General features: G+C 61.6%; 204 protein-coding genes, 38 pseudogenes and 1 riboswitch (2 of these 243 running past the window's edge). Of the genes and pseudogenes, 134 read left to right on the top strand and 108 right to left on the bottom strand.

The window, feature by feature from the left end:
* The 3 genes in view from ANTHELSMS3_RS23920 to ANTHELSMS3_RS26175 are tightly spaced (at most 26 nt apart) and all read left to right on the top strand, a layout consistent with a single transcriptional unit that may run on beyond the window.
* Positions 1-1,293 carry the 3' portion of a copper oxidase gene (locus ANTHELSMS3_RS23920; RefSeq protein WP_094037521.1) on the top strand. 75 nt of this gene lie to the left of the window's left edge, so only the last 1,293 of its 1,368 coding nucleotides appear in the window; its start codon lies off the left edge, out of view; its stop codon occupies positions 1,291-1,293.
* 26 nt (positions 1,294-1,319) lie between these two features.
* Positions 1,320-1,796: a cupredoxin domain-containing protein gene (locus tag ANTHELSMS3_RS26180; protein ID WP_254694956.1), complete on the top strand. Its 477-nt coding sequence runs from the start codon at positions 1,320-1,322 to the stop codon at positions 1,794-1,796.
* Between the two features lie 24 nt (positions 1,797-1,820).
* Positions 1,821-2,108, top strand: coding sequence for a copper-binding protein (locus tag ANTHELSMS3_RS26175; protein ID WP_254694955.1), 288 nt, complete (start codon positions 1,821-1,823; stop codon positions 2,106-2,108).
* Here the strand turns inward: ANTHELSMS3_RS26175 and ANTHELSMS3_RS23910 are convergent.
* Both ANTHELSMS3_RS23910 and ANTHELSMS3_RS25735 read right to left on the bottom strand, forming a co-directional pair.
* Positions 2,089-2,537: pseudogene (locus ANTHELSMS3_RS23910) on the bottom strand (MerR family DNA-binding protein). The gene ANTHELSMS3_RS26175 and the pseudogene ANTHELSMS3_RS23910 overlap by 20 nt on opposite strands.
* 16 nt (positions 2,538-2,553) lie before the next feature.
* Complete coding sequence (locus ANTHELSMS3_RS25735; protein ID WP_157733643.1) at positions 2,554-2,697, bottom strand: hypothetical protein; 144 nt, start codon at positions 2,695-2,697, stop codon at positions 2,554-2,556.
* 137 nt (positions 2,698-2,834) lie between these two features.
* Here ANTHELSMS3_RS25735 and ANTHELSMS3_RS25730 point away from each other — a divergent pair.
* A pseudogene (locus ANTHELSMS3_RS25730) lies at positions 2,835-2,978 on the top strand (IS5/IS1182 family transposase); the annotation flags it as partial.
* 249 nt (positions 2,979-3,227) lie between these two features.
* The gene (locus ANTHELSMS3_RS25725; RefSeq protein ID WP_157733642.1) at positions 3,228-3,491 is read left to right on the top strand and encodes a hypothetical protein; all 264 of its coding nucleotides are present in this window, start codon (positions 3,228-3,230) and stop codon (positions 3,489-3,491) included.
* A gap of 120 nt (positions 3,492-3,611) precedes the next feature.
* Here ANTHELSMS3_RS25725 and ANTHELSMS3_RS23905 read toward each other — a convergent pair.
* A pseudogene (locus ANTHELSMS3_RS23905) lies at positions 3,612-4,835 on the bottom strand (IS3 family transposase).
* Positions 4,836-5,184: 349 nt separating this feature from the next.
* Here ANTHELSMS3_RS23905 and ANTHELSMS3_RS23900 point away from each other — a divergent pair.
* Positions 5,185-6,017, top strand: a pseudogene (locus ANTHELSMS3_RS23900) (IS3 family transposase); the annotation flags it as partial.
* Between the two features lie 202 nt (positions 6,018-6,219).
* Here the strand turns inward: ANTHELSMS3_RS23900 and ANTHELSMS3_RS23895 are convergent.
* Positions 6,220-7,511 (bottom strand): annotated as a pseudogene (locus ANTHELSMS3_RS23895) (IS110 family transposase).
* Between the two features lie 137 nt (positions 7,512-7,648).
* On the opposite strand from ANTHELSMS3_RS23895, the pseudogene ANTHELSMS3_RS23890 reads away from it, so the two are divergent.
* Positions 7,649-7,942 (top strand): annotated as a pseudogene (locus ANTHELSMS3_RS23890) (integrase core domain-containing protein); the annotation flags it as partial.
* Positions 7,943-7,973: 31 nt separating this feature from the next.
* Here ANTHELSMS3_RS23890 and ANTHELSMS3_RS23885 read toward each other — a convergent pair.
* The 4 genes and pseudogenes from ANTHELSMS3_RS23885 to ANTHELSMS3_RS23875 all read right to left on the bottom strand — a co-directional run bounded on the left by ANTHELSMS3_RS23885 (position 7,974) and on the right by ANTHELSMS3_RS23875 (position 11,883).
* Complete coding sequence (locus ANTHELSMS3_RS23885; protein ID WP_157733641.1) at positions 7,974-8,615, bottom strand: IS1595 family transposase; 642 nt, start codon at positions 8,613-8,615, stop codon at positions 7,974-7,976.
* A 54-nt stretch (positions 8,616-8,669) separates the two neighbouring features.
* The gene (locus ANTHELSMS3_RS26640; protein ID WP_439098680.1) at positions 8,670-8,951 is read right to left on the bottom strand and encodes a transposase-like zinc-binding domain-containing protein; all 282 of its coding nucleotides are present in this window, start codon (positions 8,949-8,951) and stop codon (positions 8,670-8,672) included.
* Between the two features lie 153 nt (positions 8,952-9,104).
* The gene (locus tag ANTHELSMS3_RS23880) at positions 9,105-9,509 is read right to left on the bottom strand and encodes a MerR family DNA-binding protein (RefSeq protein WP_094037519.1); all 405 of its coding nucleotides are present in this window, start codon (positions 9,507-9,509) and stop codon (positions 9,105-9,107) included.
* A gap of 10 nt (positions 9,510-9,519) precedes the next feature.
* Positions 9,520-11,883, bottom strand: a pseudogene (locus tag ANTHELSMS3_RS23875) (heavy metal translocating P-type ATPase).
* A 159-nt stretch (positions 11,884-12,042) separates the two neighbouring features.
* Here ANTHELSMS3_RS23875 and ANTHELSMS3_RS23870 point away from each other — a divergent pair.
* Positions 12,043-12,237, top strand: coding sequence for a heavy-metal-associated domain-containing protein (locus ANTHELSMS3_RS23870; protein WP_094037518.1), 195 nt, complete (start codon positions 12,043-12,045; stop codon positions 12,235-12,237).
* Between the two features lie 39 nt (positions 12,238-12,276).
* On the opposite strand, the gene ANTHELSMS3_RS23865 is transcribed toward ANTHELSMS3_RS23870, so the two are convergent.
* Genes ANTHELSMS3_RS23865 through ANTHELSMS3_RS23830 form a run of 8 tightly spaced genes read right to left on the bottom strand, consistent with a single transcriptional unit; the run spans position 12,277 to position 17,769 of the window.
* Positions 12,277-13,008, bottom strand: a complete 732-nt coding sequence (locus ANTHELSMS3_RS23865) for a DsbA family protein (RefSeq protein ID WP_094037517.1) — start codon at positions 13,006-13,008, stop codon at positions 12,277-12,279.
* 1 nt (position 13,009) lies between these two features.
* Positions 13,010-13,453 carry a c-type cytochrome gene (locus ANTHELSMS3_RS23860; protein ID WP_094037516.1) on the bottom strand — a complete coding sequence of 148 codons (444 nt, stop codon included), beginning with the start codon at positions 13,451-13,453 and terminating at the stop codon, positions 13,010-13,012.
* Positions 13,450-14,835 (bottom strand): multicopper oxidase family protein, encoded by a 1,386-nt coding sequence (locus ANTHELSMS3_RS23855; protein WP_094037515.1) that lies wholly within the window; start codon positions 14,833-14,835, stop codon positions 13,450-13,452. Before ANTHELSMS3_RS23855 ends, ANTHELSMS3_RS23860 begins: the two co-directional genes overlap by 4 nt.
* A 55-nt stretch (positions 14,836-14,890) precedes the next feature.
* Positions 14,891-15,796, bottom strand: a complete 906-nt coding sequence (locus tag ANTHELSMS3_RS23850) for a c-type cytochrome (protein WP_094037514.1) — start codon at positions 15,794-15,796, stop codon at positions 14,891-14,893.
* A 2-nt stretch (positions 15,797-15,798) separates the two neighbouring features.
* Positions 15,799-16,365, bottom strand: a complete 567-nt coding sequence (locus ANTHELSMS3_RS23845) for a c-type cytochrome (RefSeq protein WP_094037513.1) — start codon at positions 16,363-16,365, stop codon at positions 15,799-15,801.
* 39 nt (positions 16,366-16,404) lie between these two features.
* On the bottom strand, positions 16,405-16,719 hold the full coding sequence (locus ANTHELSMS3_RS23840; RefSeq protein WP_157733640.1) for a hypothetical protein: 315 nt from the start codon (positions 16,717-16,719) through the stop codon (positions 16,405-16,407).
* The gene (locus tag ANTHELSMS3_RS23835; RefSeq protein ID WP_094037511.1) at positions 16,719-17,177 is read right to left on the bottom strand and encodes a c-type cytochrome; all 459 of its coding nucleotides are present in this window, start codon (positions 17,175-17,177) and stop codon (positions 16,719-16,721) included. Before ANTHELSMS3_RS23835 ends, ANTHELSMS3_RS23840 begins: the two co-directional genes overlap by 1 nt.
* A 25-nt stretch (positions 17,178-17,202) precedes the next feature.
* Positions 17,203-17,769 carry a L,D-transpeptidase gene (locus ANTHELSMS3_RS23830; RefSeq protein ID WP_094037606.1) on the bottom strand — a complete coding sequence of 189 codons (567 nt, stop codon included), beginning with the start codon at positions 17,767-17,769 and terminating at the stop codon, positions 17,203-17,205.
* Positions 17,770-17,927: 158 nt separating this feature from the next.
* On the opposite strand from ANTHELSMS3_RS23830, the gene ANTHELSMS3_RS23825 reads away from it, so the two are divergent.
* The 3 genes from ANTHELSMS3_RS23825 to ANTHELSMS3_RS23815 all read left to right on the top strand — a co-directional run bounded on the left by ANTHELSMS3_RS23825 (position 17,928) and on the right by ANTHELSMS3_RS23815 (position 21,204).
* Complete coding sequence (locus ANTHELSMS3_RS23825; protein WP_094037510.1) at positions 17,928-18,200, top strand: DUF2933 domain-containing protein; 273 nt, start codon at positions 17,928-17,930, stop codon at positions 18,198-18,200.
* A 234-nt stretch (positions 18,201-18,434) separates the two neighbouring features.
* Entirely contained in the window at positions 18,435-20,510 is a 2,076-nt protein-coding gene (locus tag ANTHELSMS3_RS23820; protein ID WP_254694954.1) for a protein-disulfide reductase DsbD family protein, read from the top strand.
* Positions 20,511-20,583: 73 nt separating this feature from the next.
* The gene (locus ANTHELSMS3_RS23815; protein ID WP_094037604.1) at positions 20,584-21,204 is read left to right on the top strand and encodes a class I SAM-dependent methyltransferase; all 621 of its coding nucleotides are present in this window, start codon (positions 20,584-20,586) and stop codon (positions 21,202-21,204) included.
* Positions 21,205-21,206: 2 nt separating this feature from the next.
* On the opposite strand, the gene ANTHELSMS3_RS25715 is transcribed toward ANTHELSMS3_RS23815, so the two are convergent.
* Positions 21,207-21,362 (bottom strand): hypothetical protein, encoded by a 156-nt coding sequence (locus tag ANTHELSMS3_RS25715; protein ID WP_157733639.1) that lies wholly within the window; start codon positions 21,360-21,362, stop codon positions 21,207-21,209.
* 461 nt (positions 21,363-21,823) lie between these two features.
* Here ANTHELSMS3_RS25715 and ANTHELSMS3_RS26170 point away from each other — a divergent pair.
* Positions 21,824-21,988, top strand: a pseudogene (locus tag ANTHELSMS3_RS26170) (thioredoxin family protein); the annotation flags it as partial.
* Between the two features lie 161 nt (positions 21,989-22,149).
* On the opposite strand, the gene ANTHELSMS3_RS23800 reads toward ANTHELSMS3_RS26170, so the two are convergent.
* Positions 22,150-22,860: a CbtA family protein gene (locus ANTHELSMS3_RS23800; RefSeq protein ID WP_094037507.1), complete on the bottom strand. Its 711-nt coding sequence runs from the start codon at positions 22,858-22,860 to the stop codon at positions 22,150-22,152.
* A 9-nt stretch (positions 22,861-22,869) separates the two neighbouring features.
* Positions 22,870-23,082, bottom strand: a complete 213-nt coding sequence (locus ANTHELSMS3_RS23795) for a CbtB domain-containing protein (protein ID WP_094037506.1) — start codon at positions 23,080-23,082, stop codon at positions 22,870-22,872.
* A 23-nt stretch (positions 23,083-23,105) separates the two neighbouring features.
* A riboswitch (cobalamin riboswitch) is annotated at positions 23,106-23,239 on the bottom strand.
* A gap of 32 nt (positions 23,240-23,271) precedes the next feature.
* On the opposite strand from ANTHELSMS3_RS23795, the gene ANTHELSMS3_RS23790 reads away from it, so the two are divergent.
* Entirely contained in the window at positions 23,272-23,814 is a 543-nt protein-coding gene (locus ANTHELSMS3_RS23790) for a histidine phosphatase family protein (protein ID WP_094037603.1), read from the top strand.
* Here the strand turns inward: ANTHELSMS3_RS23790 and ccmI are convergent, their stop codons facing one another.
* Genes ccmI through ANTHELSMS3_RS23755 form a run of 7 tightly spaced genes read right to left on the bottom strand, consistent with a single transcriptional unit; the run spans position 23,815 to position 30,436 of the window.
* A complete protein-coding gene (gene ccmI / locus ANTHELSMS3_RS23785; protein WP_094037505.1) occupies positions 23,815-24,951 on the bottom strand; it encodes a c-type cytochrome biogenesis protein CcmI in 1,137 nt (378 codons plus the stop codon).
* A complete protein-coding gene (locus ANTHELSMS3_RS23780) occupies positions 24,948-25,421 on the bottom strand; it encodes a cytochrome c-type biogenesis protein (RefSeq protein ID WP_094037504.1) in 474 nt (157 codons plus the stop codon). Before ANTHELSMS3_RS23780 ends, ccmI begins: the two co-directional genes overlap by 4 nt.
* Positions 25,418-25,972 carry a DsbE family thiol:disulfide interchange protein gene (locus ANTHELSMS3_RS23775; protein ID WP_094037503.1) on the bottom strand — a complete coding sequence of 185 codons (555 nt, stop codon included), beginning with the start codon at positions 25,970-25,972 and terminating at the stop codon, positions 25,418-25,420. Before ANTHELSMS3_RS23775 ends, ANTHELSMS3_RS23780 begins: the two co-directional genes overlap by 4 nt.
* A gap of 8 nt (positions 25,973-25,980) precedes the next feature.
* On the bottom strand, positions 25,981-27,975 hold the full coding sequence (locus ANTHELSMS3_RS23770) for a heme lyase CcmF/NrfE family subunit (RefSeq protein WP_094037502.1): 1,995 nt from the start codon (positions 27,973-27,975) through the stop codon (positions 25,981-25,983).
* A 27-nt stretch (positions 27,976-28,002) separates the two neighbouring features.
* Positions 28,003-28,311: an SHOCT domain-containing protein gene (locus ANTHELSMS3_RS23765; RefSeq protein WP_254694953.1), complete on the bottom strand. Its 309-nt coding sequence runs from the start codon at positions 28,309-28,311 to the stop codon at positions 28,003-28,005.
* Positions 28,308-29,717 (bottom strand): ATP-binding protein, encoded by a 1,410-nt coding sequence (locus tag ANTHELSMS3_RS23760; protein ID WP_254694952.1) that lies wholly within the window; start codon positions 29,715-29,717, stop codon positions 28,308-28,310. Before ANTHELSMS3_RS23760 ends, ANTHELSMS3_RS23765 begins: the two co-directional genes overlap by 4 nt.
* Positions 29,714-30,436 (bottom strand): response regulator, encoded by a 723-nt coding sequence (locus ANTHELSMS3_RS23755; protein ID WP_094037501.1) that lies wholly within the window; start codon positions 30,434-30,436, stop codon positions 29,714-29,716. The genes ANTHELSMS3_RS23760 and ANTHELSMS3_RS23755 overlap by 4 nt, the downstream gene beginning before the upstream one ends.
* 169 nt (positions 30,437-30,605) lie before the next feature.
* Between ANTHELSMS3_RS23755 and ANTHELSMS3_RS26165 the strand changes: the two genes are divergently transcribed.
* From ANTHELSMS3_RS26165 to ANTHELSMS3_RS23725, 6 genes are read left to right on the top strand one after another with little or no spacing between them, the layout of a single operon-like run.
* Positions 30,606-31,136, top strand: a complete 531-nt coding sequence (locus ANTHELSMS3_RS26165; protein WP_254694951.1) for a calcium-binding protein — start codon at positions 30,606-30,608, stop codon at positions 31,134-31,136.
* A 60-nt stretch (positions 31,137-31,196) separates the two neighbouring features.
* Positions 31,197-31,583 carry a DUF302 domain-containing protein gene (locus ANTHELSMS3_RS23745; RefSeq protein ID WP_094037500.1) on the top strand — a complete coding sequence of 129 codons (387 nt, stop codon included), beginning with the start codon at positions 31,197-31,199 and terminating at the stop codon, positions 31,581-31,583.
* Positions 31,573-32,046, top strand: a complete 474-nt coding sequence (locus tag ANTHELSMS3_RS23740; protein ID WP_254694950.1) for a rhodanese-like domain-containing protein — start codon at positions 31,573-31,575, stop codon at positions 32,044-32,046. The genes ANTHELSMS3_RS23745 and ANTHELSMS3_RS23740 overlap by 11 nt, the downstream gene beginning before the upstream one ends.
* 1 nt (position 32,047) lies before the next feature.
* Positions 32,048-32,740, top strand: a complete 693-nt coding sequence (locus ANTHELSMS3_RS23735) for a TVP38/TMEM64 family protein (protein ID WP_094037499.1) — start codon at positions 32,048-32,050, stop codon at positions 32,738-32,740.
* Positions 32,737-34,050, top strand: a complete 1,314-nt coding sequence (locus ANTHELSMS3_RS23730; protein WP_094037498.1) for an APC family permease — start codon at positions 32,737-32,739, stop codon at positions 34,048-34,050. The genes ANTHELSMS3_RS23735 and ANTHELSMS3_RS23730 overlap by 4 nt, the downstream gene beginning before the upstream one ends.
* A gap of 50 nt (positions 34,051-34,100) precedes the next feature.
* A complete protein-coding gene (locus ANTHELSMS3_RS23725) occupies positions 34,101-36,440 on the top strand; it encodes a heavy metal translocating P-type ATPase (RefSeq protein ID WP_094037497.1) in 2,340 nt (779 codons plus the stop codon).
* A gap of 243 nt (positions 36,441-36,683) precedes the next feature.
* Here ANTHELSMS3_RS23725 and ANTHELSMS3_RS25705 read toward each other — a convergent pair whose 3' ends face one another.
* The 3 genes from ANTHELSMS3_RS25705 to ANTHELSMS3_RS23715 form a co-directional block, all read right to left on the bottom strand.
* A complete protein-coding gene (locus ANTHELSMS3_RS25705) occupies positions 36,684-36,845 on the bottom strand; it encodes a hypothetical protein (RefSeq protein ID WP_157733638.1) in 162 nt (53 codons plus the stop codon).
* Positions 36,846-37,014: 169 nt separating this feature from the next.
* Positions 37,015-37,665, bottom strand: a complete 651-nt coding sequence (locus ANTHELSMS3_RS23720; RefSeq protein ID WP_094037496.1) for a hypothetical protein — start codon at positions 37,663-37,665, stop codon at positions 37,015-37,017.
* A 4-nt stretch (positions 37,666-37,669) separates the two neighbouring features.
* A complete protein-coding gene (locus tag ANTHELSMS3_RS23715; RefSeq protein WP_254694949.1) occupies positions 37,670-37,978 on the bottom strand; it encodes a hypothetical protein in 309 nt (102 codons plus the stop codon).
* On the opposite strand from ANTHELSMS3_RS23715, the gene ANTHELSMS3_RS23710 reads away from it, so the two are divergent.
* Positions 37,964-38,779, top strand: coding sequence for a hypothetical protein (locus ANTHELSMS3_RS23710; RefSeq protein WP_094037599.1), 816 nt, complete (start codon positions 37,964-37,966; stop codon positions 38,777-38,779). The two genes, ANTHELSMS3_RS23715 and ANTHELSMS3_RS23710, sit on opposite strands and share 15 nt — an antisense overlap.
* Before the next feature lie 279 nt (positions 38,780-39,058).
* On the opposite strand, the gene ANTHELSMS3_RS23705 is transcribed toward ANTHELSMS3_RS23710, so the two are convergent.
* The 5 genes and pseudogenes from ANTHELSMS3_RS23705 to ANTHELSMS3_RS23685 all read right to left on the bottom strand — a co-directional run bounded on the left by ANTHELSMS3_RS23705 (position 39,059) and on the right by ANTHELSMS3_RS23685 (position 42,482).
* Positions 39,059-39,616, bottom strand: coding sequence for a methyltransferase family protein (locus ANTHELSMS3_RS23705; RefSeq protein WP_094037495.1), 558 nt, complete (start codon positions 39,614-39,616; stop codon positions 39,059-39,061).
* Positions 39,613-40,530 (bottom strand): cation diffusion facilitator family transporter, encoded by a 918-nt coding sequence (locus ANTHELSMS3_RS23700; RefSeq protein WP_094037494.1) that lies wholly within the window; start codon positions 40,528-40,530, stop codon positions 39,613-39,615. The genes ANTHELSMS3_RS23705 and ANTHELSMS3_RS23700 overlap by 4 nt, the downstream gene beginning before the upstream one ends.
* Positions 40,520-41,275 (bottom strand): transglutaminase-like domain-containing protein, encoded by a 756-nt coding sequence (locus tag ANTHELSMS3_RS23695; protein ID WP_094037493.1) that lies wholly within the window; start codon positions 41,273-41,275, stop codon positions 40,520-40,522. Before ANTHELSMS3_RS23695 ends, ANTHELSMS3_RS23700 begins: the two co-directional genes overlap by 11 nt.
* 96 nt (positions 41,276-41,371) lie before the next feature.
* A pseudogene (locus ANTHELSMS3_RS23690) lies at positions 41,372-41,971 on the bottom strand (cation transporter).
* Positions 41,972-42,053: 82 nt separating this feature from the next.
* On the bottom strand, positions 42,054-42,482 hold the full coding sequence (locus ANTHELSMS3_RS23685; protein WP_094037598.1) for a MerR family transcriptional regulator: 429 nt from the start codon (positions 42,480-42,482) through the stop codon (positions 42,054-42,056).
* A gap of 171 nt (positions 42,483-42,653) precedes the next feature.
* Here ANTHELSMS3_RS23685 and ANTHELSMS3_RS23680 point away from each other — a divergent pair, with 171 nt between their 5' ends.
* From ANTHELSMS3_RS23680 to lnt, 10 genes and pseudogenes are all read left to right on the top strand, one after another.
* Positions 42,654-43,256 carry an SCO family protein gene (locus tag ANTHELSMS3_RS23680; RefSeq protein ID WP_254694948.1) on the top strand — a complete coding sequence of 201 codons (603 nt, stop codon included), beginning with the start codon at positions 42,654-42,656 and terminating at the stop codon, positions 43,254-43,256.
* Between the two features lie 5 nt (positions 43,257-43,261).
* Complete coding sequence (locus ANTHELSMS3_RS23675) at positions 43,262-43,684, top strand: disulfide bond formation protein B (RefSeq protein ID WP_094037491.1); 423 nt, start codon at positions 43,262-43,264, stop codon at positions 43,682-43,684.
* The gene (locus ANTHELSMS3_RS23670; protein ID WP_094037490.1) at positions 43,681-44,340 is read left to right on the top strand and encodes a DsbA family protein; all 660 of its coding nucleotides are present in this window, start codon (positions 43,681-43,683) and stop codon (positions 44,338-44,340) included. The genes ANTHELSMS3_RS23675 and ANTHELSMS3_RS23670 overlap by 4 nt, the downstream gene beginning before the upstream one ends.
* 23 nt (positions 44,341-44,363) lie before the next feature.
* Positions 44,364-44,831 carry a copper chaperone PCu(A)C gene (locus ANTHELSMS3_RS23665; protein WP_094037489.1) on the top strand — a complete coding sequence of 156 codons (468 nt, stop codon included), beginning with the start codon at positions 44,364-44,366 and terminating at the stop codon, positions 44,829-44,831.
* Positions 44,831-45,457 carry an SCO family protein gene (locus ANTHELSMS3_RS23660; RefSeq protein WP_094037488.1) on the top strand — a complete coding sequence of 209 codons (627 nt, stop codon included), beginning with the start codon at positions 44,831-44,833 and terminating at the stop codon, positions 45,455-45,457. Before ANTHELSMS3_RS23665 ends, ANTHELSMS3_RS23660 begins: the two co-directional genes overlap by 1 nt.
* Entirely contained in the window at positions 45,454-46,827 is a 1,374-nt protein-coding gene (locus tag ANTHELSMS3_RS23655; RefSeq protein WP_094037487.1) for a M23 family metallopeptidase, read from the top strand. Before ANTHELSMS3_RS23660 ends, ANTHELSMS3_RS23655 begins: the two co-directional genes overlap by 4 nt.
* 3 nt (positions 46,828-46,830) lie before the next feature.
* Positions 46,831-47,286, top strand: coding sequence for a DUF411 domain-containing protein (locus ANTHELSMS3_RS23650; RefSeq protein WP_094037486.1), 456 nt, complete (start codon positions 46,831-46,833; stop codon positions 47,284-47,286).
* Between the two features lie 12 nt (positions 47,287-47,298).
* Positions 47,299-47,712: pseudogene (locus ANTHELSMS3_RS23645) on the top strand (ZIP family metal transporter); the annotation flags it as partial.
* A 29-nt stretch (positions 47,713-47,741) separates the two neighbouring features.
* Positions 47,742-48,200: a signal peptidase II gene (lspA, locus tag ANTHELSMS3_RS23640; protein ID WP_094037485.1), complete on the top strand. Its 459-nt coding sequence runs from the start codon at positions 47,742-47,744 to the stop codon at positions 48,198-48,200.
* Positions 48,167-49,774 carry an apolipoprotein N-acyltransferase gene (gene lnt, locus ANTHELSMS3_RS23635; protein WP_157733637.1) on the top strand — a complete coding sequence of 536 codons (1,608 nt, stop codon included), beginning with the start codon at positions 48,167-48,169 and terminating at the stop codon, positions 49,772-49,774. Before lspA ends, lnt begins: the two co-directional genes overlap by 34 nt.
* Here lnt and ANTHELSMS3_RS23630 read toward each other — a convergent pair.
* The 4 genes from ANTHELSMS3_RS23630 to ANTHELSMS3_RS23615 all read right to left on the bottom strand — a co-directional run bounded on the left by ANTHELSMS3_RS23630 (position 49,755) and on the right by ANTHELSMS3_RS23615 (position 54,573).
* Positions 49,755-50,231 carry a L,D-transpeptidase family protein gene (locus ANTHELSMS3_RS23630; protein WP_094037484.1) on the bottom strand — a complete coding sequence of 159 codons (477 nt, stop codon included), beginning with the start codon at positions 50,229-50,231 and terminating at the stop codon, positions 49,755-49,757. The genes lnt and ANTHELSMS3_RS23630 overlap by 20 nt on opposite strands.
* Before the next feature lie 69 nt (positions 50,232-50,300).
* The gene (locus ANTHELSMS3_RS23625; RefSeq protein ID WP_254694947.1) at positions 50,301-51,629 is read right to left on the bottom strand and encodes a TRAP transporter large permease subunit; all 1,329 of its coding nucleotides are present in this window, start codon (positions 51,627-51,629) and stop codon (positions 50,301-50,303) included.
* Between the two features lie 28 nt (positions 51,630-51,657).
* The gene (locus ANTHELSMS3_RS23620; RefSeq protein ID WP_094037482.1) at positions 51,658-52,179 is read right to left on the bottom strand and encodes a TRAP transporter small permease subunit; all 522 of its coding nucleotides are present in this window, start codon (positions 52,177-52,179) and stop codon (positions 51,658-51,660) included.
* Positions 52,180-52,212: 33 nt separating this feature from the next.
* Positions 52,213-54,573 carry a heavy metal translocating P-type ATPase gene (locus tag ANTHELSMS3_RS23615; RefSeq protein ID WP_094037481.1) on the bottom strand — a complete coding sequence of 787 codons (2,361 nt, stop codon included), beginning with the start codon at positions 54,571-54,573 and terminating at the stop codon, positions 52,213-52,215.
* A gap of 182 nt (positions 54,574-54,755) precedes the next feature.
* Between ANTHELSMS3_RS23615 and ANTHELSMS3_RS23610 the strand changes: the two genes are divergently transcribed.
* Positions 54,756-55,040: a hypothetical protein gene (locus tag ANTHELSMS3_RS23610; protein ID WP_094037480.1), complete on the top strand. Its 285-nt coding sequence runs from the start codon at positions 54,756-54,758 to the stop codon at positions 55,038-55,040.
* Positions 55,041-55,065: 25 nt separating this feature from the next.
* On the opposite strand, the gene ANTHELSMS3_RS23605 is transcribed toward ANTHELSMS3_RS23610, so the two are convergent.
* A complete protein-coding gene (locus ANTHELSMS3_RS23605; protein WP_094037479.1) occupies positions 55,066-55,731 on the bottom strand; it encodes a L,D-transpeptidase in 666 nt (221 codons plus the stop codon).
* Positions 55,732-55,979: 248 nt separating this feature from the next.
* Between ANTHELSMS3_RS23605 and ANTHELSMS3_RS26160 the strand changes: the two are divergent.
* Positions 55,980-56,356, top strand: a pseudogene (locus tag ANTHELSMS3_RS26160) (transposase); the annotation flags it as partial.
* A gap of 122 nt (positions 56,357-56,478) precedes the next feature.
* Here the strand turns inward: ANTHELSMS3_RS26160 and mntR are convergent.
* Complete coding sequence (gene mntR / locus ANTHELSMS3_RS23595) at positions 56,479-56,931, bottom strand: manganese-binding transcriptional regulator MntR (RefSeq protein ID WP_009815500.1); 453 nt, start codon at positions 56,929-56,931, stop codon at positions 56,479-56,481.
* Between the two features lie 326 nt (positions 56,932-57,257).
* Here mntR and ANTHELSMS3_RS23590 point away from each other — a divergent pair, with 326 nt between their 5' ends.
* Entirely contained in the window at positions 57,258-58,256 is a 999-nt protein-coding gene (locus tag ANTHELSMS3_RS23590) for a multicopper oxidase domain-containing protein (protein ID WP_254694986.1), read from the top strand.
* A complete protein-coding gene (locus tag ANTHELSMS3_RS23585) occupies positions 58,253-59,434 on the top strand; it encodes a metal transporter (protein ID WP_094037477.1) in 1,182 nt (393 codons plus the stop codon). Before ANTHELSMS3_RS23590 ends, ANTHELSMS3_RS23585 begins: the two co-directional genes overlap by 4 nt.
* A gap of 328 nt (positions 59,435-59,762) precedes the next feature.
* On the opposite strand, the gene ANTHELSMS3_RS23580 is transcribed toward ANTHELSMS3_RS23585, so the two are convergent.
* A complete protein-coding gene (locus tag ANTHELSMS3_RS23580; RefSeq protein WP_094037476.1) occupies positions 59,763-60,842 on the bottom strand; it encodes a hypothetical protein in 1,080 nt (359 codons plus the stop codon).
* A 130-nt stretch (positions 60,843-60,972) separates the two neighbouring features.
* Here ANTHELSMS3_RS23580 and ANTHELSMS3_RS26535 point away from each other — a divergent pair, with 130 nt between their 5' ends.
* The 4 genes from ANTHELSMS3_RS26535 (at position 60,973) to ANTHELSMS3_RS23565 (ending at position 64,620) form a co-directional block, all read left to right on the top strand.
* Positions 60,973-61,767, top strand: coding sequence for a helix-turn-helix domain-containing protein (locus tag ANTHELSMS3_RS26535; RefSeq protein WP_368074445.1), 795 nt, complete (start codon positions 60,973-60,975; stop codon positions 61,765-61,767).
* An 87-nt stretch (positions 61,768-61,854) separates the two neighbouring features.
* On the top strand, positions 61,855-62,706 hold the full coding sequence (locus ANTHELSMS3_RS26530; RefSeq protein ID WP_368074444.1) for a Mu transposase C-terminal domain-containing protein: 852 nt from the start codon (positions 61,855-61,857) through the stop codon (positions 62,704-62,706).
* 1 nt (position 62,707) lies between these two features.
* On the top strand, positions 62,708-63,589 hold the full coding sequence (locus tag ANTHELSMS3_RS23570; RefSeq protein ID WP_094037475.1) for a TniB family NTP-binding protein: 882 nt from the start codon (positions 62,708-62,710) through the stop codon (positions 63,587-63,589).
* Entirely contained in the window at positions 63,586-64,620 is a 1,035-nt protein-coding gene (locus ANTHELSMS3_RS23565; RefSeq protein ID WP_094037474.1) for a TniQ family protein, read from the top strand. The genes ANTHELSMS3_RS23570 and ANTHELSMS3_RS23565 overlap by 4 nt, the downstream gene beginning before the upstream one ends.
* Here the strand turns inward: ANTHELSMS3_RS23565 and scpB are convergent.
* Positions 64,604-65,218 (bottom strand): SMC-Scp complex subunit ScpB, encoded by a 615-nt coding sequence (gene scpB, locus ANTHELSMS3_RS23560; protein ID WP_094037595.1) that lies wholly within the window; start codon positions 65,216-65,218, stop codon positions 64,604-64,606. The two genes, ANTHELSMS3_RS23565 and scpB, sit on opposite strands and share 17 nt — an antisense overlap.
* Positions 65,219-65,265: 47 nt before the next feature.
* The gene (locus ANTHELSMS3_RS23555) at positions 65,266-66,138 is read right to left on the bottom strand and encodes a DUF1403 family protein (RefSeq protein WP_094037473.1); all 873 of its coding nucleotides are present in this window, start codon (positions 66,136-66,138) and stop codon (positions 65,266-65,268) included.
* Between the two features lie 125 nt (positions 66,139-66,263).
* Between ANTHELSMS3_RS23555 and ANTHELSMS3_RS23550 the strand changes: the two genes are divergently transcribed.
* Positions 66,264-67,361 carry a tyrosine-type recombinase/integrase gene (locus ANTHELSMS3_RS23550; protein ID WP_094037472.1) on the top strand — a complete coding sequence of 366 codons (1,098 nt, stop codon included), beginning with the start codon at positions 66,264-66,266 and terminating at the stop codon, positions 67,359-67,361.
* A gap of 211 nt (positions 67,362-67,572) precedes the next feature.
* On the opposite strand, the gene ANTHELSMS3_RS23540 is transcribed toward ANTHELSMS3_RS23550, so the two are convergent.
* The 4 genes and pseudogenes from ANTHELSMS3_RS23540 to ANTHELSMS3_RS23525 form a co-directional block, all read right to left on the bottom strand.
* Positions 67,573-67,830, bottom strand: a complete 258-nt coding sequence (locus ANTHELSMS3_RS23540; protein ID WP_094037594.1) for a type II toxin-antitoxin system ParD family antitoxin — start codon at positions 67,828-67,830, stop codon at positions 67,573-67,575.
* Positions 67,830-68,540 (bottom strand): annotated as a pseudogene (locus ANTHELSMS3_RS23535) (IS6 family transposase). The gene ANTHELSMS3_RS23540 and the pseudogene ANTHELSMS3_RS23535 overlap by 1 nt, the downstream one beginning before the upstream one ends.
* Before the next feature lie 105 nt (positions 68,541-68,645).
* Complete coding sequence (locus ANTHELSMS3_RS23530; RefSeq protein WP_094037471.1) at positions 68,646-69,728, bottom strand: ParB/RepB/Spo0J family partition protein; 1,083 nt, start codon at positions 69,726-69,728, stop codon at positions 68,646-68,648.
* Positions 69,725-71,032 (bottom strand): AAA family ATPase, encoded by a 1,308-nt coding sequence (locus ANTHELSMS3_RS23525; protein WP_094037470.1) that lies wholly within the window; start codon positions 71,030-71,032, stop codon positions 69,725-69,727. The genes ANTHELSMS3_RS23530 and ANTHELSMS3_RS23525 overlap by 4 nt, the downstream gene beginning before the upstream one ends.
* 481 nt (positions 71,033-71,513) lie before the next feature.
* Here ANTHELSMS3_RS23525 and ANTHELSMS3_RS23520 point away from each other — a divergent pair, with 481 nt between their 5' ends.
* On the top strand, positions 71,514-72,227 hold the full coding sequence (locus tag ANTHELSMS3_RS23520) for a DnaA N-terminal domain-containing protein (RefSeq protein ID WP_094037469.1): 714 nt from the start codon (positions 71,514-71,516) through the stop codon (positions 72,225-72,227).
* A gap of 39 nt (positions 72,228-72,266) precedes the next feature.
* Here the strand turns inward: ANTHELSMS3_RS23520 and ANTHELSMS3_RS23515 are convergent, their stop codons facing one another.
* Both ANTHELSMS3_RS23515 and ANTHELSMS3_RS23510 read right to left on the bottom strand, forming a co-directional pair.
* Positions 72,267-72,854 (bottom strand): zeta toxin family protein, encoded by a 588-nt coding sequence (locus tag ANTHELSMS3_RS23515; protein ID WP_094037468.1) that lies wholly within the window; start codon positions 72,852-72,854, stop codon positions 72,267-72,269.
* The gene (locus ANTHELSMS3_RS23510; RefSeq protein ID WP_094037593.1) at positions 72,851-73,207 is read right to left on the bottom strand and encodes a TA system antitoxin ParD family protein; all 357 of its coding nucleotides are present in this window, start codon (positions 73,205-73,207) and stop codon (positions 72,851-72,853) included. The genes ANTHELSMS3_RS23515 and ANTHELSMS3_RS23510 overlap by 4 nt, the downstream gene beginning before the upstream one ends.
* A gap of 34 nt (positions 73,208-73,241) precedes the next feature.
* On the opposite strand from ANTHELSMS3_RS23510, the gene ANTHELSMS3_RS26410 reads away from it, so the two are divergent.
* A complete protein-coding gene (locus tag ANTHELSMS3_RS26410) occupies positions 73,242-73,364 on the top strand; it encodes a hypothetical protein (protein ID WP_302630589.1) in 123 nt (40 codons plus the stop codon).
* On the opposite strand, the gene ANTHELSMS3_RS23505 is transcribed toward ANTHELSMS3_RS26410, so the two are convergent.
* A complete protein-coding gene (locus ANTHELSMS3_RS23505; RefSeq protein WP_094037467.1) occupies positions 73,355-73,570 on the bottom strand; it encodes a WGR domain-containing protein in 216 nt (71 codons plus the stop codon). The two genes, ANTHELSMS3_RS26410 and ANTHELSMS3_RS23505, sit on opposite strands and share 10 nt — an antisense overlap.
* Before the next feature lie 304 nt (positions 73,571-73,874).
* Between ANTHELSMS3_RS23505 and ANTHELSMS3_RS23500 the strand changes: the two genes are divergently transcribed.
* The 7 genes from ANTHELSMS3_RS23500 (at position 73,875) to ANTHELSMS3_RS23465 (ending at position 83,292) form a co-directional block, all read left to right on the top strand.
* Complete coding sequence (locus ANTHELSMS3_RS23500) at positions 73,875-74,597, top strand: SDR family oxidoreductase (RefSeq protein WP_094037466.1); 723 nt, start codon at positions 73,875-73,877, stop codon at positions 74,595-74,597.
* Positions 74,598-74,911: 314 nt separating this feature from the next.
* Positions 74,912-76,366, top strand: a complete 1,455-nt coding sequence (locus ANTHELSMS3_RS23495; protein ID WP_094037465.1) for an aldehyde dehydrogenase family protein — start codon at positions 74,912-74,914, stop codon at positions 76,364-76,366.
* Between the two features lie 953 nt (positions 76,367-77,319).
* A complete protein-coding gene (locus ANTHELSMS3_RS23485; RefSeq protein ID WP_157733636.1) occupies positions 77,320-78,174 on the top strand; it encodes a tripartite tricarboxylate transporter substrate binding protein in 855 nt (284 codons plus the stop codon).
* A gap of 73 nt (positions 78,175-78,247) precedes the next feature.
* Positions 78,248-78,775 (top strand): tripartite tricarboxylate transporter TctB family protein, encoded by a 528-nt coding sequence (locus tag ANTHELSMS3_RS23480; protein ID WP_094037462.1) that lies wholly within the window; start codon positions 78,248-78,250, stop codon positions 78,773-78,775.
* 31 nt (positions 78,776-78,806) lie between these two features.
* Positions 78,807-80,333: a tripartite tricarboxylate transporter permease gene (locus ANTHELSMS3_RS23475; RefSeq protein ID WP_094037461.1), complete on the top strand. Its 1,527-nt coding sequence runs from the start codon at positions 78,807-78,809 to the stop codon at positions 80,331-80,333.
* A 215-nt stretch (positions 80,334-80,548) separates the two neighbouring features.
* The gene (locus tag ANTHELSMS3_RS23470) at positions 80,549-82,336 is read left to right on the top strand and encodes a thiamine pyrophosphate-binding protein (RefSeq protein ID WP_094037460.1); all 1,788 of its coding nucleotides are present in this window, start codon (positions 80,549-80,551) and stop codon (positions 82,334-82,336) included.
* A 2-nt stretch (positions 82,337-82,338) separates the two neighbouring features.
* Positions 82,339-83,292 carry an NAD-dependent epimerase/dehydratase family protein gene (locus ANTHELSMS3_RS23465; protein WP_094037459.1) on the top strand — a complete coding sequence of 318 codons (954 nt, stop codon included), beginning with the start codon at positions 82,339-82,341 and terminating at the stop codon, positions 83,290-83,292.
* A 64-nt stretch (positions 83,293-83,356) separates the two neighbouring features.
* Here the strand turns inward: ANTHELSMS3_RS23465 and ANTHELSMS3_RS23460 are convergent, their stop codons facing one another.
* Positions 83,357-83,824 carry a type II 3-dehydroquinate dehydratase gene (locus tag ANTHELSMS3_RS23460; protein ID WP_094037458.1) on the bottom strand — a complete coding sequence of 156 codons (468 nt, stop codon included), beginning with the start codon at positions 83,822-83,824 and terminating at the stop codon, positions 83,357-83,359.
* 123 nt (positions 83,825-83,947) lie between these two features.
* On the opposite strand from ANTHELSMS3_RS23460, the gene ANTHELSMS3_RS23455 reads away from it, so the two are divergent.
* The 12 genes from ANTHELSMS3_RS23455 (at position 83,948) to ANTHELSMS3_RS23400 (ending at position 94,870) form a co-directional block, all read left to right on the top strand.
* Positions 83,948-84,313 carry a cupin domain-containing protein gene (locus ANTHELSMS3_RS23455; protein ID WP_094037457.1) on the top strand — a complete coding sequence of 122 codons (366 nt, stop codon included), beginning with the start codon at positions 83,948-83,950 and terminating at the stop codon, positions 84,311-84,313.
* A gap of 43 nt (positions 84,314-84,356) precedes the next feature.
* Positions 84,357-85,325, top strand: a complete 969-nt coding sequence (locus ANTHELSMS3_RS23450; RefSeq protein WP_094037456.1) for an NAD-dependent epimerase/dehydratase family protein — start codon at positions 84,357-84,359, stop codon at positions 85,323-85,325.
* A gap of 47 nt (positions 85,326-85,372) precedes the next feature.
* Positions 85,373-86,284 carry an NAD-dependent epimerase/dehydratase family protein gene (locus ANTHELSMS3_RS23445; RefSeq protein WP_094037455.1) on the top strand — a complete coding sequence of 304 codons (912 nt, stop codon included), beginning with the start codon at positions 85,373-85,375 and terminating at the stop codon, positions 86,282-86,284.
* Between the two features lie 11 nt (positions 86,285-86,295).
* On the top strand, positions 86,296-87,090 hold the full coding sequence (locus ANTHELSMS3_RS23440) for an SDR family oxidoreductase (protein WP_094037454.1): 795 nt from the start codon (positions 86,296-86,298) through the stop codon (positions 87,088-87,090).
* A 140-nt stretch (positions 87,091-87,230) separates the two neighbouring features.
* Entirely contained in the window at positions 87,231-88,064 is an 834-nt protein-coding gene (locus ANTHELSMS3_RS23435; RefSeq protein WP_198319963.1) for an IclR family transcriptional regulator, read from the top strand.
* Between the two features lie 123 nt (positions 88,065-88,187).
* Positions 88,188-88,862 carry a hypothetical protein gene (locus ANTHELSMS3_RS23430; protein ID WP_094037452.1) on the top strand — a complete coding sequence of 225 codons (675 nt, stop codon included), beginning with the start codon at positions 88,188-88,190 and terminating at the stop codon, positions 88,860-88,862.
* 36 nt (positions 88,863-88,898) lie between these two features.
* Positions 88,899-89,933 (top strand): Gfo/Idh/MocA family protein, encoded by a 1,035-nt coding sequence (locus ANTHELSMS3_RS23425; RefSeq protein WP_094037451.1) that lies wholly within the window; start codon positions 88,899-88,901, stop codon positions 89,931-89,933.
* A 50-nt stretch (positions 89,934-89,983) separates the two neighbouring features.
* Positions 89,984-90,841, top strand: a complete 858-nt coding sequence (locus ANTHELSMS3_RS23420; RefSeq protein WP_157733635.1) for an NAD-dependent epimerase/dehydratase family protein — start codon at positions 89,984-89,986, stop codon at positions 90,839-90,841.
* Between the two features lie 36 nt (positions 90,842-90,877).
* Positions 90,878-91,717 (top strand): sugar phosphate isomerase/epimerase family protein, encoded by an 840-nt coding sequence (locus tag ANTHELSMS3_RS23415; protein ID WP_094037449.1) that lies wholly within the window; start codon positions 90,878-90,880, stop codon positions 91,715-91,717.
* Position 91,718: 1 nt separating this feature from the next.
* Positions 91,719-92,786 (top strand): SDR family oxidoreductase, encoded by a 1,068-nt coding sequence (locus ANTHELSMS3_RS23410; protein ID WP_157733634.1) that lies wholly within the window; start codon positions 91,719-91,721, stop codon positions 92,784-92,786.
* 10 nt (positions 92,787-92,796) lie between these two features.
* Positions 92,797-93,093, top strand: coding sequence for a putative quinol monooxygenase (locus tag ANTHELSMS3_RS23405; protein WP_094037447.1), 297 nt, complete (start codon positions 92,797-92,799; stop codon positions 93,091-93,093).
* 49 nt (positions 93,094-93,142) lie between these two features.
* Entirely contained in the window at positions 93,143-94,870 is a 1,728-nt protein-coding gene (locus tag ANTHELSMS3_RS23400; RefSeq protein WP_094037446.1) for an FAD-dependent oxidoreductase, read from the top strand.
* A gap of 65 nt (positions 94,871-94,935) precedes the next feature.
* Here the strand turns inward: ANTHELSMS3_RS23400 and ANTHELSMS3_RS23395 are convergent, their stop codons facing one another.
* From ANTHELSMS3_RS23395 to ANTHELSMS3_RS23365, 7 genes are all read right to left on the bottom strand, one after another.
* Complete coding sequence (locus tag ANTHELSMS3_RS23395; protein WP_094037445.1) at positions 94,936-95,709, bottom strand: inositol monophosphatase family protein; 774 nt, start codon at positions 95,707-95,709, stop codon at positions 94,936-94,938.
* The gene (locus ANTHELSMS3_RS23390; protein ID WP_094037444.1) at positions 95,706-96,719 is read right to left on the bottom strand and encodes a LacI family DNA-binding transcriptional regulator; all 1,014 of its coding nucleotides are present in this window, start codon (positions 96,717-96,719) and stop codon (positions 95,706-95,708) included. Before ANTHELSMS3_RS23390 ends, ANTHELSMS3_RS23395 begins: the two co-directional genes overlap by 4 nt.
* Complete coding sequence (locus tag ANTHELSMS3_RS23385; RefSeq protein WP_094037443.1) at positions 96,712-98,142, bottom strand: glycerophosphodiester phosphodiesterase; 1,431 nt, start codon at positions 98,140-98,142, stop codon at positions 96,712-96,714. The genes ANTHELSMS3_RS23390 and ANTHELSMS3_RS23385 overlap by 8 nt, the downstream gene beginning before the upstream one ends.
* Complete coding sequence (locus ANTHELSMS3_RS23380) at positions 98,139-99,143, bottom strand: ABC transporter ATP-binding protein (protein WP_094037442.1); 1,005 nt, start codon at positions 99,141-99,143, stop codon at positions 98,139-98,141. The genes ANTHELSMS3_RS23385 and ANTHELSMS3_RS23380 overlap by 4 nt, the downstream gene beginning before the upstream one ends.
* Positions 99,143-99,970, bottom strand: coding sequence for a carbohydrate ABC transporter permease (locus tag ANTHELSMS3_RS23375; protein WP_094037441.1), 828 nt, complete (start codon positions 99,968-99,970; stop codon positions 99,143-99,145). The genes ANTHELSMS3_RS23380 and ANTHELSMS3_RS23375 overlap by 1 nt, the downstream gene beginning before the upstream one ends.
* Before the next feature lie 4 nt (positions 99,971-99,974).
* Positions 99,975-101,276: a carbohydrate ABC transporter permease gene (locus ANTHELSMS3_RS23370; RefSeq protein WP_094037440.1), complete on the bottom strand. Its 1,302-nt coding sequence runs from the start codon at positions 101,274-101,276 to the stop codon at positions 99,975-99,977.
* 66 nt (positions 101,277-101,342) lie between these two features.
* Positions 101,343-102,689: an ABC transporter substrate-binding protein gene (locus ANTHELSMS3_RS23365; RefSeq protein ID WP_094037439.1), complete on the bottom strand. Its 1,347-nt coding sequence runs from the start codon at positions 102,687-102,689 to the stop codon at positions 101,343-101,345.
* A 230-nt stretch (positions 102,690-102,919) separates the two neighbouring features.
* On the opposite strand from ANTHELSMS3_RS23365, the gene ANTHELSMS3_RS23360 reads away from it, so the two are divergent.
* From ANTHELSMS3_RS23360 to ANTHELSMS3_RS23280, 16 genes and pseudogenes are all read left to right on the top strand, one after another.
* A complete protein-coding gene (locus tag ANTHELSMS3_RS23360) occupies positions 102,920-103,900 on the top strand; it encodes a LacI family DNA-binding transcriptional regulator (RefSeq protein ID WP_094037438.1) in 981 nt (326 codons plus the stop codon).
* Between the two features lie 110 nt (positions 103,901-104,010).
* Entirely contained in the window at positions 104,011-104,979 is a 969-nt protein-coding gene (locus ANTHELSMS3_RS23355) for a TAXI family TRAP transporter solute-binding subunit (RefSeq protein ID WP_094037437.1), read from the top strand.
* 74 nt (positions 104,980-105,053) lie between these two features.
* The gene (locus ANTHELSMS3_RS23350) at positions 105,054-106,958 is read left to right on the top strand and encodes a TRAP transporter permease (RefSeq protein ID WP_094037436.1); all 1,905 of its coding nucleotides are present in this window, start codon (positions 105,054-105,056) and stop codon (positions 106,956-106,958) included.
* A gap of 96 nt (positions 106,959-107,054) precedes the next feature.
* Positions 107,055-108,386 carry a histidinol dehydrogenase gene (gene hisD / locus ANTHELSMS3_RS23345; RefSeq protein WP_094037435.1) on the top strand — a complete coding sequence of 444 codons (1,332 nt, stop codon included), beginning with the start codon at positions 107,055-107,057 and terminating at the stop codon, positions 108,384-108,386.
* Positions 108,383-109,138: an SDR family NAD(P)-dependent oxidoreductase gene (locus ANTHELSMS3_RS23340; protein ID WP_094037434.1), complete on the top strand. Its 756-nt coding sequence runs from the start codon at positions 108,383-108,385 to the stop codon at positions 109,136-109,138. Before hisD ends, ANTHELSMS3_RS23340 begins: the two co-directional genes overlap by 4 nt.
* A 39-nt stretch (positions 109,139-109,177) precedes the next feature.
* Positions 109,178-109,888: an RraA family protein gene (locus ANTHELSMS3_RS23335; RefSeq protein ID WP_254694976.1), complete on the top strand. Its 711-nt coding sequence runs from the start codon at positions 109,178-109,180 to the stop codon at positions 109,886-109,888.
* 32 nt (positions 109,889-109,920) lie between these two features.
* The gene (locus tag ANTHELSMS3_RS23330; RefSeq protein ID WP_094037433.1) at positions 109,921-110,697 is read left to right on the top strand and encodes an HpcH/HpaI aldolase family protein; all 777 of its coding nucleotides are present in this window, start codon (positions 109,921-109,923) and stop codon (positions 110,695-110,697) included.
* Positions 110,698-110,863: 166 nt separating this feature from the next.
* A complete protein-coding gene (locus ANTHELSMS3_RS23325) occupies positions 110,864-110,998 on the top strand; it encodes a helix-turn-helix domain-containing protein (protein ID WP_439098681.1) in 135 nt (44 codons plus the stop codon).
* 714 nt (positions 110,999-111,712) lie between these two features.
* The gene (gene nadA, locus ANTHELSMS3_RS23315) at positions 111,713-112,765 is read left to right on the top strand and encodes a quinolinate synthase NadA (protein WP_094037431.1); all 1,053 of its coding nucleotides are present in this window, start codon (positions 111,713-111,715) and stop codon (positions 112,763-112,765) included.
* A gap of 4 nt (positions 112,766-112,769) precedes the next feature.
* Positions 112,770-114,341, top strand: a complete 1,572-nt coding sequence (locus ANTHELSMS3_RS23310; protein WP_094037430.1) for an L-aspartate oxidase — start codon at positions 112,770-112,772, stop codon at positions 114,339-114,341.
* A complete protein-coding gene (nadC, locus tag ANTHELSMS3_RS23305; RefSeq protein ID WP_094037429.1) occupies positions 114,338-115,186 on the top strand; it encodes a carboxylating nicotinate-nucleotide diphosphorylase in 849 nt (282 codons plus the stop codon). The genes ANTHELSMS3_RS23310 and nadC overlap by 4 nt, the downstream gene beginning before the upstream one ends.
* Before the next feature lie 211 nt (positions 115,187-115,397).
* Positions 115,398-115,918 (top strand): annotated as a pseudogene (locus ANTHELSMS3_RS23300) (transposase); the annotation flags it as partial.
* A gap of 64 nt (positions 115,919-115,982) precedes the next feature.
* Positions 115,983-117,156: pseudogene (locus tag ANTHELSMS3_RS23295) on the top strand (IS3 family transposase).
* Between the two features lie 59 nt (positions 117,157-117,215).
* Positions 117,216-117,443 (top strand): annotated as a pseudogene (locus ANTHELSMS3_RS23290) (IS110 family transposase); the annotation flags it as partial.
* A gap of 69 nt (positions 117,444-117,512) precedes the next feature.
* Positions 117,513-117,779, top strand: a complete 267-nt coding sequence (locus ANTHELSMS3_RS23285; RefSeq protein ID WP_094037428.1) for a transposase — start codon at positions 117,513-117,515, stop codon at positions 117,777-117,779.
* A gap of 35 nt (positions 117,780-117,814) precedes the next feature.
* The gene (locus tag ANTHELSMS3_RS23280; RefSeq protein WP_094037427.1) at positions 117,815-118,339 is read left to right on the top strand and encodes a DDE-type integrase/transposase/recombinase; all 525 of its coding nucleotides are present in this window, start codon (positions 117,815-117,817) and stop codon (positions 118,337-118,339) included.
* Between the two features lie 184 nt (positions 118,340-118,523).
* On the opposite strand, the pseudogene ANTHELSMS3_RS23275 reads toward ANTHELSMS3_RS23280, so the two are convergent.
* Positions 118,524-119,815 (bottom strand): annotated as a pseudogene (locus tag ANTHELSMS3_RS23275) (IS110 family transposase).
* Positions 119,816-119,940: 125 nt separating this feature from the next.
* Here ANTHELSMS3_RS23275 and ANTHELSMS3_RS23270 point away from each other — a divergent pair.
* The 6 genes and pseudogenes from ANTHELSMS3_RS23270 to gcvPB all read left to right on the top strand — a co-directional run.
* Positions 119,941-120,303 (top strand): annotated as a pseudogene (locus ANTHELSMS3_RS23270) (integrase core domain-containing protein); the annotation flags it as partial.
* Between the two features lie 62 nt (positions 120,304-120,365).
* Positions 120,366-120,731, top strand: a pseudogene (locus ANTHELSMS3_RS23265) (IS110 family transposase); the annotation flags it as partial.
* A gap of 1 nt (position 120,732) precedes the next feature.
* Positions 120,733-121,389: pseudogene (locus ANTHELSMS3_RS23260) on the top strand (IS6 family transposase).
* A gap of 266 nt (positions 121,390-121,655) precedes the next feature.
* A complete protein-coding gene (locus ANTHELSMS3_RS23255) occupies positions 121,656-122,732 on the top strand; it encodes an ATP-NAD kinase family protein (RefSeq protein WP_094037425.1) in 1,077 nt (358 codons plus the stop codon).
* A 21-nt stretch (positions 122,733-122,753) separates the two neighbouring features.
* Positions 122,754-124,133, top strand: coding sequence for an aminomethyl-transferring glycine dehydrogenase subunit GcvPA (gene gcvPA, locus ANTHELSMS3_RS23250; protein ID WP_254694975.1), 1,380 nt, complete (start codon positions 122,754-122,756; stop codon positions 124,131-124,133).
* Positions 124,130-125,674, top strand: a complete 1,545-nt coding sequence (gcvPB, locus tag ANTHELSMS3_RS23245; protein ID WP_094037424.1) for an aminomethyl-transferring glycine dehydrogenase subunit GcvPB — start codon at positions 124,130-124,132, stop codon at positions 125,672-125,674. The genes gcvPA and gcvPB overlap by 4 nt, the downstream gene beginning before the upstream one ends.
* Positions 125,675-125,856: 182 nt before the next feature.
* Here the strand turns inward: gcvPB and ANTHELSMS3_RS23240 are convergent, their stop codons facing one another.
* From ANTHELSMS3_RS23240 to ANTHELSMS3_RS23195, 10 genes are all read right to left on the bottom strand, one after another.
* Positions 125,857-126,171, bottom strand: a complete 315-nt coding sequence (locus tag ANTHELSMS3_RS23240; protein ID WP_094037423.1) for a type II toxin-antitoxin system RelE/ParE family toxin — start codon at positions 126,169-126,171, stop codon at positions 125,857-125,859.
* The gene (locus ANTHELSMS3_RS23235) at positions 126,168-126,428 is read right to left on the bottom strand and encodes a hypothetical protein (RefSeq protein WP_094037422.1); all 261 of its coding nucleotides are present in this window, start codon (positions 126,426-126,428) and stop codon (positions 126,168-126,170) included. Before ANTHELSMS3_RS23235 ends, ANTHELSMS3_RS23240 begins: the two co-directional genes overlap by 4 nt.
* A gap of 63 nt (positions 126,429-126,491) precedes the next feature.
* Positions 126,492-127,202, bottom strand: a complete 711-nt coding sequence (locus ANTHELSMS3_RS23230; protein WP_094037421.1) for an SDR family NAD(P)-dependent oxidoreductase — start codon at positions 127,200-127,202, stop codon at positions 126,492-126,494.
* A complete protein-coding gene (locus ANTHELSMS3_RS23225) occupies positions 127,202-127,984 on the bottom strand; it encodes an SDR family oxidoreductase (RefSeq protein ID WP_094037420.1) in 783 nt (260 codons plus the stop codon). The genes ANTHELSMS3_RS23230 and ANTHELSMS3_RS23225 overlap by 1 nt, the downstream gene beginning before the upstream one ends.
* Positions 127,985-128,049: 65 nt before the next feature.
* The gene (locus ANTHELSMS3_RS23220) at positions 128,050-128,967 is read right to left on the bottom strand and encodes a dihydrodipicolinate synthase family protein (RefSeq protein ID WP_157733633.1); all 918 of its coding nucleotides are present in this window, start codon (positions 128,965-128,967) and stop codon (positions 128,050-128,052) included.
* 17 nt (positions 128,968-128,984) lie between these two features.
* Positions 128,985-130,382: an aminotransferase gene (locus tag ANTHELSMS3_RS23215; RefSeq protein WP_094037418.1), complete on the bottom strand. Its 1,398-nt coding sequence runs from the start codon at positions 130,380-130,382 to the stop codon at positions 128,985-128,987.
* Positions 130,383-130,408: 26 nt separating this feature from the next.
* The gene (locus tag ANTHELSMS3_RS23210) at positions 130,409-131,518 is read right to left on the bottom strand and encodes an ABC transporter ATP-binding protein (RefSeq protein ID WP_094037417.1); all 1,110 of its coding nucleotides are present in this window, start codon (positions 131,516-131,518) and stop codon (positions 130,409-130,411) included.
* A gap of 19 nt (positions 131,519-131,537) precedes the next feature.
* Positions 131,538-132,365 carry a carbohydrate ABC transporter permease gene (locus ANTHELSMS3_RS23205; RefSeq protein WP_094037416.1) on the bottom strand — a complete coding sequence of 276 codons (828 nt, stop codon included), beginning with the start codon at positions 132,363-132,365 and terminating at the stop codon, positions 131,538-131,540.
* A complete protein-coding gene (locus ANTHELSMS3_RS23200; RefSeq protein WP_157733632.1) occupies positions 132,362-133,279 on the bottom strand; it encodes a carbohydrate ABC transporter permease in 918 nt (305 codons plus the stop codon). Before ANTHELSMS3_RS23200 ends, ANTHELSMS3_RS23205 begins: the two co-directional genes overlap by 4 nt.
* Positions 133,280-133,361: 82 nt before the next feature.
* On the bottom strand, positions 133,362-134,699 hold the full coding sequence (locus ANTHELSMS3_RS23195; protein ID WP_157733631.1) for an ABC transporter substrate-binding protein: 1,338 nt from the start codon (positions 134,697-134,699) through the stop codon (positions 133,362-133,364).
* A gap of 168 nt (positions 134,700-134,867) precedes the next feature.
* On the opposite strand from ANTHELSMS3_RS23195, the gene ANTHELSMS3_RS23190 reads away from it, so the two are divergent.
* The gene (locus tag ANTHELSMS3_RS23190; protein WP_094037413.1) at positions 134,868-135,719 is read left to right on the top strand and encodes an IclR family transcriptional regulator domain-containing protein; all 852 of its coding nucleotides are present in this window, start codon (positions 134,868-134,870) and stop codon (positions 135,717-135,719) included.
* Here ANTHELSMS3_RS23190 and ANTHELSMS3_RS23185 read toward each other — a convergent pair.
* The 3 genes from ANTHELSMS3_RS23185 to ANTHELSMS3_RS23175 are packed head-to-tail and all read right to left on the bottom strand — an operon-like array spanning position 135,716 to position 139,411.
* A complete protein-coding gene (locus ANTHELSMS3_RS23185) occupies positions 135,716-136,840 on the bottom strand; it encodes an NAD(P)/FAD-dependent oxidoreductase (RefSeq protein WP_094037412.1) in 1,125 nt (374 codons plus the stop codon). The genes ANTHELSMS3_RS23190 and ANTHELSMS3_RS23185 overlap by 4 nt on opposite strands.
* Positions 136,833-138,479, bottom strand: a complete 1,647-nt coding sequence (locus tag ANTHELSMS3_RS23180) for a 2Fe-2S iron-sulfur cluster-binding protein (RefSeq protein WP_094037411.1) — start codon at positions 138,477-138,479, stop codon at positions 136,833-136,835. Before ANTHELSMS3_RS23180 ends, ANTHELSMS3_RS23185 begins: the two co-directional genes overlap by 8 nt.
* Positions 138,476-139,411, bottom strand: a complete 936-nt coding sequence (locus tag ANTHELSMS3_RS23175; protein ID WP_094037410.1) for a 3-hydroxyacyl-CoA dehydrogenase NAD-binding domain-containing protein — start codon at positions 139,409-139,411, stop codon at positions 138,476-138,478. Before ANTHELSMS3_RS23175 ends, ANTHELSMS3_RS23180 begins: the two co-directional genes overlap by 4 nt.
* Positions 139,412-139,495: 84 nt before the next feature.
* Between ANTHELSMS3_RS23175 and ANTHELSMS3_RS23170 the strand changes: the two genes are divergently transcribed.
* Positions 139,496-140,257, top strand: coding sequence for an SDR family NAD(P)-dependent oxidoreductase (locus ANTHELSMS3_RS23170; protein WP_094037409.1), 762 nt, complete (start codon positions 139,496-139,498; stop codon positions 140,255-140,257).
* 30 nt (positions 140,258-140,287) lie between these two features.
* Here ANTHELSMS3_RS23170 and ANTHELSMS3_RS23165 read toward each other — a convergent pair whose 3' ends face one another.
* From ANTHELSMS3_RS23165 to ANTHELSMS3_RS23145, 5 genes are all read right to left on the bottom strand, one after another.
* The gene (locus ANTHELSMS3_RS23165) at positions 140,288-141,532 is read right to left on the bottom strand and encodes a GAF domain-containing sensor histidine kinase (protein WP_094037408.1); all 1,245 of its coding nucleotides are present in this window, start codon (positions 141,530-141,532) and stop codon (positions 140,288-140,290) included.
* A gap of 93 nt (positions 141,533-141,625) precedes the next feature.
* Positions 141,626-142,312, bottom strand: coding sequence for a glutathione S-transferase family protein (locus ANTHELSMS3_RS23160; protein ID WP_094037407.1), 687 nt, complete (start codon positions 142,310-142,312; stop codon positions 141,626-141,628).
* Between the two features lie 69 nt (positions 142,313-142,381).
* Positions 142,382-143,485 carry an NADH:flavin oxidoreductase/NADH oxidase gene (locus tag ANTHELSMS3_RS23155; protein ID WP_094037406.1) on the bottom strand — a complete coding sequence of 368 codons (1,104 nt, stop codon included), beginning with the start codon at positions 143,483-143,485 and terminating at the stop codon, positions 142,382-142,384.
* Positions 143,482-144,420, bottom strand: a complete 939-nt coding sequence (locus ANTHELSMS3_RS23150; RefSeq protein ID WP_094037405.1) for a dihydrodipicolinate synthase family protein — start codon at positions 144,418-144,420, stop codon at positions 143,482-143,484. The genes ANTHELSMS3_RS23155 and ANTHELSMS3_RS23150 overlap by 4 nt, the downstream gene beginning before the upstream one ends.
* 17 nt (positions 144,421-144,437) lie before the next feature.
* The gene (locus tag ANTHELSMS3_RS23145; protein WP_094037404.1) at positions 144,438-145,271 is read right to left on the bottom strand and encodes a sugar phosphate isomerase/epimerase family protein; all 834 of its coding nucleotides are present in this window, start codon (positions 145,269-145,271) and stop codon (positions 144,438-144,440) included.
* 110 nt (positions 145,272-145,381) lie between these two features.
* Here ANTHELSMS3_RS23145 and ANTHELSMS3_RS23140 point away from each other — a divergent pair, with 110 nt between their 5' ends.
* The 13 genes and pseudogenes from ANTHELSMS3_RS23140 to ANTHELSMS3_RS23080 all read left to right on the top strand — a co-directional run.
* Positions 145,382-146,500: an NAD(P)/FAD-dependent oxidoreductase gene (locus tag ANTHELSMS3_RS23140; protein ID WP_094037403.1), complete on the top strand. Its 1,119-nt coding sequence runs from the start codon at positions 145,382-145,384 to the stop codon at positions 146,498-146,500.
* A gap of 83 nt (positions 146,501-146,583) precedes the next feature.
* Positions 146,584-148,023: an NAD-dependent succinate-semialdehyde dehydrogenase gene (locus tag ANTHELSMS3_RS23135; RefSeq protein ID WP_094037590.1), complete on the top strand. Its 1,440-nt coding sequence runs from the start codon at positions 146,584-146,586 to the stop codon at positions 148,021-148,023.
* 142 nt (positions 148,024-148,165) lie between these two features.
* Positions 148,166-149,773, top strand: coding sequence for an ABC transporter substrate-binding protein (locus tag ANTHELSMS3_RS23130; RefSeq protein WP_094037402.1), 1,608 nt, complete (start codon positions 148,166-148,168; stop codon positions 149,771-149,773).
* A gap of 29 nt (positions 149,774-149,802) precedes the next feature.
* On the top strand, positions 149,803-150,780 hold the full coding sequence (locus ANTHELSMS3_RS23125; protein ID WP_094037401.1) for an ABC transporter permease: 978 nt from the start codon (positions 149,803-149,805) through the stop codon (positions 150,778-150,780).
* Positions 150,777-151,679 (top strand): ABC transporter permease, encoded by a 903-nt coding sequence (locus ANTHELSMS3_RS23120; protein WP_094037400.1) that lies wholly within the window; start codon positions 150,777-150,779, stop codon positions 151,677-151,679. Before ANTHELSMS3_RS23125 ends, ANTHELSMS3_RS23120 begins: the two co-directional genes overlap by 4 nt.
* Before the next feature lie 8 nt (positions 151,680-151,687).
* Positions 151,688-152,665, top strand: a complete 978-nt coding sequence (locus ANTHELSMS3_RS23115; RefSeq protein ID WP_094037399.1) for an ABC transporter ATP-binding protein — start codon at positions 151,688-151,690, stop codon at positions 152,663-152,665.
* On the top strand, positions 152,662-153,633 hold the full coding sequence (locus ANTHELSMS3_RS23110) for an ABC transporter ATP-binding protein (protein ID WP_094037398.1): 972 nt from the start codon (positions 152,662-152,664) through the stop codon (positions 153,631-153,633). Before ANTHELSMS3_RS23115 ends, ANTHELSMS3_RS23110 begins: the two co-directional genes overlap by 4 nt.
* A 32-nt stretch (positions 153,634-153,665) precedes the next feature.
* Positions 153,666-154,814 carry a M24 family metallopeptidase gene (locus ANTHELSMS3_RS23105; RefSeq protein ID WP_157733630.1) on the top strand — a complete coding sequence of 383 codons (1,149 nt, stop codon included), beginning with the start codon at positions 153,666-153,668 and terminating at the stop codon, positions 154,812-154,814.
* Positions 154,815-154,880: 66 nt separating this feature from the next.
* Positions 154,881-155,633 (top strand): SDR family NAD(P)-dependent oxidoreductase, encoded by a 753-nt coding sequence (locus ANTHELSMS3_RS23100; protein ID WP_157733629.1) that lies wholly within the window; start codon positions 154,881-154,883, stop codon positions 155,631-155,633.
* 129 nt (positions 155,634-155,762) lie between these two features.
* Positions 155,763-156,755, top strand: coding sequence for an IS30 family transposase (locus tag ANTHELSMS3_RS23095; RefSeq protein WP_094037395.1), 993 nt, complete (start codon positions 155,763-155,765; stop codon positions 156,753-156,755).
* 110 nt (positions 156,756-156,865) lie between these two features.
* Positions 156,866-157,513, top strand: a pseudogene (locus ANTHELSMS3_RS23090) (ISNCY family transposase); the annotation flags it as partial.
* Positions 157,514-157,593: 80 nt separating this feature from the next.
* The gene (locus ANTHELSMS3_RS23085) at positions 157,594-158,286 is read left to right on the top strand and encodes an IS6 family transposase (protein WP_094037394.1); all 693 of its coding nucleotides are present in this window, start codon (positions 157,594-157,596) and stop codon (positions 158,284-158,286) included.
* Positions 158,287-158,345: 59 nt separating this feature from the next.
* A pseudogene (locus tag ANTHELSMS3_RS23080) lies at positions 158,346-158,618 on the top strand (IS66 family transposase); the annotation flags it as partial.
* 50 nt (positions 158,619-158,668) lie between these two features.
* Here ANTHELSMS3_RS23080 and ANTHELSMS3_RS23075 read toward each other — a convergent pair.
* Positions 158,669-159,842: pseudogene (locus ANTHELSMS3_RS23075) on the bottom strand (IS3 family transposase).
* Between the two features lie 64 nt (positions 159,843-159,906).
* Here ANTHELSMS3_RS23075 and ANTHELSMS3_RS23070 point away from each other — a divergent pair.
* Positions 159,907-160,146, top strand: a pseudogene (locus ANTHELSMS3_RS23070) (transposase domain-containing protein); the annotation flags it as partial.
* On the opposite strand, the gene ANTHELSMS3_RS23065 reads toward ANTHELSMS3_RS23070, so the two are convergent.
* Positions 160,143-161,678 (bottom strand): FAD-dependent oxidoreductase, encoded by a 1,536-nt coding sequence (locus ANTHELSMS3_RS23065; RefSeq protein ID WP_094037393.1) that lies wholly within the window; start codon positions 161,676-161,678, stop codon positions 160,143-160,145. The pseudogene ANTHELSMS3_RS23070 and the gene ANTHELSMS3_RS23065 overlap by 4 nt on opposite strands.
* Positions 161,675-162,463: a hypothetical protein gene (locus tag ANTHELSMS3_RS23060; RefSeq protein WP_157733628.1), complete on the bottom strand. Its 789-nt coding sequence runs from the start codon at positions 162,461-162,463 to the stop codon at positions 161,675-161,677. Before ANTHELSMS3_RS23060 ends, ANTHELSMS3_RS23065 begins: the two co-directional genes overlap by 4 nt.
* 125 nt (positions 162,464-162,588) lie before the next feature.
* Between ANTHELSMS3_RS23060 and ANTHELSMS3_RS23055 the strand changes: the two genes are divergently transcribed.
* Positions 162,589-163,812, top strand: coding sequence for an O-antigen ligase family protein (locus tag ANTHELSMS3_RS23055; RefSeq protein WP_094037391.1), 1,224 nt, complete (start codon positions 162,589-162,591; stop codon positions 163,810-163,812).
* A 33-nt stretch (positions 163,813-163,845) separates the two neighbouring features.
* Here ANTHELSMS3_RS23055 and ANTHELSMS3_RS23050 read toward each other — a convergent pair whose 3' ends face one another.
* The 3 genes and pseudogenes from ANTHELSMS3_RS23050 to ANTHELSMS3_RS23040 form a co-directional block, all read right to left on the bottom strand.
* Positions 163,846-164,733 carry a glycosyltransferase family 2 protein gene (locus ANTHELSMS3_RS23050; protein WP_254694974.1) on the bottom strand — a complete coding sequence of 296 codons (888 nt, stop codon included), beginning with the start codon at positions 164,731-164,733 and terminating at the stop codon, positions 163,846-163,848.
* A 17-nt stretch (positions 164,734-164,750) separates the two neighbouring features.
* Positions 164,751-165,824, bottom strand: a complete 1,074-nt coding sequence (locus tag ANTHELSMS3_RS23045; RefSeq protein ID WP_094037389.1) for a glycosyltransferase family 2 protein — start codon at positions 165,822-165,824, stop codon at positions 164,751-164,753.
* 154 nt (positions 165,825-165,978) lie between these two features.
* Positions 165,979-166,907, bottom strand: a pseudogene (locus ANTHELSMS3_RS23040) (replication initiator protein A).
* Between ANTHELSMS3_RS23040 and ANTHELSMS3_RS25855 the strand changes: the two are divergent.
* Positions 166,899-167,171: a hypothetical protein gene (locus tag ANTHELSMS3_RS25855; RefSeq protein WP_198319973.1), complete on the top strand. Its 273-nt coding sequence runs from the start codon at positions 166,899-166,901 to the stop codon at positions 167,169-167,171. The pseudogene ANTHELSMS3_RS23040 and the gene ANTHELSMS3_RS25855 sit on opposite strands and share 9 nt — an antisense overlap.
* Positions 167,172-167,279: 108 nt before the next feature.
* Positions 167,280-168,836, top strand: a pseudogene (locus ANTHELSMS3_RS23035) (ISL3 family transposase).
* Positions 168,837-168,983: 147 nt separating this feature from the next.
* Here the strand turns inward: ANTHELSMS3_RS23035 and ANTHELSMS3_RS23030 are convergent.
* Positions 168,984-169,250: a hypothetical protein gene (locus ANTHELSMS3_RS23030; RefSeq protein ID WP_094037388.1), complete on the bottom strand. Its 267-nt coding sequence runs from the start codon at positions 169,248-169,250 to the stop codon at positions 168,984-168,986.
* A gap of 354 nt (positions 169,251-169,604) precedes the next feature.
* On the opposite strand from ANTHELSMS3_RS23030, the gene ANTHELSMS3_RS23025 reads away from it, so the two are divergent.
* From ANTHELSMS3_RS23025 to ANTHELSMS3_RS23000, 6 genes are all read left to right on the top strand, one after another.
* Positions 169,605-171,083 carry an ATP-binding protein gene (locus ANTHELSMS3_RS23025; RefSeq protein ID WP_157733627.1) on the top strand — a complete coding sequence of 493 codons (1,479 nt, stop codon included), beginning with the start codon at positions 169,605-169,607 and terminating at the stop codon, positions 171,081-171,083.
* A complete protein-coding gene (locus ANTHELSMS3_RS23020; protein ID WP_094037386.1) occupies positions 171,080-171,757 on the top strand; it encodes a response regulator in 678 nt (225 codons plus the stop codon). The genes ANTHELSMS3_RS23025 and ANTHELSMS3_RS23020 overlap by 4 nt, the downstream gene beginning before the upstream one ends.
* Before the next feature lie 150 nt (positions 171,758-171,907).
* Entirely contained in the window at positions 171,908-172,312 is a 405-nt protein-coding gene (locus tag ANTHELSMS3_RS23015; protein ID WP_094037385.1) for a hypothetical protein, read from the top strand.
* Between the two features lie 72 nt (positions 172,313-172,384).
* Complete coding sequence (locus ANTHELSMS3_RS23010; protein ID WP_094037384.1) at positions 172,385-173,902, top strand: di-heme oxidoredictase family protein; 1,518 nt, start codon at positions 172,385-172,387, stop codon at positions 173,900-173,902.
* Between the two features lie 44 nt (positions 173,903-173,946).
* Complete coding sequence (locus ANTHELSMS3_RS23005; RefSeq protein ID WP_094037383.1) at positions 173,947-175,119, top strand: YHYH protein; 1,173 nt, start codon at positions 173,947-173,949, stop codon at positions 175,117-175,119.
* A gap of 93 nt (positions 175,120-175,212) precedes the next feature.
* The gene (locus ANTHELSMS3_RS23000) at positions 175,213-176,373 is read left to right on the top strand and encodes a patatin-like phospholipase family protein (protein WP_094037382.1); all 1,161 of its coding nucleotides are present in this window, start codon (positions 175,213-175,215) and stop codon (positions 176,371-176,373) included.
* Between the two features lie 354 nt (positions 176,374-176,727).
* Here ANTHELSMS3_RS23000 and ANTHELSMS3_RS22995 read toward each other — a convergent pair.
* Positions 176,728-177,438, bottom strand: a pseudogene (locus ANTHELSMS3_RS22995) (IS6 family transposase).
* 36 nt (positions 177,439-177,474) lie between these two features.
* Between ANTHELSMS3_RS22995 and ANTHELSMS3_RS22990 the strand changes: the two are divergent.
* From ANTHELSMS3_RS22990 to ANTHELSMS3_RS22965, 5 genes and pseudogenes are all read left to right on the top strand, one after another.
* Positions 177,475-177,921: a transposase gene (locus ANTHELSMS3_RS22990; protein WP_368074451.1), complete on the top strand. Its 447-nt coding sequence runs from the start codon at positions 177,475-177,477 to the stop codon at positions 177,919-177,921.
* 23 nt (positions 177,922-177,944) lie between these two features.
* Positions 177,945-178,848: pseudogene (locus tag ANTHELSMS3_RS26145) on the top strand (IS3 family transposase); the annotation flags it as partial.
* 259 nt (positions 178,849-179,107) lie between these two features.
* Complete coding sequence (locus ANTHELSMS3_RS22975) at positions 179,108-180,187, top strand: IS110 family transposase (protein ID WP_094033142.1); 1,080 nt, start codon at positions 179,108-179,110, stop codon at positions 180,185-180,187.
* Between the two features lie 16 nt (positions 180,188-180,203).
* Positions 180,204-180,500, top strand: a pseudogene (locus tag ANTHELSMS3_RS22970) (transposase); the annotation flags it as partial.
* A gap of 63 nt (positions 180,501-180,563) precedes the next feature.
* A pseudogene (locus ANTHELSMS3_RS22965) lies at positions 180,564-181,268 on the top strand (ISNCY family transposase); the annotation flags it as partial.
* A gap of 114 nt (positions 181,269-181,382) precedes the next feature.
* Here the strand turns inward: ANTHELSMS3_RS22965 and ANTHELSMS3_RS22960 are convergent.
* Both ANTHELSMS3_RS22960 and ANTHELSMS3_RS22955 read right to left on the bottom strand, forming a co-directional pair.
* The gene (locus tag ANTHELSMS3_RS22960; RefSeq protein WP_254694973.1) at positions 181,383-182,054 is read right to left on the bottom strand and encodes an isochorismatase family cysteine hydrolase; all 672 of its coding nucleotides are present in this window, start codon (positions 182,052-182,054) and stop codon (positions 181,383-181,385) included.
* A complete protein-coding gene (locus ANTHELSMS3_RS22955; protein WP_094037379.1) occupies positions 182,051-182,785 on the bottom strand; it encodes an N-formylglutamate amidohydrolase in 735 nt (244 codons plus the stop codon). The genes ANTHELSMS3_RS22960 and ANTHELSMS3_RS22955 overlap by 4 nt, the downstream gene beginning before the upstream one ends.
* Positions 182,786-182,861: 76 nt before the next feature.
* On the opposite strand from ANTHELSMS3_RS22955, the gene ANTHELSMS3_RS22950 reads away from it, so the two are divergent.
* The 5 genes from ANTHELSMS3_RS22950 to ANTHELSMS3_RS22930 all read left to right on the top strand — a co-directional run bounded on the left by ANTHELSMS3_RS22950 (position 182,862) and on the right by ANTHELSMS3_RS22930 (position 188,109).
* On the top strand, positions 182,862-184,160 hold the full coding sequence (locus ANTHELSMS3_RS22950; RefSeq protein WP_254694972.1) for a glutamine synthetase family protein: 1,299 nt from the start codon (positions 182,862-182,864) through the stop codon (positions 184,158-184,160).
* Between the two features lie 80 nt (positions 184,161-184,240).
* On the top strand, positions 184,241-185,419 hold the full coding sequence (locus tag ANTHELSMS3_RS22945; RefSeq protein WP_094037378.1) for an ABC transporter substrate-binding protein: 1,179 nt from the start codon (positions 184,241-184,243) through the stop codon (positions 185,417-185,419).
* A 7-nt stretch (positions 185,420-185,426) separates the two neighbouring features.
* Positions 185,427-186,455, top strand: coding sequence for an ABC transporter ATP-binding protein (locus tag ANTHELSMS3_RS22940; RefSeq protein ID WP_254694971.1), 1,029 nt, complete (start codon positions 185,427-185,429; stop codon positions 186,453-186,455).
* Positions 186,452-187,297: an ABC transporter permease gene (locus tag ANTHELSMS3_RS22935; protein ID WP_094037376.1), complete on the top strand. Its 846-nt coding sequence runs from the start codon at positions 186,452-186,454 to the stop codon at positions 187,295-187,297. Before ANTHELSMS3_RS22940 ends, ANTHELSMS3_RS22935 begins: the two co-directional genes overlap by 4 nt.
* Positions 187,294-188,109, top strand: a complete 816-nt coding sequence (locus tag ANTHELSMS3_RS22930; RefSeq protein WP_094037375.1) for an ABC transporter permease — start codon at positions 187,294-187,296, stop codon at positions 188,107-188,109. The genes ANTHELSMS3_RS22935 and ANTHELSMS3_RS22930 overlap by 4 nt, the downstream gene beginning before the upstream one ends.
* On the opposite strand, the gene ANTHELSMS3_RS22925 is transcribed toward ANTHELSMS3_RS22930, so the two are convergent.
* Positions 188,070-189,536 carry an aldo/keto reductase gene (locus ANTHELSMS3_RS22925; RefSeq protein ID WP_094037374.1) on the bottom strand — a complete coding sequence of 489 codons (1,467 nt, stop codon included), beginning with the start codon at positions 189,534-189,536 and terminating at the stop codon, positions 188,070-188,072. The two genes, ANTHELSMS3_RS22930 and ANTHELSMS3_RS22925, sit on opposite strands and share 40 nt — an antisense overlap.
* Before the next feature lie 291 nt (positions 189,537-189,827).
* Here ANTHELSMS3_RS22925 and ANTHELSMS3_RS22920 point away from each other — a divergent pair, with 291 nt between their 5' ends.
* From ANTHELSMS3_RS22920 to ANTHELSMS3_RS22900, 5 genes are all read left to right on the top strand, one after another.
* Positions 189,828-190,634, top strand: coding sequence for a transporter substrate-binding domain-containing protein (locus tag ANTHELSMS3_RS22920; protein ID WP_094037373.1), 807 nt, complete (start codon positions 189,828-189,830; stop codon positions 190,632-190,634).
* Between the two features lie 69 nt (positions 190,635-190,703).
* On the top strand, positions 190,704-191,381 hold the full coding sequence (locus tag ANTHELSMS3_RS22915; protein ID WP_094037372.1) for an amino acid ABC transporter permease: 678 nt from the start codon (positions 190,704-190,706) through the stop codon (positions 191,379-191,381).
* Positions 191,381-192,079, top strand: a complete 699-nt coding sequence (locus ANTHELSMS3_RS22910) for an amino acid ABC transporter permease (RefSeq protein ID WP_094037371.1) — start codon at positions 191,381-191,383, stop codon at positions 192,077-192,079. Before ANTHELSMS3_RS22915 ends, ANTHELSMS3_RS22910 begins: the two co-directional genes overlap by 1 nt.
* Positions 192,045-192,782, top strand: coding sequence for an amino acid ABC transporter ATP-binding protein (locus tag ANTHELSMS3_RS22905; RefSeq protein WP_094037370.1), 738 nt, complete (start codon positions 192,045-192,047; stop codon positions 192,780-192,782). The genes ANTHELSMS3_RS22910 and ANTHELSMS3_RS22905 overlap by 35 nt, the downstream gene beginning before the upstream one ends.
* Positions 192,779-193,669, top strand: a complete 891-nt coding sequence (locus tag ANTHELSMS3_RS22900; RefSeq protein ID WP_094037369.1) for a polysaccharide deacetylase family protein — start codon at positions 192,779-192,781, stop codon at positions 193,667-193,669. The genes ANTHELSMS3_RS22905 and ANTHELSMS3_RS22900 overlap by 4 nt, the downstream gene beginning before the upstream one ends.
* Positions 193,670-193,968: 299 nt before the next feature.
* Here ANTHELSMS3_RS22900 and ANTHELSMS3_RS22890 read toward each other — a convergent pair whose 3' ends face one another.
* Genes ANTHELSMS3_RS22890 through ANTHELSMS3_RS22870 form a run of 5 tightly spaced genes read right to left on the bottom strand, consistent with a single transcriptional unit; the run spans position 193,969 to position 198,297 of the window.
* A complete protein-coding gene (locus ANTHELSMS3_RS22890) occupies positions 193,969-194,733 on the bottom strand; it encodes a helix-turn-helix domain-containing protein (RefSeq protein WP_368074450.1) in 765 nt (254 codons plus the stop codon).
* Between the two features lie 60 nt (positions 194,734-194,793).
* Positions 194,794-195,555, bottom strand: a complete 762-nt coding sequence (locus ANTHELSMS3_RS22885; RefSeq protein ID WP_094037368.1) for an ABC transporter ATP-binding protein — start codon at positions 195,553-195,555, stop codon at positions 194,794-194,796.
* The gene (locus ANTHELSMS3_RS22880; protein ID WP_094037367.1) at positions 195,552-196,385 is read right to left on the bottom strand and encodes an ABC transporter ATP-binding protein; all 834 of its coding nucleotides are present in this window, start codon (positions 196,383-196,385) and stop codon (positions 195,552-195,554) included. The genes ANTHELSMS3_RS22885 and ANTHELSMS3_RS22880 overlap by 4 nt, the downstream gene beginning before the upstream one ends.
* Entirely contained in the window at positions 196,385-197,287 is a 903-nt protein-coding gene (locus ANTHELSMS3_RS22875; protein WP_198319969.1) for an ABC transporter permease, read from the bottom strand. Before ANTHELSMS3_RS22875 ends, ANTHELSMS3_RS22880 begins: the two co-directional genes overlap by 1 nt.
* On the bottom strand, positions 197,287-198,297 hold the full coding sequence (locus tag ANTHELSMS3_RS22870) for an ABC transporter permease (RefSeq protein WP_254694983.1): 1,011 nt from the start codon (positions 198,295-198,297) through the stop codon (positions 197,287-197,289). Before ANTHELSMS3_RS22870 ends, ANTHELSMS3_RS22875 begins: the two co-directional genes overlap by 1 nt.
* 226 nt (positions 198,298-198,523) lie before the next feature.
* Between ANTHELSMS3_RS22870 and ANTHELSMS3_RS22865 the strand changes: the two genes are divergently transcribed.
* Together ANTHELSMS3_RS22865 and ANTHELSMS3_RS22860 are read left to right on the top strand one after the other, a co-directional pair.
* On the top strand, positions 198,524-200,113 hold the full coding sequence (locus ANTHELSMS3_RS22865; RefSeq protein ID WP_094037364.1) for an ABC transporter substrate-binding protein: 1,590 nt from the start codon (positions 198,524-198,526) through the stop codon (positions 200,111-200,113).
* A 110-nt stretch (positions 200,114-200,223) separates the two neighbouring features.
* Positions 200,224-200,930, top strand: a pseudogene (locus ANTHELSMS3_RS22860) (IS5 family transposase); the annotation flags it as partial.
* A gap of 306 nt (positions 200,931-201,236) precedes the next feature.
* Here the strand turns inward: ANTHELSMS3_RS22860 and ANTHELSMS3_RS22850 are convergent.
* Positions 201,237-202,265 carry an IS110 family transposase gene (locus tag ANTHELSMS3_RS22850; protein WP_094034167.1) on the bottom strand — a complete coding sequence of 343 codons (1,029 nt, stop codon included), beginning with the start codon at positions 202,263-202,265 and terminating at the stop codon, positions 201,237-201,239.
* A gap of 79 nt (positions 202,266-202,344) precedes the next feature.
* Between ANTHELSMS3_RS22850 and ANTHELSMS3_RS26635 the strand changes: the two are divergent.
* A pseudogene (locus ANTHELSMS3_RS26635) lies at positions 202,345-202,467 on the top strand (DDE-type integrase/transposase/recombinase); the annotation flags it as partial.
* Between the two features lie 3 nt (positions 202,468-202,470).
* Here ANTHELSMS3_RS26635 and ANTHELSMS3_RS22840 read toward each other — a convergent pair.
* On the bottom strand, positions 202,471-202,965 hold the full coding sequence (locus tag ANTHELSMS3_RS22840; RefSeq protein WP_094037363.1) for a nuclear transport factor 2 family protein: 495 nt from the start codon (positions 202,963-202,965) through the stop codon (positions 202,471-202,473).
* 109 nt (positions 202,966-203,074) lie between these two features.
* On the opposite strand from ANTHELSMS3_RS22840, the gene dctP reads away from it, so the two are divergent.
* Genes dctP through ANTHELSMS3_RS22825 form a run of 3 tightly spaced genes read left to right on the top strand, consistent with a single transcriptional unit; the run spans position 203,075 to position 205,908 of the window.
* Positions 203,075-204,103, top strand: a complete 1,029-nt coding sequence (dctP, locus tag ANTHELSMS3_RS22835; RefSeq protein WP_094037362.1) for a TRAP transporter substrate-binding protein DctP — start codon at positions 203,075-203,077, stop codon at positions 204,101-204,103.
* Between the two features lie 25 nt (positions 204,104-204,128).
* Positions 204,129-204,605, top strand: a complete 477-nt coding sequence (locus ANTHELSMS3_RS22830) for a TRAP transporter small permease subunit (RefSeq protein ID WP_094037361.1) — start codon at positions 204,129-204,131, stop codon at positions 204,603-204,605.
* The gene (locus ANTHELSMS3_RS22825) at positions 204,595-205,908 is read left to right on the top strand and encodes a TRAP transporter large permease (protein WP_094037360.1); all 1,314 of its coding nucleotides are present in this window, start codon (positions 204,595-204,597) and stop codon (positions 205,906-205,908) included. The genes ANTHELSMS3_RS22830 and ANTHELSMS3_RS22825 overlap by 11 nt, the downstream gene beginning before the upstream one ends.
* A gap of 9 nt (positions 205,909-205,917) precedes the next feature.
* Here ANTHELSMS3_RS22825 and ANTHELSMS3_RS22820 read toward each other — a convergent pair whose 3' ends face one another.
* The 5 genes and pseudogenes from ANTHELSMS3_RS22820 to ANTHELSMS3_RS26630 all read right to left on the bottom strand — a co-directional run bounded on the left by ANTHELSMS3_RS22820 (position 205,918) and on the right by ANTHELSMS3_RS26630 (position 210,846).
* A complete protein-coding gene (locus ANTHELSMS3_RS22820; protein ID WP_094037359.1) occupies positions 205,918-206,724 on the bottom strand; it encodes an SDR family NAD(P)-dependent oxidoreductase in 807 nt (268 codons plus the stop codon).
* Between the two features lie 18 nt (positions 206,725-206,742).
* Positions 206,743-208,026: a TRAP transporter large permease gene (locus ANTHELSMS3_RS22815; protein WP_094037358.1), complete on the bottom strand. Its 1,284-nt coding sequence runs from the start codon at positions 208,024-208,026 to the stop codon at positions 206,743-206,745.
* Positions 208,023-208,520 carry a TRAP transporter small permease gene (locus ANTHELSMS3_RS22810; protein WP_094037357.1) on the bottom strand — a complete coding sequence of 166 codons (498 nt, stop codon included), beginning with the start codon at positions 208,518-208,520 and terminating at the stop codon, positions 208,023-208,025. The genes ANTHELSMS3_RS22815 and ANTHELSMS3_RS22810 overlap by 4 nt, the downstream gene beginning before the upstream one ends.
* Before the next feature lie 13 nt (positions 208,521-208,533).
* Positions 208,534-209,520, bottom strand: a complete 987-nt coding sequence (locus ANTHELSMS3_RS22805) for a TRAP transporter substrate-binding protein (protein WP_157733625.1) — start codon at positions 209,518-209,520, stop codon at positions 208,534-208,536.
* Positions 209,521-210,137: 617 nt separating this feature from the next.
* Positions 210,138-210,846: pseudogene (locus tag ANTHELSMS3_RS26630) on the bottom strand (IS6 family transposase).
* Between the two features lie 19 nt (positions 210,847-210,865).
* Between ANTHELSMS3_RS26630 and ANTHELSMS3_RS22795 the strand changes: the two are divergent.
* Together ANTHELSMS3_RS22795 and ANTHELSMS3_RS22790 are read left to right on the top strand one after the other, a co-directional pair.
* Positions 210,866-211,209 (top strand): annotated as a pseudogene (locus ANTHELSMS3_RS22795) (transposase zinc-binding domain-containing protein); the annotation flags it as partial.
* Positions 211,210-211,389: 180 nt separating this feature from the next.
* Positions 211,390-212,946, top strand: a pseudogene (locus ANTHELSMS3_RS22790) (ISL3 family transposase).
* A gap of 147 nt (positions 212,947-213,093) precedes the next feature.
* Here the strand turns inward: ANTHELSMS3_RS22790 and istB are convergent.
* Positions 213,094-213,846, bottom strand: a pseudogene (istB, locus tag ANTHELSMS3_RS22785) (IS21-like element helper ATPase IstB).
* Positions 213,752-215,100 (bottom strand): annotated as a pseudogene (gene istA / locus ANTHELSMS3_RS22780) (IS21 family transposase); the annotation flags it as partial. The pseudogenes istA and istB, both read right to left, overlap by 95 nt.
* 349 nt (positions 215,101-215,449) lie before the next feature.
* On the opposite strand from istA, the gene ANTHELSMS3_RS22775 reads away from it, so the two are divergent.
* The 4 genes from ANTHELSMS3_RS22775 to ANTHELSMS3_RS22760 all read left to right on the top strand — a co-directional run bounded on the left by ANTHELSMS3_RS22775 (position 215,450) and on the right by ANTHELSMS3_RS22760 (position 219,203).
* A complete protein-coding gene (locus ANTHELSMS3_RS22775) occupies positions 215,450-216,241 on the top strand; it encodes a PIG-L deacetylase family protein (protein WP_157733624.1) in 792 nt (263 codons plus the stop codon).
* Positions 216,238-217,038: a formyltransferase family protein gene (locus ANTHELSMS3_RS22770; protein WP_094037354.1), complete on the top strand. Its 801-nt coding sequence runs from the start codon at positions 216,238-216,240 to the stop codon at positions 217,036-217,038. The genes ANTHELSMS3_RS22775 and ANTHELSMS3_RS22770 overlap by 4 nt, the downstream gene beginning before the upstream one ends.
* A gap of 84 nt (positions 217,039-217,122) precedes the next feature.
* On the top strand, positions 217,123-218,040 hold the full coding sequence (locus tag ANTHELSMS3_RS22765) for a sulfotransferase domain-containing protein (RefSeq protein ID WP_094037353.1): 918 nt from the start codon (positions 217,123-217,125) through the stop codon (positions 218,038-218,040).
* The gene (locus ANTHELSMS3_RS22760; protein ID WP_094037352.1) at positions 218,037-219,203 is read left to right on the top strand and encodes a glycosyl transferase; all 1,167 of its coding nucleotides are present in this window, start codon (positions 218,037-218,039) and stop codon (positions 219,201-219,203) included. Before ANTHELSMS3_RS22765 ends, ANTHELSMS3_RS22760 begins: the two co-directional genes overlap by 4 nt.
* 18 nt (positions 219,204-219,221) lie before the next feature.
* Here ANTHELSMS3_RS22760 and ANTHELSMS3_RS22755 read toward each other — a convergent pair whose 3' ends face one another.
* From ANTHELSMS3_RS22755 to ANTHELSMS3_RS22735, 6 genes and pseudogenes are all read right to left on the bottom strand, one after another.
* Positions 219,222-220,841 (bottom strand): hypothetical protein, encoded by a 1,620-nt coding sequence (locus ANTHELSMS3_RS22755; RefSeq protein ID WP_157733623.1) that lies wholly within the window; start codon positions 220,839-220,841, stop codon positions 219,222-219,224.
* Between the two features lie 21 nt (positions 220,842-220,862).
* Positions 220,863-221,024 (bottom strand): annotated as a pseudogene (locus ANTHELSMS3_RS26625) (DapH/DapD/GlmU-related protein); the annotation flags it as partial.
* Positions 221,025-221,147: 123 nt separating this feature from the next.
* Positions 221,148-221,339: pseudogene (locus ANTHELSMS3_RS26620) on the bottom strand (hypothetical protein); the annotation flags it as partial.
* Between the two features lie 321 nt (positions 221,340-221,660).
* Positions 221,661-222,392: a TylF/MycF/NovP-related O-methyltransferase gene (locus tag ANTHELSMS3_RS22745; RefSeq protein ID WP_094037349.1), complete on the bottom strand. Its 732-nt coding sequence runs from the start codon at positions 222,390-222,392 to the stop codon at positions 221,661-221,663.
* Positions 222,393-222,461: 69 nt separating this feature from the next.
* Positions 222,462-223,376 carry a lysylphosphatidylglycerol synthase transmembrane domain-containing protein gene (locus ANTHELSMS3_RS22740; RefSeq protein WP_094037348.1) on the bottom strand — a complete coding sequence of 305 codons (915 nt, stop codon included), beginning with the start codon at positions 223,374-223,376 and terminating at the stop codon, positions 222,462-222,464.
* 623 nt (positions 223,377-223,999) lie between these two features.
* On the bottom strand, positions 224,000-224,490 hold the 3' portion of the coding sequence (locus ANTHELSMS3_RS22735; protein WP_094037347.1) for a glycosyltransferase family 2 protein. 463 nt of this gene lie beyond the right edge of the window; only the last 491 of its 954 coding nucleotides appear in the window; its start codon lies off the right edge, out of view; its stop codon occupies positions 224,000-224,002.

The raw sequence follows: 224,490 nt of genomic DNA, 5'->3' as shown, positions 1-224,490 counted from the left end.
GCGCAAACCCGGTTTCGCGATATTCCCGAGGCAGCCTTTACCGATAGCCCTCATACCCAGGTGCCGCCAAGACCAACGGAGCGCTTCGACTACAACCCCGTCGTGACGCTCAACGGTTGGTCGCTGCCCTACCGGATGAACAATGATGTTAAGGAATTCCACCTTGTCGCCGAGCCGGTCGAACGGATCATGGCCGATGGCATGATGGCGCGGCTTTGGGGCTATAACGGCCAATCCACTGGCCCCACCATCGAGGCCGTCGAAGGCGAGCGCGTGCGCATCTACGTCACCAACCGCCTGCCCGAACATACAAGCGTGCATTGGCACGGGCTGATCCTGCCCTCGGGGATGGACGGCGTCGGCGGGCTCAGCCATCCCGCGATCCCGCCCGGCAAAACCTTTGTGTATGAATTCGACCTGACCAAGTCGGGCACCTTCATGTACCACCCGCACGCCGATGAGATGGTGCAGATGGCGATGGGGATGATGGGCCTGTTCATCGTCCATCCGCGCGATCCCTCGTTTATGCCGGTGGACCGGGATTTTGCGTTCCTGCTGGCGTCCTACGACATTGATCCAGGTACTTACATCCCGCGCATCGCCGAGATGACGAATTTTAACATGTGGACGTGGAACAGCCGGATCTTCCCCGATATCGACCCGCTGGTCGTCAACAAAGGTGACCGCGTACGCGTGCGTTGCGGCAACCTGACGATGACCAACCACCCGATCCACATGCACGGATATGACTTCGAGGTCACCTGCACCGATGGCGGCTGGGTGCCAGAGACCGCACGCTGGCCCGAAGTCTCTATCGACATTCCCGTGGGCGCCATGCGCGCCTATGAATTCGACGCCATCCATGAAGGCGACTGGGCAATCCATTGCCACAAGTCTCACCACACGATGAACGCCATGGGCCACGAGCTGCCAACAGTGATCGGCGCTGACAAGCGCAAGCTGACGCAAATGATCCGCCGACAGCAGCCGGGCTACATGCCGATGGGTACGGCCGGCATGGCGGACATGGGTGAGATGTCGATGGAAATCCCCGAGAACACAGTTCCGATGATGGCCGGCTGGGGGCCGTATGGTCCGCTGGAAATGGGTGGAATGTTCAGTGTCGTGAAGGTGCGGGAAGGCGTCGCGCCCGACGATTATTCCGATCCCGGCTGGTACAAGAACCCACCGGGAACGCAGGCTTACGAATGGACGGGAGAGTTGCCCGAACACGCAAGCAACACCAGCCCGAAAACCGTCATCACGCCGCGCGGCGGCGTGCGGCAGAGCTGATGCGAGAGCACAGGAGAAACGCGCTCATGAGAACTGCACTTCTGATACTGGGTCTGACCGTGGCGCCCGCCCTTGTTATGGCAGACGCCGGACACGGCAACGGCGAAATGGCCGTCGGCATGCCCGCCATGCACGGACATGCACCGTCGCGCACGATTGACGTGATCATGCGCGAGGATTTCGACAAAGACGCTACCTTCGTCTTCGAACCCTCGGCTGACATGGTCTTTGCAGCGGGTAAAACCGTCCGCCTTCACATCATCAACCAAGGCGAAGAAACCCACGAGTTCGTCATGAACACGATGGAGGAAAATGCCGAGCACAAAGAGCTTATGGCCAAGTTCCCCGAAATGGAACACACCGATCAGAATGCGGTCCGGCTGGAGCCCGGCCAAGAGGCCGACATCCTTTGGACCTTCCCCAAGGCTGGATCTTTCGAATTCGCCTGCCCGCTGCCCGGCCACTACGAGGCCGGCATGCACGGCGCACTTACCGTCAACTAAACCTCAACCCAAAGGAAATCCCAAATGAAAAAGCTTTTGACCGTTTCTGCCGCCATGATCCTTGCAGCCGGGGCTGCGCTGGCGGACGGCGACCACGCGATGTCCGTGGGAACGGTGACCAAGATCGACACCAAGTGGAACAAGGTCACCATCGATCACGGCCCGCTGGAAAACCTCGACATGCCCGCCATGAAAATGGTTTTCGAAATGGCCGATCCGACCATGCTCGACGGTCTGAATGAGGGTGCCAAGATCACCTTCCTCGCGGAACGGGTGAACGGAAAACTGACCGTCACCGAACTCTCGAAGTGATAAACTGCACGCGCCCCTTCGTGGGGCGCGATTGCTTGTCAGGCCTTGTCCGCGTCACTGCGAGCAAGATCGGGCAGTCGGGGCAATGGTCCCAGCGCAGGCGTGGAGCAGCGTGTCCAGTGTTGCACGTATGGACTGCAACCGCGCAATCTTCTCGTCGATCTGGCGCCTGTGCTCCTCGGCCACGGCCTTGACCTGAAGGCTCTCGCGGTGCTCGTCCTCGTACAGCGCCATCAGCGTGTGGCAATCCTCGATCTTGAAGCCCAATACCCTTGCCCGCCCGAGAAAGGCCAGCTTGTGCAGGTTCTGATCGCGAAAACTGCGATAACCGTTTTCGCTGCGTTGCGGGCGCATCAGGCCGATGTCCTCGTTATAGCGGCTGGTCTTGGGCGGAAGACCCGACTGACGGGCGACGTCTCCGGTGTTCATGGCTGTCTCCTTTCGATCATTCCGCCGGGGCGGCCAACGGGGCCCCGTCAATGCGGGCCGGATCGGCCCGTTCGGACATTGCAGGCGCAATGCGGCGCAGGCGCAGCGCGTTGGTCAGGACAAAGACCGACCACAAGGCCATCGCCCCCGCTGCCAGCATCGGCGCGTCTTCCGTGTCCGGAACGCACTATACAAGGACCGCCGCCTTCATCAGGCGCTTGCCATCATGCGCATGTCTGCCAAAGCATTCAGGTCAACGGTGTGACCTGAGCAGGTTCCGCTGTGTTGATACACGAATATCACCTCCAGAATCGCGTCGAAACAAAGATGCATTGCGTGAAGCTTCTGTGGCAGCGGTAAAAGCCTCGAGACTTCGATCGCCAGGTTGTCGAACTCCAAGTCTGCGTAGCCGTCCTGAACGGTTACACCGCCCTCGACGTACTTGCCTCGACGTACGTGGTACAGAGATCGTGGGATAAATCCATCCAGGGAATGGTAGAATCCCGGTTTCCCTCTGATTTACGCAACACATCCCATTGCATGACAAAACTTCACTTATTGCATTGCCCCATAATCGCCATCGCAATCTTTAGTGATACATTTGGATACAAATACAACATGGACTATCAATAAGCGGCATGCGATTTATATCGTGCAAGTAGACAAATACCCTTGAAAAGTGAGGATAAAATGAGCAAGATCAAAAATACAAAAATCGCAACCGTTAACTTTTGCACGGTGGCAATTTTGGCGTTTTCTGCGGTCTCTGCAACTGCGGGTGATACACCTTCCGGGATCGCGAGGACGATCAATTCCGTTGCCCCGGAAGTATCCGTGGGCTCTCTAAGTCATGCGGAAATTGCATCCTTGATGAATGTTATCACGTCCTCTGAAAGTGAGTCAAAAGCACGGACTACAGTTATAAACTTGGCAAAAAAGTACTCGGATAACTAAATTTATTTGGACGGCTCGATGCGAGCCGTCCATTTTTCCACTCATCGAAAAATATTGGAGGTGTCCGCATGCACTGCTCCCCAACCCTGGACCGCCGGAAGCTGGATTTTCCCGGCTGTCTCACGATGACGGGCTGGTTGCGCCATCGGGATAATGCACGGCAATCGGGACGTTATATCCGATCGCGCTATGGGGTCGGTCTTCGTTGTAATGTCTACCACTGCCCGGCAGGCGATTGCGAAGCAATCTGCCGGGAGGGGCCAATCTTCCAGCTTTTCGCGGGCGTCGGCAAGGCTCATGAACCAATGCGCGTTCAAGCACTCTGTCCGGAGCTTGCTGTTGAAGGTGAGGAGGGATCAGGCAACAGTCCGGGGGACTGTTGGCCCCGACGCAAGATGAAGCCGTTGTCTGTGGGCTTTCCGGGCCGCGAGAAGTCCAGGGTGACGCCATTCGCATAGGCCCAGAGGTCCAGGTCCCGGGATATGAACTCGCTGCCGTTGTCGACGCGAATGGTCTTCGGGTAGCCGACCTTGGCGCAGACTTTCTCGAGCATCTGCACGACATCCTCACCGCGGTAGGTGAAGCGGGGATCGGCCGCTGGACACAGCCGCGAATGGGTGTCGACCACTGTCAGGGCGAGCCATTGTGCGCCATTGGTTCAAGAACAATGGCGAGCGAGCTTCTTGCCCATGGCCAGCTGGTCGTGGACGAAATCCATTGCCCACACATCGTTCGGGCCGACCGCCTCCTGGCGATCTTCCCGCAGCTTTGCCTTCACCCTGCGCTTCGGGTGCTTGCTGCGCAGCTGGAGCCCCAACTCGTTGTAAATCCTACGGGTCTTCTTCATGTTGATCACCCACCCTTCTCGCCGCAGCAGGACATGCACACGGCGATAGCCATACCGCACGCGTGTCTCGCAGATCTCCTTGATCCGCCTTTCGACGGCAGCCTGGTGCGTCCGCCGGGACTTGTAGTGGTCGCTGGACGTGTCGAAGCAGATGGCCCCACAGGCCCTCCGGATCGACACGCCCCAGTCGACGCACATCCCGGTCACGATCTCTCGCAGACGCCCAAGCTTCAGAGCTTTCGCCGGATCACGTCCTGCAACATCTCCCGATCGAGGGTCAGGTCGGCGACGATCTTCTTCAGCCGCGTGTTCTCGTCCTCGAGCGCCTTCAGCCGACGCATCTCGTCCGGCAGCAGGCCGCCGTACTTCTTCTTCCAGTTGAAGTAGGTCGCCTGGCTGATCCCGGCCTTCCGGCAAATCTCCGCAACCGGCGTTCCTTGCTCGCCCTGCTTCAGAATGAAGGCCTTCTGCGCCTCCGTGAACTTCGATGCCTTCATGCGATTCCGCTCCTCTCCCAGCCAGGGAAACTTAGCGGAAAACTCCAGCTTCAAACGGTCCAGTTGTCAGGGGGCAGAGCAGAGAGTAAGTTCAAAGACAGAATCGGAAGCGTGAGACTTGCATTCCTCGAAGTGCGCCATAATGCCTTCGGTAAAGGATTTTTTTGACATTTTGATCCTACAAGTTGGTGGTACCTTTAGGAGTTGGGTGCATTTTCGTGGTCGCGAAAATTTAGGCTGAAGTTTTTCAAGCCATTTGCATAATATCCGCAGGGTTAGTGCGAGCGAGACGGTGGTCTTCCCCCACTGAAGTGGTCCTCCGCTATGTTTAGGAAGACGGAGGAAATACATGGCGAACAGGCGCCCCAAGCCCGAAGAGATTGTCACGAAGTTACGGCAGGTTGAGGTTCTAACGGGGCAAGGTATGCCGCGTCTGGATGCGATCCGGCAGATCGGTGTGACTGAACATACGTATTACCGTTGGAAGAAGAAGTACGGCGGGATTGGCACGGATCAATTGAAGGAGCTGAAGCGTCGACAGAAAGAGAATGAGCGACTGCGCAAGGCTGTTTCTGACCTGACGCTGGACAAGCTGATCCTGGCGGAAGCTGCAAAGGGAAACTTCTGAGCCCCGCTCGCCGCCGCGCTTGCATTGATCGTGTTCGCGCTGAGTTGAAGGTCACAGAGCGCCGGGCCTGTCGTGTTCTGAAACAGCACCGATCCACGCAACGCAAAGTGCCGGTTGGACGTCCTGACGAAGACCTGTTGGTGGCCGACATGATCGAGTTGGCCAGGCAATATGGCCGATACGGTTATCGTCGGATCGCGGTGTTGCTGAGAGACGCGGGTTGGCAAGTGAATGACAAGCGCGTGGAACGGTTATGGCGACGAGAGGGGCTGAAAGTACCAATGAAGCAACCAAAGAAGGGGCGGCTCTGGCTGAACGATGGGTCGTGTGTTCGGCTTCGGCCGGAACGGCAGAACCATGTCTGGTCCTATGACTTTGTGCATTGCCCCACTGATGATGGAAATGCGTTCCGCACGCTCAACATCATCGATGAATACAGCAAAGAATGCTTGGCGATCCGCGTCGACAGGAAGCTAAACTCAGGCAACGTCATCGACGTTTTGAGCGACCTGTTCATCCTGCGCGGTATCCCGTCGTTCATACGGTCCGACAACGTCCTATGCGCGGAATAATTGGCTGATTTGGCATCAGGTCATTGTCATGCTGAAGCGTTCCAGCACGTTCGAATGTGTGTCAGTTCGGCATTTTGGTCAACAACATGTCTCTCCCATAACAAACACAGAGTACGCTTATTGCGGCTCTCACCGTCCTTAAGACGAGATCTTCGGGTCGTTGAGCAGAAGGCCTGAACATTATCTACGAGGTCGAATGCTCGCCTCTACGGCCCTTACAGAGAAAGGTCCTTCTGCTGTCAATCATCCCTCAAAGAAGGGACGATAGGGTTCGCCGCGGTTTATTATCCCATGCACGGTGCGGGCCATTTTTGCGGCGATTGCGGTATACGCCTTGCGACGTAAATGCGTGTTTTGACGATCCTTGGCGATGTAACGCTCGAACTTGTCGCGGAAGCTGTTGGTCTTTTGCATGATGGCGACCTGACCGGCCATCCAGAGCGTGCGGCGTAATCTGGCATTCCCATATTTTGAGAGCTTGGTTTGGCCACGGAATGTGCCCGACTGGATCGTTGCGAGGTCCATCCCACAGAACTTCAAAAATTGGCGGTGATGCCGAAAGCGGCGCAGATCGCCTGCTTCTGCAAGGATGGTCAGCGCGTTGATCGGCCCGATCCCTGGGATGGATGTTAGCAGTTGATAGTCGTCGTTGGTCTTGAGAAGCTCAACGGCGCGATCCTCAATCTCGTTGCGTTTGGCAATCAGGCCGCGCCCTTCACCCAAGACCAAACGGAACATCCTTGCAGCGTCGGAGTCCGGCGCAATTGGCAGGCCTACAGAGAACTTGGCGGTCTGATAAATATCTGCAAGCAAACGTTCTTTTGACACTTTGCGGCCGACCACGTCCCAAGCATCTGCAATGAAAGCCTCTTGGTCCATGGCAGAGATGAAATGCGGTGAAGGATAACGTTCGAGAAAGGCAAAGAACCAATCGCTGCGTGAGCTGCGATGAAAGCGGTCAGCCTCGGGCCAATACAGCGGCAGGTAGTGGGTCAGCACCCGATGCCAAAGTTCCGTCTTTGAGCGCGAGACTATGTCGTGCGTCTTGGACAACTCCTGAAGATCATTCGTACCGCTCAGCATTGGGTCGTGGTAAAACTGCTCGTTCCCGATCAGCATCATATGCAGGATGACTTGCGCGTCTTTCGGATCGTTCTTGTCCCAACTGTTGTTCAAAGCCTCACGGGTGCGCGCCAATGCGACCGAAGACACCAGCTTCACATCGAAACCGGCCACCCCAAGCCGGTAAGCGAGAGCGCGATGGTAATTGCCTGTAGCCTCAAAAGCCGCGCGGACAGGACGATCATACTCTGAGAGTGTAGAGATCAATCGATTGAATTCGTCGAGCTGGTTGAGAACGGTCAAACGGCGGCGGCGCTTTCGGCCCGGAACAGCGATCAAGACTTCATGGCGGGCCTTTGCGATATCAATCGCAACCAAAACAGGCTCGGTTTGTGCAATAGTGGCATCGGTCATAGTCGGTCTCCCTTGCGGCGTGGTTTGTGCAAAACCACTGTAGGGACCTGAGACCCGGCTATGATCACCTGCTGCGCTATTTGGGGGCTGCGCAGGCAATCATAGCCTCAACATCAACAACATTCCGAAGGTGTTACGGACCTGAGTTCGTTGCTCAGGCTGTCCGGGACTGGATCAAGGCTGTCGGAGCAAAGACGGCGTACATCGAGCCAGGATCCCCCTGGGAGAACGGATATTGCGAAAGCTTCAATGCCAGGTTCAGAGACGAGTTCCTGAACGGCGAGATCTTCTACAGCCTGCGCGAAGCCCAAATCCCAATCGAAGAATGGAGGAAACACTACAACACGAAACTCCCGCATAGTGCCTTGGGCTACCGCCCACCGGCCCCGGAAACCATCGTCCCGATGAAACCAAGGCCAATCATGCACTAACATTCAAACTGGACCACTCAAGTGGGGCTGATCAACGGAGTTCCAGCCATCGTATGTAGCCGTTGAGATTTTTCGTGGCAGGTCCACAGAAGGGCTTGATGAACTTCTTATAGCGGGCATGGAGCGAGTTCACATTCTGAATGTGATAGCAGCCCGCGTCGACTCGTATACCTAGTTTGCTACCTACCACAAAGTGTTCAATGCCGCCTGCCGCGGCGAAATCCTTGTAACCATTGCCGCCGTCCGAGCAGAGCACGGCATCGCCGGGCACTAAGGGCTTCATTGCGTGCTCTACTGTTATGCCCTGACGGTTCGGTAGGCGCTGAAAAAGGAAAGCACCGCCGCGGTCGCCGACGGTGAGAATGGGGAGCTGCCACTTGGACAGGCCGCGCATCATCTTAAACCCCTTCGTCGTGAAATCCTCCCAACGGGGACGCGGCGGCTGAGGTGAATTCTGCGGATCCGCGACGTGGCGGACCCACTCGCGCGATCCCTTTCGAGACTCGCGCTGGTAGGTTTCATCTGCCTCAATCATCCCGGAAACGCCTGTTGATGAGATACTGCTTCCGATGATCGAGAAAACCAGCATACGCCAGCGCCAGACCGTGTATTTGTTAAGCCCAAGTTGTCTCGCAAGCTTGCGAACCGACTGCGGTGAGGAGGTGTCCAGCATATCCCTCACTGCAACCATGAACAGGTCAGGACGGTGGATGCGGCCGATGGCGCTTCATGTGCGGCCCGAATAGATCTTCTCGCAGCCGGTGCATCGGTATCGCTGGATCTTTGTCCTTGTGCGGCCCCACTTCTGGCGCCAATCGTCGCCGCAGAACGGACACTTGTGTTCTTTTTTTGTTCGCGTCTCGATCTCTGAGATAGCTTCCGTCTTTCGCCTGAGATCAAGGATCTTTGTTTGGGTATCCTCGATCTGAGCCGGGTTCAGGTCGGCGAGGGCATCGAGGAAACGGCGAAAATTGTGAAAACGAAGTAAGCCAACACGGTTTGCGGACACCCCAAAGTATTTAAACTGTGGAGGCGTCGAGGTACCGCTATGCTCGGAGGTTTTAGCGAGGGCACGGCAATCAATTTCGTCACCGCTCGGGTGAACGGCATGCTGATCGCCACCGAACTAACCAAGTGACCTTGCGGTGTGCCCGCACCTCCTTCACATCGCCGGATCGGATATATCCCGAACAAGATCCTGCAGGATCGGGCAGTCGGGGCGATGGTCCCCAGCGCAGGCGTGGATTAGCGTGTCCAGTGTTGCACGCATAAATTGCAACTGCGCGATCTTCTCGTCGATCTGGCGGAGCTGCTCCTCGGACACCGCCTTGACCTGCGCACTTTCGCGATGATCGTCTTCATACAGCGCCATCAGCGTCCGGCAATCCTCGATGGTGAACTCAAGCGCCCGCGCGCGGCCCAGAAAGGCCAGCTTGTGCAGGTCCTGCTCGCAGAAACTGCGATAGCCGTTGTCGCTGCGCCGCGGGCGGATCAGGCCGATATCCTCGTAAAAGCGGATGGTCTTGGGCGGCAGGCCCGATTGGAGGGCGACGTCTCCGATTTTCATTCTTGCCTCCTTATTCCGCCGGGGCGGCCACCGGCGCCGCGCCGTTGCGGGCCGGATCGGCCCGTTCCGACATCGCCGGTGCGACCCGGCGAAGACGCAGCGCGTTGGTCAGGACAAAGACCGACGACAGCGCCATCGCCCCGCCGCCAGCATCGGCGACAGCAGCACCCCCCAGACCGGGTACAGGACTCCCGCCGCCACCGGGATCAGCGCGGTGTTGTAAGCAAAGGCCCAGAACAGGTTCTCGCAAATGTTGCGCGTGGTCCGGGTCGAGACCTCGGCTGCGTTGACCACCCCGCGCAGCGCCTCCAGCGCGGCGACCTTGCCATCGGGCAGGACCCCGGCAACGACATAGTCGATGCCGGTCTCGCGGGCGATGACATCCGCCGTGGCCTGCTTGTCGCCGGTGATCATAGCGACGGTCAGCCCTTTGGCGCGCAAAGCAGCGATGACCGCCTTGCTGGCGGGTTTCACAGGATCAGCCACGCCGATCACCGCCCCGACCTGCCCGCCGATGGCGGCGAACAGCGCGGTGCGGCCGGTGTTCGCCAGTTCGGCCACACCGTCGGACAAGGCACTGACATCCACACCTTCGCGCGTCATGAGGCGGTCGGCGCCGATCAACACCTCCCTGCCCTTGACCTCGGCGCGCACACCGTAGCCCGTGAGCGAGGCGAAGCCCGCGATCTCTGGCAGACTCATCCCCTCAGCCTGTGCGGCGCGCACGATGGCCTCGGCGATCGGGTGCTCGGATTGCGCCTCGACGGCGGCCACCACGGACAACACCCCGGCGCGGTCAAAGCCCGGCGCCAGCATCAGATCGGTCAGTTCCGGACGGCCTTCCGTCACGGTGCCGGTCTTCTCCAAAGCCACGACCTGAACCCCGTCCAGCGCCTGCAACGCATCGCCCTTGCGGAACAACACGCCCAGTTCGGCGGCGCGCTCCGTGCCCACCATAGTCGAGGTCGGCGTGGCTAGACCCGTCGCGCAGGGGCAGGCGATGATCAGCACGGACACGCCCGCCACCAAGGCCATGGTCAGCGCAGGTTGCGGCCCGACGACCAGCCAGACCAGCACCGTCAACACGGCGACGCTCATGACGGCGGGGACGAACCACATGGTGATGCGGTCCACCAAGCCCTGAATCGGCAGTTTCCCGCCCTGCGCCTCTTGGACCATGCGGATGATCTGCGCCAGCGTGGTGTCCTGTCCGACCCGCGCCGCGCGGACCTGAATGCTGCCTGTGCCGTTGACCGTACCGCCGCTCACCATGTCGCCAGGGCCCTTCGAGGCGGGGATCGGCTCGCCGGTCAGCATGCTTTCATCGACGCGGCTGGAGCCTTGGGTCACCGCGCCGTCGATAGCGATACGATCGCCGGGACGGACCAGCACGATGTCCCCCAGCCCCAGCTCTTCGACCGGGATTTCCACGGTCTCGCCACCACGCTGCACACGCGCCGTCTTTACCTGCAAACCCAGCAGTTTTTCGATGGCGGCGCCAGTGCGGCCCTTGGCGCGGGCCTCAAGGAACCGCCCAAGCAGAATCAGCATGACGATCACAGCTGCGGCCTCGAAATAGACGGCACGCAGTGCGCCGGGCAAAAGCCCGGGCAGAAAGGTCGCGACGACCGAAAACAGGTACGCCGCCCCGGTGCCCACCGCGACGAGGCTGTTCATGTCGGGCGCGCCCTTCAGCAGCGCGGGAATGCCTTTGGCGTAGAACATTCGCCCCCGGCCCGGCCAGCACGATGGTCGTCAGCAGAAATCGCAGCACCCAACTGGTCTCCTGGCCGATGCTGGCGTTGATCCAGTGGTGAAAGGCCGGGAAGACATGTCCGCCCATCTCCACGATGAAGACCGGCAGCGCCAGCGCCGCGGCCAAGCCCATGCGCCGCGACAGCGCGCGGGCCTCTTCGGCCTTGCGGGTGCTGCGATCTTCGGTGTCGGTGGCCTCGGCCAGCCGTGTCGGATAGCCCGCCTGCGTGCTGGTCGCAACCAGCTGTGCCGGGGGCACGGCCCCTTCCGCAAAGGTGACGGTGGCGGTTTCGGCGGCGAGGTTCACGTTGACCTCCAGCACGCCCGGAGCCGCCGCAAGCGCACGGTCCACCCGACCCACGCAGGGCGCGCAGGACATCGACTCGACGTTCCGGGTTACGCGCCCGGTGCGCGTCGGGTAGCCCAGATCGGCCAGCGCGGCGACGAAGGCACCCGCCCGGTCAGGCGAGTCCACATGCATCCGCGCGCCTTCCAACGCCAGATTGACCGACACATCTGTCGCACCCTTCAGCGCCGTCAGGCCACGGTCCACACGCCCCACGCAGGACGCGCAGGACATCCCTTCGACAGACAGGGTAAGGGGAATCGGGGCCAACATAGTGGGCTCCCTTGCTTCGATCTTGCGACAGAGATGAGGCTCCCAGTCACTAGAGGGTCAATGGCCAAATATAATCTTCTGCACCGCACCGCCCATCTTGACCTTCCCCCAGCTGGAACCTCTATCTGCGCCTCATCCACCAGTCGGAAAGGTATCCACATGGACTTCAAGGTTCCCGACATGAGCTGCGGCCACTGCACCTCTGCCATCGAGAAATCGGTCAAATCCGCGGACCCGGCGGCGCAGATCGCCTGCGATCTGGACACGCGCATGGTGCATATCGACAGCGCGCTGCGCGCCGATCAGCTCTCCGCCGCGATCAAGGATGCGGGCTACAAATCCACCGCCGCCTGAACAAGACCGCTGCCCGCGTTGGCGCGCGGGCAGCGTCCGTTATTCTGCAGCTTCGCGCGCTGCAGCAACCAGCTTGGCCAGCTTGTCGGTTTCGACAAACCCGGGCACCAGCGCGTCGCCGATCACGAAGGACGGCGTTCCGTTGAACCCCAGTGCCTGCGTCAGCTGCATCGAGGTAGCGATATGGTCGGCCACGTCGGGGTCAGCCATGTCGGCGCGCAATTGGTCGATGTCGAGGCCGACCTCTTCGGCGACGCGCAACACGCTGGCTTCTTCGGCGCGGCCCTCGTTTCCCATCATCGCCCAGTGGAACGCCTCGTATTTGCCCTGCTTGCGAGCCGCCAAAGCGGCCTTGGCGGCAAAGACAGAGCCTTCGCCCAGAATGGGCCATTCGCGATAGACTAGGCGGATGTTCGGATCGGCGTCGATCAGGGCGCGGACCTCGGGTTTGACCCGGCGGCAATAGGGGCAGTTGTAGTCAAAGAACTCGACCACGGTCACGTCGCCGTCGGGATTGCCCAGCACAGGCGCGTTCGGGTCGTGTTCGATCAAGTCGCGCTGCGTTTCCAGTGCCAGCGCCTGCGCATCGGCCTGCGCGCCCGCTTGACGTTGTTCGAGGATCGCGACCGCTTCCATCACGATTTCAGGATTTTGGCGGATCGCCTCGAGGACCAACTCCTTGATCCGCGCCTCGTCGAGATCTTGCGCCAGCGCCGGTAGCGGCATCAGCGCGGCAAGCGCGAGCGCGAGGATAGGTGTCTTGAATACCATGTCAGTTGTCTCCGTTGTCTTTGTCGGCCTTGCTGCGGTCGGCCTGCACTTTTTGGGCCCGCTCGGGCCAAGTCGAGCGGATGTAGGCCAGGATGTTCTTGATCTGCTGATCGCTCAGCTGGTCGCCGAACGCGGGCATGCCGCTGTCGAACTCAATGCCCTGTTGGGCCATGAAGCCCTTGCCGCCAAACTTGGTATAGCCAAAAAGAACACGGTCGCTGTGGTGCCAGGTGTGACCCGTCACGTCATGCGGAGGCGCGGGCAGTCGACCGTCCGGGCCTGGTCCGCGCCAATCGGGCTGACCTTGCAGCTCAGCCCCGTGGCAAGAGGCGCACGTCTCAACATAGAGCGCCTGGCCTTCGGCAATATCAAGTGCATTCGTTTCGGCCCACGCTATCTGTCCCAGCAACACCGAGGCCCCGAAGATGGACAGATGACCTCTCATGCGACCTCTACCCATGTCGTCATGCCCGAAACGGCATGTTCCAGCATATGGCAATGGAACAGCCACTTGCCCGGGTTGTCGGCGACAAAGGCGATTTTGCGGGTTTCACCTGCACCGATCAACAGCGTGTCGCGCATCGGTCCGGTCTGCCTGTTGGTGACCTCTCGGAAATGCATGCCATGCAGGTGCATCGCGTGGGGAAAAACGGTGTCATTGATGATCGACAGGCGCACGTGTGTGCCCAGAGACACCTTGGCCAGTGGCGTGTCGGGCATGTTGACCACGTCGTTCAGCGCCCAGAAATAGCCCGCGCCGGCAAGCTGACGAAAGCCTTTGCGTTCCCCATGCAGCACCGCGGAGTCCATCCGTCCCATCGCTCCGCCGGACATGAACAGCTTGAATGGCGCGGCAGTGGCGAGATCGGGCGCGTCCATCCGCGGATTGGGCGGCAGGGGCAATGGGGCGGCGCGGGACACGCTCGCGCCCTGCCCCGCCACCGCAAAGGCCACCTGCGGGAACGGCTCGTCGGTTTCGACATTCAGCAACGCCGCCGTCTCGCCCGGCGCGGCGGAGATGTCGACGAACAGGTCTATTCGCTGCGCCGGACCCAGCAGCAACGTGTCCGCGATCGGCTGCGGCTCGGCCAGCGGCATACCGTCCAATGCGACGGTCCAGCCCGCCATCCCCTGTAGCCGCAACGCAAAGATCCGCGCATTGGCGGCATTGATCAGACGCAGGCGCAGGCGGTCGTTCTGCCGCGCTTTGACGGTCAGTTTGTACTGGCCATTGGTTGTGACATAGTTCCCAGTCCGCCCGCCATGACTCATCATCATCGGCTGATCGAAATTGTCGGCGATCTGGCCCGTTTCCGGATTGATTAGCCAGTCATCGAGGATCAGCACCTCGTCGCGGTCCACGTCCGGCACCTGGGGTTCCTCGACGATTAGCGCGCCGCGCAATCCGCGGGCCACCTGTTCAAAGGATCGGTTATGCGCGTGATACCAATAGGTTCCTGCATCCGGTACGATGAAGTCGTAGTCAAAGCTCGCGCCCGGCGGCACCGGGTCCTGCGTCAGCCCGGACACACCGTCCATGGCATTGTCAATTCGGATGCCATGCCAATGCACCGAGGTTGCCTCCGGCAGGTCGTTGACCAATTGGCGCTGCACGCGCGCGCCCTGCGGCACGCGGATCTCGGTGCCGGGGATCGCGCCGTCGTAACCCCAGATGCGCGTTTGCGGGTAGCCCTCGGGCAGCAGTTGCAGACTGGCCTCGCGCGTGACCAATGGCGTGGCATCGCCAAGTGCAAAGCCCCGCCTCGGCAGGCCCAGACCAGCCGAGGCCCCCGTCAGGGCAAGGAAAGTGCGCCGCGTGTATTTCATCCGCTTTTGTCCTTTGCAGGGGGCGAGGGCCACTGTGGCCCCCGCCCGTTTCGTGTCAGTCCGTCCGCCCGCCGACTTCGCCTTGCAGAAGGTAGATCGCCATGGCGGTCCGGTCCTCAGGCGTCATGAAGCGCGTGTTCTCGCGCACCACTTCGGCCATGCTGCCGCCAAAGGCATCGCCCGAGGGCGTCAGCCCGGTTTCGAGCGCATAGGTCAGCGCCGAAACGGTCCAGCCGCCCTGTTCCAGCGCCTGCGGCTGGATCGAAGGCGCCTTGCTGCCGCCGGGAAGGGCGGCATTCCCGGCGAACCGCGTAGCGAGGTCACGCCCTCCGGCAAGGTTGCGTGGCGTATGGCAGGCGCCGCAATGGGCCGGACCCCGGACCAGAGCCCGCCCCCGATTCCATGCGTCGCTGCGGCCGTCGACCGGCCCGGTATCCGGGTCGTGAAGGAAGGCCGCGCGCCACAACTTCAACCCCCAACGTTGATCGAAGGGGAAGCCCACCGTATGAGCCGGCGCAGGGTCCGCAACTGGCGGCACCGTCTGGAAGGCAGCCCAGAGATCGGCGATGTCCTGATCGGTGAAATCGGCGTAGAACGCATAGGGAAAAGCCGGGTAGTACGGGGTTCCGTCTGGCCCGACGCCCTGCCGCACCGCTTTGGCGAATTGCTCGACCGTCCAGGTGCCAAGGCCACTGACCGGGTCGGTGGTCAGGTTCGGTGGGTGGAACGTGCCAAACGGCGTATCCAGCGGCGCGCCGCCCGCCAGGGGCGCGCGCGCCGCCTCGAAGTTCGAGTGACAGGATATGCAGCCGCTGACCCGCGCAAGATAAGCCCCTCGATCAACGTCGCCCGACAGCGCGATCGGCCCTGGCGCAGCGCCGACCGGCCAGACGACAAGCGACGCCAGGGTCGCAGCTCCGACCGTTCCCAGCACAGCCGCGCCCCAGAGGATGCGCCGCATGGTCAATCATCCTCGGCGCGGAAGCGCGCGTGGCAGGCGGAACAGACCTGCGTGGTCATGTTGAAGGCCGCATCAGCGGGCATTGCGCCGATGTCTTCGGCGCTCATCATGCCATCCGTTCCGCCCATCATGGACCCACCGCCCATCATGCTGCTGCCGCCCATCATGGCACCCGCACCCATGCCGCCATGCTTGCCAAGCCCATTGGCCGCCGCCAGTTCCAGCCCGCGCGCATAGATGCCCAGTTGGTCGGCCAATTCGGTGAACCGGTCCCAGTCCTGCCAGACTTCGTCTTTGGTCTCGGACGGCGCACCGCCGGAGCCTTTGGGGAACTGCTCCGTCAGGGCCTTTCCGGAATGGGCTTGAAAGGTGCGGGCCGCGTCGCGCAGGGCCTCTGCGTCATAGGCGGTTTCGCCGCGCATCATGGGGGCAACGGATTTCACCGCCTTGCCCATTGCCATCATGGCCTCCATGCGCTCTTTGACGATGCCGGTTGCGCCGCCGTGTGCAAGTGCAGCGACGGTGGTGCCGGCAATCAGGATAGCGGCTGTCAGGGTCGTTTTCTTCATTGTCTCATGTCTCCGTTGATCATGTTTTCAGCTGAGTCATCAGACAAGTGTTCGCGGCGGCGGCGGATCATCGGTAAAGCGCCAACCTTTGTCCATCCGCGCCTCTGACTGGCACGGAGCGTCGAGGCAGGCCAAAGTGACCTCTGGCAGGGGCGTTGCGATGAAGATCACCGGTGCGGCACAGTCGATGCCGGGGTGGCAATGGCCCTGCGCCTCGGGTTCGTGGTTATGATCGTCGACGGCAGCGATCCTGGTGCTTTCAGGATGTGGGCCAAACTCTGTCACGCCGAGCGACGCCAAAACCAACCCGCAAAGTAGGACGAGACACAGCCGAAGTCCTGATCGAACCGGCATCAATTAATCCCGTTCGCCCGCTGCAATTCACGCACATAGGCCACGATCATCTTGACGTCGCCTTGGGTCACGCCCTCGACGCTGGGCATGTCGCCGAAACTCCAGTGATGTGACCGCACGCCATTCTGCGCCGCCAACACGAAAGCCATGTCCGAGTGGTGACTTGGCTCGTAGATCTTGTGGACCAGAGGCGGTGCGATACCGTTCTGACCGGCAGCATTCTTTCCGTGACACTTGGCGCAGGCCGCCTCGAATATGGTTTTGCCCAGCTTGGCATTGGCCGACAGGTCATCCGGCAGTGAGATCTCGGCAATCAGCGCGCCTTCGGGGATGGCGGCGGTATCCGGCGACACCATGGAATGTCCCTGAGGCGCCGCGGCGGGCGAGAACATCTGCCATCCCAGTGCCGCAATCCCACCGATAAGCACGACTCCGAACAGGCCGATCAACTTATCCATCTTGTCTTTCCTGCCTTGAATGAATTCAGATCAACTTGACCTGCGTGCCGATGGGCGCGCGGTCGTATACCTCTTCGATCTGCCGATTGTAGAGGCCGATGCAGCCGTTCGAAGACTTGCGCCCGATCTTGCGCGTGTCCTGCGTGCCATGAATCCGGTAATAGGTCCACGAAAGGTACAACGCCCGTGTTCCCAGGGGATTAGTCGGATCTCCGCCCTCGACATAGGCGGGCCATTCGGGGTTGCGCTCGCGCATCGACGGGGTCGGTGCCCAACCAGGATTCTTGCGCTTTTCAACGACCTCGGTGTAGCCGCGTTTGGTCAACTCGTCCGTCAGCGGGACAGACGTAGGGTAGAGCCGCATCTCACCCTCTGTGGTCCAGTGTTGAAGCATCATGCTGGCGGTGTCGGCGATGATGATGCCTTTGCCGAGGCGTTCGAAGTGGTCGCGCCAATCGTGGGTACGAAACGCCGAGATGTTGCGCCGCTGCACATCCCCCGCCGCGCGCAGAATGCCGGGCATGGCGATCAGCCCGGCCGAAGCCACGGCCGCGCGCAGAACAGCACGGCGTGTCGATGCCTGTCTTGTCATGGTCGGATCCTTTGTCAGCTTTGGCGATGATAGATACAGGCCGGGCCGCACACATCAATCGCAGCAGGGCCAGAGAAATGTATCTGTTTGTATCCTTGACCTTCCGTTGCAGGAGGGGGCCATAACCGCTCTCGCTGTCACCGCGAAAGGATCGGGCGATGAAGGATGATGGACACTCTGGCAAGGGCGCAGGGAAACTGATGCATTGGGTCATGATGGCCTGCTGCGCCGTGATGCTGCTGCCGATAGCCGGGTATTTCATCGGCGGGGGCACGCTGTCCGGGCTGGGATCGAACGCGCTGACCTTTGCGCCGTTGATGCTGTGTGTCGGCGCGCACCTAGTGATGCACAAGATGATGGGCAAATCGTGCCACGGTCACGACACTGCCAAATCCGAGGCGCGCCAGGAAAGCCGCCCCGAAGAGGCCTGAGGCACTTGACCCTACGCGTCTTTGCGCTTGGGGCCATGGCGGTCCTGTCAGGCTGTTCGGCCACACTCAGTGACTGTCTGCGGTCGCCCTCAGCCCTGTCGACTCAGGGGCGTGACGCGGTCGCGGAGTTGCTTCCGCCCGGCTGCCGTGTCGTCGATACATCTTCGCCCGGCGTCGCGCAGTTGAGCTGCACGGACGGTCGCATCGGATTTGTCTTGAACACGGGAAACTGACGTGACGACCCTTCCCCTGAAGACATGCCTTGCCGTGCTGCTGGCCGCTCTGTCTCTGATTGCAACCGAGACCTTTGCCGCCACGTCCGACAGCCACCGCTCGACCCCTGTCGTTGCCCGGCTGATCACCGCGCAGAACGGTGTCGCGCCCGGATCACGAACCCTCGCCGCCGGGTTGGACCTGAACATGGCGGAAGGATGGAAGACCTACTGGCACACACCGGGCGAGGTCGGCACACCGCCCCGCGTCGACTGGTCCGGCTCGACCAACATCGCCGAGATCGATTTCCAATGGCCCGCGCCGGAACGCTTCACTTCCTTCGGCATCCAGAATTTCGGCTATCATGGCGAGGTCGTGTTCCCCTTGCGGATCACGCTGAAACAGCCCGGCGTCGCAACCCGGCTGCACGCCGCCGTGTCGCTGCTGGTCTGTTCCGAGATCTGCGTGCCCGAGGATTTCGTCCTGACGCTCGACCTGCCGCAGGGCAGCGGCATCGATCAGACCTCTGCAGACCGGATCGGGCGTTTCGTGGACAAGGTCCCGCAAGAGGCCCCTGTCGCCCGGATCACCTCAGCGCAATTCCATGTGGATGACGCTGCGCGCAGCCTGACCATCGCGCTGCGCAGCACCAAAGCCTTCGACGCGCCCGACATCTTCCCCGAGGCCGGTGATGGCGTCGCCTTCGGTGCACCTGACATACGGCTGGGCGATGACGGAAGCCTGCTTTGGGCGCAGCTTCCGATCCTGTCCTCCGTCCCGTCCGAGGCACCGCTGATTACCGTGACCGACGGGGCCGATGGCGCCTATACGGTGCCCACGACATCGGTGACGCGCGCCCCTGCGCCGCCCTTCCGTCTGGCGACGCAGCGGACCAGGGCGGGGAAGCTGGTCGGAATCGCCGCGCTGGCCTTCCTTGGTGGCCTGATCCTGAACGCAATGCCCTGCGTGCTGCCTGTCCTATCGATCAAGCTCTCGACTGTCCTGCGCCACGATCCGCAGGATGGCCCGCGCATCCGCCGCGGTTTTCTGGCGGCCGCCGCCGGGGTCATCACCTTCATGTGGGGGCTTGCGGCGGTTCTGTATGGGTTGAAATGGGCGGGCGTGTCCGTGGGCTGGGGCGTGCAGTTTCAGAACCCTGTCTTCCTTGCGGTGCTGATCGTTGTCATGACGGTCTTTACCGGCAACCTGCTGGGCGCGTTCGAAATCTCCCTGCCGTCGCGGCTTCAGACGCGCATGGCCAATAGCGGCGGCGGAGATTTCGCCACCGGCCTCTTCGCGGCGGTCATGGCGACGCCCTGTTCAGCGCCCCTGCTGGGCACCGCCATCGCCTTTGCATTGGCCGGAAGGGGCCTGGATATCGCAGTGGTCTTTATGGCGCTGGGGCTGGGACTGGCGCTGCCCTACCTTCTGGTCGCCGCGTGGCCGGGGATGGTGACGCGCCTCCCTAAGCCTGGGCGCTGGATGCTGCTGGTCAAGGCGGGGCTGGGGCTGATGCTGCTGGCCACCCTTGGATGGCTGGTCTGGGTCATGAGCGGCGTCGCAGGGGCGCGGACCGCGCTGATCGTGCTGGCATTGGCAATGGCGGTTACGGGGCTGCTATCACTCAAACGGATGTCACCGGGTCGGCGCCTGTCCAGCGCTGCGCTGCTGGCCGGGCTGGCTCTGGTGGCCGCCCACATGGTGTCCGCGCCCGAAGCCACCCCCGTGCCGACCAACGGCGCGCTGGCGTGGCAAAGCTTTGCCCGCGCCGAGATCGCGCGGCAGGTGTCGAACGGAAAGGTCGTCTTTGTCGATGTCACCGCGGATTGGTGCCTGACCTGCAAGGCTAACAAGGCGTTGGTGCTGGAACGCGACCCCGTGCGCACTGCGTTATCCGCCGATGGAATCACGCTGATGCAGGCCGACTGGACGCGCCCGGACGACGCCATCTCGCGCTATCTCGAAAGCTTTGACCGCTACGGCATCCCCTTCAACGCGGTCTATGGACCGGCCGCGCCTGAGGGTATCGTCCTGTCGGAACTCCTGACGACCCAATCCGTGCTGAAGGCTCTCGATCAGGCAGCCTTGCCGGACTGACGTGGAATCATTTTATTTTCCGAATGTGTTCGAGCTATAGTTGGTCTGCAATTCCGCGTCAGAGGGCATGGCCATGTCGGTCGACCGAAAAGAACACTGGGACACCGTCTATGGCAAAACTCCCGAGACCCGCCTTAGCTGGCATCAGGACGACCCGGCCGTCTCGCTCAACCTGATCCGGATGGCCGGGATCACCGCCGGCGCATCGGTGATCGACATTGGCGGCGGAATGTCCCGTTTCACGGACACAGTGCTGGCGATGGGGTTGCGCGATGTGACAGTTCTGGACCTGTCGCATGTGGCCTTGGATGCCGCGCGCGATCGACTCGGGTCCTCCGGGCGCAGCGTGACATGGCTTTGCCAGGACATCACCAGCTGGTCCCCAACGCGAACATACGACCTGTGGCATGACAGGGCGGTGTTTCACTTTCTCACCGCTCCATCCGACAGGGCCGCCTATATCGAAAACCTGACACGCGCCGTCCGGATCGATGGCCATGCCATCATAGCCACTTTCGCGCCGGACGGGCCGGAACGGTGCAGCGGACTGCCGGTCGCCCGCTACAGCCCCGAGGATATTGCGGCGCTTTTGGCCGAAGGATTCGTGCTGGTGGCGCATCGCCGCCACCTGCACGTCACCCCGAAAGGCACGCAGCAGGCCTTCCAATACAGCCTGTTGCGCCGGATCGGCTGACTTCATTCTCGCCCGATTTGCGCCAGTTTCGCCCGCACGTCAGCCTTGCGCGGATCACCCTCAGGCAGCAGCGCATCCGTGCGAAGATACGCCTCCCGTGCCTTGTCCATCTCATGCAGCACGCCATAGGCATTCGCCAGCCGCAGCAATCCGTCCACATCGTCCGGTTCATCCTAAAGCCGGATCGCGAGGCGATCCACCATGGACTGGATGAAAGCCGACCTGTCGCCTTCGCTCATCTCCTGTGCGGCGGCGATATCGGCGGCACTGGGGCCAGGGCGACCGGAGCACGCGACGCGATGGGCGCCCGGCCGAGCGTCTCCCCATACGCATTGGCCTGCGCGATATAGGTATCCATCCAGCGCTGATATCCCGGCGTCTCGTCCAGTCGCGCGGTCAGGCGGTCATGGGCTACAGAGATCTCCCAAGCCTGTGTGTCTGCATCGCAATGTAGGGTGACAGGGCTGCTGTTACTCAGCCGCCTGTCCCTGGGTCCGCGCCTGTCCGGCGCGGCGCTGCTGGCCGGGCTGGCGCTGGTGGCCGCCCCCTTGGTGTCCACGCGCCGAACAGCGGCGCTCTTACCTGGCAAAGCTTTGTCCGCGCCGAGATCGCGCGGCTTGTGTCGAACGGGCAGGTCGTCTTTGTCAATGTCACCTCGGACTGGTGCCTGACCTGCAAGGCCAACAAGGCGCTGGTGTTGGAACGAGACCCTATGCGCGCGGCATTGTCCGCCGACGGCATCACCCTGATGCAGGCCGACTGGACGTGCCCGCACGATGCGACTTCCTGCTATCTCGAAAGCTTTGACCGTTACGGCATCCCCTTCAACGCGGTTTATGGACCCGACGCGCCAGAGGGCATTGTCCTGTCGGAAATTCTGACCGAACAATCCTTGCTGAAGGCTCTCGATCAGTTTTCAACAACGTTACACCTATCCCCCGCCCGTCAAACGGATTGGCCGTACCGTCCGACCAGCCAACAAAAAACGATTGCCGTGCTGGCCCAAAGCGTCGCCTGCACCGCCAGCGTCGATGCACGAAATTGCCAGAGCACATCACCCGGAAAAGCCGGATCCACCTCGTGGAACGAGGGCAGCACGATTGCTGCCCCGGTCATGACTCCAGCATAGATTGCGGCCCCGATCAGCATCTTGCGGTGCCGGGAAGGGACGCCTTTCACCGCCGAGACGGCAAACCCGAGCGTTGCCAGCGACAGGGCCAGAAAGGCGAAATAAGCCAGCGTGCGTGCCCCGATCGTTTCGGAGTTGCCTACTGCGGGCGGATTCCCCGGAAACTTCAGCATGGGAACGACGATCACCGCGGCGAATCCCAACGCCGTGATCCAGCCCACCGTGGCTCGTGTCGATCCATGCAGGAACCGTCCCCGCGCCACAGCAAAGCTGATCGCCAGGATCCCGCCCAAGGCCGCACCGATAGCCGCAAGACCGACGAACAATCCCGGCCCAGCTTGCAAGCGGCGCGACATGCCAACCGCATCGGGATGATTCGGTGTATCAGCCGCGTGGGCGTGACTGTCGGCGACTTCTAGGGCGATGGCCGCGTCCAGCGCGGGTTCTCCAACGAGTCGCGCCACGCCGAACGTCACCACGGACGCCAGCAACCCGGCCAGCAGGCCGAACACAAGAAGACGTGTCATGCCTGTATCTTAGTGGCAGGGAAAGCCAAGAAGGTGGCGCGCATCATGCACGAATTCATGCACGTCTGTCCCGTGGAAAACGGACCATGCGCCCTGTTCTGCACCGACGAAATAGACCACCAAGACAGCCAACAGCGAAGCCAGGGCCGCCCAAGGGGCAATGTCCCGCAGCGGGATGGCGGGAAGATCGCTAGAAACGGCGGGACGGGTTGCGACAGTCATTTGGCACTCCTTTTGATGACGCGTCATGAGTATTCCCGGGGACCCGTGTCTGACTTACGCATGCGCGATCACAGTGGCGCGACCGTTCCGGATTCTCACCGGCTTCCGTGTTCCCCTACACTTAAGCACTAGGTCAAACTGCGCTCTCATGCCAACGGTTTCTCTCTTCACCTGTTCGAAAGTTCCACTATGCGCCTGATCCTTGTTGCCGCTCCCATGTCTGTACATCACCCCTTTCGCCTTGCCGCGGAATTGAGTGCTGCGCAGTTGCAGCGGGCGCGTACCCTTTCTGACCGGCTTCGTGGCAGCGTTTGCTGGACCGCGCCGGGAACCAGCGCGGTAGCCCTCGCGCTCGGGATGCAGCCGAACGACTGCCCGGCGCTCGGCGCGCAGGATTTCCGACGCTGGCCCGACATGACCCTGGACGAAATCGCAGCCAGCGATCCCGAATCGCTTTCGCTTTGGACCCGTGATCCTGAGATGCGTCCCGACGGGGGTACGTCACTGATCGACCTCTGCACAGCCGTGCGATCTTGGCTGGACCAGATGGCCTCCTGCCCTGCAAATCGCGTGGTGGCCTTGGCGACCCCGATCGTGCTGCGCGCGGTCCTTGTCAGCGCGCTGGACCTGCCGCCAATTGCCGGATTGCGGCTGGATATCCAGCCGCTCGTCCCGATCCACCTGGCACATGATGGTCTACGATGGACATGGCGACCCGGCACCCTGGACTGATCACGGCTTATCCAGGCCTGCGATGCTCGCCCGCACGTCAGCCTTGCGCGGATCACCCTCAGGCAACAGCGCATCCGCGCGAAGATAAGCCTCCCGCGCCTTGCCCATCTCATGCAGCACGCCAAAGGCATTCGCCAGCCGCAGCCATCCGCCCACGTCGTCCGGTTCGTCCTGAAGCCGGGTCGCAAGACGATCCACCATGGACCGGATGAAAGCCGCCCTGTCCCCGTCGCTCATCGCTTGCGCGGCGGCGACATCGGCGGCGCTGGGGCCGGGGGCGACAGGCGCACGCGCCGCGAGGGCCGCCCGCCCGAGTGTCTCCCCAAACGCATTGGCCTGCGCGATATAGGTGTCCATCCAAGGCTGGTATCCCGGCGTCTCGGCCAGTCGCGCGGTCAGGCGGTCATGGGCCGCCGCGGTATCCCCCGCCTGCGCGTCCGCAATCGCCAGGTAGAACGCCGCCGCCGGATTAAGCGGGTCGAGCGTCAGCGCCCTGTCCAACGCAGACACCGCGTCCGGCGTGACGGTCCCGTCATTGGCCCGGATCATCGCCTCAGCCAGCATCGACCATGTTGCCGACTCCGCGTCGTCGCGGGCAGAGGCCGTCCGGAAGGCCTCGACCGCCTCGTCGAACTGGCCCATGCGCGCATAGGTCTGCCCCAGCATCATCCAGCCCTCGGTCGGGCCGCCATCGGGTTCGGCCATCAGCTTGTCGCGCAATTGCCCTGCCAGCTCGGCAATCCGGCGCGCGTCGGCGCGATCGTCAGCTCGGTCGGCAAACGCCGCTGCTGGCACATCCGGCGCTCCGGCAACCGCGTAGTAGCCAAAAGCCATAACAGGGACAAAGACTGCCGCAAGGATCAGCGCTCCGCGCCCACCCGACGTCGCGACGGACTGTTGGTCTGTGCACCGCAGGACCTGCGCCATGCGGCGGCGGATTTCCCGCCTTGCAGCGTCGGCCTCGGGTGCAGAGACTAGACCGCGCGCCATGTCGCGGTCGACCTCTTCGAGCTGGTCGACAAGAACCGCCGGAACTGCGTCGGCACGCTGGATCAGTGACGCTCCTGCCCGCCGAATTGGAAGCAGCGCGATGGTCAACCCCCCAAGCGCCATGGCGGCGAAAATACCCCAGATCATTCCGATCCCTCCTGTCCATATCGATCCATGGCCGCTGCAATGCGCGCCTCGTCTTCCGGATCGAGCGGCGCGTCTGCGCGCCCGCGTCGGGCCCGGCCAATACTGAGCCCTCCGGCCAGCAGCGCCGCACCGATCAGGACAAGTGGTGCAAGCCACAGCACCACAGTCCGGCGTGTGAAAGGCGGTTTTAGCAACACGAAATCGCCAAACCGCGCGTGGATATAGTCGATTACCTCCGCGTTGCTGTCGCCCGCGGTCAGCCGTTCACGCACGAGCAGTCGCAAATCCCGCGCCACCCCGGCATTCGAACTGTCGATGTCCTGGTTCTGGCAGACCACGCAGCGCAGCTGCTTGGAGATCACTCGGGCGCGCGCCTCAAGCGCCGGATCGGCAAGGATTTCGTCCGGCTCTACAGCCAGTGCGAGTATGGGCAACAGCGCCAGAAGCGCCGCGATGACCACCGCCTTCATGACAGGTCGCCTTGTGCTTGCTGCAGGGCAAGCGTGAATTTCGCCACTGCGTCCTCGCCCACGATCGGCCCGACATAGCGATACAGCACCGTGCCGTCGCCGCCGACGATGAAGGTTTCCGGAACGCCGGAAATGCCCCATTCGATACCCGCCCGCCCATCAAGGTCAGAGCCGATGGCGCTGTAGGGGTTGCCCAACTCGGCCAGCCAGCGCACGGCGTCCTCGGGTTTGTCCTTGTAATTGATGCCCAGCAGGCGCACTCCGTCCCGTTCGACGAACCGCGACAAAACTGCGTGTTCGGCCTTGCACGGCACGCACCACGAGGCAAAGACATTGACCACGACGGGACCGGGATTGCCCGACAGGTCCGCCGTGGCAAGGCCCGGCACGTCGAGCCCCGGCACCGGGTCAAGCGTAAAGTCCGGCACCGGGTGCGTGATCAGAACCGACGGGATGTCGTTGGGATCACGTTCCGGGTCCAGCCCCCAAAGGAAAAAGGCCCCAAGTATGGCGGCTAACACCAGCGGCAGCCCGGCAATCAAGCGTTTCATGGTCTTTCCTACTCGACAGGCTGGGGATGCGGACGCCGCGCCCGGCGCGGCGCTCCCACGCGCAGGCGGCGGTCCGAAAGCGACAGTGCACCGCCCAGCACCAGCATGCCCGCACCGATCCACAGAAAATTTACCAACGGTTCATAAAGAATGCGCAAAGTCCACGCGCCGCCCTCGGCTGCCGCGTCCGAGGCCGGTTCGGTGATCGAGGCGTATAGATCGCCTGCGAGGGTTGACCGGATCGCGGATTCCGTGGTCGTCGACCGGGCCACAGGATAGCTGCGCCGTTCGGGTAACAGCGTCGTCACGTAGCTGCCATTGCGCCAGACTTTCAGCCGACCCTGATCGGCAAAGTAATTCGGCCCGCGCCGCTGTTCGACACCCTCGAACAACACCTCGAACCCGGCGATCTCGACGCGGTCCCCCGGCCGGACAAAGGCGATTTCTTCGCTCTTCCAGGCGCTTGACCCGACCATTCCCAGTATGATCACCGCAAGCCCGGCATGGGCCAGCGTCATGCCATGCGCGGCCCGTGGCACTGCGCGCGCGCGACGAGCCGACTCGGTCAGCGGGGCGACGAACAACTTGATCCGCAGCGCCCACTCCCGAAGCGTCGCCAGCAGCAACCATAGCGCTGCCGCAACTGCCACATAGGCCAGAACAGGTGCACCGGTCTGCACATACCACAGCACCAAGGCCGCAGCCACGCAGAGCAGCGCAATGAAACGCACCCGTTGCAGCACTCCGGCGATGTCCGCGCGCTTCCATGACAAGAATGGCCCGACCCCCATGAACAGCACGAGCACCAACATCATCGGCACGAAGGCCGCGTTGAAGAACGGTGGACCTACCGAGATCTTGTCGCCGGTCAGCGCCTCGAGCAGCAACGGATAGAGCGTTCCAAACAGCACCGTCCCGGTCGCCGCCGCGAGGATCAGGTTGTTGAGCAGCAGACCCGCCTCGCGGCTGACAGGCCTGAATAGGCCGCCGCCCTCCATCTCTGGGGCACGCCACGCATACAGCGCCAGCGACCCGCCGATGGACAGGCCCAGCAGCCCAAGGATGTACAGCCCGCGTTCCGGATCGACGGCAAAGGCATGGACCGAGGTCAGCAGACCCGACCGCACGATGAACGTGCCCAGAAGCGACAGCGAAAAAGTCAGGATCGCCAGCAGGATCGTCCAGCTTTTGAAGGCGTCGCGCTTTTCCGTGACGATGGCGGAATGCAGCAGCGCCGTGCCCATCAGCCACGGCATGAAGCTAACATTCTCAACCGGGTCCCAGAACCACCAGCCGCCCCAGCCCAGCTCGTAATAGGCCCACCACGATCCCAGTGCGATCCCGGCCGTCAGGCTGATCCACGCGGCCAGCGTCCAAGGCCGCACCCAGCGCGCCCACGCGGCGTCGACACGCCCTTCAAGCAGGGCTGCCACCGCAAAGGAGAACACAATGGAAAAGCCGACATAGCCGAAATACAGCAGCGGCGGATGCATGGCGAGACCGACATCCTGCAACAGCGGGTTCAGGTCGCTGCCATTGGCGGGTGGCGGAAAGACCCGCTCGAACGGGTTCGAGGTGAACAGCAGGAAGCTCAAAAAACCCACGCTGATCCAGGCCTGAATCGACAAGACGCGCGCCTTCGTCTCGGCGGGGATGTTCGATCCAAACAGCGCCACGCTTGCGCCAAAGACCGTAAGGATCAGCACCCACAGCAGCAGCGAGCCTTCGTGGCTGCCCCATGTTCCGGCGATCTTGAACAATATCGGTTTCAGGGAATGCGAATTCTCAACTACGTTCAGCACAGTAAAGTCGCTAACCACGAAGGAGCGCATCAACGCTGCAAAGGCTAGCCCGACAAAAACCACCTGTCCCATAGCCGAGGACTGCGCGGATTGCATCCACACCAGGTTGCCCCGCGATGCGCCCAGCAATGGCAGCACGCCCTGAACGATGGCAAGGGCCAGCGCCAATGCCAGTGAAAAATGTCCGATTTCCGGGATCATGCTCGGCCCTCCTCGGGGGTGTCGCGGTTATTTGTCCAGCGCAGCCTTGCGTTGCTGGAATTCTTCTTTGTCGATCTCGCCACGCGCATAGCGTAGGCGCAGTTCCTCGAGCGCATCCGGCACGGCTGTCCCGGTGTCGCCGCGGCCCGACAACCGCATCACGGCCAGAGCCACAGCCGCAATCACCAGCCCCCAGAACAGCAGCATACCGAACCCGCCAAAGCCAAATCCGTAGCCCCCCATGTCGGTGCCATTCATCATGCCGTCACCGGCATCGGCCACCGCATGTCCGGCTGCGGCCATCGCCACGCCCAGTGCAATCAGGATCTGTCTCATGGCGTTTCCCTTTCGGTGTTTGCCGCAAGTCCGCTCGGCAGCCGCACTCGCGCCCGCAGCCCACCTTCGGGTCGATTCGAAAGCGTGACATCGCCGCCATGCGACTGGATGATTGTCCGGGCGATCGACAGCCCCAACCCGTGCCCACCAGTTTTCAGAGAGCGCGACTCTTCCAGCCGCACGAACGGGTCAAAGACCTTGTCCAACTGGTCTTCGGGGATACCAGGCCCGTCGTCGTCGAGGGTCAGCACGACCTCTCCGCCTGTCTTTTGCCAGTTGATCCGCGCCGCTTGGCCGTAACGCAGGGCGTTCTCGATCAGGTTGCGTAGCGCGCGACGCATGGCATTGGGACGCAGGTGCAGTTCTGTGTCGTCGGGTCCCTGCAGGGCGACCTCAGCGGGCAAGGTCTGGCACAGCCCGCCCAGGTAGTCGCGTAGGTTGACGCGTTCGGGCGGCTCCGACCCGGTCAATCCACGCGCGAATGTCAGCGTCGCCTCGACCATGCCCTGCATTTCCTTGACCGAGGTGATGATGCTGTCGCGCGTTTCGTCGTCATCGACCATTTCGGCGCGCACCCGCATAGCCGTCAGGGGCGAGCGCAGGTCATGCCCCAGCGCCGCCAGCATCCGTGTCCGGTCATTGACGAAGCGTGTCAGGCGTTCCTGCATCCGGTTGAAGGACACCGTCAGGTCGCGGACTTCCGTCGGGCCGGCGACTGGCAGTTCGGGCACGTCCTCGCCCCGCCCCAGCCGGTCCGCAGCCCGCGCCAGCCGCCGCAGCGGTCCGGTCAGCCGCGCCATGACGAACCAGACTACTACGATCAGCAGCACAGAGGCTGACAGGGCAAAGGCCAGCATGGATTCCAGCGGCCATTGGATCGGCGGGCGTTCGAACCGCGTCCCAACGTTCAGCCAGCGCCCCCCGGAAATGGCGATGGACAGGTTCATCTCGATGGCCGTGAGCTCGCCCCGCATCATCGCCATGTGCATCTCTGTCATCTCGCGCGACAGATTGGCGAGAGGCATCAGTTGCCCCTCGATCTGGTGCAGCTCGACACGGATGTCGCGACTATAGCTGTCATCCAGCAGGGCGCGGATGCGGCTTTCGACCAGCCCGCCATGGAAATGGTCGCTGTGCTGGACCAAGGCTTTCTCAGACAGGTCGAACCGCACGAGGGGCGAACTGGCCGCACGCAAGATCGAGGCGTGCAGATCGGGCGGCGCCTCTTCGATCAGACGCGCCACATTGGCGGCGCGGCCCGCCGCTTCAAAGCCAAGCGCTGCGCGGATCGCGAGGCTGCGCTCGTCTGCGAACAGCAGCAAGCTGATGATCTGCGCCACGGTCAGCGCCGCCACGATCAGCAGGACCAACTGCCAGCGCAGGGTCATCGCCGCTCGCAAGCTCATGCCCCGGCCTCAACGTCGCAGGCAAGGCTGTAACCGCCATTGCGCACCGTCTTGATGATGCGGGGGCGCAGCACGTCGGGTTCGATCTTGCGGCGCAGGCGGCTGATCTGGTTGTCGATGGTGCGATCCAGCGGTCCGGCCATACGGCCCGCCGTCAAGTCCAGCAACTGATCGCGGCTCAACACCATGCGCGGACGTTCCAGAAAGACCGACAGCAGCTTGAATTCGGCACTGGTCAGCGGCGTTTCCGCGCCTGCGTCTTCGCGCAGCACCTGCCTGTCGGTGTCCAGCAGCAAGTGGGCAAAGCGCACCGTCTGACCCGCCAGTCGCCCGGCCATGGGGGCATCGCGAGAGGTCCGTCGCAGGACCGACTTGATCCGCGCAAGCAATTCGCGGGGGTTGAACGGCTTGGCCAGATAGTCGTCCGCCCCCAGTTCCAGCCCGACGATCCGGTCGGTTTCCTCGCCTAGTGCGGTCAGCAGGATGATCGGTAGGTTGCCCTGCGGCGACAGGCGGCGACAGACGGACAGACCGTCCTCGCCCGGCATCATGACATCCAGCACCATCAGGTCGAACTGGCCGACCGCAAGGCACGCATCCATTTCGGCCGCATCCTTGGCCGCCGTGGCGCGAAGGCCGTTCTTTTGCAGGAACCGCGTGACGCTTTCGCGGATCTGGGCGTGATCGTCGACCACGAGGATATGCGATTGCTGTCTCATGCGCCCCCTTCTAACGGACCGGGCGCGAGAACTTTACCGGTCGATTTGTAGCGGTTTGTATCACGCCCCGACTTTGCGACAGATCGTTACAAATCCGGGGCTGCATGTCGCCCCCAAACGGCGTTTGACTAGGGTCGGAAACGCCATAACCAATTGCAAGGAGCACAAGATGCCCCGACTGAAAAAAGCCGCCTCTGTTCTTGCCGTTCTGGCACTGACTGCAGCGCCCGCGCTCGCGGACGCAGACCACCACACCGGAAACGGCGCCGGCCCGACGGGCAAAGACAAGGCCAGCCCCCAAATGAATGGGGACATGCACAAGAACATGATGCAGATGATGATGCAGATGCACGCGGGCGGCGATTTGCCGATGAAGGGCATGGGGTCCTTTTCTATGGGCATGATGGACCGCGACATGATGCAGATGATGCTCCCCATGATGGGTGCATCAGGCGGTGGCGTGGGGGACATGCGCGACATGATGCAGCAAGGGTTGAAGTCCCATGACGGCGACGGGGATGGCAGCCTGAGCCTAAAAGAATTCGCCGACTGGCACGCACAAATGATGCGCGAGACGATGGTTGACCGGTTCCAGCATCTTGATGCCGACGGCGACGGCAAGATCACCGGCCCCGAAATGCAGGGTATTGCTGGGCGGATTGGCCCCAAGTCAGGCATGATGGATCCAACGCAGGAATAAGCCAGTTACACCGGCATGGCCCCCGCTACCGGGCCATGCCGCACTGAAAGGAGACTTGCCATGAGTTATACCGATGACCGCCTGCTGAGCGGAGTGTCGATGGACGACGCTGACATGCGGGTGTGCGCCGCCCTGTCCGAGGCCGGGTTCGGCGTGCTGACCGAAATCGACGTCAAAGCGACGATGAAGACGAAGATCGACGTCGAGATGGACGGCTACCGCATCCTTGGCGCCTGCAATCCCAAGATGGCCTATGAGGCCCTCGGGCTGGAACCACGCGTCGGCGCGATGCTGCCCTGCAACGTCATCCTGCGCGAGGTCGAGGGCGGCACCGAGGTCAGCGCCATCGATCCCGTCGCTTCGATGGCGGCGATCGACAACGACCAATTGCACGCCACCGCTGGTCAGGTGCGCGATATGCTGGTGAGGGCCGTCAATGCGGCCTGATTGCTCACGACGGTTCTTGCTGACCGGGCTGGCGGCCTCGGGCGGGGGGCTGTTGACACTGCCCGCCCGCGCGCAGGGCACGGGCGTATGGTCCGCCGATCAGGCCTATGACGCGCTGCTGAATGATGCCGCGCGGGTGATCGATATCCGCTCTCGCGAGGAATGGCAGGAAACCGGGATCGGCGCCGGGGTCTGGCCGATCAGCATGCACGAAGCCCGCTTTGCCGAGCGCCTCTTTGCGGCCCGCGCCTTGGCGGAAGAGCGCACCGTCGGGCTGATCTGCGCCACGGGCGGGCGGTCACTGTCGGTGCTGGGTGCGTTGATGCGCGCGGGCTACTCCGGCTATTTCGACATCTCCGAAGGGATGCTCGGCTCCGGGGAGGGGCCGGGCTGGATCGCTGCCGGGTTGCCGGTCGTGCCGCTGGACGCGGCGCTTGCATCCTTGCCAGAGGCGCTGGTCTGACATGCCTGTGCGGAGCGCGGATCAACCCAAGGCGGCGCTCCGCCCCTGGGCGTGGATCGCGGCGGCGCTGCTGGGCGCGCTGGCCCTGTACTGGCTTCTGGGTGGCCAAATTCCGACAATCGAGCGGGCGCAGATCGAAACCTGGGTCGATGCCGCTGGCCCGTGGGGGCCTGTTGCCGTTGTCGGGCTGATGACTGCCGCCGTTGTCGCGAGCCCGATCCCCAGCGCCCCCATCGCGCTGGCTGCGGGCGCGGCTTATGGGCACTATGCCGGGGCGGCCTATGTCGCTATCGGGTCCGAGATTGGAGCGGTCATCGCCTTTGTCCTCGCGCGGACCCTCGGGCGTGGCACGGTCGAACGTCTACTGGGTCGCAACGCAGATCGCGGGCTGTTCGGCTCTCAGAACGCGCTGACGCTGACGGTTTTCGTCAGCCGGCTCCTGCCTTTTGTGTCGTTCGACGCGATGAGCTATGCCGCCGGGCTGAGCCGCCTGCACGCCTGGCGCTTTGCGCTGGCGACGATGGCTGGCATCCTGCCTGCCAGCTTCGTTCTGGCGCATGTGGGCAGCATCGCCATGCAGGGCGATTTCGGGTCGGCGGAATGGCTGGCCCTCGGCCTCGGGCTGGTCACGGCAGTGCCGCTGATGGTGCTGGCCTTACGCGCTCGGCCAGTCGACAAGAGGAACATGGAATGAGTTCGGATTTTCGCAAGAACAGCCTGACCCTGCTAGATGCCATCGCCATGGGCACCGGCGTGATGATCGGCGCCGGGATCCTCGCACTGACCGGTCAGATCGCGGCTTTGGCGGGGCCGTTCTTTCCCTTTGCATTCATCGCCGGGGCCGTCGTCACCGCCTTCAGCGCCTACACCTATGTCAAGATGTCGAACGCCTACCCCTCTGCGGGCGGGATCGGGATGATCCTGCAAAAGGCCTATGGTCCTACGACCGTCGCCGCTGGGGCCGCCCTGCTGATGGCGCTGTCGATGGTCATCAACGAAAGCCTCGTAGCGCGGACCTTTGCCACTTACCTGCTGCGCGGGCTCAACATGCCGCGGGACACATGGCTTGTGCCCGCCATCGGCGTGAGCGTCATCGTCTTTGCCTGGCTGGTCAATGTCGCGGGCAACCGGTCCGTCGGCTGGCTGTCAGTGCTGATGGCAGCGCTGAAGGTCGGGGGCATCACCGTTTTCGGCATTGCCGCGCTTTGGGCGGGCGGGGTCAGCTTCGAGGCGACCGGGGGACAGCAAGACACCGGGGTCACCGGCTTTTTCGCGTCGATGGCGCTGGCGATCCTCGCCTTCAAGGGGTTCACGACCATCACCAACAGCGGAGCCGAGATCACAGACCCGCACCGCAACGTTGGCCGTGCCATCATCGTTTCCATCGCCGTCTGCACGCTGGTCTACCTTTTGGTCGCTTTTGCCGTCGGCAGCAGTCTGCCGCTGGACCGGATCGTTGCTGCGCAGGACTATGCGCTGGCCGAGGCGGCGGAACCGGCCCTTGGGCAGACGGGGTTCTACCTGACCGTTGGTTTGGCGCTTGTGGCGACGGCCTCTGGCCTGATCGCCAGCGTCTTTGCCGTGTCGCGCATGCTGGCCATGCTGACCGAGATGCGGATGATCCCGCACAGCCATTTCGGCATGCCTGGCGTCATCCGCGACCACACTCTGGTCTACACGGTTGTGATTGCCGCGCTGCTGACCATCTTCTTCGACCTCGGGCGCATCGCGTCTCTGGGGGCGTTCTTTTATTTGCTGATGGACATGCTGATCCACTGGGGGGTGTTCCGCAATCTGCGGACGCAGGTGGGCGCGCGAGGCTGGGTCTTGCTGACCGCCATCGGATTGGACGCCGTTGTGTTGGCCGCCTTTGCCGGGATGAAATGGCAGGCCGACCCGTGGATCGTGGTGATCGCAGTTGTCGGAATGGTCATCGTCTTTGGCTTCGAGCACGTCTTTCTGCGACGGCACCCGCCTGAAGCGCAGCACCAACACAGCGCTTGACCTTCCAGTTGCTGGAGGAGTCATGACTGATCCGGGAAAGGAATCCGAATATGTCCGACCATGCCCACCACCATGCGCATCACGCCCCGATCCCCGACGGGACCCGGACGGCCACTGACCCGGTTTGCGGCATGACATTCGCGGTCAAGGACGACACCCGGACGCAGACTTTCGGTGGAGAGACATATCTTTTTTGCTCAAAGACCTGCGAGGAAACCTTCATGGCCGACCCGTGGCTTTTTGCTTCCGGCAATGCCGACAAGGCAGGCCAAAAGGCGCAACCCGGCACGCAATGGATCTGCCCCATGCACCCCGAGATCGTCCGCGACAAACCGGGGGCCTGCCCGATCTGCGGCATGGCGCTGGAGCCGATGCAACCCAGCGACGAACCGTCCGAAGAACTGACTGACTTTACCCGCCGGATGTGGATCAGCGCCGCGGCGGCGGTGCCTCTGGTCATCCTGACGATGGGAGAGCTTGTCGGCCTGCCCGTCCGCGACTGGCTGGGCCACCGTGTCGCGACCTATATCGAATTCCTGTTGGCCACGCCCATCGTCCTGTGGGCCGCGCTGCCGTTCTTCAAACGCGGGCTGGATTCGTTTCGAAACCTGTCACCCAACATGTGGACGCTGATCTCGCTTGGGGTCGGGTCGGCCTATGTCTATTCGATCTTTGCCACTTTCCTGCCCGGTGTCTTCCCCGAGGACTACCGGATGGGCGAAGGCGTCGGCACCTATTTCGAAGCATCGGTCGTCATCGTCACACTGATTTTCGTCGGGCAGGTACTGGAACTACGCGCGCGCGAACGCACAGGCGATGCGATCCGCGCTCTGCTGGACCTTGCGCCAAAGACCGCCCGCCGCATCCTGCCCGATGGCGAGGAATACGATGCGCCGCTGGAAAACGTGGTCGCGGGCGACATGCTGCGCGTCCGTCCTGGCGACAGCATTCCTGTGGATGCCGAAGTGGTCGAGGGCCGGTCCTCGGTTGATGAAAGCATGATCACCGGCGAACCTGTGCCCATCGAAAAGACCGCAGGCGACCGCGTCACCGGCGGCACGATCAACAAGAATGGCACGCTGGCAATCCGCGCCAAGCAGGTCGGTGCCGACACAGTGCTTTCCCAGATCGTCGACATGGTCGCGGGCGCCCGCCGGTCGCGCGCGCCGATCCAAGGTCTGGCAGACCGGGTTTCGGCGGTTTTCGTGCCCACTGTGGTCGGTATCGCGACGCTGGCCTTCTTTGCGTGGCTTTTGAACGGGCCTGACCCGGCGCTGGCCTTTGCCATCACAGCTGCCGTTTCCGTGCTGATCATCGCCTGCCCTTGTGCGCTGGGGCTGGCTACGCCGATCTCGATCACCACCGCCGCCGGGCGTGGCGCGCAGGCGGGCGTGCTGATCAAGGACGCCGAGGCACTGGAGCGCATGGCCCGCGTCGATACTGTCATCGTCGACAAGACCGGCACGCTGACCATGGGCAAGCCCACCCTGACCGACGTGGTCGGCCTGTCGGGCACGAATGAGGCGGACGTGCTTGCCTATGCCGCCGCGCTGGAACGCGGGTCCGAACACCCTCTGGCCGAAGCGATCTTGAAGGGCGCGCAGGACAGGGGCGCTCCGCGCCCCGCATCGTCCCAGTTCGATGCGGTGACGGGCAAGGGCGTCACCGGGCGGGTCGAAGGCCGCGATGTGGCGCTTGGCAACCCAGCGTTGATGGTGACGCTGGGGATCGACACCTCTGCCGGGGACGCGGCCGCCGATGCGCTGCGCGCGGACGGCAAAACGGCGATGTATGTCGCCCTTGACGGAACGCTGGCCGGTCTGGTTGCCGTAGCCGACCCGATCAAGGAGACGACCGCCGACGCGATCCGCGACCTGCACGCGCTTGGCCTCCGGGTCATCATGGCGACGGGCGACAACCAGCGCACCGCCGAAGCCGTCGCGCGACAGCTCGATATTGACGAGGTCCGCGCGGGCGTATTGCCCGAGGACAAGCAAGCCCTTGTCGAGGAGTTACGCGCGCAAGGCGCCTATATCGCGATGGCGGGCGACGGGGTGAATGACGCCCCTGCCCTTGCCGCCGCCGATGTCGGGATTGCCATGGGCACCGGCGCCGACGTGGCTGTCGAAAGCGCCGGGATCACGCTCTTGGGCGGCGATCTAACCGGCATCGTCCGCGCCCGCAAACTTGCCACTGCGACGCTACGCAACATCAAGGAAAATCTCTTCTTCGCCTTTGCCTACAACGCGGCGGGCGTGCCCATCGCGGCGGGCATACTGTACCCGTTCTTTGGGCTTCTTTTATCGCCGATGATCGCGGCTGCGGCGATGAGCCTTTCTTCCGTTTCGGTCATCGGCAATGCGTTGAGGCTGCGTCGTGTTGACCTGTGAGGCCAGGCAGATACTGCCCAGATACCGATAGAATAGGTCTGCGTTCGTCGCCTTTGAATACCGGAAATGGTGCTCATCGAAAGATTCGGCCATTTTGCAATCGCCACTCGCTTGCCTCGCTTCGGATCGAGAGTTTGAATTCATTCGTCTTCTATCGTTGTTGTCATTGAATTGCCCTCTGTTCGGTCCCAATCGAGCCATCATTGCATACGAGATGCCGCTGGTTGGGGGGCATCCACCGCGTCAGTTCATAGGCTCATACAGCACGCCCTGCACCTCGCCGTCGAACCAAGCTGGCTGGAGGTCGCCGTTATCCCATTCGTAGAGGTAGCCGACCAGCGCGCCCGAGGTCTTGGAGAGGATCCGCATGGTGGGTGTGCCGGTCAAACGCGGGGCTTGGGACATTGCACTCTCCTCTGAACTCGTGATGCAAAGCGATTGATCTGTAGCGCTGTCACATTCTTGTCGGCGTCTTAGGAGCGTTATGCTGCACCTGCAACATGCAATTTGCGGTTGATAGATGCAATGCGCGGAATTTTCCGGCAAAACGGAAAAATATCTTTGAATTCAATGATTAATCACCTGGGCTCGTGTCGACTGCCGCGTTCCCCATTGGCGAATCTTCGCTCTGCGCCGCAGCGTCAGCCAGTTCCGCAAGAATCCTGTCGATCTCCTGCCATACCAGCGGCTCCAGCTGGCCACGGATCAGCGACCACTTGCTGCAGACGTCGAGCGGGTCCTCGGTGGCCATGATCGCGGTTAGGGCCTCCGCATCCACGGCCACGGTCGTTCGCATCCGCCAGGAAGACGGTTTCGCAGTCCGGCCGCTTCTCGGGGGAACGAACTCCGGCTTCACTTGCCAGTGCGTTGTCGCGCGTCTCAGCGCGGCACGGACGACATGGGCCGGATTGATGCCACAGGCGTTTAAGGCTTCTGACTGGCGCTCCAGAGCTGTCACCCGCACATCCACCTTCCGGGTGCGCGCGGATTGAGGCTGCGCAACACCTGGCGAAGGATTAACGACATCAGGGACAGCTTCGGCATGGGGCGCCGGTGGCCGTTCGGGCGTCATCAGCTCTGACCCCTCGCCTGCCCGCGTCATCCCAACCCCATCAGGCTCGGGCCTCGTGACCTCCTGGCGTTGCGGTTCGACAGGCGTAGCGACCTTCAGACCTGCGGCATAGCCGGGGTCCGGGCGCTTGATCGTCGGGATCTTCTTGCGCATCGCGTCAGGCCGCGAGGACGTTGTTGAGGATGTCGGTCGCTTCCTCCAGCGCCTCGACCATGCGGCGGACATGGGGACGCATCAGCGGGTTCGGATCGGCCTGCTTCCGCAGCGCGATGGCACTCTCGATCAGCGCGGCATCCGCCTTGGTGGTCTTCGGGTCGACCATGTTCAGGACGACGTGGTGCCGAGGTAGCGCGGAGGCGTCGTCGACGCGCGCCGCGAGCTGCCGGAACCAATCCACTGTCTGGCCGCCGACGTCGAAATCCGAGGTCGAGAGCATGACCGGGGTGACGATGTGATCGGCGAGCACCGCGATCTGTCCGTTTCCGCGCACAAGCTCGCGACGATCATCCTCGACGGCATCGCCTGGAAGGACGGCTACAACGGTCTCGATCGCGGCACCGCGGCGTTCACGCTGTCCACGCTTGCCGAGATCATGGGTGTAACCCGCCAGCATCTGACGACCCTGCTAGCGGAACTCGCGGCATCGGAGCTTCGCATCGAGCGCTGGAAGCCGAACGGAAAGTTCGCGCCGTGGCTCTTCCGCTTTGGCTGCGTTTCCGACGAGGTGCCGCAGCATCTGGCGTCAACTGGGGGCGACACATCACTATCTAGAGAATCTAATAACAAAACTATCTTCTCCGGGAAGATCGAGATCGCCCCTGGCTCGAACGTCCATCGCACCACATGGGCGGCGCTCATCAAGGCGGCGAAAGCCGCCCTGCCTTGCTGGAACGTCGATACGCAGGCGATCTGGGATCGCTTCATGGCCTTCAACGAAGCTCGCGGAAACACCTGCGTCCCGGCGGGTTTCCTCCTGGGCTTCATGCGGCGTTGGCAGACATCGGTTGGGCGACCGCCGGCAGCGCCGAGATCCGTCAGTTGCCCCAGATCGGATACAGGCAGTGCCGAAACCGAGCTGGTACGTCTGACGCGCTCTGCGCCGGTTGCGAACCGTCAGTTTCATGCCGCCGACCTGCAGCGCAGGATCGGAGCGGCGGCCTACGAAGCGCGGGTACTCGACGTAATCCGCAAGTTTGGATGTCAGAGGTTTTCAGCGACGTTGGCGGTTCACGGGCGGGCGGTGTTGGCAGGAGAGATTGCGCGGTAGCGTGCTTGGAACATCGAGCTTTTTAAGCTTTTAAGTCACCGCTACCTTGGCACATTCGATGCCGCCGGGGGGCGTCCACCTCATCGCTTACTCTTGATCTTGAGCGCGAAGCAGCGAAGGAGCTGCCAGAAGCCCAACGACTGTTGAGACAAAATGGCGCCGCGTTTTCTTTTTTGTCAGTCATGTGCCTTACCTCGCCCTTCTGCTGGCGAACGGATGCGACCTCTAGTAGCTGGAGGTTCAACTGAAAAACGATGACGTTCTCGTGAGGCCGCGAGTTTACAGGTATCGACGTGTTTCAGCGCAATAATCGCGATACTTGGAGCCGTATTGTTCATGCAGCCATGGCTCTTCCGCGAGCGGGGCAAGGGCCAGCGCGGCAACTCCAACGATGACGATAGGCCAAACCCAAGATGAGGCGAAGAGAAGACCAAAGCCTATCAGAATGGCCATGTCGGCAAGGTACTGCGGATGCCGAGAGAAACGGTAGAGACCCGAAGTGATCAGCGCGCCTTTTGCACCGCTGGTGGCTTTCAGTCCAATGCTGAATGCCCCCCACCAAACAATCAGATTTCCGGTTGCGATCAAGAACGGCCCGACCGCCCAACGGAGCGCGTTGGTCATAGAAGCAGATTTCCAATCCAAGATGCCCAAACCGATCACCGCCCCAAACACGGCCAAAGTGAGTCCCCATGCAATGTTTGGTATGACTGATTTTTCTCGGTTCGGAGGCCAGATGCGCCTGGACGGTTGGAGGATTGACCAAAGGAGCGCACCAATCAAAACCAGACCGGACAGCAGGCCAACGACCACTAGTATGCCTTGGGCAATCGTCATGAGCGGTGTCCGAACACCTGCGCCTCCTGATGCGCATTGTCGCTCGCTTCGAATTCAAGCGTGGAATGCTCGATTGAGAAACGTTCATGCAGCACCGATTTGACGTTTTCTTTAATCTTGTCGGTCTCACCCATCCGTTCGCGTTCGACGACAATATGGCAGTCCAATGCCGCAGCGTGCTCCTGCATTTGCCAAAGGTGGACATGATGTACGTCGACCACGCCTTCGACGCCTTGGATCGCTCTGACCACGTCGTTTCCATCCACATCCGGCGGGCTCCCGAGCATCAGGGTTCGGATTGGGCCGCCTATTTCAGTGAAAGACAGATACAGGATGTAGAGCGCGATGCCGATTGTGATGGCCGGATCAACCCAACGCATGTCGTAAAGGATGATCAGAGACCCCCCGATGATGACAGCTAGGGAGGCGAGTGCGTCCGACAAGTTGTGAAGGAATAGCGCCCGAATGTTCACGCTGCCCTTCTGCATCGAATAGGTCAGTATTGCGGTCAGCGTGTCGACCACAAGCGCAATTCCACCAAGGATGACAACGGTCCAACCCATGACTTCGGGCGGATCGATCATGCGCATGCTACCCTCGTAGATCAGATAGAAGCCGATCACGATCAGGGTGGTGTAGTTGATCAGGGCCGCGACGATTTCGACCCGGCCATAGCCGAAGGTCATGCGCTCATCGGCCGGGCGGCGCGCGATCTTGCGTGCGGCGAAGGCAATGACAAGCGAGGCCATATCGGAAAAGTTGTGCAGCGCATCGGCGATCAGTGCCAGACTGCCCGAGAATATGCCCCCGACGACTTGCGCAACGGTAAGTAGCCCGTTTGCCCAGATGGCGATGGCAACCCGCCGGTCCCCAGAATTCGGATCGATATGCGCGTGCCCGTGGTCATGTGGCATTGGCAGGCTCCTCATGCGCGTGTGGCGCGCGTCGGTCAGTCTTCAGGCGGTCGCTGCGGAAACCACGAACGCGCGCATTCATCCAGTGGCGTATGATATGACGGTAAAGGGCACCACGCAGCCATCCAAAGGATTGCTCATGGGACAAATAGAAGGCGTCCGGCGTATCAAACACGCCGAAATCCTGCACGATGCCGGTTTTCTGAATGTAGGTATCTTCTCCGTTCCAGGCGACGGGAGGCGCGCCAAGGCAATCCGTGCCCGCGCCATAACCGCAGAGACTGTCCGTGTCCGAGAAAGACTTTTGCAGGACTGTCAGGAAAGCGTCATCCAGGATGAAGCCTTCAAGGTTGATCCAGGCACCTTGATATTCGATCTCCACCCATGAGTGGAGAATTTCTTGCGGAGCAAGCGGATACACCAGCTCAGGTACAACACCGCGCTGCAAGCCTTTGTGGATCGTAAACCCATGCAACCGGCAACGAATGCCAACACCACGCAGCAGCGCCATCAAGAGCGTCCCTTTGGTATTGCACTGCCCATAGCCGTCGGAAAGCACATCCGAGGCGGGGATGTCGTCGGCTCGATTGTATCCGAACGCGATTTCATTCCGAACGAAATCATAAACTGCTCCGATCCGATCGTATTCGGATAAGCCGCGCCAGCCGCGGGCCTCAATTAGATGCGCAAGAGGCGCGGCCTCAAAATCCAGTAGTTTGGTGGGTGCAAGTAGGGGGTCGGTCATCTGCAACGGAGTCGCTCCTCGAATCGTCTTGGAACAAATCTAATTGCTATAGTCACTATAGCTTCAACCCTTTCTTTGAGAAAGAATCTCCCGCAACTATTTGCCCGTGTGAACCGCTTTGTGGTGTTCGCCGTGTGCGTCGCGCAGGATGTCGATACCGCCCCAGGCCGCGATCCCGGCGACAATCACGCCGAGAACGAGGTCCGGCCAGTTGGTTCCTAGCCAGGCGACGAGGCCGCCAGCCACGACTATTCCGAGGTTCGCGGCGAAATCGTTGTAACTGAAGGTGTTGGCCGCGCGGATGTTGACGTCCGGATCTTTGAGCTTAGCGAGCAGCCAGACGCAGACTGCGTTGATGGCCGCGGCAATCAGGGCCATGGCGATCATGATCGTCCCGAGCGGATCTGACCCGCCGATGTAGCGGCGCCATGCATCTTAGAGGATGCCTGCAGCGAACAGGATCAGCAGCCCACCGGCGATGTTCGCCGCCCCGCGTTTCCATTTGTCGGATCGGGATAAAGCGAAAAGGCTGATCGCGTAGACGAAGCTGTCGGAGAGGTTATCGAGCCCGTTGGCGATCAGGGCACTTGAGTCGCCGAAGGCGCCTGTTGCGAAAAAGGCCACGGCCAAACCGATATTAAGCGCCAGAACGATCCAAAGCGTCCGTCTCTCCTTTGAATCTTGTCTAGCGGCCATTTTGTGGTTCCAGCTTGTATTGTACGATACAATAACTTCCGCGGCTGATTTGCGTTCCAGCCGGAATGTTGGCTGAATTCCTTCAGGCCCCGATTTCCTCGTGCTCGGTCAGGCATTCCGAATGGTCCCGCAACACCTCAAGCACCTTGCAGTCTCCCGTCCGCCCGCCGCTGCATTCGTGAACCATGCGTTTCAGTTCGGTGCGCAGCGCCTTCAGGCGCGCCATGCGCTGCTCCACCTGTTTGAGCTGGCGACGCGCGATGGCATCGGCCTCGTGGCAGGGCCGGTTGGGATGGTCGCTGAGGTCGAGCAGCTCGCGGATCGCATCGAGCGAGAAACCGAGTTGTCGCGAGTGGCGGATGAAGGACAGTCGATCGAGCTGTGCATTGTCGTAGCGCCTCTGTCCGCCTTCGGTCCTGCCAGGTTCGGGCATGAGTCCGATCTGTTCGTAGTACCGGATGGTCTGCACTTTTGTGCCAGTCTTCTTTGACAGAGTGCCGATCGTGAGCATTTTCGCCTCCATGAAAAAGATACAGTTTGTGTAGGTTTTGCCGTCGGAATAAACAAGTGTCGGATTCACAGACGCGTGAGTTCAAGCTATACCATGATTTCGTGCTTGAACCTCTAGCGGCTAGAGGATGTATCCGCACATGCAATAAGAATCAAAAACAGGCGAACAGGATTGTCCCTTACATCGGCACAGAAGTTTCTTTGGGTTTTGGCAGGCGTGGCAGCGCTTGCCTTCGTATGGCTTTTGCTCTGGTCTGACTATCGTGCCGACAGCGCCCGAACTGACGCCGAGCCGCCTTTTTTCGCTGAACTCGAACTGACAGACCACCGGGGTATGGTTCAAACCGAGGAGGACTTTGCGGGGCGCTGGATGCTGGTGTTTTTCGGCTTTACCAACTGCCCCGACGTTTGCCCGACGACCCTATCTGAGGTCGTGGCGGTGATGGAGGGTCTGGGCGACGATGCCGCCAGGGTCCAGCCGATTTTCATAACTATCGACCGCGAACGGGACACGCCAATGGTGCTCGCAGAATACGTCACGCTGTTCAATGCGGGCATCATCGGGATGACTGGCACGCCGGAACAGATCGCCGCCACGTCTGAAACATTCCCAATCTTCTTTGAGCGCATCGAAGAGGCCGCAGCGCCGGATGGGTACACAATGGGCCACACGTCGCATCTGTTCCTTTTCGACCCCGAGGCAGGCTTTGCCGCCTCCTGGCCCTATGGCACCCCCGCCGAAGAGATTCTCGCCGATCTGGAAGAGAGGATCTGACCGACATGAACCGTATGTCCGGAGAAACAGCCCTCGGGCTGGCGTGGATCATCGCGCTCGTCGCCTCACTTGCCGTGCTTTTTATCGGCGAGGTGCTGGGGCAGACGCCCTGTGTGCTGTGCTGGTTCCAGCGCGCCTTCATGTTCCCCTTGGCCATTGTCCTCGGGCTCGGCCTTTGGTGGCGGGACGGCCGCGTGGGGCGCTACGGCATCGCATTGGCGCTTGGCGGCGGCGCAATCGCCCTCTGGCACATGGGGCTGTACGTCGGTCTTGTTCCCGAACGCATCCAGCCCTGCACGGCCACCGGCCCCTCTTGCACCGATGACAACCAACTGGTCTTCGGCATCCCGATCCCGCTGATGGCGCTCGCCGCCTTCGCGCTGATCGGGGCCCTGTCGGCCCTTTCATTGAAGGACACACGAACATGAACCGACGCGGCCTGATCCTGTCCGTTCTCGCTCTCGGCGTCGCCGGTTTCGGCGGAGCCACCTGGTTTGCAACCCGCCCCGGCCCGGTGGCCGAAGCGGAGCCTGTTGCGCCGGAACTCGCGGGTGCGATGATCCGCCCCTACTCGCCCATCCTCGGGCCTGCGGAAGCGCCCGTCACGATTGTCGAATTCTTCGACCCGGCCTGCGAGGCCTGTCGCGCCTTTCATCCCATCGTGAAGGACATCATGGCCGAGCATGGGGATGCTGTCCGCGTCGTGATCCGCTACACGCCTTTCCACGGCGAGGCATCCGAGGAAGCGATCCGCGTGCTCGAGGCGGCGCGTATGCAGGACGTTTACGTGCCGGTGCTCGAGGCCGTTCTGCGGGAACAGCCGAAATGGGCGTCGCACGGTGCCCCGGAGCCCGGCCTGATCCTTCAGATCGCCGCCACGGCCGGGCTCGATGCCGAAGCCGCGCGCACGCAAATGCTGGCACCCGATGTCGTGGGAATCCTGAATCAGGATCGTGCCGACGTAGAGACCGTGGGAGTTCGCCAGACGCCCACATTCTTCGTGAACGGCAAGCCGCTCGATCCGTTCGGGGAGGCAGAACTGCGGCGATTGGTGGCAGCCGAAGTCGCTGCCGCGCAAGGCTGAATGAAAAGGGCAGGATCAGAACGATGAAAACGCATACTTTCACCGGCAAACTGGCCGCGCTTTTGACCTTTGGAGCGCTCTCAGTGCCCGCGCTGGCCGGACCCGGGGATGTTGTTGTCGAGAACGCGTGGTCCCGCGCTTCCATCGGGGTGAACCGTCCCGGGGCCGCTTACATGACGATCCGCAACACTGGCGACGAGCCAGTGACGCTGATCGGCCTTACAACACCGCTCGCGATGATGCCCGAAATTCACGAGACGACGACAAATGCCAAAGGTGTGAGTTCCATGAGCCCGGCGGGGGAGATCGCGATCGCCCCGGGCGAGAGCGTCGCGCTCGAACCGGGGGGCCTGCACGCAATGCTGATGCGGCTGCAAGAACTGATGACGGAAGGGGACACCTTTACGCTGACCCTGCTTTTCGACGACGGAGGCGAAGTGACGGTCGAGGTGCCGATCCTCGGAATCGCCGCGCGGGGGCCGGAGGACTGATGCGGCGACGGACAATGCTGGGGTACGGCGCGGCTGGTGTCGGGGCGGTCGCCCTGATGCTCTTCGTCGGTTGGTGGCGGGTTGACGGACCCGGTGCACCCGCACCTACCGGGCAGCGGCCTGTGGCCCTGACCGAGATGGATTTCCGTCTGACGGATCATGAGGGCAACGCGGTCGGGCCGGAAACCCTGATCGGTCGCCCGACGATGGCGTTCTTCGGCTTCACCTACTGTCCCGATGTCTGCCCGACCACGCTCTCTGACATTTCGGGATGGCTCGACGATCTGGGAGACGAGGCCGAAGAAATGAATGTGGCTTTCATCACGGTCGATCCCGAGCGCGACACTGTCGAAACGATGGCCGAATATGTCGGCTACTTCCATCCTGGGATACGTGGCTGGACGGGACCGGAAGAGCAGATCGCGCGCGTCACGGACGGCTTCAGCGCCACCTACGAGCGGGTGCCGACGGAGAGCGGCGATTACACGATGAATCACACCGCGAGTGTCTTTCTGTTCGCAGCCTCGGGGCGGTTCGTCACCATGATCGACTATCACGAAGCCAGAGAGTTCGCGGTGCCGAAAATTCGCCGCGCGCTGGAAGAAGAAATGGAGGGGGCGACATGAGGCTCAGAACTTTGGCGGCTTGTGTCGCAATTGCGGGGACGGTTTCGGGGGCGGCCATCGCCATCTCCGATCTTTTGTCGAAAGAACCCGTGCCGCCGGAACTTGCCCAGGCAGGTAGCTGGATGCCCCAAGGTCCTGAAGCCCCTAGAAACATTGACATCCTCGTGACGTTGCCCGCGACGGCATGGGCAGAGGATGCACCCGACCTCGGCCCCCTACCCCTTCTGCAGGTCGCGTTTGCCGACGTGCCGGTACGGGCGATCGAGCCACCGCTGTCGACGTGGTCGCGCGACATTGCGCCTGGCGAGACGCTCGATTTCTTGCTGTCCGAAGCCGGTCTTGCGGCACCTGAAAGAGCCGCAGTTGCCCTCGCGCTTGGCGCGGAATACGATCTGCGACGGCTGCGGCCGGGGCATTCGGTCACTGTTGTCTCGACCATGGACGGCAGCCCCCGCACCGTCTCGCTCGCCGTCGAGGACGGGGTTCGGATCGAGGTGCTTTTCGGCGAGCAGTTGTCCACCCAGGTCGTGGCTCCGGATCCGGAGATCGCAACCCTTGCCGGCGAAGCCGTGATCGACAGTTCGATCTTCGCGGCACTCGGCGAAGCCGGCATACCCGCCCGTTTTTCCGTGGACCTTGCGCAGATGCTGGGTGGGACCGTGGATTTCCGCCGCGAGATGGCCGGTGGCGAGACACTGAGGCTTCTCTGGCGCGAGGCGCGTGTGGGTGAGGAGAGGATCGGACAGCCCGAGCTCGCCTTCGCCGCACTGGAGATCGGCGGTTCGCTTTACGAGATCGTATGGCCGGACGACGGCAGCGGTCAGGCGACGATCTACGTTGATGGCGAGGTGCTGCGCGTCTTCGCACAGCCGGTCGAGGGTGCGCGCCTCAGCTCGGTGTTCGGACGCCGCACGCATCCGGTCTTTGGCAACGTCCGGATGCACACAGGCGTCGATTTCGCAGCAGCACGTGGGACACCGGTTCAATCGACGGCACCGGGGCGGGTCAGTTTCATCGGCTGGCGCGGCGGATATGGTCGCGTGGTCGAAATCTCGCACGGCTCCGACACCGTGACGCGCTACGCGCATCTGAGCGCCGTGCCGGAAGACCTGGCACAAGGCCAACGCGTTGCGGCGGGAGATGTGATCGGCCGCGTCGGCGCGACTGGCACGGCGACAGGTCCGAACCTGCACTACGAAGTCCTCGTGGATGGGCGCCCGACTGACCCCCTCTCTGACGACCGGCTCGCCGAAGCGGCCGAGAGGGAAGCGGATGACACCGCCGCACTCTCGCGCCTCGCCGAGGCGCGCGCGCTTCTGAATGAAAACCTCGGCAGCGAGATTGCCGAAACGGCAACCGAAAGGCTTTGACCCATGAAACGCATGACCCAAGCTCTGGCAATCACCCTCGCCCTGTTACCAGCGGCCCAGGTCCTCGCAGAGGCAACGGCGATCGACGTCCGCAAGACGAACGGTTGCGGCTGCTGCCTCTCGTGGATGAACCATCTCGAAGAAAACGGGTTCAAGCCGACCGGCCAGGACATGAACGGCGGGCTACTCGTACGTTTCAAGCTCGACAACGGCGTGCCGCAGCGCATGGTCTCCTGCCACACCGCGCTCATTGATGGCTACGTGATCGAAGGCCATGTCCCGGCTGCTGATATTCGCCGGCTTCTCGAAGAGCGCCCGGACGCCGTCGGCCTCGCCGTTCCGGCGATGCCCTATGGCTCGCCCGGCATGGGGCCGGAAGAAAACCGTGAAGCCTATGATGTCTTCCTCATCCGCAAGGACGGGTCGACAGAAGTCTTTTCAAGCTACGCCGAAGGATAATCTGGCCGGCCCATGGAAAATCTGTCTCCGATAATGCTCGGCTTTCTCGGAAGCCTCGCTGCCGGATCGCTTACGGCAGTCGGAGCAGTTCCAGTGCTGTTCGGGCGCATTCCGTCTCGGGCCACGCGCGATCTGTCGCTCGGCTTCGCTGCCGGTGTCATGCTGTCAGCCTCGTTCTTTTCGCTGATCATCCCGGCATTGGATGCGGCAGAGCCAATGTTCGAGAACGGCGCGATGCCTGCGGCCATCGTATGCGTCTCGATCATTCTGGGCATGGGGGCTGTCGCGCTGATGAACGAAAAGCTGCCGCACGAGCATTTCAAGACGGGACGCGAAGGGCCCGAAGCGGCGTCTTTGCGGCGGGTCTGGCTGTTCATCATCGCGATCACGATCCACAACTTCCCCGAAGGCCTCGCGGTTGGGGTGAGACAATGTCACTAAACAAGGTATCTCCGATGATCGGCGTCTTCGCGACGCTTGCAGCGTTCGTGATCGATCAGATCTCCAAAGCCATTGTCGTGGCGAATGCGGCCTCTCTAGGCTCCGGGATCGCCGTTTTTCCAGGTTTCAACCTTGTCTTCTATCGCAATGACGGCGTGACTTTCGGGATGCTGGGCGGCGCGCCGTGGTGGAGCCTCATCGCACTTGCTCTTGCCATCTGTGTTTGGCTGGGGGTTATGCTGTTTCGCGCCGAAAATGCGGTCGAAACACTTGCCTATGGCGCGATCATTGGCGGAGCCCTGGGCAATGTCATCGATCGTGTGCGGTATCGGGCTGTAACAGACTTCTTGGATTTCTACATTGGCACAACACATTGGCCTGCCTTCAACATGGCCGATGTATTTGTCGTCAGTGGCGTGGGGCTCTTGCTCGCTGGGCCATGGATCAGCGCGCGGCGTTCGATCAAGTCGTGAAGCCGGAAATTCTGAACCGCATCGCTCTGCGCCACCGTTTGCTTTCGCGGATGACGCTTGGTTTCGCCGCCGGGGCGCTGACCATTCTGACTTTCCCGCCTTTCTCGCTTCTCCTACTTGTTCCCATTGCCTATTCCGCGTTGTTTGTCGGTCTTCGCGATCTCTCCTTCGGGCGCGCTTTCCTTGTCGGCTGGGCGTTTGGTCTCTGCCAGTTCGGATTCGGGATTTCGTGGATCGCAGAGAGTTTCTACGTCAAGGCCGAGCGTTTCGGGTCACTGGCGATCCCGGCCGTCGCGGGATTGTCGGCAGGTCTCGCGATTTTCCCAGCCATTGCCGCAGCGCTCTTCGCCGAAATCGCGCGGCGCGGAGCCCTGGGCAGTCTCCTGGCCTGCCTCCTGTTCGCGACCTTCTGGACCGTGGCCGAGTGGTTGCGTGGTCACGTTCTGACAGGTTTTCCGTGGATCCTCGCCAGCTACGCTCTGGTCGATTACGCCGCTTTGCGCCAGCCCGCCGCCTGGGTCGGAAGCTATGGGCTAAGCTTTCTCACCGTGTTCGTCGCGGCACTTCCCGGCGCGGCTGTCATGGCGTCCGGGCGGCAACGATTGACCATCTCGCTCATGGCGCTGGCCGGCATAGCGACGATGTGGGCCGTCGGCACGCTTCGCCTCCAGTCGGATGCACAACAGCCACCCGGTGTCGACCTGCGCATCGTCCAGGGCAACGTTCCCCAAGAGGAGAAATGGGCGCCCGAGAGCCGCGAGGCGACCTTCGCGCGCTATCTCGAACTTTCTTCCCGGCCCGGCGATTTCGACGTTCTTCTCTGGCCGGAAACCGCCTTTCCGGGTTTCCTTGATGAGGATACAGAGGCACGGGATCGCATTGCCGCTGCGCTACCAGACGGCAGGGTGCTGCTCACCGGTGTGCCGGACCGTGTACCCAGCGAGGATGGCACCCGATATTTCAACACGGTCCAGGCTTTTGGCGATACCGGCAAAATCCTGACCGGATACGCGAAACACCATCTCGTACCCTTCGGCGAATATGTGCCATTCCGCGGCTGGTTGCCCATCGAGCGGCTCACGGCGGGTCTGGGCGATTTTACGCCCGGACCGGGCCCGAGAACGCTTGCGCTTCCGGGTGTGCCGCTGGTCGCCGTGGCGATCTGCTATGAGATCATCTTCCCAGGGCATGTGGTCGACGACCTGTTCAGGCCCGACTGGATCTTCAACGCCACCAACGATGCCTGGTTTGGAACCAGCATCGGACCTGAGCAGCATCTGGCTTCCGCACGTATGCGCGCCATAGAGGAAGGCCTTCCTGTCATTCGAGCCGCGAATACGGGCATCTCTGCGGTCATCGACGCGAACGGAGAGTTCGTTCCGCGGCTCGATACCGGCGAAACGGGCATCATCGACGCTAGTCTGCCCTCCGCGCGGCCGCCGGCACTCTACGCGAGCTTCGGGGACTGGATGCTGTTGGCGCTCATCTTGGCTTCGTGGAGCTGGGCTCTGACGGCCAATGCGACGGCTCATTTCCGCCGCATGAGAAAGACCGTCATGCAAAGATGTGGATAGGTGTTCCGTCCTTCACCATTGCATAGATGTCCTCGATCTGCCGATCTGTGACTGCGATGCAGCCAGCTGTCCAGTCGTGGACGTCCGTCGGCTCGATGCCGGGTCGTGGACCACCATGGATGAAGATGTCGCCCCCTGGGGATCGGCCCTGCGCTTCGGCAAAGGCAATGTCGGCCTCGTTCGGATAAGAGATGCCAACTGAAAGATGATAGGTGCTTTCAGGGTTGCGCTTATCGACTAAGTAGGCGCCCTCCGGGGTCCGACCGTCTCCCTCAAATTGCTTGTGACCCTCGGGCGCGAAACCCAGCCCGACCGGATAGGTTTGCAATACGCCATCGCCTCCGTCGAGAACAAGCAAGCGCTGCCCCTTGTAAAGCCGAACACGGGTCACCTCGGGTCCGCCATAGCTGCGGAACTTGCTGGCACAGCCGGACAGAAAGGCGGACATGATGCCCATGAGAAAAATACGACGTTTCATTGAAGGTGCTCGATTTTTGTTCTTTGGCCGAAGATTTATCATGAATCTTCAATTCAACAAAGGGCTGTCTGACTTGGAAAGAACAAGTTCCGGGAGCCAGGTGATCAATTCTGGCCACAATGCCAGCACTGCGATGAGCAGGATTTCAATGATCACGAGCGGCCCGGCGCCACGATAGATGTCAGCCAGATTGACACCTGGAGGAGCGGCCATCTTGGCGAAGAAGAGAGCATATCCGAATGGGGGCGTGAGAAAGGACGTTTGAAGCGCCAAAGCAATCAAACCGGCCAGCCAGATTTTTGAAAAATAGTCCGAGCCAACATGATCTGAAAAATCCAGCTGCCCGAACGCCGGCAGCAAGATCGGGAAAAAGACGAGCAGGATCTCGATCCAGTCGAACACAAACCCGAGGACGAGGATGATGCCAAGCAGCAAGGCAAGCGTCATCCAGCGCCCGAGATCGAACCCGTTGATCCATTCAAGCAGAACTTCGCGCCCCTCAATCAGATTGAAGCCAAGCGAAAAAATGGATGCCCCGACGACGATAAAAAACACCATTGAAGTCATGGATGCGGTCTGAACTATCGTCCTGTTGAGGCGTGCAAATGTCATGCGTCCGCGAAACGCCATGACCAACAGCCCCCCGAAGACGCCGATACCTGCCGCCTCGGACAGGGTCGCGATCCCACCCACAATACTGAGAGGAATGGCCGCAATAACTCCGATGGCAATGATCACCGACAACACGTCCCGTATGGTGGGCTTTTCCATATCCGACAGGGCAACGTCGACACGATTACGAAGCGTTACCGCGTAAAACAGCGAAAAGAACAAGACCAGCAGCAAGACCGGGATGACAAGCGCTGTGTACATCAACGCGATCCGAAGCTGAAAGACGTTGGCCACAAAGAACAGCAGGACAGCCGGTGGAAAGACGACCCCCAACGCCCCGGACGCCGCAACCGCCGACCCGGCCGTCGAAGGCGCATATCCCGAGCGCAGCATCGGCCCATAGGCCACCAGAGCGACCGTCACAACCGAGGCGCCAATGACACCCGCGGCAGGCGCGAGGATCAGGCCAATCAACAGGGTGGCAATCGCATATCGGCCCGGCACGGATTTCAGGACATGGCCCAACGTCTGAAACAGCGTTGCTGCAACCCCGCTGGCATTCAGGACCAGCCCGAGAAAGATAAGAAGCGGGACACTGGTGAACTGCACACCTTCGTTGGTCAGCATGCCACGCACCCGAAGGTAAATGAGGCCGAGATGGCCAAAATCTGTAACGCCGATCACAACCGCAGCGACAAATGCCAGAAAACCGGTTGCGGTCAGGACCAATGCCACAGGAAAACCGCTGAACACACCGATGCCCAACAGCCCAAGCATTGCGATGGTCAGGATTTCAGTCTCCATGTGGCATGTCTTCCTGAGAGCTTGGCGCGATGCTGTCGTGTTGTCCGCGCAGGAAGGCGATGTTGCGCGCCACGACGACAAGGCCCGCAAACCCCAGCAGGACAGGTCCGATCACGGCGGCAATGCGCCGTGCCCAGATGTCGGTCTCAGCGTACTTGGTTGTCCGCATCAGCCCATCCCAACCATAATTGGTCAGGATGATCGCCAGAGGCAGCAGTACGAAGAGACAGCCAGCAAGTTCGATCCAGGCGAAACGGCGGGGCGGCCAGTTTCGTCGAAAGACGTCCACGCGGACATGCCCGTCGCGCAGGTATGTAAATCCGAACGACATGAAAATGAGGATAAAGAGTAGCGAGGTGGAAAGATCGGGAAGGATGGCCGACACCCCAAGCTGAAGCTTGCGATCGAGCATTTGCAGGCCGGTAAAAAAAGCGATTGGAACCACGGTTAGCCACGCGGTGCCCACACCTACGGAACGGATGACCGTTTCCAGAAAATCAAGTATGCGCAATTTGTCCCCTCCCTGCCCCTCTCCGGAGGCTGCCTAATGACCATGCGCCAGCGCACCCTTCGCCATCTGCTCGCCAACCGGTTCACCGCCCGAAGGCCCCGCCTCGACCCAGTGTCCGTTCAGGAGCCGAAGCGCATTGGTAACCACCAGCAAGGACACGCCCACATCCGCGGCGATTGCCCCCCACATCGAAGCCATGCCGAAGGCGGTCAATCCGACGAACACCGCTTTCGTCGCCAGCGAGATGCCGATGTTCTGATGGATGATCGTCATGGCTCGGCGCGAATGGCCAATGAGCCACGGCACCTTGCCAATATCGTCGGTCATCAGCGCGATGTCTGCTGTCTCGATGGCCGCGTCCGAACCAACAGCACCCATCGCGATGGCGTAATGCGCGCGCGCCATGGCGGGGGCGTCGTTCACCCCGTCGCCGATCATGGCCACCATGTCATGCGTTTCGACCAGTTCTTCGATGGCTGTCACCTTGTCTTCGGGCAAAAGCTCGGCACGGACCACGTCGATGCCGACCTCGGCGGCAACGGCGCGCGCTGTCCGCTCGTTGTCGCCCGTCAGCATCACGATAGTCTTCACGCCCTGCGCGTGGAGCTGTGCCACGATGCCTTTGGCGTCGGGGCGGATACGGTCTCGCAATTCCAAAATGCCGGTGACGCCGGTGTCGTCGCCCACGGCAACAAGGGTGCTGCCAGCCCCTTCGATGCGGTCGCGCAAATCCTTCGGAATGGCGTCGCCGAAACCCTTCTCCTCGGCAAACCGGTCCGACCCTAGCCAGATCGACCGGCCGTCTGTGCGTCCTTCAAGTCCCCTACCGGGAACAGTTCGGGTATCTTCCGCGGCGGACACCTTGATGCCGTCGGCTTCGGCCCGCGCGAGAATGGCGCGCGCCAAGGGATGCGAGGAACGTACCTCGAGCCCAGCGGCGAGGGTCATCAGATCCTGCGCCGATGCTTTGCCCAGCGGATGCACCGCCGCCACCTCGGGCTCGCCCATGGTGATCGTGCCGGTCTTGTCCATGGCCAGTGCAGTGGTCTTGCCCGGTGCCTCAACATATGCACCGCCCTTGATCAGCACCCCAGCCCGCGCAGAGGCGGTGAGTGCAGCGACGATGGAGACCGGTGTAGAGATGACGAGAGCACACGGGCAGGCGATCACCAGCAGCACGAGTGCATTGTAGAACCAATAATCCCAGGCCCCACCGAATAAGAGCGGCGGCAGCAGGGCAATTGCGATGGCGAGAGCCATGACGATAGGCGTATAGATGCGGGCGAATTTCGCCACCCACTGTTCCACCGGCGCGCGGCGGGCATGGGCGTCGCCGACCATGCGGATGATCTTGGCCAAGACGGTGTCCGAGGCGGCCTTCGTGGCGCGCACCGTCAGTGTGCCTTCGCCGTTGATCGTACCGGCATAGACTTCGTCGCCCCGTTCCTTTGGGACCAGCGCACTCTCTCCGGTGATCGGTGCTTGATCGACGGCCCCTGCCCCATCGACAACCTCACCATCCAATGGGATGCGGTCTCCGCCGCGCACGACGAAACGTGCGTCGATAGCAACCGCAGAAGCCGGAACGTCCGCTTCCGAGCCGTCATCATAAAGAACTCTCGCCGTCGGCGGCGCCAAGTCGAGCAGAGCGGAAACCGCATTCCTAGCACGCCCGACGCTCCAGCTTTCGAGAAAAAGCGAGAGCGAGAAGAAGAACGCGACCGTTGCCGCCTCGAAAAATTCGCCGAGGCCAATTGCACCCGCGACTGCGACGACCATCAGCAGGTTCATGTCGGGCGACAGCCGCCGTGCGGACGACCATGCCTTGGGTGCCACGAGCCAGACACCGAACAGGATCGCCACCGCGAAGAACCCGGCCTCGACCAGTGGCATCGGCGCTTCGCCGTGCCCTGCGAAGAGGCCCAGTGCCCCCCCCATGCCGGTCTCGATGATGTGCCACAGAAATCCCGCGGCCCAGAAGCCGCCACTGAGCGCCGTAAACAGCCGCTGTCGTGCAAGATGGGCCGCCTGGTCGACCGACGCGTTTTCGGCATCCCAGGGCTTGGCGGTCATGCCGGTGCTTGCGACCAGTTCTGCAACTTCGCCGTCCGATACCTTCCTTGCGCTGTCGAGGATGGTCATCCGTCCATTGATCACGTCGAAAGCGAGATGCTCCGCCCCGCCGATCTTCGGGCCGACCACCTTGTTCAGGATCGCGACCTCCTCGGCGCAATCGAGGCCTGAAACCTGAAAGCTGCGCCCGGCATACGGCGCGGGCGTCGTCGGCGCGATGTCGCCGCAGGTTTCGGCCCTCCCGCAGCAACTGCCGCCGCTTGCCCTGGCAACTTGGGCATCATCGTGATCGTGATCGTGACGGTGGGAGTGGGACGGCATGAACGAACCTCTGGATTCGGGTGCTTTATCATGACATAGCCCCTACAGTGGCTAGAGCTTCAAGAGCAAAATACGGTGGTATTTCAGTTTGTTTTATTGCTAGAGGATGCGGTGACTGGCTCTATCACGCCTTGAGGCATGAACAGCCGCTGCAAAGAAAAACAGTCACGAAAGGAAGCTTGATGCGGGTTTTGATGCTGAAGCAAAAAATGATGGTCGCAGTGGCGCTGTCGCTCACGGCCGGGTGCGCAGTCCAGCCGACTGGACCGGGCGACGCGGCAAAACAGGGGGGCAACGTTCCCGAAGCCGTGATTGCAATGGCAGCCCCGGATCAGGATGTTGCAACTGCGCGCTTGGTGCCGGAAGACGGGTGCTACTGGTACGAACACAGCGGCCCCGTTGAAACGACCTTGCTGCCGCTGCGCACGGCGAACGGCAATCGTATCTGCACCTCTCGCGAAACTTAATTACGTTTGCCGACCGCTGCTGGGCTTAGCTGCGGGCAGTCACGCTGTCCTCCGCCGAGTAAAGATATGCCGTAGAGCCGGTTTCGACGTTCGGGTAAAGGTCATTGATATGAGCCATAACCATCCGTACGCAGCCCGAACTTGCGCGGCCACCGATACTTCGTGGGCTCGGAGTGCCATGGATGCGCAGAAGGGTATCGCGTTCCCCGACGTAGAGATACAGCGCCCTTGATCCAAGCGCGTTTTCCGGTCCCGGTTCCATGCCATCGGCAATGTCAGCATAAAGTTCGGGGTCGCGATTGATCATGCTCTGTGTCGGTTGCCAGTGCGGCCACCTGACCTTGCGCTCGATGGTATAGACACCCGGCTCGTAGAGGTTGCCCCGCGCGATCGCCACGCCGTAGCGCATCGCGGTTCCACCCTCTTCAATGTGGTAGAGATATCGCGCGACCGCATCGACATGAATATCTCCCGGCACGAGCCCGGCCTTCGCGTCTACACGTTGCGGTAGGAACCGCGGGTGCAATCCCCATGGGTTGGAAGTCTCGGCAACATAATCCAGAGGCGTCACCTGTGCGTCCCATTCAGCCTTCTGAGCCTCGGTGGGCCAACTGTCGGCAAAAGCCATGCCGGGACCGGTCACCGAAAATAGCGCCGTTGTTGTCTGAATGAAGTGTCGTCTTGTCAGCATTTCGTACCCTTTCGGTTCCCGCCGGCGATTGATGGCAAGAACGGTATGTGTTCTCCTTGAATAGATAGGACTTCTAGTGGCTAGAGGTTCAAGGGCAAATTTTCGTGAGCAAACATGCGATCCTGGCAGTTTCCAGTTTGCTTGGGAGGAGAAAATTGCTCGCACGATACCTGGTCCGAAGTTGCGCAGCGACACTTCGTGAAATCGCAGATTGTCTGGAAATTTAAGCACAGCGGCTTCGATATCGCGACCATGAGATCGGGAGCGTCACGGCACACGGAACTTACGCCACTCGCAAATGCTACGATGCCATCTCTGGCTCCGGCTCTCATTCCGTTATTTCGCCCCGTAAGAACGCAAAGCTTGGATGGAGATCATAGCTGTAGCGGCGGCTCGTAATTAGGCCATACGGGCATCGCAGTATCTGGGCTGCGCGCTCTGGCGACAATGGAGCGGATATCCCCGCCGAAGCCGCGCGGAGACGAAGATGCAATGTGTGAAACTGCTTGGCCAGCCGCTCATCGCGTCGGACTTTGGCCGCCAGGGTGCGAAGCTTCATTTCCGCATAGCAGTCGTCAACAGCTACACCGCCCTTGGCATCCCAGTCACAGAAGCTTTGGAATAAGTCCGTCCGGAGAATGGCGAACACCGCCTATCAGCCTATTTGTAGAACATTTCCTCGAGGACCCCTCGATTGGTAAGTTAAAGTCTAAGGTCAACCCGCTTACTTCAACGGCAACCACCCGCCTATGACCGCTGGGAAAACGCCGCGAACAGGGCAAGCGTCCGTTCGCTGACATGGTGCTCGATCCCTTCGGCATCGCGTTCAGCCGTCTCGGGGTCGAGCCCGAGGCTCAGGAGAAACCGCAAGACGATCTCGTGGCGGTGCCTGCATTCCTTGGCGAGCGCCCGGCCTTCCTCGGTCAGAAATACCGAGCGATACTTCGCACGGGTGATCAATCCGTCCCGCGCCAGACGGCCAAGTGTTTTTGCGACCGTCGGCGCAGTCACGCCCATCCGTGTCGCGATATCGACCGGCCGGGCCTCGCCGTTCTCGTGGATGAGTTCGGCGATCAGTTCGACATAATCTTCCGCCACTTCGCTGCGCCGCGCTTCGCGCACACCGATGAAGGCCTCGGCGCGGGATTCGACCGCACGTGCCTCTGCCTCGGTTGAATCAAGGTTCTCATCATCCGTCATGCCGTCACCCTCGCACGATCGGGATTGACTCGTAAAGCCTAAGCGATGATTATTAGCCGAAGCTAACTTTTTGCGCCGGAACTTTGGCCTGCGTGTCATCTGAGGGGACAACGTCCATGCCTGTCGATACCAGCAAGCGAGGGCGCGATGTGTCGTCCGCCGTGGAGACGTCGCTGCCCACAGCGCCACCTGCCCTGGTCACGGAGCCAGTTTCGGCGTCGCGACGTGCGCTGTTGGTCGGCGGTCTGGTGGCTGCCGGCGGAGCGGCCGTGGCCGCGAGCCGCGCGCAATCCCAGGCAACGCCTGACCCGATGGCGGGGCATGCGATGCCCGGCGGGGCGGTCGATCCGTATTCGGCCCATGACAGTGGCGTGGCGCATGGCAACATGACGATGGTCGGCCAGGTCGACCACGCCCGGAACGGGTTCGACCCGACGGCCATGCTGACCGACTGGGAGACCGGTCGCACCGAAGTTCTGCCGGATGGGCGCACGTTACGAACGTTCGAGGTGGACGCCATCGACATGGAGATCGAGATCGCTCCCGGCGTTTTCTTTCCCGCCTGGACGTTCAACGGACGCGTTCCCGGCCCCGCTCTGCGCGCCAAGGAAGGCGAACGGCTACGGATCATCTTTCGCAACCTCGGTTCACACCCGCATTCCATGCATTTTCACGGCATTCACTCTGCGCGAATGGACGGCGTTCAAGGCGCCGGGCTGATCGATCCGGGCGAGGAGTTCGTCTATGAGTTCGATGCCAGGCCCTTCGGCTGTCATCTCTATCACTGCCACGCGCTGCCGCTGAAACGGCACATGCATAAGGGCATGTACGGACTTTTCGTGGTCGACCCTGATCCGGCGCGCCACCCCGAATTTGCGGCCGTTGCCGCGTCGCGCGTGCTGGGCAGCCCGGAAAACGCCGAATGGCAGGAACTGGCGATGGTGATGAACGGCTTTGACACCAATTTCGACGGCGAAAACGAGGTCTATGCCGTCAACACGGTCGGCCAAGCTTACATGAACGCGCCTATCCGGATCGACAAGTCGCGCCCGGTCCGTATTTACCTCATGAATGCGACCGAGTTCGACCCGATCAACTCGTTCCATCTGCACGGCAATTTCTTCGACTACTACGACACCGGTTCGCAACTCACGCCGACCCTGCGCACGGTCGATGTGATCATGCAGTGTCAGGCGCAGCGCGGCATCCTCGAGTTCAGTTTCGCTGACCACGAGGATGGGTTGTACATGTTCCATGCCCATCAGGCCGAGTTCACCGAACTAGGCTGGATGGGCTTTTTCGACGTGCGGGAGGCCGGAGCATGACCGATCAGACCCAACACAGCCGCCCGCCGATGACCCGCCTGCTTCTCGTTCTCGTGCCGCTGGCCGTCATGCTGGGGGCTTTCGTGTGGATTGCCTCGCTCGATCCGCTGCGCGGCTTCAACAATGGCGCGCCCCCGGTCGAGGCGTTGACCGTCGAACGGACGATCCTCGATGGGTCGGGGATTTCGCTCAGTGTGCGCGCCGGCGGATCGGAAGCAATGGTGGTCGCGCAGGTCGCAGTGGACGATGCTTACTGGACCTTCACGCAGGAACCGGCCGGGCCGATTGCCCGCGGCGAAGCGGTCTGGTTGCGAATTCCCTATCCGTGGGTTCTCGGCGAGGCCCATCACGTCAACCTGCTGACCAACACGGGCGCGACCTTCGGGCATGAGATCGGGGTCGCCGTCTCGACGCCAAGTCCCACCTGGGGTCAACTCCGGCTGCAGGCAGTGATCGGGGCGATCGTCGGCCTGTTGCCGGTGGCGCTTGGCCTGATGTTCTATCCGGCCATGAAGGGCGTCGGGCGAAGCGGGATGAACTTTCTGCTCGCACTGACGGTTGGGTTGCTGGCCTTCCTGCTGATCGACATGACTGCGGAAGCGCTGGAGTTGTCCGGCGATGCGGCGGCGATATTCCAAGGCTCCGCCATGGTCTGGCTGGCGGCGCTGGCAAGCTTTCTGCTGCTGATGGCGATCGGGCGCTGGCGCGGCAACCCAGAAGGCATTGCGCTGGCGTTCTACATTGCCCTCGGGATAGGGCTGCACAACTTCGGCGAAGGGTTGGCGATTGGCGGCGCATTCGCCGCAGGATCGGCCGGGCTTGGCACTTTCCTCGTCTTGGGCTTTGCCTTGCACAATGTCACCGAGGGTATCGGCATCGCCGCCCCGATGCTTCGGGCCCGGCCCACGCTCTGGATTTTCGCCGCCCTGACGCTGCTCGCCGGTGGCCCGGCCGTCCTTGGAATGTGGGCAGGCAGCCTTGCCTACGCGCCGCAATGGTCGGCATTGGCTTTGGCCGTCGGGGCGGGTGCCATTCTGCAGGTCATGGTCGAGGTCAGCGCCTACCTTGTCCGTCAAAACCCCGACCGGCAAACGGCGCTGATATCACCCTCTGTTCTGGCCGGGTTTCTGGGCGGCATCGCCTTCATGTACGCGACGGCGGCACTGATCAAGATCTGAGCCGGTGGTTGGCTGTCTAGGACTCATGGTGCGGTCGCCCAGCTCTATAAACTGACCCCGTCTGTCCACGGGGAGATCGCAATTTTCGTGCCCCAGTTTGTGCGCCCAAGAGACTTATTCTTTCGTGATTTCGAAATAAAGAGTTTGAGGCTAGAGCGACTAGAGGATCCCACAGATAGGAGAAAACACTGCAAATCCATCTGACTACTATTGCTGAGCCGCACGTCGAAATTGACTGTCTCATATTTTTGGTCTGTCACGATTCTGGGCCTCCGTTGAACTATCAACAGATGTTACGCACCAAAACGAGTACTTTTTTAGAGGTGTTTCATGGCATCGCCCGCCACATGCGGAAACGCACCTGTTCGGTCACCTCGCGGATTAGACCTTGCGCTTCCATCCAAGCAAGGTTGCGCTGGACGGCGGCGCGGCTGGCACCGGTCAGGGTCTCGGCCATTGGAGCGGAGACGACGGGCCATTCGGTCAGCACCGCGCGCAATGCAGGTGGTGTCTTGCCAGAGAGCGGTGCCATCATGTCGTCCGCCCGCGCTGACCATGCCTGGATATCGTCGAGGTGCCGCATCGCGGTCAGGCATGCTGTTTCCATTCCCTCGAGCCAACGCTGCAAGCGCTCGGCAGGTGGGCCACTGGCGCGCAGCCCCCCTGCCCCGCGCATAGCCAGAGGCGCAAAGATGGCCCCCCCATTCAAATTCGGGCCTTCGCTCGCGGCAATGCGTGCGGCGGTAACCGCCGCTTCCATCCGGTCGTCCTGTTGCCCGAGGCCCGCAAGGTTCCAGAGGTGAAACCCCATGCAGGCGCGTGTAATCGAATGCAGGTCGGCGGCTTGCGCCATCAGGTCAAGCCAACCGACCGCGCGATCCGCAAAGGGCTCGGCTTCATCCGCCATGTTTTCAGGGTCACGGCGATCGAGGAAAGCGGATAAGTCCACCTCTGGACCGGGACCGCCTGTCAGACGGCGCACCGCCCATCCGACACGCGCGAGCGCTGCGGTGTCGTCCTGCACCCCGGACAAGCGCATGGATATCCAAAGCGCCAGCCGATCCGGGCCAATTCGGTCACCCACAAACCAGCTGAGGTCTGCCGCCTCCATCAGGGCGAGCCTGAGCCGCCAGCCTTCCGGGCCACGGTGCAGACGGTCATCCAGCGCGCCAATCCGGCTAGCCACACAGGCAAGACGGGCGGCATTACCTGCCTCTGCCTTCCGCCAATCGTCGAGGACTGCGGTTTCAGGCAGCTCTGCCCTCGGTCTGGGCGGCAGATAATCCGGCTCCACTTCTATTGGACCGGGCAGGAACCACAGGTCGTCCTCGGACGTCTCTTCAATCCCCTCCGCATCAACTAGAGGATCGTCCAATTTACTATACTGCGTAGGTACTTGAGGCTTCATATGTGCAAAATATGGCGCTTTTGCATTTTACCAAAGTGTTTTGTTAGGGTGCGCCTGCACTGTCGCAATTGCTTTGCCGTTTCATCATAAAGTTCTTACAGGATTTCAGTAGGATGAAGCGTAATCCGACGTGGGTTTTTACGTTTCGATTTCAATTTTTAACTCGCGTTTCAACAAGCGAGAGACTGGGGCAGAAAATGGAGTTCAAAAACCGTGGAGCGGCGGTTTCATGACGCCGCACGAATACGAAGCGTCTGACGAGGCTTGGGCGAGGGCAACGCGTATCGGACGAGAACTGGATCGAATTTTGGACGGGCAAGAGCCTATGCGCACCGCAGTTGCTCGGGCCGCATCCGAATTGCGTCTCTCGACGCGCCAAGTCTACAACCTCCTGCGCCGATACCGCACCGAGCGCCGGGTTTCTTCGCTGTTGCCAAAGACTGGTGGGGCCAGGCGCACAAGGATCAGCCCGGCTGTAGAGGAGATCATTGCGGCAACGCTTCGGGAGATGTGGCTTCAGCCCGAGCGACCGGACCTTGCGCCGATTGCCGATGAAATCCGCACCCGTTGTATCATCGAGGGTCTTGATCCGCCCGCCTATGTCACCGTTTCCAAGCGTATCCCACGACTGTTCACGCCCGAGGAGATTGCCCGACGGCGACATTCAGGAGAGAAAAGCCTGCGGCGTCTGAAACCCCGCCCAGGCTATATTTGGGCCAAACACGCACTCGATGTTGTCCAGATAGACCACACCCCCGCCGACATCCAGTTTGTGGAAGTCATCGATGGTCAAGGCATCTATGTCGGACGCCCCTATCTCACTATCGCTGCCGATGTGGCAACAAGCGCGATTATTGGCTTCTGCCTGACCCTGGAGAAGCCCTCACGCCTGTCGATCGCCCTCTGTCTTGCGCAGGCGATGTGACGCAAGGAGGACTGGCTGGCAGCGCGCGACATCAATCATTCCTGGCCGATGTTTGGCCGCCCGAAGAAGGTCGTCGTGGATTCTGCCATGGAATTCAGAAGCACCAGTTTCATCCGGGGTTGTGCCGAGTACGGCATTGTAATTCAAAGCCGGAACAAGGGGACCGTCCATCGTGGCGGGGTTGTCGAGCGGCTTCTCGGCAAAGTGAATACGGTGCTGCGCTCCCTGCCTGGCAAGACCGGGCGTTCCATCGCGGATCGGGGTGAGTACCTGTCTGAAGACCGTGCGAGGCTCAATTTTGCAGACCTCGAACGCTGTATCGCGCTGGCGATTATCGATCACAATCTTAGCCAGAATGAACGCAAGCTGACGGTCCCGGCCAGGGAATGGGAACGAAAATGCCGTCAGCCGGATGGCCCGGAAGACAACCCTTTCGACGTACTGCTCAGCTTTCTCCCGAACAAGACACGCAGGATTTCACCTCAAGGTGTCAGCCTGTTTGCCAACGACTATTTCGAACCATGGATGGGCCCATTGGTCGCCCGCCGTGATCGATTGGATGCTCTCGATGTTCGTTATGATCCTCGGGACATTAGCCATATCTACATCAAGGATCCCGATACAGGGGCCTGGCTCCCTGTGGCGCGGCGGGATGGACAGCTTGAGGCGGTCACCCTCTGGCAGCACAGGGCCGAGAGAAACCGAGCGCGCGAAACCGGTCGGCGCCCGATCGAGGAGAAGACCGCGATCCGCCGCGAAATCGCGGCGACCGTGGATGCCTCGGCAACGAAGAAGCAAAGGCTGAAGGAAATCGCACGGGCCAGGCATGCGGCTCATGCGCCGAAACCCTACCAGAGCCTGACTCCTGCCCCGACACCAATCCGAGAAACGCCCGACCCCGAACGTCCGCGCCGCGTCTTTCCGGTGGAGGATTGGTGAAATGACGGATCACCTCCTGGACTCCGCCGCATCACTTCTTGATGCCGGTGACGCGTGCCGCATCTCCCATATCCGGACGGCCTGTTGGATCAGCCACCCGGTGGCAAGTCGCGCCCATAACGCAATGAGCCTTCTACTCGATCGACCAGTAACCTTGCGCCCCAGAGGGCTCTTGCTGACAGGCCCCTATCACAATGGCAAGACGATGATCGCCGAACGCTTCGCGATCGAACATTTGCGTCAGTCAGAGCGTCAAAGGATCTGGGTGATTCAGACCCGAGAAGGTGCCGGACTGTCTCACTTCTATGCCAGCATTCTTGCCGGGTTGCGTGCGCCTCAGGCATCTGGTTGGCGAAGCCTGTCGCGCGCGGGCGAGCAGGTGGATCATTTGCTGGACGGCTTGAAACCCCGCCTGCTCATCTTCGATGAGTTTCACAGTGCCCTTCGAGGGCGCCGACAGGACGTGAAAGCTATCTTTTCGTTCCTGCGCCGTATCGCACGTGTCCACGACATCTCGCCCGTACTGGTCGGCGAGGTTGCGGTCTATGACGCGGTACACGACACCGAGGAAATGGGATCGCGGTTCGATACGATCCCTGTTCCCAGATGGGCGTATGATGAGGATTTCGCGACGCTCCTCGATAGTCTCGAGACCAGCATGCCTCTCGCCCGAGCCTCGGACCTGTCGCGACCGTCACTGGCTGAGATCATCCATGAATTGTCAGAGGGCTTGATCGGAGAGGTCGTCGATATCGTGAGCAACGCGGCCATCAAGGCGATAAGGAACGGCGAGGAACACATTTCTGAAGCGACCATCACCTCGCTTGGTTACACGCCCCTGTCGAAACGCCGAAATGCTCCTTTGCGTCGCGAAATGACGTGAACCAGTCTGCGTCCGAGATCACAGTCACACCTGCGCGCGACTACGGCAATGAGATGGGGCAAGGCTGGCCCGGCGTTGTTGCACTGGCACCCGGAGAGCTTCTTTCGAGCTGGCTGCATCGGCTGGCCATGGCCAATGGAGTTCCGCCTCAGTATTTTGGCCAGGTTTTGGGTGTCGCAGGTGGGGATTGGTCTGCGAAGCTTGACCGAGACCTTCCCGGGCGAATCCTCAAATTGCTGGTCGAGCGAACCCGGTTGCCCGCCGAGGATATTGATGGCCTGGCTTTGCACCGCGACCCACTAGCCCGGTTGCGATTGCGGCAGATCACAGGATCAGGAGATGCCCGCAAATCGACCGCTCGGGTCAATCGCCTGCAATATTGCCCGGCATGCCTGAAAGAGGATCGCGCACCGTTCTTCCGGCGCGGCTGGAGCCTGGCGACGCGCGTTTCCTGCTTTCGGCATGGATGCCGCTTGCGCGATCACTGCCCTGCCTGCGGCGGCGGCATTGCGCCTGCTCGACAAAACCGCCTGCTGCCGCAACATTTCTGCGTCTGGTGTGATGCTGATCTCCGACACCCCACCCTGCCTGCCGAGTATGATGTGCAGCGTCTCGAGCGGCTCATAGACGATCTGCTTCGAATGCATGTTGCGGGACATGGACGGCATGGAAAGACATCCCTGCCCGCCATGCTTGGAGCGGCTTGTTTCGCGTTCAATGGCGAGCCGACGTCAATTTCGCGCTTGCCGCACCGGGTCCGCTACGTATTGTTCCGCCAGTTGGCCGATGGAATGACGCCCCTCCAAAAACGTTCCGTGCGCCCTGCAATTGATCTCTGGACCCGCATTGCACTGGCTGCGCCCAAGCATTCCGACTTGGTGGCGTCATTGAGTGCAGAGATCACGTCACAGATAACACCGGGATCAAAAACGCGCTCCAGACTTCCTGATTTGGCGGACTTACAGCAGGTCATCGTTCGCCTTCATTCAAACCGCCGCACATCATTGGCAACGGCTATGCCTGCCAATTGATGACCCCTGCATCCTCCATCTGCTCCCGATCGGGCAGGTCCTGCAGCGACTCCAGATCGAAAGCGACCAGGAACTGCTCCGTCGTCACATAGGTATAGGGTGCCCCGCGCCGCGGCGACCGTGGCCCGGTGACGATCAATCCACGCGCATTCAATCTTCCGATCAGGTCGCGGCTGATGTCTTTGCCGAAGATGTCTTTCAGGCCGTCCCGTGTGATCGGCTGGTGGTAGGCGATGGCGGCCAGGACAGCGACATCGTACTCGCGCAGATCGAGGTCCTGTTCACCTATGTCAGCGGCGGTCCGGATCGCCGGGGCGTAGGCGGGCCTGGTTCGCAGCATCCAACCGCTGGCGACCTTCGCCACTTCGAAGGACCGCCCTTCCAGATCGGCGGCCAGGTCCTCTATTAGCAACTCGACCGACACCCCATGCCCCACGACGCGCGCCAGGTCTTTACTTGGTACTGGCGAGGCGCTGGCAAAGAGCACTGCCTCGATCCGTCGCAGCCATTCGCGCCAGCGCAATTCGGCTGGCAGATCGTTCAGTTCCCGATCGAAGTCAGTGTCGGCGCGATCCTTGGCCTTTTTTGGTGGTCGCATGTCCGAACCGCGAAACCGGTTCCCACTTTCGCTGGCCATGCTCATCCCTACACCCCGTAGAGCCGGAACGTGTCGCGCCCCGTCAGCTCGCGCACCGCGCCGAGATCGACCAACCGGTCACAGAGCCGCCGTGCGGACCGGTCAGGTAATGGCAGGGCCGCCGGCGCGACGGCATCTTGGGTCAGGAACATCGCGACGGCGGCCTCCGCGCCTTTGGCGCGCAGCTTCGGTGCGACCGCTTTGAGATGCGCTGCCCGCCGAGCGAGGTGAGTTGAGAGACGCACGGCATCGACCGCCGATGAGACGAGCGCACGATGACAAGCCGAGCGTAGGTCTTCGCCTCGCTTGCGCATGTCGGCGCGTTTCAGGCCTGCGGCCAGAAGCGGCACGAGATGTTCCCAGCCGAGGGCTTGGGCGAGGGCCGCATCCGCGAGGATCAGTCCAGCTGCGTCTGCGCGCAGCACCGCCTCCAACACTATCGCGGCCCGGGTCACGGGCGCCCCTTTCCCCGCATCGAGCCACGTCGCGATCTGGCCCGGCTCGAAGGCCGGCAAGGCTCGGCCCAGAACCTTGATCGACACCGGCCGCTCCACCGCACGCCGCCAGGCAAGGTAAGTATCCCCTGCCGGTCCCGGCAGATCGCCAGGCCGCAACAGATGCACCGCATCGCGCAACTCCGCTTCCCGCTCCGGCCGTCCGGAGAGCGCGACGCAAGCCGCCGCCGCGCGCAGCGCGAGCCTATCCCGCAACAAGGCGTGGGGCACTTCCTCGTGTCCCAACACAAGATGCAGGTGGTTCAGTGCTGCGCCCGACAAAAACGCCACATCTTCAAGGGGTTCGGCGCGTGCCGAGGTGACCCAGGGCGGCATCTGGGGTAAGCTAAGAGGGTCGCTGTCGAAGGTTGGTCGGGCATATGTCATGCCACAACACTATCTCGCGGCGGCGCTTTTGACTACCACATAGTGTAGAAACCGCCCCTCTTTGCCGAGTATTTCTACGTCCAATAAGTTTGCATTATCAGACATCGAAAGTTAATCTCCGCGACATGTCAGAAAACACCGGGAAATCGCGCTCAGCGGCGCCAAATGGGTCTCCACTCCACGAGGACGACGAGAGAGAGCAGCCTGACGGGGCGGCCTTGTGTCCTCCTTCCGATGTGGCGGGTTCAGGCGCGCTCGACCGGCTGGTGGACACCGCGCGCGATTATGCCCGCGCTGCGGCATCTGAGAACACGCTGAAAGCCTACGCCAAGGACTGGGCGCATTTTGCCCGCTGGTGCCGGATGAAGGGCGCCGAGCCCCTGCCCCCCTCGCCCGAGATGATCGGGTTGTACCTCGCTGACCTCGCCTCCGGGACGGGCCCCTCTCCTGCCCTGTCGGTCAGCACGATTGACCGCCGACTGTCCGGGTTGGTCTGGAACTATGTGCAGCGCGGGTTCACCCTCGATCGCAAGACCCGCCATATCGCGACGGTGCTGGCCGGGATCAGGCGAAAGCATGCGCGCCCACCGGTCCAGAAGGCGGCAATCCTGGCCGAGGATATCCTCGCGATGGTCGCGACGCTACCCTATGACCTGCGTGGGCTGCGGGATCGCGCGATCCTTCTCCTTGGATACACCGGGGGTCTGCGCCGTTCCGAAATCGTATGTCTGGACGTGCATAAGGATGACACGCCGGACTCTGGCGGCTGGATCGAGATGTTCGACAAAGGCGCCCTGCTCACGCTGAATGCCAAGACCGGCTGGCGCGAGGTCGAGATTGGCCGTGGATCCAAAGATCAGACCTGCCCCGTGCATGCGTTTGAGCAATGGTTGAACTTCGCAAAGATCGACTTCGGCCCGATCTTTGTCGGCACATCGCGGGATGGCAAACGCGCCGCCGAGACGCGGCTGAACGACAAGCATGTCGCGCGGCTGATCAAACGCACGGTTCTGGACGCTGGCATCCGATCCGATCTGCCTGAGAAAGAACGTCTGGCGCTGTTCTCTGGCCACTCGCTGCGCGCCGGCCTCGCCAGTTCCGCCGAAGTCGACGAGCGCTACATTCAGAAACAGCTTGGACATGCCTCGGCCGAGATGACCCGCCGCTATCAGCGGCGCCGCGACAGATTCCGGGTGAATCTCACCAAGGCCGCGGGGCTCTGATGCGTCATCCTTGAATGCCGTCAATGCCGCAACATGGCGCGGAAGATCGCTGCGGGAATGCAAAATGTCGATTATTATCACTTCGTTCGGACGATCCAGAAACACCTCGAAATGCTCCCCTACCATCGCAAAGCGCAGGTCTGCAGCATCGTCCACTTGGCAATCTCAACCAAGCTGGCCTCTGCGCGGCGTGTCAGCCGAAAGGATCGGCTCATGAAGATGCGCGGGCTCGTCGAAAAGCCCGCCGGATCGCCTCATCTCCACTGCCCTCAGCAAACTCATCCGCCTTGGCCTGCGCCAATCCCTCCAGCAGTCCTTGGCGGATGCCCGCGATCTGCGCTTCTTCCTGTTCCAGCAACCGTAGCCCCGCGCGAATCGCTTCACTCACGTTTTGATAGCGTCCGGACGCCACCAAAGCTTGAACCAGCTGGTCCTGGGTTTCGGTCAGAACGACATTCCGTGTCACCATCATGCGGTGATTTCAGCCACATAATCGTTCCACAGGCCGAGCGCATCAGCCCGGGAGTGGCGATAGGATATTGCGGTGAGGCGATGGCGCTTTGGACGGAACAAGGTTGCGGTCTGATCATGAACGGAAAGAAATCCCTGCGCTTGGGGCGAAGATTTGAAGCGGCCCATGATCTTTACTCGTCGAATTGTGTGTCGATGCGTAGCTTCTGACCGGTTGTTCAACCCGTTGTGCGAGCGATGCTCGACGCTTGGGAAAAGGTTCCGGACGGCGACGCCATAGCTGCGTAGTTTGTCGGTCACGGTGACCCGCGATACGCCCCGTCGCCGCACCAGTTTTCGGAGAAATCGCTTGGCTGCATGAGCATTCCTGCGACTTTGGACCGGGATCTCCAGCACGTCGCCGTTCGTATCGGCCGCCCGTTAAAGCCCGTGCTTCTGGCCTCGGATTGGGATCACGACCTCGTCGAGGTGCCATTTGTCGGTCGGGGCCGGGCGGTCGCGACGGACACTCGCGGCGACCTGCGATCCGAACCGTTGGCACCAAACACGGACGCTTTCGTAGAAGACGATCACACCTCGCTCGGCCAGCAGATCCACGACATCGTGCAGGCTTAGCGCAAAGCGTTGATACGCCCAGACGGCGTAAGAGATGACAGAACGGGGGAAGCGAAAGCCTTTCAGTCGAGGCTGTGAAACCTTGCTGATCATGGCAGAGGACTATGCATGTAGCCGGGGCGCGACATGAATCCATGTCTTGCCCGTGAACGCCGCGCGGCACATCTGACCTTACCCACGGGTAAGCCCCCCCTGCCCTCAGTCGTCCAGCGCCGCATAAAACGCGGCGATGGCCTGTTCCAGTTTGCGCCGCTCGATAGCGGAAAAATCCCGATCATCGCGTAGCTCCAGCCGCCCCTGCGAGGCACTGCATTTGGCCACCCCACCGGCCCGAGGCACCTGAAAGGTTGTCTTAGCCTGACGCGGGCGCGCGGACTTTGCCGTGGTCTTACCCGTGGGTAAGGTCGCACCGGCATCCACAAATCCGCGCAGGATCTCAACCTCTCGCTGGGCGTCCCTGCCCGGCTCTTCATGCAACGCCAGTGACACACGCGCAGCTAGTCCATCGTCACGATCCATCCGGCGTTTCAGCTCTACCCCGACATTGCGCGGAATGTCCTGCGGATGTTCCAGCACCTTGTCCAGACGCATCAGCAATTCGGCAAAGGCACGGATATAGCTGCGCTTGGTGTAGGTCGCGGATTTGAACAGCGTCGACACCGCATCCGCCACCTCTGGACAATTGTTCGCCGGATCATCCGCATAGCGCCGTGCGAGGGTCGCCATCTCGGCAAAAGAGATATCCTTGCGGATCAGGTTTTCGTCGACCATGCGGCGATAGCTGGTTTCGGCCTGCGCCTCTATGGGGACGATCCCGGCGGGAATCGTGGCGAATGCCGCGTCGCTGGTGTCCGCGAACAACGCGCGAAACGCCAAAAGGCGGCGCATGCCCTGGATCAATTCATACTTGCCATCATCGCGCGCCTCGACCCGGATTGGGTTCGACAGGCCAACCTCACGGATCGAGGTTTTCAGCTCTTCCAGTTCCTCATCGGCACCCGGCTTGCGATCTCGCAACAGGCGTTCCGTCACCACGCTGTCCAGCGGGATGCGGTCGGTGATCAGCCCGTCGCGTTTCAGCCGCACGAACTCGGACGCGAGGCGGTCATTCTCTTCGCGGATGGTGTCCTCGGCCACCTTGCGATCCCGCAGAGAACTGGCGTTTTCGTTGATGGCCGAGGCCATCGGCCCCCGGCGCAACGCCCGATCGGGAACCTTGCCGACCTCCATTTCGCCCATTTCGGGGATGTCGATGTCGAACATTCTGCGTTTCTTGCTCATTGGTTTGCCTCCATCTCTGCCCATGCGTCATGCACGGTCTGGCGGAACTCTTCATAAGCGGCATCGAATGTAGACCGCGCTCTGCGCCAGGTCTCTCTGGTCATCTCTCGGTAATCCATTTCGTACACCGAGTTCAGGAATCGCCCGGACTGTTCCACGGCGCGCGTCATCTCGACCGGGTTTTCGGTGACATGTTCGCCCCAAACCTTGCGAAAGGCATCCCACATGGCGCGGTGCAAATCATTGCCCGGCTCATAGCGGGTCAGCAAAAACCGGATGTCATAAAACGCCTTGGGCAGTGCGATCTTACCCGTGGGTAAGGTGCCGTCGAACCCGGCGGACAGATCCTCAAGCGCCTCGGACAACTGCCCGACAAATGAGGTGGTGCTGTCGTATTCCCAATAGCCGGGGCCGGAAGGCACATAGAGGATGTCAGCCGCAAAGACCGCGTTCATCGATTGATACCCAATGGCCGGCGGACAGTCGAAGATGATCATGTCGTAGCTGTCATCGGGGATCTGGTCGAGGTAGCGCGACACGGCAGCAAAGAACGACCAGTCCGGATTCAGGTGCCGGTACTGCGCGCTGGCGAATTCGACAAAGGCAGCGTTCGCGCAGGACGGGATCGCGTCGATGGTGGGCCATGAAGTCGGCTTGATAAAATCGCCGATGCGCAGGTCGCCAAGGCCCAGTTCGGTGATGGCGGCGGGCAAATGGCGCTGGGGCAGGGCGGCACCGGATTCCGCACCGACCGGCCCGGCATTCATACGTTCGGTTTCGCGAATCAGATCGCGGGCCATCACGCCCCAGACGGTGTGCTCCTCCGCCACGTCGGTGAGGCCCATGGAATGGCTCAGCGTCGCTTGCGGATCAAAGTCGACGACCAGTATGCGGTAACCGTCAAGCGCGGCGGCATGGGCGAAATGCAGGGCGACGGTGGACTTGCCCGCGCCGCCTTTGAAGTTGGCGACCGCCGCACGAATGGCACGCTGGCCTGCAGGACGGTGGGGCATCAGGCTGCGCTTGTTGATCTTGAGGCGGCGGCGCAGTTCGTTGATTTCCTCCAACGAGAACCACCGCTGACGGCCCTCCTGTTCAACCTCGCCGGTGGGCAATGAGGGGTCGGCGGCCAGCTTGCCGCGAAAGGTCGACTGGTTGATGCGGAAGATCAGCTCCGACACCTCCCAGCTGGAAAAGCGGCGCAGCTTCTTTTCCAGACCGGGGGAAAAGGTCTGCTGCCTGATCCAGCCCTGAAGCTTGAGTGAACGGTTCTGGAGAATGCCCAGATCTTCGTGTGTGTACATGCTGTGCCTCACAGGACGGGTTTCAGGTCTTTTTCCCGATTTACGCCCAATTTGCGTTTAACGCAAAAACTATTATCGTGGAGCGGCAGGGAAAGGTTTTCTTACCCACGGGTAAGAAAGCCTGAGGAAATACCCGCCTGAGCGATTCGGAGACAGCAAAGGGGAGCGCCGAGTCCAGGCGGGCAAAAGGATTGATCCTGCCCCCAGATTTAGGGGGACACCCGAAGGCCGCCAACCACCGATAGGGGGACATTTCCGGGCTATAGGGGGACAGACAGGATGTCCCCCATCACCTTTAACTTCACCTATTTCTTTTTTGAAAGGGATAAGGGGAAGGGCCTGATGCGGGTCGGAGCGTACGACCGCTTGACAGAATCGTAAGGTTGGACGCAAATTGTCCTCAAGCTCGGAAAAGCGTTGGCAGGCGTCGAATATCCGGGCATGACAGCCGGAACGACCCGGCAATGAGGCGGAGCAGGTCATGCAGGTGGCGAAACCGGTTGGACGCAATGCGTCGGCCATGAAATACGACATATTGTCGGCGTTGGGTGTTTCGGCGCTGTGCGGGGACAAACATCGTCAACGGCTGATGCTGCGCCTCATGGTGCTGATCACGACCCGGTATAATTGGCAGAGTAATGAGCTGTCGATGGGACGATCTGAAATTGCCCGGCTGTGGTCTGTCGATGAACGCACCGTCAAACGCGAGATGGCCAAGATGCGCAGCGCGGGCTGGGTTGAGGTCAAGCGCGCCGGGGTAAAGGGCCGGGTGACGGTCTATGCCTTGAACCTCGACGGGCTGATGGCAGAGACCACCCCTAGCTGGGACATCATCGGCACCGATTTCGCAGAACGGATGGGCAGCCGTCATGGCGGGGCAGGGGGTCCGGCGCAGGTGGCTGATCCGAATGTCATCCCGTTCCAGCCCCGAAGCCGCACGGATGCGGCGCAAGGTTTGGCAGAGGGGGCATGGGGCCGCGTGCTGGCCAAGTTAGGGCAAGAGGCCCCGGCGCAGACCTCTGCATGGTTCGGGCAGTTGTCAGAAATGTCGCATGACGGTGGCTGCGTGACGCTGGCCGCGCCGTCGCGATTTGTGGCGGATTACGTCAACACACACTTTGTATCGCGCCTGCTGAGCGCCTATGCCGAGATTGATCCGGGCGTGCGCCGCATTGAGGTTATGGCCGTCGATTGATCCTTGAGCGAGCGGTTTTCGGTTGGTGGGGCAGGGGGCTTAGGCCTGCAAATCGGCCTGATAGGTGGTCAAAATCCACTGCGGCAGCACCGGCGCGGCCAAAGTCAGACGCCCCTTGGCAAACCCAAGCATCTGTTTTGGCGGCACATTCAGCTGTGAGTTGTCAAACACCATCCCGCGATCCGCCTGCAAGATCGCGGTTCGGATCAGTGGCAAACTGCGGGTATAACGGGCGCGGATCTTGTCCTCGGGGACATTGTGCCCACCCTCATCGGTGCGGGCACGGACACGGCCAACGGACAGATCGGCGCTGTCGACACCCACATGCATCACGACAACCAGATAGCCGCGCGCGCGGGCGGTTTCGAGGATCGCCAGTTTTGAGGAATGCGAAAACACCGTCTCCGTGGCAAAGCTGTGCCCCGCCTCCAGCATCGTGCTGCGGCGGTCCTCTGCCATCTTGGCGGCGGTGTAAGAGGCGGTCATCGAGGCGTCGCGCAGTTCATCGCGCTGGATGATGTCGGCGTTTATGAATGGCCCGGCAAAGCTGGGCGCAACACGGGTCTGATACAGCGTCGACTTGCCCGCGCCATCGGGACCGGCCAGCAGGACGAGGCTGGGCCTCATGCGGGGGTGTCATCCTTGGCGTGGATCAGGTTGCCGCCCGCGTCCAGCCCAACACCCCGGCCCAACATCCGGCGGTTGGCGAAGAACGCCTCTTCGGCCTGCGAGGGCTGCGCCATTTTCTCGGTGAAGGCATCCAGCCAAGCAGCCTCTTCGTCCTCTTGCAACTGGGTGGTGTCCAGCTTGCCCTCCAGCGCGGCGGTGATGCGCGCGTAGTCAAAGCTGTCCGAGTGTTCGATCGCCCGCCCCAGTTTCAGCCAATGGGTGATCTGACCCGCCACAGACCGGCTGTGCAGGTCCGCCTCACGGCGCACGAGGGACATGATGTCGTCAGCAAGTTTCACGGATTGGGCCATGGGTGCCTCCATTGTCTGGCTTAAAGGTAGCAAAATGCCACCTCAAATTCAAGGGCAGGGGGCTGTGGCGGGCGGAACGGTGACCCCGCATGAACCAAAGGCAGAGGTCTGCGTTCACGCGGTGGACAGCGATTGCGTGAAGGGGCGCTATTCGTAGCCCTTTTTGGATTTCGCCATCTGAATGGCAAAGCGGGCATCTTTTGCCTCGATCTCATGGTCGAACCAGTCGATGCGGATTTGTCCGGGGCGGCCGTTTTGGCCCCATTCGCGGACAAGGGACCAATCGCCAAACAGGCCCGGCATGATCTCCATTCGGTAGAACAGGCTGGTGTTGGTGCCGTGTTCGGTCAGGGTGAGATCCATGGCGTGCTCCGCGTCGTGGCTGTGTTTATGGGTCCTGATGCCGCTGCATCCTGTGTGTCAAATCACAGTTTAACCTAGCATTGGTGTCACAGCCATACCCTAGCTGGATTCTGAAAAGGTCCGACTCGACAGTGATTTGAGAGTTTGATTCACTCTTGGCCCGATAGCGGCGGGGTGTGTGGCCCTTGCGTTGGCCGCTGGAATCTGCGCGTCCTGCCGGGGTTTGATTGGGCAAGGCCGCTGTCGCCCTCCCCCGGCAGGACGCGGGGGGCAAGTGCTGGCCGAAGAGTGAAAAGGAAATGCCATGCGCCACGTCGTCGTTACCGGAGGAAGCCGCGGGATCGGAGCTGCGACAGTTCAGGCCTTTCTGACGCAGGGGGATCGGGTCACCGCCTTATCCCGCAGTGGTGACGCGCCGAATGGCGCGCAGGGCATCAAGGTTGACCTGACTGACAGCACCGCAACCCTTTCGGTGGTGGCCGATCTTGGCGACATCGACGTTCTGGTGCTGTGCGCGGGTGCGGCGCGTCAGGTGCCGCTGGCGGATCTTGATCTGGGCGATTTCCGCAATGCGATGGAGGGAAAATACTTCTCTTACGTCAATATCATGATGCCGGTGGTCAAGCGTATGGTCGCGCGCGGATCGGGGATCGTGCTGCCGGTGATCGGCATGGGCGGAAAGTCGGCCAGCCCGCTGCATCTGTCAGGCGGCGCGGCGAATGCGGCCTTGATGCTGGTGACGACCGGGTTGGGGGCGGCGCATGCCAAGGACGGGCTGCGGATCGTCGGGCTGAACCCCGGACCCGTGGCGACCGGACGATTCCAGCAAATGGCCGAGGCCCATGCCAAGGAGACCGGGCAAAGCGTTGAGGCCGCCAGGGCAGAGCTTTCGGCAAGGTTTCCCTCTGGCAAGATCACCGAGCCAGAAGACCTTGCCGATATGCTGGTGCTGCTGGCCTCGGATGGTGCGCGTGCGGTGAATGGCACGGTGATCGCCATGGATGGCGGCGCGACGCCGATTATCTGAAGACGAGCCGGCGTTGGGGGCAGGGGCCGCCTGCTACCCATGATTTCAGCCAGTATTCTCTGCAACAGGCGCGCAGGTTCCACACCTATGCAGTCGACGCTCTTTGAGGATCGGCCAGCGCAAACTGCGCAACGCCGCCGTCACCAAGGGTATCACATCAGCTTATGGCAGCAAAAGAAGGCGGTATTTCCACGATTCGATCCGGGGGCCTATGGTCTTGATCAAAGGCTGTGGTGGCACTGGTGGAATTGTGACTCTTCCCGATGGCGCCCCGAGGCCAAAATCAGGGGCGTTGGCCCGCGGGGGAGCAAAAAATGGCATATCAGTTCGACACCGAAACCGCTGGAAACTTGCCGCGCTGCCGGATGCTGTTGGGCGGTGACTGGGTCGAGGGCGATGGCCCCGCGCAGGACATCATGGACAAGTTTCGCGTGACGCCGTTTGCGCAACTGCCCGCCAGCACCGAGGCGCAAATTACGCAAATGATTGATCTGGGTGTGGCCGCGTTCGAGGCGGATCGGATGTCGCCGCATGATCGCGGGGCTGTGCTGGACAAGGTCGCGGGATTGCTGGAGGCGCGGGCGGAAGAGTGCCGCGCCGTCATGCAGGCCGAAACCGGTTTCACCGTTTCCGACTGCCGCAACGAGATCCGGCGCACGGTGCAGACATTGCGCCTGACCGCAGAAGAGGCGCGGCGGTTTGCAGGTGACGTCCTGCCGGTGGCCGGGGCGGCAGGGCAGGGGGGGCGCACGGCCTTTACCATGCGGGTGCCGCTGGGGCTCGTGCTGGCGGTCACGCCGTTCAATGCGCCGCTGAACACCGTGACGCACAAGATCGCGCCGGCGCTGGCGGCGGGCAATGCGGTGATCCTCAAGCCTGCCGGGCAGACGCCGCGCACCGCCTGTTTCATCGCCTCGTTGTTCCTAGAGGCGGGCCTGCCCAAAGGTCTGTTGCAGGTCTTTCATGGCGGTGGACCGGCGGTTGCGCTGGCGATGAAGGATCAGCGCGTGCGCTATATCGCCTTTACCGGGTCGACCGACGTCGGACGGATCATCCAGGCGCAGGCCGAGCTGCGGCGCACGCAGATGGAATTGGGGTCGATCGCCTTTACGGTTCTGACCGACGATGCGGATCTGGATCTTGCCCTGCCCAAAGTGGTTGGCGCCGGTTATCGCAAGGCCGGTCAGGTCTGCACCTCTGTTCAGATCCTTTTGGTGCATGACAGTCTCAAGGCCGAGGTCGAACGTCGCATGACCGACCTGGTGTCGGCGCTGAAGTTTGGCGATCCTTCGGACGAGGACTGCACGACCGGTCCGCTGATCTCGCTGAAAGACGCAGAGCGGGTTGAGGCCTGGGTGACAGAAGCGGTTGAGCGTGGCGCGACCTGCCTTGTGGGCGGCACGCGGCAGAACGCGGTGATCGCACCGACGCTGTTGACCGGCGTGTCGTCCGACATGCGGGTGGGTTGTGAGGAAATCTTTGGCCCGGTGATCTGCATCGAAAGCTATGACACCTTCCCCAACGCGCTGCGCCGTGTGAACGCCACGCCCTACGGCCTTGCCACCGGGCTATTTACCAACCGGCTGGACGAAGCCTTTGCTGCCGCGCGCCAGTTGCATGTGGGCGGGGTCCACATCAATGAAACATCCTCTTCGCGCTGGGATTCGATGCCCTACGGCGGGTCGAAAGACAGCGGCTTTGGTCGTGAGGGCCCGCACTATGCGATGCAGGAAATGTCTGAAGAGCGGGTCGTGAGCTTTGCGGTATGACGGACCTGTGGTCCCTTTCTGCTGGCCTGTCCACGACGACAGTTGTCGGTGACGGGCTTTGGCGGCGATGCGCTGTTGTCGCATTTGTTGCGACATTCTGAAAAGGCTGAAGCGCTGCGAGGGATGCCTTTGGGTCAATTCGAATGGGCGCGGGTGACCCGCTCTGCGTACACGAGCAAATTGTCCGGCCCAATGGTGGAATGGATGGCGCCGCCGGTAGGGCAATGCAGCAGCGGGAGTTTTGGGCAGGAAACGAGGGTAATTTTCGATCTTTAGAGGAGAAATCCGGTCCCAAATCACACCAAACCGATTCGGCTTTAAGCGGTGAAGGGGGACGTTCCAAGCCATATGGGCGATGAAAGATCCCGCTTTGCAACCCTGTGGTGCGCACCCTTCGGCCTATGCGGGAGGGCTGGTTGGCTATGCCCTGCTTGACGTCCTGATCTGACGTTTCCTGGCGTCCGAAGGTGGCGCAGAATATAACGAAATCAATGGGATACGCGGAAAAATCAAAAACCACGCCGTAACCCAAAAATATTTCATAATGACGGTTGCCATGCGGCAATAAGAGGGGATAGGCTTTGGAAAATCAGGAAATCGCAGCGCCACCAGCGCGCCGCGGCATCTTGTGAAAGCGACAAGGTTTCCGGGAAAACCGGGCGGTATCTTGGAATTGCACCATTGACCGGCCGCGCGTTGGGGAGGGCGGGTTTCACGGATGCGCAGGAAATTGGGCAAAGGCGGACAGGAGACCGGCTTTAATCAATTAACGTCACTATCACGAAAACAGGGAGGAAATAATGTCATATTCAAATTCGTTGAAGGCGGCTCTGGTGCTTTCGGGGGCGCTGCTGATGTCCCAAGGCGCATACGCCCAGGACTTTCCCGAGAAGCCAATTGACGTAACGGTTTGGGCGTCTGCCGGTGGCGGCACCGACACCACAAACCGCTTTTTGGCCGAAGCCATGCAAAAGCACCTTGGCGGCAAGGTCAATGTGTCAAACCGGACCGGTGGTGGCGGCGGTATCGCCATGAACCACGTCTGGAATCAGCCGCATGATGGATACACCTGGTTGGGGGCCTCCGAGGCCATGCAGGTCGTCAAGGTCATGGGCTACCACGAAACCGGCACGCAGGATTGGCGCTGGTATATGGTTGCAGGTGCACCGGGCGTCATTTCCGTGCATCCGGATTCCGAGTTTGAAACACTGGACGATCTGATTGAAGCTGCGCGCGAAAACCCGAATTCGGTTCGCGTTGGCCACTGCGCAATTGGTTGCGTTTGGCATATGCGGGCCATCGCGCTTGGCCAAGCTGCAGACGTTGAATTGAACTATATTCCGTTCGACGGCAGCAGTCCGGCCCATATGGCCGGCTTGACAAGAGAAGTTGACGCGGTTGTGTCCGGCGTTGCCGAGCAGACCGAGTTTCTGAAGGCCGGTAAATTGCGCGCTCTTGGAATGATCGAAATGGAGCCGTTTGATTTCCCCGAGCTAGGCGAAATTCCGGCGGCTGGCGTGAAATACCCCAGAATCCAGGAGATTCCGGCAGTGCAATGGCTGGGAATGGCCATCCCTGCGGATACTCCGGCGGATATCATCGCCGAGATCGACGAAGCCTTTGAGAAGGCGATGGAAGATCCCAAGATCAAAGCCTTGGCCGAGGAGCGGATGTTCAGCCTGTATGGCGAATATGGCGAAGAGGCTGAAACGCGCCTGCAAGCCATGGAAAATGCCATGAGCTGGAAACTGTTTGAGATGGGCGTTGCAACCACATCGCCGGATACCGTGGGCATCGCCAAGCCCTGAAATATCCCGATGTATTGTGTCGGTGCCGCGTTGCGGCACCGACAATTCCCGATCTTGTCTTCAGGAGTAGCCGATGCTGCCGCGTAAATCTCTTCGCCGCGCCGATGTCGTTGCATCCAGTGTGATGATTTGCCTTGGACTTGCCGTTGTCATATCCGCCGCGCGAATGCCCTGGACCAGCACCGTCACCGGTTCGACGAATTTGTGGTATGTTTCACCCGGATTGTTTCCGGCAGTGATTGGCGGTTTGTTGATCCTCTTCAACCTAAAGGTATTGGCGCAGGCCATCAAGGAAGGCGGCTGTGACGGCCTTTGGCCTTCAACCGTTGGATGGTTTCGAGGTCTGGGATATAACCGTCCGATCCACCGGGTCATTCTGATATCCATTCTGATGGCGGTCTATATCTTTGTTGCCATCGGCAGGATGAACTTTCTTTTGGCGAGCGGCTTATTCCTGTTTATCTCCATCGCCTTGTTCTGGTGGGGAGATGGCGAAGGAAAGTTGAGCCGCAAGATCCCGATCACAGCACTGGTCGCCGTCGGTGTGCCTTATCTGTTCACCTATCTCTTCCGCACATTCTTGTATGTGCCGATGCCCTGAGCGTCGGTCCGTGAAAGAGGATTGGTAAAAAATGCAACAGTTCTTCTATGAAATCATCGCGCTGGCGAACCCGCTTGATCTGGCGGTAATATCTGGCGCTGTCATTCTGGGCATTATCTTTGGCTCGTTGCCGGGTTTGACCGCGACGCTTGCCGTGGCCTTGCTTAGCACGGTGACGTTCGGGTTACCTGTCGATATCGCGATGATCGCCCTTATCGGATCTTATGTAGGTGCAATTTACGGTCCTTCACATGCGTCTATTCTGCTCGGGATTCCCGGCACAGCGGCCGGGGCGGCAACCGCATTGGACGGGTACAAATTGGCGCAGCAGGGCAGGGCAGGGGAAGCCATTTCCATGGCCACTGTTTCGTCCGCTATCGGAACGATCATCGGTTTGTTTGCGCTGCTCGCGCTTTCGCCGATCTTGATCGAACTGTCCTTGCAATTCACCTCGGCTGAGTTCTTTTTGCTGGCGGTATTTGGTGTCCTGATTTGCGGTTCGCTGACCGCTCCGGATATGCCTGTCAAAGGGTGGATCGCCGGGATGCTTGGCTTGCTGGTGGCCTCCATCGGAATGGAGACGATCCAGGGTTATCCCCGGTTTACCTTTGGTCTGCCCGAATTGGCTGGCGGGATCGATATCGTGCCTGTCATTCTTGGCGGGTTCGCCATTCCCCAAGTTATGCGGATCTTGCGCGATCTGAGTGAAAAGGCGGACTCGGTAAAATCCGTCAAGAACCTGTGGCCCAACTGGCGCGAGGTTTGGCGCCGCAAGTTTGCCACGACGCGCGCCGGACTGATGGGCGTGTCAATCGGGGTCATCCCGGGCGTGGGCGAGGATATCGCTGCCTGGGCGTCCTATGATGCCGCAAAGAAAGCTGATCCCGATCCCGAAAGCTTTGGCAAAGGCAATATGTCGGGCGTTATTGCCGCCGAAACAGCCAACAACGCTTGTATCGGTGGTGCGATCATTCCGGTTCTGTCCTTGGGTATCCCTGGTTCCCCGCCTGCGGCAATGTTGCTTGGCGCGTTGAATCTGCACGGTGTCCGGCCTGGACCGATGCTCGCCTTCGAATTTCCCAACTTTATCGCGCAAATGGCCGCGATGCTGTTCTGGGCCGCAATTGGCATCCTTGTTTACGGCATCCTGATGGCGCGCGTTACCGGTATGGTTCTGCGGCTGCCGGTCGCCGTATTGATGCCGATGGTGGTGTTCTTTGCGGTGATGGGGTCGTGGGCATTGGGTCTAAATATCTTCAACATATACATGATGCTGACCTTTGGTCTGATCGTCTATTTGATGGAAGAAATCGGATATCCGGTCGCGCCTATGGTGATTGGCGTCCTGTTGGGGTCGATGGCCGATGTCAGCCTGCGCCGCGCGCTGTTGGGGTCCAATGGCAGTATCGAGGCCTTTGTCACCCGTCCCGTCGCGTTGATCCTGATTGCCTTGATTGTTCTTTCGCTGTCGCTCCAGAGCAAGTTTGTTCGAGGGTTGATTGCCACGGGTTGGAGCAAACTGTTCGGTCTCTTCAAGACCGCGAAAAAAGAGGTGTGATGCCGCAAGTAAGGCAGCCGTGGCTTTGGACACATCTATCGGTCCCAGTTTCACGACGGCTCTGACGCACCGGCGTACATGAAAATCCCGAATTGGCTCGAAATACTGGCCAAGAATTCTACCCGAATGTCTCAATATTTGCAGACGTTTGAACCTGTCATATCAAAATTCGGTCTAGGCGTTGAAGGCCGACCGGAAAACATGAGGAGCCTCCCATGCCCAAAGGTGCCGAGCTGATCACCGAATTTCTCGTCAAAGAGAAAGTCCCCTATGTATTTGGTATCTGCGGCCACGGAAACGTCGGAATGCTGGATGCGCTGCACGATGCGAAAGAGGATATCGAGCTGATTTCCCCCCGCCATGAGCAGGTTGCCGCGCATATGGCCGACGCTTATTTCCGGGTCAAGCATGAAGCCGTGGCGACATTGACCTCTTGCGGGCCAGGGTCGGCCAATATGGTGATGGGCACCGCGCTGGCATTGACGGACAGTTCGGCTTTCTTTGCGATCACAGCAAATGTGCCGACATCGCAATTCAACCGCAGCCCGTTTCAGGAAATCAACCGGCACCATCAGGCGGATTTCGTCAATGTGATGCGCCCGGTGGTCAAACGCAGCTATCAGCCGACGCGGGTGGATATGTTGCCTCTGGCCTTGCGGCAGTCTTGGTCGACCATGTTGTCAGGTCGCCCGGGGCCGGTGAACATGGATATCCCGTTCAACGTCTTTCAGGAAGAGGCGGATGTTGAACTGGAACACGGGCACAAGATCCTGTTGAACGAGCGCCGCAGCGCGGCTTCGCCAGAGGATATCGCTCGCACGGTGGATATGCTTCTGGCCTCTCGGCAACCGGCGCTGTTTGTCGGCCATGGTGTCGTTATTTCGGAGGCGTCCGAAGAGCTTACAGCCTTGGCGCACCGTCTGAGTATTCCTGTGATCGCCTCCCCGAACGGGATGGGATCGCTGGATATGGAGGATCCGCTGTCGTTGGGCTTTATCGGTCGCAATGGCGCTTATGCGGCCAATCAGGCCGGGCGGTTGAGCGATCTGGTGATTGCGATTGGCGCGCGTTTTGACGACCGGTCGTCGTCGTCGTGGCTGCCGGGATATTCGTGGAATTTCCCCGCGACGAAACTGGTGCATGTGGACGTCGATCATGCCGAACTGGGTCGCAGCTATGCGCCGGATCTGCCGGTTCTGGCTGATGCGCGCAGCTTTCTGCGGCAAATTCTGGCCGAATTGGACGCGCGAAATATTCCGCAAGGCGTTCACAATCAGGCTTGGTTGGACGATATCGCTGCTTGGAAAGGTGAATGGGATGCGTTCACCCGTCCCAATTTCGAACTGCACACCAAACCGATCCGGCCCGAACGTATTGTCGACGATTGCCAGAAGGTTCTGTCTGATGACACCATCATGACGTTTGACGCCGGCATTCACCATAACTGGTTCATGCAGTTCTGGAAGGCACGGCGTCCTCAGACAATGCTGAACAGCTGGGGCTTTTCGGGAATGGGCTTTGGTCCTGCTGCGGCTCTTGGTGCCAAGCTGGCCGCGCCAGATCGTCCGGTTGTTTCGGTTTGCGGAGACGGCGGTTTTACCATGGTGCCGCACGTTCTTTGCACGGCCGTTGAATACAACATTCCGGTTGTCTGGGTGGTTTGGAACAACTTTGCGTGGGGGGCAATCCGCGACTTGCAGTATGGTTTGTTCAATGGTCGCGAAATTGGAACCGGATTTTATTCTGGACCAAATTCCCAACCCTACAACCCCGATTTCGCCGGTTGGGCCAAGGCGGCCGGGGTCGAAGCGGTTACCGTCACCCAGTCCGAGGATTTCGCCGGGGCGTTGGAACACGCGGTTCAGGCCAATGTCCCTTACCTGATCGACGTCCATGTGGATGCCGACGTCCGTCCGCCCGCGACCGGCGCGTGGCAGCTGCCGCCGATCCCGTACAAAGAGCCGGCCTTTGGCGAGCGCATCCTGCAACCGGGTGCGCGCTGAACATGGCCAGGATATTCATCACTGGCGGCGGCGGCTTTGTCGGCGCGGCGATTGCCGAACGGCTGGCCCGGCGCGGCGATGAGGTGGCGGCTTTTGACATCGTCGAAAGTCCGCGCCTCAAAGAGTTGCGGGCCGAGTTGCCGAACCTGGCCTTTTACCCGGGCGAATTGACCGAATGGTCCCAACTGGCGGAGGCGATGAAGGATTTTGACGCTGATGCGGTGATCCACTGTGCCGCAGTGGTTGGGGTTCTGAACGGCGCATCAAGTCGGCTTTGGACCATGCGCGTCAATGTCGAGGGATCGTTGAACGTGCTGTCCGCGATGCGGCTGTGCGATGTGAAGCGTATGATCAACCTGTCGTCCGAAGAGGTTTACGGGGCCTTTACTGGCGACACGATCGACGAGACGCATGGCTGTTTTCCGGTGAAAACCTACGGCATTTCCAAGTTCGCGACAGAGCAGCTTGCCCGTGATTTCGCTGAGGAAAACGAAATGGAGGTGATCCATATCCGGACCTGTTGGGTCTACGGGCCGGGCCTGCCGCGTCCGCGCATCCCCAAGACGTTCATCGACGCGGCGGTGGACGGGCGCAGCCTGCATCTGGACGGCGGGGCCGCATACCGCGTCGATCAGGTCTATATCGACGACCTGACAGAGGGGTTGGTCGCGGCGCTGGACCACCGGACGCACAAACATGACGTGTATCATATCACGACCGGTCAGGCGCCCAGTCTGGGCCAGATGGTCGACTGGATCCGCGAAATTGTTCCGGGTGCGGATATTTCGATATCGTCTGGTCCGTATCAGGTGGGGCCGGGTGTCGTCGCCGTGCGCAAGGGCGCGTTGGATTGCAGCCGGGCGCGCGATGCCTTTGGCTATCAACCGAAATTCACCCTGCGCGACGGGCTGGAGGCGTGTGTCGCCGCACGGCGGAGGATGCAACAGGATGTCTGATATGAGCAGATCAGGCGTGGCGGCGGTACGCAGGCGGGCAATCCCGCGCTGCGCACCGGTGCCATCAGCCTTTTCGACGCTCCAGCAGGCGGATCAAGCCGTCGAGACCAAGGATATAGGAATCGGTCCCGAACCCGAGGACAAAACCTTCGCACATCTCGGCGGTCAAAGTGCGCAAATAACCTTCGATACTGCGGTGGGTGACGTGAACCTCGATATAGGGCAGGTCGGGGCGGACCGCGGCCAGACAATCCTTCAACGCGTGTCCGGCGTATTGAAATCCCGCCGGGTTCATCAACAGCCCGTCGACACCGTCATCGACGGCCTGATAAATGCGATTCATCGCATCGCCTTCGATATTGGTGTAATAGATTTCCAATTCCACACCACATTCGGCGGCACGCGCCTGCATCATTGCATCAAGTTCGTCCGTCGTGGTGCTGCCATAGCGTTCCGGCTCTCTGCGACCAAGCCAATTCATATTGGCACCTTGCAGCATGAGAATTCGCCAAGGCTTGCTTGCTTTAGTCATCGTGATTTTTCCTTTTCTGAGGATCGACGCAATTGGCAGTCCTGCACGGATGCCATCTCGACAACGAAAAATTACGCGTGGTAATATGGAAATGAAAGATAAAACTGCCAGTGAGGAAATAAAATGACCGAACGTAAATCCGTCATCCGAAATATTGCCGAAGTGCCGTGGAAAGAATTCCCCAATCACTTTGGCGGTGCCTTGTCCAAACCGCTAGTCGATGCCGAAGGGCTGGGCGCGCAGCATGTGGACCACCGCATTTCCTGCTATGAGCCGATGGCCTATGTGGCCCTGCACACCCACAAGGTGCAGGAACAAATCTATCATGTGCTGTCCGGCGAAGGCCTGTTTGAACATGATGGGGAAAAGACCGTGGTGCGCGCCCATGACGTGATCTTTATCCCGCCCGGTGTCGAGCATGCCTTTTACAACACGGGCCTTGATCGACTGGTTTTTCTGGTCATCACCTCGCCCCCGTCTGACGACTGAACGACGGGGCGCTAAGACCGCATAGCAATACTTGGAGGAACAGATGGCACTGCTCATCACCGGCGCGACCGGACATGTCGGCCTGACGTTGGTGCGTCTTGCGCTGGCCGAAGGCCTTGAGGTTGTCGCGCAACACCGCGCGCCGGTATCGGAGGCACTGAAGGACGAACTGGGCCCTCGCGTGCATTGGGCGCGCTGCGACCTGTCCGATGCTTTTGCCACCGCGGCGGCCTTGTCGCCCTGCAAGATTGACGCTTGCGTCCACACAGCAGCGATTCCCAACGATCGCATCGCCGCTGATATCCCGTGGCAGACCGTGCAGACCAACGCTGTTGCGACCTCGGCCCTGTTGGAACTGGCGCGGCACCAGGGATGGCGGTTTGTCTATGTCAGCACCGGGTCGGTGTTTCAAAAGGACATGGACCTCAGTGTGCCGGTGCCAGAGGACACACCGTTGTCGCCGCGCACGCTGTATGGTTCGACGAAGGCGGCCGGAGAGTTGTTCACCGGCATGTATCGCAACCAGTACGGGCTGTCGGCCGCGACGGTGCGGATCGGGTTTGTCTATGGCCCGCCTTTGGTGCCACCGCAGCGGGATCTGCCGCGCGGCCCGTTGGTCGCCTTTCTGCGTGAGGCGATGCTGGGGATTCCCGTCCGCGAGGCAGCGGGCGGCGATTTCGTCGCCAGCTTTACCCATGTCGACGATGTGGCGGCGGGGTTGCTTGCCATGGTCCGGGCGCCAGAGCTGCGGCATGACATCTATCACCTGTCCCACGGGCGCAACTGGTCAACCTTTGACGTGGCCGATGCGGTGCGCGCCGCCGTTCCGGGGGCCGTTGTCGAGGTCGGGCCGGGGACCGAACCCTGGACCACCTGGAACCGGATGCGGGGGGCGCTGTCAGGGACGCGCATGCTGGAGGATTCAGGGTTTGCCCCGCGTCTGCCACTGGCCGAAGGCGTCACGGCCTTTGCCGACTGGATGCGCAAGAACCCCGACTATTTGGGGCAATAGACCCCGGACAATGACAATCGGCGGCCCATGCCGTCAGGGAGGATACGATGCAATTCAAGAATGTCCTGGTGACGGGGGCCGGGGGCCTGTTGGGCCAACATGTGGTGCGCGAATTGGACGGGCGCTGCGCGGTCGAGGGCTTTGACCTGAAGGCCGGAGAGGCCAAGATCGACTGGCACGTCGGCAATCTGACCGATGCGGAGTCGGTCGCCAAAGCCGTCAAGGGCAAGGATGCCATCGTCCAGATCGCCGCGATCCCGAACATCTGGTCGGGCACCGGTGAATTGACGATGCAGGTCAATGTCGTCGGCCTGTACAACCTGCTGTCCGCCGCCGAAGAGGCCGGGGTCAAGCGGGTGGTGATCTGTTCCAGCGATTCCGTGGTCGGGTACACGGTGGGCGAAGGCGCGATGCTCCCGCCGCAATACCTGCCGGTCGACCTGGATCACCCGCTGAACGCCACGGACCCCTATGGACTCAGCAAGGTCATGGGCGAAGAGATGGGGCGCAGCTTTGCGTTGCGCGGAAAGCTGGAGATCATCGTGATGCGTCCGGTGTTTGTGGCCTATCCAGAGATGCACGACGAAATCCGCGTCCGTTCTGAATCGCCTGCGACTTACAAGGGGCCAATGGCGGGCGGGCCGTCCTCTGCCGGGGGCGGACCGTGCTGGCACCACATCGATCCCCGTGATGCCGCCCGCGCGTTCCGTATGGGGCTGGAGATGACGTATCGCGGCTTTGACCAGTTCTTTTTGTCGGCCAATGTGACGCTGTCACCTGAACCGACGCTGGAGCGCCTGCAAAAGGTTGTGGGGCATCTGCCGGAAATCCGCGACCCCGCTCTGTATGAAAACAAGCCCTTTGCGCCGCTATATGACCTGAGCCACACCCGCGAGGTGCTGGGGTTCGATGCGGAATATGATGCAAGGGCGGTGTCGCTTTTGCAGGATGCGGGCTAAGGGGCGCGGCGATGAACACGCCCAGATTTCTTTCTGTCGATCTGACTGGCCGCCGGGTGCTGATAACCGGCGCGGCCTCAGGTATTGGCCGGGTGATCGCCGAGGGATTTCTGGCAGCGGGCGCGCGGGTGCATGTCTGCGATGTCTCGGACGACGCGCTTGGGGCCATGGCACGGGAACAGCCCGGGATCGGGGCATCGAAGGCGGATGTGTCCGACCCAGAGGCGGTTGCCGGCCTGTTCGACAGGGTCGAGGCAGAGTTTGGCGGGCTGGATATTTTGGTGAACAATGCCGGGATTGCAGGGCCGACCGGGCCGGTGCAGGACATCGATGCCGAAGAGCTGCGGCGCACGATGGCGGTGGATGTCGAGGCGATGTTTCATTGCTGTGCCCGCGCGGTGCCCCTGATGCAGAACAGCGGCGGGGGCCGTGTGGTCAATCTGGCCTCAGTCGCCGGGCGGCTGTCTTATTCCAATCGCACGCCCTACGCGGCGGCGAAATGGGGGGTGATCGGCTTTACAAAAAGCCTCGCGCTCGAGGTCGGGCGCGATGGCATCCGGGTCAACGCGATCCTGCCCGGCCATGTGAATACCTCCCGGTTCCGCGCGGTGGTGGAACGGCGCGCCGCAACTCTGGGGATCACGCCGCAGGAAATGGAGCGTGAGGTGTTGGCGCCGGTCGCGCTTGGGTCGACGGTCGAGTGCGAGGACATCGCGAACATGGCGCTTTACCTGTGTTCGTCCTTTGGCGGCGCGGTGACGGGTCAGGCGCTTAGCGTCTGCGGTGGGGTGGAAATGATGCGATGAGCCTGATTGGCGCACAGCGTCGCAATCAGTGCCACAATGCCGCAGGCGGTGTTGGCAAGGCGGCATCAGAAACCCTAGGTTGGGGGTCAGGTTCGATTTTACAGAGCCAGAGGTGCGGTAACAGGGAATGGAGTGAGGGTATGCCAAAATCATCTGTTGTTCGGGGTGAGACCGCAAGCGCAAAGCAAGAGGCCGATGCCGGTCGCGAACGCGGCGGCGGAATCCAGTCGATCGAACGCGCCTTTTCCATTCTGACCCAGATTGGCCAGCATGATGACGGCATCAACCTTGCCGATCTTTCCAAGGCCGTTGGGCTGCATACCAGCACTGCGTTCCATCTGGTGCGGACCATGGTCGAACTGGGCGTCGTGCGGCAGGCCAAGGGGACAAAACGGTATCACCTCGGGCGCATGATTTTCAGCCTCGCGGCCAGTTCGTCGAGCGAGGTCGATCTGATCGCGACAGCCACGCCCTACCTAGAGGCGCTGGCGCAGGACAGCGGCGAGGGCAGTCATTTTGCGATGCTTTCCGGTGATGACGTGGTGATCGTCGCCCGTGGCGCAGGAACCGGCGCCTTTCAGTTGGTAGAGCGCGCGGGCGGCGCGCGTCCGGCGCATTGCACGGGGATTGGCAAGGTGCTGCTGGCGGGCATGGATGACACCCGGTTCGAGAGCTGGTTGCGTTCGGCAAAGCTGACGGCGCTGACCGAGAAAAGCATCACTGACCCGTCGCAGATGCGGCTGGAGGTCGAACAGGTGCGACAGGCGGGCGTCGGATACGACGATGCCGAATACAATGAAGAAGTGCGCTGCGTGGCCTGTCCGGTGTACGATTTTTCCGGACAAGTGGTGGGGGCGGTCGGCGTCTCTGGCCCGATCTGGCGGATGAACCTTCAACGGATGGAGCACATCACGCAATCCGTTCGCCAAACGGCGGCGCAGCTATCCGAGGATCTGGGTCACTCACCTGGCTGATCACGACATTGACAGCAAAACTGATCTGAACTGTCGCCATGTGATGGCAGTGGGGTCGCAAAATGCTGACATTTTCAGGATTTTCACATTGTCGCATCTAATGCGAAACCACGGGAGAAGCAGATGAAGACCGAACGCGGTATCTTGGCCATCTGGCACGACATCGACACTGGTCAATCCGATGCGGTGCTGGACTGGTACAACAATGAGCACCATTTCGAGCGGCTTTCGGTGCCGGGGTTTCGCATGGTCCATCGCTACAGCGCCGTGGAGGGCACGCCGCACCTGTTTATCAATTATGAAACCGACGATGTGTCGGTTCTGTCCTCGCCCGCCTATCTTGAGCGTTTGAATGCCCCGACGCCGTGGACGCTGACTTCGCAGCCCCATTTCCGGAACAATTCCCGCACCGTTTGTCATCGCAGTTTTGCCTGGGGGGCGGCCGAGGGCGGGTTTGTCGGCGTGTTGCGTATCCTTGCCGAGGACTCGCCGAAGGACAGCCAACTGGATGAACAGGCGGTGCACGCGGCGCTGGATGGAGCATCGGGAATCGTCGGCGGTGAAATCTGGTCAGCGGACCGCGAAAAATCCTCTATCGCGTCACGCGAAAAAGAGATCCGCAAAGGGCAGGACATCTACGTCGATGCGGTTGTTGTTGCCCATGCCACGGATGCCCACGCCGCTGGCAACGCGGTCAAACTGCTGCGTGATGCGCTGCCCGATCAGTTGACGGCACGCGCCTTGACCGGGGTTTGGCAGCTGTCTTTCCGGGCTGAGGCGTCGGATGTCACAGCGTAACGCGCGATTTTCAACACTGGACACGAGGAGGCAGCCATGAAGGTCGCCGTCTTTGGCACCGGCTTTTTCAGCCACTGGCACTATGACAGTTGGAGCAGGATACCCGGCATCGAGCTTGTCGGCATCTGCGTCCATTCCAACGCGGCGCGCGGCGCGGAGTTTGCGCAGCGCTACGGGGCAACCGGCGGCGCGGACGCGGTGTTCACCGATCCGGCGGAAATGCTGGACCGCACGCGCCCCGATCTGGTGGACATCATCACCACGGCAGAAAGCCACCAACCGCTGCTGGACCTTGCGGCGGCGCGGGGCATTCCGGTGATCTGCCAAAAGCCGCTTGCCCCCAGTCTGGACGACGCGCGGGCGATGATCGACACCGCCGATGCGGCGGAAATCCTGTTCGTGGCGCATGAAAACTGGCGTTTTCGGCCTTGGAACCGGGAATGCGGTCGGTTGATCGCAGAAGGCGCTATCGGACAGCCTACGAACATCCATTTCCGTATGCGGCCCGGTGATGGTCAGGGCCCGGACGCTTACATGGATCGTCAGCCCTACTTTCAGAAAATGCCGCGCTTTCTGATCCATGAAACCGGCATTCACACCATTGATGTGTTCCGTTTTCTCATGGGCGAGATCACCGGGGTCCATGCCCATCTGCGCCGCCTGAACCCGGCGATTGCGGGCGAGGATGCGGGCCTTGTGACCTTTGCCTTTGGCTCGGGCGCGGCGGGGCTGTTCGACGGCAACCGCCTGCTGGATTTCGAGGCGGAGAACGTGCGCCTGACCATGGGGCAAATGCTGATCGAGGGCACGGGCGGCAGCCTGCGCGTCGATGGCAAGGGGCGGATCTGGCACCGCAGCCTTCATGGCGGCGCCGAAAAGGAACATCGCTGGGCGTGGGAGGATCGCGGTTACGCCGGCGATTCCGTGCATGCGCTGCAAGCGCATGTGGTCAGCCACCTGCGCGAAGGCACGCCGATCGAGAACACCGCTGCTGACTATATGAAGGCGCTTTTGGTCGAAGAAGCGATCTATCGCTCTGACGCAGAACGCCGCTGGATTGACCTGAATTGAAATGATGCGAGTCGCGCGTGGATGGCTCCACGCCAATGGGAGGAACTAAAATGTCTGACAAAAATGTACTGATCACCGGCGGCGGCGGTCGTCTGGGCACCGTGCTGACCAAACAGCTGCACGCGGACGGCTATGCCGTCACGGTGCTGGACAAGCGCGATCCGCAGATCGACGGCGTCGCCTATGTGGATATCGACATTGTCGATCTGGACGCGTTGACAGATGCCTTTCGTGGGTTTGACCGCGTGGTGCATCTGGCCGCTGTACCCAACCCGCGCACGTCCAGCCCGAAGGAATGTTTCCGCGTCAATACGCAGGGCACTTGGACGGCGCTGCAAGCTGCCGAAGATGCGGGGGTGCGCCGTGTCATCGTGATTTCCAGCGATGCCGCGACCGGGCTGCACTACAACCCCGAAAACTGGCGTCCGCAATATCTGCCGGTGGACGAAGCCCACCCGATCCGGCCGACCGAGGTCTATTCGTTGACCAAGGAAATCACCGAGTCCATCGCGGTGTCGTTTGCCCATCGTGGCAAGATCGAGGTCATCGCCATCCGTCCCGGCCATATCGTATTTGAGCCCGAGTATCCCGAACTCGCCTCGCGTGGCGCCGATGTGCAAAATTATCACCTCTGGGGTTATGTCGCGCCCGAGGACGTGTCGCAGGGCATCCAGCTTGCGATGGAACATCCCGACGGTAGCTACGACTGCATCTTCCTTGGTGCCGCGGATGGGTTGAACACGCGCCCGACGCTGGAGTTGTTCCGCGAACGCTTTGGCGTGGAACCAGAAGTGCGCGGCGACGTGTTCGAAAAGAACCCGCAGGCCGGTATTTTTGACATCCGTCATGCACAAGAAAAGCTGGGCTATGCGCCGAAAATGACCTGGCGCGATTTCAACAAGTCCTGAGCCCTACAGATCCAAAATTTACCGGAGACCGGAACGATGACCAACCCCGCCTCGAATTTTGCCGTGAACCTCTACGCCTATACCTTCAAATGGACCGCCGCCGACGCTATGCGCCACCTTGCTGACAGGGGCTTCGCGGGCTTTGAGCTGATGATGTATCCCGGCCACCTCTGGCCCAGCGAAGTCGATGCCGCCGCCCGTCGTGACATCGTCAAGGTGGTCGAAGACACCGGCACCCGCATCGTGTCTTTCAACATGCCCAACCTCGATCTCAACATCGCGGGCGGGTCCGAAGAGGTGCGCGCCTATACCCTTGATCTGATCGAAGGGTTTCTGAATCTGGCGGGCGATGTGGGTGCGCCGACGATTGTGCTGGGGCCGGGCAAGGCCAACCCTTTGTTTCCGCTGCCCGATGAGGTGCTGCGTGGGCATTTCTTTCGCGCGCTGGACAGGCTGCTTCCGGTCGCCAAAAAGAACGGGGTCAAGGTGCTGATCGAGAACATGCCGTTCGGCTGGCTGCCTGACGCAAAATCGCTGCTGTCGACGATTGAGGACTATGGTGACGATGACGTCGGCATCATCTACGACGTGACCAACGCGTATTTTATCAGCGAAGACCCCTGTGAAGGTCTGCGCCACCTTCAGAACCGTCTGGATCTGGTGCATTTCTCGGACACCGGACGCAAGGCCTATCGCCACGATCCGGTCGGGGCCGGGGACATGGATTTCTCGATCTATCCGCCGGTTCTGGCCGAGGTCGGTTATTCGGAACTGCCCGTGCTCGAAGTTGTGTCCCGCCAGCCGCAGATCGACGATGAGATCCTGGCGAGCGCGGCAACACTGGCCAAGCTGGGTTTCAAGGCAAAGGCAGCCTGACATGGCGGACCACAATGCTCTGGTGATTGGCCCGACGGGCGCCATAGGCTCGGCGCTTGTTCAGGCCTTGGACGGCGCGGGGGGCTGGGGCATTTTGGGCATGTCCCGCACCGCGCCGTCGCAAGGCGCGCGGTTTCGCCATCTGGCCGCCGACCTGATGGATGCGGACACGATCCGGTCCGCCCTGGCGGATGCGCCCCCCGTCACACACGTCTTTTACGCCGCTCGCGCCCCACACGGCGAGGGCGGCGTCGAGAACGTCGACGGTAATCTGGCGATGCTGGCCAATGTCGTTGAGGCGGTGCAGGGGCCCACGTTGCAGCATGTCCATCTGGTCGAAGGGACCAAATGGTATGGTGTGCATCTGGGGCCGCACCGAACCCCCGCGCGCGAGGATGACCCGCGCCACATGCCGCCCAATTTCTACTACGATCAAGAGGATTACCTGATTTCCGCGCAGCGGGGGCACGCATGGACATGGTCCTCTTGCCGACCCAACGTGGTCTGCGACTTTGCCCAAGAACGGGCGCGCAACCTGACCACGGTGATTGGCGCTTGGGGGGCGATCTGCCGTGAGTTGGGGGTGCCGTTTGACTTTCCCGGCACGGCGGTCGGGTTCGACAGCCTGACCGAAGTCACCGATGCGGCGCATCTGGCCAATGCGATCATTTGGCTGTCGACGCAGCCCGGAGGGGCCAACCGCGCCTTCAACATCACCAACGGCGATGCGTTCCGCTGGCGTTATATGTGGCCCAAGCTGGCGAAAATGCTGGACCTGCCCTGCGGAGAGCCGCGCGACATCCGGCTGGCGGACTGGATGGCTGACAAAGGGCCAGTCTGGGATCGGATCACGGCCCGCCACGGTCTGGACCCGCGCCCGCTGGAACGTGTGGCGCTGTGGGCCTTCGGCGATTTTGTCTTTCGTCAGGACTGGGACTTGTTGTCGGATCTGACACGCCTGCGCCAAACGGGCTTTGCCGGGTCGGTGGATACGTCGCAGATGTTTGCCGATCACTTTGCTGCCTATCGCAAGGTGCGCATCCTGCCCACGCCGGGTGTGACAGCATGAAAGGCCGCGCATGACCCTGCTTCATACAGCCCACCTGGAGGTCCACGCCGAGGTGATCGACGCCTTTCGCACGCGGCTGACCCGGCACGCGGCGATCACGCTAGAGCGCGAGGACGGCTGTTTGCGGTTCGATTTCTTTCAGGATCGCGACGTGCCGACCCGCTTTTTGCTGATCGAGGTTTACGCCGACGATGCGGCGCTGGCCGTCCACCACGAAGCGCCGCACTATCTGGAATTCAGACGTGACGTGGCCGAATGGGTGACCGACCGCCAGTGGTGGTTCTGGGACACTCCGCCCGCCGCCTGAGATTGAGGATACTTGACCAATGCCCGCACTCGGCAAAAGGGACCGCCCAATGCTACCAGACCCCTCTGATCGCCCGCCGCTCGACCAACTGGGCGAAGTCGACCTGATCGTTCTAGGCTCTGGTGCTGCCGGGTTGACGGCGGCCCTGACCGGCTTGCTGGAAGGATTCAGCGTGGCGGTGCTGGAGGTGGCGCCGTATTTTGGTGGCACGACGGCGCGATCCTCGGGAACCGTCTGGGTGCCGGACAATGCGCTGATGCGGGCTGCGGGGGCGGCGCCGGATCGACAGGCGGCAGAAACCTATCTGCGCGCGCTGGTCGGCAACATCGGCCCCGAAGAGCCCTGGCAGACCTTTCTGGACACGGCCCCCGCAATGCAATCCGATCTGGAAACCCGCGCCGGAGTGCTGTTTCGCCCCTACATGGCGGCCGCCGATTATCGCAGTGATTTGCCCGGTGCCGCCCCCGGCGGGCGGGCGCTGGAGCCGGTTGAATTCGACGGACGTCGCCTTGGCAAATGGTTTGGGCTGCTGGCCGAACCCTTGAAGGATCTGATGGTCTTTGGCGGCATGCTGGTCACCCGGGCCGAGGGCGCGCGCCTGATCCGCGCCGATCGGTCGGTGTCGGCCATGGCGTTGGGCGCGCGACTGGTGGCGCGCTATGCCCGGGATCGGATGCACTATCCCCGTGGGACGCGGCTGGTCATGGGCAACGCGCTGATTGCGCGGATGATGCATGGCATTTTGACGCGCGGCGGTCAGTTGTATGAAAGCACGCAGACCCTGCGGCTGATTCAGGATGAGGCGGGCCGGGTTACCGGTGTCGAAGGGCTGCACGCCGGTCGGGCCTTTGCGCTGAAAGCCGGAGTCGGGGTGGTTCTGGCAGGCGGCGGTTTCCCCTCGGACCCGCAAAAGCGCCGCGAGGAACTGCCCGCGCCTGCGCCCGAACACAGTCCGGCAACCCCGTTCGCGCGCGGCACCACGCTGGATCTGGGCGTGGCGGCGGGCGGCAGGCTGGGTCCGTCGGGACGCGACAATGCGCTGTGGTTTCCCTGTTCTGTCCGGGTGGCGGACGGGGGTGGCATTGCGGTCTGGCCGCACATCGTGCTGGACCGGGCCAAACCGGGATGTGTGATTGTCGATGGGGCGGGCCGACGTTTCGCGAACGAGGCGCTCAGCTATCACGATTTCTGTCGCGCCATGATCTCGCACGGACCGACGGCACAGCCCAGTTGGCTGATCGCGGGGCGGGATTTCATTCGGCGTTATGGTCTGGGTCCGATCAGGCCGCGCACCCCAAGGCTGACCTCGTGGATCGCGTCAGGCTATCTGAAGCAAGGTCGCAACATTGCAGAGCTTGCCACCGCAATTGGGGTGCCCGCCGAAACCCTGTCCGAGACCGTGACGCGGTTCGATGCCAATGCCCGACGTGGCGAAGACCCCGATTTCGACAGGGGTTCGACGTTGTATCAACGCTCAAACGGGGACAATACGCGCGGCTTGGCGAACCCCTGTCTGGGCCCGGTAGGGGATGGAAAGCTGTTTGCCATCGCTCTTTGGCCGATGCCGCTAGGTACCAGCCGCGGGTTAGTCGCCAGCATGGATGCCGAGGTGCTTGATACGCGCGATCGCGTGATCCCGGGCCTGTTGGTCGCTGGAAACGATATGCATTCGTGTTTTTCGGGTGAGTATCCGGGGGCAGGGGCGCAAATCGGACCGGGCATGGCCTTTGGCTGGCGGGCGGTCCGCCGTCTGGCCGCGCATCGTCGCGACGCTTAGGCGACTTCTTTGCCGCAGGAAGCGGAGAACCGGCCGTCGGCGCATGGTCCGAACGCGATCCGCCCTTAGGTGGCAAAGATCCCCTGCCAAAGGTCGGCCTGTGTCCGCATGGAGGAGCCGAGTGCCAGAACCTCGCTGCCGTGCCGGGCGAATTGCGGAATCGGGGTGTGGACACTGGTGCCGCCTGCCTCTGCGATCAGCAGCAGACCGGGGGCGGCGTCCCACAGGTTCAGGTGCTTCTCGTAGTACACATCTGACCAACCGGCCGCGATGCTGAGCAACCCGGTACAGGCTGCGCCGCTGCGACGATAGTCGGCGCCTTGGGCGATGATGCGTCCAATCTGGTGCAAATGCTGGGGCAGGGGCGCGCGGGGCGAATAGCCCAGCTGGACCAGCGGCATGTCGGGACGGTGGCGGGGCAAGATCCGGACGCCGTTCAGATAGGCCCCTTGGCCCCGTGTGGCGGTGGCGGTGGTTTGGTGGTCGGGGCATGTGATGACGCCGTCGATCAGCACTCCATCGACAACCCGCGCAATGCAAACGCCCCAATCGGGCAAGCCGTTGAGATAATTTGTGGTTCCATCGATCGGATCGACGATCCAAAAGCTGTCGGTGGGCGTGCCGCCCTCTTCCTCGCCCAGAACGGTGTCGCCGGGAAACGCTTGGGCAATCCGCTCTCGTATCAGCCGTTCAGAGGCGCGGTCGGCATGGGTGATGAAATCCATCTTACCCTTGGTGGCGACGAAATCCTGTGGCGCGTTGGCGCGCAGGGTTTGGGCCAGGTGTCCGGCCTCTTGGGCCAGTGCGGTTGCGAACTCTAGCGTGCCGATGTCGGTCATGGGCGAGCCTTTCGTGTGGTGCCGCGATGGACGGGGCGCAAAGGGATGTGGAAGGTTTCATGCGGGCGCGTGGGGTCAGTTATCCGTTCAAGGATCAGGTTGACCGCCTCGGTTGCGGCGTCTTCTGACGCCTGCCAGATGGTCGACAGGCTATTGGACAGCCATGCGGCCTGCGGGATGTCGTCAAAGCCCAGCACCTGCACCTGATAGGGAACCGACACCCCATGCCGGACGCGCAACCCATCGAGGAAACCAAGCGCCAGCAGGTCGGTGGTGCAAAAGACCGAATCCGCCATGCTTTGCTGCACAAAGCCATCGGCGGCGGCCAGTCCGGCGTCGTAGTCCTGACTGTCGACCTCTAGCACATCGACGCAATAGCCGGCCGCGCGGCACCGATCGGAAAAGGCAGAGGCACGGCCCAGAACGGAATAGGTGCGGTCGCGCGGTTGCAGCACGGCAAACCGTTGCCCGCCGCGCTCGACCAACATGTCAAAGGCCAGTTGCCCGGCGGCGTCCACGTCGATCAGAACATGGTCCGCGCCCTCTAGCGCGACGTTGCGATTGATCAGCACCACGGGCACGTTCAACTGGGCGCATTCGTCGATGATGCTGTTCGAGGGCGTGCCAGAGGTGATCATCATGCCCGACACCGAATAGTTCAGCAGCCGTTCCACAAGGCCGGATTGATCCTCTCCGCCCTCAGCGGTCACAAGGATGGGGGTGAACCCATTGGCCAGAAATTCACGCGCGGCGGCGCGGACTTGCGTGGCGCGATAGGGGGTGTCCAACCGTGAGGCGACGATGCCCACCAACCCAGACGACCTACTTTGCAGACTGCGCGCCAGAAAGTTGACGCGGTAGCCAAGCTGCCGCGCGCTGTCGATCACCTTTTGTCGGGTGTCATCCGACATACGGCCCTGACCGGACAGTGCTCTGGAAACCTGTGACCGATGCACACCGGCCAAACGCGCTACGTCAAAAGAGGTGGGCTTTTTCGGCGTATCAGCCATTTACGACCATGGTTTCGGACAACATATCCCTGAACAAAAACGGAAAATGCAGATTTACGATGTCGGGTCGGGCGTCGATGATACTGGCAAATTTGGAACGATCCCGGCCCATATAGGCAAACATCGACCGCAACCCCAAGTCGCGACAGCGCGCAAGATCGGCAAGATCGTCGCTATGCACGAATTCTATCACCTCCGGCCCAAGCTCTTGTACGGCCTCTAGTGAGGGCACGTCCTGCCGCCGCACAATCAACCGCGCCTCTGGTGCGATCAGGCGCAATTGGCGCAGTCTGTGAAGATCGTAGGCCCAAAACAGGCAGTGATCCATCATCTTGTGGGCACGCACCTCTGCCACGACGCGATCTGCCTCGGCGTGTTTCAGTTCGACGTACAGCTGGCCGTTGTACTGCAGGGTGATGTCCAAAATTTGGGCAAAGGTGGGGATCGGTTCGCCAGTGAAGAACGGGTTGGCGTGGCGTCCGGCGTCCAGCGTTTGCAGCATCTCTAGCGTGTGCCACGCCGCGGCGCCTCGTCCGTTGGTGCAGCGGCCCAGTTCATCATCGTGGAAAACGACCAACTGATTGTCTGCGGTCTGTTGCAGGTCAATTTCAACCCGCGTGAACCCGGCGGCAAAGGCGCAATGGGCGGCGGGGGCGGTGTTTTCGGGCGCAAATTCACAGGCACCGCGATGGCAGGTGACTTCCACCGGCCAATTGGCGGGCGGGCGAAAGGGATGCACCAGTTCGGGCCGGTCCGAACAAATGCCCAGCACCGGCAGGTCGCGCAGGACGGCCATGCGGGCGGGGTCTTCTTCGTGCCACAGGACGACTTGCTGATCATTGGCCGCGGCGCGGGCAAAGAAATCTGGCGTCAGCGCGTCCTGGGGTCGGTCCATTTTCTCCCAGCACAGGTGGATGATATCGGCCCCGGCCGCATGGACAAAAGGATCGGCCCCCAACGGCACCAGCACCGACCGGGGGTAGGGGCAATCGGCGTCAATCAGCATTTGCGCGGCGGCTGGATCAAAGGCCCCAAGGATGGCGCGGTTGATGCCATGCGCCTTGAGCGCATCCAGAACGGGCAGGGTGGCGGCGCTGTCCTTGATGTCGGCATAGATGCCAGCGTCTTTTTCGACCGCAAGCGCAAGAATTTCCGAGAAGGGCAGGGCGGGTAGGTTTTGCGCGCTGGCCTGTTGGGCGATTTGTGCCGCCGTCAGATCAGCCAGCCTTTGCCCGTCGGGAAAGGCGGCGTCGTGGTAGGTGATCAGCGTGCCACAGGCGGCGCTGCGAATGTCGACCTCCCAAAAATCGGCCCCAAGGCGTGCGGCCTTTTCATAGGCCTCCAGACTGCAATCGGGGGCATAGGCGCTGGCACCGCGATGGGCGATGGAATAGGGGCGGGCAGGGGACAGCCAGTCAGTCATATCCGCGCCCCCGATGTGTCGAAACACAGTAGGGCGGCGGGGTCGTAGCCCCAGTTGACCTCTTGTCCCAGTGTGACGCCTGAACCAGCGGGTTGCACCGACCGCACCAGCCGACCAGAGCGCAGGGTGATGTCAAACAGATCCTCGCGCCCTTGGGTTTCGATAAAGCCGACGCGCCCGTTTAGCACGCTGCCGAATTGCGGGCCGATATGTTCCGGGCGGATGCCGATTTCGGCGCAGCCATCGGGGGCGTCGAATTCCGGCAAATCCTGCGGGGTGACAAAGGAAATCGGCGGGTTTCCTAAAAACCCCGCGACGAATTTATCCTTTGGATTCTGGTACATCTCTGTCGGAGTGTCCATCTGCACGATCTGCCCGGCGTTCATCAGCGCGATGCGGTCACACATCGACATCGCCTCGACCTGATCATGGGTGACAAGGATCGCGGTCAGGCCGGTTTCCTGCTGAATGCGGCGGATCTCTGAGCGCATTTCAAGCCGCAGCTTGGCGTCCAGATTGGCCAGTGGTTCATCCAGCAACAACACGTCCGGTTTGCGCACCAACGCACGGGCCAAGGCGACCCGCTGTTGCTGGCCCCCCGACAGCTGCGCCGGGCGGCGATCCAGCAGCGCCTCGATGTGGACGAGTTCGGCCATTTCCTGCACGCGGGCGCGGATTTCGTCGGTGTCGGTCTTTTGCACCTTGAGCGGAAAGGCGATGTTTTCGAACACCGTCATGTGCGGATACAGGGCATAGTTCTGGAAAACGACGCCGACGTTGCGTTTCTGGCTGGGCAGGTGGCCCACATCGCGGCCGCCGAATGTCAGCTGGCCGTCGCTGATGCGGTGGATGCCGCAAATTGCAAACAGCGTGGTGGATTTTCCGCAGCCCGAGGGGCCCAAAAGGGCGATCAGTTCGCCGCTTTCGACGCGCAGGTTCATCTTGTCGATGACAGTTGTGCCATCGAACCGCTTGGTGAAATCAGTCAGCTCGAGCTGCATCAGCCTTTCGAACCTCCGCCATAAATGTTCATGAGTTTGTTTTGGAAGACCAGATAGATGACCACGACGGGCAAGGCGTAGAACAGGCCCACCGCCTTGAAGAGATCAAAGTCGGCCTTGGTGTCGTCTTGGATCAGCGCCTGCATATAGGTCGCCAGAACCTGCGCGTTGGAACCGGGGGCAATCACCAACGGCAGCACAAATTCCGACCAGCCGGACAGGAAAGAAAAGATCAGGATTGCCATCATTCCCGGCTGCACCTGTGGCAGAACCAACTGCCACCAGACACGGAACCGGCTGGCACCGTCCTGCACGCCGGCCATCTCGATCTCCCACGGGACGGTGTCGTAGAACCCTTTCATGATCCAGATGCCAAAGGGTAGCTCCAGCGCCGTTTTGACGATGATGACCCCGATCAGCGTGTCGTACAGACCCAGCATTTGCAGGATCAGAAAGATCGCGATGATCAAGGTAACGGTTGGAAAGGCGTGCAGGACGATCAAACCGGCCAGAAAGAACCCGCGCGCCGGCAGATTCAGCCGCGACAGAGCATAGCCCGCGGTCAGGGACACCAGCGTGACCACCGTCGCCGTTGTAGTGGCAAAGATGAAGGTGTTCAGCGTCACCTGCCAGATGCCCGCGCGGCCTGTGTCCAGCCGTTCCCACATGAAACGAAAGTGGTGCAGGGTAAAGCTTTCGGGGAGGAGCGCTCCGGGGGCCTTGACGGTAAAGCTGTCGATCAATTGAAAGGTGAACATGATCACCAGCGGCAGCGAAAAGAGCGCCAGCACCACCAGAACGGGCCAGTTCCTGAAGTTGTGTCGCATCTGGTTATCCTTCGATCAGCGGTTTGCCGACAAGCGTGCGGAAGTTGAACAGGCGCAGGTAGAACAGGCTGGCCAATATGCCGATCACCACCAGCACCAGCGCAAAGGCTGCGCCCAGACCGTATTGCAGGTTGCCGCCGTAGTTGTTCAGCGCAGTGTGATAGGCGGCCAGTGCCCATACCTCGGTCGAGCGGCCCGGCCCGCCGTTGGTGGCCAGGAGGATATATTCAAACGAGGTCAGCAGAGACAGCGTTTGATACGAGGTGGTGAACAGGATCGGCCAGCGCAGTTGCGGCAGGATGATATAGCGCACTTGCTGCCAGCGGTTCGCGCCGTCCACCTCTGACGCGTATAGCATGGATGACGGGATCGCCCGGATGGCCGAAGAAAACAGGATCATCCCCATCGACGCCCCGACAAAGCCGTTGATCAGCACCAGAGAGACCCAAGCATGGGTGGCGGTGTCCAGCATCCAGTTGCGCGGACTGATGCCGAAATTGGCTAGGACGGTCGATATGAACCCGGTGTCCCATGTGAACCATTTCCACATCAGCACATACAGCACCGGCGGCAGGATGCGCGGCAGGAACCAGATCGCGCGAAAGCCTGCGGCCTGAGCGGGCGGCAGATAAAAGGTTGAGATCGCAAGGAAAAGCCCAAATCCCACGTTAAAGGCCAACGTGAACAGCACATAGATCGCGGTATTGCCCGCATAGCGCCAAGACGACGACAGCGAGAACATCAGCTTGATATTGTCGGTGGTCCAGACCCAGCCGGAATAGGCCTGTTTGGTGATCAGGTCATAGTCGGCGGGGGGGACGCCTGCCTCTGTCAGGGTGGCGCGGAATTCGGCTTCCGTCTCAAACCGCTCGTTCAGGACAGAGCGTTTGAACAGGTCGGCTGCGGCCTTGCGGTCGCGGGTTTTGCGGATGCGGTTGTCGCGCAGATCCTTGAGCGCGCTTTCCATGTCGCGCCGTTCGGAGAACCGCGCGCCGTCGTGCAGTTTGGTAAGCTCATCTGCGGTAGGTTGGTCAAATTCACGCGCCAGCGCGGTCAGCCCCTTGGCGTCCACCACATAGCCCGCGTTTTCCAGCGCATCCGCCGTCTCCTTGGGTAGACCCGCGTCGCGCATCGCCCGGACCGAACTGGACGTCAGAACGTATTCGCCGCCGGTGATCCCGGTGGCCGTGCTCATGCTGGTAAAGGCGAAAATGCCCGTCAGGACCACGGGCGCCAGAAAGAACAGGACAACCATGATCAGGGCGGGCGAAAGAAAGCCCAGCCCCAGCCAATTCATGCGTGTCATGTGGGGAACTCCGAAAATAGGTGGGGCAGGGGGCCGCGTGGGGTGGCCCCCTGCCGGATCATTGGATTAGCGAACGATCAGTTCGTCACCCAAGGTGGTTGTCAGCTCTGCTTCAAGCTCGGCCACGGCCTCTGCCGGGGTTTTGACGCCGGTCCATGCGGCCTCTAGCCCTTTCCACATCGCCTCGGAGAAGGCGCCATATTGAACGTGGTTCGGTTGGGCGTTGGCGTGGCCCAGCAGACGGTCTGTGGCTTCGGATGCCCAACGATTGTTGGAATAGAGTTCGATGTTGGACTGCTGGTGCGTGATGCCCAGATGCGCCGACTGGATCGCGTGAAGCGAGTTCATGCGCGGTTCGGACGCGATTTTCACCAGTTGCGCGGCGATGTCTTCGTGATCGTCATCGGCCTGATCGGTGATCAGATACACCAGCGGTTGGGTGATTGTGTTGGCGCGGCCCTTTTCGTTGCCCGCCGGGATCAGCGAGAATTCGATGGTGCCAAAGAAATCTTCGTTGCCTTCGGGGCCGGTGTAGCGGGCATAGTGCCATGTGCCGCCATGCCAAAGCGCGGCCTTGCCGTTGGCGACTTCGGAATACCACTGCGCCCAGTCGGTGCCGATGTGGTTTTTGCGGGTCACGCCCGCCGCCACCGCATCGACAAAGAATTGGTACATTTCTTCCATTGCGGCCTTGTCCAGCACCAGCTTGCCGGTGTCGGGATCTTGCAGGACGCCGCCAAACGACTGGTAGAACTGTGCATAGTCGGGGCCGTTGGACACGCGCGGGTAAAAGCCATAGCCTTCTTCGACCAGACCCATGTCGACGGCTTTTTTGGCGTCTGCCAGCACGTTTTGCAGGGTGTATTCGCCTTCTTCGACCATGGCGGGAAGAGCGGCGATTTGCTCATCGGTGTAGCCGATGCCCTTCATCGTGTCCTTCCAGAAAAAGAACGGGCGGCTTTCGGCGTCTTGCGGCAGGCCCCACTGGACGCCGTCAAAGGCGGCGATTTCCATCAGGTTGTCGTAGATGTCGTTCAGCGGCCATGCGTCCAGATCAAGATAATCTTCTACCGGGACGATCAGGCCCGCCTGCGACCAAGGCGCAATGTCGAGGTGCGAGGTCACGACGATGTTCGGCGCCGTGCCGGCCTCGGCCGCCAGTGTCACGGCCTGTTTGAAATCGTCCCAGCCGCCAAAATCGCGTTTCTTTTCGACGGTGATGGTCAGGTCTTCGCCTTCGATGGCGCGTTCGCGCATCAGCATTTCAGCGGCCAATTCGATCGCATCAAGCCGGTAGCTGTCGGATTCGTTTGATCCTCCGGCCCAAACGGTGATGGTGACGTCTTCGGCCAGGGCGGCAGAGCCAGCGCAGACAAGCGCGGTGGTGGCCAGGAATTTACGCAGGATGGTCATGTCAGAGTCCCGTTCCAAGGTTTTCGAGCAAGGCATTCAATCGCAGTGGGCACACGTGTGTGCAGCGGTAGGTAGGAGATTCGTGTAACAGTTGGTTGACGGGCGCAGAGGTATTTGGCGGGAGCTCATGATGAGGTGGAAGTGGCGGTTCTGGTGCGGAAAACGCACGAGGGACGGCAAGGGCGTTGAAAATGTTTCATCCGCCGCAGCAACGTGGTTAAGTCCGCTTCATGAAGAAAATCACCGCCAAAGATGTGGCCGCCCTTGCCGGGGTTTCCGTCGCTGCCGTGTCGCGCGCCTACCGGGTGGATGCGCCGATTTCGGATGAAAAGCGTAAGGCGATTTTCGCCGCCGCTGCCAGGCTGGGCTATATCAGCAATGTCGACAAGGTGCTGTCCAAGCAATCGACTAACACCATCGCCATGGTGGTCAGCGAGCTGCGCAATCCATTCTACCCCAGCGCCATAGATGAGCTGATCCGACAACTGCCGGAACGCGGACTAAAGGCGATCGTGCATGTTGTCACCTCGGCTGATGAGGTGGACACAATCATGCGTCAAGTGCTTGATTTCAGGACAGAAGGCGTGATTTTGGCCAGCTCCACCATGACCTCTCGGCTGGCCCGGTCCTGCCGGGAAATGGGGCTGCCGGCGGTGTTGCTGAACCGTGTTCAATCGGACAGCAGCATGATGGCGGTCTGTTGTGACAACTACTCTGGCGCGCGGCAGATCGCGGCGCGGTTTCTGTCCGGCGGTCGTCAGCGCATCGCCTTTGTTGGCGGGCGGAGTGACACATCTACCCACCTTGAACGGATGCGCGGATTTCAGGATCAACTTGAGCACGGAGGCCAGTCCATCTGTTGCCAGTTTGACGGCGGGTTTGATTATCAGCAGGCGTTCCGCGCGGGCCAAGTGCTATTGGAGCAGCGGCCCCTGCCGGACGCGGTGTTTTGTGCCAATGATATCATGGCGATCGCTGTTCTGGACGCCGCCCGGATCAAGGGCATTTCCGTGCCAAAGGACATCGCGGTGATCGGGTTTGACGACATCCCTATGGCCGCGTGGGAATCCTATCGGCTGACCACCATACGCCAACCGCTGCGACGGATGCTGAAACAGGCGGTCGACATTATCGTCAACGCCGATGCCTCTATCGAGACCGGCGATATCCGTGTTTTGCAGGGTGAAATGCAGGAACGAGAGAGCGGTTAGTGAAATAATTTCATAGCTGACGACTGTCGTTGCAATCGCGCCACTTTCTATGCCTTTTCCCGTGTCAGACGCCTGAATGATGGGCGGTTCATGTTTTTGGGAGGTTCAACATGAAATTGAATTCTATGTTCTCTGCTGTCGCGCTGACGGTTGCTGGTCTGGCGGCTGCTGCTCCGGCCGCTGCCGAAACCCGGTTGGCCTTTGGCGCCACAAACTCGCAAAGCGCGCACTACGCTTACTTTGCTTCGTTGGCGAAAATCGTGAACGGGGCCTATCCCGATGGCTATCAGGCGTCGGTTGTGGAAACCGGTGCGACAGTCGACAACCTGAAACGGATGTCGCGCAACCAGCTGGACATTGGTCTGATCACCACATCGACGCTGTATCACGCCTACAATGGCGTCAAATCCTTTGACGGGCGTCCGATCGAATCCAAACTGCTTTGGGCCTATTCGCTGGCGCCGCAGAACGTGGTGGTACGCCGCGATGCCGGTGTGACCTCGCTTGCGGATCTGGACGGCGTGAAATTTGGTCCGGGGATGCGCGGATCTTCGACAGAGGCGACGACCCTAGAGGTGTTCGATCTGCTGGACATCGTGCCCGACTGGATGCGTGGCACCAACAGCGAACTGGCAAATGCCATCAAGGACAACCGGTCAGTCGGTTTTGTCAAAAGCGCCGTTGGCACTTCGTTTGACGCGCTGACCACCGACATCGCGGCCTTTACCCCGGTGCAGGCTCTGGGCATCAGCGACGAGCAAGAGGCAAAGATCCGCGAAACGCTGCCAGAGCTGTCAATCGTCAAAATGCCGGGCGGCGAGATGGAAAACTCTGACGCCTATACCGTATGGGGCTTTATGATTGGTGTGTCCGCACGTCCCGAAATGGACGATCAGACCGCCTATGACATCACCAAGGCCGTCATGGAAAACATGGCCGAGCAAGAAGCGGCATTCCCGTCGGTCAAGGGCCAGAACCTGCCCGAGCTGACGCTGCAATACGCGACCAGCCCGCTGCACCCCGGCGCGATCCGGTATTACGAGGAAATCGGCCTGACCGTGCCGGACCGCCTCAAGTAATCAATCGGACCTGATGCAGATGGGGCGGCTCCGTGCCGCCCTGTTTACACTGTCTCTAGCGCAAAGGTGCCGAGATGACCTCTGTCCCATTTCTCACGAAAGTTCGTCAGGCGGCGATTGCGGTACTTGCCGTCACGCTGGGCGGTTTTGTGTTCTACACCTCTTTCAACGGCCCCTTTGAATCGCTGGTCCAGCGGTCGCTGTTTGTGATGACCATCACGGCTCTGGCCGTGCTGATGCATCCGCTGTTCGGCGGTAGCCGCTTGCGCCCACTGGGCATGGCAATCGACGCCGCCATTGTGGCGATTGTGACCGTGTCGGGCGTCTATATCATCGGCAATTTCGAAACCATCATGAACGATCTGCCCTGGGCCACGCCACGGGATATGGTGATGGGGTTCGGAACCTTGCTGTGCGTGCTGGAACTGGCGCGGCGGACGTCGAACTGGGTTTTTCCGATGATCGTTCTGATGGCCGTGGCCTATGCTTTTTTTGGCTATCTGATCCCCGGTCAATTCGGCCATCGCGGGTTTGACGCGGGCTATCTGACAGAGATCATCTTCCTATCGGATCGCGGGCTGTGGGGGATGCTGGTCAATGTGGCCTCGACCACGCTGGCGGCCTTTGTGTTGTTCGGTGCGATCCTGCTGCACACCGGCGCGGGTGAGACATTCTTTGACCTGTCGGCGCGCCTGGGGGGATCCCGTCCGGGTGGCGCGGCAAAGATCGCGACCTTTGCCTCGGGCTTTTTCGGGGCAATCAACGGCTCGACCGTGGCCAATGTGGCGACGACGGGCAACTTTACCATTCCGCTGATGAAGCGGCTGAAATACCCGCCCGCCTATGCCGGCGCGGTAGAGGCGATTGCCTCGACGGGCGGCCAGTTGGCCCCGCCGATCATGGGCACGGCGGCCTTTGTCATGGCGGAACTGGTGGGGCTGAACTATTGGTCCATCGCCTTGGCGGGCGTGGTTCCGGCGCTGCTGTTCTACCTTGGCATCTATTCCACCGTGCATGTGATCGCCCGCCGGCAAAGCTTTCGCGCGGTCAGTGCCGGCGATTTGCCGGATTGGCGCGGCGCGATGAGCTTTACCCGCCTTGCGCCTATCGTGGCAGGATTGGGCGGGCTGGCCTTTGGTGTGGTCAACGGCAACTCGGTCGAGCTGACCGCCTGCTATGGCATGATCGCCATGCTGACCGCCGTGTTGGTTGCGCGCATCGCCAATGGCGAAGACCCGCGCGCCGTGTTTGGCATCATTCTGCGGGCGCTGGAGGCGGGCGGCAAAGGTGTCGTGATCGTCGGTATCCTGCTGGTTGGTGCGCAGGTCTTTGTGGCGATGATCAACCTGACCGGGTTGGGCGTGGCTGTGACCTCGGCTGTGCTGGCCATTGGACAAGGTGAGATCTGGCTGATTGCCGGGCTGATGGCGGTGGTCTGTTTGATCGCGGGCATGGGTCTGCCGACCTCGGCGGCCTATGTGATGGTCGCGGCGGTGTTTGCACCTGCACTGATCCAGCAAGGGATCGACCCCTTGGTGGTGCATATGTTCGTGCTGTATTACGCCGCGCTTTCAGTGATCACGCCGCCTGTTTGCCTTGGGGTGTTTGTGGCCGCCACCATCGCCCAAGCCCCTTGGATGAAGGTCGCCCTGCAAACGCTGCGGTTGGGGGCAACGGCCTATGCCTTGCCGATGCTGTTCCTTGCCTATCCGGGCATGTTGGGCGGCGGCGGGTATGAGGGCATCGCCCGCGCGGTTCTGTCCGGTGCGATCTTTGCGCTGGGTGTTGCGCACCTATTGGGCGGGGCGCGCCTGCCATGGGGCAGCCTGACCCGCGTGCTGTGGGTGGTGCCGATTGTGCTGGCGCTGATGCCGCCGTGGTGGGCCACTTTGGCCGCCGCCGGGGTGTTCGGCGGGCTTGTTCTGCTGTCGCGGCAGGCGACCGACGCCCATGCTGCCGCCAACCCGCAACCGGCCTGATGCGCCTTTCTGCGCAGGTGACATATCGCGCGGCCCCCGACGCTGGGCCGCGCAAAAGACAGACATGCTCCAGTATGACCAGAGAGGAGATTTCCCATGACCATTACCTATCTCAAACGTGGTAAGCCCGAAGCGGACCGCGCCGAAGACGACGCCAAAACCGCCGCTGTCGTGGCCTCGACTCTGAAAGAGATCGAAAACCGGGGCGATGCTGCGGTGCATGATCTGGCGGTGAAGTTCGACAAATACGACCGCGAGACGTACCGCCTTAGCGCGGATGAGATCACAGCGATCATAGCCAAGGTCAGCCCGCAGGATCTGGCCGACATCAAGTTCGCCCAAGAGCAAGTCCGCAACTTTGCCCAGGCACAGCGGGATTCGATGCTGGATATCGAAGTGGAAACCATGCCCGGCGTGATCCTTGGGCATAAGAACATCCCGGTACAATCCGTGGGTTGTTATGTGCCCGGCGGCAAATTCCCGATGGTGGCCTCGGCGCATATGTCGGTGCTGACGGCGAAGGTCGCCGGCGTGCCGCGTATCGTCGCCTGCACACCCCCCTTCAACGGTGAGCCGAACCCCGGCGTGATCGCGGCCATGCATCTGGGCGGCGCGGATGAGATTTATGTGCTGGGCGGTATTCAGGCAGTGGGCGCAATGGCCATCGGCACTGAAAGCATCGCGCCGGTTCATCTGCTGGTTGGCCCGGGCAACGCCTTTGTCGCCGAGGCCAAGCGCCAGTTGTTTGGCCGCGTCGGGATCGACTTGTTCGCCGGTCCGACCGAAACCATGGTGATCGCGGATGAAACCGCCGCCGATGCCGAACTCTGCGCCACCGATCTGCTGGGGCAAGCCGAGCATGGCTACAACAGCCCCTGCGTATTGCTGACCAATTCGGAAAAGCTGGCAAAGGAAACACTGGCCGAGATTGACCGCCTGCTGACCATCCTGCCCACCGCCAACACGGCCAAGGTCAGCTGGGAAGACTATGGCGAGGTGATTGTTTGCGACACCTATGACGAGATGCTGAAAGTGGCGGATGATATCGCGTCCGAGCATGTGCAGGTCATGACCGATCGTGACGACTGGTTCCTGGAGAACATGACCTGCTACGGCGCGCTGTTCCTTGGGCCGCGGACAAACGTCGCCAATGGCGACAAGGTAATCGGCACCAACCACACCCTGCCGACCAAAAAGGCCGGTCGCTACACTGGCGGGCTTTGGGTTGGCAAATACCTGAAAACCCACAGCTATCAGAAGGTCACGACAGATGCGGCCGCCGCCCGGATCGGTGCCTATGGGTCGCGGCTGTGCCTGCTAGAGGGCTTTGTCGGTCACGCCGAACAGTGCAACGTGCGCGTGCGCCGTTATGGCGGCATAAACGTGCCTTACGGCGGTGCCGCCTACCTGCCAGAGGCCGCAGAATGACCCTGCCGCGCACACCGTCGATGCGTCTTGACGGCAAGCGCGCGCTGGTGACTGGTGCCTCTTCGGGCATCGGTCAGGCCTGCGCTGTGGCGCTGGCCGAGGCGGGCGCGCATGTCATCTGTGCGGCGCGCGGGATGGACCGTCTGAACGATACCGTATCGCAAATGCAGGCCGAAGGCTGGTCCGCCGAGGCGCTGGCGCTGGATATCGCAGATTTGGATGCGATGAACGCCGCATTGGCCGGGCAGCGGTTGGACGTTGTGGTGAACTCTGCCGGACTGGCGCGTCACAGCCCCGCGCTGGACACCACGCCAGAGGATTTCGATGCCGTCATGGGCATCAACTTGCGGGCCGCCTATTTCCTGTCGGTCGCCGCAGCCAGATGTATGGCCGACACAGGCGGGTCGATCATCCACATCAGCAGTCAGATGGGCCATGTGGGCGGAATTGACCGGGCGGTCTATTGCGCCTCCAAGCACGGGCTGGATGGGATGATCAAGGCGATGGCAATTGAATGGGGGGACAAGCAGATCCGCATCAACACCATTTGCCCGACCTTCATCCGCACGCCGCTGACAAAGCAGACCTTTGACAACCCAGAGCGCGCCGCCTGGATCGAGGACAAGATCAAGCTGGGCCGAATTGGTGAGGTTGAGGACATCATGGGCGCGGTTTTGTACCTTGCCAGCAATGCCTCCGCCTTGGTGACGGGCACCTCGATGCTGATCGACGGGGGTTGGACGGCGGACTAAGGCACGGAATCGATTTTCACAAATAGGAGGAGTTTGAGAATGTCAGGTTCGGAACTGTCCGACGATCTACTGGCGCTGCTGCGCACGGTAGATACACCCACCGTCTGCAACGCGATAGAGGTGGCCCAAGGCAAACGCGGCTTTAACCGCTTTACGCGCGGCACCATGCAGCATTCGAAACCCGGTGATCCGGCAATCGTCGGCTTTGCCCGCACGGCGCGGATCTCGGGGCTGGCGCCCCCGGTCGAGGCGGCCGATGTCATCCGGGCGCGCCGCATGGACTACTACCGCGCGATCGCGGGCGGCAACGGACCAACCGCTGCGGTGATCGAGGATGTCGACTACCCCAACTGCATCGCCGGTTGGTGGGGAGAGGTAAATGTAGCCGTTCACAAGGGGCTGGGACTGGCCGGTGCCGTGACCAACGGTGTCCTGCGCGACCTGGATGTGATCGACGACGGCTTTCCCGTGCTGGCCGGGTCCATCGGGCCCAGCCACGGCTATGTCCATGTTGTCGATATCGGCACCGAGGTCAGCATCATGGGGATGCGCGTCGCGCAAGGGGAGTTGATCCACGCAGACCGCCACGGCGCGCTGGTGATCCCGTTTGATGTGATCCCCGACCTCAAGCGCGCAATTGAGACCGTGATCGCCAGCGAAAACATCGTCCTTGGACCGGCACGCGCGCCTGGATTTGACATCGACAAACTGGAAGAGGTTTGGGCCGCATTTGAGGCGGCCAGAACCTGACACCCAACCGACACCAAAGAAAGACCAACACCATGGCCACGTTCAAAGACAAAATGAAATCCGGCGAGACCCTTGTCGGCACCTTTCTCAAAACCCCGGCCTATGAGCTGATCGAGGTGCTGGCCAAGTCAAAGCTGGACTTCATCTGCCTGGATGCCGAACACGCCCCGTTTGACCGCGCCCGAATGGATGCCTGTCTGGCGATGGCGCGGGCGCTGGACTTTCCGGTACTGGTACGCCTGCCCGTTGGCACCCCGGCAGAGGTGCTCAAGGCGCTGGATAGCGGCGCGGTTGGTGTCGTGGTGCCGCATGTGGACAGCGTTGAAAAGGCCCGCAGCATTGCCAGCGCCGCACGCTTTGGCGAAGGCGGTCGCGGCTATGCCGGATCAACCCGCTGGGCCGGCTTTGCGACGCGCCCGATGACGGATGTGCTGCAGCAAAGCACGGATGAGACCATCGTCATCGCCCAGATCGAAGAACCGGCAGGCGTGACAGCAGCGGCTGACATCGCGGCGGTCGATGGCATCGACGGGTTGTTCGTGGGCCCGGCGGATTTGGCGGTTTGTTACGGCAAGACCGATATGACCGACCCAGCGGTGATGGACGCCATGCGCGAAACCGGCAAGGCTGCCAAGGCCGCAAACAAGGCGTTCATGACCTTCGCCGCCAATGCCGGTGCCGGGCCAGAGTTGATGGACATGGGCGTGACCATGTTCTTTGTCGCCTCGGAACACGCCTTCATGTTGCGCGGCGCAAATGCAGAGGCGACAGCGTTTAAGGAGGCCGGCACCGCCGGGGGCGCAGAATAAGAAGCGCAGGCAAGCAGCGCACCCGCTAAGAGCCCACCGGCCGCCGCAACGTGGGCTGGAACGCCCTCGCAGACCGCAAGCGCATCGCCGAGAGCAAAGCTAGGGTGGGTTCACATCCGAAGTGCAAATTTTGTAACAAAACAGATCCCTGCATGGATTATGAATTATGGGAACCCCGGACTCTCACCCGAGCTTGGATAGGCGCGAGAAGACGGCCAAGTGGCTTGATGCCAAAATGGCGATTGCGGAAATCGCTGATCGCTTGGGGCGTGACGCGGCGACAATCTACCGCGACAACTAGACCCCATGATCGCGGTGAGCTGACTGGGTCGGCGGCCTCTCCCGCGGCATCCTCCGTTCGAGGGTTGCGCCGGACTGGCTGGCGCCGAGCCTCAAGAATGGGGGAGAGAACACATCCAGGATAACATATTCATTGGACTGGATGTCCATAAGGCGACCATCTCCCTCGAGATCGCGAAGTACGCGCGTAGTGGCGAAGTGCGCCACTGGGGACCAATCCCGCACCAGCCCGATCATGTCCGGAAGCCTCGCTCCCCTGCCCGCGGAGGCACGCCAGTTGAGAACCGTTGTTCGCGGCATCGAGTTCTCAGCCTGAATAGGATTGAAGGATGGGGTTGGCGCAGGCGTGTGGTTCTGCGACTTGCAAACGCTGCATCTGAAAGCCGCCGCCAGACATGAAACACATGCTATAGCTTCGCCTGGCGGAAAACTGGTCGAACGTCCAGGAACATCTCTCTTTACGGCCTTCGTTGGCGGTACAGTCGAAGCCAGCGAAACCCTTGTATGCCGGGTAACGTGCTGCCTTCATGCGAGAGGCGAAGGACGACATCTCACGTTCAGCCAATTGCAGCGGCTGTTAGCGCAGGACAACAAAAACAATGGCCTGCTGTCACTTGCCCTCACGTCACCTCTGCCCTATCAGTCACACAACAGAAGCCGTCAGTCGACGGTCGCCGCCTCCGTCGGCCCGAAATAACCTGAGGAACCTCCGGAATTGCTCGACCAGATCGCGCTACGCGCCGAACTCGCCGATCTTTACGATCTCTCCCCGTCAACAGAAATCGCCAGAGCCAATGCGCATCTCTACAGACGGATGGACCGAGTGGTGACGCCACCGGACTGGGCGATCCATGCGCCCTATGTGGCGGCCATCAACAAGCTCAAGACAGAGCGCGGCGCAGTCATCCTCGCGCATAACTACATGACGCCTGAGATCTACCACGGCATCGCGGACGTGGTGGGCGACAGCCTGCAACTGGCTATTGAGGCGACGAAGGTCAAAGCGGATGTCATCGTCCAGTGCGGCGTACATTTCATGGCGGAAACGTCGAAGATACTGAATCCGTCGAAAACGGTGCTGATCCCCGACATGGAGGCCGGCTGTTCGCTGGCCGAAAGCATCACAGCCGCAGGAATCGCGGAGATGCGCGCCAAATATCCCGGTGCCCCGGTCGTCACCTATGTCAACACCACGGCAGAGGTGAAAGCGGCGTCGGATATTTGTTGCACATCGTCCAACGCAGCGCAGATCGTACGCGGGCTGGACAGCGACACGGTCATCATGACCCCTGATAAATATTTGGCGCAGAACATCGCGGCTCTGGTGCCGGAGAAGCGGATCGTCTGGTGGGACGGGTCCTGCATCGTGCACGAACAATACACTGCCCAAGACCTGCGAGATTTCCGTGCATGGAGTCCCGATATCCGCATAATCGCCCATCCCGAATGCCCCCCCGACGTGGTGGCCGAAGCCGATTTTTCCGGCTCTACCAGTGGAATCATCGACTACGTGACCCAGCAGCGACCTGAAAAGGCGATGCTGGTGACCGAATGCTCTATGGCGGCAAACATCTCGGACGCGCTGCCGGACGTAGATTTTGTCGGGCCGTGCAACATGTGTCCCTTCATGAAGAAGATCACACTGGAGAAAGTGCTCTGGTCGCTGCACACGATGGAGGGAGCGGTAGAGGTGGATCCGGTCGTCGCCGACAAGGCGCGTGTCGCCGTGCAGCGGATGATTGATTTCTCCGCAAGGCCGTCCGGCTGACGCGATGACCCCAATCGAAACGTCCCGCGTCATCATTGTGGGCGCGGGTCTTGCGGCGCAATATTCCGCGCTGAAACTGGCCCCCCGTCCGGTCCTGATGATCTCTCCGGAACCCTTGGGCGAAGGCGCGTCCTCGGCTTGGGCGCAGGGCGGCGTGGCGGCGGCGATGGACCCGGCGGACAGTGCCGATGCCCATGCGCGCGATACAGTCAGGGCGGGCGCAGGCACAGTGGACCATCGGATTGCCCAATCGGTCACCTCCGAGGCGCGCGCGCATATCCTCGACCTGACCTTGCTGGGCGCGCCCTTTGATCGGACAGCCGACGGCGCCTATGTCCTGTCGCGTGAGGCGGCGCATTCCTTCGCGCGCGTGGCTCGTGTGCGCGGCGATCAGGCAGGGGCCGAGATCATGCGCGCCCTGACCCGACAAGTGCACGAGGCCGACCATATTCAGGTACTCGAAGGGGTTATGGCCACGCGGCTCGAGGTAATGGGTGATCGAGTCACGGGTGTTGCGGTCGCCCGCTGCGGCGACGCACAGAGCGAGAGCATTCTGCTACGCGGCGCCGCCGTTCTGCTGGCGGGCGGCGGGTCCGGTGGTCTTTTTGCCCTGACTACCAATCCGCCACGCATCCAGGGACAAGTCATTGGCATGGCTGCCCGCGCAGGCGCGCGGATCGCCGATGCAGAGTTCGTCCAGTTTCATCCGACCGCCCTTGCCTTTGGCCTCGACCCCGCCCCCCTTGCGACCGAAGCGTTGCGCGGCGAAGGCGCAATTCTGACCGACCGCAACGGTGAACGTTTCATGCTGGCGGCGCATCCCGATGCCGAACTTGCCCCGCGCGACATTGTGGCCCGCGCCGTCTATGCGCAAACCAAGGCCGGGCTGGCCCCGGCGCTGGACACCCGTGCCGCACTTGGCTTGAGGATCCGAACGGATTTCCCCGCGGTGGCCGCGGCCTGTCGGCAGGCGGGTGTCGATCCGGTGAAACATCCGATCCCGGTCGCCGCCGCCGCCCATTACCACATGGGCGGCGTGGCCACGGACCCGCAGGGGCAAAGCTCGCTCCCCGGTCTCTGGGCATGTGGCGAGGTTGCTTCGACAGGACTTCACGGCGCTAACCGTCTTGCCTCGAACGGCCTGCTGGAAGCGCTGGTTTACGGTCAACGATGCGCGCTATCCATAGACGCGGCGCTGCCAGCTTCGCGTAGCGCACCAACGGTGGCTCTGCCCGATCTGCCAACAGCCGAAGGCCCCGATCCAGCCTTGGTCGCGCAGTTGCGGCATGCCATGACCGAAGGCGCAGGTGTCATCCGCGATGCACAGGGTCTCTCCGACACTCTGGCTAAGATCGCCCGGATCGAAGCGGCCCAGCCGGGTTGCGACGTGCTGCGGAACATGACCGCCACTGCCACGCTGATCGCCGCCGCCGCCCTGCTGCGCCGCGAAAGTCGCGGCGCGCATTTCCGCAGTGACTATCCCGAACCGGCAGGTGAAACCGGCGAGCGATCGCTCTTCACTCTGACAGACGCCTTGACTGTACGTGACGCCACCATCCGAAAGGAACCGGCATGAGCCCAAGTCCCCTGCCCGACCTGATCCTAGAACCACTGGTCCGCGCCGCGCTGATCGAAGATCTGGGTACATACGGTGACATAACCACCCGCACCGTTATTCCCGCCGGCTGCACCTACGCCGCGCAATTGAACGCGCGTGAGGCTGGTGTGGTTTCCGGCCTCCAGATAGCCGCGCTGGCCTTTCGACTGGTCGATCCCGCGCTAAAGGTCACTGCGCACAAGACGGATGGCGACGCGATCCGGTCAGGCGACCTGCTGATGGAGATCAGTGGCAACGCCGCGTCGATCCTGTCGGCCGAACGCGTCGCGTTGAACTTTGCCGGGCGGCTTTCGGGCATTGCCACGCTGACCGCCGCTTTCGTGGCCAAGACCGCGGGCACGAAGACCCGTATCACCTGCACCCGCAAGACCACGCCGGGTCTTCGGTTGGTCGAAAAACAGGCGGTGCTGCATGGCGGCGGGTTCAACCACCGCTTCAGCCTGTCTGATGCAATCCTGATCAAGGACAACCACATAGCCGCCGCCGGAGGTATCCGTCCCGTACTTCGGGCTGTGAAGGCGCAGGCATCGCACATGGTGCGCTGCGAGATCGAAGTCGACCGGCTGGACCAGTTGGCAGAAGTTCTGGATGAAGGTGGTGCGGATGTCGTCCTGTTGGACAACATGACGACGCAATCTCTTGTGAAAGCGGTGGAAATGACCGCCGGACGCGTCACTCTCGAAGCTTCGGGCAACATGCGGCTCGACCGGATTGCCGAGGTCGCGGCGACGGGCGTGGGCTATATCTCCTCCGGAGCGCTGACACATTCGGCACAGACACTGGATTTCGGGCTGGATTTCTGAGCGCAAACGCCATTCCCAATCGACGCTGTCAACCATGACAAAATTGCACCGCACCTGCGCAATGGGTGTTGTCACGATAACTGGCGTGAGGTTGCTGATGTAGCGACGTCCGCATAAGCGGTGCTAATGCAAACTCAGAAGGTAATCCCCCCTAAGATTAGTAGTGTTCAAAAGTAGAATTTTCTCGGCAAGATATCTGAGGAGATTTACGATGAAGAATGGACGATACAGCGACGCGCAGATCATGGCGATCCTGAAGCAGGCAGAGGGCGGTGTGCCGGTCTCGGAGCTTTGCCGTGAGCCCGGGATGAGCAGCGCCAGCTTTTATAAGTGGCGTGCGAAGTTTGGGGGGATGGATGCATCTTTGATTTCTGAGATGAAGGGCATGGCCGAAGAGAACCGTCGCCTGAAGCGTATGTATGCTGAGATGAGCATGCAGAATGATCTGCTGAAGGAAGCCCTTGGAAAAAAGCGTTAAGGCCGTCTCAGAGGCGAGAGATGGCCATGAATGCGGTAGCACGACACGGGGTCAGCATTGCGTTGGCCTGCCGTGCCTTTGAGATCAGTGAGACGTGTTATCGTTACAGCCCTGTTTTAAGCGATGAGAACGAGGAGATTGCCGACTGGCTGGAACGCCTGACAGCGAACAAGCGCTCCTGGGGTTTTGGCCTGTGTTTTTTGTACCTGCGCAACGTTCAAGGCTACGGCTGGAACCACAAGCGTGTCTATCGGAGAGGTGGTCGCGGGATTTCGGACCAGGTGCTAAGCTGTAGCGCCTGAGGAAGAACGCACAGAAATGACCAAACGGAAACGCTATTCGGCAGAGTTCAAGGCGAAGGAGGCTCTGGAAGCCATCCGGGAGGAGCTGACGACAGCCGAACTTGCCAAGAAGTATGGCATCCACCCCACGATGATCAGCGGCTGGAAGAGGACTGTGATCGAGAACATGGCCGCAGCCTTCAATGGCCAGGCGACCGCGGAGCCGACGATATCGGCGGCAGAGGTCGAAAAGCTACACGTCCCACTGTCCGACAGCACATGCCTGCATGTGCGACAGGAAAGATCGGGCAGTTGGTCGTGGAACGGGATTTTTTGTCGGAAGCCTCCAGTTTCGTCCTCGGCGCTGGAGGCAAAAAGCGGTGAAGAAAGACCATCCTGATCTCAGCGTCCGGCGGCAATGCAGCCTGCTGACACTGGCACGCTCAAGCCTCTACTACCAGCCGCGCGGTGAAAGCGCCGAGAACCTGAAGTTTATGGAAATTATCGATCGGCAGTTCTTGGAGACGCCGTGGTATGGGTCCCGGCAAATGGCCCGGCACTTGGCTCGCGCGGGACATAAATGCGGGCGGCATCGTGTGCGGCGGCTGATGAAGCTCATGCGGTTGGTGCCGATCTACCAGGAACCGAAGACCAGCAAGAAGCACCCGGAGCACAAGATATATCCATATCTTCTGAAGGACTTGCCAATCACCCGGCCCAACCAGGTCTGGTGTGCTGACATCAGCTACATTCCCATGCGCCGTGGTTTTCTTTATCTCGTGGCCGTCATGGACTGGCATAGCCGGAAGGTGCTGAGCTGGCGGCTCTCGAACAGCATGGACGCGAGGTTTTGCGTTGAGGCTTTGAAAGAAGCGCTGGCCGGATACGGTGTCCCCGAGATATTCAACACCGATCAAGGTTCGCAATTCACCAGCACCGATTTCACCGAGGTGTTGCGCGATGCGAAGGTCAAAATCTCGATGGATGGTCGGGGGCGCTGGATCGACAACCGGATGATCGAACGGCTATGGCGATCCCTCAAATACGAATGCGTCTACTTGAACGCCTTCGAAACCGGTTCCGAAGCCCGCAACGGGATCGGTGACTGGATCACCTATTACAACGAAAGACGCCCGCACTCATCACATGGGCTCCTGACGCCGGACGAGGCCTATGGTAGACGATCTCCGGACCTGAAGGCCGCCGCCTGAAATGAAACCAATGCTATAGCTTAGCAAGGCGGCAAACTGGTCGAAAATCCGGGACCACCTCTCGTACACGCGAAGTCCTGCACAATAGCTGGGACAAGAACGATCCGAAGGACGCCCAAGTCATCCTGCACATGCTGGAGATCGGATCTGTGCAATTCTTCCATGACCCGCTTGTCACCGGTACCGCCGACATTCAGGAACTGTCGAAGACCCACGAGATCGTCTCGCGCTCGAAGACCGAACTCTGGCATCGCATCCTGACACATTACCTGCCGCTTGACCTGCCCCCAAAGAACTGGGCCATTCAAAAGTAGAGTTTGTTCTCGTAACGTTCAAAACGACGAGGAGAACAGACGATGCGCAAATCACGTTTCACCGAGGAACAGATTGTCGGGATCCTGCAGGAGTATGCGGCCGGGGCGAAGGTCTCGGAGTTATGCCGCAAGCACGGCATGTCGAACGCCACGCTCTACAAGTGGAAGGCCAAGTATGGCGGCATGACGGTTTCCGAGCTGCGCCGGCTGAAGGATCTGGAAGCCGAGAATGCGGAGCTGAAGCGGCTTCTGGCGGATGCCATGCTGGATAACGCCGGTCTCAAGGGGCTGCTGGCAAAAAACTCCTGACGCCTGCACGCCGCCGGGATGCCGTGAAGAGGCTGATGGATGAGCATCAGTTCACGGAGCGGCGAGCGTGCAGGCTGGTCGGGATTTCACGGTCGAGCCTGGTCTATCAGGCCCGGCCAGACCGCCACGCGCGACTGAGAGAGCGCCTGATTACCCTGTCAGGCAAGCACCGGCGGTATGGCTATCGCATGCTGCATGCCAAGCTGGTCCGTGAGGGCTTCAGGGTGAACGTGAAGGTGGTCGAGCGCATCTACCGCGAAGAACGCCTGTGGCTGCGCCGCACAAAGCGCAAGAAGATCCCCCGCGAGGCGCGCGAGGGCAACTGGTGCCCGATTGCCCCCAACCAGCGCTGGTCGCTCGACTTCACCAGCGACGCGCTGGCCAATGGCCGCAAGTTCCGCACCGCCAACCTCAAAGACGACTGCACCCGCGAGTGCCCGGCCATCGAGGTGGACTTTTCACTGCCCGGCGAGCGGGTCGTGGACATGCTGGAGCGCGTTGCCCGCGAGCGTGGATACCCCGATATCCTGGTCGTCGATAACGTCCTATGCGCGGAATAATTGGCTGATTTGGCATCAGGTCATTGTCATGCTGAAGCGTTCCAGCACGTTCGAATGTGTGTCAGTTCGGCATTTTGGTCAACAACATGTCTCTCCCATAACAAACACAGAGTACGCTTATTGCGGCTCTCACCGTCCTTAAGACGAGATCTTCGGGTCGTTGAGCAGAAGGCCTGAACATTATCTACGAGGTCGAATGCTCGCCTCTACGGCCCTTACAGAGAAAGGTCCTTCTGCTGTCAATCATCCCTCAAAGAAGGGACGATAGGGTTCGCCGCGGTTTATTATCCCATGCACGGTGCGGGCCATTTTTGCGGCGATTGCGGTATACGCCTTGCGACGTAAATGCGTGTTTTGACGATCCTTGGCGATGTAACGCTCGAACTTGTCGCGGAAGCTGTTGGTCTTTTGCATGATGGCGACCTGACCGGCCATCCAGAGCGTGCGGCGTAATCTGGCATTCCCATATTTTGAGAGCTTGGTTTGGCCACGGAATGTGCCCGACTGGATCGTTGCGAGGTCCATCCCACAGAACTTCAAAAATTGGCGGTGATGCCGAAAGCGGCGCAGATCGCCTGCTTCTGCAAGGATGGTCAGCGCGTTGATCGGCCCGATCCCTGGGATGGATGTTAGCAGTTGATAGTCGTCGTTGGTCTTGAGAAGCTCAACGGCGCGATCCTCAATCTCGTTGCGTTTGGCAATCAGGCCGCGCCCTTCACCCAAGACCAAACGGAACATCCTTGCAGCGTCGGAGTCCGGCGCAATTGGCAGGCCTACAGAGAACTTGGCGGTCTGATAAATATCTGCAAGCAAACGTTCTTTTGACACTTTGCGGCCGACCACGTCCCAAGCATCTGCAATGAAAGCCTCTTGGTCCATGGCAGAGATGAAATGCGGTGAAGGATAACGTTCGAGAAAGGCAAAGAACCAATCGCTGCGTGAGCTGCGATGAAAGCGGTCAGCCTCGGGCCAATACAGCGGCAGGTAGTGGGTCAGCACCCGATGCCAAAGTTCCGTCTTTGAGCGCGAGACTATGTCGTGCGTCTTGGACAACTCCTGAAGATCATTCGTACCGCTCAGCATTGGGTCGTGGTAAAACTGCTCGTTCCCGATCAGCATCATATGCAGGATGACTTGCGCGTCTTTCGGATCGTTCTTGTCCCAACTGTTGTTCAAAGCCTCACGGGTGCGCGCCAATGCGACCGAAGACACCAGCTTCACATCGAAACCGGCCACCCCAAGCCGGTAAGCGAGAGCGCGATGGTAATTGCCTGTAGCCTCAAAAGCCGCGCGGACAGGACGATCATACTCTGAGAGTGTAGAGATCAATCGATTGAATTCGTCGAGCTGGTTGAGAACGGTCAAACGGCGGCGGCGCTTTCGGCCCGGAACAGCGATCAAGACTTCATGGCGGGCCTTTGCGATATCAATCGCAACCAAAACAGGCTCGGTTTGTGCAATAGTGGCATCGGTCATAGTCGGTCTCCCTTGCGGCGTGGTTTGTGCAAAACCACTGTAGGGACCTGAGACCCGGCTATGATCACCTGCTGCGCTATTTGGGGGCTGCGCAGGCAATCATAGCCTCAACATCAACAACATTCCGAAGGTGTTATGGCCCGGAACTGCGCGGTCGCGCGATGGACGGCTGGGCCGATGATCACGGCGTCCAGCTGTATTTCATTGACCCCGGAAAACCGACCCAGAACGCCTATATCGAAAGCTTTAACGGGCGATACCGCGAGGAATGCCTGAACCAGCACTGGTTCACCAGCATCGGCGAGGCCCGCGAGATCATCGAAGAGTGGAGGATCGATTACAACACAGAGCGCCCGCACAGCAGCTTGAAGTATCAAACACCGGAGGAGTTCGCAGCCGCGAGGCCCTTCGACAAGACGCAATGGGCGCAGCCGCTTGAGCTACTTGATGGCTCCGCGCCTGCGCCCATTGCTCACGCCGCCGAATGATGGCACACAAAAGGGGAACAAGCTCGACTTGCGACTGGCCCTGAAAAAAGGGGCAGGTCACGCTGTATTTTCCCGAGGCCGAACGATTCCACCGAAGCTCGCGTACGGATTGGTACTTGGCACTTCTGGAGACGTATCCGTCGCCGCACATGATCACGGCCATGAACCGAGATGCCTTCATCTCTGATGCTTGGGAGGTCGTCGGTCGAAAAGTGTCTAAAGCACAAATGCTTTCAGATGTTTACGCAACAGCCGTCAGTTCGGTTGGGCTCCCGGTCCACCCTGACTCTGATGCGGTCCGCATGTTCCGGCTCGTTCTCGCAGAGGAACGCAGCCTGATCCGGCAGCGCGATCAGATCGAGGCCCAGGCCGTCGAGTTGCTGTCGGATCTTCCCGACTATCAGCTGCTGACGACCCTTCCCTCGGTCCATCATCTCTTATGCCATCTGGGCGTACCATCGGTTTGGCCTGAGCCTGCGCGATGTCGAGAATTTGATGGCCGAAAGGGGCGTAATCGTCTCGTATGAAAGCATCCGGGTATGGTGCCAGCGATTCGGAACGCAGATAGCGGCCAAGATCCGTCGTGATCGCCCGGTTCCTGCCGACAAATGGCACCTGGACGAGGTCGTGATTTCAATTCGAGGGCGAAAACATTGGCTTTGGCGAGCGGTCGACGCAAACGGAGATGTACTGGAGATCCTGATGCAAAGCCGCAGAAATACCCATGCTGCCAAGCGGTTCCTGTTGAAGATGATGAAGCGATGGGGTGTGCCACGCGTCCTCGAGACGGACAAACTGCGCAGCTATGGCGTGGCCGTCCGTGACCTTTGCCCAAGCGTCGATCATCGCTCCCACAAGGGTTTGAACAACCGATGAGAGGCGTCACATCGACACACACGACGAAGAGAAAAAATCATGGGTCGTTTCAAATCCCCACACCAGGCGCAGAGTTTTCTGTCCGTCCACGATCAGGCCGCGACCATCTTCCGTCCAAAACGCCACCGCCTATCCGCAGCACCCTACCGCCAATCTCGGGCTGAAGCGTTCAGCCTGTGGAACAACTATGCGGCTGAAATGGTTGCCTGAGCGGAGCGCGGCTCTGGGTCTCGTCATGACTGAACAACCTGACAAAGCCGGCCGAGTTGACCGCTTGATCTTCGCCTTCACCAAAAAACTCAGCCTTACATCAGCAACCTAACAACGCCAGGTGGCGCTGGCCCGGCCGATCTGCTTTCCTGATCTAGCCCTCCGACCACCACGCCCGGCACATCGGATTTTCCGCTTGCGCGAGTCGGAGGGATTCGGCAGTGTTTCAATATGCGAACAAAAGTACGAAAAGGCGGTACTGGAGGATGTCTCGGCTGGGTCTGGTGATAAATCCGGTCGCGGGTTTGGGCGGTGCCATGGCCCGCAAAGGCAGCGATGAGTCGGATATTGCGGCCCGCGCGGCGGCCGAGGGACGCACGCCGTTGGCCCCCCTGCGTGCCGACCGGGCGCTGCAGGCCTTTCGCCAAACCAGCGACTTGCCGATCTTGGCCGGACCGCTGGCCACTGAAGGCACCACATTGACAGGGCCGGGGGCGGTTCATGGCACCGCCGAAGACACCGCCGCAGCGGTGGCGGCGATGCAGGGCAAGGTGGATCTGATCCTGTTCGCTGGGGGGGACGGCACCGCACGCGACATCTGTGCGGCAAACGCTGACGGTGTGCCGATCCTTGGCGTGCCGTCGGGGGTCAAGATGCATTCGGGGGTGTTTGCCCGTAGCCCGGAGCGCGCGGGCCGGATGGCGGCGGCGTTCCTTGCGGACCCGCAGCGCCGCACCGAGATGGTGGAAATTCTGGATCTGGATGAGGCGGAGCGCCGGGCCGGACGGCTGTCAGCGCGGTTGTACACGGTGGCGCGGACGCCTCTGGACAGCTCTGGCGCGCGGCAGAACCCCAAGGCGGGCGGCACCGATCTGGTGGGCGAGATGGACGCCGCGCTGGCGTCCTATGTCGCCGGAATGGCCGCGGATACGGTCTATGTGCTGGGGCCGGGGGCCACGATGATGGCGCTCAAGGACCGGCTGGGGGGCGGCACCCTGCTGGGGGTCGATCTGGCCGAAAAGGGCCGGGTCGTGGCCCGTGATCTGGACGAAAGCGCGCTGATCGCGCGGGTTGACGGGCGGCGCGTGCGGATTGTGCTGACGGTTGTGGGCGGACAGGGCTTTGTCCTTGGGCGCGGCAATCAGCAGATCTCGGCGCGGATGCTGCGGGCGGCGGGGTTGCCGCCGATAGATGTCATTTGCGGGGCGGACAAACTGGCCGCGCTGCAGCCACAGGAACTGACCATCGACACCGGCGATCCTGCACTGGATGCCGACCTGTCCGGCTATTGGCCGGTGACGGTCGGGCCGGGGCGCAAGCAGGTGATGCGGGTGGTCGCATAAGATGAACGACAGGAGAGCAAGATGAAAGCGCATCCATGGATGGGGAACTCTGGCGGGACGGCAAAGGCAGAGATGCTGGCCGCGCTGCGGGTCAATTCGGTCGAGGCGCTGTTTGCGCAGATCCCCGAGGATCACCGGATGACCCGGCCGTTGGACCTGCCGCCGCAATTGTCGTCAGAGGTGGCGCTGTCGCGGCATCTGGACGACATGATGGCCAAGAACAAGGTGCCCGCCGCAGGGGCCTGTTTCCTGGGGGCGGGGGCCTGGCCGCATTATGTGCCGGCGATCTGCGATGAGATCGTGGGACGCTATGAATGGCAGACTTCGGTGTTTGGCTCGCCCACCTCGGACCACGGGCGCAATCAGGCGTGGTTTGAATTCACCAGCCAGATCGGGGCCTTGGTGGACATGGATTTTGTCGGGTTGCCGGTCTATTCATGGGGCTGTGCCGTGGGTCACGCGGTTCGGATGGCCGCGCGGATGACGGGCCGCCGCAAGGTGGTGGTGCCAGAGGTCATGGACCCGGAACGCCGGTTGGTGTTGCAGACCTATTGTGAACCGACGGAAATGGCCCGCCACATCGAGATCGTGACGGTAAAGGTCGGCGCCGATGGCTGTATCGACCGCGACGACCTGCGGACCAAGATAGACGGCGCGGGGGCGCTGTACTTTGAGACGCCCGGATATCTGGGTGTGATTGACGCCGACCCCGGTGAGCTGTGCGCCATTGCGCGCGAGGCGGGCGCAGAGGCGATCGTGGGCGTCGACCCGCTGTCGCTGGGCCTGTTGGAGGCGCCGGGGGCTTATGGCGCGACCATCGCGGTGGGACCAACGCAGCCCTTGGGTGTGCATATGTACGCCGGTGGCGGGGTAGGGGGCTTTATCGCCTCGCCCGATGAGGAACGCTATGCGCGGGAATACAACACGCTGAACATCTCTATCTCCGAGACGCGGGAACCGGGGGAGCATGGCTTTGGCCTGACGCTGTTCCACCAATCGTCTTACGGGATGCGGGATGAGGGCAAGGATTGGACCGGCAATTCGGTCTACCTGTGGGCGCTGGCCAATGCGGCCTATATGGCGGCGATGGGGCCTGAAGGCTTTGCCGAGGTTGGGCGGCTGATCATGGCGCGCTCTGGCGCGGCGGCGCGGGCGATTGATGCGCTGGACGGCGCGCGCGTGGACCTGTCCCGCCCGGTGTTCAAGGAATTCGTGGCCACGTTCGACAAGCCGGTGGCCCAGATCAACGCGGCGCTGCGCGCCAAGGGTCTGTTCGGCGGCAAGGACATCACCGGAGAACCAGGGATCGAGGGCAACGCAATGCTGATCTGCGTGACCGAGGTGCATACCCAAGACGACATTGACCATCTGGTCACGACATTGAAGGAGGCGCTGGCATGACCGCCCCGATCAAGGATTATCTCAAGCGTTCCAACGGGTTTCAGGCGGCCAAGTGGTCCGAACCGGTGGTAATGGAAATGACCGGCACCGGCCGTCGCGGCGTGGTGTTCGACGATGCGCCCGCCCCGGCGCTACCCGGCAAGGCGGGGCGCAAGACCGCACCGGCGCTGCCAGAGCTGACGGAACATGACGCGCTGCGCCATTACCTGCACCTGAGCCAGATGTGTCTGGGCATGTTGGGGGTGTCGCTGTTTGGCACCTGCACGATGAAATACAACCCCCGCATCGGTGAGCGGGCGGCGCTAGAGCATCTCAAGGATTTGCACCCGTTGCAGGACGCCGAAAGCCTGCAAGGCATTCTGGAGTTATACGACAACTTCAGCGATTTCCTGTGCGAAGTCAGCGGCATGTATCAGTTTGTCTTTCAGGCGGGGGGCGGCGCGGATGCGGCCTATACCCATGCCTGCGTGACGCGGGCCTATCATGCGTCGCGCGGTGAGTTGCAGCAGCGCGATCAGATCATCACCACGATCCAGACGCATCCCTGTTCGCCCGCCACAGCCAACACCGCCGGGTTTGAGGTGATCACGCTGTCGCTGGAGGAAAACGGGTATCCGTCCATCGAGCAGTTGAAATCGGTGGTCGGTCCGCGCACCGCCGCGCTGATGGTGAACAATCCCGACGACATGGGCATTTACAACCCGGACATAAAGGAATGGGTGAAGATCGTGCATGAGGCCGGGGGCCTGTGTTTTTACGATCATGCCAATTTCAACGGCGTGATGAGCCGCCTGCGCGCCCGCGAGCTGGGCTTTGATGCCTGTATGTACATGCTGCACAAGACATTCGGCGCGCCCAAGGGCGGCGGTGGCCCGGCTGTGGGCGCTTATGGCTGTGCCGAGCATCTGGTGCCGTTCCTGCCTTCGCCCTTGGTGGTGAAAACCGGTGAAGGTTATGTGCTGGACGAGGATCGCCCGCAAAGCATTGGCCGGGTGCGCGAATTCTGGGGCAACGCACCCCAGGTGTTGAAAGCCTATGCCTGGGCGCGGGCAATGGGGGCCGAAGGGCTGCGCGAGGCGGCGGATATTTCGGTGCTGTCGAACAACTACATGGATCACCGGCTGGGTCAGGTGAAAGGTGTAAGCCGATCCAACCCCGGCATCGATGTGCCGCGCATGGAAATGACCCGCCATTCGGTTGAGCAGGTGACGCAGGACACCGGCTGTACCATCTTTGAGATCTCAAACCGGATGACCGATTTTGGCATCGATGCGCTGTGGCTGAGTCATGAGCCGTGGTTGGTGGCGGAGCCCTTTACGCCCGAAGCCGGAGAGCTGTGGTCCAAGGACGACATCGACTATTGGATCGACGTGATGGAACACGTGATCGGGGAGGCCTATGCCGACGCCGAGATCGTCAAGACCGCGCCGCACAACGGGCCGATCAAGGCGCTGACCTCTGCGCTGGATGATCCGGCGGTCTGGGCAACGACCTGGCGCGCTTATGAGCGCAAGCATCTGAAGAAGGTCGCGGCGGAGTAGTGGCTGCGGTGATGGGGCAGGGGGGCTATGCCGTTAGGGCAAGGCCCCTTTGTATTGGGAGTGTGTTTGCTGTATGAGCGGCCGAGAGGGAAGAGGGGGCGTCATGCCTCAGGCATGCTTTCAGCATGACCCCCGCTCCTCTGGAGCCCCCGGGATATTTTTGGACAGAAGAAACAGGGGGCTTAGCGCCGGGTTGTGATGCGGCTTTGCCAATCGGCTCCGCCCCAGGCGATCAGGTGGATCAGCACCGTTTGGGTGGTGTCGTCGACGGTGAAACAGATCACACCGCGCCGCCCCGAGGGGATGGCGCGCAGGTCCGGCAGGATGTCGTCGCGGGTGCTGCCCCGATGCGGTGTGCGGGACAGGCTGCGCGCGGTGTCGCGCAGGGTGGTCAGGATGGTTTGCGTCGTCTGAGCGCCCGCGTGCGGTAACATGGCGCGGGCGATGCCGCGCAGGTCATTGGCCACTTTCGGGTGGAACCGGACGGTGTAGGTCACGCCCTGGGCAGGTCGTCGAAGACAGCGGCAAAGGTTGCGTCCTCATCCACGTAGTCCTGTGGCGGAGTGGCGGCGCGGTTGCGGATTTCCGCTGCCAGCGCGTCCAGCATCACGGTGCGGGTTTCCTCATCCTGGATCAGCCGTTCAACGGCGGAGGCGACGCCCGCGCTGGTGGTGGCGAAAACGCCCTTGTCCACCTGCTCTTGTAAAAAGCGGTGGTGGCGGTCGGTGAAGCTGAGCGTGGTTTTGACGGTCATGGCGCGCGCCTCTTTTGGTATGACTATATCATACCCCTTCGGCGCGCGCCGTTCAAGAGCGGGTCAGATCATGCTTTCCAACCGGGTGTTGGCGACGATTTCCGGAACGCTGGCCTGATTTGGCAGGGCCAGCACCAATGAGACAATGGCTGCCACGTCATCGGGTTGCAGGCGCTCTGCCTTGGGGGTGACGCCGGGGATGCCGTCGATCATGTCGGTGTCGATGGCGCCGGGGCAGATCGCGGTGCCGCGCAGCCCGTCTTCCCACCCGGCAAAGCGGACGGCGTGGGTCATGGCCAGCAACGCCTGTTTTGTCATCACATAGCCCAGCGAGGTGGAGGTGTCGCGATAGCGTTTCGCATCCGTCGAGGCGATGTTGACCACACGGCCCCGGCCCGAGGCCTTGAGGTGGGGCAGGGCGGCGCGGATCAGGCGAAAGGGGCCTTTGACGTTGACGGTCCATAGGTCGTCGAGGTCGGACTCTTCGCCACGAGTGAAATCGACCATCTTGAGGATGCCGGCATTGTTGATCAACGCGTCGGGCGCGCCCATCTGCGCCACGGTGGCGTCCACCCAGGCCTGTGCGGTTTCCGGCGCGTCGGCGTCAAACCGATGTGCGGTGAGTTGATCGGCGGCCACATCGGGGAAGGCCTGTGCCACCTTGGACGGGTCGCGCACGCCGATCGACAGGCGGTGCCCGTCGGCGAGGCAGCGGCGCGCGATGGCCGCCCCCAAGCCGCGTGCGCCGCCAGAGATCATGACAAGGCGCGACATCAGAACAGACCCTGGTAGACGCCGCCGTCATTGATGATGTTTTGGCCGACGATGAAACCGGCCTGCGCCGAACACAGGTAGGTGACGAGATCGCCGCATTCCTTGGGATCGGCAAAGCGGCCTGCGGGCACGCTTTGGATGCGGTTTTCCACGATGGCCTCATAGGTGGTGTTGCCGCGCCGCGCGTGGTTGTGCAGGTTCGTGTGCAGCGCATCGGTGTCAAAGAAGCCGGGGCAGACGGTGTTGATTGTCACGTTGTCGCGCACCGTTTCCTTGACCAGCGAAGCGATGGCACCGGACAAGGCCAGCCGCGCCGAGTGGCTGTGGGCAAAGTGCGGCTGCGGAAACTTGATGAAGCTGACCGAGATGTTGACGACGCGGCCGAATTTGCGCGCGCGCATGCCCGGCAGGACGCTGGTGATCATCTCAAGCGAGGAAAAGAAGTGGACGTTGAACCATTCGTCCCAGTCGGCGCGGGTCCAGTCCTCGTATTCGCCGGGGATCTGGCGCACGCCGGGGTTGGTGACCAGAATGTCGGTTTCACCCGCCTTGGCGAGGATTTCGGCGCGGCCTTCATCGCTGTTGAAATCGGCGGCCACGGTGGTGACGTTGACGCCGTGGGCGCTGCGGATTTCCTCTGCCGTTGCCTCGAGCGCGTCGGCGCTGCGGGCGTTCAGCACAAGATCGACGCCCTCGCCGGCCAGCGAAAAGGCACAGGCGCGGCCCAGTCCCTTGCTGGCCGCACTGACGATGGCGCGACGGCCCTTCAAACCCAGATCCATGTGGGGTCCTTCCTTGGTATTTCTATTGGTGGCGCGGGTGTCGCGCAGGTGTTCACGCCGGTCGGTCAGGCGGCGGTGTCAGTCTTTGCCAACAGCCGATCCAGCCCGCGATGCAGCCCGGAGAGGGCCTCTCCGGTCAGGGGTTGCAAGGGCGCGCGTGGGAGACCGCCGCCGGGCAGGCCGAGGTAGTCCATCGCCGCCTTGGTGGCGGGATAAAGCGTGCGGCCCTCGGTGACAAAGAGCTTTGTCAGCTCTTGCGCACGGCTTTGCAGGGCCCATGCCTTGTCGATCTCGCCGCGCTGAAGCATCGGCCAGACATCCAGAAGCGCGGTCCAGACATTGGGGAAGCAATCGACCAGACCGTCACATTTGGCCAGCATCGCGGGGACGCCAATGGTGGACGACGGGCCGCAATAGATGCCGATGCGGTCGCCCGCCACCGCCAGCGTGCGGTGAAAATTCAGCCAGTCGCCCGAGCTTTCCTTGATCGCGACGACGTTTTCCAGATCGGCCAGTTCATCGACGATCTCAGGCACCAGCGCGTTCCCCGCGTTGCCGGGAATGTTGTAAAGCATGATCGGCAGCGGGGCCGCGTCCGACACAGCCTTGAAATGGGCAATGATCTCTGCCCGGCTGAGATGGGCAAAGAAGGGCGGCATGACCAGTGCGGCGTCGGCCCCGGCCTCTGCGGCGTCCTGCATGGCGGCGATCACGTCGCGGGGTGTGATTCCGGCGGCACCGACGATGGTGGTGCCGTCCTTGCCCACGGCCTTGCGGGCCGTGTGATACACCTCGCGGCGTTCCTCTGGCAGCAGCGCCCAGAATTCGCCGGTGCAGCCTGCTGCGACCACGCCGCTGGCGCCGGCCTGCCTCAGGCGTTTGATGTTGGCGGCCATCGCGTCGTGATCGACCTCATTGCCCTTGGTAAAAGGCGTGGTGATCGCGGGCATGGCCCCGGTCCATGTGATGGAATTTCTATCCACTGTCTTACCTCGGTGTTTTACAGGGGGGCCAGCGCGTCGTCGGCGCGCAATGCATCGCAGACGGCACCAGCGGCCTTGCGGACGGTCGACACCACAAGGTCGATCTCTTCCGCTGTGACGGTGAAGGGCGGCGAAAAGGACACCGCGTCGCCGTTGGGCAGAGCGCGGCTGATGACTCCGTCCTGAAGGGCAGCGCGCACGATACGCGGCGCGACCTGCAGGCCGGGATCGAATTTCTGCCAGCCGTCGCGGGTGGGGCGGGCAAATTCCACCGCCGCCATCAGACCCTTGCCACGGGTTTCGGCCACGATCGGCAGATCGGCGAAGGCCTTGGCCAACGCGTCGTTCAGATAGTCACCCATCTGGCCCGCGCGTTCGACAAGGTTTTCCTCTTCGACGATGTCCAGATTGGCCAGCGCCGCCGCAGCCATAACGGGATGTGCGGTGTAGGTGTAGCCGTGGCCAAAGGCGCCGTATTTGGCACTGCCCTCACCGGAAATCACCTGCCAAACCTTGTCCCCGACCAGCACGCCGGACAAGGGCGCATAGCCTGAGGTGATGCCCTTGGCGACGGACATCAGGTCCGGCTTCATGCCCATGCGTTCGCTGCCGAACCAAGTGCCCAGACGACCAAAGCCACAGATCACCTCATCGGCGATCAGCAGGACATCGTAGCGGTCAAGCACTGCTTGCATGGCGGCGAAATAGCCCTCTGGCGGCACGATCACGCCGCCTGCGCCCATGACGGGTTCAGCGATAAAGGCGGCGACGGTGTCGGGGCCTTCGGCGAGGATCAGATCCTCCAGTTCCTGCGCGAGACGGGCGGAAAACGCGGCGTCGTCCTCTTCCGCGTTCCGGGTCCAGATGTTGTGCGGTGCCGACACATGGCGGATCATCGGCAGCGGCAGGTCAAATCCTGCGTGCAGGCCGGGCAAGCCGGTCAGGCCACCGGACAGCACGGTGACACCATGATAGCCGCGGTCACGCGCGATGATCTTTTTCTTGTTCGGCAGGCCGCGCGCGTTGTTGTAATACCAGACGATCTTGGCCTGCGTGTCGTTGGCGTCCGACCCGGACGCGCCAAAGAACACTTTGGAAAACCCGTCGGGCGCCTTGGCGATGACCCGTTCGGCCAGAATGGCCGCTGGTTCCGTCGCCATTGAGCTGAAGCCGTGGAAATAGCTGAGCTTGCGGGCCTGATCGGCCAGCGCATCGGCAATGCGTTCGCGGCCATAGCCGACGTTGACGCACCACAGCCCGGCCATGCTGTCCAAATGGCGCTTGCCGCTGTCGTCGGTAATCCAGCAACCTTCGGCGCTTTGGGCCATCATCAGAGCGCCGCTTTGCTCATGGCCTTGTGCCATGCTGAAGGGGTGAAAGACAAAACGCCTGTCCAGATCGCGAGTGTCGGTCATGTCCGGCCTCCTTTCCATGTTGTTGTTTATTTGGACCGCATCGGGATGACCGACGCGGGTGTGGTATCAAGATTCAGCCGCGCGCCGTTTTCCGTGGCCTCGAAGAGGTGGATGGCGTCGGATTGGAACCGCAGGGCGACGGGTTGACCAACGTCAAGACGACGACCCGCCTCGACCCGCGCGCTGATGCGGCTGTGGTCAGGCAGTTCCAGCGTGACGATGGTTTCGTGGCCGGTGTTTTCGGCCAGCCGCACGGTGGCGGGCAGGCCGTCGCCGGTGCCGATGCTGACGAATTCAGGGCGTACGCCCAGCACGGCAGCGCCGTCTTTTAGCGAGGCGACAAATGTCGTGCGGTCAATGGGGACGCGGTGGCCCGCAATCACAAAATCTCCGCCATCGACCGCGCCGTCGATCTGGTTCATCGGCGGCGTGCCGATAAAGCCCGCGACAAAGCGGTTGGCGGGGCGATTGTAGATCGTGTCGGGCGTGTCGAACTGCTGGACCAGACCGCCGTGCATGACGGCAATACGGTTGGCCATTGTCATGGCTTCCAGCTGATCGTGGGTGACGTAAACCATGGTCTTGCCCAGACGGCGGTGCAGTTCGATCAACTCGGCGCGCATGTAGCTGCGCAGCTTGGCATCAAGGTTGGACAGCGGTTCATCCAGCAGGAACACCTGCGGTTCGCGCACCAGCGCCCGGCCAAGCGCCACGCGCTGTTGCTGGCCGCCGGACAGTTCCTTGGGCTTGCGGTGCAGGAATGCGTCCAGCTGCAACAGCTCGGCGGCCTTTTGCACGGCCTCTTCGCGGGCCTTGCCCTTGATGCCGCGCTTCTTCAGCGGATAGGCGATGTTTTCCGCAACGGTCATGTGCGGGTACAAAGCGTAGCTTTGGAACACCATGGCGATATCGCGTTTGCCCGGTGCCAGATCGTTGACCAACCGGTCACCGATCATGATCTCGCCCGAGGTGGGAAAATCCAATCCCGCCAGCATCCGCAGCGTGGTGGATTTGCCGCAGCCCGAGGGGCCAAGCAGGGCGACAAATTCGCCGTCGTGGATGTCGAGGTCCAGCTTTTCCAGCGCGACATAGGTGCCGAACCGCTTGTGGACGTTCTTGAAGGATACGTTGGCCAAGACTTGGCTCCTTTTTTCGTCAGCCCTTGACGCCGCCGGCACCGAAGCCGCTGGTCAGGTAGCTTTGCAGGAAGGCGAACACGACGATGAGCGGCAGGCTCATCATCACCGAGGCCGCCATCAGCAGGGACCATTCGATGTTGAACGCAGAGATGAGCATGGACATCACGCCGGTGGTCAGCGGGGCCACGGATTCCGAATTCACCAACACCAGCGCGTAGAGGTATTCGTTCCACGACAGGATAAAGGTGAACAACGCGGTCGAGATGATGCCCGGCAGTAGCTGGGGAAAGATCACGTCACGGAACGCGCCGATGCGGCTGGCCCCGTCGACAAGCGCCGCGTTTTCCAGATCCTCTGGAATGCCCTCCATGAAGGAGCGCAACAGCCACAGCGCATAGGGCAGCGCAAAAGTGGTATGGGCCAGGATCAGGCTGACCAACGTGTTCGAGATGCCGAAGCTGACCATCATCAGGTACAGCGGAATGATCAGCACGACTGAGGGCAGCAGGTAGGTGAACAGCACCAGCATCGCCAGCGTTTCGCGCCCACGATAGGTAAAGCGCACAAGGCTGTAGGCCCCCAGCGTTCCCAGCGCGACGACAAAGATCGTGGTCGACGTGGCCAGCACCACCGAGTTGCGGAAGTAGAGCAGGAACGGCGTTTCCGACAGCAGCCGCCAGTAGTGTTCAAAGGTGACGGTTTCGGGAATCCATGTGGGCGGAATGCGGAACAGCTCTGTCTGTGGCTTCAGCGATGTCACGATCATCCACAGCAGCGGAAACGAGATCAGCAGCACGATGGACCATGTGATGAGGTTCAACAGGATGGGGCGGAGGAGTTTCACGCGCGCTTCTCCTTGGTCTGGCGGATGTAGAGGATCATGAACACCAGCATCACCAGCATCATGCCGACGGAGTAGGCCGCCGCCTGTCCCATGCGGTTCAGGCCAAAGGCCTCTTGGTAGACCAGCAACGACAGGGTCTGCGTCGACGTCACCGGCCCGCCACCTGTCAGCAGGTACAGCAGGTCGAATTCCTTGAAGTCCCAGATCGCGCGCAGCAGGATGATAACCGTCAGCACCGACCGCAGTTGCGGCAGGGTCACGTCCCAGAACCGCGCAATGGGGCCGGCGCCGTCGATGCGGGCTGCCTCGTACAGGTTTTCGGGAATGGTTTGCAGACGGGCCAGCACGGCGATCACCACAAAGGGAAAGTATTTCCACGCGCCGACAAGGATCACGCCGATCATCGCGTTGGGCATCGAGCCGAGCCAATCCAGCGGCATGTCGATGATCCCCAGCTGCATCAGCCCGTGATTGAGCGCGCCGTAAAGGTCATTGAACAGCCATTTCCAGACCAGAACGGCCACGACAGTGGACAAGAAGTAAGGGAACAGCACCAGCGACCGGGCCAGTGCGCGAAACCAGATGTTCTGGTGCAACAGCAGGGCAAGCCCGACACCGGCGACGATTTGCAGGCTCAGCGTGCCAACGGTCCAGACCAGCGTCACGCCGAGCGAGTTCCAGAAGGCCTTGCCGGTCAGCAGTTTGACATAGTTATCGGCACCGACAAAATCGCCCTCCAACGTGGGGGTGTAGATAGAGAAGACCGATAGGTAGATCGCCGCCAGCAACGGGTAGACGATCACAATACTGAAGACGAGGATGGTTGGCGCGATCAACAGCACGCCAAGACGGGCATAGGACCGTTCTAGCGGCGAGTTCGAGGCACGCGGCGGATCTGTGGCAATGGCGGTCATGTCATTTCCTGAAGAGAGAGGGGCCCGGCGGCGGGAATGGATTCGCGCCGCCGGGCCGGAGTATGGCAGGTTGGGGAGGAGGTCAGCCCGCCATAATCTCTTCGATGCGCTTGGTGGTTTCCCCCAGCACGGCATCGACGTTTTCATCGTTCAGCACGATGCGCTGCACCATCTCGGCGATCACGCCAGAATTGACGACCTCGCCCGCCTTTGTATTTGGCTTGTGCGCCGTGCTTTCCCAACCAAGGTTGAAACCGTTCGCAGCGGCGCGGGACATAATGTCGACCTCTGCGGAATACTTCTCGATGATCGGGTTGTTCTGGTATTCGGGCATGTCCGCGATGGTGGAGAGCACCGGCAGAACGTGGCCGGGGGCCGCGTGCAACTGCTGGATGTAACCTTCGGGATCGTAGAGGAAGGCGGCAAACTGCTTGGTCGCGTCCATGTTTTCGGCGGCCTTGGGGATGAACACCGACGGGAAGTCATTGAAGGTCCACGGCGCGATGTCTTCGGATTTGGTCGGGTAGACATCACAGGTGATGTGATCGGCAATGCCGGGGTTCTGAGCGTTCACGTTGGTCAGAACGCGGCCGGTATAGATGCCGGTAGCACAGGCACCGGACACAAAGGCCGTCAGACTGTCGCCCCAGCTGTAGTTGGTGGCACCCGGCGGGCAATACTGGCGCATCGCCTTGTAGAATTCCAGCGCTTCGCGGGTTTCGGAGCTGTCGATGGCCACGTCCAGATCAGGTGAGAACACCATGCCACCGGCCTGATGGATCACACCGATAAAGATCAACGAGGTCATGGAATTGCGGCCATAGGGCAGGGGCGCGCCGTAGATGCCGCCGCCTTGCATTTTCTCGCAGGCGGACAACAGTTCGTCCCATGTGCGGGGGTTCTTGTCGATGCCCGCTTTTTCCATCAGGTCGGTGCGCAGCCAGATCACGTTGGCGGCAGAGTTGCCGATCGAGGTGCCGGCAAACTGGCCCTGGTCGATTTCGTAGATGCGGTTGACGCCGTCATAGAACTTGTCCGCACCGATCATGTCGATCACGTCGTTGAACGGCTCCAGCAGGCCGGCGCTCCAGTAGTTGGAGACTGCAAAGCTGGGCAGGTGGGTGACGATGTTCGGGACGTCGCCGCTGGCGAAAGCGGCGGCAAGTTGAGGGGCATAACCCTCATCTGACGTTTTTTCGAACACAACTTTGACGTTCTGGTGAAGCGCCTCGAAATTGGCGATCTGGGTCTTGTAGGCGGCAAGCTGTTCTGGTGAGGACTGCGGCGACCACCAGCGCAGGGTGATCTGCTCCTGTGCCTGGATGCGGCGGGGCATGAGGGCGGCGGCACTCGCTGCGGCCATCCCGGTCAGAACTGAGCGACGCGGCAGACCCGCGTTCATCCTATTATTGGTGGTCATTGAGACACTCCCTGTTGGCAATGTTCGCATATCGAACATATGTTCGTAATATTGGCGGGGCGAATCTCGAATCGCAAGCATTTTTTGACGAAGTAGCAGTCTTAAGAAGGGTTCCGCTTCGTCCATGCCGGTGATAGTTCGTATCGCGCACAGAAAGTGAGATTTCAGATGGCAAAACCTGTTGTAACCCAACCCGTTCAGGCCACCAGCGACACCCGCTTGGGCACGGTGACGCCGGATGCAGGCGAAGAGCAGGAAAAACTGTCCAGCCGGGATTTTGTCAGTTCGCTGTCTCGGGGTCTCGAGATCCTGTCCAGCTTTAGCCGTACCTCGCGTAAGATGACCCTGTCTGAGGTGGCTGCCGAAACCGGCATGAGCCGCGCCACCGCGCGCCGCTTTTTGCTGACACTGGTGAAAGAGGGCTACGTCGTCACCGACGGCAAGCTGTTCGATCTGACGCCCAAGGTGCTGGACCTCGGGTTTTCGGTGCTGTCCAAGATCGGCATCTGGGACCGCGCGCGCCCCTTCATGGAACGGCTGTCCGAACAGACCGGCGAAAGCTGTACGGCGGCCATTCTTGACGGATTGGACGTGGTTTATGTCGCCGGGGTGCAGGCGCACAATATCATTAGCGTCGGCATCACCGTGGGCAGTCGCCAGTCCGCATTCTATACGGCGAACGGCCGGGTGCTGCTGGCCGCGCAACCCGAAGAGAACTGGGACGGCATCATCGCCAATGCGCGCCTTGTGCCACGCACCCGCCACAGCGTCACCAACAAGGCTGAACTGCGCGCAGTTCTTTCCGAGGTGCGCGATCAGGGTTGGGCGTTGGTGGATCAGGAGCTGGAAGAGGGGCTGCTGTCCATCGCCATCCCGCTGAAATTCCGCTCTGGTGTGCTGGCCGGGTCGATCAATGTCGCCGTGCCCTCTATCCGGGCAACGCGAGAGACGATGATCGAAACTTATCTGCCAAAATTGCTGGAAACCGCCGAACAGATACAGTTGTCACTGGCGCATTAGGCGCGCCAGCGGACGGGGCTATAGGGGGCGGGGTCAATTGGCGGCTCGGCCCCCAGTGCCATGGCGGCGGCGCTTTGCCCGACAATCGGCCCCAAGGTATAGCCCGCGTCCCCCGGCAGGGCCAGAAAGACCCGGCTTTGCGGATGGACAGGGCCGATCGTGGCCTTGCCATCAACCGGCGTGTTGTACCCCGCCCAGGTGCGCAGCACCCGCAGCCCGCCGATGCCCGGCGCGATCTGCGCCGCCAGCGCGACATTGCCCAGCAGACTACTGCTTTGGATGCGCGGGGCCCGGGTGACATCCGCTGCCAATTGCGCATCCCAGCCTCCGCCGATCACCACCTGACCAGAACGGAACTGTTTCAGCGTGATGGGCCGTTCCGCGTGCTGGACAAGATGGTGAATCTGGTAGTCGCCCGCCTCTGTGATGTTCATGTGCAGAGGTTCGGGTGGCGTGGTCAGGGACAGACCCAAGGGCGCGCTAAGCGCCTCGGCCCCCCAAGCCGCGGCAATCAGGATGGCGCCGGCGGTATAGGCGCGCGTCCCGTGGGCGGTTGGCGTGGTACCGTCTTCTATCCGGGTGATCCGGTCGTGAACCATCCGCACACCCAGCACGTCCAGCGCGGCGCGCATCTTTCGGTTGGCGATCAGCGGGTTCAGCTTGCCCTCATTCCGGCACAATTCGGCCCCGACGATCTGCGGTGACAACCATGGCGCAAGGGCGTGCAGCGCGTCGCGGTCGAGGATCTCGACGTCCAGCCCCTTGCGGGTTTCACGCTCGGCCTTTTGGTGCAGAAAGTCCAGTTGCGCGGCGTTCTCGGCCAGCATCAGGCCGCCTTCGCGGGTCAGTTCGACACCGCCCAGCCGGGTGTCCAGCGCCTCCCACGCGGTGACGGCGGACAGGTACAACGGCAATGAGCTTTCGAGGTTGTCGGCCAGATGCGGGTTCAGCCGCAGAAAGCGGCTTTGCATCTGGACGTGCAGGCTGCCCGCGTTGGCATGGGATCCAGCGTTGCGTGCGGCATCCACGATGGTGACGCGCGCGCCCGCCTCGGCGGCCATCAGTGCGGCGGTCTGGCCGGTAATACCGCCGCCAATGATCAGCAGGTCGGTGTCAGTCATCAAGGTCGTCCAAGAGCGCCTCTGCAGCGGTGATGGCGGCAATGTCGACGGGTTTGATCGGCACGCGGGGCGCGAAATAGGACAGATCGCCCAGCGGTTTGCCCTGACGGCGGGCCATGATTCCGGCCACGGCGGGCGCGCAATAGCGGCCCTGACAACGGCCCATGCCGATGCGGGTGGCGCGTTTCAGCGCGCCGATGTCGGTCGGATCGTCATCCAGCGCGGCGTCTAGCTGCGCTTTGGTCACCTCTTCGCAGCGGCAGATATGGGTGTCGGGCGCGGCCTCTTCGGGCAGGGGCAGATCGGCGGCATAGACCCGCCAGAGCGCGGATTGAAAGGCGCGGTGCCGAGTGAGGTCCGTCCGGTCCCCGGCACGCGTCCCGCCGCCACAGACAGCATGGCCGGCAATACGCCCCTCGACCATGGCGGCGGGCGCGCCGCCCAGACCGCAGCAATCACCAATCGCATAGACCCCGGACACAGAGGTTTCACAGCTGTCGGACCGGGTGACGCGCAGCTGATCAAAGCGCGCGTCATAGGTCATGTCACAGCCCAACAGTCGCAGGATTTCGTTCTGCGGCTGAAAACCGAAGTTGAGGCAGACCGCATCGGCGGTGACAGTGCGGGTCTGGCCCTTGACGGAATAGGTGATCTTTAGCCCGTTGGCGGTCTGGCGGATGGCTGTCGGCAGCGCGTCATGGGTGGGGCGTACCCCGTGGCGACGCAGCCCCGCCAACATCGCCATCCCCTTGCGCGCCAGACCGGGATCGCGACGGATCATGTCAAAGGTCGCGGCAGGGCGCTGCCAAGCGGCAGGAGCGGCCTCTGCCAGCGTGACGATCTGCGCGCCGCCATTGGCCAGCTCCAGCGCCACCTGCGCCACCAGCGGACCGTTGCCGAACAGCGCAACGCGCTTGCCCGGCAGGGTGCGATAGCTGCGCCACAGCGTCTGCGCCGCGCCCACGGTCATCACGCCGGGCAATGTCCAGCCGGGGATCATCGCGGGACGTTCATAGGCCCCGGTGGCCACGATCAGTTTTTGTGGTGCGATGGCATAGACCGCATCCGGGCCGGTGGCCATGATCTCTGGCCCGTCAAAGGCACCCCAGACCTCTGTCTGCGACAGGATCGTGACGCCGGCCTCTTGGGCGGCCTGCACAAGGGCGCGGCCCTCGGATTGTTGGGCATCCAGCGGCGCGCGCGCCGGGTTGGCGTCCTGTTTGAAATACTGACCGCCGGGCACCTTGCGTTCGTCCAGCACCACCACCTCGGCCCCGGTTTCGCGGGCGGTGATGGCGGCGGTCAGACCGCCCGCGCCGCCGCCGACCACCAGCACAGAGGGCGTCAGCCGTTTCGGTGTCAGGTCACGCGGGGCAGGGGCCGTCAGCGGAGGGCGGGCGACTTGGGTGGTGACGGTCATGCCATCGCGCGCCGGGGTCATGCACGCCCGTTGGTTTGGCCGGCCATCAATGGTGACAAGGCAATCCTGACAGACCCCCATGCCGCAAAAGATGCCGCGCGCCGCGCCCTGATCGGTCAGACGAAAGGCGCGATGCCCGGCCTGCGTCAACGCCGCGGCCAGCGAGGAGTCGGCGGGGCAGGTGATCTCTTGCCCGTCAAAGGTAAACCGTAGCGTCATGCGCCGTCCCCTTGCAGGATTTTCCGACGCGCGTCCAGCAGCCGGGCCAGCGCCTGTTCGCGCCACGCTCGGCGGGCGGGCAGGGCGTCCTCTGGCAGGACGGCGCGACGCTGTGCCTCGACCTTGTCAACAAGGGCAGGGGACCAGTCGGGGGCAATCTCTCCCCGGTCGCGCCCAATGGTGGCATAGGCGGGGCCAAGCCGTTCGGCATGTCCGCGCACACCGCCCGCCGTGTTCAGATCGGCGGTTTCAAACGGGCCGGACAGCGCCCAGCGGGGGCCAAGCCCGTCGCGCACCAGTGCGTCCAGCGCGTCGACGCCGATCACGTCCTCATCGACCAGCCGGTAGGCCTCGCGCAGCAGCGCGCTTTGCAGGCGGTTAAAGACAAAGGCGGGCACCTCATGACCCAGCCGCGCCGGGTCAAAGCCACCCTGCCGGAACAGTGCCTCGGCCCGGTCCATCGTCTGGGGCGTGGTGCCGGGGGCGGGGACCAGTTCCAGCACGCGCAGCAGGCTGGGCGGATTGGCGGGATGGGCAACAAGGCATCGGGCCTGATCGACAGGGTCGGGCAGGATCTGCGACACGGTTATGGCCGAGGACGCCGTGGCGATGATCGCAGTGTCGCCGCGCGACAGCAAATCGCGGAACAGTGCCTGTTTCACCGCCAGCCGTTCCGGCCCGGCCTCAATCACCAGTGGGGCCGCGATACGGTCCGGCAGGGCCGCGATCAACTGAGCCGAGCCTTTTGGGGTGGGCAGACCGGCAAGTGACATCGCCGCGCCATGGCGTGTGACCAGATCCGGGGCGCTGGCGCGCGCGTCGTCTGACGGGTCGCAGAGTGTGACATTGAACCCGGCGGCCAAAAAGCTGGCGGCAAAGCCGCAGCCGATGGGGCCCGCCCCGAGGATCAGCACGCTTGGCATGTCATTCATGTTGCTCGACTCCCGTGTGTTCGATATGTGAACATTTGTGCGAAATGATGAAAGGCGTCAAGGGCGCCGTGAAGGAGAAGACCGATGTTGGACGGCAAGACGATACTGGTGACCGGCGCGTCAAAGGGCATCGGCCAGGAAATCGCGCGCGAAATCGCCGCGCAGGGTGCGCGGGTTGTGGCGCATTACGGGCGTGACCGTGCCGGGGCCGAGGCCGCGATGGACGGCGTTCCAAAGGAGCGCGCCATCCTGTTGCAGGGCGATCTTGCCGCCAAAGAGGGCGCCGAGGCGATGTTCGCCGAGGCCATCGCCCTGACCGGCGGGCTGGATGGAATCGTGAACAACGCCGCTGTGATGCATTTCGCCGGTGGCATCGACGATCCAGATGACGAATGGGACCGCGTTTGGGAAGAGACCTTTCAGGTCAATGTCTTTGCCGCCTCCGCCCTGTTGCGTGCGGCGGTGCGTCATTTCCGCGAACGCGGCGGTGGTGAGATCGTGGGCATTTCCAGCTGGGCGGCGCAAAAGGGCGTCACCAACCCGCAGACGATCGGCTATGCGGCGTCCAAGGCGGCGTTCAAGGCGGCCTTGCAGACCGTGGCGACGGGCTATGCCCGCGACGGCATCCGTACCTACATCATCGCGCCGGGCGTTGTGGACACCAAGATGAGTCGCGATTTCGCCCAAAGCCAGGGCGGACGGCATGTGGTCGAGGATCGCCTGACGATGGGGGAATTTGTGCCGCCCTCTGATATCGCGGCGCTGACGGCCTTTTGCCTGTCGGGACGCTGCCGCCACCTGTCCGGCGCAACGCTGGACGTAAACGGGGCCAGCTACATTAGGTAACATGCGCCGCGTATCGGCCGCCTGACCAGATCAGGTGGTCGATGCAATTGGCAAACGGATCTCAAAGGCCGTGGTGCCATCGGCACAGGACACGCCGATATCGCCGTCATGCGCCTGTGCGATCGAGGCCGAGATATACAGCCCAAGCCCAAGACCCAGGCTTTTGCCTTCGGTGTTGGAGCCGCGCCGAAAGGGGCTGAATAGATCCGCGTGGAAATCATCGGGAATGGGCGCACCCCGATTGGCCACGGTGATGACGACCTCATCGCCCTCTGTTCGGCCGCGGACCTCGATCGGATGCCCTGGCGTGCCATGCCGCACCGCATTCGATACCAGATTGGACACGGCCTGTGCGATCCGGGCCGGATCGCACCGCACGGGCCCATTCAGCTCAAGGTCCAGCGCAACTTCCCGATCCGGGGCGGTGACGCGGATTTCCTCGACCACATGGGCAATCGCCTCTGCCAAGGGCGCGTCAGGGACGGCGGCGATGCGGATACCACGCCCAAAACGCGACCGGGCGTGCAGCATGATGTTGTCGATCAGCTCATTCATCCGATACAGCGACGACTTCATGAGCGGTATGATGACCTGCGCGCGCTCTGTCTGGGCTTCGCGTTCAAGCTGCCGCAAGCCCGCGCCAAAGGCGGCCACCGGGTTGCGCAGGTCATGACCCAGAACAGCGATGAATTCTTCCTGGATCTGGGTCATCTGGCGCTCATGCTCCAGATTGTGTTCCTGCGCTTCCAGCCGTTCGACGGTCTCAAGGCTTTGCCCGATGATGGAAGCAAACATTTCCAGCATGGCAACCGCGCGGGGATGTTTGACATCGCGCGGTTCCCGATCAATGGCGCAGAGTGTGCCGAAAAAGCTGCCGTCGCTGCGGTAGATCGGCAGCGATGCATAGCTGGCGATGCCGAATTTCAACGCAATAGGGTGGTTCTCGTAAACCTCATCGGTCGCGGAATCGTTGAACAGCACCTTTTGGGCTGTGTCGCGCACGGATTGGCAAAAGGTCGATCTGATCTCGATCTCATCCCCGGACTGCAAACCGAATTGCGTCTCATCCACGGTGCGGCAGGCGACCCAGCGATCGGCCGTCACGCGGGCGACCGCCGCGAAACGCATGCCGGTGGCCATCATGACGGTTTCCAGAATGGTCCCCACCAAATCGCTGTTGGCAAGGATCTCGATGTCGGCCTGAAAATCGTGCACCTGCGCCAAATAGGCCGCATGGTCCTGCAGGGTCACACCGTCATGCGTTTTGTCAGTCATTGAATGTCCGATCTTCCGGGCCTTGTCCCCGTCACATCCGCAGTATCATGTGGGTTTTGACGGGGACAAGGCAGATCGGGTTTTCCTACACTTTTAGACGGGGTCGGGCGCGAAGATCTGCGGATAGAGGGAGCGCATGGCGACTTCGTCAAACTCTGCCTTGAACTCGTGGTGATCTTTCAGCGCCTGCGCCCGTGCGGCGGCGGGGCGGGCGTCAATGGCTTTCATCAGGCGGTCGAGATTGGGGTATTTCTGCATGATGTTGTCATCACCCAGCATGTAGGACAGACGCGAGCCCCAGCCCCAAACCGCCATGTCGACGATAGAATAGGTATCGCCCATCATCCATTCGCCCTGCGCCAGTCGGTCTTCGACGATCTGCCAATGGCGGCGCGCCTCAAAGTCATACCGTTTGACCGCGTAGGGCGGTTTTTCCGGCGCGAAATTGCGGAAATGGACCGCCTGCCCGGAAAATGGGCCAACGCCCGAGGCCACGAACAGCATCCACGACAGCAGTTGGCCGCGCTGGTCCGGGGTGCCCATGAACTGCCCGGTCTTTTCGCCGAGGTACAGCAAGATGGCATTGCTGTCGAAGATCACCGTCTCATCATCGGTCAGCACCGGAAGTTTGGCGTTGGGGTTCAGCGCCTTGAAGGTGTCGGAGTGCTGTTCCGCCTTGCGGGTGTCGATGGGGACGGGTTCATAGTCCAGCCCCGACTCTTCGAGAAACAGCGCCACCTTCATCGGGTTGGGCGCCATGTTGTAGAAAAAGCGGATCATGTCAGGCTCCTGCGGTTTGCGTAAATACGGCGCCCCGATAGAGGGGGCGCCGCGTTGAGGATCGGACGATCAGGACGCCAGTTTCAAGTAAAAGGCGTAGAGCTTTGGCAAGATCGAGGCCGGTTCCGGGTGCCCCAGCGCCTGCGCGGCGTGATAGGGCCAGGCCGGGTCACGCAGCATCCCGCGCGCCAGCGCCACCAGATCGGCCTTGCCGCTTGCCACGATGTCGTTGGCCAACTCGGCCTCGGTGATCATGCCGACGGCGACGGTGGCCAACCCGGTGTCCTGCTTGATGCGGTCCGCGAAGGGCACCTGAAAACCGGGTTCCGGTTTCTGCTGCGCCAGGCGCATCCCTGCCGGGATGCCGCCGCCCGAGGCGTCGATCATGTCGACGCCTTCGGCCTTGAGCGCATGAGACAGCGCAACCGTGTCGTCCAGCGTCAGCCCGCCGCCCTCACCATCAACGCAGGAGGCGCGGTAGAGCAGGGGCATGTCGTCGGGCAGTACGGCGCGCACGGCGCGGGCCACCTCGACCGCCATCCGCATCCGGTTTTCCACCGGGCCGCCATAGGCATCCGTACGCTTGTTGGCATAGGGCGACATGAATTCATGCAGCAGGTAGCCATGCGCGCCGTGGATCTCGACCCCGTCAAAACCCGCCTCAATGGCGCGCTTGGCCGCATTGGCAAAATCCTGCACGATTCCGGCGATTTCCGCGACCGTCAGCGCCTGAGGCGTATGCCAACCGTCGCGGGCGGGCACGGCAGAGGGCGCATAAGTCTGCCAAGGCGGCTCTGTGCTGTCCGGGTCCAGTGGCCCCATCCCGTCCCAAGGCCGCATGGTCGAGGATTTGGCACCTGCATGGTTGATCTGGACAAAAACTGGGATGCCCTGCGCGCGGTAGAGATCGGTGATCTCACGCCATGCGGCAACCTGTTCGTCATTATACAGACCCGTGCATCCCGGACTGATCCGGCCCTCGGCGGAGATGCCCGTCGCCTCGACCACCACAGACCCCACGCCAGAGGTGGCGTAGCGCCCATGATGGGCGCGGTGCCAGTCGTTCGGTATGCCGTCGATGGCCTGATACTGGCACATCGGCGCCAGCATGATCCGGTTCGGAAAGGTGACACCGCGCAATTTGAAGGAGGTAAAAAGCGGAATCTCGGTCATGCGGCCTTGCTTTCAAGCTCGTCCATCAGACGGTCCAGCTCATCCATGATGCCCTTGAGCCGCTCCGCTTTGGCCAGATCCTCGGCCCCGAGCGAGGCAAAGGTGGTCAGCGGCGGACGCACGTCGCCCACGGGATAGCCCGCCTTGGCGGCCAGCACCTTGGAATAGCACTGATGCCCGTAGGTCGGGTGACCCTCGGCGATGACATGTTCAATCACGGTGATATGGCGCTGGATGCGCTTGGCGTCCTCGATCCGGCCTGCCAGCAGCAGATCCCAGATCCCGGTAGAGGCGCGCGGGATGTAGTTGCCAAAGGGGTTCACATAGCCAACGGCCCCCAAGAGGAAGCTTTCGACAATGCGCTCACCGGCGAAGACGTTCATCACGCCGTCGGTTTCCTCGATGATGTCAAAGACGCGGGCGACGTCCATCGACGCCTCTTTGATATACCGCACCGTGTCGAATTCGCGGGTCAGACGCCCGACCAGCTTGGCCGACATGTCCACGTTGGACGTGACCGGGTTGTTGTACAACATGATCGGCAGACCGCAGGTCTTTGTGATCGTGTCGTAATAGCCGACGATCTCATCTTCGGTAGGTGTGTAGTAATAGGGCGGAATGATCATCAGACCCTGTGCGCCCGCCTCTTCAGCCTCGCGCGCATAGCGGGCGGCGGTGGGGCTGTGTGCGTTGGCGGCGCCGACCAGAACGTCGATGCGGCCGTTCACATGGGCCACCGTGTCCTCGATGTAGCGGCGACGCTCATCATCGGTGACGGTCAGGAACTCACCCGAGGTGCCAAGGATGATCACCCCCGGCACGCCCTGCGAGATCTGCCAGTCGATAAAGCGACGGTTGGCCGCCAGATCGATGTCGCCGCCATCCTCGGTAAAGGGGGTGACGTTAACGGAATAGCTTCCGCGGAATTGTTTCATGTCTGTCTCCAGGAGTCTTACAGCGCCGCCCAGCCGTGCTGGGCAAGAATGTCATGGCTGGCGCGAATGTCGCCTTCGGGGTCGGTGTCGGGCAGATTGGCGTCCGAGATCATCTCAAGCACGGTTACCTTGTCATAACCGATGTCCTTGAGCGCCTGCATCACCGGTGCGGGATCGACGATGCCGGTGCCTAGGCGCTCATGTTTAAACACATCCGCCGGGCTGTCCGAGATGTGGACGTTTTCACACAGGTCACCCAACAGGCGGATCGCATCGCCCGCGTCTTCCTTTATGTAGACGCCGTTGCAGACGTCATAGTTGACGCCGATGTCGCCGATCATGCCGCACAGGTCCTTCATGTCCTGCGCCGAGGGGCGGTGCGTGAAGGGGACGTTTTCCAGCAGGATGCGCACGCCGGTGCCCTTGGCATGCTCGACCACCTTCTTGGCTGATTCGACAAACCAGTCGTCCAGCCATTGCTTGGGCGGGTCGATCAGCCCGCCGTAGGCGCCGGGGATCATGACCACATAGGGGCAGTTCAGTTCCGCCGACATGTCGATCGCCTCGCGGTAGCGATCCAGCGTGTAGTCGCGCATGTGGCGGTCTGGGGAGTTGGGGTTGTTGTCGATCAGCGGATAGCAGAACGAAGTGATCTGCGTGCCTTCGCCATCCAGCCAGGCCTTGTATTCCTTAATGTCGGCCTCTGACAGATCGGACGGCCAAGAGTGCGGTGGGAAGATCATGAGCTCAAACTTGCTGTAGCCCATGCCGTGCAGATGGCGCAGGGAATCCAGACCTGTCCGGGAGTAAAGATAGGGAAAGGTGCTGGCGGCGACCTCGAATGCGGCCATTGGGGAACCTCCGTGTCGGTGAATTCGTCGATCGAATTCTATATGTTCATTATGCGTACAAAAGTTAGTATAGCGAACACATAGAGCGGTTCAACGGGGTTTTTGCACGGATGCGATACGATCTTGCGATCATTGGCGGCGGGTTGGCGGGCACCGCCACCGCCTATTATGCCTGTCTGGCCGGGGCGCGGGTGATCCTGCTGGAACGGCGGGACGTCAATCTGGGCGCATCTGGGTCGAATGCCGGGTCGATCCATGCGCAGATCCCCTTTGATCCGTTCCGCAATCTGGGTGTGGATTGGGCGCGCCACTACTCCGAAGTTTTGCCACTGTTCATACAGTCCATCGGCCTGTGGGAGCGGTTGGAACAGGAGTTGGGCGGAGATCTTGGGTTTGTCGCCAAGGGCGGCCTGATGGTGGCCGGGTCGGACGATGAAATGTCCGCTCTGCGTATCAAGGCAGACATCGAACGCGCGCAGGGTCTGCGAATCGACCTGTGGACTGGCGATGATCTGGACCGTCACGCGCCCTTTCTGACCGGCGGGTTCCCCGGCGGTGCCTTTTGTCCGATCGAGGGCAAGGCCGATCCGTTCAAGGTTGCGCCGCTGTTCCTGCGGCGCGCGCGTGAGGCGGGGTTGACCCTGCGCCGCAACGCCCCGGTGACGGCTATTGCGCCAGAGCAGGGCGGCTTTGCCGTGACCACGGGCGATGAGGTGATCCACGCGACCCGCGTCGTAAACGCCGCCGGGGCGGATGCCGCCGCCGTCGCGCGGATGGTCGGCGTATCTGTCCCGATCGAGGCGCACGCCATTCAGGTCAGCGTGACTGAAAAGCGCCCGGCCCTGCTGCCGTGGCTGCTGTATTTCACCTCTGAAAAGTTGACACTGAAACAGGCTGCCGAGGGCGGCTTTCTGATCGGCGGCGGCTGGCCCGCGCGGATGCGCGGCGGCCCGGTGGTCGATCATCGGTCGGTTTTGCGCAACCTTGCGCTGGCGCAGCGGCTGGTGCCCGGTCTGGGCGACGTCCAGATCGTGCGCAGCTGGGCCGCGCTGGTGAACGGCACACCCGATTGGCGGCCCGTACTGGGAGAGGTGCCGCAGGTGCCGGGGTTCTTCCTCAACCTCTTTCCGTGGATGGGCTTTACCGCCGGTCCAGCCGTGTCCCGCGCCATTGCCGCGCTGGCCTTGGGAGAGACGCCAGATGTCGATTTGGCCCCGTTCTCACTCTGACACCTGTTCGCCGTACGAACTTTTGTTGCCAGACTCTTGATTCGTGCGCTATACGAACAAAAGTACGAAAACAGGAGATGCAAATGTCGGAATTGCTGCGGCAGGCCAATTTGATTGGCGGAGAATGGGTCGGCGCGGATGATGGCGGCACGATCAACGTGACCGATCCGTCCAGCGGAGACGTGATCGGGCAGGTGCCGAACGCGGGTGCCGAAGAAACCCGGCGCGCCATTGCGGCGGCGCATGACGCCTTTCCGGCCTATGCTGCCAAAACAGTGACTGAACGCGCCGCGCTGTTGCGCGCGCTGAGTGCCGAAATCATCGCCAATGCGGATGAACTGGCGCGCATCCTGACACTGGAACAGGGCAAGCCGCTGACTGAGTCCAAGGGAGAGGTGATGTCCTCTGCCGCCTATGTGCAATGGTTCGCTGAGGAAATCCGCCGCGCGCGCGGCGAGGTCATCCCTTCGCCCTGGCCCAACCGGCGGCTGATGACAACAAAACACCCGGTCGGCGTCGTCGCCGCAATCACACCGTGGAATTTCCCCTCGTCGATGCTGGCGCGGAAACTTGGCCCGGCACTGGCGGCTGGCTGCCCGGTGGTGGTGAAACCGGCCACGGCCACCCCCTATAGCGGGATCGCTTGGGGTGTGTTGGCCGAACGGGTCGGCTTTCCCCCCGGCGTGGTCAACATCCTCACCGGCTCTGCAAAGGCCATCGGCGGTGAGATCATGGACAACCCCAAGGTGCGCAAGGTCACCTTTACCGGCTCGACCGAGATCGGCAAAGAGTTGCTGCGCGGCGCGGCGGGGACGGTCAAGAAGGTCAGCATGGAGCTGGGCGGAAACGCGCCCTTTATCGTGTTTGACGACGCCGATCTGGACCGCGCGGTCGACGGCGCGATGATCGCCAAGTTCCGCAACGCCGGTCAGACCTGCATCTGTTCCAACCGGGTCTACGTGCAGGCGGGAATCTACGATGCCTTTGTCGAACGGCTGGCGGAACGCGCCCGCGCGCTGACCGTCGCCCCCGGTCTGGAAGATGGCGCAGAACAAGGCCCGATGGTTGACGCACCCGCGCTGGCCAAGATTTCCGAACTGGTACAGGACGCGGTGGACAAGGGCGGCAAAGTTCTGGCCGGTGGCGCGCCGCATGAGCGCGGCGGGCTGTTCTACGCCCCGACCGTAATCGCCGATGCGACGCCCGAAATGCGCGTCACGCAGGAAGAAATTTTTGGTCCCGTCGCCCCGGTTTACCGCTTTGAGACCGAAGAAGAGGCCATCGCGATGGCCAATGACACGGTCTATGGTCTGGCGGCCTATGCCTACACCGGCGACCTTGGCCGGACCTTCCGGCTGCAGGACGGGCTGGAATATGGGCTGATCGGCATCAACGAAGTGCTGATCGTCACGCCGGAAATCCCGTTTGGCGGCCTCAAGGAATCCGGCATGGGCAAAGAGGGCGGATGGCAGGGTCTCGATGATTACCTTGAAACTCGCTACACCTGCATTGGCGGATTCTGACGAACTTAAGTTCGCTGTGTGAAACTGCTGGACCGAATCGCGAAGCTGCGTTAAAAAATTTTTACAACAGTGAACGGATTTAACTGTTCCGATCCAAAGGCGCCGCAGCCTGCGGCGCCTTCACCCGACAAGGAGATAGTCCATGAAACCATGGATAACCGGCGCGTTGTGCGCCGCAATGATGACGGCTGCGCCCGTGGTGGCCGAAGAGGTGTTGACCATCGGCGTCCGGTCTGAGGCCAGTTCGCTTGATCCGCACTGGACCCAGTTGTCCGCCGACGTGCAGGTGCATGAGCATATCTTTGAAAAGCTGGTGGCGCTGGATTCCGCCTCGCAGCCGATCCCCGGTTTGGCCGTGTCCTGGCAGGCGCTGGATGACACCACCTGGGAATTCAAGCTGCGCGAAGGCGTGAAATGGCACGACGGCGAGGATTTCACCGCCGATGACGTGCTGTTCACCTTTGACCGGCTGAAGGCTGGCATTTCCGGTGCGCCCGCGTCTCCGGCGTTCCAGCTGGACAAGGGCGGCAAGGTCTGGACCAAGGTCGATGACCTGACGATCCACATCACCACCGATGGCCCCTATCCCACCGTTGCCGAAGATCTGGCCATGTTGCCGATCCTTGCAGAGCACGCGGCCAAGGGTGCTGTGGAATCCGTTGATTTCAACAGCGGCAAGGCCACAATGGGCACTGGCCCGTTCAAATATGACACCTTCACCCCCGGCGCCAGTGTCACAGTGGTCAAGAACCCCGACTGGTGGGGCGGCGACGTGGAATGGGACAAGGTTGTCTTTCGCCCGGTTACGCAGGATGCCTCGCGTCTTGCGGCGTTGCTGAACGGCGACGTGGACATCATTGACTATCCGCCCACAGTCGACTTGCCGCAATTGCAGGAAAACCCCGAATTCACCGTCTCGACCATCCCGTCGGACCGGCTGATCTATCTCATGCCCGGCTACAAGCACGTCGAGCGTTTCATCACCGACAATGACGGCAACGTCATGGTGCCGAACCCGATGCGTGACTGGCGCGTACGCAAGGCGCTGAGCCTGGCCATCAACCGCGAGGCGATCCGCGACCGGATCATGGGGGGCGCATCCCTGCCAGCCAAGAACATCGTTCCGCCGGGCTTTTTCGGCTATGTCGAAGGGCTTGAGGCCGATGCCTACGATCCCGCTGCCGCCCTTGCACTGCTGGCCGAGGCTGGCTATGCCGACGGTTTCCGCCTGATGCTGCACGGCCCGAACGACCGCTACATCAACGATGGTCGCATCCTTGAGGCGGTGGCGCAGATGTGGACCCGTGTCGGCATCACGACCGAAGTTGACGCCATGCCGCGCAACATCTTCTTTTCGCGGCTGATCCGTGGCGACGACCTGTCGATGCCCGGTTTCGACGTACCCGAGTTCTCGATGTCGCTGACCGGCTGGGGCACCGTGGCGGGTGAGGCGACCTATACCGTCTCCGGCACGCTGGAAACCTACAACGCAGCAACGGGTGGTGGGAACGGCAACTTTGGCCGCTATTCCAATCCGGAGATCGACGCCCGGTCGGTTCTGGCCAAGCGTACTGTCGACTCGGAAAAGCGGCTTGCCCTCCTGCAAGAGGCGATCCGCATCGGCATGGACGACTACGCCTACATTCCGCTGCACTTTCAGGTGAACAACTGGGCCATGCGCGCCGGGTTGACCCACAAGCCGCGCACGAATGAGCGCACGCTGGCCACCGAAATCAGTCGCGTCGACTGATCCTGAAATCCGGACGAGGCGAAGAGAAAATGACCGAATACATCATCCGACGCGTGCTACAGGCATTGCTTGTCCTGATGGTCATGACGCTGCTGGTCTTCTTTGGCGTCAACGTGATTGGAAACCCGGTCTATATTTTCGCCTCGTCCGAATGTGATCAGGCCTGCCTGACCGCGATCATCAAGGATCTGGGGCTGGATCAACCGATCTGGCGCCAGTACCTGACCTTTGTCGGCAACCTGATTCAGGGCGACATGGGCAAAGGCTTTACCCACGGCGTGCCTGCGCTGCACCTGATCCTTGAACGGCTGCCCGCGACGCTGGAACTGGCGTTCTGTGCGCTGCTGATGGCGCTGGTGGTCGGTTTGCCACTTGGCATCTACGCCGGGCTGAAGCCACAGACATGGACGGCCAAGCTGATCATGTCGTTTTCCACCGTCGCCTTTTCGCTGCCCGTCTTCTGGATCGGGATTATCATGATCCTGACCTTTTCAGTACAGCTGGGCTGGATGCCTTCTGTCGGGCGCGGCGATACAGTCGCGCTGGGGGGTGTCCGTCTCAGCCTGTTCACGCTTGACGGTCTGCACCATCTGGCAATGCCCGCCTTTACCCTGTCGCTGATAATGATGGCCATGGTGATCCGGCTGGCCCGCGCTGGCATGCGTGAGGTCATGTTCACCGACTATATCAAATTCGCCCGCGCCAGCGGCGTGCCCGAGCGGCGCATCCTTGGCGTTCATGCGCTCAAGAACATCCTGATCCCCATTGTCACCGTGCTGGGGATGGAGTTTGGCGGCGTGATCGCCTTTGCCGTGGTGGTCGAGTCGATCTTTTCCTGGCCCGGTGTGGGCAAGATGTTGATCGACGCAATCGGCGTGCTCGACCGGCCCTTGATTGTTGCCTATCTGATCTGCGTGGTCTTCATGTTCGTGACCCTGAACCTGCTCATCGACATTCTTTATTCCCTGCTTGATCCCCGCATCCGGCTGGGTGGGGGTCGCGCATGAGCGTTCCCACCACAACCGCGACAACCGCCCCCGCTGCAGGATCGATCCGCGATCTGATCCGCCGGTTCCTGTCCGACACCGGCGCGGTGCTGGCGCTGATCGTCTTTGTCGGCTTTTGCATCGCCGGGTTTGGCGCGCCGCTGATCGCGCCGCAGAACCCCTATGACCTGCGGCAGGTCGACATCATGGACAGCCTGATGGCCCCCGGCAGCGAGAGCTTTACCGGCATGACCTATTGGCTGGGCACTGACGGGCAGGGGCGCGACATGCTGTCGGCCATGCTTTACGGTATTCGCATCTCGCTGGTTGTCGGGCTTGCCTCGGGGCTGTTGGCGCTGGTCTTTGGCACACTGATCGGGCTGGTCGCCGCCTTTCGGCGCGGCTGGGTCGATACGGTGCTGATGCGGATCGTGGACCTGCAGCTCAGCTTTCCCACCATCCTTGTGGCGCTGATCCTGCTGGTGATCCTTGGGCGCGGGGTGGACAAGATCATCTTTGCGCTGGTGGTGGTGCAATGGGCCTATTTCGCCCGCACCGTGCGCGGCGTCGCACTGGTCGAAGGGGCACGCGATTATGTCGAGGCGGCGCGCGGGCTGCGCCTTGGCGGTTTGCGCATCCTGCTTGGGCATATCCTGCCGAATTGCCTACCAACCATGCTTGTCGTGGCCACCATGCAGGTCGCCATGGCCATCTCGCTGGAGGCGACGCTGTCGTTCCTTGGCCTTGGCCTGCCGCCGACCCGGCCCTCGCTGGGGCTGCTGATCGCCAACGGCTTCGATTACCTGCAATCGGGCCGCTACTGGATCAGCGTGCTGCCCGGGCTGGTTCTGCTGGCCATCATCATCAGCGTGAACGTGCTGGGCGACCGCCTGCGCGATGTCCTGAACCCCAGATTGTGAGGCCCACCATGACCCCCGTTCTGGAATTGCGCGATCTGCGCACAAGTTTCGTCACCCCGAAAGAAACGATCCACGCCCTGCAAGACCTGTCGCTCAGCGTTGCGCGCGGAGAGATCCTTGGCCTTGTCGGAGAAAGCGGATCAGGCAAGTCGCTGACTGGCTTTTCCATCAACCGTCTGATCAGCCCACCGGGGCAGGTGACAGCCGGAGAGGTGCGCCTGCACGGTGAAAACATCTTGCCGCTGAAGGAAAAGCAGATGCGCCGCCTGCGCGGTCAGAAGATCGCGATGATCTTTCAGGATCCGATGATGACGCTGAACCCCGTGCTGCGCATCGGGACACAGATCCGCGATGCCCTGCTGGCGCATCAGCGGCTGGACCGCGCGCAGGTCCGCGAGCGCGCGGTGGCCGCACTGGACGAGGTCGGCATCCCGTCCCCCGAGGACCGGCTGAACACCTATCCGCACCAACTGTCCGGTGGGATGCGGCAGCGGGTGGCGATTGCCATCGCCCTGCTGCATCAGCCCGACCTGATCATCGCGGACGAACCCACTACGGCGCTGGACGTGACAATTCAGGGGCAGATCCTTGCGCTGGTGCAACAGCTTTGCCGCGACCGGGGCACGGCGCTGATCTGGATCAGCCACGACTTGGCCGTGGTCGCCGGTCTGGCTGACCGGATTGCCGTCATGTACGCCGGGCGCATCGTCGAACAAGGTCCAGTGAACGATGTTCTGGACAGTCCGGCACATCCCTACACCCGCGGGCTGATTGCCTCTGTTCCGGTGCCGGGACAGCGTGGCGGCCGGTTGCAACAGATCCCCGGACGAATGCCCGCGCTGACCGATCTGCCGCCGGGCTGTGCCTTTGCGCCTCGATGTGACCGGGCAACCGCCGCCTGCCGGTCCATGCCCGCGCTGGCACCCGTCAACAACAGTCGCGCGGTGCGCTGTGTTCATCCGATCACCGGAGGCCAAGAGACATGAGCGAGACCGTACTTTCCGTCCGCGACCTTGGCCGCCGATTTGGCTCCGAAGGGGATTTCGTCACAAGAGCTTTGCGCCGTGTCGGGCTGGCTCCGCCGCCTGCCGTGGTCCATGCGGTCGAGGATGTCAGCTTTGACCTGAAAGCGGGCGAGGTGCTGGGCGTGGTTGGGGAATCCGGCTGCGGCAAGTCCACGCTGGGCCGCATGGTTGCGGGCCTGCTGGAACCGACATCCGGCACTATTGACCGGCCCGAGGCCAAGGGCGCGGCCCTGCCGATGCAGATGATCTTTCAAGATCCGTTTTCCTCGCTGAACCCGCGCAAGCGCGTGAAAAGCCTGATCGGCGAGGCCCCGCGCGTTCACCGCCTGACGACCCCGGCCGAGGCTGATACCTATGTCGCGGACCTGATGGAGCGTTGCGGCATCGACCCCAGCTATGGCGATCGGTTTCCGCACGCTTTCTCCGGCGGTCAGCGCCAGCGGGTCGGCATCGCCCGCGCCCTTGCCGTACAACCCGAGGTGCTGGTCTGCGACGAGGCGGTCAGTGCGCTGGACGTGTCCATCCAAGCGCAGATCGTCAACTTGTTCATGGACCTGCGGGACGAACTGGGGCTGACCTATCTGTTCATCAGCCACGATCTGGGCATTGTCGAACATATCTCTGATCGCGTGCTGGTGATGTATCTGGGCCGCGTGGTTGAGATGGGTCCGGTGGACCGCATATTCGATGCCCCCGCACATCCCTATACCCGCGCGCTGATCGACGGCGTGCCGCGGCTGGACCGCCGCCGCACCGTCTATGCGCCGATCAAGGGGGACATTCCGTCACCGCTGAATCCGCCGTCGGGCTGCGCCTTTCATCCGCGCTGCCCGCTGGCCACCGATCTGTGCCGGGCGGAACGCCCCGCCTTGCGCGACATGGGCGACGGGCGGCAGGCCGCCTGCCACCACACCGAAACACCCACATAGACCCCCAAATAGACCAAAGAAGGAGAGCCCCCTTGGCCAGCTACTCAGACCGGATGACCCGGTTTTGCAACAGCATCGACGGTGCTGCCGACCTGATCTTTTTCCCGATCGGGACCGATCTGGACTATCTCACCGGCATTCACCGCGACATCCCCAACTATGGCCGCAACCTGCATCCCGGTCATTGGCTGGAAGGCATGTGGATCGCACCGGGCCGCGACCCGATCCTGACCCTGCCGCGCATGACCGCCGAATTTGGCAGCGCGGGAAAGATCACCGGCGTTGACCTGCGCGTTCTGGGCGACTGGGACGACCCGGTAGAAATGGTGCGCGGCATCCTCAAGGATCTGGGCGTCGGCGAAGGGGCCACTGTTGCGGTTTCCGAAGACGGCGAGGCCGAGGCGCTGATGGAACTGCAAAAGCTTCTGCCAGGCGTGAAATTCGCCAATGGCACCAAGCTGCTGCGCCCCATTCGCGTGATCAAAGACCAGGATGAAATCGACCTGCTGGCACGCGCTGGGGTAATCACCGAACAGGCCTTTGCTGCCACGGTAAAGAACCTGAAAATGGGCATGACCGAGCTCGAGATCAGCTCGGAGATCGACTATCAAATGCGAGCGCATGGCTCCCTTGGGCCGTCGTTCACCACCTCGCTGTACAACTCCGGGCCGGATCACGCGCTGCGCTTTGGCGACAAGCTGGGCACTTGGCCGCGCAAGCTGGACACGCCGGTGTCGGTCAATTTCGACTTTGGCGCGGTTCTGGATGGCATGTGCTATGACTTTGGCCGCACCGTGGCCTTTGGCGCCCCGACAGAGGAACAGCGACTGGTGCACAAGCTGGTCATGGAAAGCCAGGCAGCGGGCATCGCGGCGCTGAAGGCGGGCGAAGTTACCTGTGAGCAGGTCGACAAGGCCGCGCGTGACGTGATCGAAAACGCGGGCTACGGCAAAGATTTCCGTCACCGGCTGGGCCACGGCATAGGCTGGGACGTGCATGAACCGCCGTTCCTGACCAAGGGCGACACGACGCTGGTGCGTGAGGGCATGATCTTTACCATCGAACCGTCGATTTTCCGCGACATGGATTTCAGCGCACGGGTCGAGGATTGCATCGTCGCCCGTCCGGGGGGCGGTGAGGCGCTGACCAGTGGATTCCAGGATCTGATCGTCATCGAGTGACGAATGGGAAATGACCATCGGGCGCGCCCTACGGACAGGGCGCGCCTGCCATACAGAGGGCAGACCATGATTGACCTGACAGGAAAGACCGCGCTGATCACCGGCGGAGCACGCGGGCTGGGCCGCGCCATTGCAACCGCCCTTGCCGGGGCAGGTGCCCGGATCTGCGTGCTTGATCTGCCCGAAACTCTAGCGACGGCCGAAGTGCCGGCCGAGTGGACAGTGTTGCCGCTGGACCTGACCGCACCAGAGGCTGACGCCTCTTTGCGCGAGGCGTTGGCCGGGTTGGATCGTCTGGACATCCTGATTGCCAATGCCGGGCGGGTGCCGCCATGGCGGCGGATCGCGGCGCTGGACATGGAGGAATGGGACGCTGTCTTTGCCCTGAACGTGCGCGGTGTCGCGCTGACCCTGTCAGCCGCCGCCCCGCATCTGAAGGCCACGCAGGGCGCAGCGGTGCTGATGGCCTCAATCAACGGCTACAAGGCACACGCAGATCAGGCGCTTTATACCGCGACGAAACACGCGGTACTTGGCCTGACGCGGGCCGCTGCACTGGACATGGGCCGCGACGGCGTGCGGGTGAACGCGCTGGCACCGGGACCGATCCTGACAGAGGCATTATGCGGGCGGATCGACGCACGCGCGGCACAGGGCGGCCCCTCTGCCGATCAGGCTATCGCAACCCTTCGGGCGGAAACCGCGCTGAACCGTCTGGCGACGGAAACGGACGTTGCCAATGCCGCCTGTTTTCTGGCCTCACCGCTGGCCGCCGGAATCACCGGTGTCTGTCTGCCCGTCGAGGCCGGAATGACCTGACGCCCGGTTCGGCGGGGTAAGTCATTTGCAACATAACACGCATTATTGGCTGTGCGTTTGTGTAGCCGGCACATTCTAAAATGGGTTGCGACAATTCCCCTATCTTGCTGAAAAGCAAGGAGAACGGACATGGCCCACACAGAACTGGATTTGCGTGAGAGACGCGCAATCGAAGACATGCTGAATGCGAAAATGCCGGTGAGCAAGATCGCAGCTGAGATTGGCAGGCATCGCTCGACCGTCTACCGCGAGATCAAGCGGAACCATTTCACCGATGATGAGCTGCCGTATCTGAACGGCTACTATGGAATGGTCGCTCAAAGAAACGCGTCTGAACGGCGGGCACGGCGCCGGAAATTGATCCGTTTGGATGCGTTGCGCGGTCACGTGATCGACAGACTGAAAGAAGGCTGGACGCCAGAGCAGATCGCCGGACGCCTCGGATACGATGGTCAGCCAATCCGGATCAGTCACGAAACGATTTACGCGTACGTTTACAGCGCTGAAGGCCAATCCGAAGAACTGGCGCGCCATCTTCCCAGTCGGCGCAAGAAACGGCAGCCACGCTATGCCAGACGGCCCAGAGGCCAGGTGTTTCCGCCGGATCGGTCGATCCATGAACGCCCATACTACGTGAAGACGCGCGAGACATTTGGCGAATGGGAAGGCGATCTGATGATCTTTGAGCGGTCTCAGGGCACAATGAATGTAGCTTCACTGGTCGAACGCAAAACCCGGTTTGCCGTCCTGTTCCGCAACAACGACCGGAGCTCGACCCACTTCATCAACAAGCTGATGGATGTGATGGAACCCCTGCCCCAATACGCCCGGAAATCCATTACCTTCGACCGCGGCTTTGAATTCCGAGCGTGGCGAAAGTTGAAGTCCGGAATCGGCACAGACAGCTGGTTCTGCGATCCGCAGGCTCCCTGGCAGAAAGGATCGGTTGAGAACCTGAACAAACGGGCACGGCGGTACTTGCCCCGCGACACCCAGCTCGCGGCGCTCTCAAATCGCAATATGAAGGCGATTTGCGACCGCCTCAACGGCACCCCCAGGAAGTGTCTCGGATGGCGTACGCCGGCAGAAGCCTTCAGGGAAGAGATGATGAAACTGAGATAGCGGAAACCGTCGCAACGACCCTTGAGCCATCAGCCGCAAAGCTAGAATGTCACCCATGAGCAATTCAGGAATGTCACTCTGCCCTCAAAAATCAACGAGGGTGAGCGGACATGGGATGGGTTATGATGAGCAAGCGCGAGTTGAACCGCGTGGAGGTTCTGGCGCAGGTCGATGATGGTCGGCTGACGGTTGATAATGCAGTAAACATGTTGGACCTGACGCGTCGACAGGTTTTCAGATTGCTGAAGCGGTATCGTCAAGATGGCGCGGCGGCGATCCGGCACAAAGCGCGCGGCAAACCTCCGAACAACCGCATCCATCATGCCAAGCGTGACTTTGCGCTGCATTTGATCAAAGAAAGCTATGCGGACTTTGGGCCGACATTGGCAACAGAGATACTGGCCGAACATCACGGGTTCAAAGTCTCGCGCGAGACGGTTCGCAAATGGATGCAAGAAGACGGGATCTGGCTTTCCCGCAAACAGCGCAGGACGTTCCATCAACCGCGTTTGCGCCGGGAATGTTACGGCGAACTGATCCAGATCGACGGCTCAGATCATCGTTGGTTCGAGGATCGCGGGGATCCCTGCACCCTGCTCGTCTTCATCGACGACGCGACCAGCACCTTGATGGAACTGCGGTTTGTGACGTCCGAAAGCACGTTCAGCTATTTTGATGCTTTGAAAAGCTATCTGCTCAAACACGGTCGCCCGGTCGCATTTTACAGCGACAAGCACTCGGTCTTTCGGGTGCCCAAACCCAATGAACACACGACAGGGCATTGTCACATTAACTCGGGCCTGTTTGAAGCGTTGGAGATTTCGCGTAGTTGCTGCGAATGAGCATGATCGTCAGCTACAAACGCCACCGTTTTCCACCAGAGATCATCGCGCACGCGGTTTGGCTATACGTCCGTTTCAACCTCTCCCTGCGCGAAGTCGAGGAAATGCTTCTGAAGCGTGACATTGACGTTTCCTACGAAACGATCCGGCGCTGGGTGGCAAAATTCGCCCCGCAGATCGCCCGAAACTTGCGCCGGCGGCAGGCGCGTCCGGGGGATGTCTGGCATCTCGATGAAGTTGTGGTGACGATCTCGGGGCGGAAATTCTGGCTCTGGCGCGCGGTTGACCAAGAGGGGATCGTTTTGGAGGAAATCCTGCAATCTAGGCGCGACAAGCGTGCCGCAAAGCGTCTTTTGAAAGCGCTAATCAAGCGGTTTGGCCTGCCCAAACGGATTGTCACGGACAAGCTGCGATCCTACGGCGCAGCCAGACGCGAGATCGCGTCCGGCCTTGAACATCGCTCCCACAAAGGCCTGAATAATCGGGCCGAGAACAGCCATTTGCCGTTTCGAAAACGAGAGCGGTGCATGCAAGGGTTTCGCTCTCCGGGCGGGTTGCAACGGTTTGTAACATGCCAGTCTGCCGCCAAAAACCGCTTCTCAATACCTGCCCGCCGCCGTTCCGCAAACGCAACACGCTATCACAGAATAGAGGCCTTCGACGCCTGGAAGGAGGCTGCGAGCATCTGACGCTCCAAGACCGCCATCTCTTCGCGGCCGGCGAGTTAAGTTGACAACACCCGTCAGACAAGTCACAGATCGCTCGTGAGGCCCTCGACAGGATAGGGAAGCTCTACGACATCAAGCGCGAAATCGCAGGTCAATCAGCTGACAAACGCCTTGCAGCACGCCAAAAGCTGAGCAAACCGAAGGTCGAGGCCTTCAAGCACTGGGCCGAACAACAGCTGACGCGCATCCCCGGCAAAAGTGATCTGGCAAAAGCCTTCCGCTACGGTCTGAGCCGTTGGCCGTCATTTTGCCTATTCCTGACAGATGGCCGCGTAGCTATCAGAGGTGGTCCCGGATTTTCGACCAGTTTGCCGCCTTGCTAAGCTATAGCATTGGTTTCATTTCAGGCGGCGGCCTTCAGGTCCGGAGATCGTCTACCATAGGCCTCGTCCGGCGTCAGGAGCCCATGTGATGAGTGCGGGCGTCTTTCGTTGTAATAGGTGATCCAGTCACCGATCCCGTTGCGGGCTTCGGAACCGGTTTCGAAGGCGTTCAAGTAGACGCATTCGTATTTGAGGGATCGCCATAGCCGTTCGATCATCCGGTTGTCGATCCAGCACCCCCGACCATCCATCGAGATTTTGACCTTCGCATCGCGCAACACGTCGGTGAAATCGGTGCTGGTGAATTGCGAACCTTGATCGGTGTTGAATATCTCGGGGACACCGTATCCGGCCAGCGCTTCTTTCAAAGCCTCAACGCAAAACCTCGCGTCCATGCTGTTCGAGAGCCGCCAGCTCAGCACCTTCCGGCTATGCCAGTCCATGACGGCCACGAGATAAAGAAAACCACGGCGCATGGGAATGTAGCTGATGTCAGCACACCAGACCTGGTTGGGCCGGGTGATTGGCAAGTCCTTCAGAAGATATGGATATATCTTGTGCTCCGGGTGCTTCTTGCTGGTCTTCGGTTCCTGGTAGATCGGCACCAACCGCATGAGCTTCATCAGCCGCCGCACACGATGCCGCCCGCATTTATGTCCCGCGCGAGCCAAGTGCCGGGCCATTTGCCGGGACCCATACCACGGCGTCTCCAAGAACTGCCGATCGATAATTTCCATAAACTTCAGGTTCTCGGCGCTTTCACCGCGCGGCTGGTAGTAGAGGCTTGAGCGTGCCAGTGTCAGCAGGCTGCATTGCCGCCGGACGCTGAGATCAGGATGGTCTTTCTTCACCGCTTTTTGCCTCCAGCGCCGAGGACGAAACTGGAGGCTTCCGACAAAAAATCCCGTTCCACGACCAACTGCCCGATCTTTCCTGTCGCACATGCAGGCATGTGCTGTCGGACAGTGGGACGTGTAGCTTTTCGACCTCTGCCGCCGATATCGTCGGCTCCGCGGTCGCCTGGCCATTGAAGGCTGCGGCCATGTTCTCGATCACAGTCCTCTTCCAGCCGCTGATCATCGTGGGGTGGATGCCATACTTCTTGGCAAGTTCGGCTGTCGTCAGCTCCTCCCGGATGGCTTCCAGAGCCTCCTTCGCCTTGAACTCTGCCGAATAGCGTTTCCGTTTGGTCATTTCTGTGCGTTCTTCCTCAGGCGCTACAGCTTAGCACCTGGTCCGAAATCCCGCGACCACCTCTATCGACAACAACGCCGCCGAGCGAGCGATACGCCCAATTGGAATAGGTCGCAAGAACTGGCTTTTTGCAGGTGCTGACACCGGGGCGGAAACCTTGGCACGCGCCATAACATTGATTGAAACGGCCAAGCTGAACGGCATTGATCCCCAAGCCTACCTCGCCGACGTTCTCGACCGCATACACGATCACAAGATCAACCGGATTGATGAACTGCTAACATGGAACTGGGCACCCGCTTAAACTGCGGTATCAATCGGGCGGTTACCCTCTGCCAAGGCCCGCTCGAGCGTGTCACGCTCTTGCGTCGCGCGGTGGTCATCCCAGGCCTGTATCTTGGCCGCAGCGCGCGCCAGACGGTCCTTGAGGCCCGAGGCACCGGCGCCAAGCTCTCCGCGCTCTGCGAAACGGGTTCGTCGGATCACCGCATCGGCGAGCGTCACTGCCATCTCATCTTCAAAGGCCTCTCTCATCCGCGTCTCCAGCGCGGCCTCAGACACCTTCTCAATCGCCATTGAACCGGTCACAGGCAAGGGTGTTCGATACGAGACTGAAGGATCCACCGCCTCTCTGTCGAGTTGCCGACGGGCCCGCGTGACCGCGCGTTCCGCGATCAGGCGGGCGGTCGTGTACTTCACCCCAACGACACAGATAAGCCCGCCGACCCCATCCGCCTCGGCATGATCGATGAGCGCGCCCCGTGTCATCCGCCGCACCTTGTCCGGGCCGTCGTCAACTTCGGCGGGGATCAGACCCTGATGCACCCACTGGATGTCCCGTTCAGCAAGGTCTAGCGCGGGCGCTGCCTCTGCGATCTCTTCGAGGAAAGGCCGGATGTCGTCCGGATCACGGGCGACCCGGTCCGGGGCCGGTGCCTCGTGTGTGCCGATAATCGTCCGACCTTGCCAGGGCGTCAGAAAGAACATGCGCCCGCCCCGGTCCACGACCGCGTCCGAGCGGCTGCGGCTGACGATGCCTTTTGCGATCGTTTCGGCGGGCCGATCAATCACGAGGTTCGTCGCACGGGCGAAGCCCGGAAGACGCCGCTCGGCACCGGGGATCACGGTTGCCGCAAGCTGCGGTGTCGCCGCGCCGGAACAGCAAAGGGTCACACCGGCGCGGACGGTGCCCTCGGCCCCTGTGATCATATCCCGCAACCGCGCGCCGGTGACGGCATCGCCGTCGCGGACCAATGTCACCGCCTCTACATGGTTGGACGCCATTGCCCCGGCATCGATAGCGCTGCGCAGCACGCGAATGTGCAGTTGATTGATGTCCTCGATCTGCCCGTCGCGCCAAACGCCCCCGCCCGTCAGGCCGGCCGGGGCCAGCTCCCCCAGACGCGCCCGCGCGGTGCCTGCTGACACGACGCCGGTGCCGCCGTACCCCGGCCCGCGCAATCCGATCGACGCGGCAGTATAAAGCGCCGCCGCAGCGGCGAAGGCCCCCGGCCCCCGGACCCCGTATCCGAATAGCGGAATGATGAAATCCATCGGACGGACGAGATCGGGCGCGGCGGCCTGCCAGAAGGCGCGCTCTCGTACCGAGGCCCGAAGCCGTCCGAAATCGAGGTGCTGCACATAGCGGATCCCACCGTGCATCACCTTGAGCGAGTTATGCGATGTTGCGCCGCCGAAATCCGCCCGCTCGACCAATGCGACGCGCAGGCCATGTAGCGCCGCCTCGCGGGCTGCCATCATCCCGTAAATGCCGCCCCCCACGACAAGAATGTCGAAAGGCTCGGCCGCTAGGTCGGCGACGGTCGCGCGTTTCACGCCACAACCCCGGCGCGCTTTGCCCGACGCAACGCAAGTTGGGCGCGGAATGCGGCGACCGGCCCCAGTCTGGTCCCGAAGACGGGCGGTTGTCCCGTCAGCCCGTGAAGCCGCGCTGAGAGATCTGCGGCGGGACGATCCCTGTCCAGCCGGCCTTCGAGCAGGAACCCATAGCTTCCGACGACGGTTTCGCTGCCCGGAATCGGCAAGGGATCACTCCCCGGAAGCACGATGCCGCCGCGATCCGCATGAAATATCCTTGGGGCGGGCCAGCCAATTGGCCGCCCCTTGTTGTCCCCCAACATGACACCCGGCTCCGCCCTCGCGATCCGATCCGCGACGAGGCCCCCCCGCTTGCCGATCCATTTTCCCAATCCCCAGGGCAGCACTGCGGGAATCCCTGCCGCATGCAGCGCCTGCAACGTGTCATCAAGCGACGCACCATCGGCAAAGTGGTCGCAGGTGGCGAGAGCCAGCACTTCGAGTTTTTCCGAGGTCACAATCTGCCGCCCCGCGACAAGCAACAGCCGGTGGCTTCCGCGACAGGCCACAATGGCCGCCGGATCCGCCACAGGCGTCTCGATCGTCCAGCCGGCGGGCACCCGGTGGCCCGCCCGCATCTCGGCAAAGACGTCCGCCCGGGCGGTTTCGGTCAGCAGAAGACAGGGGTCCGCCCCCTCTCCCGCCAGACGGGAGAGATTGCCCACTGCCGCCTCCAGCAGAGCAGCGAGGTCCGCGTGCGGATGAATATGGACATGTCCGTCGACCGCTGTGAGCCTTGTCATCTTGTCTCGCCCTGCATCCTCTGCCTTTATAATCATGCAAGCAACGCGAAGATCAATTGCGCTGGATCAGGTGACTGGCGATAGTGTTGCCGACTGTGTCAAGTGCGAGGAACAGGAGCCCCGTCATGGTGAATGCGGCAGTCGATCACACGACCGGCCCGACCTTGCGCATCTCTCCGGAACGCCGGGACTTTATGGCGTTCACACTCTGGGCTTTGGTGACCTTTGTCCAGTTCCCCGGCGACGAGCTGCTGCTCTATCCACTGGCGCTCTATTATGCCTTCGCCATTTGGCGGGATCAGACTCTCATCATCCCGTTGATTGCGCGGGCCTGGATCGTGCTGCTCTTTCCCACATGGTGCCTGATTACTGTCCTCTGGGCCGCGGTCCCCATGGCGGCGTTCACATTTTCGCTTTACCTGTTCCTGACGCTGATCGTCTGTTTTCAGGTCGCCGCAAGCCTCAGCCCCAGACAAATCATGCACGCCATCTGTCTGGCCACGAGCATCATCGCAATCATCCATCTCGTCGTCGCATATGGCTTGGGCGTTGGTGACTTGGGGATCTTTCCCTCAAAAAACACGATGGGCAAGAACATGGTGATCCTCTGGCTCGTCACCTTTGCGACCTTTCTAGACCCCGGCACAAGGTGGCCGTCGCGGCTGGCCGCGCTTGGCATGGCTGGCATCGCAGCCTGGCTGTCCTTTCTCAGCAGTTCCGCCACAGCGATGCTTCTTGTGCTCGCCTCGACGCTGTTGCTGGCCTCGGGGGCCGTGATCCTGCGCGGTGGGCTGCTGCGCGCCAGCCGACTGGCGACCTTGTTTTTATTGTTCGGCTCTCTGTTGATCGTGGCACTGGCTATTTTGCCTTATCAGCAGGTCGACCCCGTCGATGCGGTCCTGTCCCGTTTCGGCAAGGACAGCACGCTGACGGGCCGGACCGTTCTGTGGCAATACGCAGAGGATCAGATCCGTGAGCGCCCCTTGTTGGGGGTCGGCGCGAACGGCTTTTGGCGCTATCAGGACTCGCCGCTTATCCAGAAGATATACGCCGAATTTTTCAAGGGCCCTTGGGACGTCTTCAATTTCCACAACAGTTACTACGAGATCGCCGTTCATCAAGGGTTGATCGGACTGGCGTTCGCAGGCTTGGCGCTGCTGTGGGGGGTGTTCATGATCAGCCGTTGGGCGTTCACCGACGGGTCCATGCCGTCGGTCTACCTCTTCGCGCACATGATGGTTGTCCTTGTGCGCACAATGACAGAGGCGGATTTTCTCAAGCCGTTCGTCCTGTTTCACATGATCTTCTGGATCGGCGCGCTTGCGGCTGTCAAACGACGCTGCGGCTGATCCTCTGGCACCCGGACCCGGCCAAGCAAGATGTCAGCCCGACCCATCGGTGGTGCCGTAAAGCGCGGATTGTTCGAAATTCAGGCACCCTGCCACCACGCCAAGATGCAGAATGCCGCGCAGAAACCAATAATTGCGACGCTTCGCAGAGGGCAGTGTCACGGCAGCCGCCGCCGTACAGAGCACTGCCTTTCCGCTGGCGGTAACGGCGAGCTGCAAACGAGCCGGCCCCCCCTTTGCCAAAGCGGAAAAACTCTGGCCGGACCGGTATCTGCGCCGGGCGATCCAGCGAAAGGACAAGCGCTGTGCCGGGACCGCCTCTCTGACGATGGCCTCTTGGCAGATCGCGAACCGCGCCCCGCCCCGGTGCAGCGCGAGGAAATAGGCGGTGTCCTCTCCCCCCGACTGCCCCCGAGCGAGATCAAAGCGCACCTCCCGCCAACTGGTGCCACGCCAGCGCAGGAACGCGTTGCAGGTGTGCCCGGTGATGACGGTCCCAAAGTTCATTGCCGGCCGATTGGAGTGGTAGTCGCGGTCCCGGATCCAGGCGGGCGCCTCTGGACCATAATCCGCGATGGCGGGCCCAAAGACCGCATCCGCCCCGGTTTCTGCGGCGCAGTCCATCAGCCGTGCCAGCCAGTCAGGCTCTGCGATTTCGTCATCGTCGAGAAAGGCGACCCAGTCGGCCTCTCCCGCAGCCTCCAGCCCCGCATTGCGCGCAATCGATATGTTGCGGGCGGGCGCGTGGACGTATGTAACCGGCCAGATCGCCCCTGCGGCGGCGTCTTCGACTGCCGCACGGCCACTGGGGGTGTCGTCGTTGTCGGCCACGATGATCCGCAGGCGCACGCCCTGCGGAAGCTGTTGTGCAAAGAGCGACCGCAGTGTGTCTGCCACCTCGGGCCGACGAAAAGTACACATCGTAATCGCCACAAGCGTCATTGTCTGCCAGCCCCCCCAGTCAGTCCCCGTGCAGATCCCTGGGCCAATCCCTGTGCCAACCCCCGAATAAAGCCCGCCCCCCACGCGTTGTGGATGATGAATAGCGCCACCCCTGCCCATAACCCGCAGACGCTCTGCAATCGCACGGCCGCGACGACCGAGGTTGCGGCGAGCATGGCAAGGTAGGCCACCGGCAGCCCAAGGGCCGGGGGCCAGAACGGCGCGGCGACAAGGCAGCACAGCTGAAGCACCAGCAACAAGGCCGGCGCGATCTGGCGCGCCCTTGGGCGCATCCGGTGTTTCATCACCGTCCGCGCGCGGCCCTTTCCATAGCGCCAGTACTGGATCCACAGCGCCCGCGGCGTGGGGCGCATAACGTAATCCGTGCGCAGCTGACCCTCTAGCCAAAGACGCCCATTGGCCTGCCCCAGCCTGTGATCGTATTCGGCATCCTCGTTGTGGCTAAAGCTGGGATCGTAGCCGCCAAGACGGCGAAACCAGTCAAGGCGGAACCCTGCGTGATGGCCATGATCAACCCAACCAGATCGCGTCCCGCCGCGGTGCGCCGACCCGCCAGACCCCAGCCGGGTATCGACCGCCCAGGCGCTGGCCCGCTGAAAGCCGTTGTCGCCCCGAGCGTCAAGCACGCCAGCCACCGAAGCGGCGTCTGGATGGTCGGCGAAAGTTTCCACGATGCGACGCACGTACCCGCTTGGATACTGCGCATGGGCATCGCACCGCACCAGGATCACGTGGTCCGGCCCGGCCAATTCGGCGACGACGCGGTTGATGCCTGCGGATTGCAGGACATCGGGATTGTCCAACAGAACGAGATTGCTGTGCGTCTGCGTCAGGGTCTCTACAATCGTCCGGGTCTCGTCGGTGCTGCCGCCATCGGCCACGGCGAACAGGACCCGATCGCAGAAGGGATCTGACTCCATCAGGGATCGCAGGCATCGTTCGATATGCCTTGCCTCGTTCAGCGTCGGAATAGCCACAAGGACCTGTTCCGGCCGGATCTGCAAGTCCTTCCCGGGGTCAATAATATTCCGGCTTTCCAACACGCTCATGAACGGGTTCGATCCATTATAATTGGCAACCCAAAGGGGCACCTTTCGGCAATACATTTTGGGGACAGTCGATGGCCCAACGGCAGCCAAGTCAATCTAAAATTCCAAAAGCCAACGTCGGGCCCCTGCCGTCGTGGACAGGCCCCTGCCCTGCTTACGGTTTGCCGCGGCGCTCGTGCCATTTACGGCAGAAACCAAGGAAGGCCATTTCCGGGTTGCGCGGGGTATCGGTGGCCCATTGCCGCCATTCCTGCTCGACCATGTGGACATCCCAGCCCGGCGCGGCGGCTCTCGCCATGTCATAGACATCGGGGTCGAGGGGCGGGATATCGATCCTCGTCGAAATTTCGGGCCCCACCGTCCCGCGCGAGCGCACGAGCAGCTGGTTCCGCTCTGTGTCGATCCGGATCTGATAATCCGGCATGTGGTTGTAATCCTCGTCCTCTTTGACGATGGCCGTCACGAGGCGTCGGAATTCGCGCAAGGTGGACCCAGAGCCGCATTTTTTCTGCAGCACCTCCATCGAGACGCGCCATTCCTTTTGCCGCCCGCAGTGCTTGCGGGCGAGTTCGTAGATCCTCCGCTCCAGCGGTTTGCGCAGGCGGAAGTATTCGCGCGAGAGCGTCAGCACTTCCTGCGCGCGGATCGCGTTGAAAACCCAATCACTGAGCTTGACCTCGACCTCCTGCATGCGGCCGTCGCGGGTCTCGCGCACGATCTTTGCCCGCTCGATCAAGCCGAAGGTCTCGAAGATCTCTTGGCCCCCGGTTGTGATGTTGGTCGAGATCCGGGTACCCGCCGGCCGCTCCATCGCGGCCTGCAGCAGGGTATAGCCGCGGCCCGTGGTCTCCGGTTGGTCGCCTTGCACAGGTCGGCTGCCTGAAAGCGGATCACCTGCTGCGGTTCCTTGCCGTTGTTCATGTCCTTGATGAGGCTGGAGATGCAGTAGATCAGCACGTCCCGGTCATGCACCGTGGCAAGCCCGTCTACGGACGGCTTGATCTCGACTGTGACACCGTTGTGTTCGTAGCGGCGAGGCCACGTGTCCGGCTTTGTCGAGAGTGAGAAGATCGGATGCTCCATGAAGCCCAGATCGCCCTTTGGCGCAGCATCGAGGATGTCGCAGACGAAGAAGCCGCCCTGCGGGTGCCGGTCTGGCAGCAGAGGGAAATCCGTGGGCTTGTGGCCTCCTGTCTTCGACACTTCACACACACCAAAGAGAAAAAACACTTCACGCACACCCAAAACGACATTTCACACTCATCAACGAAGACATCGTCAACAACTAAATGCGAAATGCCCGCTTTAGGCGTCCATTCCTGGGCTTTTCGAGTCCTGATTCGCTGATTTCAGGAATCACCATGTCAATCGGCGTGCAATTTTGGCTCTGTCGCGCATTTGGTGCAATTGAGTTGCCAGAACGCTATATCTCGGCGAGCTTGATGGAGGTTGCCGATGGGTTCATGGTTTTCGCGACGAGATTTTCTACCGGCAGGGTTGAAGGCCGACCAGGTTGAGCTTGATGGCAACAGGATCCGGGTCCACGCCCGTTCCCTGGATGCCTCGGCAGCATGTCCCCGCTGCGGCACGGTCTCTCGTCATGTCCACAGCAAGTATTGGCGTCGGCCAGCCGATCTCCCCGCCCATGGTCGAGAAGTTGAACTGGTGTTGCTGGTTCGTCGATTTCGTTGCCACGCTGTAGGTTGCCCAGCGAAGATTTTTTCAGAACGGGTCCCGCCTGATGTCACGCGGCCACATGCGCGCCGGACGTCGCGATTGCAGGAACTGGTGCGTCACATCGGCATTGCTCTCGGTGGGCGCCCCGCGCAGGCGCTTGCCGGACGGCTTTTGCTGCCGGTGAGCAAAGATACGTTCCTGCGCAGCGTTCGGGCGAAGACCGAGTGGGCTGTCGCGGACCCCCGCGTGGTGGGTATCGACGACTGGGCATGGCGGAAGGGACAGCGCTACGGCACGCTGATCTGCGATCTCGAACGGCGGAAGGTCATCGATCTGCTGCCCGACCGGGAGCCCGCCACTGTGGAAGCGTGGCTCCGCGCGCGTCCCGGAATCGAGGTTGTTGCCCGTGATCGCAACGGTGGCTACGGCGGTGCCACCGCGCGTGCCCGGCCGGACGCGGTTCAAGTCGCGGATCGTTGGCATCTGTTAGAGAATGCAGGTGCCGCCTTCCTGGCCGCCGTGCAGCGGAACATGCCAGCCATTCGCAAGGCTATCGGGGTAGAGACCCTCGATCCGAGACTATTGACGGCAGCGGAAAGGCTGCAATTCGAGGGTTTTCAAAGGCGCCAGCAGACCAACCACATGGTCCGCCGACTGGCCGACGAGGGTGTTCCCATCAAACGGATTGTGCGCCTGACCGGGCTGAGCCGCGGCTTGGTCCGCCAAATCATCCGAGGTGAGCGAGAAGATGTTTTCCGCATCCGCGAGAGCAGCTTGACCGCTTGGTTGCCTCGGCTGGAACGGGAGTGGAGCGGCGGATGCCGTAATGGCGCAGAACTCTGGCGCCGGTTACGGGCTGATGGAATTCAAGGCAGTCTCCGGGTCGTCGGCGAGTGGGCGACACGCCAGCGCCGCGCCGAACAAGCGGTGCCGTCCGGAATAAGAAAGTCGCCACCTGCCCGAAGGATTGCGCGGCTCCTGACCATGGGACGAGATCATCTAACCCGTGCCGATGCAATCCAGGTCGCGCGGATCGAAGCGGCACTACCAGCTCTGGCAACCGCCCGGGAACTGACCGACCGATTCACTGACATGGTGCGAAACGCCCGTGAGAATGCCCTGGCCGTCTGGCTCGACGAAGCCGAGGACAGCATGCTCTCATCCTTCGCCGGTGGCCTTCGTAGCGACTAGGCCGCAGTTGCCGCCGCGCTGCGGGAACCTTGGTCGAACGGGCAGACCGAGGGCCAGATCAATCGCCTGAAGACGCTGAAACGCCAGATGTATGGTCGCGCGAATATCGACCTGCTCAAGGCTCGGCTTGTCGCGGCATCATAGTTGAGAAGGTGCATCAACTTTGAGTCAGAGCCCAATCTTGACCCCCTATCGGCATCCCAAAATGACCCCCGTCGAGCGCATGGGTAGCTGGCCCGATGCGGTGTAGCCCCCATGCAGCGCAGCCGTATCGGGCCAGCGGGGTTTTGGTCATTCTCGGGTCTTGAAGCGCCAACTCTCGTTGCCGGTTTCGCCACTAAGGAACCAGTTGCCACCCGCTTCGGCGCCGTCGGCAATGTTGGTCGGACACCAGGGGCCGGGCGTGTAGGTCTGACGGAAACGGGCAAAGCGCTGCTCGACGGGATCGCGAAGGCTTGGGCCGCGGTCGATGCTACGATCTTGGCCCCGGTTGGGATAAAAACGCAGCCGCTTTCTTTGCTCAGGCGCAGCATTTGCGGGACAATCTTGGCGGCGCATTGCCTGGAGCCGCCAAGGCCTCGAAGACGTCAGACAAGTAGAGATCCGTCGTTGTATCAGCCCAGGCTACGCCGCACCCCCCAAAAAGCAGACGGTCATACTCTGCGCAGCATCCGGTGGTATGGTCTGCTCGTCAGCATTCGCGGCGTCATCCTTGAACAGTCGGGGTGAGATTACCGGTTGTTCGACGCAGCGGCTATCAGCTGGCAGGCGGCGAAACTTGCCGCTTTTTCTCCGTGGTCTGCGTTCGTCATGTGACAGAAGCGAGATTGCAGTAAGGGGTTTTGCCGATTTGCGATGCAGCAGGCGCATTTTTCCATGTTCTCTGCACTTTCCCCTGCAATAGAGTGCCATATGAGCCGTTTTCGCCAATCGCTTGCTTCCCGGATATTCATCGCCATAGCCGCGACCGCCGTGTTGACCATTGCAATCATGGCGCTGCTGGTGGCGCTGTCGATGCGTGACGGGTTCGCACAGTACTTGTTGCGGGGGGAGTTGACGCGGTTCGACGATCTTGAACGGGCGTTGGTGCTGGCCCATGAACCGGGCGCACCGGGGTGGCCAGAACTCGCCAGCCACCCGAAGGTCTGGAACGATTTCGTGCGTGCGCATTTCCAGCCACGCGGGTCCGATGGCTTTGTGCGACCCGGCGCGCTGCCTGGGCGGCCGTTCCCGCCGCCGGACCGCCCGCCGGGCCCCCCGCCGCCTGGGGCCCCTGCAGGCGCGGACAATCAGATGATCGGGGAACGGCTGATGCTTTTGGGACCGGACGGCAAACGCCTTGCCGGAGCGGAGGATCAATCCGGCTTGTTTGAGCGGCGCGCGATATGTTCCGACGACGACTGCACCGGCGACAGCCTGTTGGGTTTCATCGGGCTGAACGCGCCTCTGTACTCCGAGAACGCCAGCGATGCTTTTTTTCTACGCCGCCAATATGTGTCACTTGCGCTTTCTGCCTTCATCGCGGTTCTGGTCTCTGCGGCGGCAGCCTTCTTTGTCGCGCGGCAGATCCTGATCCCGATCCGTCAGTTGGAACTGGGGGCCAAGACCATGGCGTCAGGCGATTACACCGCCCGCATCGCGCAAGACCGAGAGGACGAGCTGGGCCAGTTGATCGGCCACTACAACGCCCTTGCGGCCACACTTGAACGCACCGACAAGGCCGAGCGGGAATGGATTTCCAACACCAGCCACGAATTGCAGACGCCGCTGGCCACACTGCGCGCGCAGATCGAGGCGGTGCAGGATGGCATTCGCCAACCGGATGCACAGACCCTGGCCGGGATGCATTCCGCTATGATGCGTCTGTCGCGGCTGGTGCAGGACATCAAGACCCTGTCGCATTCCCGCGAAGGCGGGCTGATGACTGCTTTTGACGCCGAAGACCTGAGCAAGATCGTCCGTGAGGCGATAGAAACAGCGCAGCCGCAGCTTGAGGCGAAACAGATCAGCCTTGATCTCGCCTTGCCCGACGCGTTGCCCTTCGCATGTGATCGGCTGCGGATTCGTCAGGTCATTGATAACCTGCTTCAGAATGCGATCCGCTATACCAATACTCCGGGCCGCGTGCGGTTACGTTTGCATGACGCCTCCGATCGGGTCCAATTGATCATGGACGATACCCCGCCAGCACCGCCACAGGACGATCTTCCAAGGCTTTTCGACCGCTTCTATCGCGCCGAAAGTTCGCGGTCGCGCGACTATGGCGGTTCTGGACTGGGCCTGTCTGTCTGCAAGGCGATCATCGCAGGTCATGGTGGAAAAATCACCGCTGAACCCTCCGATTTGGGCGGTCTCCGCATCATCATAAGCCTGCCAAGGGAAACGACATGACAGCTCTGCGCATCTTGATCGTCGAGGACGAAACCGCGCTGGCAGAGGTCGTGCGGGATTACCTGATTGCCGAGGGAATGGGCGTCGACGTCCTGTCGGAAGGAACGGATGCCGTGGCCACCGCACTGACGGGCCAGCATGATCTACTGATACTGGACCTGATGCTGCCGGGCGTCGATGGTTTGACGATATGCCGCGAGTTGCGCCGGACGTCGGATGTGCCGATCATCATGACCACCGCCAAGGTTGAGGAGATTGACCGCCTTCTCGGGCTGGGGCTTGGAGCGGATGACTATCTATGCAAACCCTATTCGCCGCGCGAGTTGGTTGCACGGGTGCAGGCGATTTTGCGGCGCAGTGCGCGAAGCCGGGAGACCACCGCGCCAGATACCACAGGTTTGCAGACAGATGCAGAGCGCTGGCAAGCCGCACTTGATGGCAAACCGCTGGACTTGACGCGCCGTGAATTCATGCTGGTGCAGGTCCTGGCACACCGCCCGGGCCGGGTATTTTCGCGCGACGAACTGCTGACCTTGGCCTTTCCCGATGATGCAGAGGTCTTTGATCGGACCATCGACAGCCACATCCGCAACATCCGCCGCAAGATCGCCGCAGTCAGCGACACTGACCCGATCCGATCGGTCTACGGCGTGGGATATGCCTACGACGACTAAACCCGTGCCTTGCAAGGCGTGAAAAATAGCAACGGCACATGTTTTTTTGCGGGCTGCACAGTCTCTGCATATTCTCTGCAATGCCACTCCTCAAAGTCAGCGCAAGACACTCCTGCGAAGGGCAATCAATCGCCCATACAGGAGAAGACGATGTTCACTCATGCCACCCGGTCGGCCACCGCACTTCACACCAAGGCCAAACGGATCCCGATTTATTATTCCACGTTGCCACGCATGCGCCCGAAAAACGTCATTGCTGCGCTGGCGGTGCTGGCCGCTCTGATCGTCTTGGATATGGGTGTTTCTGCCGCACAGGCCGACCCCTCCGATACCACGACTCCTTTGACGCTGGCCCAGCAATCGCAACAGGGCGGGGCCGGAAACCGTCCTGCGCGCCCGCCGCGTGAGGCGTTGGAGGCCTGCACCAAACAGACGTCCGGCAGCCCTTGTGGCTTTTCCGGTCCGGATGGCCAGCAGATCACCGGCACATGCCGTTCGCCCCAGGCCAATGTGCCGCTGGCCTGCACGCCAGCTGACATGCCGCGAAAAGGCTGAGAAGTCCTGGCCCGCTTGGACATTGATCGAAGTGGGCCAGAAGACACCTGCCACCAAGAAAGGGAACGCCACATGAGCCGTTTTAGCCGTTGCCCCATGGCCTTGGGCCTATGTCTGAGCCTCTGCATCGGCCCTCGAACGGCGCAAGCCGAAGAGGCGGTAGAGCCCGTACGCCAGCAACTCCTGAACGACCTTGTTGCAAACGGTCGGCCAGGGGCGGCATTCAAACATGCGTTCGAGGCGGGCGACGCCTTGACCGAATTCAACTTTGCCGCCGAGCAAGGCGTTGGAGCCAACATTGGCGAGGGTCGCCGATTTACCCGGTTTCCACGCGCAGACCTGAAAGGGCCCGGCGAATGGGCCAGGCATTTTCCGGAGCGCGAAGGCGGGGCAAATGCCACACGCTGCATCAGTTGCCACAGCAGTCCGATTGCCAACGGTGCAGGTGGCGTCGCGATGAACGTGGTGTTGGACCCGAACCATACCGGCGATCCGAAGCTCTATCTGGAGCGGAACACAACCCCGCTGTTTGCGCTGGGAATCCCGCAGCGGCTGGCCGAGGAAATGACACTGGAGCTTTACCGGCAACGTGACGACGCAAGGTTTGCGGCCTGCGAAGCCGGGGCGTCGACAGTAAAGCTGACGGCCAAAGGGGTCTCTTTCGGCACGCTGTCAGTCACCCGCACCACCGCGACCCCTTGCGTGGTGGATATCGAAACCAGCGGGCTTACCGGGATCGACGCGGATCTGGTTGTCCGGCCTTTCGGCTGGAAGGGCAATCACGCAACGCTGCGGTCCTTTACCCGCGCCGCCGCGCACAACGAGCTGGGCCTCCAGGGCACCGAACTGGTGGGCGGCGCAGACGGTGATTTCGACGGCGTCACCGCCGAGTTGAGCGTCGGGGACATGACAGCTTTGACCATCTACATGGCCGCGCTTGAAAGACCGGTCAGAATGACAGAACTGCACGATCTCGGGCTTTTGACGTTGCCAGAAACACAAGCCCGCGCCATTGCCGCCGGAGAAGACCGGTTTGCCGCAATCGGTTGCGCCAGTTGCCATACGCCGCAGATGACGTTGAACGATCCCGTCTTTCGCGAGCCAAGTCTTGTGCCGGGATATTTTGACGCCCGGTTCCCCGACGGATCTGACCCGACAGGTCATGGGTTGCGTCGAGATACGCCGGTGTCCTTCGACATGCGCGTCGATCAGCCGAACAATCTGGTGATGCTGGACACGGGCAAGGCCTATCACCTTGGCGCGCTGGAGGTGGACAGCGAAGGGTGCGGCGTCGCGCATTGGTTCACCGATTTCAAGCGCCATGACATGGGTGCAGCCCTGTCCGACCCGTCCGACCCAATGGGGATCGGTGCGGCCATGTTCCTGACCCGGTCGCTTGCCGGTGTCGGCTCTACCGGGCCTTGGCTGCATGATGGCCGGGCCACCACCCTGAACGAGGCCATCCTGGCACATGGCGGCGAGGCGGCGCAGACACGCGATGGCTATGTCGCCCTTCCTGACGAGGCGCGCGCAGAGCTCGTCGCCTTTCTGGAAAACCTGATCATCTACCAGGCAGACGCAACCCATTGATCGCACCTGGCCATAGCGAGATTGAACAAGAGGCGACAAAGACTATGAAACACCACTCACGGAAAGTTCGCCTCTTGGTGACCGCCGCAATCCTGTGCACGCCACAGATTGCGGCGGCTCATCCCGATTTGGCGGAGTTCGAACAGACCGCCTTTGTCGAACACCCCACAACGGTCGACTGCACGCTGACCGACGGTACGGCAGCCACCTGCTACGAGATCACGGTAGGCTACAAGCCGGCTGACCTGGAGATCGGACCGTTCTGCCCCGCCACCCTGAACGACGCGGGCGGCATCTGGGACTGGACCGGCGAGAACGCCAAGCTGTACCGGATCGACGAGGCCTTTCTACGGATGCTCGACGATCTGGGGTATCGCTTTTTCGACGACGACGGGGCTGTGCATATCGTCGACAATGCCACCGATAGACCCACCGTCGACCACGCCTGCATCAATGTCTCTCCCGCCGAGGACGTGACCATCACCATGCTCTTGCCGGTCGATCCCGTCATGGCCGATCAGCCAACCCGCCTGGGCACTGTCGGCAAGGTCGGCGTGGCGCTGGACGGCGTCCCGATCTTTTCCGACGCGCCCAGCATCCAGGCGACGGGGCACATGCCCGCGCTGGATATCTGCGGCGGCCATGTCGACCCCGGCGGATGGTATCACTGGCACGCGACATCGACGGATATCGAAACGACCTATGGCGCTGCGGGCGTCGATGCTGCCTGTGCGCTGACACAGGACAGCGGGGCGCTGTTCGGGTATGCCTTCGACGGCTTTGCAATGTTTGGCAGCACCGAGGCGGATGGTGCCACGCCCGCCGGTCTGGACGCCTGCAACGGCCACGTCGGCGCGACGGCGCTTGGCGAAACCTATCACTACCACGCTTCCGTGGACTTCCCGAACCTGCCGCCCTGCCTCGTGGGTGTGCAGGCCGCCGACAACTTCTCGACAACGGCCACCGCCGGTGTTGGTGCCACGCGGGCGGGTGCGGATGGCCGCAACGAACCTCCGCGTCCCACGGATGGCGGGCCGGGCCAGATGCCCCCGGGGTTCGACGAAGCGGCGGCAAAGCTGGGCATTTCGACAGACAGGTTGATGGAGGCGCTGCAATCGTCAGGTCCCGGTCGTCCCGATCTTGCCGCTGCCGCGAAGGCCCTCGGCATCACCGAGGACGCTCTGCGCACCGTTCTCCCGCCGCCGCCGGGACAGTAACTCCCGCGCAAGACCCTCGCAGCCGGCTGTTACGGCTGTGGGCGAAAACCCCGAGAAGCAAGGACTGGATACCTCGTGGCCCAGACGACAAGAATGCCCAAGATCCCGACACGCAGAACGGTGCTGGCCGGACTTGCGATGACGGCACTTTCCGCCTGCACTAACCGGTCTGCGGTGACCATGTCGACCCAGTCCACGACGCAGGCCATGGCTCGAACCATTCCTCGATCCATGCCTCGGTCCATGACGGCGCCGGACCCGCTGGTCCGCTTTCGCTTTTTCGCCGATGCCGGACCAGACGTCTGGGAACGCCACCTGCAACCGCCCAAGACGGATGGCGGTCTGTGCGTTCTGGCGCTGTCGGGCGGTGGCGAAGACGGCGCTTTCGGCGCGGGCGCGCTGGCCGGGTGGTCGGCCGCCGGAACCCGGCCGGACTTCGACATGGTCACGGGCATTTCCACCGGGGCCCTGATCGCACCCTTCGCCTATCTTGGCCCCGATCATGACGACGCCCTGCGCCGCATCTTCACCCAGCACGACGCTGGTGACATCATGAAGCTGCAACCTCTGAAGGTGCCGTTCAGCGACGCGCTTTACGACACGACGCCGCTGGCCCGTCTGATCGAAGCCTTCACGCCCCCCACCTTCCTTCAAGCCATTGCGGATCGCCACGCGACCGGAGCACGTCTGTTCGTCGTGACCTCTGACCTTGATCGGTCGCGCGCCGTGGTCTGGAACATGGGCGAAATCGCGAAGTCAGGCCAGTACGACCTGTTTCGCGCGATCTTGCGTGCCTCTGCCGCGCTGCCGGGCCTGTTTTCACCAGTCACGCTGACATACAGTGTCGGGGATGCGACCTTTGCCGAAACCCATCTCGATGGCGGTGTCCACATGCAGTTTCTGGCGATACCGCAGTTCGCCTATACCTCCACGCACCGCAAACTGCCCGGCGGTGCATTGTACCTGCTGATCAACAACACGCTCGATCCCGCGCCGACGACTGTGTCAAGATCGGCGCTGGCGATTTCGCAACATGCCTTGACCACAAGCATCCGGGCCAACGCACTGGCCGAGGTCAACGCAACCAGATCCTTGTCCCGCGCCAACGGGATTGACCTGCACGTCGCGTCCGTCGACCCTGAGTCCGGAGTTGTCTATGATCCCTCCGACCGTTTTTCCTCGACCTATATGAATGCCCTCTACAGTCACGGCTTCGAGCGCGGAATTGGTCGCACGCTCTGGTCGGCCAGTTGATAATGTCAGGCTAGGACTTCAAATGCCCGAGCTGCAACGGGAAAACGTATCTCCGTTGCTTCAAGACCCCCAATTCCCTGTCAAAGGAGCTAGAATTGCACAACGGTCCAGATCAAAAGTTCACACTGCCAAAAGCCGACAAGACCGTTAACCGACTTGGGCCGCCTATGCCGACACCCATTCCGCCATCGATGTCCAGAATGCGACAACCCATTCTGCCGTTTTTCGATCACCGTCGACGGAGAGACTTGCATGATCGCCTCCAACGCGGTGCCAAATCATGACTTCAATGCCACCGGCCGGCATTGCCAACTTAACGGCACTGGCCTGTGACGGTCCCCAGGGGTGATTTTCTCAGGCGGTCATTTCGAGCGCATAACCGTGCCACAGGTCGAAAGCATCGGACCTTGCGTGGCGGTGTGAGACGGCGGAGTGGCGGTAGCGGCGGGGTCTGAACATCGTGTTGATTTGATCGTGGGCCGCGAGGAACCTTTGCGTCTGTCGGATCGATTTGAACCGGCCCATGACCTTCTCCCGTTTGCGGGTCGGCCGATGCGAACCCTCGATGCGGTTGTTGAGCCCTTTATGTGCCCGATGATCAGCTTCAGGCGCAAGAGCCCGGATCGGTTTGATCTAACTGCGCAATTTGTCCGTCACGACGACACCCGGTATGCCAAAGCGGGCGATCAGCCGTGTAAGAAAACGCTTGGCGGCTTTGGTATTTCGGCGCGCCTGCACAAGGATATCCCGCACGTCCCTGTTCGCATCCACCGCACGCCATAACCACTGCTTCACGCCGTTGATCGGAACGACGACTTCGTCTAGGTGCCATTTGTCTGCAGCGGTGGGACGGTCACGCTTGATGCAATCGGCGAAATGCCGGCCAGGTCGATTCACCCATTTGCGCACGGTTTCCCGGCTGACGGTTACACCGCGTTCCGCCAGCAGATCCTCGACGTCCGCCGTGCTGAGTGCGAAGCGATGATAGACCCATACGGCATAGGCCACGACTTCACGGGGGAAGCGATAGCCCTTCAGGCGCGGCAACTCAGCTAGGATCCTCATGACGAAACGCTAGACGCACCAAGGGGCGGCAGCAAGTTGGGCCGGACTCTAATCAACGGTGGAGGAAAAATCCCGTGGCAGGTCAGCGCGAAACGCCGTCTGTGGCGCAAGATTCACATCGGCGTCGATGAACAAACGCTGGAGATCCGGGCCATCGAGATCACCGGCAGCAATGTCGGTGACGCGCCCATGCTGCCCGAGCTCCTTGACCAGATCCCCGCTGATGTGGAGATCTGCTCGGTCACGGCAGACGGAGCCTACGACACGCGCAGGTGCCACGACGCCGTCGCAGACCGAGGCGCCGATGCTGTTGTCATACCGCCACGCAAGAACGGCAGGCCCTGGAAGCCATCGTACGGCCGGCGCGATCGCCAGAAACGAGGCGCTGCGCGCCTCGAAATACCTCGGCCGCGCCATCTGGCGAAAATGGACCGGTTTTCACAGAGGTGGTCGCGGGATTTCGGACCAGGTGCTAAGCTGTAGCGCCTGAGGAAGAACGCACAGAAATGACCAAACGGAAACGCTATTCGGCAGAGTTCAAGGCGAAGGTGGCTCTGGAAGCCATCCGTGAAGAGTTGACGACGGCCGAGCTTGCCAAGAAGCACGGCATCCACCCCACGATGATCAGCGGCTGGAAGAGGACTGTGATCGAGAACATGGCCGCAGCCTTCAATGGCCAGGCGACCGCGGAGCCGACGATATCGGCGGCAGAGGTCGAAAAGCTACACGTCCCACTGTCCGACAGCACATGCCTGCATGTGCGACAGGAAAGATCGGGCAGTTGGTCGTGGAACGGGATTTTTTGTCGGAAGCCTCCAGTTTCGTCCTCGGCGCTGGAGGCAAAAAGCGGTGAAGAAAGACCATCCTGATCTCAGCGTCCGGCGGCAATGCAGCCTGCTGACACTGGCACGCTCAAGCCTCTACTACCAGCCGCGCGGTGAAAGCGCCGAGAACCTGAAGTTTATGGAAATTATCGATCGGCAGTTCTTGGAGACGCCGTGGTATGGGTCCCGGCAAATGGCCCGGCACTTGGCTCGCGCGGGACATAAATGCGGGCGGCATCGTGTGCGGCGGCTGATGAAGCTCATGCGGTTGGTGCCGATCTACCAGGAACCGAAGACCAGCAAGAAGCACCCGGAGCACAAGATATATCCATATCTTCTGAAGGACTTGCCAATCACCCGGCCCAACCAGGTCTGGTGTGCTGACATCAGCTACATTCCCATGCGCCGTGGTTTTCTTTATCTCGTGGCCGTCATGGACTGGCATAGCCGGAAGGTGCTGAGCTGGCGGCTCTCGAACAGCATGGACGCGAGGTTTTGCGTTGAGGCTTTGAAAGAAGCGCTGGCCGGATACGGTGTCCCCGAGATATTCAACACCGATAGTCATACGATTGATACCAGTTCTCGGATGGTTTGACTCAAACACTGATCGACCATTCGCTGGGTTGGTGCCGTATGGCTTCTCGGTTTGGTTTGACCCAAACAGCGACCGACCTGACACGTGTCTTTCCCTGGACCTGTCGATCATCCGGGAACGCCTGCGGCGAGCTTGTCTCAAAGGTGTTGCCGTGACCCCAGAAGGGCCTGACCATCCGGTCTCATGACTGTCCTGTCCCTGCATCCATCGAGGCGATGCTCGTTCTCTTGCCGCAGAAAAGGATCGTCAAATGGCTGAAACCCCTGAAACATCTCACGTCGTCGGAGGCGTCGATACCCACAAGGATTTACATGTTGCAGCTGTCGTAGATCATTACGACCGCGTGCTCGGCACCGAGAGCTTTCCCACGACCCGTCATGGCTATCGCTTGATGTTGATCTGGATGCGGTCTTTCGGGGATCTGCAACGCGTCGGCATCGAATGTTCGGGCAGCTATGGCGCAGGGTTGCTGCGCTATTTGCAGACAGCTGGTGTCGAAGTTCTGGAGGTGGTCACTGCCCCTGACAAAAACGAGCGCCGTCGCCGCGGCAAGAACGACGACTTCGACGCAGAAAGTGCGGCCCATGCCGCCTTCACCGAACGGCGCACTGTCACACCGAGAAGCCGTGACGGTATGGTCGAAAGCCTCCGTGTTCTAAGGGTTTGCCGAAAGACAGCCGTTCAGGCGCGCCGCATTGCTTTGCAAATGATCCAGACGACGATCATCTGTGCCCCCGATAGATTGCGAGAACCCCTACGTAAGATGACGCGAATGCAGTTGATCCGCACACTGGCAGCTTGGCGGCCCGATCTCACGGCCTTTCGGCAGGTCGAAGAAGCCTATCGCATCTCGCTCAAATCCCTGGCGCGGCGTTACCTCGAACTGCATGACGAGATCGCCGATCTGGATGACATGATCGAAGCCATCGTCAAAGATCTTGCCCCAGAGCTACTCGAACAGATCGCGATCGGCCTGAACAGCGCGGCGCAGCTGCTGCTGACGGCTGGAGACAATCCGGAGCGGTTGAAATCCGAAGCCAGCTTTGCCGCCCTTTGCGGCGTCAGTCCCGTGCCTGCGTCTTCTGGCAAAACTGTCCGGCACAGGTTGAACAGAGGCGGTGATCGCGCAGCCAATAGTGCGATCCACATTATCGCCATCGGACGTTTGCGACTGGACCCACGCACTCAAGCCTACGTTGCCAAACGGATCGCTGCCGGAAACTCGAAACTGGAAGCCATTCGCAGCCTCAAACGTTATATCGCGCGCGAAGTCTTCGGCATCATCATGCGCCGCTACAAAGAGATCAATCAGACACAAATCGCCGCTTGACTCTTAGAAGGGCGTCCAAGGTTCGCAATTCACCAGCACCGATTTCACCGACGTGTTGCGCGATGCGAAGGTCAAAATCTCGATGGATGGTCGGGGGTGCTGGATCGACAACCGGATGATCGAACGGCTATGGCGATCCCTCAAATACGAATGCGTCTACTTGAACGCCTTCGAAACCGGTTCCGAAGCCCGCAACGGGATCGGTGACTGGATCACCTATTACAACGAAAGACGCCCGCACTCATCGCACGAGCCGCTGACACCGGACGAGGCCTATGATAGCCAGGATCCGGACCTGAAGATTGACGCCTGAAATGAAACCGATGCTATAGCTTAGCCCGGCGGAAAACTGGTCCGAAATCTCGCGACCACCTCTACCCAGTTCGGTCGGGCGATGAACGATCTCAACATCGAGATCCTTTGTGCCAACAGCTCGTAGGCCAAGGGCCGTGTCGAACGCGCCAACCGCACGCTGCAAGACCGTCTGGTGATGGAGCTACGGCTTGCCGGTATCTCGGACATGGAGGCAGGCAATGCCTTTCTGCTCAGCTTTGTCGAGCGCTACAACGCGAAGTTCGCCAAGGCGCCGCGCCGCCCGGACAACCTGCACCGTACGCTCAATATCGAGCCGGTTCGCCTGCGGGACATCCTGTGTTTGCGCGACGAACGCTATGTCAGCCAGCAGTTGGCGTTCTCTTACGCACGACGGCGCATCATCTTCGAGGAGAACGACGTCACGCGCGGCCTGCCCGGCAAATACATGGACAGTTACGAGTTTCCCGATGGTCGGCTGGAGTTTCGATGGAAGGGAGTCTCTCTCCCCTACTCCACCTTCGACAAGGATCAGCGCGTGACCCACGCCGCGACCACCGAGAACCAGAATCTGAGTGCGGTGCTCGAGTTCATCAAGGAAGAGCAGGACAAGGCGCCGCCCAAGAAACCGCGTGCCGGAAAGCAGCGGGCGCGCTACGAACCCACCCGCCGAAAATCACCAGGAAGACCATCGAAACTCGACGCCTATTACGCCCGAAAACACGCCGAGCGAGAGGCCAGCGCAGCCGGCCTGGGCTGCGATATGTGAGCTCTCCGCCCTGCCAGGCTGCGCTCCCGTCAGCGCCCCTGTGGGACACTTCTACTTTGCGCATCCGGTGACACTTCAAAGTGGTTGAAACACGTCTTGTGGCCAGATGCGTCGTCACGCTTGCGTGGACAAAGCGGCAAATTCCGGCAGCAGTTGATCCACCGTGACCTGACGGCAATATCCTTTGATGGCGCGCAGCGAGGCGTCTTGCCGTTCTTGCGTATAGGTTGCGCAGGCATCCGTGACCTGTGTGATCAGATAGCCCAGGTCACAGGCGTCCCGGATTGCGCTTTCGACGCATTGATCCGTCAGCACCCCGGCAATGACCAGCTGCGCCACACCCAGATTGCGCAGAACATAGTCGATATGGGTCGAGACAAAGACCGACGACGACGATTTCGGCAAGACGATCTCATCCTCACCCGGCGCGATTTCGTCGATCACCTTGGCGTCAAACGACCCCTTGGGCACGTTGAAGCCGGTGATCTTGTAGTCAAGGCTGCGGTCCCGCCCGTCCTTGGTCAGGCTTTCGATGGTCGTGTACATCACCTCGACCCCGGCCTTTCGGGCAGCCTGTTGCAGGGCCTGCATCTTGGGCAAAGTCTCCGCGCGAAAGCGGGCAATGAAGGGCATCAGTGTTTCGCGCCGTTCATCCTCTGTCGCGTCGCGGATCTCGCCGCCCTTCGCGTGCAGGCAAAAGTTTTGAACATCCACGAAAAGCACGGCCACCCGGCCCTTTTGCAAGGGAATGTTGCGGCTGGTTGTGGACAGGAAAGGCTGGGTCACAGGCGGTATCCTTTCAGGGCTGCGGAGAGGGCTTCGGCCATGCGGATCACCCCCGCCGCGTCGGCGATCAAGTCGTTGCGGATTTCCAGCAGTGCGTGCGGCAGGCCATGGCGCTCTGCGTGAACGGGGATCGTATAGTCCGAGTCGTCTTCGATCTCATAGGGGTCGTTGGCCACCACCTGGCCGGGCCAAAGGGTCGGCAGTTCCGTCATTAGATGCGTGAACAGGCGGTTGCCGTCCCGTGCCAGCACCCCGATTTGGGTGGCGCGCGGCGCGCCGTCGCGTTTTTGCGGCGTGAAACTGTGGATCGACAGCAGGGCGCGGTGCAGCGCCCGCTGGTGTGCGACCTCAGCGTGAAATGGCTGGTGCGTCAGGTGCCAGCGGCGATCTCGATCCTCGACCGATAAGGCTACATTTCCCGGCACGGCGCGCGTGTCCGACACCTCTGGGATCAGGTCCGGCGCGGAGCGCGGGCGGTTGCAGTCGATCACCAGCCGGGAGTAACGCTGCGCCACAAGACGGGTCTGCAGGCGATCCGCCAGCACCTGTGCCACAGCCAATGCGCCCGGATCCCAGCCGATGTGATCGCGCAGATCCGCCTGCGGCACCCCCAGATCCCCCAGCGCCGAGGGCACCGCATGGCCCGCGTGTTCACATGTCAGCAGGATTCCACCGCCATCGGATACGCCATGTGACAGGACCGGCGCGGGATCATTTTCTGAGAATAGCACAGCTCACCTATTGCAATATGCGAACAAGTGTTCACAAAATTGCAGGAACGACAACCCATACCGAAGGCGTCCCATCATGCCCACTCCACTTGTCATGGCCTGCACCAGCGATCTGTCCGGACTGGTCCGCGGCAAGGGGTTTGCGTTGGACGATCTGGACCGCCGTATCCGGGGCGGCATCGGCTGGACCCCGACCAATGCCCAGATCACCTGTTTCGACGGAATTGCGCCGTCGCCCTTCGGGTCGGTGGGGGATGTAACGCTCTGGCCGGACCGGGACGCGCTGTTTGACGCGCCCATACCCGGCGGCCCGCCGTTACGGATGATCCTTGGCGATATTCGCAACCGGGACGGCACCGCGTGGATGGCCTGCACGCGCGGCCACCTGCGCGCCGCCATCGCACAGCTGGAACGGGCGGCTAGGGCGCAGTTTCTTGTGACCTTCGAACATGAGTTCACCTTGACCGATCTCGACGGTGGCGCTGGTTTTTCGCTGGCTGGTTTCCACGCCGCGCAGCCCTTTGCCGAGGATCTGATGCATGCGTTGCAGTCTGCCGGGATGACGCCAGACAGCTTTTTGCGGGAATACGGTCCCGGCCAGTTCGAGGTCACGCTGGCCCCGAAACCCGCGCTGCGCGCTGCGGATGAGGCAATTGCATTGCGTGAGATCACCCGCGCCGTCGCCCGTGCGCATGGCCATCAGGCCAGCTTTGGCCCGCTGCCCGATGCGGCCAACGTCGGCAATGGCGTCCACATCCACCTTAGTCTGTGGGAGGGCGAAACGCCCGTGACCCATGACCCGAACGGTCCCGCCGGGCTGTCACCTCGCGCCGCGCAGGCCGCCGCCGGAATCGTCACCCACATGCCCGCGATCACCGCGCTGACTGCCGCGTCTGTGGCCAGCTATCACCGCCTGACTCCACACCGATGGAGCGCGGCCTACGCCAATCTTGCGGTTCAGGACCGCGAGGCAGGGTTGCGCATTTGCCCGGTGACCGCGACCGATCCAGAGCGCATTGCGCGCCAGTTCAACTATGAGTACCGCGCGGCCGATGCCACCGCCTCTCCTTGGCTGGCGCTGTCGGCGCTGATCCATGCCGCCGCCGACGGGATCGAATCCGCCCTGCCCTGCCCCACGCCAACCACGGGCGACCAGTCAGAGTTGGACGACTCTGCCTTGCGTGCGCGGGGCATCCACCCGCTGCCCCGTGCGCTATCCGATGCGCTGGACCTGATGCGGTCGGACGCGGCCCTAGCAGACTGGTACGGCGCCGAGTTCCTGGCGCTATACACGGCGCACAAACAACATGAGGCGACCGAGGTCGCAGACCTTGAGACAGCCGAAATGCTTGCCCGCTACGCACAGACCTACTGAACCTGACGGGCAAGGCGGAAAACCCTTGAAAATGTCCGCATAGCGCGCAACAGTTCGACATACGAACAGGGAGATAGAAAATGAAGAAGAGACCGACACTGCCCGCATCCCTGCGCAACCCTATGTCGGGCGCGCTGAACCGGCGTCAGATGATGGGGGGCATGGCCGCCGGTCTTGCTGCCGCCGGGATGCCGCAGACCGCGCTTTCGCAGCAGGACCAGATCGCGCTGCTGACCTGGGACGCCTACGCCGACCCGCGCTTGCTGGATATGTGGCGCAAGGAAACCGGCAAGGATATCCGGTACGAGATCCACATCAGCGACCCGACCTCTGTCAACCGCCTGCGCGCGGGTGAGACATCGGTCTGGAACTTCGTCAACCTGAACAACCCTTGGGCGCGTCAGGTGATGTGGCCGGAAAACCTGATCTACGATCTGCCCCGCGAGCGTTTTGAACCGCTATACGCACAGATGTTTGAAAAATTCGCCATGCCGTATGACTGGGCCCTGTCTCAGGATGGCAACCACCTGCTGGGCGTCGTGCAACGGTTCGAGACCTTCGATTTCTGCGTCAACTCCGACGTGATCTCGCCCGCTACCGCCAAGGACGAAGGATGGGATCTTTTCAACAACCCTGACTTTGCCGGCCGCTACGGTATCCTCGCCTATGAGGATTGGAACGTGATGGACATCTGCATGGGCGCGGGCATTCACCCGTTCAAAGCCAAGACAGAGGACGACTACGCCAAGTTCGAAGAGACCGCCCGGCGATGGATCAACAACGCCAAGATGATCACCACAGATTTCGTGCAGCTGAACCTTGCCATGTTGAACGGTGAGATCGACCTCTATTTCACTGGTGGCACTTATACCGCCAGTTCAGCCCGCGCCGAGGGCGCGACGAACATCTATGCCATCACGCCCAATTCCGGCCCCGCCGACGGCAAGGGCGGCATCAATTGGATCGAGCTCAACTCTGCCGTCGCCAATCCGACCGGCAAGGAGGCGACCTTCGATTTCCTTGAATGGATCACCACCCCTGATGCGGCGGAAATCGTGGCGCGCGGCAATGGCAACCTGCAACCTGTCGCCCAGATGGCCCAAGATGAGGTGCTCAGCCGTTTCTCGGCAGATGAACTGGACGCAATCCAGTGGGATGAATTCGACGAGCGTATCTCTAACGCGGTCGAATTTGACATCATCCCCGACTACGACCGGCTCTATGACATCTATTCGGCAGCCATCCGTGATCGCGGCTGACCCCCAAATGACCGGCACCCCTGCCGACGACAAACCCGCGCTCAGCCTGCAAGGGCTGAGCCGCCGCTTTGGCGACACCCACGCCCTGCGGGATGTGTCACTGGACATTTCCGAGGGCGAGTTTTTTACCATCGTCGGGCCGTCCGGGTCCGGCAAGACAACCCTGTTGCGCATTTTGGCCGGGCTGGACAGGCCGACCTCTGGCGCGCTGTTGTTGCGTGGACAGGATGTCACCGCCCAGCCGCCCAACAAGCGCCCGACGGCGATGGTGTTTCAATCCCTCGCACTGTTCGATCATCGCAGCGTCGGGCAGAACGTCGAATTTGCCATGAAAATGCGCGGCGTCAACGCGGCCGACCGCAAGGCACGCGCGCTGGAACTGTTGGACCTCGTGCGCTTGGGGGCCGAATACTATGGCAAGCCGGTCACGCAGTGCTCTGGCGGCGAACGGCAGCGCGTGGCGCTGGCGCGTGCGTTGGCCTCTGACCCTGAAATCCTGTTTTTTGACGAACCGCTTTCGGCGTTGGATTACCGCCTGCGCAAGACTCTGGAGGTTGAACTGCGCAGCCTGCAACGCCGCACCGGGCGCACCTTTGTCTACATCACCCACAGCCTCGAAGAGGCGATGATCATGTCGGATCGCATCGGCATCATGCGCGACGGCGGATTGGTACAGGTCGGCACCCCGTCAGAGATCTACGACCGCCCCCGCGACCGTTTCGTGGCGCGGTTCATGGGTGAGGTGAACATCCTGACGGTCCGCGACGAACGGTTGACGGAACTGGACACGCCCCTGCCCGGTTTTGCCGACAGCCACTTGATCCTGCGGCCAGAGGCGCTGCACAAGGTCGGGCCCGGCGTGGCAATCGAAACCAAAGTGCTGGAACGGTTTCAGCTAGGATCTCGCGTGCAACTGCATCTGGACACGCCCGCGGGGCTGATGATTGCCGAACAGCCCGCCGCCTGCCCGTTGCATCCCGGAGACAGCGCGCGGTTCTACTTTGACCCCGACGCCGCCCACAAGGTGACGGAATGAACCCGCGTTTCCTTGGCCCGCTGTTCATGGCTCCGGTGGCGCTGTTTCTGCTGGTGGGGTTTGCCACCCCCATCGTGATCGTCGGCTGGTATTCCCTGATGGAACCGCGCAGTTTTGGCCTGACCAGCGACTTGACGCTGGCCAATTACCGCTCCGCCCTGACAGAAGGCTACGGCGCGCCGTTCTACTGGTCGATCCTTGGGGCGTTTGTTACGACGCTGAGCTGCGCGGTCATCGCATGGCCCACCGCCAAGATGCTGCACGCCCGCGCCGGACGCGGCGCAGCCGTCATCACCGGGCTGATCGCGGTGCCGATCTTTGTCAGCGAATCCGTGCGGTTGTTTGGCTTGTCCCTGTTCCTGATGCCCGGCGGCGGCATCCTTGCCGGGTCGCTCAAGGCGCTGTTTGGGGTGTCCATCGGCACGGTGCTGAACACGAAACTGGCCGTCTATCTCGGGCTGCTTTATGTGCATTTCCCCTTCATGCTGTTTCCGCTTTTGCTGGGTGTCGCGCTGATCCCGCAGGACCGCGTGGACGCCGCCCGCGATCTCGGTGCCAATCGCTGGCAGGTGTTGCGAGAGGTCGAGTTGCCTCTTGCCCTGCCCGGCCTCGCCATCGGCGCGCTGCTGACCTTTGTCCTGTGCATCGGGGCCAATGCGGAATCCGCCATCCTTGGTGGTCAGGCCGTGACCGTTGTCACCCGCGCGATCGAGCAACGCTTTTCCTACGCGCAAGACTGGCCAATGGGTGCGGCGCTGACCATGCTGGTGACGCTTGTCACCGCGTTGGTGGTCTTTCCGGTGCTGTCCCGCGTCGATCTCAACCGCCTGATACGCCGATGAAAAAACCGCTCCAGACGCTCTGGCTGACCGCCATCCTGATCCTGCTGTATGTGCCGATCCTGTCGGTGATCCTCGCCAGTCTGGCCAATACGCGCTACATGCGGTTTCCGCATCGCAACTGGTCCATCGGGGCCTATACGGACGCGTTTTCCCAGCATGAGACGCTGGTGCTGCACTTGGTGTCCTTCAAGGTTGCAGCGCTGGTGACGATCCTGTCCCTGCTTCTGGCAACGCTGGGGGCAATGGCCTTTGCCCGCTATGATTGGCGCGGGCGGTCGATCTATCAAAAACTGGTAGTGCTGCCGATCTTCTTTCCGCAGCCGGTGCTTGGCCTTGCCATGCTGCTGTTCTTTTCGGCGCTTGGCATCACGCCCAGCTGGAAAACCGCCGTCTTTGCGCATCTGGTCTGGATTCTGCCCATCGTCACGCTGGTGATCTCGATCCGGCTGTTCGGCTATGATCCAGCCCAAGAAGACGCTGCCCGCGATCTGGGGGCCTCACGCTGGCAAGTCCTGCGCGAAGTCACCCTGCCCCATCTGGCCCCCGGCCTGATTTCCGGCGGGCTGTTCGCCTTTCTGCTGTCGTGGTCGAACCTGCCACTGTCGATCTTTACCACCGGGGCCGATACCACTCTGCCTGAATGGCTGTTCAGCCGCGTGGCGACGAACTATGCGCCTGTTGTCTCGGCCATTGCGGTGATCGGCACGCTGGCCTCTGTCGCCATTGGGTTGGTGGTGCTGGCGGCGCTGCGGATGCAGCGCCGCGCCGCGCGTCAGTCAAGCTCGGCTTCGGCCTCGATCTCGACCTCGTAACCGCCGATCAATTCCTTGACCACGATCAGCGTGTTGGCCGGGCGAATGTCGCCGAAATAGCGCGCGTGGACCTGCGACACGGCTTGCCAATCGGCCTCATGGGTCAGGTAGATCCGCGTCCGCATCACATCTTCGATCGCGCCGCCAAGCGATGACAGCGCGCCGGTGATCTTGTCGAGGATATAGACCGCCTGCCCCGCCGCATCGCCCGCGCACACCGTTGCGCCATGCGGATCGGTGGCTGTTGTACCGCTGACCAAGATGCGCTTGCCCTTGCGGATCGCGCGGGCAAAACCGGCCTTTTCCTCCCAGATCGACCCGCTTTCTGCCCGCTTGCGGCCCGGCCGTGCGACAGACTCTGCCACGTCCATCACCGGCGGCAGCGCGTCCAGATGGTGCGACAAATCCCCCGACGCGGTCAGGAAAGGCGGCTTGCGGTATTCGTCGCCGCAATCGCCGGGGATCTCGTCCAGCGTCGCCACCGCATCATCAATCGCCGCCCGGTCCGCCGCATCCAGCGCAAAGCCCAGCATCTTGCGGTTGTCGTCCCGATGCGCGTTTTCGCCCAGCCGCGCGCCCACGATCACCCCAGCCGTCGCCGCCTGTTCCAGCACCCAGCGGCTGGCGACGTTGCTAATTGATACGCCGTGACGCTCTCCGATCAGCGCCAGTGCGCCCAAAAGGTATTGAAAGCGGTCCCAGCCGCCCGCCGTCTCGACAAAGCGCATGTATTTCATGCGGCTCCAGTCCTCGATCTGGTCGGGACGCGGCGCGCCCAGCCACTTATCCGACAGAAAACCGCCACACAGCGTGCCAAACCCAAGGATGCCGACCCCATGTTCCGCCGCCACGCGGGTCAGCTCTCCCGCCGCGCGTCGATCCAAAACCGAAAAGCAAACCTGATTTGTGGCAATCTCAATCCCCTGCTTCAGAACCATCCGCAGGTGCGCCGCATCAAAATTGGTCAGGCCGATATGTCCCACCAGCCCCTCATCCCGCAGCTTCATCAATTCGGTCAGCGCGTCCAGATATTCCGGCGACTGGTACTGCCACCAATGAAACTGCATCACGTCGACCCGGTCCATCGCCAGTCGTTCCAGCGCGGTTTCCACGCCTTTGCGCACCGTGTCCGCCGCCATCGGGCCGGGCTCTGGACACCATTTGGTCAGGATCACCGGACGCGGCCCGCCCTCGGCTGCGAGGATCTTGGCCGCCTTACCAGCCACAATCTCGGCGCTGCCGTAATGATCGGCCATGTCAAAGGTCGTAAAGCCCGCGCGCGCGTAATCGGCCAGCGACTCTGCCGCTGCGTCCAGATCAAACGCCTTGCCGTCGCGTTCTTGATCCGCCATCTGCCAAAGCCCCGTGACCACACGCGACAAAGACAGGCCCGAAGGCAACGAGATCTGGTCTATGGATTCTTTCATTTAGTCACTCTCCGCACAGCTGTTCGTTTTTCACGCATTTAGCTCATGCTGTTTCAGGCGTGAAACAAGGTCAACAGGATAGCATCTCTGCCGTCGAACGCCCTGAAATTCCGCACAAAACATGGCCAAACGCTATTTCGGCAAACCCAAAGGTCTCGCCCCTGCCCCACCGGGCCACGAAAAAACCATTGACCGCGCGAAAACCGTTCGTCAAACTATTTTCGGACAAAAGTCCGCATAACGAACATTCTGAACAACAGATCCGCTATCGACCAACAGGAGAAGACCAAAATGAAAAACTGGCTTATCGCAGGCGTCACCGCACTGGGACTGGCGCTGACCGGCGCCCCCGCTGCACAGGCGAAATCGCTTGAGGACATCCTGTCCGACGGCACCATCCGCATCGGCATCAACCCGAACTTTCCCAACATGAGCACCCGCAACGATGACGGTGACTGGGTCGGGTTCGACATCGAAATCGGTGCCATGATCGCCGAAAAACTGGGGGTCGAGGTCGAATGGGTGCCGACAGAAACCGCGCAGCGGGTGCCGTTCCTGGTCTCTGACCGGATCGACATTTCCATGGGCGCGCTGACCCGCAACTCTGAACGCGCCAAGCTGATCGACTTTACCGCCCCGCTGCACACCGAAGTGCTGGCCGTGCTGGCCACCGACAAGATCGACGGCGACAGCTGGACCGATTTCAACAAAGAAGGCGTCGTTCTGGCCAACATGCGCGGCAACTGGACCGTGGGCTGGATCGAAGAGAACATGCCCGAGGTTGAATTGGAACTGACCGATTCCATCGCCGACACCGTGCGTCTTGTGGCGCAGGGCCGCGCCGATGCCATCGTCGAGAACATCGACTTTTTCATGGGCTTCACCGGCAACCACGAAGGCGTCAACTGGCGCGTCGTGCCGGACCCGATCTTTGTTGCCTACTGCGCGCTTGGCGTCAGCCAAGGCAACGACAACCTGACCGAGGTTCTGAACATCGTTCTGTATGACCTGCATTCCTCCGGCGCGATCAAGTCCGTGTGGGAAGCAAACTACGGCGCGCCGATGCTGCGCGAAGTGCCGGTTTCCCCCTGGTTCTGATCTTTCTCGCGGAGCGCATCCACCGGATGCGCTCCACCTGACCGAAGCGCCTGATCCGAACGGGACCGCATGGACTATAATTTTCAATTCAACGTCGTCTGGCGCAACTTCGACCAGTTGTTAGAGGGCGCATGGCTGACCCTGCAACTGGGCGTCTTTGCCTTTACCGCGGGCTGTTTGATCGGCCTGATTGGGGCCGCTTGCCTTAGCTTTGCGCCGCGCCCCATCCGCTGGCTGGTCATGGCTTTCGTGATCTTCATCACCAACACACCTGCGCTGATCCAGATCTATTTCCTGTATTTCGGCCTGCCGGAATTTGGAATCCGCTGGTCCAATGAGGCCTGCGTGCTGATCGGCCTAACGCTGAACGCCGGGGCCTATCTGACGATGATCCTGCGCGCCGGATTCCTGTCCGTCCGCCAGAACGAAATGGAGGCCGGAGAGACTATGGGCATGTCCCTGACCCAGCGCATCCGCTACATCGTCGTCCCGCATATCGCGAAATCCATCTACCCCGCGCTGGCCAATTTTTTCATCGTCGTCCTCGTGATGGGCACCTCTGTTGGTGCCATCATCGGGGTGGATGAATTGACCGGACAGGCAATCAACCTGTCGACCGTCAACTATCGCTGGCTGGAATACTTCACCATCGCCGCGCTGATGTATGTCGTCCTGACGTTCATCGCCTCGATCGGACTGGCCCTGATCGGCCGCTGGGCCTTTCGCGTCAAGGTGAGGATCTTTTGATGGACCGGATTCTGAGCCAACTCCCGGACTTCTTTACATGGAAAAACATCGTCCTGCTGGGCGAAAGCGCGGTCATGACCCTGTCCATGACGCTGATGGGCTGCCTGATCGGCTTTGGCCTAGCCATTGCGCTGGTCTACCTGCGCACCACGCCGGGCATGTGGGCGCTGCCGCTACGCGTCGCCTGCATCGCCTATGTCGAGATTTTCCGCCGCATCCCGTTCCTTGTGGTGATCTATCTGGTGCTGTTCTTCATCCAGACCATCGCATCGGATGTGTCGCTGTTCACCATCGCGGTGATTTCAATCTGTATCTACGCCATCGCCTACACCGCTGACATCATCCGTGGTGGCATCGAATCCGTGCCGAAAACCCAGATCGAGGCAGCGCAGGCCATGAACCTCAGCCGCCTGCAAACCATGCGTCTGTGCGTGTTGCCGCAGGCCATGCCAGTGATCATCCCGCCCGCCATCGCCTTTGCCGTGTCGTTCATCAAGGACACCGCACTGGTCAGTCAGATCGGCGTGTTCGAACTGACGTTTCGGGGCAAGGAGCTGAACAATCAGGGTTATTCCGGCGTTCTGGTCTTTGGCACCATCGCGTTCTGCTACTTCCTCATGTCCTTCCCGCTCAGCCTGCTTGGCCAACATCTGGAGAAACGACTTGCCACACCTCGCGGTCAACGAAATTCACGCTAACTACGGCAAGATGGCGGTTCTGCACGGCATCAGCTTTGATGTCGACCGGGGGGAGGTCGTCTCGCTGGTTGGGCCGTCCGGGTCGGGCAAATCCACCGTCCTGCGCGCGCTTGTCGGGCTGACCCCCGTCACTTCGGGCAGCGTCGAGGTCGACGGCACCTGCATCGACTATTCCGCCGCCCGCGCGGTCAAGGCTGCGCGCGATCGCATGGCCATCGTGTTCCAGCAGTACAACCTGTTCCAGAACATGAACGTCCTGCGCAACGTCGCCCTTGCCCCAACCAAGGTCAAAGGCCGCAAGCGCAAGGAGGTCGAGGAAGAGGCGATGGAACTGCTTGCCCTTGTCGGCATGGACCACAAGGCGCACGCCTACCCCGATGAACTGTCCGGTGGCCAGCAACAGCGCGTCGCCATCGCCCGCGCGCTGGCGCTGAAACCTGAAATCCTGCTGCTGGATGAGGTGACGTCCGCCCTTGACCCCGAACTGGTGAACGAGGTGCTGGATGCCATCCGCCGTCTGGCGGGTGAGGGCATGACCATGTTGCTGGTCAGCCACGAAATGGCCTTTGTGCGCGAGGTGTCGTCCAAGGTCGTGTTCATGGATCAGGGCAAGTTGGTCGAATCCGGCCCCCCGTCCCAGATCTTTGACAACCCGGACAGCGACCGGGCGCGTGACTTCTTTGGCAAGGTACTACGCGGATGACCCTCCCCGAAAACGCTTATCACTGGCCAGAGGATCACTGGCGCGCACGGGTCAACAAGGTCCGCGCCGGACGCCGTCTGATGCCGCCCTGGCCGGGTGGCGCTAAGGCCGCGCTGGCGTTGTCGTTCGACTGCGACCACGAAACGTTCGAGATGGGCGGCGGGCGCAGCGCCGTGGGCCGTCTGGCCTGGGGCGAATACGGCCGCCGCGCCGGGGTGCCGCGCATTCTGAACACGCTGGCCCGGCACAATGCCAAAGCCAGCTTTTTCATCCCCGCCGTCTCGGCGCTGATCGACCCCGGAGAACCCCGCCGCATCGTCGCCGAGGGTCATGAAATCGGCGTTCACGGCTGGATACATGAGGTCAACGGCACCCTGACGCCAGAGGAAGAGGCCGAGTCCGTCGCCCGCTCTCGCGATACGCTGGAAGAAATCACCGGCCAGCGCCCGGTCGGGCATCGCGCCGCCCATTGGGATCTCAGCGATGATACCATCCGTTTGGTGGCGGAGGCTGGATTTCTATACGATTCCAGCATGATGGCCGATGACAGCCCATATGAACTGTTGACAGACGGGAACCCCACCGGCCTGATCGAACTGCCGGTGGACTGGATTCGCGATGACGCGGTCTATCTGCTGTATAACCGCACCCCGCCGACCCGCCCGACCCTTTCGGCCAATGATGTGGCGCAGGTCTTTCTGGATGAGCTGGACGGCGCGCGCGCCGAAGGCGGGCTGTGCCAACTGGTCATGCATCCCTTTGTCATCGGCTATCGGTCGCGTATTGCCATATTGGACAAGGTGCTGTCCCATGCCCGCGCTTCGGGCGATGTCTGGATCGCCACCCACGCCGAGATTGCCCGCCATTGCGCAAAGGCCCTCACATGACCGATTTCGACGCGTCCCTTGCCGCCGCCGACACCCCGGATGCGGCATGGGCCGCGCTGCAATCCCTTGTTCAGGACACCGTGGGCGCCAAGCTTTTTACCATCATGACGGTAGACATGGAGGCGTTACTGGCCCGCCGCGCCTATAGCTCGGACCCGGTGAACTATCCCGCCGCCGGCACCAAGCCGATTGCCCCGAACCGCTGGCTGGATCATGTCCATGGTGAGGGAAAGACCTTTGTCGCCAATACATTGGAAGAGATCGACAGCGTCTTTCCCGATGCGGTCCTGATTGGACAGCTAGGCTGCGGGTCGGTGATCAATCTGCCGATCTTCAAGGACGGTGCGCTGGTCGCAACCATGAATATCCTGCATGAGGCCGGGCACTACACCCCGGAGCGTGTTACCCGCACCGAACGCGACCTTAGCGGGCCCGCTCACCGCGCCTATGCGCGCGCCGGCCGGGGCACTGGGGCCGTTGCTCTGATCCTGTGCACGGTCGCCGAACAGGTCGATCGTGCCGGTCCACAGCACCCTCGCCGGATCTTCGTAGGGGTTGGACCACCCGTGCAGACGGGTTGAATCGTAGTGCGCGCTGTCCCCGGCATTCAATGCCATCCGCTCACCGTCCAGCGTCAATTGCAGCTGTCCCGACAGGATGTAAAACGTCTCTTCCCCCGGATGGCTGACCTCGTCCGAGACATAGCCCGGGTCGATATCCAGTATGAAACACGACAGTTCCGATCCCGGAAAAACCGCGCCCAGCCGTTCATAGCGCACCTGCGCGCTGCCCATCAGGAACTGCGGGCGGTTGCCTGCGCGGGTGATGCAGTCCGCCGGTTGCGGCTTGCCCACAAAGTGCTCAATCCCGACGCCAAGCGCGGCAGCGATCCGCGACAGGGTTGTCAGGGTCGGCGTCGACTTGTCTCGCTCGATCAAACTCAGGTAGCCGGTGGAGATTCCGGCCGCCTCTGACACCTCTTGCAGGGTCAGGTCCAGTTTCTGCCGCCGGGCGCGGATCATGCCCCCGATCCAGGCGTCATTATCTTCGGCACTCGCGTCCAAATCTGCACCTCCCGCGCTGCCCATACCACAACATATCGGCAGTTCACCCTTAAAATCGACCTATCCCGCATGGCGCACCCGATCCCCGGCCCCCAGACTGGCGGCGTACAGTTCTTGTGAATAGGTCTCACGGAAGTCTCCAGTTTGCAGCAATCCGACATCGCCTTCCTCAACCAACTGGCCTTTGTGCAGCACGCCCAGCCGGTCACACAGGAAACTGACCACCGGCAGCGAATGCGTCACCAGCACATAGGTCAGCCCGCGTTCATCGCGCAGGCGCACCAGCAGGTTCAGGATCTCGGCCTGCACGCTGACATCCAGCGCGCTGGTCGGTTCATCCAGCAACAACAGTTTCGGATCCAGCATCAGCGCACGGGCAATCGCCACCCGCTGTCGCTGACCACCCGACAACTGATGCGGAAACCGAAAGCGATAACGCGGGTCCAGCCCTACCGCCTGCATCATCTCAACCACCCGAGTGGCGCGGTCGCCGATGCCGTGGATGCGCAACGGTTCCGACAGCGTGGCATCCACCGTCCGGCGCGGATGGAGCGAGGCATAGGGATCCTGAAACACCATCTGGCAATGGCGGGCAAAGGCTCCCTGCCCGATGTCGCCGCGTGCCGTCCCGTCCAGATGGATCTGCCCGCGCCAGTCAGGGGCCATGCCGACCACCGCGCGCAGGATCGTCGACTTGCCCGACCCGCTTTCGCCCACCAGCGCATAGCTTTCGCCCTGCGCCACCCGGATTGACACGTCCTGCACCACGTCAACACGGCCATAGCGCACAAACAGGTTTTCGATGTTCAGCGCGTCCGTCATGTGCCCTTCCCCGCGCTGCGATCCAAGACCGGCAGGAACTTGCGCGTCTCATCCATGCGCGGCACCGCATCCAGCAAGCCGCGCGTATATGGATGCTTTGCCGCGTGCAGCGCGCCGCCGGCCAGTTCCTCGACCACCTCGCCCTGATTCATAACCAGCACCCGGTCGCAGTACCGCGCCACAAGGTCCAGATCATGCGAAATCAGGATCAACCCCATGCCATTCTCCGCAATCATGTCCTCTATCAGGTCCAGCACCTGCGCCTGAACGCTGACATCCAGTGCGCTGGTCGGCTCATCGGCGATCAGGATATCTGGCTTGGGGATCAGCATCATGGCAATCATCACCCGCTGGCCCATGCCGCCGGACACCTCATGTGGATACAGCCGCATCACCCGCTCCGGGTCATGGATGCGGACCTTTTCCAGCATGTCGCGCACGCGGGCGCGGATCTCACGGCGCGGGATACGCGCATGGACGCGCAGCGCCTCGGCGATCTGCTCACCCACCGTGATCACCGGATTCAGCGAATAGCGCGGGTCTTGCATCACCATGCTGATCCGCGCGCCCCGGATGCTGCGCATCTGGCGGTCATTCATCGCCATCAGATCCTGCCCGTCAAATCGCAAATGATCGACCGAGACACGCGCCGGGGGCCGCAACAGCCGCAGGATCGCCCGCCCGGTCAGCGACTTGCCTGACCCGCTTTCGCCGACGATCCCCAGCCGTTCCCGGCCAAGGTCAAACGACACGCCGCGCACCACCTCAACCGGGCCGCGCGGCCCCGGAAAGCTGACGCGCAGGTTCTTGAGTTCCAGCAGCGGCGCCATCAGCGGCCCTCCCGCTGGCGCGGGTCCAGCACGTCGCGCAGCCCGTCCCCGAGGAAACAGAAGCCCAGCGACACGATGATGATGGCAAAGCCCGGCATCGTCGCCACCCACCATTGATCAAGGATGAACGACCGCCCACGCGAAATCATCGCCCCCCATTCCGGCAAGGGCGGCTGCGCGCCAAGGCCCAGAAAGCCCAGACCGGCAGCCGTCAGGATGATCCCCGCCATGTCCAACGTCACCCGGATGATAGTGGAGGACAGGCAGAGCGGGATCACATGCACCCCGATGATCCGCAGGTGCGACGCCCCCTGCAACCGCGTAGCGGCAATGAACTCGGCATTCCTGAATGTCAGCGTTTCGGCCCGCGCGATCCGTGCATAGGCGGGCCATGCCGTCACCGCGATGGCGATGATCGCATTTTGCAGCCCTGCCCCCAGCGCGGCCACAAAGGCCAGCGCCATGATCAGTTTCGGCAGCGACAGAAACACATCCGTCAGCGCCATCAGCACCCGGTCCACCCAGCCACCAAAGTAACCCGCAACTGCCCCGATGAGCAGCCCCAAGGGGGCTGATATCATCGCCACCATGACCACGATCACCAGCGTGATCCGCGCACCGTGCAGGATGCGGCTCAGGATGTCGCGGCCCAGTTCATCGGTGCCCATCCAATGTTCCGCCGACGGCGGCAACAGCCGCGCGCCAAGGTTCTGCCCCACCGGCGAATAGGGCGCCAGCCACGGCGCAAAGATCGCCACGAATATTAGTACCCCGATGATCACCGCCCCCAACATCGCCAGCGGGTTGCGCGCAAAGGCCCGTGCGATGGCCCAAAGCTGTCCAGCCTGCGCCTGCAACCGTGACGCGGGGGCGTCCTCTGTCAGCCAGTCGATCACGGACATCAGCGGCTCCTCGGGTCAAAGACGCGGTACAGCAGGTCAGACAAGCGGTTGATCACGATGAACACCGTCCCGATCAGGATCGTTGCCCCCAGCACCGCCGCCATGTCGGCACGCAACAGCGCCGTGGTAAGGTAGTTGCCGATGCCGGGCCAGGAAAACACGATTTCCACCATGACCGACCCCTCTAGCAACACCGCATAAGACAGGCCGATCACCGTCACCAGTTGCACCCGGATCGGGTAGAACGCGTGTTTCCAGATCACCGCCCGCTCGCTCACGCCCTTGACGCGGGCGGTGGTCACAAATTCCTGCGCCAGTTGGTCCAGCATGAAACTGCGCGTCATTCGCGCGATATAGGCAAGGCTGAAAAAGCCAAGGATCGCGGCGGGCAGGACCAGGTGCGACACGGCGTTCACAAAGATCGTCCAGTCTCCGGCCAGCAGCGCATCCACCGTTAACAGCCCCGTCACCGTCGGCACCAATCCGTCATAGAAAATGTCGATCCGCCCCGGCCCCGCGACCCAGCCCAGCCCGGCATAGAACACCGCCAGACCCACCAGTCCCATCCAAAACGCAGGCACCGCATAGCCGAGCAGACCCAGCACGCGAATGCCCTGATCCAGCCAACTGCCCGCCCGCGCGGCGGCAATCACCCCCATCGGCACGCCTAGCAGCACGCCGATTAGGATACCCGCCGTCGCCATTTCGATCGTCGCAGGAAAGAACCGGATCAGATCTTCGACCACAGGCCGGCCGGTGGTCAGAGAGACCCCCAGATCCCCTGTCACCACGTCGCGCACATAGATGGCGAATTGCGTCATCAGCGGCTTGTCCAGACCCATCGCGGTTCGTGTGGCCTCATAGACCTCCTGGCTGGCACGATCGCCAACGATGGCGACCACCGGATCAATCGGCACCACCCGCCCGATAAAGAAGGTGATGGCGAGCAGACCAAGAAAGGTCATCCCCGTCACCAACGTGAATCTGGCCACACCGACGGCCACATCCATCGCGCGAGTGGTCATGAAATGGGCAGGTTCGGACAAATCACCCGACAAAACTGCGATCTCCTATCGTGTAGCACTCAGACTGTACGCATTACGAACAAAAGTTCTTTTCATGTAAAGGTCATTCTGCTTACAGTAAAAATATTTTACGGAACCCCGGTCCCTCGGCCCGTGAAAACAACAGCCGCGCCCTTAACGCGGCACTCTTTGACCAACAGGAGATCATCCTATGAAACACTCCCTCAGGCATGTTGCGGCGGCCCTATCGGCCCTTGCTCTGCTGGGTGCGCCCGCCTTGGCAGAGACGCCCGACAATATCCTTGTTGTGGCCCAGAACATCGACGACATCGTCGCGCTGGACCCGGCACAGGCGTATGAATTCACCTCCAGCGAATACATGGCCAACGTCTATGACCGGCTTGTGCAGTTCGATGCAGAGGACACGACCAAACTGGTCGGCGGTCTTGCTGAAAGCTGGGAGATGGACGCAGAGACACGCACCATCACCTTTGACCTGCGCGACGGCGTGACCTTTCACTCTGGCAACCCGGTCACCCCCGCCGATGTGATCTATAGCTTCAAACGCGTCGTGGCGCTGAACAAGAACCCGGCCTTTATCCTGACTCAACTGGGCTGGACTGCTGACAACATCGACCAGATGGTCACCGGCGACGGGAATACCGTGGTCCTGAAGTACGAAGGCGACTTTTCCCCGGCCTTCGTGATGAACGTGCTGGCCGCCCGTCCCGCATCGATTGTCGACAGTCAACTGGTCATGTCCAATGAGGTCGATGGCGACATGGGCAACGCCTGGCTGAACACCAACAGCGCGGGCTCTGGTGCCTTTACCCTGCAGATGTACCGTCCGGCCGAAATGCTGCGCCTTGCCGCCAACAAGGACTATTTCAAGGACGGTCCCAAGATGGACCAGATCATCATTCGCCATGTGGCAGAGGCCGCGACACAACAGTTGCTGCTAGAGCAAGGCGACGTAGACATCGCGCGCAACATGACGCCGGAACAGATCGCCGCCCTGCCCGAAGACGGGTTTCAGGTTGGTGTCTTCCCACAAGCTGCCGTCCACTTCATCTCGTTCAACCAAAAGGTCCCCGCCCTTCAGTCCGAAGCACTGTGGGAAGCGTCGCGCTACCTGATCGACTACAAAGGTCTGACCGATACGCTGCTCAAAGGTCAGATGGAAGTGCATCAGGCATTCTGGCCCAAAGGGTTCCCCGGCGCGCTCGAGGAAACTCCGTTCAGCTATGACCCGGAAAAGGCCAAGCAGATCCTCGCGGACGCGGGTGTCGAATTGCCGATCAACGTCGAAATGGATGTGTTCAACTTTGCTCCCTTCACCGATGTGGCACAGTCGATCCAGGCCAGCTTTGCCGAGGCGGACATTCATCTGGACATCGTTCCGGGCACCACCGCTGCGATCATCACCAAATACCGCGCGCGCGAACATGAGGCGATCATGTTGTACTGGGGACCGGACTTTAACGACCCACATTCGAACGCCAAGGCGTTTGCCTACAACAAGGACAACTCAGACGACGGCTATGCCTCGACTACCACATGGCGCAACGCCTGGGCCGTGTCCAAAGAGATGAACGAACGCACGATGGCGGCGCTGACCGAAAGCGACCCGGCCAAGCGTGAAGAGATGTATCTCAGCCTGCAAAAGGACGTTCAGGCCAAGGCTCCCTTTGTGATGATGTTCCAGGCCACGCTGCAGATTGGCATGGATGCGGATGTTTCCGGCTATGTGCATGGCGCAAGCTCTGACCTCGTGTTCTACCGCCTGGTCGAAAAGAACTGATCTTGCTCCCTGTGCCCCGACTCTCGGGGCCACTTGAACCGCGGCCTTCGGGTCGCGGTTTTTTTTCTACTACGTGGGGGGATTGGTCATGCGGCAGCGGGTTGGTGACGGTGCCGGATTTCAGCACTCTGAGTCGGCGGCAGAAGACCTTGGCCGTAACCATTCCCTACCGGGGCTCGCAGGGGCCGCTGAACCTGCTGATCCCCTCTCGTGACATTGCTGCGCAATGCACTGCCGGGCAGTGGACAGCACCGGCACCAAGGCGGAGGGCGAAGGCGAATGGCACGCCCGCAAGCACGGTGGCGCGAAAAGCCGTCTGTGGCGCAAGATCCACATCGGCGTCATTGAACAAACGCTGGAGATCCGGGCCATCGAGATCACCGGCAGAAATGTCGGTGACGCACCCATGCTGCCCGAGCTCCTTGACCAGATCCCCGCTGATGTGGAGATCTGCTCGGTCACGGCAGACGGAGCCTACGACACGCGCAGGTGCCACGACGCCGTCGCAGACCGAGGCGCCGATGCTGTCATACCGCCACGCAAGAACGGCAGGCCCTGGAAGCCATCGACGGCTGGCGCGATCGCCAGAAACGAGGCGCTGCGCGCCTCGAAATACCTCGGCCGCGCCATCTGGCGAAAATGGACCGGTTATCACCGCCGAAGCCGCGCCGAGACGAAGATGCACTGCGTGAAGCTGCTGGGGCAGAGCCTAATGGCACGCGACTTCGATCGCCAGGTCGCCGAACTCCAGATCCGCGCCGCCGTGCTAAACGGCTACACCGCGCTCGGCATACCTGTCACAGAGCCCATGGGATAAGTGCGTCTGGGGACAGGGGAGGTGCGGCCCTCTCCTCCTTTGCGCAACATGTATAACCGCCCCTTGCGCAAGAGATATTTTCAGAGCTGATTTTGTCGCGTCATCGGGTGCTGACATGTATCCGGCCTCGTGTGCGGCCATCTTCGTGCCGCGGGCCCGTATGGTGTTCGAGGGTCGGGTCCAGATCAAAGCCGCGTGCTCGAAGGCACTCTGTTGCACACTGGTTCTCCCAATCCCGTCTCACGACGATTGCGCCAAACTGCTCCTTGCCCTCTTCCGCTCCGACGTCCTCGCGCCCCTGACGGCTTACACCGCCACGGCCGGAGCTTTGTAGACGCCACCTCGGGCCATCAGGGCCCAAACGATGCGCGCCATTTTGTTCGCCAGCGCCACCCGCACCAACATTGGTGGCTTGTGCGTCAGCATGCGGCCAAGCCAGGTGCCGGGCTTGGCCGCCGCGTGGACATGCCGCTTTATGATGACGCTGTTAGCCCCGATGATGAGCAAGCGTCGCAAAGATCGTTCGCCCATTCGGGTCGTGGCCCCGAGCCGTTGCTTGCCACCGGTCGAATGCTGTCGTGGCACTAGACCAAGCCATGCCGCAAAGTCTCGGGCCTTACGGAAAGTCTCGGGCGGCGGGGCCAACACCGCGATGGCCGTGGCGATAAGTGGACCAATGCCCGGGATAGTCATCAGCCGTCGGGCCACGTCATTCTCTTTTGCCCGGCGGGCGATCTCGGCATCCAACTTCCCAATCTCTGCCTCGAGGTGGGCGAGTGCCAGAACCAGCACCTTCAAAGTGGCGATGGCATCGGTGGGTATGCTGCTGTCCGGGTTCTCAACGATGGCGATGAGTTTTGACGCGTTGGCCGCCCCCTGCGGCACGATCTGCCCGAATTCAGTCAGGTGGCCACGTAGGGCATTGATCGCCTGTGTCCGCTGCCGGATCAGCAATTCCCGTACGCGGAAGATCATCGCCGCGCCTTGGGTCTCTTCGCTCTTCACCGGCACAAAACGCATGGTTGGGCGAACTGCCGCTTCACAAATAGCCTCGGCATCTGCCGCATCGTTTTTCTGGCGCTTGACGAAGGGCTTGACGTAAGCAGGTGGGATCAGCCGAATGTCATGCCCCAATTTGCCGATCTCGCGCCCCCAAAAGTGGGCGCTGCCGCATGCTTCCATCGCGACAATGCAAGGCGGCAGCTGGCTGAAGAACTCCAACACCTGCATTCTCCTCAGCTTCTTGCGCAGAACTGCACGACCCGACGCATCAGCGCCATGCACCTGAAACACATTCTTTGCCAGATCGACTCCGACCGTGATAATCTCCGACATGACCGCTCCCCTTTGTGGATCCTCACAGACCCACCTTGGCACACAGATGCCGTCGGGGGGCGGTTACATCATCAGAGCCGACTGGCACGACAATGAAACCCATGTCCGCGTGGGTGGTAAGTGGCGCCACCTCTGGCGTGCCATCGACGCAAACGGCAAGTTGGTCGATGTCCGCCCCACCGCGCGGCGCGATGGGGCCGCAGGTTCAGTCCAGGCCTTCGGGCACTTGCCATCCTGCAGGTGGGCTGGCGCGGGGCGCCGGGGGAAGAGGCAGGCGAAAGCCGCTGTCCGACCCGTTCATCTCCATCCTCCGCTCTGCGATCAGCCAGTGCCCTTGCCGCTGCACCAGACGGTCAATGTAACGGCCATAGAGCGTCGCCGTGTGTCCGTCCGGTGCCTCGTGCCAAGCCAGGACACAGCTTTCGGCCTCGGCCGTCGCGTCCCCCTGAAAACGTATCCTGACGTTCGACAAGTGATGCGCTGTACGCTGCCAGCGCCACATCCGTGCAAGCGATGTCTCTAGCGCCGCACGCCCCTCTGACCGCAGGGCCGGACTGTCCCCATAGATTACCCGGCAATCGGTGGTGAATAGCGCGCCCAAGGCGGCCAGATCCATCCGATCAAGGTGGGCGCAATAGTCAATCAGCACGGTTTCTATGCGCTGCCGCGCGATCAGGTCCAAAAGATAGTCCTCAGTCATCGTGCCTCCACGGGGGACGGATTCCAAAGGAAATTAAAAGTTGCCATGCGAACTTTTGTTCGTATTGTGCATAGCAAGAATAGAAAACAACGAAAAGGGATTCCGGGTTATGACAGTCACCAAACGGTCGGTTCTTGCGGGACTAACAGCAACTATCCTGACGGTCGGGGCCGCGCAGCAGGGTCTGGCGCAGGAGACGATCACCTGGCGCGTTCAGACGGGCTGGCTGCCGGGCAATGATCTTTATGACAGCGTTCTGGAGATGGCAGAGCGGGTCGAAACGCAGACCTCAGGCCGGCTCAAGATCGAAGTTCTGCCGGCGGGTGCCGTCGTTGCACTGAGCCAGACGCTGGATTCCGTCAGGATCGGGATCGTTGACGGGCATATCTCTTATCCTTCGGTCTATGCGGGCATCGATCCCGGCTTTGCCCCGCTGGGCGATATTCCCGGCGCTTATGACGACCGGTTCCAGACCGTGGAATTCATGTATTTCGCCGGCGGTCTTGATCTGGTTCGCGAAGCCTATGCCGAACAGGGCTTGTTCACGATCGGCGTCGGCACCGGATCCTGGGAGGCCGTTCCCTCGCGCGTGCCGCTGGAAAGCTGGAGCGATTTCGAAGGCGTCAAGCTGCGCACCCCGCCGGGCATGGGATCGCTGATCTGGGAACGGTTCGGCGCGGTGCCGATCGTAATGCCCCAGACCGAGGTCTTCTCCGCGCTTGAAAAAGGCGTGATCGATGCCGCCGATGACGGCTCGCTCTCTTACAACGCTTCTGTCGGGGATTACGACATCGTAAACTACACCCTCGCCAACAGCCCCCACTCCAACGGCATCTGGGATTTCTCGGTCAATGCTGACCGTTGGGCCGAACTGCCCGCAGACATCCAGTCCGTTCTGGAAACCAACATGCGTGATGTCATGGTGCGCAACGTGATGAACGCGATGCGCGGTGACCGCGAAGTGATGAAAAAGGTCGACGAGATGGGGCTGACTGTCTTTGATCTTTCGCCCGAGGATCGCGCCGCCTACCGCGAGGTGGCCATCGAGGTCTGGGACGAATGGGCCGAGAAAAGCCCGCTGGCCAAGAAGGTGATCGAGGCGCACAAGGCCTTCCTCACCGATCAAGGTCTGCTGTAAAAAAACTGGGCGCAGGATTTTCAAGATGATTACGACCGCGATCCGCCGCTTGGGCGATGGCCTGTCCTATGTCTATGCGGTGATTGCCGTGCTCACCTTCGGCGAAGTCTGCGCCCGCTACTTCTTTAACGCACCCAGCCAGTGGACGATCGAGGTGGTCGTCATGCTGGCCTCGGTTCACTACCTCATGGCCGGGCCGCAGGCCTATGCCACGCAAACCCACATCCGCATCACCGTGTTGTCGGAAAAGCTGCCGCTACGGATACAGTGGCTGCTGTCGCTGTTCGAACGGGCGGTGGTGGCGGTCGTCTGCGCGATGATCGGCTATTGGGCGCTGCATCAGGCGATGAAAGCCGTGTCGATCACCGAACGCACGGGCAGCAATCTCAACACCCCCTCGCCCACCATCCTCAAGGTGGTGCTGGTCATAGCGATAGGATTATTCACTCTGCAAGCCATCGTCCATTTCATAAAAGATCTGAGGTCGCGCAATGGGTCCTGAGAGCGCGACGATCCTCGTTCTGGGGTTCTTGTTCTTCTTCATCGCCATCGGCATCCCGCTGGCCATTGCCACGCTCAGCACCGCGATCATCCTCGGGATGTCGATGTTCGGCTTCAACAGCGTTCTTCTGATCGCCAACCGTCTGTACGATGCCTCAACCAACTATGTTCTGATCGCCGTACCGCTGTTCATTCTCATGGGCGTGCTTATGGAACGCGGCGGCATTGCCGCGCGGCTATTCACCGTGCTGCACATCTGGTCGGCGCGGCTGCCGGGGGGCATGGGCGTCGGCTGTGTCTTTGCCGGGGCGATCATGGCCGCCATGGTGGGCATCGTCGGGGCCGAGATCATTACCCTGGGCCTTGTCGCCATGCCGGCCATGCTGGCGCGCGGCTATGACAAACGGCTGACCCTCGGGGTGATCTGCGCCAGCGGATCCCTGGGCGCGATGATCCCGCCCAGCCTGGTGCTGGTGTTCTTCGGGTTGATCGCTGGGGAATCCATTGCCCAACTCTTTGCCGCCGCCTTTGTGCCCGGCGTCCTTATGGCGCTGAGCTATGCCGGATACATCGTGATTCGCGCCTCTCTGCAGCCTGCCCTTGCCCCGCCACCCACGCGCGAGGAGATAGAGATGCCATTGGGCGAGAAGCTGGCGCTTGGCACCGGGCTGATCCTGCCGGCGCTGATCATCCTCGGGGTGCTCGGGTCGATCTACTTTGGCATCGCCGCCCCCACCGAGGCCGCAGCCATCGGTGTCGCAGGCGCGCTTTTGGCGGTGACCATCTCGGGTAATTTCCGCCTGTCGGACGTGCACCACACGATCCTGCAGACCGGGCGGGCCATTGGGCCGGTGCTCTGGGTGTTTCTTGGGGCCAATGCGCTGATCAGCATCTATTCCCTGTCGGGGGGCGTGAACTACCTCGCAGGACTGATCGGCAGCGTAGATCTGCCGCCCATGGGGATCATTCTGGTGATCCTGTTCCTCTTGTTCTTGCTGGGGATGGTCATGGACTGGATCGGGATTGCCATCCTGACCATGCCGGTCTTCCTGCCGGTGGTCGAAGGTCTCGGCTTCGATCCGATCTGGTTCGGCGTGATCTTCTGCATCAGCATGCAGATCGCCTATCTGACCCCGCCGATCGGTGCCTCGGCCTTCTACCTCAAAAGCGTCGCGCCCCCGGATGTGACCCTGTCAGAGATCTTTGCCTCGATCTGGCCCTTCGTCGGGTTGCAGGTGGTCGTTCTGGCGCTGGTCGTGGCCTTTCCGGGGCTGGCCCTCTGGCTGCCAGCGATGCTGAACTGAGGCAAAGCCTCAGCGCAGCTCCAACAGCCCGCCCTCGACGGGAATGATCTGCCCGGTCATCCAAGATGACTGGGCAGAGGCGAGGAACAGCATCACCCGGGCAATTTCCCCGGGCTGACCCCAGCGGGCCAAGGGGTAGCGACCGATGACTTGTTCCAGCAGGTCGTCGAAATGCGCGTCGTCTCTGGCGCGGGCGCGGAACTGGGATTCCGACAGGGGGGTGCGCACGGCCCCCGGGGCCACGGCATTCACCCGCACGCCCCTGTCAGCGTATTCCGCCGCCAGTTGCCGGGTCAGGGCCACGACCGCACCCTTGCTGGCGGAATAGGCCGCCACGCCCTTCATCCCTGCCAACCCCACGGTCGAGGCCGTGAAAACCAAAGTTCCTGCATTTTCAATCAGCTGCGGCATCACCGCCCGCGCCGTCAGGAAACTGCCCGTGGCGTTGACCGTCATTGCCCGCGTCCAGTCCTGCAGCGAAAGCGTCATCAGATCGCCCTCGACCATGACCCCGGCATTGGCGATCACCGTGTCGATCCTGCCGTGCTGTTCCAGCGCCGCATCCCGCATCCGGGTGACGGACGCCTCTTCGGTCACATCGACGGCCAATCCGGACACCGACAGCCCCTGACCACAAAGATCGCTTGCCAGCGCTGTTGCCGCCCCACCGTCGAGGTCCGCACAGATCACATGGGCGCCCTCGCGGGCAAAGCGCTCTACCGTCGCCCGCCCGATCCCCGAGGCCCCGCCAGTGACGATGGCCACCCGGCCCTTCAGCGCCCCCGAGGTATCGTCCAACAGGGAGTCATCGTGCATATCAGGCCCTCCGGGCGTTCAATCAAGGTATCCGGCCAGTCCTGGCAACAGCAGTGAAATGCCGGGGATAAAAGCGATTAGAAGCAGGACAATTGTCATCCAGGCCCAAGGCTTCAGCACATGGCGCACAACCGCCAGAAAGGGCCGCCGCGCGATGGTCGCGGCAACAAAGACGGCCCCGCCCAGAGGCGGCGTCACCATGCCGATGGCACAGTTGAATACCACCACCACACTGAAATGCACCGGGTCCAGTCCATAGCCTACGGCGATGGGCAACAGGATCGGGCTGAGCAGCAGGATGATGGCCAAACTCTCCATCACCATGCCCAACCCCATCAACAGGACGTTAACGATCAGCAAGAAGGCCCAGACATTGTTGACGTTGGCCTCGAACCACGCGGCGATGAGCGCCGGCACCCCCGCATCGGCGATCAGCCAGTTGAAGGTCGTCGCGGCAGCGACCAGAATCAGAATGCCAGAGGTAAAGGCGCTGGCCTGCACCATGGCTTTCCAGAGCCGCGCCCAGGTGAGCTCGCGGTAGATGAACGCCCCGACAAACAGCGCATAACCGACCGCCACACCGGCGGCCTCGGTCGCGGTAAATATGCCGCCAAGGATACCGCCCATGATGATCACGCCCAGCCCGAAGGCGGGGAGCGCCAGCACAAAGCGCCGCCCAAGCAGACGCAGATCAAAGCTCTCGGTGGCGCGGTACTGCGGTCCACCCTGCACGGCATGGCGATGGGCGATGAAGAACAGCCCCGGAAGCACCAGCAGTCCGGGCAGAATCCCGGCCATGAACAGCGCGCCGATAGACTGGTTGTTGATCACCCCGATCAGCACCAGCATCAGGCTGGGCGGGATCACCTGCGCCAGCGTGCCAGAGACAGAAATCAGCGCTGCGGCGAAATCCACGTTGTAGCCGCGTCGGCGCAACTCGGGCTGGAGCACAGCCGATACTGCGGCGGTATCGGCGCTGCCCGACCCGGACATTGCCGCCAGTGCCGTAGCAGCGACGATGGCCACCATCAGCAGGCTGCCCGTGACCCAGCCAATCAGCGCCATGGAAAAATCCACGATCCGGCGCGACAACCCGCCGGCATCCATCAAAAGGCCAGCCAGAATGAAGAAAGGGATCGCCATCAGGGTGAAACTGTTCAGCCCCGAGTAGAACCGATGCGCCAGCAGAACCAACGGCAGATCGGCGTATAACACCGCCACCAGCGCGGTTAGCCCCAGCACAAAGAAAATCGGCACGCCGCCCGCAAGCAGCAGCATAGCCATGCCACCAAAGAGACTCATGCCACATCCGCCTGATCGAAAGGATTGCCGAAAGGATCGTGCCAGCGTTCGACGACACGGGCGACGACCTCAATCGCCATGACCCCCATACCCACGGGAACCGCCGCAAAAACCGGCCACATAGGCAACAGCAGGGTCGGCGATGTCTGGAAGAACCCATGTTGCATCAGGATGGTGCCGCCATAGATCAGGACCGCCAGAAAAATGAGTGATCCCGCCGCAATCAGCAGCGAAACCACCCGTGCCGCCCACTGCGGCAACATCGCCGGCAGCGCGTCCACCGCAAAGATGGCGCCGTGCCGCATGGCGAGGCCCGCCCCGATGCAGGCCAACCAGACCTGAGCGAAGGCGGCCGTTTCCACCGCGTTGCCGACATTGAACGGCAGGACATAGCGGCCCAGCACCTGCACCAGAACGGCCAATACCATGTAGCCATAGAACAGAACGGACAGGCCGGTGGAGATCTTGCGGATCAGCGAGAGCAGCTGTGTCATCAGTGCGGCGCAATCACTTAGTGATCAGCAGCAAAAGCTGTTTCTGCGCGTCCGTGGCCAGGAATTCGTCATAGACCTCTTGCGCTGCGGCGCGGAAGGGGGCCGCATCCGGGGTGGTCACGGTGACGCCGTTTTCCTTCAACACGTCCAGCAGGCTTGCATCCGTGGCCTTCCAGTCCGCCTGTTGATCTTGCCCCGCCTTGCGCCCGGCCTCAAGCAGCGCTGCTTGCTGCACTTCGCTCAGCTTCTGGAACTTGCGCTCGGATATGACGATGGGGTTGGTGTAGAATAGCCAGCTGACCTGCGCCCAATGGGGGGCAACCTCGTAAAACTTCTGGGTGTAGTAGTTGGTGTTGGCGGCATCTGCCCCGTCCACGACACCGGTCTGCAGGGCGCTGTAGACCTCGGGGTAGGCGATCGCCGTGGCATTCGCCCCAAAGGCGTTGAAGGTGGCAACGTGAACAGGGTTTTGCACCGTGCGCACCTTGCGTCCCGCCAGATCGTCGATCGAATTCACTGGCATCCGGCCCATGATGTGGCGCGGACCCGACGTCATAAAGCCCAGCAGCCGGATGCCTTTGGGGGCGGCGGCGGCGCTGAGTTCATCAAAGATCGGGCCGTTCAGGACGCTGGTGTAATGATCCCAGTCGCGAAAGATGAACGGCATGTTCAGCACGTTCATCTCAGGCACCCAGTTGGCAAGAACCGCCGCCGAGGGGGGCGCCATGTCGATGGTGCCCAGCAGGATACCCTCGACGACATCGACCTCACCGCCCAACTGCGAATTGGGCGAAATGCGGATCGCCACCTCACCCTCCGTAGCCTCGGCCACCATTGCTGCCAAGGCCTCCACCGCGCGGTGGTTTGGGTCGTCCACGACCGAAAAATGAGCGAAGCGCAGCGTCGTTTCGGCGAATGCCGCAGAACAGGTGAGCGTCGCGACAAGGCCAGCGGTGGCCAGGTGCCGGAGGGAGGTGCGGAGGGTCTGGAGCTTGGTCACGGAGATATCCTCTGAAATGATCTTGTGACGCTATGTGAACAAAAGTTCGCTGTCTATACATTTTTCACTCTCCGCCCTGCTCGCAAAGAGCCGATGCTAATTTTGATGCAGGGAAGCCTTTGCGTCGCCGCCGATGTGTTTCAGGAGGCCAATTGGCCCTGATGCATTGACCGGCCCCCGACGGCATCAACGCGCCGCAGTGGGTCACTATCGATCCACAAAAAAGAGAGCGATCGAGACGAATATGAGGGTGGACTCAAACTGGCAAACCAAGTTCACGGCGCTGACGGATCGGGTCAAGCGGGCTTGCGCAAGACCTTATGGCCGACCCAAGTGTTGGAGCCCTTTGGCCGGTCGCCCTAGTGTGTCACCGCGAAAAAAGCCGGTTGGGCGCTCCTTCCCGGACTTGCGCGTTGGGCAATTCGTTCTCTTACTCTTGATGCTCCAACCTACACAAGAGTTAGAGCATCCGGCAAACCCGGCGCGGGACTTTGTCATGTTGTTGACGCGCCCAAGCTGCACGGCAAGCGGTGCGCCGTTCACACCGGATTGACGTAGTTCCAATGGGACTGTTGCGTTAGGCGAGCAAGTGCAGAGAAGGACGGTGTGTCATTTCGTTATGCCGCTTCGCCGAACAGATCCCGGACAAAGGAGATCTCGCCTAGGACGCCCGCGGCCTTGTTTGCGATGTGGCCGTTCTTGATGGATCGGATCGTCTCGATGCCCATGAGCGTTGCTTTGGCTGTCCGTAGGGACCGGAACGATTGCCGAGTTCCGAGTAGGCGCTTGAGCGCCGCATGATCGCTTTCGATACAATTGTTCCGCCATTTCCGATCAACATGTCGGATGCTGTAAAAATGCGGATCGTAGCGATGATTCAGACCCTGAATGACCTTGCGATACCCGGGCGCCTTGTCAGTGCAGATGGTGACGGGCCGGTAGAGACGCACGCGCTCGATAGCCTGTTTGAGAAAGGCCTTGGCCGCTCTCGCGTCGCGCCTGGCCGTTAGCCTGAAATCGATGAACTGACCCTCCTGGTCGACGGCGCGCCACAAGTAGCGCCACTTTCCATCAACACGAATGTAGGTTTCATCGACCGGGCCAATTCAAGTCACGCCAGCTTTTGTGTTTGTAGGCACGGCGGGCGATCTCGGGCCCGAATTTCTGAACCCAGCGGTACAGCGTAGACCGGTCCACGTCGATCCCTCGCTCCGTTAGCAGGTCGCGGACATAGGCGTAGGACAGGGGAAAACGACAGTACCAGCGAACGGCGAGCAGGATAATGTCTCGCGGAAAACTGTGGCCCTTGAACGGATCACGGCGCATGACGGACTCCATACATAGCGGACACCGACACTATCCCGGTAGACCGTGCGCCAACGCAACAGTCCCGATGTGCCCGCAAGCGCCAAGGACCGGCAGTGCGGGACTGGATGGAAGCGCGCGCCGAGGACCTGTTGCCCGTTGAGTATTTCCACGTGGTCTTCACGCTGCCGGCGGAGATCGCGCAGATCGCCTATTGGAACAAGTGCGCGGTCTCCGCCGGCAGGGCATCTGCGGAAAACGATCATAACCATCGCGGCAGATTCCAAGCCCATGCGCGTGAAGGTTGGGATGACCAGCGTGCTGCACACCTGGGGATCGGCGCTAATCCACCACCCGCACATCCGAGGCGTGACCATGGCAGGCGTCGAGGTCACCCGGATGGCTTCCGTCGGCGAGCAGATGCGGAAAGATCGCCTGATCGTCCCTCGCGACGCCGATCTGCCCGCCATGTGTCAATCGGCGTGCAATTTTGGCTCTGTCGCGCATTTGGTGCAATTGAGTTGCCAGAACGCTATATCTCGGCGAGCTTGATGGAGGTTGCCGATGGGTTCATGGTTTTCGCGACGAGATTTTCTACCGGCAGGGTTGAAGGCCGACCAGGTTGAGCTTGATGGCAACAGGATCCGGGTCCACGCCCGTTCCCTGGATGCCTCGGCAGCATGTCCCCGCTGCGGCACGGTCTCTCGTCATGTCCACAGCAAGTATTGGCGTCGGCCAGCCGATCTCCCCGCCCATGGTCGAGAAGTTGAACTGGTGTTGCTGGTTCGTCGATTTCGTTGCCACGCTGTAGGTTGCCCAGCGAAGATTTTTTCAGAACGGGTCCCGCCTGATGTCACGCGGCCACATGCGCGCCGGACGTCGCGATTGCAGGAACTGGTGCGTCACATCGGCATTGCTCTCGGTGGGCGCCCCGCGCAGGCGCTTGCCGGACGGCTTTTGCTGCCGGTGAGCAAAGATACGTTCCTGCGCAGCGTTCGGGCGAAGACCGAGTGGGCTGTCGCGGACCCCCGCGTGGTGGGTATCGACGACTGGGCATGGCGGAAGGGACAGCGCTACGGCACGCTGATCTGCGATCTCGAACGGCGGAAGGTCATCGATCTGCTGCCCGACCGGGAGCCCGCCACTGTGGAAGCGTGGCTCCGCGCGCGTCCCGGAATCGAGGTTGTTGCCCGTGATCGCAACGGTGGCTACGGCGGTGCCACCGCGCGTGCCCGGCCGGACGCGGTTCAAGTCGCGGATCGTTGGCATCTGTTAGAGAATGCAGGTGCCGCCTTCCTGGCCGCCGTGCAGCGGAACATGCCAGCCATTCGCAAGGCTATCGGGGTAGAGACCCTCGATCCGAGACTATTGACGGCAGCGGAAAGGCTGCAATTCGAGGGTTTTCAAAGGCGCCAGCAGACCAACCACATGGTCCGCCGACTGGCCGACGAGGGTGTTCCCATCAAACGGATTGTGCGCCTGACCGGGCTGAGCCGCGGCTTGGTCCGCCAAATCATCCGAGGTGAGCGAGAAGATGTTTTCCGCATCCGCGAGAGCAGCTTGACCGCTTGGTTGCCTCGGCTGGAACGGGAGTGGAGCGGCGGATGCCGTAATGGCGCAGAACTCTGGCGCCGGTTACGGGCTGATGGAATTCAAGGCAGTCTCCGGGTCGTCGGCGAGTGGGCGACACGCCAGCGCCGCGCCGAACAAGCGGTGCCGTCCGGAATAAGAAAGTCGCCACCTGCCCGAAGGATTGCGCGGCTCCTGACCATGGGACGAGATCATCTAACCCGTGCCGATGCAATCCAGGTCGCGCGGATCGAAGCGGCACTACCAGCTCTGGCAACCGCCCGGGAACTGACCGACCGATTCACTGACATGGTGCGAAACGCCCGTGAGAATGCCCTGGCCGTCTGGCTCGACGAAGCCGAGGACAGCATGCTCTCATCCTTCGCCGGTGGCCTTCGTAGCGACTAGGCCGCAGTTGCCGCCGCGCTGCGGGAACCTTGGTCGAACGGGCAGACCGAGGGCCAGATCAATCGCCTGAAGACGCTGAAACGCCAGATGTATGGTCGCGCGAATATCGACCTGCTCAAGGCTCGGCTTGTCGCGGCATCATAGTTGAGAAGGTGCATCAACTTTGAGTCAGAGCCCAATCTTGACCCCCTATCGGCATCCCAAAATGACCCCCGTCGAGCGCATGGGTAGCTGGCCCGATGCGGTGTAGCCCCCATGCAGCGCAGCCGTATCGGGCCAGCGGGGTTTTGGTCATTCTCGGGTCTTGAAGCGCCAACTCTCGTTGCCGGTTTCGAGGATGTCACAGTGATGGGTCAGCCGGTCGAGCAGCGCAGTGGTCATCTTGGCGTCGCCAAAGACCGAAGGCTATTCGCCGAAGTCGAGATTGGTCGTCACGATGATCGAGGTGCGCTCGTAGAGGCGGCTGATGAGATGGAACAGCAGCTGGCCGCCGGTCTGAGCGAAGGGAAGATAGCCGAGTTCGTCGAGGATCAAGAAGCCGAGGCGGCACAGCAGGTCTGCGGTGCGCCCCTGTCGATCGGCACGGGCTTCGGCATCGAGCTTGTTTACCAGGTCTACGACATTGAAGAAGCGCCCCCGCTTGCCGCGCCGGATGCAGGCCCGGGCGATGCTGACGGCAAGGTGGGATTTGCCAGTCCCGGTGCCGCCGATGAGGACGACATTGCGTTGCTGTTCGAGGAACTCCCCGGCGGCCAGATCGCGCACTAGCGTCTCGTTGACCGGCGTTTCTTCGAAGCTGAACTCATCGACCTCCTTGGCCAGTGGCAGCTTGGCAATCGTCATCTGGTATTTGATCGAGCGCGCCTGCTTCTCGCTGATCTCGGCGGTCAGCAGGTCGCCGACGATCTGTTGCGGTTCGTGCTGGCGCTTCTCCGCTGTGGTGATGATCTCATCGTAGGCGGCCTTCATGCCGTAGAGCTTCAGTTGGGTCGTGCCGCAGGCACGCCTTCGGCGTGACGCATCCAGCACCTGTGATCTCTCCATGGTTGAGTCTCCTGAGGCTGCCGTAGCGTTTGCAATCTGCCACGGGCTCGCAAGTCAGCCGCAACGCGGCCGACGTATCGATGGTCAGCGGCGGGGCCGGCTCCCGATGTCGGGCCAAGATGTTGATGACGACCGAGGCCGCAGGGGCTCCTTCGTTCAGGGCTTCGGCACAGGCAGCATCCACCGCATCCAATCCGTCGGTCGGGATCATGCTCAGGATCTGAACCATTCACTGCCCGGCAGGGCATCACGCAGTGATGTCCCGAGAGGGTGCCGGTCGCCGTTCGGCAGCTTGCCAAGCTTGCGCTGCACGCACCTGATCGCGGGCGGCAACTCCCAGTCCTTGAACGGTGCCCCGTTCCTGAGGGCACCGGGCTTGCGGGCCAGCACCGGAATGTAGTGCAGCGAGTCGTAGATGGCCTTGTCGCGGCCAAAGGCGCGTGCGTGCTGTCCTACGATCTTGCCGTCCTGCCAGAACTCGACGCGCTCGGCATAGGCGCGGATCTCGACTGGCCGACCGAAGGCGCGACCATCCACCGTGTAGCGGTTCTTGTCGAACCGGACGAGGCAGGTCTTCGAGACCGACGCCGGAACGGCATGGACGCCGTCGAAGGGGCCGACGTAGGGCACCAGGCTCGGGCGCTCGGCCTGGAACACCTCCCAGGTCGTGCGATCCCGAAGCTCTGGATGCGGATTGGACTTGGCCCAAGTGACGCAGCGATCCTCGAGCCAAGCGTTGAGCTCGGCGTAGCTCTTGAACTTGGGCCGGGGCACGAAGAACCGCCGTCTGACAACGCCGACTTGGTTCTCGACCTGTCCCTTCTCCCAGCCCGAGGCCGGGGTGCAGGCAACAGGATCGACGAGGGAATGCCCGCACATCTGCTGGAACCGGCGGTTGTAGGCGCGGTCGCGGCCGACGAAGATCGTGTCCACCGCTGTCTTCATGTTGTCTTAGATGCCCCGCGCGCAGGCTCCACGGAAGAAGGCAAAGGCCTTGTCGTGCGCATCAATCACCATCTCCTGCGTCTCGCGCGGGTAGGCCCGCACGAACAGCATCCGGCTGTGGCAGAGGCGGACATGCGCCACCTTTACCGTGGTCGTCGCGCCATCGATCACCACGATCTCGTGGCTCCAGTCGAACTGGTAGGTCTCTCCCGGATCAAAGCTCAGCGGCACATAGGCAGCGGCCGATGCCTCCTGTTCCTCCTTGGACCAGGAGGCCGCGTATCGCCGGACCGCATCATAGCCACCATCGGCTTTGTCAGGTTGTTCTGTCAGGACGAGACCAAGAACCGCGCCCCGCAAATGCCTTGGCTGGAAGACCCCGGCGGAGCAAAGGTGATGAAAGACCTCGGTCGACGTCGCTACCCTCGCAGGCGATGGAAGGCGCGCTTTAGGTAGCGCGCGCATGATGGCAATTGTCTCCGGACCTTGGGAAGGCCGCAGCAAAGCTGCCCTAAAACGTTGTCAGTTGCGGGAAAACCCCGCAATACTTCATGACGTGGCGGCCTGACCGCGCAAATTGTTCGTTCCAGTTAATTAAACAGACCAAATGAAAACCGTGAACCTATCCAGAATCTGGCCTCGTCTGGAACGCGCAGCGATGCGGCGTCTATGGCGACGCGTTGCGCGGCGGGCAACGGATTGCTCGGCCGAACTGACCCGTCGGGGCTGTCTGGTGCTGGCCCCCCATCCGGATGACGAAACGTTGGGCTGCGGCGGGCTGGTCATACACAAGCGTGCAGCAGGGCAGCAGGTTCAAGTCGCCGTGGTGACCGATGGGGCCGCGACCGGGGCTGCGAATATGACAAGGGAAGGCATCGTAACTTTGCGTGCGCGTGAGGCCGTCGCAGCCTGCGCCCGGCTTGATGTCGCAGAGGACCACGTTCAGTTTTTGGGTTTCCCAGATGGTGCGCTCGGCGCGCATGCAGCGGCGCTAGAGGACCGGATCGTCTCGCTCGTCGCAGAACTGTCGCCGCCAGAAATCTTCGTATGTGCCTTGGGCGACGGTCACCGGGATCACGTTGCGCTGGCGCAAGCTGTGCGCAATCTGCACGCGCAAGGGCGGCTTGGCGGTGCGGCGGTCTGGGAATACCCGGTGTGGTTTTGGGATTTTCGATCCTGGCGCCCCGAAAAGGCAAGCAATAAGGCCGGATTCATCGCCGGTCTGCGCAAGGCAGGCCAGGCGGCGCGGAACCTGAATGCGGTTGCCGTGGATATCAAGGATCTCAAGCAGCGCAAACGAGAGGCGCTGGCCTGTCATCGTTCACAGATCGGCGGGCTTGAGGGCGCGCATAGCTGGAACGGATTGCCGCCCAGCTTTCTCGATTTCTTCTTTCACGACCGCGAATTGTTTTTCAAACTTGACGCCCAAGCAGCGAGAAACCCTCAATGAGCGGTGTCGGGCTGATTACCGGCGACACGCCCTTGGGCCGTCACATGGCCCTGCGTCTTGCGACAGCGCTTTCCGGCACGGACGATCCACTGCGCAGCGTTCTCGTGCTCGAGACACCGCCTCCAGAACCGCGCCGCGGGCTTCTTTCCCGCGTTGCGACACGCTTGAAACGCCTTGTTTCGAAAAAGCATCGGTTGTCGGAGGTGGTCTGGGGCTACGAACGCGAGGCCCGTCAGGTCTTTCTCGAAGGGGCCGGGCCGTTGCCAGACTGGCCCGAGGGTTGTGACATCCGTCGCGTGCCACGTCCCGAGGTTAACGCGGAACAGAATGTAAGCTGGCAAGCCGGTTTCGCACCGAAGGTCATTGTGCTGACCGGCACACCGATCATCCGTGAGCCGATGCTGCGGGCGGCGTCGCTGGGCGTCCTGAACCTGCATGGGTCTTTGTTGCCGGACTATCGCGGCACCCGCGTCGAGACTTGGCAGGTGCGCAACGGTGATCTCGACAAGGCCGGGCTGACCATCCACTATGTCGAACCGGGGATCGATACCGGCGACATCATCGCCCAGGTTCCGCAGGCGGCAAAGGCCTCGGACGGGCCTTGGCTGATGCGCGCGCGCAACCAGTTGAATGCACTGGACGCCATGCCAAAGGCCGTCCGGGTCGTCCTTGCAGGCACCGCCGAACGACGCAGGCAGGATCCAGACGCTAACGACCGGACCTATCGTTATTCAGACATCACACCTGACGTGCTGCATGAGGTGATTGCGACCATGAACAGAAAGCCTGCGCCATGAGACGAGGCGCAACATCAGTTGGCGCCATTCTGATCCCGCCGACAAACCGTTGGTCCCTCACCAATAGCCGGGTATCCTGCGCCGATGAGCTCTGACTTCGTGCCAACAGCAGCGCCTCAGGTGATCCCCAGCCCCGGCGCCACGGCGCGCCCCGCGCGTGTCGGCGCCATCGGTCTTGGGGCGCAGAAATGCGCCTCGTCCTGGATACATTCGGTTGCGGGATCACACCCGGAGATCGGAGTCAGCACTCCCAAAGAGCTGGATTTCTTCAGCTACTATTTCGACCGCGGCTATCGCTGGTACGAAAGCCATTTCGACAAGGACGCCGCCTGCTCAGTCCGGTTTGAAAGCTCACCGTCCTATTTTCACGACCCGCGCGCACCGGGGCGGGCGCGGGCCTACAATCCTGATCTCAAGATCGTGCTGCTCTTGCGCGATCCGGTAAAGCGCGCGTTTTCCAATCACCTCCACGAGATCATCAAGGGGCATATCGATCCAGTCGCCTTTGAGGACGGACTGGCCAACAACCCGGCCTATGTCGAGCAGGGACTTTATGCCACGCATCTCGGCAGATGGCGTGAGGCCTTCGCCACGAACCGGATGCTGGTGCTGTTTGCCGAGGACATCTCTGCCGATGCCAGCGCCGCAGCCCGCAGGCTTTTCGGGTTCCTCGGCGTGGACGACGGCTTTGACAGCGCAATCCTGCACGAGCGCCGCAACGAAAGCGACCGCGCCCGGCTGCCCGCGTTACGCGTCGGGTTGCGGGCCGGGGGCGACTGGATGCGCCGGCGCGGCCTTGAGCCCATGTTGGCGCGGATCAAGGCAAAGCCGCCTATTGCGCAGCTTCTCAAGGCCAACCGCATCGAGGTGCGCGACGAGGTGCCCCCAATGCGCCCAGAAACTGAATGCCGTCTTCGGAGCCTTTTTGAGGATGAAATGACGGAACTGCGTGTGATGCTGGGCCGCGACCGGCTTCCCTGGGAGGTGGGGCAGGACAGGTGAACGCCCCAACCAACAGCCACCTTCACGGGTCCGACAGGCCACACAAACTTCTGGTCTTTGGCTTTGACGCGGCTGAGGCGGCGCAGCAGCGCCGTATCCGCGCCTATCTGGACTGTGGTTTTGACGTCAGCGGCTTTACGATGCGCCGTGAGAACATGACCCACAACGCAGAGCCGTTCTGGCCCAATGTCGATCTGGGCGAGACGCGCAACGCAGCAATGGGCCAGCGAATATGGCGAATCCTTGCGGCCATACCGATCCTGTGGCGGAACCGCGAACGGCTGAAGGGCGCAAAGACGATCGTGGCGCGCAATCTTGACATGCTGATCGTCGCTGCGGTGGCCAAAAGCATGATCCGACCGCGTCCACGGATGGTCTACGAGGCCCTCGATATCCACGACATGATGACACATGCCGGGGCCAAGGGACGCATCGCACGGGGGGTCGAGCGGCGGCTACTGAAACAAACAAACGCGATCATCGTTTCCTCTCCCGCTTTTGACCGCGAATATTTCGCGCCAGTGCAGGGCTGGTCCGGCGAAGTAAAGCTGGTGGAGAACAAGATCTGGGTCAGTGACGAAGGCCCTGTCCGGCCCGCGCCGGACACCGTGGTTCCCAAGCAATCCGGACAACCGGTTGTCGTGGGCTGGGTCGGCACATTGCGCTGCCCGCAAAGCCTCGCCATCCTCATAAAGACGGCTGATCGACTGGGCCCGGGGGTCAGCCTGCAAATGCACGGGATCGTCCATGACCACATGCTGCCCGACTTTGACCAGATCGTCGCCGCCCGCGAGAACGTGACCTATCATGGTCCCTACGATTACCCCGACGGGCTAGAGCGGATCTATCGCGATTGCGATGCGGTCTGGGTACAGGACCTGTGGCAATGGGGTACGAACTCGACCTGGCTGCTGCCCAACCGGATCTATGAAGCCGGATACTTCGGTTGTCCGTCGATCGCCGTGTCCGGCACCGAAACGGGCCGACGCGTGGCCCAGGGGTTGGGCTGGACCGTGGCGAAACCGACGGCAGAGGCGCTGACCTCGCTGCTGTCCGGCCTGTCACACGAAGTCGTCGCCGCGCAGCGCCGTGCCATACTCTCGATGCCTGAGGACAGTTTTCGTCAGTCCCCCGAGGAAATCACCGCCGCGCTCCTGCCGTGACCAACCGGATGGCCGCGCCTAGGATGCCTTGTCAGACGCACGCGCGGCGGCGGGCAGCTCCTGAAACAGGGTGGCGCAGATATCGGGCACCGGACGCTTGTGTTGCCAGCGGATAACAACGATTTCGTCCGCCTCACGCTTGTTCACGATGGCGTCTCTTGCGGTCAGCACCGGCTCCAGCCCGTCTTCCCAGCCCCCAGCATACCACCAGTCCGGTGACGTCACGAGAATCCCGTCGGGCACGCAGTACAGAACACCCGCGATGTTTTCGCCGGTGCCCACAACCGGTCGCCCGGTGCGTGGGTCAATTCCGAAATCTGTTGGCGGCCTCAGCTCTGTGACCCGGCTTTGGCTGAACAGAACATCGTAGGGGCCGATATACGCAATCTGCTGCAACTCGCGCGTGGTGGCGACAAACGGCACGCTGCTCCAATCGCCGACGACCGCCCGCCCCGCGCTCCAGTCGCCGCGGGGCGGCAGACCTTCGCCCCCCGCCAGTTGCAATGATCTGGGAACGAACTGCGTTGTCGCCACGACGGCCACGCCCGCCACAAGCACAAACCCGACCCGAAGTTTCGGATCAAGGCGCCGTGTCACCAGCGCGACCCCCGAGCGCAGCCCCAGCGCCCACAGCACGAAGAGAAACGGTGTTGCGTAGGACAGGTAGCGCAGTGACTTCATCCCACCGAAGGAATGGACCAGGAAGCAGGCTGTGAAGATCGTGCCGCAATAGACGGTGAGCCCAGCGTTGACCCGCAACCCCAGCGGGACAAGCACGACGCTTGCCAGCCACAGCGCGCCGTAGGACGTCTCAAGCTGGTTGAAATAGAAGCCATAGTAATCGCGCGTCCCCGCTGCATGTAACGGTGTCCAGCGATAAAAGGCCCAAGCCCGTTCGAGCGCCCCCGTCGTGCTAAGGGCCACAACGGCAATCAGGGACAGCGACACCATGACGGATCCCAGAAAAAACCAGCCCCGCAGGCTGAATTTCTGGCGGACGGCGACCACCACCAGCCCGCCGAGCAGCGCCGCCGCGATGCCGATGACCGAACTCACCTGAAAGTGGACCGCCAAACACCAGAAGAGCACCGCGACCAACCCATACAAAATCCGCGTCCCAGCCGGGCCGACGAGAAACATATAGAACGCCACCGCGCCCGAGAAGAATGTCAGGGCTTGGATCGTGTAAAAGCGTGCAAGCTGGGATTCCAGGATTCCCTGCGGCCAGAGGACGGCGAAAGCGGCGGCCAGAACCGCCGTTCCCGGACCAACGACCCGGTAGATCCACAGGAACAGGACCACCGGGATCAGCGATCCGGCAGGAATCGCAACCAGACGCGCCATCGGCAGGTCCTGCGACCCGGTGATCGCAAACAGGGCGGCGACCAAGCGCGTGAACAGCGCGCCGCGCCAGTACTCTCCGTCCAGGATGCGGGGGCTGCCAGTCTCACCCCAGCCGCGCGCGGCAAGCAGGTGGTAGAATTCATCAAACTCCCCGGGGGCGTGCAACAGGCCGAGCCGCAGGGCGACCGCAGCCGCGAGCACCAGCACCCCCCCGGCAAACACTGTCCCGCGCGGTCGGTCCGCAGCTCCGGATGGCGTGCGATCCCCGCTGGGCCGCTGGAAAGATCGGACCATGTATCCCCCCTTTTCCTAAGTTCGCTCACCAATCTGTTTTGCCGGAACGCCCCCAACGATGGCCGCGGGTGCGACATCGCCGGTCACCACTGCGCCAGCCCCGATAATCGCGCCATCGCCGATGCGGACCCCGTCCAGCACCTTGACGCCCGCGCCGATCCAGACGTCCTTGCCGATGACAACGGCCCCCCGTGTCGTCAGCCCCTGCTGCTGCATCGTGCCAGCCCCAAGCTTCGTATGATAGCGCCCGCCGCCGAAATAACATTGCCCCGCGATGATCGTGTCGTCGCCGATTTCGATACCGGACACGGCGCCCAGAAAACACTGGCTGCCGATCGAACAGCGCGCGCCGATCCGCAGATGGCCCTGCTTGACAAGCAGGATCGTGTCCCGCGCGATCAGGGTCGCCGCGCCGATGGTGAAATCGCTTGCGGAGAGGGCCCCACGCGCATCAAGCGAACAGTGATCGTCTATGGTCACATTATCGCCAAGCGACATGCGGCCCGGACATCGCAGGGAAATCGACCTGCCAAAGGTCACGCCCGCGCCCGCCACCCCGAGCAGACGCGGAAAAAGCGCCTTGCGCAAGGCAAAGCCCAAGGCCCCCCGCATGCCCGACGCCAGCATCATGGTCAGATCGTAGCGCACTGTCGGCCAGAGCCCGTGGACCCCAACAAAGACAGTCTGGTACTTCGACAGGGCAGAGCCTTCGGAGCTCAGCAGATCGACAACCCGGTCCTTATGGGCAGGCGGCTCTTGCTGTATCGTCTCGGGCAGTGTGTCGGGCCTCTGGGTCATGATCGGGTCCCCCTGCCCTCCTCAGGCGTTCCGGACGACAAATCCGCGCCCGTTTTCCTCGAAATCATCCAATTGCTCGACCCGCCACTGCGGCCGCGCCGCCAGCCAGTCTTCCAGAGCCTTGGGCTGTCCCATGTCGGGGTCGTTTCCGTAGCTGAACCAGTCGTCGAACAGAAGAACCGTTCCGGCACGGATGTAGCGATCAAGCCAGTCCATCGCGCAGATCGTCGAGGAATAGTAATCGCAGTCAAGCAACACGACCGAAGCGGGCCGAAACGGATGTGCCGCATGCAGCTCTTCGGTGAGCGAGTCTTCATAGAAGCCTTCGACAAGTACGGCGCGCGACATGTCCATGCCGTGCCCGGCCAGGTTCGCCTCGACCTCTTCGCGCGAGCAGGCAAACTGCCCCTCGAAGAAACGTGGATCGCCGGCGTCGAGGCCCGTGGCCTCTGGCAGGCCTTCAAAAGAGTCGTAGCCATAAAGACGCACGTCTTTCAGGCCCATTTCATCGACAATTTGGCCTGCCGCCAGAAACGTCCCGCCACGGAACAGGCCGAATTCGTGGTAGTCGCCGGAAAAGGCCGACGCATCCGGGTCGGTGCGACCGAACTCGAACGCCTTCTGGATCGCGCCGGGCGCTCCGGGGCTCAACGTTCGGAACTCGGGGTTCATCTTGTGATACAGCCGCGAGCCGAGCCGGTAGAGCGGAGGCGAGCGCCGTAGAACGGCTTCAATCGCTGATTTCACACGCATGGAGATACCCTCTGGTCAAATTGTACGTACAGGTGTTGCAAAAGCCGCCCGAGCCACGGCAGTCGGTGGTCACGTGACATCGGTCGCTCCTTCGCCACGGTCGCCCCGAAGAGCAGTGCTCTGTGGGGCCCGGTGCAGCAGGTAAACCGCCCCGCCGAGCAGCCCGGCGGTGAGAATGGTGCCGAACTCCAGCCAGGCAAAGGCGAGCGCCAGCTCGCGTTCAATGTTCCAGACCCCCAGCAGGTAGATAAAGGCCACCTCCCGTATGCCGATGCCGTTGATGGAAAACGGGGCCATCATCATAAAGATCGCGATCGGAACGATCACGTAAAAGGCTCCATAAGGCACATCGAGGCCAAGCGCCTGACCGATGACCCAGTAGAAGGTGACAACGTTGATCTGAAGCAGGATGGACAGGCCGAGGCAGGAAGGAATGATCCGGTGCGCGCCCGCGAAGACGCGCATGGCGTCGAGGATCCGGTGCAGCCTCGCCGGGGCACGGGCCGGCAGCCGAATCCGTCCGGGTGCCATGAGGAACACCAGCCCGCCACCGACCACCGCCATGGCAAGGCCCATTCCGGCCCATAGTCCAGGCAATCCCCCGGCGACCTGTGTCATAAAGACAGAAGCCACGACAAGGAACAGGATCAGCGCAAGCAGGCCGAACAACCGGTCCGCAACCAGAGACAGCGCGGCAAAGCCGGGATCGGCCCCTGCCCGCCAAGCTGCGACACTGCGGATTGCGTCCCCCCCGACGACCGAAGGCAGGAACTGGCGAAAGAAAAACGCGCTGACCGTCGCGGTAAAGAGATAGCCGAAACCGGGCCTGACATCGCGCACCTCCAGCAGCAGTCGCCACCGGGCGGCCATGATCGCGGCACCGAGGACCTGCATGCCGACCGCCGCCGCAAGCAGCCAAAGGTTGGCCCCCCGCATCGCCGCAAAGACCGATGAGGTGTCCGCGTTGCGGACGATCCAGATCATCAGGACAACGACGACGCACAGCTTGAGACCAGTCAGCAGACGTTTCCGAAACCGCGACTTGCGGCCTATCGGCGGAGGTTCGCCCAGGTTCTGTGCCGCGTCCGTTTGCCCAGCATCCGAGTTGAAATATGGAGGTCTGAGCCTAGACACTTGGCAAGCGTTCGATCGGGTCAGGTTGACCCGGGCGCATCATAGGCAGGGTGCTTGGTAAGCCGGTCCCGCCGATGCAAAGCGATTGCGTGCAGACGTCAAGACACCCGCTCGCCCAAATTGTTGCACGGCAGTTCACGCTCCGGATCCTTGGCCTGATGCGTTTTCCGTATACCGAGAGCCACAGATGCCTCTTTTATCAATCATTCCCCTTCTCCACAATCCGTCTGCCCCGGGCGCAGCAGCGCCCTTTACAAAATGTCCTAAAAAGAAATCGGCTGCAGCGGCCAAGCCACCAGATCTTAACGAAGTGTTAGCAACTTTACGCTTCGATCAAGAAAAATTCAGGACGCAGCCTACATCTAGCGCCCAACCACCCGAGTGCACCATAATATAGAGAAGACTGTTCCGGGGCGTCTGTCAAATGGCACAATGCTTGCGAAACCGGCATCTCTGTTCACGCCGCATGCGAATCATACCGCTCTGCGCCGCGCGAGCCCGCCGCGGATCTGCCTGAACATCCGGATCGCCGCAGACGGTCGCCGCAAAAGCGTCCCTGTGGCGCGAAGAAGCTTGCCGCTCTTGATCGCCCTGATCGCGATCTCGGCTGCAGCAAGATCGGCGAAGTTGCGGTCGCGTTGGCGCATGAGACGACGGGCCTCGGCGCTCAGCGTATCGACATGGCGGGCGCAGAAAGCCTTATCCGCATGAAGCAGCGCGCGCGCGTGATCGGGGTTCAGGCGGCGCGAAATGGATCCATCACGGTGCGTATAGAGATAACCGGGGGTCGGCAGAAACCAAAGCTCCCCTCCGACGGCAAGCAGTTCCGCGATCAGGTGGAAATCCTCTCCATTCCGCAAGTTGGTGTCGTAGCGCAGCCCGTTTTGCATCACGAAACTGCGCCGCAGAACCGGCTTGAGATACCCCAGTGCGGCCTGCCCCGGCAGCGCGCGGCAGCCCGTCA

The sequence above is a fragment of the Antarctobacter heliothermus genome (assembly GCF_002237555.1).
In the GTDB taxonomy this organism is placed as follows: Bacteria; Pseudomonadota; Alphaproteobacteria; order Rhodobacterales; family Rhodobacteraceae; genus Antarctobacter; species Antarctobacter heliothermus_B.
Note: the sequence above shows the minus strand (reverse complement) of the source record. Positions and strands in the feature narration are given on the sequence as shown.

Coding starts and splice junctions, on each gene's coding strand:
- ANTHELSMS3_RS26180 (WP_254694956.1), top strand. CDS start 1,320: ATGAGAACTGCACTTCTGATACTGGGTCTGACCGTGGCGCCCGCCCTT.
- ANTHELSMS3_RS26175 (WP_254694955.1), top strand. CDS start 1,821: ATGAAAAAGCTTTTGACCGTTTCTGCCGCCATGATCCTTGCAGCCGGG.
- ANTHELSMS3_RS25735 (WP_157733643.1), bottom strand. CDS start 2,697: ATGCTGGCAGCGGGGGCGATGGCCTTGTGGTCGGTCTTTGTCCTGACC.
- ANTHELSMS3_RS25725 (WP_157733642.1), top strand. CDS start 3,228: ATGAGCAAGATCAAAAATACAAAAATCGCAACCGTTAACTTTTGCACG.
- ANTHELSMS3_RS23885 (WP_157733641.1), bottom strand. CDS start 8,615: ATGCTGGACACCTCCTCACCGCAGTCGGTTCGCAAGCTTGCGAGACAA.
- ANTHELSMS3_RS23880 (WP_094037519.1), bottom strand. CDS start 9,509: ATGAAAATCGGAGACGTCGCCCTCCAATCGGGCCTGCCGCCCAAGACC.
- ANTHELSMS3_RS23870 (WP_094037518.1), top strand. CDS start 12,043: ATGGACTTCAAGGTTCCCGACATGAGCTGCGGCCACTGCACCTCTGCC.
- ANTHELSMS3_RS23865 (WP_094037517.1), bottom strand. CDS start 13,008: ATGGTATTCAAGACACCTATCCTCGCGCTCGCGCTTGCCGCGCTGATG.
- ANTHELSMS3_RS23860 (WP_094037516.1), bottom strand. CDS start 13,453: ATGAGAGGTCATCTGTCCATCTTCGGGGCCTCGGTGTTGCTGGGACAG.
- ANTHELSMS3_RS23855 (WP_094037515.1), bottom strand. CDS start 14,835: ATGAAATACACGCGGCGCACTTTCCTTGCCCTGACGGGGGCCTCGGCT.
- ANTHELSMS3_RS23850 (WP_094037514.1), bottom strand. CDS start 15,796: ATGCGGCGCATCCTCTGGGGCGCGGCTGTGCTGGGAACGGTCGGAGCT.
- ANTHELSMS3_RS23845 (WP_094037513.1), bottom strand. CDS start 16,365: ATGAAGAAAACGACCCTGACAGCCGCTATCCTGATTGCCGGCACCACC.
- ANTHELSMS3_RS23840 (WP_157733640.1), bottom strand. CDS start 16,719: ATGCCGGTTCGATCAGGACTTCGGCTGTGTCTCGTCCTACTTTGCGGG.
- ANTHELSMS3_RS23835 (WP_094037511.1), bottom strand. CDS start 17,177: ATGGATAAGTTGATCGGCCTGTTCGGAGTCGTGCTTATCGGTGGGATT.
- ANTHELSMS3_RS23830 (WP_094037606.1), bottom strand. CDS start 17,769: ATGACAAGACAGGCATCGACACGCCGTGCTGTTCTGCGCGCGGCCGTG.
- ANTHELSMS3_RS23825 (WP_094037510.1), top strand. CDS start 17,928: ATGAAGGATGATGGACACTCTGGCAAGGGCGCAGGGAAACTGATGCAT.
- ANTHELSMS3_RS23815 (WP_094037604.1), top strand. CDS start 20,584: ATGTCGGTCGACCGAAAAGAACACTGGGACACCGTCTATGGCAAAACT.
- ANTHELSMS3_RS23800 (WP_094037507.1), bottom strand. CDS start 22,860: ATGACACGTCTTCTTGTGTTCGGCCTGCTGGCCGGGTTGCTGGCGTCC.
- ANTHELSMS3_RS23795 (WP_094037506.1), bottom strand. CDS start 23,082: ATGACTGTCGCAACCCGTCCCGCCGTTTCTAGCGATCTTCCCGCCATC.
- ANTHELSMS3_RS23790 (WP_094037603.1), top strand. CDS start 23,272: ATGCGCCTGATCCTTGTTGCCGCTCCCATGTCTGTACATCACCCCTTT.
- ccmI (WP_094037505.1), bottom strand. CDS start 24,951: ATGATCTGGGGTATTTTCGCCGCCATGGCGCTTGGGGGGTTGACCATC.
- ANTHELSMS3_RS23780 (WP_094037504.1), bottom strand. CDS start 25,421: ATGAAGGCGGTGGTCATCGCGGCGCTTCTGGCGCTGTTGCCCATACTC.
- ANTHELSMS3_RS23775 (WP_094037503.1), bottom strand. CDS start 25,972: ATGAAACGCTTGATTGCCGGGCTGCCGCTGGTGTTAGCCGCCATACTT.
- ANTHELSMS3_RS23770 (WP_094037502.1), bottom strand. CDS start 27,975: ATGATCCCGGAAATCGGACATTTTTCACTGGCATTGGCGCTGGCCCTT.
- ANTHELSMS3_RS23765 (WP_254694953.1), bottom strand. CDS start 28,311: ATGAGACAGATCCTGATTGCACTGGGCGTGGCGATGGCCGCAGCCGGA.
- ANTHELSMS3_RS23760 (WP_254694952.1), bottom strand. CDS start 29,717: ATGAGCTTGCGAGCGGCGATGACCCTGCGCTGGCAGTTGGTCCTGCTG.
- ANTHELSMS3_RS23755 (WP_094037501.1), bottom strand. CDS start 30,436: ATGAGACAGCAATCGCATATCCTCGTGGTCGACGATCACGCCCAGATC.
- ANTHELSMS3_RS26165 (WP_254694951.1), top strand. CDS start 30,606: ATGCCCCGACTGAAAAAAGCCGCCTCTGTTCTTGCCGTTCTGGCACTG.
- ANTHELSMS3_RS23745 (WP_094037500.1), top strand. CDS start 31,197: ATGAGTTATACCGATGACCGCCTGCTGAGCGGAGTGTCGATGGACGAC.
- ANTHELSMS3_RS23740 (WP_254694950.1), top strand. CDS start 31,573: ATGCGGCCTGATTGCTCACGACGGTTCTTGCTGACCGGGCTGGCGGCC.
- ANTHELSMS3_RS23735 (WP_094037499.1), top strand. CDS start 32,048: ATGCCTGTGCGGAGCGCGGATCAACCCAAGGCGGCGCTCCGCCCCTGG.
- ANTHELSMS3_RS23730 (WP_094037498.1), top strand. CDS start 32,737: ATGAGTTCGGATTTTCGCAAGAACAGCCTGACCCTGCTAGATGCCATC.
- ANTHELSMS3_RS23725 (WP_094037497.1), top strand. CDS start 34,101: ATGTCCGACCATGCCCACCACCATGCGCATCACGCCCCGATCCCCGAC.
- ANTHELSMS3_RS25705 (WP_157733638.1), bottom strand. CDS start 36,845: ATGTCCCAAGCCCCGCGTTTGACCGGCACACCCACCATGCGGATCCTC.
- ANTHELSMS3_RS23720 (WP_094037496.1), bottom strand. CDS start 37,665: ATGCGCAAGAAGATCCCGACGATCAAGCGCCCGGACCCCGGCTATGCC.
- ANTHELSMS3_RS23705 (WP_094037495.1), bottom strand. CDS start 39,616: ATGACGATTGCCCAAGGCATACTAGTGGTCGTTGGCCTGCTGTCCGGT.
- ANTHELSMS3_RS23700 (WP_094037494.1), bottom strand. CDS start 40,530: ATGCCACATGACCACGGGCACGCGCATATCGATCCGAATTCTGGGGAC.
- ANTHELSMS3_RS23695 (WP_094037493.1), bottom strand. CDS start 41,275: ATGACCGACCCCCTACTTGCACCCACCAAACTACTGGATTTTGAGGCC.
- ANTHELSMS3_RS23685 (WP_094037598.1), bottom strand. CDS start 42,482: ATGCTCACGATCGGCACTCTGTCAAAGAAGACTGGCACAAAAGTGCAG.
- ANTHELSMS3_RS23675 (WP_094037491.1), top strand. CDS start 43,262: ATGAACCGTATGTCCGGAGAAACAGCCCTCGGGCTGGCGTGGATCATC.
- ANTHELSMS3_RS23670 (WP_094037490.1), top strand. CDS start 43,681: ATGAACCGACGCGGCCTGATCCTGTCCGTTCTCGCTCTCGGCGTCGCC.
- ANTHELSMS3_RS23665 (WP_094037489.1), top strand. CDS start 44,364: ATGAAAACGCATACTTTCACCGGCAAACTGGCCGCGCTTTTGACCTTT.
- ANTHELSMS3_RS23660 (WP_094037488.1), top strand. CDS start 44,831: ATGCGGCGACGGACAATGCTGGGGTACGGCGCGGCTGGTGTCGGGGCG.
- ANTHELSMS3_RS23655 (WP_094037487.1), top strand. CDS start 45,454: ATGAGGCTCAGAACTTTGGCGGCTTGTGTCGCAATTGCGGGGACGGTT.
- ANTHELSMS3_RS23650 (WP_094037486.1), top strand. CDS start 46,831: ATGAAACGCATGACCCAAGCTCTGGCAATCACCCTCGCCCTGTTACCA.
- lspA (WP_094037485.1), top strand. CDS start 47,742: ATGATCGGCGTCTTCGCGACGCTTGCAGCGTTCGTGATCGATCAGATC.
- lnt (WP_157733637.1), top strand. CDS start 48,167: ATGGATCAGCGCGCGGCGTTCGATCAAGTCGTGAAGCCGGAAATTCTG.
- ANTHELSMS3_RS23630 (WP_094037484.1), bottom strand. CDS start 50,231: ATGGGCATCATGTCCGCCTTTCTGTCCGGCTGTGCCAGCAAGTTCCGC.
- ANTHELSMS3_RS23615 (WP_094037481.1), bottom strand. CDS start 54,573: ATGCCGTCCCACTCCCACCGTCACGATCACGATCACGATGATGCCCAA.
- ANTHELSMS3_RS23610 (WP_094037480.1), top strand. CDS start 54,756: ATGCGGGTTTTGATGCTGAAGCAAAAAATGATGGTCGCAGTGGCGCTG.
- ANTHELSMS3_RS23605 (WP_094037479.1), bottom strand. CDS start 55,731: ATGCTGACAAGACGACACTTCATTCAGACAACAACGGCGCTATTTTCG.
- mntR (WP_009815500.1), bottom strand. CDS start 56,931: ATGACGGATGATGAGAACCTTGATTCAACCGAGGCAGAGGCACGTGCG.
- ANTHELSMS3_RS23590 (WP_254694986.1), top strand. CDS start 57,258: ATGCCCGGCGGGGCGGTCGATCCGTATTCGGCCCATGACAGTGGCGTG.
- ANTHELSMS3_RS23585 (WP_094037477.1), top strand. CDS start 58,253: ATGACCGATCAGACCCAACACAGCCGCCCGCCGATGACCCGCCTGCTT.
- ANTHELSMS3_RS23580 (WP_094037476.1), bottom strand. CDS start 60,842: ATGAAGCCTCAAGTACCTACGCAGTATAGTAAATTGGACGATCCTCTA.
- ANTHELSMS3_RS26530 (WP_368074444.1), top strand. CDS start 61,855: ATGGAATTCAGAAGCACCAGTTTCATCCGGGGTTGTGCCGAGTACGGC.
- ANTHELSMS3_RS23570 (WP_094037475.1), top strand. CDS start 62,708: ATGACGGATCACCTCCTGGACTCCGCCGCATCACTTCTTGATGCCGGT.
- scpB (WP_094037595.1), bottom strand. CDS start 65,218: ATGCGACCACCAAAAAAGGCCAAGGATCGCGCCGACACTGACTTCGAT.
- ANTHELSMS3_RS23555 (WP_094037473.1), bottom strand. CDS start 66,138: ATGACATATGCCCGACCAACCTTCGACAGCGACCCTCTTAGCTTACCC.
- ANTHELSMS3_RS23550 (WP_094037472.1), top strand. CDS start 66,264: ATGTCAGAAAACACCGGGAAATCGCGCTCAGCGGCGCCAAATGGGTCT.
- ANTHELSMS3_RS23540 (WP_094037594.1), bottom strand. CDS start 67,830: ATGGTGACACGGAATGTCGTTCTGACCGAAACCCAGGACCAGCTGGTT.
- ANTHELSMS3_RS23530 (WP_094037471.1), bottom strand. CDS start 69,728: ATGAGCAAGAAACGCAGAATGTTCGACATCGACATCCCCGAAATGGGC.
- ANTHELSMS3_RS23525 (WP_094037470.1), bottom strand. CDS start 71,032: ATGTACACACACGAAGATCTGGGCATTCTCCAGAACCGTTCACTCAAG.
- ANTHELSMS3_RS23520 (WP_094037469.1), top strand. CDS start 71,514: ATGCAGGTGGCGAAACCGGTTGGACGCAATGCGTCGGCCATGAAATAC.
- ANTHELSMS3_RS23515 (WP_094037468.1), bottom strand. CDS start 72,854: ATGAGGCCCAGCCTCGTCCTGCTGGCCGGTCCCGATGGCGCGGGCAAG.
- ANTHELSMS3_RS23510 (WP_094037593.1), bottom strand. CDS start 73,207: ATGGCCCAATCCGTGAAACTTGCTGACGACATCATGTCCCTCGTGCGC.
- ANTHELSMS3_RS26410 (WP_302630589.1), top strand. CDS start 73,242: ATGCCACCTCAAATTCAAGGGCAGGGGGCTGTGGCGGGCGGAACGGTG.
- ANTHELSMS3_RS23505 (WP_094037467.1), bottom strand. CDS start 73,570: ATGGATCTCACCCTGACCGAACACGGCACCAACACCAGCCTGTTCTAC.
- ANTHELSMS3_RS23500 (WP_094037466.1), top strand. CDS start 73,875: ATGCGCCACGTCGTCGTTACCGGAGGAAGCCGCGGGATCGGAGCTGCG.
- ANTHELSMS3_RS23495 (WP_094037465.1), top strand. CDS start 74,912: ATGGCATATCAGTTCGACACCGAAACCGCTGGAAACTTGCCGCGCTGC.
- ANTHELSMS3_RS23480 (WP_094037462.1), top strand. CDS start 78,248: ATGCTGCCGCGTAAATCTCTTCGCCGCGCCGATGTCGTTGCATCCAGT.
- ANTHELSMS3_RS23475 (WP_094037461.1), top strand. CDS start 78,807: ATGCAACAGTTCTTCTATGAAATCATCGCGCTGGCGAACCCGCTTGAT.
- ANTHELSMS3_RS23470 (WP_094037460.1), top strand. CDS start 80,549: ATGCCCAAAGGTGCCGAGCTGATCACCGAATTTCTCGTCAAAGAGAAA.
- ANTHELSMS3_RS23465 (WP_094037459.1), top strand. CDS start 82,339: ATGGCCAGGATATTCATCACTGGCGGCGGCGGCTTTGTCGGCGCGGCG.
- ANTHELSMS3_RS23460 (WP_094037458.1), bottom strand. CDS start 83,824: ATGACTAAAGCAAGCAAGCCTTGGCGAATTCTCATGCTGCAAGGTGCC.
- ANTHELSMS3_RS23455 (WP_094037457.1), top strand. CDS start 83,948: ATGACCGAACGTAAATCCGTCATCCGAAATATTGCCGAAGTGCCGTGG.
- ANTHELSMS3_RS23450 (WP_094037456.1), top strand. CDS start 84,357: ATGGCACTGCTCATCACCGGCGCGACCGGACATGTCGGCCTGACGTTG.
- ANTHELSMS3_RS23445 (WP_094037455.1), top strand. CDS start 85,373: ATGCAATTCAAGAATGTCCTGGTGACGGGGGCCGGGGGCCTGTTGGGC.
- ANTHELSMS3_RS23440 (WP_094037454.1), top strand. CDS start 86,296: ATGAACACGCCCAGATTTCTTTCTGTCGATCTGACTGGCCGCCGGGTG.
- ANTHELSMS3_RS23435 (WP_198319963.1), top strand. CDS start 87,231: ATGCCAAAATCATCTGTTGTTCGGGGTGAGACCGCAAGCGCAAAGCAA.
- ANTHELSMS3_RS23430 (WP_094037452.1), top strand. CDS start 88,188: ATGAAGACCGAACGCGGTATCTTGGCCATCTGGCACGACATCGACACT.
- ANTHELSMS3_RS23425 (WP_094037451.1), top strand. CDS start 88,899: ATGAAGGTCGCCGTCTTTGGCACCGGCTTTTTCAGCCACTGGCACTAT.
- ANTHELSMS3_RS23420 (WP_157733635.1), top strand. CDS start 89,984: ATGTCTGACAAAAATGTACTGATCACCGGCGGCGGCGGTCGTCTGGGC.
- ANTHELSMS3_RS23415 (WP_094037449.1), top strand. CDS start 90,878: ATGACCAACCCCGCCTCGAATTTTGCCGTGAACCTCTACGCCTATACC.
- ANTHELSMS3_RS23410 (WP_157733634.1), top strand. CDS start 91,719: ATGGCGGACCACAATGCTCTGGTGATTGGCCCGACGGGCGCCATAGGC.
- ANTHELSMS3_RS23405 (WP_094037447.1), top strand. CDS start 92,797: ATGACCCTGCTTCATACAGCCCACCTGGAGGTCCACGCCGAGGTGATC.
- ANTHELSMS3_RS23400 (WP_094037446.1), top strand. CDS start 93,143: ATGCTACCAGACCCCTCTGATCGCCCGCCGCTCGACCAACTGGGCGAA.
- ANTHELSMS3_RS23395 (WP_094037445.1), bottom strand. CDS start 95,709: ATGACCGACATCGGCACGCTAGAGTTCGCAACCGCACTGGCCCAAGAG.
- ANTHELSMS3_RS23390 (WP_094037444.1), bottom strand. CDS start 96,719: ATGGCTGATACGCCGAAAAAGCCCACCTCTTTTGACGTAGCGCGTTTG.
- ANTHELSMS3_RS23385 (WP_094037443.1), bottom strand. CDS start 98,142: ATGACTGACTGGCTGTCCCCTGCCCGCCCCTATTCCATCGCCCATCGC.
- ANTHELSMS3_RS23380 (WP_094037442.1), bottom strand. CDS start 99,143: ATGCAGCTCGAGCTGACTGATTTCACCAAGCGGTTCGATGGCACAACT.
- ANTHELSMS3_RS23375 (WP_094037441.1), bottom strand. CDS start 99,970: ATGCGACACAACTTCAGGAACTGGCCCGTTCTGGTGGTGCTGGCGCTC.
- ANTHELSMS3_RS23370 (WP_094037440.1), bottom strand. CDS start 101,276: ATGACACGCATGAATTGGCTGGGGCTGGGCTTTCTTTCGCCCGCCCTG.
- ANTHELSMS3_RS23365 (WP_094037439.1), bottom strand. CDS start 102,689: ATGACCATCCTGCGTAAATTCCTGGCCACCACCGCGCTTGTCTGCGCT.
- ANTHELSMS3_RS23360 (WP_094037438.1), top strand. CDS start 102,920: ATGAAGAAAATCACCGCCAAAGATGTGGCCGCCCTTGCCGGGGTTTCC.
- ANTHELSMS3_RS23355 (WP_094037437.1), top strand. CDS start 104,011: ATGAAATTGAATTCTATGTTCTCTGCTGTCGCGCTGACGGTTGCTGGT.
- ANTHELSMS3_RS23350 (WP_094037436.1), top strand. CDS start 105,054: ATGACCTCTGTCCCATTTCTCACGAAAGTTCGTCAGGCGGCGATTGCG.
- hisD (WP_094037435.1), top strand. CDS start 107,055: ATGACCATTACCTATCTCAAACGTGGTAAGCCCGAAGCGGACCGCGCC.
- ANTHELSMS3_RS23340 (WP_094037434.1), top strand. CDS start 108,383: ATGACCCTGCCGCGCACACCGTCGATGCGTCTTGACGGCAAGCGCGCG.
- ANTHELSMS3_RS23335 (WP_254694976.1), top strand. CDS start 109,178: ATGTCAGGTTCGGAACTGTCCGACGATCTACTGGCGCTGCTGCGCACG.
- ANTHELSMS3_RS23330 (WP_094037433.1), top strand. CDS start 109,921: ATGGCCACGTTCAAAGACAAAATGAAATCCGGCGAGACCCTTGTCGGC.
- ANTHELSMS3_RS23325 (WP_439098681.1), top strand. CDS start 110,864: ATGGGAACCCCGGACTCTCACCCGAGCTTGGATAGGCGCGAGAAGACG.
- ANTHELSMS3_RS23310 (WP_094037430.1), top strand. CDS start 112,770: ATGACCCCAATCGAAACGTCCCGCGTCATCATTGTGGGCGCGGGTCTT.
- nadC (WP_094037429.1), top strand. CDS start 114,338: ATGAGCCCAAGTCCCCTGCCCGACCTGATCCTAGAACCACTGGTCCGC.
- ANTHELSMS3_RS23285 (WP_094037428.1), top strand. CDS start 117,513: ATGCGCAAATCACGTTTCACCGAGGAACAGATTGTCGGGATCCTGCAG.
- ANTHELSMS3_RS23280 (WP_094037427.1), top strand. CDS start 117,815: ATGGATGAGCATCAGTTCACGGAGCGGCGAGCGTGCAGGCTGGTCGGG.
- ANTHELSMS3_RS23255 (WP_094037425.1), top strand. CDS start 121,656: ATGTCTCGGCTGGGTCTGGTGATAAATCCGGTCGCGGGTTTGGGCGGT.
- gcvPA (WP_254694975.1), top strand. CDS start 122,754: ATGAAAGCGCATCCATGGATGGGGAACTCTGGCGGGACGGCAAAGGCA.
- gcvPB (WP_094037424.1), top strand. CDS start 124,130: ATGACCGCCCCGATCAAGGATTATCTCAAGCGTTCCAACGGGTTTCAG.
- ANTHELSMS3_RS23235 (WP_094037422.1), bottom strand. CDS start 126,428: ATGACCGTCAAAACCACGCTCAGCTTCACCGACCGCCACCACCGCTTT.
- ANTHELSMS3_RS23230 (WP_094037421.1), bottom strand. CDS start 127,202: ATGTCGCGCCTTGTCATGATCTCTGGCGGCGCACGCGGCTTGGGGGCG.
- ANTHELSMS3_RS23225 (WP_094037420.1), bottom strand. CDS start 127,984: ATGGATCTGGGTTTGAAGGGCCGTCGCGCCATCGTCAGTGCGGCCAGC.
- ANTHELSMS3_RS23215 (WP_094037418.1), bottom strand. CDS start 130,382: ATGACCGACACTCGCGATCTGGACAGGCGTTTTGTCTTTCACCCCTTC.
- ANTHELSMS3_RS23200 (WP_157733632.1), bottom strand. CDS start 133,279: ATGACCGCCATTGCCACAGATCCGCCGCGTGCCTCGAACTCGCCGCTA.
- ANTHELSMS3_RS23195 (WP_157733631.1), bottom strand. CDS start 134,699: ATGACCACCAATAATAGGATGAACGCGGGTCTGCCGCGTCGCTCAGTT.
- ANTHELSMS3_RS23190 (WP_094037413.1), top strand. CDS start 134,868: ATGGCAAAACCTGTTGTAACCCAACCCGTTCAGGCCACCAGCGACACC.
- ANTHELSMS3_RS23185 (WP_094037412.1), bottom strand. CDS start 136,840: ATGACTGACACCGACCTGCTGATCATTGGCGGCGGTATTACCGGCCAG.
- ANTHELSMS3_RS23180 (WP_094037411.1), bottom strand. CDS start 138,479: ATGACGCTACGGTTTACCTTTGACGGGCAAGAGATCACCTGCCCCGCC.
- ANTHELSMS3_RS23175 (WP_094037410.1), bottom strand. CDS start 139,411: ATGAATGACATGCCAAGCGTGCTGATCCTCGGGGCGGGCCCCATCGGC.
- ANTHELSMS3_RS23170 (WP_094037409.1), top strand. CDS start 139,496: ATGTTGGACGGCAAGACGATACTGGTGACCGGCGCGTCAAAGGGCATC.
- ANTHELSMS3_RS23165 (WP_094037408.1), bottom strand. CDS start 141,532: ATGACTGACAAAACGCATGACGGTGTGACCCTGCAGGACCATGCGGCC.
- ANTHELSMS3_RS23160 (WP_094037407.1), bottom strand. CDS start 142,312: ATGATCCGCTTTTTCTACAACATGGCGCCCAACCCGATGAAGGTGGCG.
- ANTHELSMS3_RS23155 (WP_094037406.1), bottom strand. CDS start 143,485: ATGACCGAGATTCCGCTTTTTACCTCCTTCAAATTGCGCGGTGTCACC.
- ANTHELSMS3_RS23150 (WP_094037405.1), bottom strand. CDS start 144,420: ATGAAACAATTCCGCGGAAGCTATTCCGTTAACGTCACCCCCTTTACC.
- ANTHELSMS3_RS23145 (WP_094037404.1), bottom strand. CDS start 145,271: ATGGCCGCATTCGAGGTCGCCGCCAGCACCTTTCCCTATCTTTACTCC.
- ANTHELSMS3_RS23140 (WP_094037403.1), top strand. CDS start 145,382: ATGCGATACGATCTTGCGATCATTGGCGGCGGGTTGGCGGGCACCGCC.
- ANTHELSMS3_RS23135 (WP_094037590.1), top strand. CDS start 146,584: ATGTCGGAATTGCTGCGGCAGGCCAATTTGATTGGCGGAGAATGGGTC.
- ANTHELSMS3_RS23130 (WP_094037402.1), top strand. CDS start 148,166: ATGAAACCATGGATAACCGGCGCGTTGTGCGCCGCAATGATGACGGCT.
- ANTHELSMS3_RS23125 (WP_094037401.1), top strand. CDS start 149,803: ATGACCGAATACATCATCCGACGCGTGCTACAGGCATTGCTTGTCCTG.
- ANTHELSMS3_RS23120 (WP_094037400.1), top strand. CDS start 150,777: ATGAGCGTTCCCACCACAACCGCGACAACCGCCCCCGCTGCAGGATCG.
- ANTHELSMS3_RS23115 (WP_094037399.1), top strand. CDS start 151,688: ATGACCCCCGTTCTGGAATTGCGCGATCTGCGCACAAGTTTCGTCACC.
- ANTHELSMS3_RS23110 (WP_094037398.1), top strand. CDS start 152,662: ATGAGCGAGACCGTACTTTCCGTCCGCGACCTTGGCCGCCGATTTGGC.
- ANTHELSMS3_RS23100 (WP_157733629.1), top strand. CDS start 154,881: ATGATTGACCTGACAGGAAAGACCGCGCTGATCACCGGCGGAGCACGC.
- ANTHELSMS3_RS23095 (WP_094037395.1), top strand. CDS start 155,763: ATGGCCCACACAGAACTGGATTTGCGTGAGAGACGCGCAATCGAAGAC.
- ANTHELSMS3_RS23085 (WP_094037394.1), top strand. CDS start 157,594: ATGAGCATGATCGTCAGCTACAAACGCCACCGTTTTCCACCAGAGATC.
- ANTHELSMS3_RS23060 (WP_157733628.1), bottom strand. CDS start 162,463: ATGACAAGGCTCACAGCGGTCGACGGACATGTCCATATTCATCCGCAC.
- ANTHELSMS3_RS23055 (WP_094037391.1), top strand. CDS start 162,589: ATGGTGAATGCGGCAGTCGATCACACGACCGGCCCGACCTTGCGCATC.
- ANTHELSMS3_RS23050 (WP_254694974.1), bottom strand. CDS start 164,733: ATGTGTACTTTTCGTCGGCCCGAGGTGGCAGACACACTGCGGTCGCTC.
- ANTHELSMS3_RS23045 (WP_094037389.1), bottom strand. CDS start 165,824: ATGAGCGTGTTGGAAAGCCGGAATATTATTGACCCCGGGAAGGACTTG.
- ANTHELSMS3_RS25855 (WP_198319973.1), top strand. CDS start 166,899: ATGCTCCATGAAGCCCAGATCGCCCTTTGGCGCAGCATCGAGGATGTC.
- ANTHELSMS3_RS23030 (WP_094037388.1), bottom strand. CDS start 169,250: ATGCGCCGCCAAGATTGTCCCGCAAATGCTGCGCCTGAGCAAAGAAAG.
- ANTHELSMS3_RS23025 (WP_157733627.1), top strand. CDS start 169,605: ATGAGCCGTTTTCGCCAATCGCTTGCTTCCCGGATATTCATCGCCATA.
- ANTHELSMS3_RS23020 (WP_094037386.1), top strand. CDS start 171,080: ATGACAGCTCTGCGCATCTTGATCGTCGAGGACGAAACCGCGCTGGCA.
- ANTHELSMS3_RS23015 (WP_094037385.1), top strand. CDS start 171,908: ATGTTCACTCATGCCACCCGGTCGGCCACCGCACTTCACACCAAGGCC.
- ANTHELSMS3_RS23010 (WP_094037384.1), top strand. CDS start 172,385: ATGAGCCGTTTTAGCCGTTGCCCCATGGCCTTGGGCCTATGTCTGAGC.
- ANTHELSMS3_RS23005 (WP_094037383.1), top strand. CDS start 173,947: ATGAAACACCACTCACGGAAAGTTCGCCTCTTGGTGACCGCCGCAATC.
- ANTHELSMS3_RS23000 (WP_094037382.1), top strand. CDS start 175,213: ATGCCCAAGATCCCGACACGCAGAACGGTGCTGGCCGGACTTGCGATG.
- ANTHELSMS3_RS22975 (WP_094033142.1), top strand. CDS start 179,108: ATGGCTGAAACCCCTGAAACATCTCACGTCGTCGGAGGCGTCGATACC.
- ANTHELSMS3_RS22950 (WP_254694972.1), top strand. CDS start 182,862: ATGCCCACTCCACTTGTCATGGCCTGCACCAGCGATCTGTCCGGACTG.
- ANTHELSMS3_RS22945 (WP_094037378.1), top strand. CDS start 184,241: ATGAAGAAGAGACCGACACTGCCCGCATCCCTGCGCAACCCTATGTCG.
- ANTHELSMS3_RS22940 (WP_254694971.1), top strand. CDS start 185,427: ATGACCGGCACCCCTGCCGACGACAAACCCGCGCTCAGCCTGCAAGGG.
- ANTHELSMS3_RS22935 (WP_094037376.1), top strand. CDS start 186,452: ATGAACCCGCGTTTCCTTGGCCCGCTGTTCATGGCTCCGGTGGCGCTG.
- ANTHELSMS3_RS22930 (WP_094037375.1), top strand. CDS start 187,294: ATGAAAAAACCGCTCCAGACGCTCTGGCTGACCGCCATCCTGATCCTG.
- ANTHELSMS3_RS22925 (WP_094037374.1), bottom strand. CDS start 189,536: ATGAAAGAATCCATAGACCAGATCTCGTTGCCTTCGGGCCTGTCTTTG.
- ANTHELSMS3_RS22920 (WP_094037373.1), top strand. CDS start 189,828: ATGAAAAACTGGCTTATCGCAGGCGTCACCGCACTGGGACTGGCGCTG.
- ANTHELSMS3_RS22915 (WP_094037372.1), top strand. CDS start 190,704: ATGGACTATAATTTTCAATTCAACGTCGTCTGGCGCAACTTCGACCAG.
- ANTHELSMS3_RS22910 (WP_094037371.1), top strand. CDS start 191,381: ATGGACCGGATTCTGAGCCAACTCCCGGACTTCTTTACATGGAAAAAC.
- ANTHELSMS3_RS22900 (WP_094037369.1), top strand. CDS start 192,779: ATGACCCTCCCCGAAAACGCTTATCACTGGCCAGAGGATCACTGGCGC.
- ANTHELSMS3_RS22885 (WP_094037368.1), bottom strand. CDS start 195,555: ATGACGGACGCGCTGAACATCGAAAACCTGTTTGTGCGCTATGGCCGT.
- ANTHELSMS3_RS22880 (WP_094037367.1), bottom strand. CDS start 196,385: ATGGCGCCGCTGCTGGAACTCAAGAACCTGCGCGTCAGCTTTCCGGGG.
- ANTHELSMS3_RS22875 (WP_198319969.1), bottom strand. CDS start 197,287: ATGTCCGTGATCGACTGGCTGACAGAGGACGCCCCCGCGTCACGGTTG.
- ANTHELSMS3_RS22870 (WP_254694983.1), bottom strand. CDS start 198,297: ATGGATGTGGCCGTCGGTGTGGCCAGATTCACGTTGGTGACGGGGATG.
- ANTHELSMS3_RS22865 (WP_094037364.1), top strand. CDS start 198,524: ATGAAACACTCCCTCAGGCATGTTGCGGCGGCCCTATCGGCCCTTGCT.
- ANTHELSMS3_RS22850 (WP_094034167.1), bottom strand. CDS start 202,265: ATGTCGGAGATTATCACGGTCGGAGTCGATCTGGCAAAGAATGTGTTT.
- ANTHELSMS3_RS22840 (WP_094037363.1), bottom strand. CDS start 202,965: ATGACTGAGGACTATCTTTTGGACCTGATCGCGCGGCAGCGCATAGAA.
- dctP (WP_094037362.1), top strand. CDS start 203,075: ATGACAGTCACCAAACGGTCGGTTCTTGCGGGACTAACAGCAACTATC.
- ANTHELSMS3_RS22830 (WP_094037361.1), top strand. CDS start 204,129: ATGATTACGACCGCGATCCGCCGCTTGGGCGATGGCCTGTCCTATGTC.
- ANTHELSMS3_RS22825 (WP_094037360.1), top strand. CDS start 204,595: ATGGGTCCTGAGAGCGCGACGATCCTCGTTCTGGGGTTCTTGTTCTTC.
- ANTHELSMS3_RS22820 (WP_094037359.1), bottom strand. CDS start 206,724: ATGCACGATGACTCCCTGTTGGACGATACCTCGGGGGCGCTGAAGGGC.
- ANTHELSMS3_RS22815 (WP_094037358.1), bottom strand. CDS start 208,026: ATGAGTCTCTTTGGTGGCATGGCTATGCTGCTGCTTGCGGGCGGCGTG.
- ANTHELSMS3_RS22810 (WP_094037357.1), bottom strand. CDS start 208,520: ATGACACAGCTGCTCTCGCTGATCCGCAAGATCTCCACCGGCCTGTCC.
- ANTHELSMS3_RS22775 (WP_157733624.1), top strand. CDS start 215,450: ATGCGGCGTCTATGGCGACGCGTTGCGCGGCGGGCAACGGATTGCTCG.
- ANTHELSMS3_RS22770 (WP_094037354.1), top strand. CDS start 216,238: ATGAGCGGTGTCGGGCTGATTACCGGCGACACGCCCTTGGGCCGTCAC.
- ANTHELSMS3_RS22765 (WP_094037353.1), top strand. CDS start 217,123: ATGAGCTCTGACTTCGTGCCAACAGCAGCGCCTCAGGTGATCCCCAGC.
- ANTHELSMS3_RS22755 (WP_157733623.1), bottom strand. CDS start 220,841: ATGGTCCGATCTTTCCAGCGGCCCAGCGGGGATCGCACGCCATCCGGA.
- ANTHELSMS3_RS22745 (WP_094037349.1), bottom strand. CDS start 222,392: ATGCGTGTGAAATCAGCGATTGAAGCCGTTCTACGGCGCTCGCCTCCG.
- ANTHELSMS3_RS22740 (WP_094037348.1), bottom strand. CDS start 223,376: ATGATCTGGATCGTCCGCAACGCGGACACCTCATCGGTCTTTGCGGCG.